This window comes from Streptomyces sp. NPDC002788 (genome assembly GCF_053592115.1).
The window spans coordinates 1-225,394 of the sequence record NZ_JBSFVB010000008.1 but is presented as its reverse complement, the minus strand read 5'-3'; the positions used below and the strand labels follow the sequence as shown (position 1 = coordinate 225,394).

Annotated in this window: 212 protein-coding genes, 1 tRNA gene and 6 pseudogenes (1 of these 219 cut by a window edge); 139 read left to right on the top strand and 80 right to left on the bottom strand. The window is 71.5% G+C overall.

The features are described from left to right. The 4 genes from ACWD1U_RS17335 to ACWD1U_RS17320 form a co-directional block, all read left to right on the top strand. Positions 1 to 1,187, top strand: partial view of an NYN domain-containing protein gene (locus tag ACWD1U_RS17335; RefSeq protein ID WP_451108319.1) — the 3' portion only. The gene continues 25 nt to the left of window position 1, outside the view; the window shows 1,187 of its 1,212 coding nt (coding positions 26–1,212); its start codon lies off the left edge, out of view; it ends in the stop codon at positions 1,185 to 1,187. 123 nt (positions 1,188 to 1,310) lie between these two features. Next, positions 1,311 to 2,285, top strand: a complete 975-nt coding sequence (locus ACWD1U_RS17330) for an ABC transporter ATP-binding protein (protein WP_451108318.1) — start codon at positions 1,311 to 1,313, stop codon at positions 2,283 to 2,285. Positions 2,286 to 2,397: 112 nt separating this feature from the next. Further along, positions 2,398 to 3,219 (top strand): ABC transporter permease, encoded by an 822-nt coding sequence (locus ACWD1U_RS17325; RefSeq protein ID WP_451108316.1) that lies wholly within the window; start codon positions 2,398 to 2,400, stop codon positions 3,217 to 3,219. Positions 3,220 to 3,275: 56 nt separating this feature from the next. Next, complete coding sequence (locus ACWD1U_RS17320) at positions 3,276 to 3,965, top strand: AAA family ATPase (RefSeq protein ID WP_451108315.1); 690 nt, start codon at positions 3,276 to 3,278, stop codon at positions 3,963 to 3,965. Between the two features lie 136 nt (positions 3,966 to 4,101). On the opposite strand, the gene ybaK is transcribed toward ACWD1U_RS17320, so the two are convergent. From ybaK to ACWD1U_RS17300, 4 genes are all read right to left on the bottom strand, one after another. After that, positions 4,102 to 4,599, bottom strand: coding sequence for a Cys-tRNA(Pro) deacylase (gene ybaK, locus ACWD1U_RS17315; RefSeq protein WP_451108313.1), 498 nt, complete (start codon positions 4,597 to 4,599; stop codon positions 4,102 to 4,104). Between the two features lie 10 nt (positions 4,600 to 4,609). Continuing rightward, positions 4,610 to 5,350, bottom strand: coding sequence for an LON peptidase substrate-binding domain-containing protein (locus tag ACWD1U_RS17310; protein ID WP_451108311.1), 741 nt, complete (start codon positions 5,348 to 5,350; stop codon positions 4,610 to 4,612). Positions 5,351 to 5,361: 11 nt separating this feature from the next. Beyond that, entirely contained in the window at positions 5,362 to 6,393 is a 1,032-nt protein-coding gene (locus ACWD1U_RS17305) for a hypothetical protein (protein WP_451108501.1), read from the bottom strand. A 121-nt stretch (positions 6,394 to 6,514) separates the two neighbouring features. Next, positions 6,515 to 8,092 (bottom strand): oxidoreductase, encoded by a 1,578-nt coding sequence (locus ACWD1U_RS17300; protein ID WP_451108309.1) that lies wholly within the window; start codon positions 8,090 to 8,092, stop codon positions 6,515 to 6,517. A gap of 178 nt (positions 8,093 to 8,270) precedes the next feature. On the opposite strand from ACWD1U_RS17300, the gene hisD reads away from it, so the two are divergent. The 10 genes from hisD to ACWD1U_RS17250 all read left to right on the top strand — a co-directional run bounded on the left by hisD (position 8,271) and on the right by ACWD1U_RS17250 (position 15,958). Continuing rightward, positions 8,271 to 9,596: a histidinol dehydrogenase gene (hisD, locus tag ACWD1U_RS17295; protein ID WP_451108307.1), complete on the top strand. Its 1,326-nt coding sequence runs from the start codon at positions 8,271 to 8,273 to the stop codon at positions 9,594 to 9,596. Next, positions 9,593 to 10,705 carry a histidinol-phosphate transaminase gene (locus ACWD1U_RS17290; protein ID WP_451108306.1) on the top strand — a complete coding sequence of 371 codons (1,113 nt, stop codon included), beginning with the start codon at positions 9,593 to 9,595 and terminating at the stop codon, positions 10,703 to 10,705. The genes hisD and ACWD1U_RS17290 overlap by 4 nt, the downstream gene beginning before the upstream one ends. After that, the gene (gene hisB / locus ACWD1U_RS17285) at positions 10,702 to 11,295 is read left to right on the top strand and encodes an imidazoleglycerol-phosphate dehydratase HisB (RefSeq protein WP_451108304.1); all 594 of its coding nucleotides are present in this window, start codon (positions 10,702 to 10,704) and stop codon (positions 11,293 to 11,295) included. Before ACWD1U_RS17290 ends, hisB begins: the two co-directional genes overlap by 4 nt. Next, positions 11,292 to 11,456 carry a hypothetical protein gene (locus tag ACWD1U_RS17280; protein WP_003989585.1) on the top strand — a complete coding sequence of 55 codons (165 nt, stop codon included), beginning with the start codon at positions 11,292 to 11,294 and terminating at the stop codon, positions 11,454 to 11,456. The genes hisB and ACWD1U_RS17280 overlap by 4 nt, the downstream gene beginning before the upstream one ends. After that, entirely contained in the window at positions 11,453 to 12,097 is a 645-nt protein-coding gene (hisH, locus tag ACWD1U_RS17275) for an imidazole glycerol phosphate synthase subunit HisH (RefSeq protein ID WP_451108302.1), read from the top strand. The genes ACWD1U_RS17280 and hisH overlap by 4 nt, the downstream gene beginning before the upstream one ends. 11 nt (positions 12,098 to 12,108) lie before the next feature. Beyond that, positions 12,109 to 12,840 (top strand): bifunctional 1-(5-phosphoribosyl)-5-((5-phosphoribosylamino)methylideneamino)imidazole-4-carboxamide isomerase/phosphoribosylanthranilate isomerase PriA, encoded by a 732-nt coding sequence (gene priA, locus ACWD1U_RS17270; protein ID WP_451108300.1) that lies wholly within the window; start codon positions 12,109 to 12,111, stop codon positions 12,838 to 12,840. Continuing rightward, complete coding sequence (locus tag ACWD1U_RS17265) at positions 12,837 to 13,250, top strand: RidA family protein (RefSeq protein WP_451108298.1); 414 nt, start codon at positions 12,837 to 12,839, stop codon at positions 13,248 to 13,250. The genes priA and ACWD1U_RS17265 overlap by 4 nt, the downstream gene beginning before the upstream one ends. Further along, positions 13,247 to 14,002, top strand: a complete 756-nt coding sequence (gene hisF, locus ACWD1U_RS17260; protein WP_451108296.1) for an imidazole glycerol phosphate synthase subunit HisF — start codon at positions 13,247 to 13,249, stop codon at positions 14,000 to 14,002. The genes ACWD1U_RS17265 and hisF overlap by 4 nt, the downstream gene beginning before the upstream one ends. 119 nt (positions 14,003 to 14,121) lie before the next feature. Further along, positions 14,122 to 14,712, top strand: coding sequence for an ArsR/SmtB family transcription factor (locus ACWD1U_RS17255; protein ID WP_451108295.1), 591 nt, complete (start codon positions 14,122 to 14,124; stop codon positions 14,710 to 14,712). Continuing rightward, a complete protein-coding gene (locus ACWD1U_RS17250; RefSeq protein ID WP_451108293.1) occupies positions 14,690 to 15,958 on the top strand; it encodes an MFS transporter in 1,269 nt (422 codons plus the stop codon). Before ACWD1U_RS17255 ends, ACWD1U_RS17250 begins: the two co-directional genes overlap by 23 nt. Before the next feature lie 193 nt (positions 15,959 to 16,151). On the opposite strand, the gene ACWD1U_RS17245 is transcribed toward ACWD1U_RS17250, so the two are convergent. Next, positions 16,152 to 16,787, bottom strand: coding sequence for a TIGR03085 family metal-binding protein (locus ACWD1U_RS17245; protein ID WP_451108292.1), 636 nt, complete (start codon positions 16,785 to 16,787; stop codon positions 16,152 to 16,154). 121 nt (positions 16,788 to 16,908) lie between these two features. On the opposite strand from ACWD1U_RS17245, the gene hisI reads away from it, so the two are divergent. From hisI to lgt, 11 genes are all read left to right on the top strand, one after another. Next, positions 16,909 to 17,352, top strand: coding sequence for a phosphoribosyl-AMP cyclohydrolase (hisI, locus tag ACWD1U_RS17240; protein ID WP_451108290.1), 444 nt, complete (start codon positions 16,909 to 16,911; stop codon positions 17,350 to 17,352). 11 nt (positions 17,353 to 17,363) lie between these two features. After that, on the top strand, positions 17,364 to 18,845 hold the full coding sequence (locus ACWD1U_RS17235; RefSeq protein ID WP_451108289.1) for an anthranilate synthase component I: 1,482 nt from the start codon (positions 17,364 to 17,366) through the stop codon (positions 18,843 to 18,845). Between the two features lie 41 nt (positions 18,846 to 18,886). Beyond that, entirely contained in the window at positions 18,887 to 19,528 is a 642-nt protein-coding gene (locus ACWD1U_RS17230) for a TIGR02234 family membrane protein (protein WP_451108287.1), read from the top strand. A 154-nt stretch (positions 19,529 to 19,682) separates the two neighbouring features. Continuing rightward, the gene (locus ACWD1U_RS17225) at positions 19,683 to 19,934 is read left to right on the top strand and encodes an HGxxPAAW family protein (protein WP_451108285.1); all 252 of its coding nucleotides are present in this window, start codon (positions 19,683 to 19,685) and stop codon (positions 19,932 to 19,934) included. 83 nt (positions 19,935 to 20,017) lie between these two features. Continuing rightward, a complete protein-coding gene (locus tag ACWD1U_RS17220; protein WP_451108283.1) occupies positions 20,018 to 20,452 on the top strand; it encodes a DUF2752 domain-containing protein in 435 nt (144 codons plus the stop codon). A gap of 138 nt (positions 20,453 to 20,590) precedes the next feature. Next, positions 20,591 to 21,400 carry an indole-3-glycerol phosphate synthase TrpC gene (gene trpC / locus ACWD1U_RS17215; protein WP_451108281.1) on the top strand — a complete coding sequence of 270 codons (810 nt, stop codon included), beginning with the start codon at positions 20,591 to 20,593 and terminating at the stop codon, positions 21,398 to 21,400. Positions 21,401 to 21,421: 21 nt separating this feature from the next. Next, entirely contained in the window at positions 21,422 to 21,652 is a 231-nt protein-coding gene (gene trpM / locus ACWD1U_RS17210) for a tryptophan biosynthesis modulator TrpM (protein WP_451108279.1), read from the top strand. Positions 21,653 to 21,726: 74 nt separating this feature from the next. Next, a complete protein-coding gene (gene trpB, locus ACWD1U_RS17205) occupies positions 21,727 to 23,013 on the top strand; it encodes a tryptophan synthase subunit beta (RefSeq protein ID WP_451108277.1) in 1,287 nt (428 codons plus the stop codon). Continuing rightward, on the top strand, positions 23,010 to 23,828 hold the full coding sequence (gene trpA, locus ACWD1U_RS17200; RefSeq protein ID WP_451108276.1) for a tryptophan synthase subunit alpha: 819 nt from the start codon (positions 23,010 to 23,012) through the stop codon (positions 23,826 to 23,828). Before trpB ends, trpA begins: the two co-directional genes overlap by 4 nt. 86 nt (positions 23,829 to 23,914) lie before the next feature. Beyond that, complete coding sequence (locus ACWD1U_RS17195) at positions 23,915 to 24,688, top strand: DsbA family protein (protein WP_451108274.1); 774 nt, start codon at positions 23,915 to 23,917, stop codon at positions 24,686 to 24,688. Between the two features lie 84 nt (positions 24,689 to 24,772). Next, on the top strand, positions 24,773 to 25,705 hold the full coding sequence (gene lgt / locus ACWD1U_RS17190) for a prolipoprotein diacylglyceryl transferase (RefSeq protein ID WP_451108273.1): 933 nt from the start codon (positions 24,773 to 24,775) through the stop codon (positions 25,703 to 25,705). Between the two features lie 64 nt (positions 25,706 to 25,769). Here lgt and ACWD1U_RS17185 read toward each other — a convergent pair whose 3' ends face one another. From ACWD1U_RS17185 to ACWD1U_RS17160, 6 genes are all read right to left on the bottom strand, one after another. Beyond that, positions 25,770 to 26,585 (bottom strand): HpcH/HpaI aldolase/citrate lyase family protein, encoded by an 816-nt coding sequence (locus ACWD1U_RS17185; RefSeq protein WP_451108271.1) that lies wholly within the window; start codon positions 26,583 to 26,585, stop codon positions 25,770 to 25,772. After that, the gene (locus tag ACWD1U_RS17180) at positions 26,582 to 27,781 is read right to left on the bottom strand and encodes a CaiB/BaiF CoA transferase family protein (protein ID WP_451108269.1); all 1,200 of its coding nucleotides are present in this window, start codon (positions 27,779 to 27,781) and stop codon (positions 26,582 to 26,584) included. The genes ACWD1U_RS17185 and ACWD1U_RS17180 overlap by 4 nt, the downstream gene beginning before the upstream one ends. After that, the gene (locus ACWD1U_RS17175) at positions 27,778 to 29,139 is read right to left on the bottom strand and encodes an ADP-ribosylglycohydrolase family protein (RefSeq protein WP_451108267.1); all 1,362 of its coding nucleotides are present in this window, start codon (positions 29,137 to 29,139) and stop codon (positions 27,778 to 27,780) included. Before ACWD1U_RS17175 ends, ACWD1U_RS17180 begins: the two co-directional genes overlap by 4 nt. Continuing rightward, positions 29,127 to 30,296, bottom strand: coding sequence for an ADP-ribosylglycohydrolase family protein (locus ACWD1U_RS17170; RefSeq protein WP_451108266.1), 1,170 nt, complete (start codon positions 30,294 to 30,296; stop codon positions 29,127 to 29,129). Before ACWD1U_RS17170 ends, ACWD1U_RS17175 begins: the two co-directional genes overlap by 13 nt. A gap of 7 nt (positions 30,297 to 30,303) precedes the next feature. Continuing rightward, positions 30,304 to 31,422 carry an ADP-ribosylglycohydrolase family protein gene (locus ACWD1U_RS17165; RefSeq protein ID WP_451108500.1) on the bottom strand — a complete coding sequence of 373 codons (1,119 nt, stop codon included), beginning with the start codon at positions 31,420 to 31,422 and terminating at the stop codon, positions 30,304 to 30,306. A gap of 83 nt (positions 31,423 to 31,505) precedes the next feature. Beyond that, positions 31,506 to 32,585 carry an ADP-ribosylglycohydrolase family protein gene (locus ACWD1U_RS17160; protein WP_451108264.1) on the bottom strand — a complete coding sequence of 360 codons (1,080 nt, stop codon included), beginning with the start codon at positions 32,583 to 32,585 and terminating at the stop codon, positions 31,506 to 31,508. Positions 32,586 to 32,798: 213 nt separating this feature from the next. On the opposite strand from ACWD1U_RS17160, the gene ACWD1U_RS17155 reads away from it, so the two are divergent. The 3 genes from ACWD1U_RS17155 (at position 32,799) to ACWD1U_RS17145 (ending at position 39,963) form a co-directional block, all read left to right on the top strand. Next, entirely contained in the window at positions 32,799 to 33,530 is a 732-nt protein-coding gene (locus ACWD1U_RS17155) for a VIT1/CCC1 transporter family protein (protein ID WP_451108263.1), read from the top strand. A gap of 378 nt (positions 33,531 to 33,908) precedes the next feature. Then, a complete protein-coding gene (gene gltB, locus ACWD1U_RS17150) occupies positions 33,909 to 38,507 on the top strand; it encodes a glutamate synthase large subunit (RefSeq protein ID WP_451108498.1) in 4,599 nt (1,532 codons plus the stop codon). Beyond that, positions 38,500 to 39,963, top strand: coding sequence for a glutamate synthase subunit beta (locus ACWD1U_RS17145; protein WP_451108262.1), 1,464 nt, complete (start codon positions 38,500 to 38,502; stop codon positions 39,961 to 39,963). The genes gltB and ACWD1U_RS17145 overlap by 8 nt, the downstream gene beginning before the upstream one ends. A 101-nt stretch (positions 39,964 to 40,064) precedes the next feature. On the opposite strand, the gene ACWD1U_RS17140 is transcribed toward ACWD1U_RS17145, so the two are convergent. Genes ACWD1U_RS17140 through ACWD1U_RS17130 form a run of 3 tightly spaced genes read right to left on the bottom strand, consistent with a single transcriptional unit; the run spans position 40,065 to position 47,102 of the window. Beyond that, positions 40,065 to 41,024, bottom strand: a complete 960-nt coding sequence (locus ACWD1U_RS17140) for an ABC transporter ATP-binding protein (protein WP_451108496.1) — start codon at positions 41,022 to 41,024, stop codon at positions 40,065 to 40,067. Between the two features lie 5 nt (positions 41,025 to 41,029). Beyond that, positions 41,030 to 43,765: an ABC transporter permease gene (locus tag ACWD1U_RS17135; protein WP_451108261.1), complete on the bottom strand. Its 2,736-nt coding sequence runs from the start codon at positions 43,763 to 43,765 to the stop codon at positions 41,030 to 41,032. Between the two features lies 1 nt (position 43,766). Continuing rightward, a complete protein-coding gene (locus ACWD1U_RS17130) occupies positions 43,767 to 47,102 on the bottom strand; it encodes an FtsX-like permease family protein (RefSeq protein WP_451108260.1) in 3,336 nt (1,111 codons plus the stop codon). 139 nt (positions 47,103 to 47,241) lie between these two features. On the opposite strand from ACWD1U_RS17130, the gene ACWD1U_RS17125 reads away from it, so the two are divergent. The 3 genes from ACWD1U_RS17125 to qcrB all read left to right on the top strand — a co-directional run bounded on the left by ACWD1U_RS17125 (position 47,242) and on the right by qcrB (position 50,489). Continuing rightward, the gene (locus ACWD1U_RS17125) at positions 47,242 to 47,973 is read left to right on the top strand and encodes an ABC transporter ATP-binding protein (RefSeq protein WP_451108258.1); all 732 of its coding nucleotides are present in this window, start codon (positions 47,242 to 47,244) and stop codon (positions 47,971 to 47,973) included. Positions 47,974 to 47,985: 12 nt separating this feature from the next. Next, a complete protein-coding gene (locus ACWD1U_RS17120; protein WP_451108256.1) occupies positions 47,986 to 48,711 on the top strand; it encodes a vWA domain-containing protein in 726 nt (241 codons plus the stop codon). Positions 48,712 to 48,833: 122 nt separating this feature from the next. Continuing rightward, positions 48,834 to 50,489: a cytochrome bc1 complex cytochrome b subunit gene (gene qcrB, locus ACWD1U_RS17115; protein ID WP_451108255.1), complete on the top strand. Its 1,656-nt coding sequence runs from the start codon at positions 48,834 to 48,836 to the stop codon at positions 50,487 to 50,489. A gap of 22 nt (positions 50,490 to 50,511) precedes the next feature. Here the strand turns inward: qcrB and ACWD1U_RS17110 are convergent, their stop codons facing one another. Beyond that, on the bottom strand, positions 50,512 to 51,396 hold the full coding sequence (locus tag ACWD1U_RS17110) for a hypothetical protein (protein ID WP_451108253.1): 885 nt from the start codon (positions 51,394 to 51,396) through the stop codon (positions 50,512 to 50,514). 106 nt (positions 51,397 to 51,502) lie between these two features. On the opposite strand from ACWD1U_RS17110, the gene ACWD1U_RS17105 reads away from it, so the two are divergent. The 6 genes from ACWD1U_RS17105 to ACWD1U_RS17080 all read left to right on the top strand — a co-directional run bounded on the left by ACWD1U_RS17105 (position 51,503) and on the right by ACWD1U_RS17080 (position 58,523). Further along, positions 51,503 to 51,667, top strand: a complete 165-nt coding sequence (locus ACWD1U_RS17105) for a hypothetical protein (RefSeq protein ID WP_451108251.1) — start codon at positions 51,503 to 51,505, stop codon at positions 51,665 to 51,667. 20 nt (positions 51,668 to 51,687) lie between these two features. Further along, the gene (locus ACWD1U_RS17100; protein ID WP_451108250.1) at positions 51,688 to 52,038 is read left to right on the top strand and encodes a chorismate mutase; all 351 of its coding nucleotides are present in this window, start codon (positions 51,688 to 51,690) and stop codon (positions 52,036 to 52,038) included. Between the two features lie 127 nt (positions 52,039 to 52,165). Beyond that, complete coding sequence (locus ACWD1U_RS17095) at positions 52,166 to 52,717, top strand: response regulator (protein ID WP_451108248.1); 552 nt, start codon at positions 52,166 to 52,168, stop codon at positions 52,715 to 52,717. Between the two features lie 67 nt (positions 52,718 to 52,784). Next, the gene (gene pepN / locus ACWD1U_RS17090; RefSeq protein WP_451108246.1) at positions 52,785 to 55,277 is read left to right on the top strand and encodes an aminopeptidase N; all 2,493 of its coding nucleotides are present in this window, start codon (positions 52,785 to 52,787) and stop codon (positions 55,275 to 55,277) included. A 397-nt stretch (positions 55,278 to 55,674) separates the two neighbouring features. Further along, on the top strand, positions 55,675 to 57,084 hold the full coding sequence (locus tag ACWD1U_RS17085) for a pyridoxal phosphate-dependent decarboxylase family protein (protein ID WP_451108245.1): 1,410 nt from the start codon (positions 55,675 to 55,677) through the stop codon (positions 57,082 to 57,084). After that, positions 57,081 to 58,523 (top strand): lysine N(6)-hydroxylase/L-ornithine N(5)-oxygenase family protein, encoded by a 1,443-nt coding sequence (locus tag ACWD1U_RS17080; protein ID WP_451108243.1) that lies wholly within the window; start codon positions 57,081 to 57,083, stop codon positions 58,521 to 58,523. Before ACWD1U_RS17085 ends, ACWD1U_RS17080 begins: the two co-directional genes overlap by 4 nt. A gap of 13 nt (positions 58,524 to 58,536) precedes the next feature. Here the strand turns inward: ACWD1U_RS17080 and ACWD1U_RS17075 are convergent, their stop codons facing one another. Continuing rightward, on the bottom strand, positions 58,537 to 60,345 hold the full coding sequence (locus ACWD1U_RS17075; protein WP_451108241.1) for a bifunctional metallophosphatase/5'-nucleotidase: 1,809 nt from the start codon (positions 60,343 to 60,345) through the stop codon (positions 58,537 to 58,539). A 161-nt stretch (positions 60,346 to 60,506) separates the two neighbouring features. Between ACWD1U_RS17075 and ACWD1U_RS17070 the strand changes: the two genes are divergently transcribed. Together ACWD1U_RS17070 and pyk are read left to right on the top strand one after the other, a co-directional pair. Then, positions 60,507 to 61,223 (top strand): SIMPL domain-containing protein, encoded by a 717-nt coding sequence (locus ACWD1U_RS17070; RefSeq protein WP_451108240.1) that lies wholly within the window; start codon positions 60,507 to 60,509, stop codon positions 61,221 to 61,223. Between the two features lie 185 nt (positions 61,224 to 61,408). After that, the gene (pyk, locus tag ACWD1U_RS17065; protein ID WP_451108238.1) at positions 61,409 to 62,845 is read left to right on the top strand and encodes a pyruvate kinase; all 1,437 of its coding nucleotides are present in this window, start codon (positions 61,409 to 61,411) and stop codon (positions 62,843 to 62,845) included. Between the two features lie 7 nt (positions 62,846 to 62,852). On the opposite strand, the gene ACWD1U_RS17060 is transcribed toward pyk, so the two are convergent. Both ACWD1U_RS17060 and ACWD1U_RS17055 read right to left on the bottom strand, forming a co-directional pair. Next, entirely contained in the window at positions 62,853 to 63,641 is a 789-nt protein-coding gene (locus tag ACWD1U_RS17060) for a helix-turn-helix domain-containing protein (RefSeq protein WP_451108237.1), read from the bottom strand. Between the two features lie 83 nt (positions 63,642 to 63,724). After that, a tRNA-Leu gene (locus ACWD1U_RS17055) sits at positions 63,725 to 63,811 on the bottom strand. 102 nt (positions 63,812 to 63,913) lie between these two features. Between ACWD1U_RS17055 and ACWD1U_RS17050 the strand changes: the two genes are divergently transcribed. Next, on the top strand, positions 63,914 to 64,570 hold the full coding sequence (locus tag ACWD1U_RS17050; protein WP_451108235.1) for an ANTAR domain-containing response regulator: 657 nt from the start codon (positions 63,914 to 63,916) through the stop codon (positions 64,568 to 64,570). Positions 64,571 to 64,640: 70 nt separating this feature from the next. Here ACWD1U_RS17050 and ACWD1U_RS17045 read toward each other — a convergent pair whose 3' ends face one another. From ACWD1U_RS17045 to ACWD1U_RS17010, 8 genes are all read right to left on the bottom strand, one after another. Further along, the gene (locus tag ACWD1U_RS17045; protein ID WP_451108233.1) at positions 64,641 to 65,357 is read right to left on the bottom strand and encodes an ABC transporter ATP-binding protein; all 717 of its coding nucleotides are present in this window, start codon (positions 65,355 to 65,357) and stop codon (positions 64,641 to 64,643) included. After that, positions 65,354 to 66,217, bottom strand: coding sequence for an ABC transporter ATP-binding protein (locus tag ACWD1U_RS17040; protein WP_451108231.1), 864 nt, complete (start codon positions 66,215 to 66,217; stop codon positions 65,354 to 65,356). Before ACWD1U_RS17040 ends, ACWD1U_RS17045 begins: the two co-directional genes overlap by 4 nt. A gap of 5 nt (positions 66,218 to 66,222) precedes the next feature. Beyond that, complete coding sequence (locus ACWD1U_RS17035) at positions 66,223 to 68,034, bottom strand: branched-chain amino acid ABC transporter permease (protein ID WP_451108229.1); 1,812 nt, start codon at positions 68,032 to 68,034, stop codon at positions 66,223 to 66,225. Between the two features lie 4 nt (positions 68,035 to 68,038). Next, on the bottom strand, positions 68,039 to 68,968 hold the full coding sequence (locus ACWD1U_RS17030; RefSeq protein ID WP_451108228.1) for a branched-chain amino acid ABC transporter permease: 930 nt from the start codon (positions 68,966 to 68,968) through the stop codon (positions 68,039 to 68,041). A gap of 139 nt (positions 68,969 to 69,107) precedes the next feature. Then, entirely contained in the window at positions 69,108 to 70,337 is a 1,230-nt protein-coding gene (locus ACWD1U_RS17025) for a branched-chain amino acid ABC transporter substrate-binding protein (RefSeq protein ID WP_451108494.1), read from the bottom strand. Positions 70,338 to 71,042: 705 nt separating this feature from the next. Beyond that, the gene (locus ACWD1U_RS17020; RefSeq protein WP_451108226.1) at positions 71,043 to 71,915 is read right to left on the bottom strand and encodes a trypsin-like serine protease; all 873 of its coding nucleotides are present in this window, start codon (positions 71,913 to 71,915) and stop codon (positions 71,043 to 71,045) included. A 118-nt stretch (positions 71,916 to 72,033) separates the two neighbouring features. Next, on the bottom strand, positions 72,034 to 72,522 hold the full coding sequence (locus tag ACWD1U_RS17015; protein ID WP_451108224.1) for a PaaI family thioesterase: 489 nt from the start codon (positions 72,520 to 72,522) through the stop codon (positions 72,034 to 72,036). A gap of 53 nt (positions 72,523 to 72,575) precedes the next feature. Further along, the gene (locus ACWD1U_RS17010; protein ID WP_451108223.1) at positions 72,576 to 74,855 is read right to left on the bottom strand and encodes an FdhF/YdeP family oxidoreductase; all 2,280 of its coding nucleotides are present in this window, start codon (positions 74,853 to 74,855) and stop codon (positions 72,576 to 72,578) included. A 157-nt stretch (positions 74,856 to 75,012) separates the two neighbouring features. On the opposite strand from ACWD1U_RS17010, the gene polA reads away from it, so the two are divergent. From polA to ACWD1U_RS16990, 4 genes are all read left to right on the top strand, one after another. Beyond that, positions 75,013 to 77,739, top strand: a complete 2,727-nt coding sequence (gene polA, locus ACWD1U_RS17005) for a DNA polymerase I (RefSeq protein WP_451108222.1) — start codon at positions 75,013 to 75,015, stop codon at positions 77,737 to 77,739. Between the two features lie 236 nt (positions 77,740 to 77,975). Continuing rightward, a complete protein-coding gene (locus tag ACWD1U_RS17000; RefSeq protein ID WP_451108493.1) occupies positions 77,976 to 78,947 on the top strand; it encodes an IS5 family transposase in 972 nt (323 codons plus the stop codon). Then, positions 78,905 to 79,282 carry a hypothetical protein gene (locus tag ACWD1U_RS16995; protein WP_451108220.1) on the top strand — a complete coding sequence of 126 codons (378 nt, stop codon included), beginning with the start codon at positions 78,905 to 78,907 and terminating at the stop codon, positions 79,280 to 79,282. Before ACWD1U_RS17000 ends, ACWD1U_RS16995 begins: the two co-directional genes overlap by 43 nt. A gap of 197 nt (positions 79,283 to 79,479) precedes the next feature. Then, on the top strand, positions 79,480 to 80,049 hold the full coding sequence (locus tag ACWD1U_RS16990; RefSeq protein WP_451108218.1) for a hypothetical protein: 570 nt from the start codon (positions 79,480 to 79,482) through the stop codon (positions 80,047 to 80,049). On the opposite strand, the gene ACWD1U_RS16985 is transcribed toward ACWD1U_RS16990, so the two are convergent. Further along, a complete protein-coding gene (locus ACWD1U_RS16985) occupies positions 79,967 to 80,824 on the bottom strand; it encodes a DUF4184 family protein (protein ID WP_451108217.1) in 858 nt (285 codons plus the stop codon). The two genes, ACWD1U_RS16990 and ACWD1U_RS16985, sit on opposite strands and share 83 nt — an antisense overlap. Before the next feature lie 342 nt (positions 80,825 to 81,166). Between ACWD1U_RS16985 and ACWD1U_RS16980 the strand changes: the two genes are divergently transcribed. Further along, a complete protein-coding gene (locus tag ACWD1U_RS16980; protein WP_451108215.1) occupies positions 81,167 to 82,930 on the top strand; it encodes a lytic transglycosylase domain-containing protein in 1,764 nt (587 codons plus the stop codon). A gap of 117 nt (positions 82,931 to 83,047) precedes the next feature. Here ACWD1U_RS16980 and hrpB read toward each other — a convergent pair whose 3' ends face one another. Together hrpB and ACWD1U_RS16970 are read right to left on the bottom strand one after the other, a co-directional pair. Further along, complete coding sequence (gene hrpB, locus ACWD1U_RS16975; RefSeq protein ID WP_451108213.1) at positions 83,048 to 85,582, bottom strand: ATP-dependent helicase HrpB; 2,535 nt, start codon at positions 85,580 to 85,582, stop codon at positions 83,048 to 83,050. Between the two features lie 76 nt (positions 85,583 to 85,658). Further along, positions 85,659 to 86,498, bottom strand: coding sequence for a class I SAM-dependent methyltransferase (locus ACWD1U_RS16970; RefSeq protein ID WP_451108491.1), 840 nt, complete (start codon positions 86,496 to 86,498; stop codon positions 85,659 to 85,661). 360 nt (positions 86,499 to 86,858) lie between these two features. On the opposite strand from ACWD1U_RS16970, the gene rpsA reads away from it, so the two are divergent. From rpsA to ACWD1U_RS16950, 4 genes are all read left to right on the top strand, one after another. Further along, entirely contained in the window at positions 86,859 to 88,358 is a 1,500-nt protein-coding gene (rpsA, locus tag ACWD1U_RS16965; RefSeq protein ID WP_306967837.1) for a 30S ribosomal protein S1, read from the top strand. A 225-nt stretch (positions 88,359 to 88,583) separates the two neighbouring features. Further along, complete coding sequence (locus ACWD1U_RS16960) at positions 88,584 to 89,522, top strand: PAC2 family protein (RefSeq protein WP_451108211.1); 939 nt, start codon at positions 88,584 to 88,586, stop codon at positions 89,520 to 89,522. Between the two features lie 107 nt (positions 89,523 to 89,629). Beyond that, positions 89,630 to 90,241: a dephospho-CoA kinase gene (coaE, locus tag ACWD1U_RS16955; RefSeq protein ID WP_451108210.1), complete on the top strand. Its 612-nt coding sequence runs from the start codon at positions 89,630 to 89,632 to the stop codon at positions 90,239 to 90,241. 50 nt (positions 90,242 to 90,291) lie between these two features. Continuing rightward, the gene (locus tag ACWD1U_RS16950; protein ID WP_451108208.1) at positions 90,292 to 90,672 is read left to right on the top strand and encodes a tetratricopeptide repeat protein; all 381 of its coding nucleotides are present in this window, start codon (positions 90,292 to 90,294) and stop codon (positions 90,670 to 90,672) included. A gap of 14 nt (positions 90,673 to 90,686) precedes the next feature. On the opposite strand, the gene ACWD1U_RS16945 is transcribed toward ACWD1U_RS16950, so the two are convergent. Beyond that, entirely contained in the window at positions 90,687 to 90,950 is a 264-nt protein-coding gene (locus tag ACWD1U_RS16945; protein ID WP_451108206.1) for a DUF6343 family protein, read from the bottom strand. Between the two features lie 159 nt (positions 90,951 to 91,109). On the opposite strand from ACWD1U_RS16945, the gene ACWD1U_RS16940 reads away from it, so the two are divergent. The 3 genes from ACWD1U_RS16940 (at position 91,110) to ACWD1U_RS16930 (ending at position 93,449) form a co-directional block, all read left to right on the top strand. Continuing rightward, positions 91,110 to 91,811 (top strand): class I SAM-dependent methyltransferase, encoded by a 702-nt coding sequence (locus ACWD1U_RS16940; protein WP_451108205.1) that lies wholly within the window; start codon positions 91,110 to 91,112, stop codon positions 91,809 to 91,811. Continuing rightward, entirely contained in the window at positions 91,804 to 92,865 is a 1,062-nt protein-coding gene (locus tag ACWD1U_RS16935; RefSeq protein ID WP_451108203.1) for a protein kinase family protein, read from the top strand. The genes ACWD1U_RS16940 and ACWD1U_RS16935 overlap by 8 nt, the downstream gene beginning before the upstream one ends. A gap of 119 nt (positions 92,866 to 92,984) precedes the next feature. Continuing rightward, complete coding sequence (locus tag ACWD1U_RS16930) at positions 92,985 to 93,449, top strand: DoxX family protein (RefSeq protein WP_451108201.1); 465 nt, start codon at positions 92,985 to 92,987, stop codon at positions 93,447 to 93,449. 140 nt (positions 93,450 to 93,589) lie between these two features. Here the strand turns inward: ACWD1U_RS16930 and ACWD1U_RS16925 are convergent, their stop codons facing one another. Next, positions 93,590 to 94,261, bottom strand: a complete 672-nt coding sequence (locus ACWD1U_RS16925) for an RNA-binding S4 domain-containing protein (RefSeq protein ID WP_451108200.1) — start codon at positions 94,259 to 94,261, stop codon at positions 93,590 to 93,592. Between the two features lie 219 nt (positions 94,262 to 94,480). On the opposite strand from ACWD1U_RS16925, the gene ACWD1U_RS16920 reads away from it, so the two are divergent. From ACWD1U_RS16920 to ACWD1U_RS16910, 3 genes are all read left to right on the top strand, one after another. Then, complete coding sequence (locus ACWD1U_RS16920) at positions 94,481 to 95,203, top strand: ArsR/SmtB family transcription factor (protein WP_451108198.1); 723 nt, start codon at positions 94,481 to 94,483, stop codon at positions 95,201 to 95,203. Beyond that, entirely contained in the window at positions 95,200 to 96,573 is a 1,374-nt protein-coding gene (locus ACWD1U_RS16915) for an MFS transporter (protein ID WP_451108196.1), read from the top strand. The genes ACWD1U_RS16920 and ACWD1U_RS16915 overlap by 4 nt, the downstream gene beginning before the upstream one ends. 92 nt (positions 96,574 to 96,665) lie before the next feature. Next, positions 96,666 to 97,379, top strand: a complete 714-nt coding sequence (locus ACWD1U_RS16910; protein ID WP_451108194.1) for a uracil-DNA glycosylase — start codon at positions 96,666 to 96,668, stop codon at positions 97,377 to 97,379. On the opposite strand, the gene ACWD1U_RS16905 is transcribed toward ACWD1U_RS16910, so the two are convergent. After that, positions 97,376 to 98,029: a GntR family transcriptional regulator gene (locus ACWD1U_RS16905; RefSeq protein ID WP_451108192.1), complete on the bottom strand. Its 654-nt coding sequence runs from the start codon at positions 98,027 to 98,029 to the stop codon at positions 97,376 to 97,378. The genes ACWD1U_RS16910 and ACWD1U_RS16905 overlap by 4 nt on opposite strands. A gap of 168 nt (positions 98,030 to 98,197) precedes the next feature. On the opposite strand from ACWD1U_RS16905, the gene ACWD1U_RS16900 reads away from it, so the two are divergent. Continuing rightward, on the top strand, positions 98,198 to 99,649 hold the full coding sequence (locus ACWD1U_RS16900; protein ID WP_451108190.1) for an NCS1 family nucleobase:cation symporter-1: 1,452 nt from the start codon (positions 98,198 to 98,200) through the stop codon (positions 99,647 to 99,649). A gap of 5 nt (positions 99,650 to 99,654) precedes the next feature. Then, positions 99,655 to 100,377 (top strand): aspartate/glutamate racemase family protein, encoded by a 723-nt coding sequence (locus ACWD1U_RS16895; RefSeq protein WP_451108188.1) that lies wholly within the window; start codon positions 99,655 to 99,657, stop codon positions 100,375 to 100,377. A 1-nt stretch (position 100,378) separates the two neighbouring features. Here ACWD1U_RS16895 and ACWD1U_RS16890 read toward each other — a convergent pair whose 3' ends face one another. Together ACWD1U_RS16890 and ACWD1U_RS16885 are read right to left on the bottom strand one after the other, a co-directional pair. After that, positions 100,379 to 100,984, bottom strand: a complete 606-nt coding sequence (locus ACWD1U_RS16890; protein ID WP_451108187.1) for a gamma carbonic anhydrase family protein — start codon at positions 100,982 to 100,984, stop codon at positions 100,379 to 100,381. Next, the gene (locus ACWD1U_RS16885; protein ID WP_451108185.1) at positions 100,978 to 101,403 is read right to left on the bottom strand and encodes a RidA family protein; all 426 of its coding nucleotides are present in this window, start codon (positions 101,401 to 101,403) and stop codon (positions 100,978 to 100,980) included. The genes ACWD1U_RS16890 and ACWD1U_RS16885 overlap by 7 nt, the downstream gene beginning before the upstream one ends. A 107-nt stretch (positions 101,404 to 101,510) precedes the next feature. Between ACWD1U_RS16885 and ACWD1U_RS16880 the strand changes: the two genes are divergently transcribed. The 5 genes and pseudogenes from ACWD1U_RS16880 (at position 101,511) to ACWD1U_RS16860 (ending at position 105,712) form a co-directional block, all read left to right on the top strand. Continuing rightward, a complete protein-coding gene (locus ACWD1U_RS16880; RefSeq protein WP_451108183.1) occupies positions 101,511 to 102,323 on the top strand; it encodes a nucleotidyltransferase domain-containing protein in 813 nt (270 codons plus the stop codon). Positions 102,324 to 102,785: 462 nt separating this feature from the next. Then, complete coding sequence (locus ACWD1U_RS16875) at positions 102,786 to 102,908, top strand: hypothetical protein (RefSeq protein WP_451108181.1); 123 nt, start codon at positions 102,786 to 102,788, stop codon at positions 102,906 to 102,908. A 219-nt stretch (positions 102,909 to 103,127) separates the two neighbouring features. Beyond that, complete coding sequence (locus ACWD1U_RS16870; protein ID WP_451108179.1) at positions 103,128 to 105,101, top strand: FUSC family protein; 1,974 nt, start codon at positions 103,128 to 103,130, stop codon at positions 105,099 to 105,101. Between the two features lie 17 nt (positions 105,102 to 105,118). Further along, a pseudogene (locus ACWD1U_RS16865) lies at positions 105,119 to 105,374 on the top strand (DUF899 family protein); the annotation flags it as partial. 155 nt (positions 105,375 to 105,529) lie between these two features. Beyond that, a complete protein-coding gene (locus ACWD1U_RS16860) occupies positions 105,530 to 105,712 on the top strand; it encodes a hypothetical protein (RefSeq protein WP_306967875.1) in 183 nt (60 codons plus the stop codon). 9 nt (positions 105,713 to 105,721) lie between these two features. Here the strand turns inward: ACWD1U_RS16860 and ACWD1U_RS16855 are convergent, their stop codons facing one another. From ACWD1U_RS16855 to ACWD1U_RS16845, 3 genes are all read right to left on the bottom strand, one after another. Then, complete coding sequence (locus ACWD1U_RS16855) at positions 105,722 to 107,719, bottom strand: ABC transporter ATP-binding protein (RefSeq protein ID WP_451108177.1); 1,998 nt, start codon at positions 107,717 to 107,719, stop codon at positions 105,722 to 105,724. A gap of 157 nt (positions 107,720 to 107,876) precedes the next feature. After that, on the bottom strand, positions 107,877 to 108,311 hold the full coding sequence (locus tag ACWD1U_RS16850; RefSeq protein WP_451108175.1) for a hypothetical protein: 435 nt from the start codon (positions 108,309 to 108,311) through the stop codon (positions 107,877 to 107,879). After that, a complete protein-coding gene (locus ACWD1U_RS16845; RefSeq protein ID WP_451108173.1) occupies positions 108,308 to 109,075 on the bottom strand; it encodes an ATP-binding protein in 768 nt (255 codons plus the stop codon). The genes ACWD1U_RS16850 and ACWD1U_RS16845 overlap by 4 nt, the downstream gene beginning before the upstream one ends. Before the next feature lie 237 nt (positions 109,076 to 109,312). Here ACWD1U_RS16845 and ACWD1U_RS16840 point away from each other — a divergent pair, with 237 nt between their 5' ends. The 3 genes from ACWD1U_RS16840 to ACWD1U_RS16830 all read left to right on the top strand — a co-directional run bounded on the left by ACWD1U_RS16840 (position 109,313) and on the right by ACWD1U_RS16830 (position 111,345). Next, positions 109,313 to 110,173 (top strand): helix-turn-helix domain-containing protein, encoded by an 861-nt coding sequence (locus ACWD1U_RS16840; protein WP_451108171.1) that lies wholly within the window; start codon positions 109,313 to 109,315, stop codon positions 110,171 to 110,173. Further along, positions 110,173 to 110,427 carry a DUF397 domain-containing protein gene (locus ACWD1U_RS16835; protein ID WP_030246665.1) on the top strand — a complete coding sequence of 85 codons (255 nt, stop codon included), beginning with the start codon at positions 110,173 to 110,175 and terminating at the stop codon, positions 110,425 to 110,427. Before ACWD1U_RS16840 ends, ACWD1U_RS16835 begins: the two co-directional genes overlap by 1 nt. A 105-nt stretch (positions 110,428 to 110,532) precedes the next feature. Continuing rightward, the gene (locus tag ACWD1U_RS16830) at positions 110,533 to 111,345 is read left to right on the top strand and encodes an SAM-dependent methyltransferase (protein ID WP_451108169.1); all 813 of its coding nucleotides are present in this window, start codon (positions 110,533 to 110,535) and stop codon (positions 111,343 to 111,345) included. Between the two features lie 22 nt (positions 111,346 to 111,367). On the opposite strand, the gene pdxR is transcribed toward ACWD1U_RS16830, so the two are convergent. Next, the gene (gene pdxR / locus ACWD1U_RS16825; RefSeq protein WP_451108167.1) at positions 111,368 to 112,777 is read right to left on the bottom strand and encodes a MocR-like pyridoxine biosynthesis transcription factor PdxR; all 1,410 of its coding nucleotides are present in this window, start codon (positions 112,775 to 112,777) and stop codon (positions 111,368 to 111,370) included. Between the two features lie 47 nt (positions 112,778 to 112,824). On the opposite strand from pdxR, the gene ACWD1U_RS16820 reads away from it, so the two are divergent. Next, positions 112,825 to 113,310, top strand: a complete 486-nt coding sequence (locus ACWD1U_RS16820) for a carboxymuconolactone decarboxylase family protein (protein ID WP_451108165.1) — start codon at positions 112,825 to 112,827, stop codon at positions 113,308 to 113,310. 24 nt (positions 113,311 to 113,334) lie between these two features. Here ACWD1U_RS16820 and ACWD1U_RS16815 read toward each other — a convergent pair whose 3' ends face one another. From ACWD1U_RS16815 to ACWD1U_RS16805, 3 genes are all read right to left on the bottom strand, one after another. Continuing rightward, a complete protein-coding gene (locus ACWD1U_RS16815; protein WP_451108163.1) occupies positions 113,335 to 114,825 on the bottom strand; it encodes a glutamate synthase subunit beta in 1,491 nt (496 codons plus the stop codon). A gap of 104 nt (positions 114,826 to 114,929) precedes the next feature. After that, a complete protein-coding gene (locus tag ACWD1U_RS16810; RefSeq protein WP_451108161.1) occupies positions 114,930 to 115,409 on the bottom strand; it encodes an anthrone oxygenase family protein in 480 nt (159 codons plus the stop codon). A gap of 175 nt (positions 115,410 to 115,584) precedes the next feature. Beyond that, positions 115,585 to 116,283: a DUF2293 domain-containing protein gene (locus ACWD1U_RS16805; protein WP_451108159.1), complete on the bottom strand. Its 699-nt coding sequence runs from the start codon at positions 116,281 to 116,283 to the stop codon at positions 115,585 to 115,587. A gap of 137 nt (positions 116,284 to 116,420) precedes the next feature. Here ACWD1U_RS16805 and ACWD1U_RS16800 point away from each other — a divergent pair, with 137 nt between their 5' ends. Together ACWD1U_RS16800 and ACWD1U_RS16795 are read left to right on the top strand one after the other, a co-directional pair. Beyond that, complete coding sequence (locus ACWD1U_RS16800) at positions 116,421 to 117,062, top strand: uridine kinase (protein WP_451108157.1); 642 nt, start codon at positions 116,421 to 116,423, stop codon at positions 117,060 to 117,062. Between the two features lie 147 nt (positions 117,063 to 117,209). Continuing rightward, entirely contained in the window at positions 117,210 to 117,638 is a 429-nt protein-coding gene (locus ACWD1U_RS16795; RefSeq protein ID WP_451108155.1) for a CBS domain-containing protein, read from the top strand. An 86-nt stretch (positions 117,639 to 117,724) separates the two neighbouring features. On the opposite strand, the gene corA is transcribed toward ACWD1U_RS16795, so the two are convergent. Beyond that, positions 117,725 to 118,852: a magnesium/cobalt transporter CorA gene (gene corA / locus ACWD1U_RS16790; protein ID WP_451108153.1), complete on the bottom strand. Its 1,128-nt coding sequence runs from the start codon at positions 118,850 to 118,852 to the stop codon at positions 117,725 to 117,727. A 268-nt stretch (positions 118,853 to 119,120) separates the two neighbouring features. Between corA and ACWD1U_RS16785 the strand changes: the two genes are divergently transcribed. Then, entirely contained in the window at positions 119,121 to 119,912 is a 792-nt protein-coding gene (locus ACWD1U_RS16785) for a methyltransferase (RefSeq protein WP_451108151.1), read from the top strand. 59 nt (positions 119,913 to 119,971) lie between these two features. Here the strand turns inward: ACWD1U_RS16785 and ACWD1U_RS16780 are convergent, their stop codons facing one another. Both ACWD1U_RS16780 and ACWD1U_RS16775 read right to left on the bottom strand, forming a co-directional pair. Continuing rightward, positions 119,972 to 120,901: a carbohydrate kinase family protein gene (locus ACWD1U_RS16780; protein WP_451108489.1), complete on the bottom strand. Its 930-nt coding sequence runs from the start codon at positions 120,899 to 120,901 to the stop codon at positions 119,972 to 119,974. A gap of 308 nt (positions 120,902 to 121,209) precedes the next feature. Then, positions 121,210 to 122,115: a pseudouridine-5'-phosphate glycosidase gene (locus tag ACWD1U_RS16775; protein WP_451108487.1), complete on the bottom strand. Its 906-nt coding sequence runs from the start codon at positions 122,113 to 122,115 to the stop codon at positions 121,210 to 121,212. A 102-nt stretch (positions 122,116 to 122,217) separates the two neighbouring features. On the opposite strand from ACWD1U_RS16775, the gene ACWD1U_RS16770 reads away from it, so the two are divergent. After that, positions 122,218 to 122,646: a VOC family protein gene (locus ACWD1U_RS16770; protein ID WP_451108150.1), complete on the top strand. Its 429-nt coding sequence runs from the start codon at positions 122,218 to 122,220 to the stop codon at positions 122,644 to 122,646. Between the two features lie 28 nt (positions 122,647 to 122,674). On the opposite strand, the gene ACWD1U_RS16765 is transcribed toward ACWD1U_RS16770, so the two are convergent. Both ACWD1U_RS16765 and ACWD1U_RS16760 read right to left on the bottom strand, forming a co-directional pair. Then, positions 122,675 to 123,229 (bottom strand): methylated-DNA--[protein]-cysteine S-methyltransferase, encoded by a 555-nt coding sequence (locus tag ACWD1U_RS16765; RefSeq protein ID WP_451108149.1) that lies wholly within the window; start codon positions 123,227 to 123,229, stop codon positions 122,675 to 122,677. Between the two features lie 52 nt (positions 123,230 to 123,281). Further along, positions 123,282 to 124,154 carry a glycerophosphodiester phosphodiesterase gene (locus ACWD1U_RS16760; protein ID WP_451108147.1) on the bottom strand — a complete coding sequence of 291 codons (873 nt, stop codon included), beginning with the start codon at positions 124,152 to 124,154 and terminating at the stop codon, positions 123,282 to 123,284. 288 nt (positions 124,155 to 124,442) lie between these two features. On the opposite strand from ACWD1U_RS16760, the gene ACWD1U_RS16755 reads away from it, so the two are divergent. The 7 genes and pseudogenes from ACWD1U_RS16755 to ACWD1U_RS16725 all read left to right on the top strand — a co-directional run. Beyond that, the gene (locus ACWD1U_RS16755) at positions 124,443 to 125,315 is read left to right on the top strand and encodes an MHYT domain-containing protein (RefSeq protein ID WP_451108144.1); all 873 of its coding nucleotides are present in this window, start codon (positions 124,443 to 124,445) and stop codon (positions 125,313 to 125,315) included. Between the two features lie 39 nt (positions 125,316 to 125,354). Then, the gene (gene uvrB / locus ACWD1U_RS16750; RefSeq protein WP_451108142.1) at positions 125,355 to 127,499 is read left to right on the top strand and encodes an excinuclease ABC subunit UvrB; all 2,145 of its coding nucleotides are present in this window, start codon (positions 125,355 to 125,357) and stop codon (positions 127,497 to 127,499) included. Positions 127,500 to 127,638: 139 nt separating this feature from the next. Then, positions 127,639 to 128,217, top strand: a complete 579-nt coding sequence (locus tag ACWD1U_RS16745) for a TerD family protein (RefSeq protein ID WP_451108140.1) — start codon at positions 127,639 to 127,641, stop codon at positions 128,215 to 128,217. Positions 128,218 to 128,288: 71 nt separating this feature from the next. Beyond that, the gene (locus ACWD1U_RS16740; RefSeq protein WP_451108138.1) at positions 128,289 to 130,307 is read left to right on the top strand and encodes a TerD family protein; all 2,019 of its coding nucleotides are present in this window, start codon (positions 128,289 to 128,291) and stop codon (positions 130,305 to 130,307) included. 223 nt (positions 130,308 to 130,530) lie between these two features. Next, on the top strand, positions 130,531 to 131,532 hold the full coding sequence (locus tag ACWD1U_RS16735; RefSeq protein WP_451108136.1) for a TerC/Alx family metal homeostasis membrane protein: 1,002 nt from the start codon (positions 130,531 to 130,533) through the stop codon (positions 131,530 to 131,532). Positions 131,533 to 131,661: 129 nt separating this feature from the next. Continuing rightward, positions 131,662 to 131,961 carry a hypothetical protein gene (locus tag ACWD1U_RS16730; RefSeq protein ID WP_451108135.1) on the top strand — a complete coding sequence of 100 codons (300 nt, stop codon included), beginning with the start codon at positions 131,662 to 131,664 and terminating at the stop codon, positions 131,959 to 131,961. A 140-nt stretch (positions 131,962 to 132,101) separates the two neighbouring features. Beyond that, positions 132,102 to 132,580 (top strand): annotated as a pseudogene (locus ACWD1U_RS16725) (ionic transporter y4hA); the annotation flags it as partial. A gap of 28 nt (positions 132,581 to 132,608) precedes the next feature. Here the strand turns inward: ACWD1U_RS16725 and ACWD1U_RS16720 are convergent. Both ACWD1U_RS16720 and ACWD1U_RS16715 read right to left on the bottom strand, forming a co-directional pair. Beyond that, positions 132,609 to 133,883: an MFS transporter gene (locus ACWD1U_RS16720; RefSeq protein ID WP_451108133.1), complete on the bottom strand. Its 1,275-nt coding sequence runs from the start codon at positions 133,881 to 133,883 to the stop codon at positions 132,609 to 132,611. A 58-nt stretch (positions 133,884 to 133,941) separates the two neighbouring features. Next, positions 133,942 to 134,352 (bottom strand): annotated as a pseudogene (locus ACWD1U_RS16715) (LD-carboxypeptidase); the annotation flags it as partial. 102 nt (positions 134,353 to 134,454) lie between these two features. Here ACWD1U_RS16715 and aroQ point away from each other — a divergent pair. Further along, positions 134,455 to 134,928, top strand: a complete 474-nt coding sequence (gene aroQ / locus ACWD1U_RS16710; RefSeq protein WP_451108132.1) for a type II 3-dehydroquinate dehydratase — start codon at positions 134,455 to 134,457, stop codon at positions 134,926 to 134,928. A gap of 182 nt (positions 134,929 to 135,110) precedes the next feature. Here aroQ and ACWD1U_RS16705 read toward each other — a convergent pair. Next, positions 135,111 to 135,296: pseudogene (locus ACWD1U_RS16705) on the bottom strand (MBL fold metallo-hydrolase); the annotation flags it as partial. Positions 135,297 to 135,314: 18 nt separating this feature from the next. On the opposite strand from ACWD1U_RS16705, the gene ACWD1U_RS16700 reads away from it, so the two are divergent. Next, positions 135,315 to 136,829, top strand: coding sequence for a recombinase family protein (locus tag ACWD1U_RS16700; protein WP_051869716.1), 1,515 nt, complete (start codon positions 135,315 to 135,317; stop codon positions 136,827 to 136,829). 91 nt (positions 136,830 to 136,920) lie between these two features. Here ACWD1U_RS16700 and ACWD1U_RS16695 read toward each other — a convergent pair whose 3' ends face one another. Further along, a complete protein-coding gene (locus ACWD1U_RS16695; protein ID WP_451108131.1) occupies positions 136,921 to 137,721 on the bottom strand; it encodes a hypothetical protein in 801 nt (266 codons plus the stop codon). Positions 137,722 to 137,898: 177 nt separating this feature from the next. Beyond that, positions 137,899 to 138,306: a hypothetical protein gene (locus ACWD1U_RS16690; protein WP_451108130.1), complete on the bottom strand. Its 408-nt coding sequence runs from the start codon at positions 138,304 to 138,306 to the stop codon at positions 137,899 to 137,901. Positions 138,307 to 138,763: 457 nt separating this feature from the next. On the opposite strand from ACWD1U_RS16690, the gene ACWD1U_RS16685 reads away from it, so the two are divergent. The 4 genes from ACWD1U_RS16685 (at position 138,764) to ACWD1U_RS16670 (ending at position 142,137) form a co-directional block, all read left to right on the top strand. Further along, positions 138,764 to 139,006, top strand: coding sequence for a helix-turn-helix transcriptional regulator (locus tag ACWD1U_RS16685; RefSeq protein WP_451108128.1), 243 nt, complete (start codon positions 138,764 to 138,766; stop codon positions 139,004 to 139,006). Beyond that, positions 139,003 to 139,194, top strand: a complete 192-nt coding sequence (locus ACWD1U_RS16680) for a hypothetical protein (RefSeq protein ID WP_451108126.1) — start codon at positions 139,003 to 139,005, stop codon at positions 139,192 to 139,194. The genes ACWD1U_RS16685 and ACWD1U_RS16680 overlap by 4 nt, the downstream gene beginning before the upstream one ends. A 281-nt stretch (positions 139,195 to 139,475) precedes the next feature. Continuing rightward, positions 139,476 to 141,137, top strand: a complete 1,662-nt coding sequence (locus tag ACWD1U_RS16675) for a hypothetical protein (protein WP_451108124.1) — start codon at positions 139,476 to 139,478, stop codon at positions 141,135 to 141,137. A gap of 133 nt (positions 141,138 to 141,270) precedes the next feature. Beyond that, positions 141,271 to 142,137, top strand: coding sequence for a hypothetical protein (locus ACWD1U_RS16670; RefSeq protein ID WP_451108123.1), 867 nt, complete (start codon positions 141,271 to 141,273; stop codon positions 142,135 to 142,137). A gap of 200 nt (positions 142,138 to 142,337) precedes the next feature. Here ACWD1U_RS16670 and ACWD1U_RS16665 read toward each other — a convergent pair whose 3' ends face one another. Together ACWD1U_RS16665 and ACWD1U_RS16660 are read right to left on the bottom strand one after the other, a co-directional pair. Next, entirely contained in the window at positions 142,338 to 143,822 is a 1,485-nt protein-coding gene (locus ACWD1U_RS16665; protein ID WP_451108121.1) for a peptide deformylase, read from the bottom strand. A 144-nt stretch (positions 143,823 to 143,966) separates the two neighbouring features. Then, positions 143,967 to 144,281 (bottom strand): hypothetical protein, encoded by a 315-nt coding sequence (locus ACWD1U_RS16660; RefSeq protein WP_451108120.1) that lies wholly within the window; start codon positions 144,279 to 144,281, stop codon positions 143,967 to 143,969. Between the two features lie 529 nt (positions 144,282 to 144,810). On the opposite strand from ACWD1U_RS16660, the gene ACWD1U_RS16655 reads away from it, so the two are divergent. The 19 genes from ACWD1U_RS16655 to ACWD1U_RS16565 all read left to right on the top strand — a co-directional run bounded on the left by ACWD1U_RS16655 (position 144,811) and on the right by ACWD1U_RS16565 (position 156,457). Then, entirely contained in the window at positions 144,811 to 145,137 is a 327-nt protein-coding gene (locus ACWD1U_RS16655) for a hypothetical protein (protein WP_451108118.1), read from the top strand. Between the two features lie 70 nt (positions 145,138 to 145,207). Further along, a complete protein-coding gene (locus ACWD1U_RS16650) occupies positions 145,208 to 145,402 on the top strand; it encodes a hypothetical protein (RefSeq protein ID WP_451108116.1) in 195 nt (64 codons plus the stop codon). After that, a complete protein-coding gene (locus ACWD1U_RS16645; protein WP_451108114.1) occupies positions 145,399 to 145,620 on the top strand; it encodes a hypothetical protein in 222 nt (73 codons plus the stop codon). Before ACWD1U_RS16650 ends, ACWD1U_RS16645 begins: the two co-directional genes overlap by 4 nt. A gap of 176 nt (positions 145,621 to 145,796) precedes the next feature. Beyond that, positions 145,797 to 146,003 carry a hypothetical protein gene (locus ACWD1U_RS16640; RefSeq protein ID WP_451108113.1) on the top strand — a complete coding sequence of 69 codons (207 nt, stop codon included), beginning with the start codon at positions 145,797 to 145,799 and terminating at the stop codon, positions 146,001 to 146,003. After that, the gene (locus ACWD1U_RS16635; protein WP_451108111.1) at positions 145,996 to 146,139 is read left to right on the top strand and encodes a hypothetical protein; all 144 of its coding nucleotides are present in this window, start codon (positions 145,996 to 145,998) and stop codon (positions 146,137 to 146,139) included. The genes ACWD1U_RS16640 and ACWD1U_RS16635 overlap by 8 nt, the downstream gene beginning before the upstream one ends. Before the next feature lie 98 nt (positions 146,140 to 146,237). Then, positions 146,238 to 147,815, top strand: a complete 1,578-nt coding sequence (locus ACWD1U_RS16630) for a DUF2637 domain-containing protein (protein ID WP_451108109.1) — start codon at positions 146,238 to 146,240, stop codon at positions 147,813 to 147,815. An 88-nt stretch (positions 147,816 to 147,903) separates the two neighbouring features. Then, positions 147,904 to 148,026 (top strand): hypothetical protein, encoded by a 123-nt coding sequence (locus tag ACWD1U_RS16625; protein WP_451108107.1) that lies wholly within the window; start codon positions 147,904 to 147,906, stop codon positions 148,024 to 148,026. Between the two features lie 188 nt (positions 148,027 to 148,214). After that, on the top strand, positions 148,215 to 148,715 hold the full coding sequence (locus tag ACWD1U_RS16620) for a hypothetical protein (protein WP_451108106.1): 501 nt from the start codon (positions 148,215 to 148,217) through the stop codon (positions 148,713 to 148,715). After that, positions 148,712 to 148,957, top strand: a complete 246-nt coding sequence (locus ACWD1U_RS16615; protein ID WP_451108104.1) for a hypothetical protein — start codon at positions 148,712 to 148,714, stop codon at positions 148,955 to 148,957. The genes ACWD1U_RS16620 and ACWD1U_RS16615 overlap by 4 nt, the downstream gene beginning before the upstream one ends. A 139-nt stretch (positions 148,958 to 149,096) precedes the next feature. After that, positions 149,097 to 151,370 carry a hypothetical protein gene (locus ACWD1U_RS16610; protein ID WP_451108102.1) on the top strand — a complete coding sequence of 758 codons (2,274 nt, stop codon included), beginning with the start codon at positions 149,097 to 149,099 and terminating at the stop codon, positions 151,368 to 151,370. 14 nt (positions 151,371 to 151,384) lie between these two features. Continuing rightward, on the top strand, positions 151,385 to 151,861 hold the full coding sequence (locus tag ACWD1U_RS16605; protein ID WP_451108101.1) for a hypothetical protein: 477 nt from the start codon (positions 151,385 to 151,387) through the stop codon (positions 151,859 to 151,861). A 21-nt stretch (positions 151,862 to 151,882) separates the two neighbouring features. Further along, positions 151,883 to 152,743 (top strand): hypothetical protein, encoded by an 861-nt coding sequence (locus ACWD1U_RS16600; RefSeq protein ID WP_451108099.1) that lies wholly within the window; start codon positions 151,883 to 151,885, stop codon positions 152,741 to 152,743. After that, positions 152,743 to 154,278 (top strand): DNA/RNA helicase domain-containing protein, encoded by a 1,536-nt coding sequence (locus ACWD1U_RS16595; RefSeq protein WP_451108097.1) that lies wholly within the window; start codon positions 152,743 to 152,745, stop codon positions 154,276 to 154,278. The genes ACWD1U_RS16600 and ACWD1U_RS16595 overlap by 1 nt, the downstream gene beginning before the upstream one ends. A 68-nt stretch (positions 154,279 to 154,346) precedes the next feature. Beyond that, entirely contained in the window at positions 154,347 to 154,505 is a 159-nt protein-coding gene (locus ACWD1U_RS16590; RefSeq protein ID WP_451108096.1) for a hypothetical protein, read from the top strand. Between the two features lie 119 nt (positions 154,506 to 154,624). Continuing rightward, a complete protein-coding gene (locus tag ACWD1U_RS16585; RefSeq protein WP_451108094.1) occupies positions 154,625 to 155,137 on the top strand; it encodes a hypothetical protein in 513 nt (170 codons plus the stop codon). A gap of 130 nt (positions 155,138 to 155,267) precedes the next feature. Further along, entirely contained in the window at positions 155,268 to 155,591 is a 324-nt protein-coding gene (locus ACWD1U_RS16580) for a hypothetical protein (RefSeq protein WP_451108092.1), read from the top strand. A gap of 34 nt (positions 155,592 to 155,625) precedes the next feature. Continuing rightward, on the top strand, positions 155,626 to 155,970 hold the full coding sequence (locus ACWD1U_RS16575; protein ID WP_451108090.1) for a hypothetical protein: 345 nt from the start codon (positions 155,626 to 155,628) through the stop codon (positions 155,968 to 155,970). After that, entirely contained in the window at positions 155,967 to 156,206 is a 240-nt protein-coding gene (locus ACWD1U_RS16570; protein WP_383457839.1) for a pRL2-19, read from the top strand. Before ACWD1U_RS16575 ends, ACWD1U_RS16570 begins: the two co-directional genes overlap by 4 nt. Before the next feature lie 74 nt (positions 156,207 to 156,280). Next, a complete protein-coding gene (locus ACWD1U_RS16565) occupies positions 156,281 to 156,457 on the top strand; it encodes a hypothetical protein (protein ID WP_451108089.1) in 177 nt (58 codons plus the stop codon). A 93-nt stretch (positions 156,458 to 156,550) separates the two neighbouring features. Here the strand turns inward: ACWD1U_RS16565 and ACWD1U_RS16560 are convergent, their stop codons facing one another. From ACWD1U_RS16560 to ACWD1U_RS16540, 5 genes are read right to left on the bottom strand one after another with little or no spacing between them, the layout of a single operon-like run. Beyond that, on the bottom strand, positions 156,551 to 157,693 hold the full coding sequence (locus ACWD1U_RS16560) for a hypothetical protein (RefSeq protein WP_451108088.1): 1,143 nt from the start codon (positions 157,691 to 157,693) through the stop codon (positions 156,551 to 156,553). Further along, entirely contained in the window at positions 157,690 to 157,839 is a 150-nt protein-coding gene (locus tag ACWD1U_RS16555) for a hypothetical protein (RefSeq protein WP_451108086.1), read from the bottom strand. The genes ACWD1U_RS16560 and ACWD1U_RS16555 overlap by 4 nt, the downstream gene beginning before the upstream one ends. Positions 157,840 to 157,887: 48 nt before the next feature. Next, positions 157,888 to 158,421, bottom strand: a complete 534-nt coding sequence (locus ACWD1U_RS16550; RefSeq protein WP_451108084.1) for a hypothetical protein — start codon at positions 158,419 to 158,421, stop codon at positions 157,888 to 157,890. Beyond that, positions 158,418 to 160,871 (bottom strand): tyrosine-type recombinase/integrase, encoded by a 2,454-nt coding sequence (locus ACWD1U_RS16545; protein ID WP_451108083.1) that lies wholly within the window; start codon positions 160,869 to 160,871, stop codon positions 158,418 to 158,420. Before ACWD1U_RS16545 ends, ACWD1U_RS16550 begins: the two co-directional genes overlap by 4 nt. Then, positions 160,868 to 161,995, bottom strand: a complete 1,128-nt coding sequence (locus ACWD1U_RS16540; protein WP_451108081.1) for a tyrosine-type recombinase/integrase — start codon at positions 161,993 to 161,995, stop codon at positions 160,868 to 160,870. Before ACWD1U_RS16540 ends, ACWD1U_RS16545 begins: the two co-directional genes overlap by 4 nt. Before the next feature lie 616 nt (positions 161,996 to 162,611). Between ACWD1U_RS16540 and ACWD1U_RS16535 the strand changes: the two genes are divergently transcribed. The 7 genes from ACWD1U_RS16535 (at position 162,612) to ACWD1U_RS16505 (ending at position 167,537) form a co-directional block, all read left to right on the top strand. After that, positions 162,612 to 163,712: a hypothetical protein gene (locus ACWD1U_RS16535; RefSeq protein ID WP_451108080.1), complete on the top strand. Its 1,101-nt coding sequence runs from the start codon at positions 162,612 to 162,614 to the stop codon at positions 163,710 to 163,712. Beyond that, positions 163,709 to 164,062, top strand: a complete 354-nt coding sequence (locus ACWD1U_RS16530) for an ASCH domain-containing protein (protein WP_451108078.1) — start codon at positions 163,709 to 163,711, stop codon at positions 164,060 to 164,062. The genes ACWD1U_RS16535 and ACWD1U_RS16530 overlap by 4 nt, the downstream gene beginning before the upstream one ends. Before the next feature lie 500 nt (positions 164,063 to 164,562). Next, positions 164,563 to 164,787 carry a helix-turn-helix domain-containing protein gene (locus ACWD1U_RS16525; RefSeq protein ID WP_451108077.1) on the top strand — a complete coding sequence of 75 codons (225 nt, stop codon included), beginning with the start codon at positions 164,563 to 164,565 and terminating at the stop codon, positions 164,785 to 164,787. Between the two features lie 123 nt (positions 164,788 to 164,910). Then, positions 164,911 to 165,297, top strand: coding sequence for a hypothetical protein (locus ACWD1U_RS16520; RefSeq protein ID WP_451108075.1), 387 nt, complete (start codon positions 164,911 to 164,913; stop codon positions 165,295 to 165,297). Further along, entirely contained in the window at positions 165,294 to 165,740 is a 447-nt protein-coding gene (locus ACWD1U_RS16515) for a hypothetical protein (RefSeq protein ID WP_451108074.1), read from the top strand. Before ACWD1U_RS16520 ends, ACWD1U_RS16515 begins: the two co-directional genes overlap by 4 nt. A gap of 79 nt (positions 165,741 to 165,819) precedes the next feature. After that, on the top strand, positions 165,820 to 166,620 hold the full coding sequence (locus ACWD1U_RS16510; RefSeq protein WP_451108072.1) for a hypothetical protein: 801 nt from the start codon (positions 165,820 to 165,822) through the stop codon (positions 166,618 to 166,620). Further along, positions 166,617 to 167,537, top strand: coding sequence for a helix-turn-helix domain-containing protein (locus ACWD1U_RS16505; protein ID WP_451108071.1), 921 nt, complete (start codon positions 166,617 to 166,619; stop codon positions 167,535 to 167,537). The genes ACWD1U_RS16510 and ACWD1U_RS16505 overlap by 4 nt, the downstream gene beginning before the upstream one ends. A 309-nt stretch (positions 167,538 to 167,846) precedes the next feature. On the opposite strand, the gene ACWD1U_RS16500 is transcribed toward ACWD1U_RS16505, so the two are convergent. Then, positions 167,847 to 169,100 (bottom strand): hypothetical protein, encoded by a 1,254-nt coding sequence (locus ACWD1U_RS16500; RefSeq protein WP_451108069.1) that lies wholly within the window; start codon positions 169,098 to 169,100, stop codon positions 167,847 to 167,849. Continuing rightward, positions 169,093 to 169,941: a hypothetical protein gene (locus ACWD1U_RS16495; RefSeq protein ID WP_451108067.1), complete on the bottom strand. Its 849-nt coding sequence runs from the start codon at positions 169,939 to 169,941 to the stop codon at positions 169,093 to 169,095. Before ACWD1U_RS16495 ends, ACWD1U_RS16500 begins: the two co-directional genes overlap by 8 nt. Positions 169,942 to 170,204: 263 nt before the next feature. On the opposite strand from ACWD1U_RS16495, the gene ACWD1U_RS16490 reads away from it, so the two are divergent. Beyond that, the gene (locus ACWD1U_RS16490; protein WP_451108066.1) at positions 170,205 to 170,417 is read left to right on the top strand and encodes a hypothetical protein; all 213 of its coding nucleotides are present in this window, start codon (positions 170,205 to 170,207) and stop codon (positions 170,415 to 170,417) included. On the opposite strand, the gene ACWD1U_RS16485 is transcribed toward ACWD1U_RS16490, so the two are convergent. Next, positions 170,383 to 170,826 carry a hypothetical protein gene (locus tag ACWD1U_RS16485; protein ID WP_451108064.1) on the bottom strand — a complete coding sequence of 148 codons (444 nt, stop codon included), beginning with the start codon at positions 170,824 to 170,826 and terminating at the stop codon, positions 170,383 to 170,385. The two genes, ACWD1U_RS16490 and ACWD1U_RS16485, sit on opposite strands and share 35 nt — an antisense overlap. 162 nt (positions 170,827 to 170,988) lie before the next feature. On the opposite strand from ACWD1U_RS16485, the gene ACWD1U_RS16480 reads away from it, so the two are divergent. The 5 genes from ACWD1U_RS16480 (at position 170,989) to ACWD1U_RS16460 (ending at position 175,586) form a co-directional block, all read left to right on the top strand. Next, positions 170,989 to 172,068 carry a tyrosine-type recombinase/integrase gene (locus ACWD1U_RS16480; RefSeq protein WP_451108062.1) on the top strand — a complete coding sequence of 360 codons (1,080 nt, stop codon included), beginning with the start codon at positions 170,989 to 170,991 and terminating at the stop codon, positions 172,066 to 172,068. Further along, positions 172,065 to 172,394 carry a helix-turn-helix domain-containing protein gene (locus tag ACWD1U_RS16475; protein WP_451108060.1) on the top strand — a complete coding sequence of 110 codons (330 nt, stop codon included), beginning with the start codon at positions 172,065 to 172,067 and terminating at the stop codon, positions 172,392 to 172,394. Before ACWD1U_RS16480 ends, ACWD1U_RS16475 begins: the two co-directional genes overlap by 4 nt. Beyond that, complete coding sequence (locus ACWD1U_RS16470; RefSeq protein WP_451108059.1) at positions 172,391 to 174,058, top strand: hypothetical protein; 1,668 nt, start codon at positions 172,391 to 172,393, stop codon at positions 174,056 to 174,058. The genes ACWD1U_RS16475 and ACWD1U_RS16470 overlap by 4 nt, the downstream gene beginning before the upstream one ends. Beyond that, entirely contained in the window at positions 174,033 to 174,539 is a 507-nt protein-coding gene (locus ACWD1U_RS16465; RefSeq protein ID WP_451108057.1) for an N-acetyltransferase family protein, read from the top strand. Before ACWD1U_RS16470 ends, ACWD1U_RS16465 begins: the two co-directional genes overlap by 26 nt. 480 nt (positions 174,540 to 175,019) lie before the next feature. Then, positions 175,020 to 175,586 (top strand): hypothetical protein, encoded by a 567-nt coding sequence (locus ACWD1U_RS16460; RefSeq protein WP_451108055.1) that lies wholly within the window; start codon positions 175,020 to 175,022, stop codon positions 175,584 to 175,586. A gap of 44 nt (positions 175,587 to 175,630) precedes the next feature. On the opposite strand, the gene ACWD1U_RS16455 is transcribed toward ACWD1U_RS16460, so the two are convergent. Then, positions 175,631 to 176,431 carry a hypothetical protein gene (locus tag ACWD1U_RS16455; RefSeq protein WP_451108053.1) on the bottom strand — a complete coding sequence of 267 codons (801 nt, stop codon included), beginning with the start codon at positions 176,429 to 176,431 and terminating at the stop codon, positions 175,631 to 175,633. A 310-nt stretch (positions 176,432 to 176,741) separates the two neighbouring features. Here ACWD1U_RS16455 and ACWD1U_RS16450 point away from each other — a divergent pair, with 310 nt between their 5' ends. Together ACWD1U_RS16450 and ACWD1U_RS16445 are read left to right on the top strand one after the other, a co-directional pair. After that, on the top strand, positions 176,742 to 177,290 hold the full coding sequence (locus ACWD1U_RS16450) for a hypothetical protein (protein ID WP_451108051.1): 549 nt from the start codon (positions 176,742 to 176,744) through the stop codon (positions 177,288 to 177,290). Continuing rightward, on the top strand, positions 177,287 to 178,372 hold the full coding sequence (locus ACWD1U_RS16445; protein WP_451108049.1) for an integrase: 1,086 nt from the start codon (positions 177,287 to 177,289) through the stop codon (positions 178,370 to 178,372). Before ACWD1U_RS16450 ends, ACWD1U_RS16445 begins: the two co-directional genes overlap by 4 nt. A gap of 1,115 nt (positions 178,373 to 179,487) precedes the next feature. On the opposite strand, the pseudogene ACWD1U_RS16440 reads toward ACWD1U_RS16445, so the two are convergent. After that, positions 179,488 to 179,577: pseudogene (locus ACWD1U_RS16440) on the bottom strand (helix-turn-helix domain-containing protein); the annotation flags it as partial. A gap of 184 nt (positions 179,578 to 179,761) precedes the next feature. On the opposite strand from ACWD1U_RS16440, the gene ACWD1U_RS16435 reads away from it, so the two are divergent. Then, positions 179,762 to 180,037 (top strand): DUF6953 family protein, encoded by a 276-nt coding sequence (locus tag ACWD1U_RS16435; protein WP_451108048.1) that lies wholly within the window; start codon positions 179,762 to 179,764, stop codon positions 180,035 to 180,037. 222 nt (positions 180,038 to 180,259) lie between these two features. Next, positions 180,260 to 180,493, top strand: a complete 234-nt coding sequence (locus tag ACWD1U_RS16430) for a hypothetical protein (RefSeq protein WP_451108046.1) — start codon at positions 180,260 to 180,262, stop codon at positions 180,491 to 180,493. Between the two features lie 308 nt (positions 180,494 to 180,801). Here ACWD1U_RS16430 and ACWD1U_RS16425 read toward each other — a convergent pair whose 3' ends face one another. Together ACWD1U_RS16425 and ACWD1U_RS16420 are read right to left on the bottom strand one after the other, a co-directional pair. Beyond that, on the bottom strand, positions 180,802 to 181,689 hold the full coding sequence (locus ACWD1U_RS16425) for a DUF5677 domain-containing protein (protein WP_451108044.1): 888 nt from the start codon (positions 181,687 to 181,689) through the stop codon (positions 180,802 to 180,804). A 151-nt stretch (positions 181,690 to 181,840) separates the two neighbouring features. Then, positions 181,841 to 182,746, bottom strand: coding sequence for a DUF5677 domain-containing protein (locus tag ACWD1U_RS16420; protein ID WP_451108042.1), 906 nt, complete (start codon positions 182,744 to 182,746; stop codon positions 181,841 to 181,843). Between the two features lie 192 nt (positions 182,747 to 182,938). On the opposite strand from ACWD1U_RS16420, the gene ACWD1U_RS16415 reads away from it, so the two are divergent. After that, positions 182,939 to 183,184 carry a hypothetical protein gene (locus ACWD1U_RS16415; RefSeq protein WP_451108040.1) on the top strand — a complete coding sequence of 82 codons (246 nt, stop codon included), beginning with the start codon at positions 182,939 to 182,941 and terminating at the stop codon, positions 183,182 to 183,184. A gap of 316 nt (positions 183,185 to 183,500) precedes the next feature. Here the strand turns inward: ACWD1U_RS16415 and ACWD1U_RS16410 are convergent, their stop codons facing one another. Then, on the bottom strand, positions 183,501 to 184,154 hold the full coding sequence (locus ACWD1U_RS16410) for an MBL fold metallo-hydrolase (protein ID WP_451108039.1): 654 nt from the start codon (positions 184,152 to 184,154) through the stop codon (positions 183,501 to 183,503). Positions 184,155 to 184,189: 35 nt separating this feature from the next. After that, complete coding sequence (locus ACWD1U_RS16405; RefSeq protein ID WP_451108037.1) at positions 184,190 to 184,879, bottom strand: maleylpyruvate isomerase family mycothiol-dependent enzyme; 690 nt, start codon at positions 184,877 to 184,879, stop codon at positions 184,190 to 184,192. A gap of 223 nt (positions 184,880 to 185,102) precedes the next feature. Here ACWD1U_RS16405 and uvrA point away from each other — a divergent pair, with 223 nt between their 5' ends. Beyond that, complete coding sequence (uvrA, locus tag ACWD1U_RS16400) at positions 185,103 to 188,126, top strand: excinuclease ABC subunit UvrA (RefSeq protein ID WP_451108035.1); 3,024 nt, start codon at positions 185,103 to 185,105, stop codon at positions 188,124 to 188,126. A gap of 66 nt (positions 188,127 to 188,192) precedes the next feature. Here uvrA and ACWD1U_RS16395 read toward each other — a convergent pair whose 3' ends face one another. Continuing rightward, positions 188,193 to 188,753: a YceI family protein gene (locus ACWD1U_RS16395; RefSeq protein WP_451108033.1), complete on the bottom strand. Its 561-nt coding sequence runs from the start codon at positions 188,751 to 188,753 to the stop codon at positions 188,193 to 188,195. Between the two features lie 101 nt (positions 188,754 to 188,854). On the opposite strand from ACWD1U_RS16395, the gene ACWD1U_RS16390 reads away from it, so the two are divergent. Further along, positions 188,855 to 189,718, top strand: a complete 864-nt coding sequence (locus tag ACWD1U_RS16390; protein ID WP_451108031.1) for a helix-turn-helix domain-containing protein — start codon at positions 188,855 to 188,857, stop codon at positions 189,716 to 189,718. Between the two features lie 188 nt (positions 189,719 to 189,906). Here ACWD1U_RS16390 and ACWD1U_RS16385 read toward each other — a convergent pair whose 3' ends face one another. The 4 genes from ACWD1U_RS16385 to ACWD1U_RS16370 all read right to left on the bottom strand — a co-directional run bounded on the left by ACWD1U_RS16385 (position 189,907) and on the right by ACWD1U_RS16370 (position 193,428). Then, positions 189,907 to 190,815, bottom strand: a complete 909-nt coding sequence (locus tag ACWD1U_RS16385; RefSeq protein WP_451108029.1) for a carbohydrate kinase family protein — start codon at positions 190,813 to 190,815, stop codon at positions 189,907 to 189,909. Next, a complete protein-coding gene (locus ACWD1U_RS16380) occupies positions 190,812 to 191,858 on the bottom strand; it encodes a LacI family DNA-binding transcriptional regulator (RefSeq protein ID WP_451108027.1) in 1,047 nt (348 codons plus the stop codon). Before ACWD1U_RS16380 ends, ACWD1U_RS16385 begins: the two co-directional genes overlap by 4 nt. A gap of 215 nt (positions 191,859 to 192,073) precedes the next feature. Beyond that, positions 192,074 to 193,021, bottom strand: a complete 948-nt coding sequence (locus ACWD1U_RS16375; protein WP_451108025.1) for a hypothetical protein — start codon at positions 193,019 to 193,021, stop codon at positions 192,074 to 192,076. A gap of 254 nt (positions 193,022 to 193,275) precedes the next feature. Beyond that, entirely contained in the window at positions 193,276 to 193,428 is a 153-nt protein-coding gene (locus tag ACWD1U_RS16370; protein ID WP_451108024.1) for a hypothetical protein, read from the bottom strand. Between the two features lie 264 nt (positions 193,429 to 193,692). Between ACWD1U_RS16370 and uvrC the strand changes: the two genes are divergently transcribed. The 12 genes and pseudogenes from uvrC to pgi all read left to right on the top strand — a co-directional run bounded on the left by uvrC (position 193,693) and on the right by pgi (position 209,265). Beyond that, entirely contained in the window at positions 193,693 to 195,786 is a 2,094-nt protein-coding gene (gene uvrC, locus ACWD1U_RS16365) for an excinuclease ABC subunit UvrC (protein WP_451108023.1), read from the top strand. Next, the gene (rapZ, locus tag ACWD1U_RS16360) at positions 195,783 to 196,742 is read left to right on the top strand and encodes an RNase adapter RapZ (RefSeq protein ID WP_451108020.1); all 960 of its coding nucleotides are present in this window, start codon (positions 195,783 to 195,785) and stop codon (positions 196,740 to 196,742) included. The genes uvrC and rapZ overlap by 4 nt, the downstream gene beginning before the upstream one ends. After that, entirely contained in the window at positions 196,739 to 197,818 is a 1,080-nt protein-coding gene (locus ACWD1U_RS16355) for a gluconeogenesis factor YvcK family protein (protein WP_451108018.1), read from the top strand. The genes rapZ and ACWD1U_RS16355 overlap by 4 nt, the downstream gene beginning before the upstream one ends. Next, entirely contained in the window at positions 197,809 to 198,798 is a 990-nt protein-coding gene (gene whiA / locus ACWD1U_RS16350; RefSeq protein WP_451108016.1) for a DNA-binding protein WhiA, read from the top strand. The genes ACWD1U_RS16355 and whiA overlap by 10 nt, the downstream gene beginning before the upstream one ends. A gap of 151 nt (positions 198,799 to 198,949) precedes the next feature. Then, positions 198,950 to 201,901, top strand: coding sequence for a M14 family zinc carboxypeptidase (locus ACWD1U_RS16345; protein ID WP_451108014.1), 2,952 nt, complete (start codon positions 198,950 to 198,952; stop codon positions 201,899 to 201,901). 227 nt (positions 201,902 to 202,128) lie between these two features. Beyond that, on the top strand, positions 202,129 to 203,136 hold the full coding sequence (gap, locus tag ACWD1U_RS16340; protein WP_390989684.1) for a type I glyceraldehyde-3-phosphate dehydrogenase: 1,008 nt from the start codon (positions 202,129 to 202,131) through the stop codon (positions 203,134 to 203,136). A gap of 142 nt (positions 203,137 to 203,278) precedes the next feature. After that, on the top strand, positions 203,279 to 204,490 hold the full coding sequence (locus ACWD1U_RS16335) for a phosphoglycerate kinase (protein ID WP_451108013.1): 1,212 nt from the start codon (positions 203,279 to 203,281) through the stop codon (positions 204,488 to 204,490). Positions 204,491 to 204,495: 5 nt separating this feature from the next. Next, positions 204,496 to 205,272 (top strand): triose-phosphate isomerase, encoded by a 777-nt coding sequence (gene tpiA / locus ACWD1U_RS16330; RefSeq protein ID WP_451108011.1) that lies wholly within the window; start codon positions 204,496 to 204,498, stop codon positions 205,270 to 205,272. A gap of 95 nt (positions 205,273 to 205,367) precedes the next feature. Next, on the top strand, positions 205,368 to 205,604 hold the full coding sequence (gene secG / locus ACWD1U_RS16325) for a preprotein translocase subunit SecG (RefSeq protein ID WP_031121198.1): 237 nt from the start codon (positions 205,368 to 205,370) through the stop codon (positions 205,602 to 205,604). A 207-nt stretch (positions 205,605 to 205,811) separates the two neighbouring features. Beyond that, positions 205,812 to 206,147: an RNA polymerase-binding protein RbpA gene (locus tag ACWD1U_RS16320; protein ID WP_003957010.1), complete on the top strand. Its 336-nt coding sequence runs from the start codon at positions 205,812 to 205,814 to the stop codon at positions 206,145 to 206,147. Between the two features lie 127 nt (positions 206,148 to 206,274). Continuing rightward, a pseudogene (locus ACWD1U_RS16315) lies at positions 206,275 to 207,426 on the top strand (MFS transporter); the annotation flags it as partial. Between the two features lie 186 nt (positions 207,427 to 207,612). After that, positions 207,613 to 209,265, top strand: coding sequence for a glucose-6-phosphate isomerase (pgi, locus tag ACWD1U_RS16310; RefSeq protein WP_451108485.1), 1,653 nt, complete (start codon positions 207,613 to 207,615; stop codon positions 209,263 to 209,265). A 361-nt stretch (positions 209,266 to 209,626) separates the two neighbouring features. On the opposite strand, the gene ACWD1U_RS16305 is transcribed toward pgi, so the two are convergent. From ACWD1U_RS16305 to ACWD1U_RS16295, 3 genes are read right to left on the bottom strand one after another with little or no spacing between them, the layout of a single operon-like run. Next, on the bottom strand, positions 209,627 to 211,909 hold the full coding sequence (locus tag ACWD1U_RS16305; protein ID WP_451108009.1) for an FtsX-like permease family protein: 2,283 nt from the start codon (positions 211,907 to 211,909) through the stop codon (positions 209,627 to 209,629). 39 nt (positions 211,910 to 211,948) lie between these two features. After that, complete coding sequence (locus ACWD1U_RS16300; protein ID WP_451108008.1) at positions 211,949 to 212,707, bottom strand: ABC transporter ATP-binding protein; 759 nt, start codon at positions 212,705 to 212,707, stop codon at positions 211,949 to 211,951. Continuing rightward, positions 212,704 to 213,219 carry a PadR family transcriptional regulator gene (locus tag ACWD1U_RS16295; protein ID WP_451108007.1) on the bottom strand — a complete coding sequence of 172 codons (516 nt, stop codon included), beginning with the start codon at positions 213,217 to 213,219 and terminating at the stop codon, positions 212,704 to 212,706. The genes ACWD1U_RS16300 and ACWD1U_RS16295 overlap by 4 nt, the downstream gene beginning before the upstream one ends. Before the next feature lie 123 nt (positions 213,220 to 213,342). Between ACWD1U_RS16295 and ACWD1U_RS16290 the strand changes: the two genes are divergently transcribed. The 5 genes from ACWD1U_RS16290 to ACWD1U_RS16270 all read left to right on the top strand — a co-directional run bounded on the left by ACWD1U_RS16290 (position 213,343) and on the right by ACWD1U_RS16270 (position 220,059). After that, positions 213,343 to 214,614 carry an ABC transporter substrate-binding protein gene (locus tag ACWD1U_RS16290; protein ID WP_451108005.1) on the top strand — a complete coding sequence of 424 codons (1,272 nt, stop codon included), beginning with the start codon at positions 213,343 to 213,345 and terminating at the stop codon, positions 214,612 to 214,614. A 164-nt stretch (positions 214,615 to 214,778) separates the two neighbouring features. Beyond that, positions 214,779 to 216,437, top strand: coding sequence for a glycoside hydrolase family 13 protein (locus ACWD1U_RS16285; protein WP_451108003.1), 1,659 nt, complete (start codon positions 214,779 to 214,781; stop codon positions 216,435 to 216,437). 92 nt (positions 216,438 to 216,529) lie between these two features. Then, positions 216,530 to 217,855 (top strand): ABC transporter substrate-binding protein, encoded by a 1,326-nt coding sequence (locus ACWD1U_RS16280; protein WP_451108002.1) that lies wholly within the window; start codon positions 216,530 to 216,532, stop codon positions 217,853 to 217,855. Positions 217,856 to 217,861: 6 nt separating this feature from the next. Further along, positions 217,862 to 219,223: an ABC transporter permease subunit gene (locus ACWD1U_RS16275; RefSeq protein ID WP_451108000.1), complete on the top strand. Its 1,362-nt coding sequence runs from the start codon at positions 217,862 to 217,864 to the stop codon at positions 219,221 to 219,223. Beyond that, entirely contained in the window at positions 219,220 to 220,059 is an 840-nt protein-coding gene (locus ACWD1U_RS16270; RefSeq protein ID WP_451107998.1) for a carbohydrate ABC transporter permease, read from the top strand. The genes ACWD1U_RS16275 and ACWD1U_RS16270 overlap by 4 nt, the downstream gene beginning before the upstream one ends. A gap of 128 nt (positions 220,060 to 220,187) precedes the next feature. Here the strand turns inward: ACWD1U_RS16270 and pgl are convergent, their stop codons facing one another. From pgl to ACWD1U_RS16245, 5 genes are all read right to left on the bottom strand, one after another. Continuing rightward, positions 220,188 to 220,973: a 6-phosphogluconolactonase gene (pgl, locus tag ACWD1U_RS16265; RefSeq protein ID WP_451107996.1), complete on the bottom strand. Its 786-nt coding sequence runs from the start codon at positions 220,971 to 220,973 to the stop codon at positions 220,188 to 220,190. Continuing rightward, entirely contained in the window at positions 220,970 to 222,124 is a 1,155-nt protein-coding gene (gene opcA / locus ACWD1U_RS16260; RefSeq protein WP_451107994.1) for a glucose-6-phosphate dehydrogenase assembly protein OpcA, read from the bottom strand. The genes pgl and opcA overlap by 4 nt, the downstream gene beginning before the upstream one ends. After that, a complete protein-coding gene (gene zwf, locus ACWD1U_RS16255; protein ID WP_451107993.1) occupies positions 222,121 to 223,644 on the bottom strand; it encodes a glucose-6-phosphate dehydrogenase in 1,524 nt (507 codons plus the stop codon). Before zwf ends, opcA begins: the two co-directional genes overlap by 4 nt. 4 nt (positions 223,645 to 223,648) lie before the next feature. Then, entirely contained in the window at positions 223,649 to 224,767 is a 1,119-nt protein-coding gene (gene tal / locus ACWD1U_RS16250; RefSeq protein ID WP_451107992.1) for a transaldolase, read from the bottom strand. Between the two features lie 34 nt (positions 224,768 to 224,801). Then, on the bottom strand, positions 224,802 to 225,394 hold a 593-nt coding region (locus tag ACWD1U_RS16245; protein ID WP_451107991.1), incomplete at its 5' end, for a transketolase-like TK C-terminal-containing protein.

Here is a 225,394-nt window from a genome sequence, read left to right as displayed (position 1 = left end):
ACGCCGGGTATCTGCTGGGAGCCGCGGCGAGCCTCCTCGCCGGGGAGCCCTCGCGGTCCCGTATCACCGTCGATCACGCCGCCCTCATCCAGGGGCTGCGCGAGCGAGCCGAATCCGATACGCGGCAGCCGCTGCTGCGCATCTACTGGTTCGACGGCGCCCCCGACCGCGTCCCGCAGCCCGAGCACCGCAGGCTGCGCGTGATGCCCCGGGTCACCGTCCGGCTCGGCGCCCTGACCCGCAGCGACGGCCGCTGGGCGCAGAAGGGCGTGGACGCCGCGATGCACGCCGAGCTCACCGAACTGGCCCGCAACCGCGCCTGCTCCGATGTCGTCCTCGTCACCGGCGACGGCGATCTGCTGCCCGGCATGATGGCCGCCAAGGAACACGGCGTCGCCGTCCACCTGTGGGCCGTCCAGGCCGCCGACGGCGACTACAACCAGTCGGAGGACCTGGTCGCCGAGGCCGACGAGCGGCGCGTCCTGGACCGGACGTGGATCACCAAGGCCGTCCGCGCCAAGGAGCACCCCGGGGTGTGCGCCCCGCAGCCCGCGCCCCGGCCCGAGATCGCCGCGATCCTCTCCGCGCCGCTGCCCGAATCCGCGCTCGCCACCCCGGCCGAGCGGCCCGCCGCGCCGCCCCGGCATCCGGTGGCCGGTCCCGGGCAGAACGGCACCGAGGAGCGGGTGCCCGCCGCCAAAGGGGTCCCCACGCCCAAAGACCTGGCCGCCCTGCGTGCCCCCGGCACCCATTCCGCCCAGCCCCCCGCCTCCGCCACCCTCCGCTGGTCCTCCGACAAGGGCTGGGTCGACCGGCCCACGGCCGAGCCCCCCGAGGCCGCCTCGATGCCGACGCTCGCCCAGCTGACCACCGCCGAGCAGCGCTGGGCCGACCGCGAGGAGGACATCACCACGGTCGGCGGTGACCCCTACGAGGTGGGGCAGGTCTTCGCCCGGCGCTGGGTCGAACGTCTCGGCGACCAGAGCCACCTGCAGAAACTGTCCGGGATGTACCCCCGCATCCCGCACCGCGTCGACGGCGAGCTGCTGCGCTACGCCGCCCGCTTCGGCCTCCTCGCCCACAAGGACGACCAGATCGACGAACGGGACCGCTACGCCATCCGGGCCGGTTTCTGGAAGGAGATCGGCGTCCGCACGGGCGTGGAACACGCACCCGTCGGCGACTGAGGACTTTGCCGACGGATTTCTCACCCTGGACCGACCCGAGAGCGGACCGGGGCCGCCGACCCCGTAGTCTCGTCCCTTGTGAGTACGCGCGCGGCACAGGCATTTCGGCACGATGGTGACATCGTGTGCGCGGTGCGCGGGCTGACCAAGACGTATCCGGCGGTACGGGCCCGGCGCGGAGCGCCCGGAACACCCGAGGTCCGGGCCACGGACGACGTACGGCTGGACATCCGCCGCGGCGAGATCTTCGGCCTGCTCGGGCCGAACGGCGCCGGCAAGTCCACCCTCGTACGGCAGCTCACCGGGCTGATGAGGCCCGACCACGGCAGCGTGGAGATCCTCGGGCACGACATCGTGCGCCACCCGGAGCGGGCCGCGCGGATCCTCGCCTATCTCGGGCAGGAATCCACCGCCCTCGACGAGCTGACCGTGTCGCTCGCCGCCGAGACCACCGGGCGGCTGCGCGGCCTGGACATCCGGCACGCGCGGGCCGAGCGGGACGCCGTCCTCGACGAGCTGGGGCTCACGCCCCTGGCGGGACGGCCGCTGAAGAAGCTCTCCGGAGGCCAGCGGCGCCTGGCATGCTTCGCCGCGGCGCTGGTGGGGGAGCGGCCGCTGCTCGTGCTCGACGAGCCGACCACCGGCATGGACCCGGTGGCGCGGCGGGCCGTGTGGTCCGCCGTCGACCGGCGGCGGGCCGAGCGCGGGACGACCGTGCTGCTCGTCACCCACAACGTCATCGAGGCCGAGACCGTGCTGGACCGGGTGGCCGTCCTGGACCGGGGGCGGGTGATCGCCTGCGACACCCCGACCGGTCTCAAGGAGCAGGTCGCCGGTGAGGTGCGCGTCGACCTGGTGTGGCGGGACGCGGCTCCGCTGCACGTCCCGGAGGTGGTAGCGCTGCGGGACCGTGCCGTTGAGTCGGGCCGCCGCTGGACCCTCCGGCTCGGACCCGAGGAGGCCCGGGCGGTCGTCGCGACCGTCACCGGCGGAGCCGCCTTCGCCGCCCTGGACGACTTCACGCTGGCCACGCCGAGTCTGGAGGACGTCTACCTGGCGCTGGGCGGTGCCGCGCAGCAGGGGCTGGTGAAGGCGTGAGCAGCACGGAGGCCTCGAGTGCGGGGGCCCGGAGCACGGCGGCCTTGAGCACGTGGGCCGCCGCGTACGTACCGACTGCCGCAGTGGACCCGACGAAGGGGAGCAGCGCGACGTGAGTGTCGTACCCGCCGATGTCCTGCCGGGCAGTGCCCTGGCCGCGGAGGAGCCCGCCGCGAGCGCGGCCGAGCTCGGACCGCGGGCGCGGCTGTGGCCTTCGCTGGCGGCCGTGTACCGGGCGCAGCTGTCCCGGGCACGGGTGGCGCGGATCCCGCTGCTCTTCGTGGCGACCTTCCAGTCGATCGGGATCATGATCCTGATGCGCGGGGTCGTGGACGACGGTGCGGAGGCGCAGGCGGTCGTCGCCGGGTCGTCCGTCCTGGTGGTCGCCTTCGTGGCGCTGAACCTCCTCGCGCAGTACTTCGGGCAGCTGCGGGCCAGCGGCGGGCTCGACCACTACGCGACGCTGCCGGTGCCGCCGGCGGCCGTGGTGCTGGGCGCGGCGGGCGCGTACGCGTCGTTCACCGTGCCGGGGACGATCGTGACGGCGGTGTTCGGCTGCGTGCTGTTCGGACTGCCGTGGGCCCATCTGTGGATCCTCCTGGCCGTCATCCCGCTCGCCGGCGCCGCGCTCGCCGGACTGGGAGCGGCCCTGGGGCTGCTCGCGCCCCGGCCGGAGCTGGCCACGCTGCTCGGGCAGCTGGGCATGTCGGCGGCGCTGCTGCTGGGCGTGCTGCCCGCGGACAGGATGCCGGAAGTCGTGCGCTTCACGCGGGATCTGCTGCCCTCGACCTACGGGGTGGAGGCGTTCGCGCGCACGTTCGGGCCGGATCCCGACTGGGCCTTCGTCCTCGGCGACCTCGCCGTGTGCGGGGTCGTGGGCGTCGTCTCACTGGCCGTGGCGACCTGGGCCTACCGCCGGGCGGCCGTCCGGTGAGCGGGGAGGGGTCGTCCGGTGACGCGGCGCACAGGCGGGCCTGGCACGATGGCAGGGTGACCGCACCACTGACTCCGCCACCGCCACCGCATGAACATTCCGCACAGGGTTCCTGGCAGCCGCCGGCGGGCGGGCCCGTGGCGCCCGGGGCCCAGCACGCCGAGTACGGCGGGCACGGCTGGTACGGACAGGACGGCCCGGGGATGAAGACGGAAGTGCGCGAGGCCGGCGTGGTCGCCGTGGCCGTGGCGCTCGGCGGAGTGCTGCTGGGCGTGCTGTGGTGGTGGCTCGCGCCGCACGTGCCGCTGGTCGGTGACGTGGTGGACGGGAACTGGGTCGTCTACCTCAAGGACACCGAGGGGGAGCAGGCGGTCGGGGTCGACGGCACGTTCACGTTGCTCGCGCTGGGCTTCGGGCTCGTGAGCGCGCTGGTGGTCTTCCTGCTGCGGCGTCGCGGGGGTGTGCCGCTGGTGGTGGGGCTGGCTGTCGGCGGGCTGCTCGGGTCGTTGCTCGCCTGGCGGCTCGGGGTGTGGCTCGGGCCCGCGGAAGACGTGATCGCGCGTGCGCGGGACGTGGGGCGGGGGGTCACCTTCTCCGCGCCGTTGAAGCTGGGCGCGAAGGGGGCGTTGCTGGCCTGGCCGCTCGCCGCGCTGGTGGTGCATCTGGGGCTCACGGCGTTGTTCGGGCCCCGGGATCCGGAGCCGGAGTTTTCCGACGGGCCGTACGGGGCGCCGCCGGCCGCGTAGGGCTGGGCGTGGCCGCTGGGGCGGGGGTTTCACAGCCCGGCGTAGCGGGGCGCCTCCCCCGAGCTCTCGTCCTCGCTCGAGCACAGGGACCCCCATTGCCCACCGGTGCCCCCCTCAGCGGTCCGAAGGCCCCCGGCTAGATACGACTCACGGGCGCGAGGATCGCCTCGGTCAGGCTGGCCAGGTCCCCTGGGGCCAGCTCCACCTCCAAGCCCCTCCTGCCCGCCGACACACAGATCGACGCGTGCGCCGAAGCCGATGCGTCCAGGACCGTCGGGAGCTTCTTGCGCTGCCCCAGGGGGGAGATGCCGCCCCGGACATAACCCGTCGTGCGTTCCGCCAGGGCCGGGTCGGCCATCGTGGCGCGTTTGCCGCCCACCGCCGTTGCCAGGGCCTTCAAATCCAGCAGGCCCGCCACCGGGACCACCGCGACCGTCAACGCGCCGTCCACGTCCGCCACCAGGGTCTTGAACACGCGGTCCGGGGAGACGCCCATCGCCGTCGCCGCCTCCTCGCCGTAGGAGGGGTGCGCGGGGTCGTGGTCGTAGGAGTGGACCGTGAAGTCCACGCCAGCCGCCGTGAGGGCCACCGTCGCAGGGGTGCCCCCCTGCTGCTTCTTCGACTTCTTCGCCATGCCGGTCCGCTCAGTTGAGACTCATCGGGCCGCGCGTCAGATCCGACGACGGCAACGACGGCAGACTACGGATGATCGCCGTCTCGGAGCGAAGGAGTTTCAGCTCGTCGCGCAGCCGGGACGCCGTGTCGGGGGCCTGGAGCAGGCGCTGCTTGGTCGGGGTGTCCAGCATCATCGCCGCCGCCACGAGGTACGACACCACGCCCGGCTCGTCGGGCAGATCGGCCCCGGCCACCAGGGACCGTTCCCGCGCGCCCGCCAGCCGCTTCTGGTACTGGCGGAAGGACCGCAGCACGCCCTCGGCCAACGGTGCGGCCTCGTCGCCGGGCTCCTCGGGCAGCGGCTCCAGTTCGGCCGTCAGGAAGGGCCCGGACGCCTCGACGGACAGCAGCTTCACCCGGGTCGTGCCGGTCGCCAGCACCTCGAAGGAGCCGTCGGTGCGCTCCCGGATGGTCGCCGCGTCCGCGATGCAGCCCACCTTGTGGAACGCCTGGGCGGGGTCCGTGCCGAAGCCGGCCGCGGGCCCCCGCTCGGGCAGGGCCGTCGGGTCGGGCATGCCGGGCGAGCTCGGAGCCACCTCGTGGCCGTCGCGGATCGCCACGACGGCGAACCGGCGCGGCTCGTCCTCCGGCGTCTTCAGCAGCTCGCGCATCATGGCGCGATACCGCTCCTCGAAGACGTTGAGCGGGAGCACGAGCCCCGGGAACAGCACCGAGTTCAGGGGGAAGAGGGGGAGCCGGACGGTGGTCACGACGCAAAAGCCTAATGGTCGCCGCCGCGGACGCGTCCGCCCCGTTCACCTGGTGGATGCCAGGAGGGCTCCCCGGCCGTCGCGGCCCGGATGCCGTCGCGCACTCGGAGGAAGTGGCCGAGCGGGTCGTCCGACACCTGGTCCCAGGGGAACGAGGTGGCGTAGGGGCCGTTCAGCCGCAGTTGCTCGCGGGCGTCCTCCCAGCGCTCCAGGCGCACCAGGACGAAGAGGAGCAGGTTGCGCATCCTGGCCGGCCAGGGGTCGGCGGCCGGGAGACGCGGGGACAGGGCGATGGCCCGGTCGGCGGCCGCGTCCAGCCGTTCGCGCGGCACCTCGGGCCCGCAGCCGTCGGTGAGGTAGCCGAAGGCCGCCCGCAGCGGGAGGGCCTGGACGAGTGAGTCGGCGGGCGCGTCCTGCGCGGCCCGGTCGGCGAAGTCGAAGCACTCCTGGTGCGAGCCGTGCCAGGAGGCGGCGAGGTAGCGCAGGGCCGCCACATGGCAGCCGTAGTGGTGCGGGGTGCGCCGTACCGCCGCCGCCCACAGTTCCTCGAAGTACGTGTGTCCGGCCTGCGCGCCCCGGGCGTGGTCCAGCGCGAGCCGCCACGGCACCGGGTCCCGCTGGTCGCCCCGGGCGGCGGCCGTGATCAGCGGGCTCACCTCGCGCAGCAGCTCGGTACGGGCCGGGGACTGCCAGGCGCGGTCCACCGCCAGCTGGGCCCCGACCAGCAGCGCGTCGGGGTCCCCGGGGGTGGTGGCGAGCCAGGCGTCCAGCCACTCGGGGCGCGAGCGCGCGAAGGCGGCCAACCGGGTCACGTAGCGGTCGCGCCGCTCCCACTCGCGGGCCGCGCGGGTGGCGAGGAGCAGCCCCGCGGCCGGTGCGTGGTCGCCGCGGGCGGCGGCGACCAGTGCCGGGCTCAGCCGGGCGTCGGGCGCGTCGAGCAGCACCTCGTCGTCGGCGCTCGGGCGGCCGACGGGGTGGGGGGCGGTCCTTGTCCTCCGGCTCGCGCGGATGAACGGCAGCTGCATTGCCATGGTGCCGACCATTGAAAGTCCGCTGGTCACAGCGGCGCCAGATCGTTCGGGCAAGTCGCGGAAAGTTGTACGCCAATAGGTCAAGAGACGGTAAAGGTGTGACCGTTCAACCACTTTGGTCACACCAACAACATCAGTTGCGCCGCAACAGCCGGGTCGCCCCCGCCGCCACCGTCGTCGCCAGGACCCAGCCGAGAAGGATCAGGGCCGTCGCCAGCCACTGCCAGCCCCCGCGCAGCTGCCAGAAGCCCACCTGGCCCAGGTCGATGACCGGCAGCAGAAGATCGAGGGTGAAAAGCGCGGGGTTCCACTCGGGGTGCTCGCCCCGCTTCATCGGCGGATGCCCGGCCTGCGCGAAGGCGAACGAGCCAGCCGCCCACAGCACCGCCATCCACACCGCGGCCCGGCCCGGCCGGTATCCGTAAGCGACCGTCCAGTCCTGCGCGTAGCCCCACACCTTGGCCGCGAGCGGCAGGCTCTCGCGGTGCCGGCGCTGCTTGGCGAGCAGCACCTCGCGGGCGTCCTCGTCCTCCCCGCCGGCCCGCAGCACGGCCGCCAGGCGCTCGTACGGCTCCGGGTTGTACTCGGCGGTCGCCGCCGCCAGCCACTCCAGCCGCTCGTCCAGTGGGAACGGCCCGCGCGGCACGAGGTTCTCGTAGGCGAAACCGCCCATGTGCAGCCGCCCCGGGCCCGGCCAGGCGTCCGCCCGGTCCACCAGGTTGATGATCTTCGCTCCCGACAGCACCACCCGCCCACGCGCCGGCTGCTCCCCGAGGAACCGCAGCTCCGGCGTCTGCACCCGGCGCAGCGACAGCTCCTGGTCGTCGGTGAGGGTGAACCGGGCCTGTTCGAAGTCGACGGCGTCACCGAACCGCCCGTCGTCCAGCCGTATCCCGCCCTCGCACGCGAACCGCTGGATCCGCGTCCCCCGCGCCGGAGTCATCCCGCTCATCGCCTGGGCGCCGACGCCCGCCGGGGTCAGGTACAGGCTGCGTTCGACGGTCAGCTGCGGGGCGTTCAGCGCGAGGCGCGCGTACGGGTTGGCCAGGCGGGCGCCGCGCAGGCTCAGGGAGACGCCGATGGTGGCGGCGCGCAGGCTCAGCTCGCCGTGCGACTCCAGCAGCTCCGCCTGTAAGTCCTGGCCGACGGTCATGCCGTCCGCGGCGATCGACCGGCCGCTGCGGTCCCGGTGCACGACCGCCTGGTTGAGCATCAGGTCCGTGCCGATCTGCGCGTCCGTGAGCCGGATGCCGTGGTGGAAGCGGCAGCGCGGCAGATGCAGATCGCCCTCCGTGTGCACCCGGGCCGCCTCCAGCCGCGGCACCGAGCAGTTCACCATGCGAAGGGTCGTGAAGCGGGCCTCCGGCAGCAGCACGTCCTGCTCGAACCGGCACCGGCGCAGCTCGACGTACGGCTCCACCGTGCCGCCCGCGAGGTCCAGTGAGCCGCTGACCTGCACACCGGCGAGCTTCAGCGACGACACGCGGCCGGCCAGGGCGGGTGGGCCGTCCAGGAGCAGCCAGCAGACGATCCGGGCCCGCACGGTCCGCTCCTCGCCCCACGGGTGGCCGCCGTAGGGATCGTCCACCACGGTGTCGCCGCTGCTCAGGTCGTACACGCTGCCGTTGCGGAAGGCCTGCCACATGCCGGCCTCGGCCGCGGTCAGGTCGTCGGGCAGATCCCCGGCACGGACGCCGGCCCCCTCGGTCACAGCTCTTCCCTTCCTCCCCGGGTACTCGCGGGTTGGTTTCTTCGTACAACCGTTCATGCCCGCTGAGTGACGCCCCGAAAGCAGGATGTGAAGGCGATCCTCCGGGCCCCGCGCGGCTCTGTATCAGCCATTGATACGCGCGAACGGCGCCTCACCCGGGTCTGAGAGAATTGAGCACGTGATCTCCCGAATCGATCTGCGCGGCGATGCCCTTCCCGAGGGTGCCGCCCTGCGCGACCTGCTGCCCCGAGCCGAGTTCGACGTAGCGGCCGCCCTGGAGAAGGTGCGTCCGATCTGCGAGGACGTGCATCATCGGGGCGACGCGGCACTGATCGATTTCGCCGAGCGGTTCGACGGGGTCCGGCTCGACCAGGTGCGGGTCCCGGCCGCCGCGCTCACACGCGCGCTTCAGGAGCTCGACCCGGCCGTGCGCGCGGCCCTGGAGGAGTCCATCCGGCGCGCCCGGATCGTCCACCGCGAGCAGCGCCGCTCCACGCGCACGACCCAGGTCGTGCCCGGCGGTTCCGTGACCGAGAAGTGGGTTCCGGTCGAGCGCGTCGGGCTCTACGCGCCCGGCGGCCGGTCCGTGTACCCGTCGTCCGTGATCATGAACGTGGTGCCCGCGCAGGAGGCCGGCGTCGGGTCCATCGCGCTCGCCTCGCCCGCGCAGGCCGAGTTCGGCGGCCTGCCGCACCCGACGATCCTCGCCGCCTGCGCGCTGCTCGGCGTCGACGAGGTCTACGCCGCCGGTGGTGCCACGGCCGTCGCGATGTTCGCCCACGGCACGCAGTCCTGCCCGTCCGCGAACATGGTCACCGGCCCCGGCAACATCTGGGTCGCCGCCGCCAAGCGCTACTTCACCGGCAAGATCGGCATCGACGCCGAGGCCGGCCCGACCGAGATCGCGGTCCTCGCCGACGAGACGGCCGACCCGGTGCACGTCGCCGCCGACCTCATCAGCCAGGCCGAGCACGACCCGCTGGCCGCCGCCGTCCTGGTCACCGACTCCGCCGACCTCGCGGACGCCGTGGAGAAGGAGCTGGAGCCGCAGGTCGCGGCCACCAGGCACGTCGACGACCGGATCCTCCCGGCCCTGTCCGGCAAGCAGTCCGCGATCGTGCTGGTCGACGGCATCGACGAGGGCCTGAGGGTGGTCGACGCGTACGGCGCCGAGCACCTGGAGATCCAGACGGCTCAGGCCGCCCAGGTCGCGGACCGCGTCAAGAACGCCGGCGCGATCTTCATCGGCCCCTGGGCCCCGGTGTCGCTCGGCGACTACGCGGCCGGCTCCAACCACGTCCTGCCCACCGGCGGCTGCGCCTGCCACTCCTCGGGCCTGTCCGTCCAGTCCTTCCTGCGCGGCATCCACATCGTCGACTACACGCAGGACGCGCTGGCCGAGGTCGCGCCCCACGTGGTGACGCTGGCGGAGGCGGAGGACCTGCCCGCGCACGGCGCGGCGATCAAGGCGAGGTTCGGCTGGAAGGTGCCCGAGAGCAAGTGAGCGACGTACGTATCGACGATCTCCCCGTACGGGACGAGCTGCGCGGCAAGTCCCCCTACGGCGCGCCCCAGCTGGACGTCCCCGTACGGCTGAACACCAACGAGAACCCCTACCCGCTGCCCGAGCCACTGGTCGAGCGGATCGCCGAGCGGGTCCGTGAGGCGGCCCGCACCCTCAACCGCTACCCGGACCGGGACGCGGTCGAACTGCGCACGCAGCTGGCCAGGTACCTGACGGACACGTCCGGCCACCAGGTCGGCGTGGCCAACGTGTGGGCGGCCAACGGCTCCAACGAGGTCATCCAGCAGCTGCTGCAGACCTTCGGCGGGCCGGGCCGTACGGCGATCGGCTTCGAACCGTCGTACTCGATGCACGGGCTCATCGCCCGCGGCACCGGCACGGGCTGGATCTCCGGTCCGCGCCACGACGACTTCACGATCGATGTGGCCGCCGCCGAGAAGGCCATCGCCGAGAACCGGCCCGAGGTCGTCTTCATCACCACCCCCAACAACCCCACCGGCACCGCCGTCCCGCCCGAGACGGTGCTGGCGCTGTACGAGGCCGCGCAGGGTGCGAAGCCGTCGATGGTGATCGTGGACGAGGCGTACATCGAGTTCAGCCACGGCGACTCGCTGCTGCCGCTGCTCGACGGGCGCCCGAACCTCGTCGTCTCCCGCACGATGTCGAAGGCGTTCGGCGCGGCGGGCCTGCGCCTGGGCTACCTCGCCGCGCACCCGGCCGTCGTGGACGCCGTCCAGCTGGTCCGGCTGCCGTACCACCTGTCGGCCGTCACCCAGGCGACCGCCCTGGCCGCCCTGGAGCACACCGGCACGCTGCTGGGCTACGTCGAGCAGCTCAAGGCCGAGCGGGACCGCCTGGTCACCGAGCTGCGCGCGATCGGCTACGACGTGACCGCGTCCGACGCGAACTTCGTGCAGTTCGGCCGGTTCGAGGACTCACACCAGGTCTGGCAGAGGATCCTCGACCGGGGCGTCCTGGTGCGGGACAACGGCGTGCCCGGCTGGCTGCGGGTCACCGCGGGAACCCCCGAAGAGAACGACGCGTTCCTCGACGCGGTACGTGCACTGAAGAAGGAGCAGAGTTCATGACTCGCGTCGGCAGAATCGAGCGGACGACCAAGGAGACCTCGGTCCTGGTCGAGATCGACCTCGACGGCACCGGGAAGACGGAGATCTCCACCGGCGTCGGCTTCTACGACCACATGCTCGACCAGCTCGGCCGGCACGGTCTGTTCGACCTGACGGTGAAGACCGAGGGCGATCTGCACATCGACTCGCACCACACCATCGAGGACACCGCCCTCGCCCTGGGCGCCGCCTTCAAGCAGGCCCTCGGCGACAAGGTGGGCATCTACCGCTTCGGCAACTGCACGGTCCCGCTGGACGAGTCGCTCGCCCAGGTCACCGTCGACCTGTCCGGCCGCCCGTACCTCGTGCACACCGAGCCCGAGAAGATGGCGCCGATGATCGGCGAGTACGACACCACCATGACCCGGCACATCCTGGAGTCCTTCGTGGCCCAGGCGCAGATCGCGCTGCACGTGCACGTGCCCTACGGGCGCAACGCGCACCACATCGTGGAGTGCCAGTTCAAGGCACTGGCCCGGGCCCTGCGCTACGCGTCCGAGCGCGACCCGCGCGCGGCCGGCATCCTCCCCTCCACGAAGGGCGCCCTGTGAACGGCACCTCGACCCTCTTGATCGTCGTCGGCCTGTTCCTCGTCGGCGGGATCTACTCCTTCGTCAAGCAGAAGATGCCCAAGGGCCTGATCGTGCTGCTCTCGATCGGCGCCGCGATGTGCCTGGCGGCCGGTGTCGTGCGGCTGGAGGTGTGGAATTGAGCGCGCCGCGGAAGAAGGTGGTCGTCTTCGACTACGGCTTCGGCAACGTCCGTTCCGCCGAGCGCGCCCTCGCGCGCGCGGGAGCCGATGTCGAGATCACGCGTGACTACGACCAGGCCATGAACGCCGACGGACTGCTCGTGCCGGGCGTGGGCGCCTTCGCCTCCTGCATGAAGGGCCTGCGCGAGGCGCGCGGTGACTGGATCGTCGACCGCAGGCTGTCCGGCGGCCGCCCGGTGATGGGCATCTGCGTCGGCATGCAGATCCTCTTCGCGCGAGGCATCGAGCACGGCGTGGAGAGCGAGGGCCTCGACGAGTGGCCCGGCTCGGTCGAGCCGCTGCAGGCCGACATCGTGCCCCACATGGGCTGGAACACCGTGGACGCGGCGGCCGGCTCGCAGCTGTTCGCCGGTCTGGACGCGGACGCGCGCTTCTATTTCGTACACTCCTACGCCGTCCACGACTGGTCGCTTCAGACGCACAACCCGGCGATGGAGCCCCCCAAGGTCACCTGGTCCACGCACGGCAAGCCGTTCGTCGCGGCCGTCGAGAACGGCGCCCTGTGGGCCACGCAGTTCCACCCCGAGAAGTCCGGCGACGCCGGAGCCCAGCTGCTGAACAACTGGATCGGAACCCTCTGATGCCCCCCTCGATGTCTTCCGTGAAGCTCGAACTCCTCCCCGCCGTCGACGTCCGTGACGGCCAGGCGGTCCGCCTGGTGCACGGCGAGTCCGGTACGGAGACCTCCTACGGCTCCCCGCTGGAGGCCGCCCTCGCCTGGCAGCGTTCCGGCGCCGAGTGGCTGCACCTTGTCGACCTGGACGCCGCGTTCGGCACGGGGGACAACCGCGAGCTGATCGCCGAGGTCGCGAAGGCGATGGACATCAAGGTGGAGCTGTCCGGCGGCATCCGCGACGACGACACCCTCGCCGCCGCCCTCGCCGCCGGCTGCACGCGCGTGAACCTGGGCACGGCCGCCCTGGAGACCCCCGACTGGGTCGCCAAGGTCATCGCGGAGCACGGCGACAAGATCGCGGTGGGCCTGGATGTCCGGGGCACCACGCTGCGCGGCCGGGGCTGGACCCGCGACGGCGGCGACCTCTACGAGACGCTGGAGCGCCTGAACAAGGAGGGCTGCGCGCGGTACGTCGTCACCGACATCGCGAAGGACGGCACGCTGCAGGGCCCGAACCTGGAGCTGCTGAAGAACGTCTGCGCGGCCACCGACCGCCCCGTCGTGGCCTCCGGCGGCGTGTCGTCGCTGGACGACCTGCGCGCGATCGCCGAGCTGGTCCCGGTCGGTGTCGAGGGCGCGATCGTAGGGAAGGCGCTGTACGCGAAGGCGTTCACCCTGGAAGAAGCCTTGGAGGCTGTGTCGTCATGAGGTCCGAAGCCGTGCGGCGGGTGCAGAGCGGAAGCCCCTGGGAAGAGTCCTTCGGTTTTGCACGCGCCGTGGCGGCGGGCGACCGCGTGCTGGTCGCGGGCACGACCGCCTTCAAGGGCGACGTGCTCTACGGCGACGGCGACCCGTACGAACAGGCCAAGGTGGCGTTCACCACCGCGCTGGAGGCGATCGGCGAGTTCGGGCTCGGAGTCGAGGCCGTGATCCGTACCCGGCTGCATCTGGCGCACGCACGGGACGTCGACGCGGTGGGACGGGCCCACAAGGAGCTGTTCGACACCGTACGTCCGGTCACGACACTGCTGGTCGTGCAGGGCTTCATAGACTCCCGGGTCCTGGTGTCGGTCGAAGTGGAAGCATTCAGAGGGACACTAGAGGAGCACGATTCATGACCCTGGCGGTCCGAGTCATCCCCTGCCTGGACGTGGACAACGGCCGGGTCGTCAAGGGCGTCAACTTCCAGAACCTGCGCGACGCGGGCGACCCCGTCGAGATGGCCAAGGTGTACGACGCCGAGGGCGCCGACGAGCTGACGTTCCTCGACATCACCGCCTCGTCGGGCAATCGCGAGACGACGTACGACGTGGTGCGCCGCACGGCCGAGCAGGTGTTCATCCCGCTCACGGTCGGCGGTGGCGTCCGCATGGCCGAGGACGTGGACAAGCTGCTGCGGGCCGGCGCGGACAAGGTCGGCGTCAACACGGCCGCGATCGCCCGCCCGGAGCTGATCCGCGAGATCGCGGAACGCTTCGGCCGCCAGGTCCTGGTCCTGTCGGTCGACGCCCGCCGCACCGAGTCCGGCTCCTTCGAGGTGACCACCCACGGCGGTCGCCGCGGCACCGGCATCGACGCCGTCGAATGGGCCCACCGGGCCGCCGAGTTGGGCGCGGGCGAGATCCTGCTCAACTCGATGGACGCGGACGGCACGAAGGACGGCTACGACCTGGAGATGATCCGGTCCGTGCGCAAGCACGTCACGGTCCCCGTCATCGCCTCGGGTGGCGCCGGCAAATTGGCCGACTTCCCGCCTGCCATCGAGGCGGGCGCGGACGCGGTCCTGGCCGCGTCGGTCTTCCACTTCGGGGATCTGCGGATCGGCGAGGTGAAGCACACCCTCCGGGAGAGCGGCCATCCGGTGAGGTGACACCGCCGTTCCGAGCCCCGGCCGCGTGGTGCGGCCGGGGCTCTCTCGTCCCCGGATACACAAGAGAAATTGCGCAAAAATAATTGCGCAAGTTTCCTTTTCTGTCTAGGGTCGAGGGCATGGAAAGCAAGGAGAGAGACCGTCGGATCACCGACTTGGGCACCCTCAAGGCGCTGGCCCATCCGCTCCGGATGCAGCTCATGCGGCAGTTGACCATCGCGCGGGTCGCGACGGCCTCACAACTGGCCGAGCAGGTCGACGAGGCCGTCTCGCTGATCAGTTACCACCTGCGCAAGCTCGCCGAACACGGGCTGATCGAGGAGGCCGAGCCGCAGAGCGCGGACGGGCGGGAGCGGTGGTGGCAGCCGGCCTCCGACGGCTTGAGCATCCACGACGAGGACTTCCGGGACGCCCCCGAGAAGGCCGCGGCGCACACGGCCGCCAGCCGCCTCTTCTTCGAGCAGCACGCCGACCTGTACCGGCGCCACCTGGACGAACGCGCCCACTGGGGCCCCCAGTGGAGCACCGCCGCCGAATCCTCCGAGTCCCTCCTGCGGCTGACGGCGGCCGAACTCGCCGAACTCACCGGCGAGTTGCGGGCCCTGGCACACAGGTACCAGGAAAGGGGACGCGCCGCCGAGGCGGCCGGGGACACCGAGGGGCGCGAGAACGTCGCCCTGCACACCTATGCCTTCCCGTTCCGTGCCTGACACCGTCGCCGCCGCCCGGCCCGCGCACCACGACCCCAACGTGCTGCGCTGGCTGGGGGCGTACACGTCGTCGGCGGTCGGGGACACCGTCTACTACGTCGCCCTGTCCTGGGCGGCCGTGCAGCACGGGACACCGGCCCAGGCCGGGGTGGTGACGGCGGTGAGCGCCGTGCCCCGGGCCCTGCTGATGCTGGGCGGGGGAGTGGTCACCGACCGGTACGGGCCGCGCCCGGTGGTCCTCGGCAGCAGTGCCGTGCGCTGTCTGCTCGTCGTGGTCGCGGCCGGGATGCTGCTGGTGACCAGCCCGGGGCTGTGGGCGCTGGGTGCGGTGGCCCTGCTCTTCGGGATCGTCGACGCGGTGTTCCTGCCCGCCGCCGGCGCACTGCCCGCGCGAATCACCGGCCGGGACCAGCTCGCCCGCGTCCACGGCATGCGCGGCCTGGCCACCCGCCTCGCCACCGTCCTCGGCGGCCCGCTCGGCGGCTCGGGCATCGCGCTCGGCGGCACGGCAGGGGCGTTCGGGCTGGCGGCGGTCCTGATCGGTATCTCGTTGCCGGTGCTGTGGGCGGTACGGGTCGGTGGACCGGTGCTCGACGAGGAGCACCAACCCGCCCCCGGCGAGGACCGCCCGCGCCGTACCGCTCTGGCGGACCTGCGCGACGGACTGCGCCACATCGCCCACGACCGTGTCCTGCGTCCTCTGGTCATCGCCATGGCCTTGGCCGATCTGGGTTTCGTCGGGCCGATGAATCTGGGGCTGACCCTGCTGGCGCGGGAGCGGGGGTGGGGGTCCGCCGGGATGGGGTGGGTGCTGGCCGGGTTCGGGGTCGGCGCCGGGGGCGCGTCGCTGCTGCTCGCACTGCGCGGGCGGGTGCCCCGGGCCGGGCTGGTCATGGCCGCGGGGGAGCTCATCGGCTGCCTGGCGATCGCCGCGCTGGCGCACACGCCGTCCGTGCCGGCGGCGAGCGCCGTGGGTCTGGTCATCGGCCTGGCGGCAGGGCTCGGCGGTGCCCTGAGAGGGGCGCTGCTCCAGGTCGGGGCCGGACCGGCCTACGTGGGCCGGGTCACCGCCGTCTCCACCCTGGTCGGCTTCGGTATCGCCCCGCTCGCCTTCCCGCTGGTCGGCGCTGCCGTCGAGCGCTGGTCGGCGGGCCCGGTCTTCGCGGTGTGCGCGGCGATCTGCGCCCTGGGTGTTCTTCTCACGCTGTGCTCGGCGCCCCTGCGCCGCGCCGAGCTCCCGCGCTGACCGTCCGCCGGCTCCGGCGGCGGCTCTCTCAGGGGTCCTTGCACGGTGCCCGCCCGGGTCGCGCGGCCTGGCACCGCGCCTCGCCGCGTTGCCTAAGTGCCCAGGCAGCTCCGCTGCCTGGGCACTTAGGCGCCTTGCGCTGCACGGCACCGGACCACGCGACCTGATCGGACGCTCATAGTGCAAGGGCCCCTCAGATCCCGAGCTGCTTCGTCTCGTGCAGCTTCGCGATCGCGCTCTCTTCGCCGTCCAGGTCGACCTTGGCCGCGCTCTGGCGGCCGTAGGAGAACAGGACCAGTTCGGAGGGTTCGCCGGTCACCGTGACCACCGGGGTGCCGCGGTGGGCGACCGCTGTCCGGCCGTCGGGGCGCCGCAGGACCAGGCCCGTCGGGACGCCGCGGCCGATCAGGCGCGCGGTGCGCTCCAGGCGAGACCACAGGGCGTCCTGGAAGACCGGGTCGAGCTCGCGCGGGGACCAGTCGGGCTGGGCGCGGCGGACGTCTTCGGCGTGGACGTAGAACTCGACGATGTTCGACGCCTCGTCGACCGGCTTGAGGGAGAAGGGCGAGAAGCGCGGCGGGCCCGTACGGATCAGCTGGACCAGCTCCTCGTACGGCTTGTCGGTGTACTCCGCCATCACCCGGTCCAGGCGCGGTGCGAGCTGTTTGATCAGTATCCCGCCTGCGGCGTCCGGGCGGCGCTCGCGCACGACGACGTGCGCGGCGAGGTCCCGGGTGGTCCAGCTCTCGCACAGGGTGGGCGCGTCCGGGCCCGCGGTCTCCAACAGGTCGGCGAGGAGAAGTCGTTCACGCTTGGCATGGGTCGACATGCGGCCAGCCTACGACCAGCCCCCCGGTCAGCCCAGCAGACGTGCCGTTCCCGGCCGACGGGCGGTCCGCACCGTGGACATTCCACCTGGCCGGTCAGCGGCGCGCGGCACAATGGTCGGCATGACCAGCACGCCCGCCCGTCGCCCGGCCACCGCCCCTCACGGAGGCGCTTCGCGCCACAGCGCTCCATCCGGCCGCCTCGACCCGGAGATCGCCGCGCGCCTCAAGCGCAGCGCTGACGGCCTCCTGCCCGCCATCGCCCAGCAGTACGACACCGGAGAGGTGCTCATGCTCGGCTGGATGGACGACGAGGCGCTGCATCGCACCCTGACCACCGGCCGGTGCACGTACTGGTCGCGCAGCCGCCAGGAGTACTGGGTCAAGGGCGACACCTCGGGCCACTTCCAGTGGGTGAAGTCCGTCGCCCTGGACTGCGACGCCGACACCGTGCTCGTCAAGGTCGACCAGGTCGGGGCCGCCTGCCACACCGGCGCCCGCACCTGTTTCTACGAGGACGTGCTCCTCAAGGACGGCGGCTCCGACCGCCCCGCCCCGGATCAGTAAGGTCAGCGGCCATGGACCTCGAGACGTTCCGCAAGCTCGCCACCGACCGGCGGGTCATCCCGGTCACCCGCAAGCTCCTCGCCGACGGCGACACCCCGGTCGCGCTCTACCGCAAGCTCGCCGCCGAGCGCCCCGGCACCTTCCTCCTGGAGTCCGCGGAGAACGGCCGCTCCTGGTCCCGGTACTCGTTCGTCGGCGTCCGCAGCGCCGCCACGCTGACCGCGCGCGACGGGCAGGCTCACTGGCTCGGCGCCCCGCCCGTCGGCGTCCCCACCGACGGGGACCCCCTCGCCGCGCTGCGCGCCACCATCGAGACCCTGCACACCCCCCACCAGGAGGGCCTGCCGCCCTTCACCGGCGGCATGGTCGGCTACCTCGGCTACGACATCGTCCGCCGCCTGGAGAAGATCGGCCCCGGCGAGCGCGACGACCTGAAGCTCCCCGAGCTGACCATGCTCCTCACCAGCGACCTCGCCGTCATGGACCACTGGGAGGGCTCGGTCCTGCTGATCGCCAACGCGATCAACCACAACGACCTGGAGACGGGCGTCGACGAGGCCTACGCCGACGCCGTGGCCCGGCTCGACGCCATGCAGGCCGACCTCTCCCGCGCGGTCGCCCAGCCCCCGGCCGTGCTGCCGCCGTCCGAGCTCCCCGAGTACACCGCGCTGTGGGGCGGCCCCGACTTCCAGGAGGCCGTCGAGGACATCAAGGAGCGCATCCGGGCCGGCGAGGCCTTCCAGGTGGTCCCCTCCCAACGCTTCGAGACCCCGTGCACGGCGAGCGCGCTCGACGTCTACCGGGTCCTGAGGGCCACCAACCCGTCGCCGTACATGTACCTCTTCCGCTTCGACGGCTTCGACGTCGTCGGCTCGTCCCCAGAAGCCCTGGTCAAGGTCGAGGACGGCAGGGCCATGGTCCACCCCATCGCCGGCACCCGCTGGCGCGGCGCCACCCCGCAGGAGGACCAGGCCCTCGCCGAGGAACTCCTCGCCGACCCCAAGGAGCGCGCCGAGCACCTCATGCTCGTGGACCTGGGCCGCAACGACCTGGGGCGGGTCTGCGAACCCGGTTCCGTCGAGGTGGTCGACTTCATGTCGGTCGAGCGGTACTCGCACGTCATGCACATCGTCTCGACGGTGACGGGCCGCGTCGCCCCGGGCCGCACCGCCTTCGACGTCCTCACCGCCTGCTTCCCGGCCGGCACCCTCTCCGGTGCCCCGAAGCCCCGCGCCATGCAGATCATCGACGAACTCGAACCGTCCCGGCGCGGGCTGTACGGCGGCTGCGTCGGCTACCTCGACTTCGCCGGCGACTCCGACACCGCCATCGCCATCCGCACCGCCCTGCTGCGCGACGGCACCGCGTACGTACAGGCCGGCGCGGGCATCGTCGCCGACTCCGACCCGGTCGCCGAGGACACCGAGTGCCGCAACAAGGCGGCGGCGGTGCTGCGGGCCGTGCACACCGCGAACCGGCTGGGAAAGGCCTGAGATGAACCCCGGGTGACGGTTCGCCCGGGGTTCAGGCGATAGTGGGGTACGTGACTGCTGTACCGCACCCCCCTGCCCAAGCCGCCGGATCCGCCCGCGCCGGCCGACTGAGCCTCGCCGTCGCGTTGCTGTGCGGCGCGCTCGGCGCGGCCGTGGCGCTGCTCGCCACCCGGCAGCGATGGTCGGAGGGCACCGCGACGGTGGCCGGTGGCGCCTTCCCCCTGACCGCCAAGGGCAGCGACGTCACGGGTGTTCCCGCGGCGCTCGCCGTCGTGGGCCTCGCCGCGCTCGTCGCCGTCTTCGCCGTCCGCCGCGCCGGCCGCTTCGTCGTCGCCGCGCTGCTCGCGCTCTCCGGCGCCGGCATCGTCGCGGCCGCCCTGCTCGGCGCTTCCGACAGCTCCGCGCTCGACGAGCAGGCCGCGCAGGCCTCCGGCGACACCTCGGCCTCCGTCGACGCCCTCAGCCACACCGCCTGGCCGTACGTGGCGGCCGTCGGCGGCGTCCTGATCCTCCTGGCGGGACTGCTCGCCCTGCGCTACGGCCGGCTGTGGCCCGCGATGTCCGGCCGCTACGAGCGGAGCGGCACGCCCCAGCCGCGCCGCAAGGCCCCCGCCGTCGACCCCGACCGGCCCGAGGACCTGTGGAAGGCACTCGACCGGGGCGAGGACCCGACCGGGGCCTGAGCCGTCGGGGGTGCGGAGCCGTCGGGGGTGCTGAGCCGTACGGGGGAGCGCCGAAGAACCCCAGGCGTACCCCCGCTCACCCCGCACGCGAGCGTGCGGGACAATGGCCTCGAGCGTCCTGCTCAGACACGTACACAGCAACGAGGAGCAAGCAATGGCGGGCAGCAGCCACGGTCACACCCCGGCCGCCTGGACCGGTGTCATCATCGCCTTCATCGGTTTCTGCGTCGCGGGCGCGTTCATGGTGATGGACCAGCCGCTGGGCTTCTGGGCGGGCATGGTGGTCGTGCTCCTCGGCGGTGTCGTCGGCGGCATCATGCGGATGATGGGCCTCGGCCAGCCGAAGGACCTGCACAAGCCGCACGCGATGACGGGCGACCGCGAGCCGGCGCGCGCCGAGGGCTGATTCCGGGCGCACATCGCGTCGTCGCACGAGGGGCGGCCCGCACTCGAGTGCCGGAGCCGCCCCTCGGGCGCGCGCGGTGCACAATGCATACCGTGAACGCCGACAGCCGAAGGGTGACGCGCAGCGTCCCCGGCCGCCTGGCCGTCCCCGCCGGGGTGCTCGCGGCCGTCGCCGCCGCCTTCGCCTACGTGGGCGCGGTCGACCCCAACGAACCCGGCCACTACCCCGTCTGCCCGCTGCTGCACTACACGGGCCTGTACTGCCCCGGCTGCGGTGGTCTGCGCAGCGCGCACGCGTTCGTGCACGGCGACCTCCTCGCGGCCCTGCACGACAACGCGCTCGCCGTCCTCGGCTATCTGGCCTTCGCCGTGCTGTGGACCGTATGGGTGGTCCACGCCGTCCGCGGCCGCCCGCTGCGGATGGACCCCCGGCCGCAGCTGGTGTGGAGCCTGGGGGCGTTGCTGCTGGTCTTCACGGTTGTCCGGAACCTGCCCTTCGGTGGTTGGCTCCATCCTTGATCAACCGGCGGATGTCCAGGTAGTGGGACCGGCGTCAGCCGGATGCGAGGCCTTCGCCCCGCTCCGGATACCATCGCAGTGACCATCTGTTCCCACTGTTCGCTGGAACTGTCAACCGTCTGGAAGGGGGCCGCTCGCGTGAGTGTGCTCGACGAGATCATCGACGGAGTCCGTGCCGACCTCGCGGAGCGGCAGGCGCGCGTCAGCCTCGACGAGCTCAAGGAGCGCGCGGCGAAGGCTCCCGCGGCCAAGGACGGCGCGGCCGCACTGCGCGGCGACGGCGTCAAGGTCATCTGCGAGGTCAAGCGCTCCAGCCCGTCCAAGGGCGCCCTGGCCGCGATCGCCGACCCGGCGGGCCTGGCCGCGGACTACGAGGCGGGCGGCGCTGCCGTCATCTCCGTCCTCACCGAACAGCGCCGCTTCGGCGGCTCGCTCGCCGACCTGGAAGCGGTCCGCGCCCGTGTGGACATCCCGGTCCTGCGCAAGGACTTCATCGTCACCTCGTACCAGCTGTGGGAGGCCCGCGCCTTCGGCGCCGATGTCGTCCTGCTGATCGTCGCGGCCCTCGACCAGCCCGCGCTGGAGTCCCTCATCGAGCGCGCCGAGTCGATCGGGCTCACGCCGCTCGTCGAGGTGCACGACGAGGACGAGGTGGAGCGCGCGGTCGACGCCGGCGCCCGCGTGATCGGCGTCAACGCGCGCAACCTCAAGACCCTCGAGGTGGACCGCGGCACCTTCGAGCGCGTGGCACCGGAGATCCCCGACCACATCATCAAGATCGCCGAGTCCGGTGTCCGCGGCCCGCACGACCTCATCGCCTACGCCAACGCCGGCGCCGACGCGGTCCTGGTCGGCGAGTCCCTCGTCACCGGCAAGGACCCCAGGACGGCGGTCTCCGACCTGGTGGCGGCAGGCGAACATCCCGCTCTCCGGCACGGCCGGAACTGATCTCCCGCTAGGCTTGCCCCGATGACCCTCACCATGACGACCGCCGACCGGTACGCCCGCCTCGCGCGCGGCTGCCGCCCCCGCGGCTGCCGAGCCCCCGCGCGCCGCGTTCACGGCCGCCGGGTCCGCTACGTCATCGGTGACGAGCCGGGCCAGGTGAACGGCATGCGATGGCGACAGCGCCCCTCCTTCAGGGGCGCGGGGCAGTTCCGACACACGCGGCTCCGCCGTGTGGGCGCGACCGGCAACTGACGGTCCGCAGCCAACAGTCGATCCCCGCCCCCACGGCGATCAGTGTCCGTCCACACTCACCGTGAGGTTTCCGCATGCCCAGCCAGTTCTTCATCCCCGACCCCGAGGGTCGAACCCCCAGTCCCGAAGGCTACTTCGGGGCCTTTGGCGGCAAGTTCATCCCGGAGGCCCTCGTCGCCGCGGTCGACGAGGTGGCCGTCGAGTACGACAAGGCCAAGCACGACCCGGAGTTCGCCAGGGAGCTCGACGCCCTCCTGGTCGACTACACCGGCCGCCCGTCGGCGCTCACGGAGGTCCCGCGGTTCGCCGAGCACGCCGGCGGTGCCCGTGTGTTCCTCAAGCGCGAGGACCTCAACCACACCGGCTCTCACAAGATCAACAACGTTCTCGGCCAGGCCCTGCTCACCAAGCGCATGGGCAAGACCCGCGTCATCGCCGAGACGGGCGCCGGCCAGCACGGCGTCGCCACGGCCACGGCCTGCGCGCTCTTCGGCCTCGAGTGCACGATCTACATGGGCGAGATCGACACCCGGCGCCAGGCCCTGAACGTGGCCCGCATGCGCATGCTCGGTGCCGAGGTCATCGCCGTGAAGTCCGGCAGCCGCACGCTGAAGGACGCCATCAACGAGGCGTTCCGCGACTGGGTCGCCAACGTCGACCACACCCACTACCTCTTCGGCACCGTCGCCGGACCCCACCCCTTCCCGGCCATGGTCCGCGACTTCCACCGGGTCATCGGGGTCGAGGCCCGCAGCCAGCTCCTGGAGCGCGCCGGCCGCCTGCCCGACGCGGCCGTCGCCTGCGTCGGCGGCGGCTCCAACGCCATCGGTCTCTTCCACGCCTTCATCCCCGACGAGTCCGTCCGCCTCATCGGCTGCGAGCCGGCCGGCCACGGGGTCGAAACCGGCGAGCACGCCGCGACCCTGACCGCCGGCGAGCCCGGCATCCTGCACGGCTCGCGCTCCTACGTCCTGCAGGACGACGAGGGCCAGATCACCGAGCCGTACTCGATCTCGGCCGGCCTGGACTACCCGGGCATCGGCCCGGAGCACTCCTACCTCAAGGACTCCGGCCGCGGCGAGTACCGCGCGGTCACCGACGACGCGGCCATGCAGGCCCTGCGCCTGCTGTCCCGCACCGAGGGCATCATCCCGGCCATCGAGAGCGCCCACGCGCTCGCGGGCGCCCTGGAGGTCGGCAAGGAGCTGGGCGAGGACGGGCTGATCGTGGTCAACCTGTCCGGCCGCGGCGACAAGGACATGGACACCGCCGCCCGCTACTTCGGCCTCTACGACACCGACGCCGAGGTCGCCGCCGACGCGGACACCGACACCGCCGAGATCGAGGGGGACGCCAAGTGAGCGGGAACATTCAGCTGTTGAGCGACACCCTCGCCGCGTCGAAGTCCGAAGGGCGTTCCGCGCTCATCGCCTACCTGCCGGCCGGGTTCCCGACCGTGGACGGCGGCATCGAGGCGATCAAGGCCGTCATCGACGGCGGCGCCGACATCGTCGAGGTGGGCCTGCCGCACAGCGACCCCGTCCTCGACGGCCCCGTCATCCAGACCGCCGACGACATCGCCCTGCGCGGCGGCGTGAGGATCGCCGACGTGATGCGCACGGTCCGCGAGGCCCACCAGGCCACCGGCAAGCCCATCCTGGTCATGACGTACTGGAACCCCATCGACCGCTACGGCGTCGAGCGGTTCACCGCCGAGCTGGCCGAGGCGGGCGGCGCCGGGTGCATCCTGCCCGACCTGCCCGTGCAGGAGTCGGCGCTGTGGAGGGAGCACGCGGAGAAGCACGGCCTCGCCACCGTCTTCGTCGTCGCCCCCAGCAGCAAGGACGAGCGGCTCGCCCAGATCACCGCGGCGGGCAGCGGCTTCGTCTACGCCGCCTCCCTCATGGGCGTCACCGGCACCCGCGCCACCGTCAGCTCCCAAGCCCAGGACCTGGTGGAACGCACCCGGGCCACCGGCACGGACCTGCCGGTCTGCGTCGGGCTCGGCGTCTCCAACGCCACCCAGGCCGCCGAGGTCGCCGGCTTCGCCGACGGCGTGATCGTCGGCTCGGCCTTCGTCAAGGCGATGCTGGACGCCCCGGACGGCGCGGCCGGTGTCGAGGCCGTGCGCTCGCTCGCGGCCGGCCTCGCGAAGGGCGTGCGCGGACAGGCGTGAGAAAGCCGGAAGCCATGCAGGTCCCTCGTACGGGTGGACCTGGGACCGGGGAGGCGCGGTGCGCCTCCCCGGTTCGTTTCCGGGGTGTGAGCGAGAAGAACCGTGAGGGAAAGCGCACCGCCCGGGAGAAGCTGGCGGTCGAGCGCGAGAAGCAGAAGTCCGCGGACAAGCGCCGGCGCGCGCTGATCGTCGGCGGCGCCGTCGTCGCCGTCCTGGGACTCGCGGCGGTGATCGGCGTCATCGCGGCCAATGCGGGCAAGGACGACAGCGAGGCCTCGGGCCCGGTCGTGGTCCCCTCGGGAGCGCAGGGCAAGGACGGCCTCGCCATCCCGGTCGGCAAGGACAGCGCCAAGTCCACGCTCACGGTGTGGGAGGACTTCCGCTGCCCGGCCTGCAAGTCCTTCGAGACGGCGTACCGGCCGGTGATCCACGAGCTGACGAACGCCGGTCAGCTGAAGGTCGAGTACCACCTGGTCACGCTCATCGACGGCAACATGCGCGGCAGCGGCTCGCGCAACGCGGCCAACGCCGCGGCCTGCGCCCAGGACGCCGGGAAGTTCCCCGCGTACCACGACGTGCTCTTCGACAACCAGCCCCCGGAGGTCGACGACGCCTACGCGGACAGCGACAAGCTGATCGAGCTCGCCGGCAAGGTCGACGGCCTGGACACCCCCGCCTTCCGCGCGTGCGTCGAGGGCGGCACCCACAACGCCTGGGTCGCCAAGTCCCACCAGGCCTTCGACAAGGGCGACTTCTCGGGCACCCCGACCGTCCTGTTCGACGGCAAGAACATCTACCAGGACCGGACGATGACCCCGGCCAAGCTGAAGCAGATGGTGCAGGAGGCGAACAAGGGGTGAGGGACCTTCTCACGGCCCCGTTATGGACCCGTAGCCGGGCTGCCTGCCGCGGGCCCGGCTCCGCACGGTAGCGTCGACCTTGCCATGGAACTTGCCTTCATTCCCAGCCCGTCGCGCGGGGTGCTGTATATCGGCCCCATTCCGCTGCGCGGCTACGCGTTCTGCATCATCATCGGCGTCTTCGTTGCCGTCTGGCTCGGCAACAGGCGCTGGATCGCCCGGGGCGGGCGGGCCGGCACGGTGGCCGACATCGCGGTCTGGGCCGTGCCCTTCGGCCTGGTCGGCGGCCGGCTCTACCACGTGATCACGGACTACGAGCTGTACTTCAGCGAGGGCCGTGACTGGGTGAACGCCTTCAAGATCTGGGAGGGCGGCCTCGGCATCTGGGGCGCGATCGCGCTGGGCGCGCTGGGCGCCTGGATCGGCTGCCGCCGCCGGGGCATCCCGATGCCGGCCTACGCCGACGCCGTCGCGCCGGGCATCGCCTTCGCGCAGGCGATCGGTCGCTGGGGCAACTGGTTCAACCAGGAGCTGTACGGCAAGCCCACCGACGTGCCCTGGGCTCTGGAGATCACCTCCTCGGCGGACGGTCGGGTGCCGGGCACGTACCACCCGACGTTCCTCTACGAGTCGCTGTGGTGCGTCGGCGTGGCGTTGCTGGTCATCTGGGCTGACCGCCGCTTCCGGCTCGGACACGGCCGGGTGTTCGCGCTGTACGTCGCCGCGTACTGCTCGGGCCGGGCGTGGATCGAGTACATGCGCGTCGACGACGCCCACCACATCCTGGGCGTCCGGCTGAACGTGTGGACCGCGATCCTGGTCTTCCTGCTCGCCGTGACGTACCTGGTGCTGTCGTCGAAGAAGCGGCCCGGCCGGGAGGAAGTCGTGGAGCCGGGAGCCTCCGGCGAGGTGGCCGACGCCGACGGCAAGGCCGACAGCGAACGCGGCGACGCCGAGGACAAGGACGGCGACGCCGAGGACGCCAAGAACGAGGCCGGGCCGGCGAAGAAGACCTGACGATCGCCCGTACGACACCGAGGGCGCCCGGAACCGTCCGGGCGCCCTCGGCGCGTGCGAGGGGTCAGCGGCGGCGGGCCAGGGACAGGGTGCGCTGGGCCGCCTTCACCACCGCCGCGTCGATGAACCGGCCGTCCGGGAGGGCCTGGGCGCCCGGCTCGCTCGCCGCCGCCTTGAGGACCGTCTCCGCCTGCTCGATCTCCTCCTCGCCGGGCAGGTAGGCCCGTTCGATCACCGGGAGCTGGCGGGGGTGGATCGCCGCACGGCCGAGGAAGCCCAGGGCGCGGCCGTGGGCGCAGGAGGCGGCCAGGCCCTCCAGGTCGCGGGTGTCCGGGTGGACCGACTGGGCCGGAGGCGGCAGCCCCGCGGCCCGGGCGGCCACGATCACCCGCGAGCGGGACCAGTCGAGGCCCGCGTCGTCGCGTACCCCCAGGTCGGCCCGCAGGTCGGCCTCGCCGAGGGCGATGCCGCGCAGGTTCGGGTGGGCGTCGGCGATGGCATACGCCTGTTCCACGGCGAGGGCCGTCTCCAGGAGGGCGTACAGGTCGGACCGAGCCGCTCGGCGTGCGACGTGGACGACCTCGCCGGGTGAGGTGATCTTGGGGAGGCGGAGGCCGGAGAGGCCGGGGGCCGGGGCCACGGCCGCGATGTCCTGCGCGCCCCACGGGCCGTCCAGGGCGTTGACGCGGACGTGCACCGGGACCGGGGGCGGGTCGGCGAGCAGGTCGGCGGTGGCGGCGCGGGCGTAGGCCTTGCGGTCGGGAGGGACCGCGTCCTCCAGGTCGACGACGACCACGTCGGCGGCGCAGGTGAGGGCCTTCGCCACCACGTGGGGCCGGTCACCGGGTGCGTAGAGCCAGGTGAGGGGGTACACCGTCACAGGGCGCCCTCCGTGCGCAGCGCCGTGAGGTCGGCCCGGGACAGTCCCAGCTCGGAGAGGACCTCGTCGGTGTCGGCGCCGTGGGGGCGGCCGGCCCAGCGGATCGCGCCGGGCGTGGCGGAGAGACGGAAGAGGACGTTCTGCATGCGCAGAGGGCCCAGTTCCGGGTCGTCGACGGTGGTGATGGTGTTCAGGGCCTGGTACTGCGGGTCCGCCATCACGTCCTCGATGTCCTGGACCGGGGCCACCGCCGCCTCCGCCTTCTCGAACGCGGCCAGTACGTCGGCGCGGGTGCGTTCGGCGATCCAGCTGCCGACCGCCTCGTCCAGGACGTCCGCGTGGCGGGCTCGGTCGGCGCCGGTGGCGAACCACGGCTCGTCGATCAGTTCCGGGCGGCCCACCAGGTGCATCACGCGTTCCGCGACGGACTGGGCCGATGTGGAGACGGCGACCCAGGTGCCGTCCGCGGTGCGGTAGACGCCGCGCGGGGCGTTGTTGGGGGAGCGGTTGCCGGTGCGGGGCTGGATGTGGCCGAGCTGGTCGTACCAGAGGGGCTGGGGGCCGAGGGCGGCCAGGATCGGCTCGATCAGGGCCAGGTCGACGACCTGGCCCTCGCCGTTTTTGTCCCTGGCCGCGAGCGCCGTCATCACCGCGTACGCCGTGGTCAGGCCCGCGATGGCGTCGGCCAGACCGAACGGCGGCAGGGTCGGGGGCGCGTCCGGTTCGCCGGTGATCGCGGCGAAGCCGCTCATCGCCTCGGCGAGAGTGCCGAAGCCGGGCCGGTGCGCGTAGGGGCCGAACTGGCCGAAGCCGGTGACGCGGGCCAGGACCAGCCGGGGATTGGCGGCCGACAGCTCCGGCCAGCCGAGGTCCCACTTCTCCAGGGTGCCGGGGCGGAAGTTCTCGATGATCACGTCTGCGGTGGTGGCGAGGCGCAGGAGGGTCGTGCGTCCGCCGGGCTTGGACAGGTCGAGGGTGATGGTGCGCTTGTTGCGGCCGAGCGTCTTCCACCACAGGCCCACGCCGTCCTTCGACGGGCCGTGGCCCCGGGAGGGGTCCGGCTTCCTCGGATGTTCGACCTTGATGACCTCCGCGCCGAAGTCGCCGAGCAGGGTGGCGGCCATCGGGCCGGCGAAGAGGGTGGCGAGGTCGAGGACACGGAGGCCGGTGAGCGGCGCGGTCGTGGGAGCGGTCATGAGCGGTGGGTCTCCCGGTGCGTGAGGAGGGCGAGGGTGTCGAAGCCGATGCCGTTGAAGTCGCCGACGGACGTGGACAGCCGGTTCTTCAGGGGTGCCGTCCAGCGGTCGGGGAGCGCCGCGGGGTGCCCGGCAAGCAGACCCGCGACGCTGCCGGCCGTGGCGCCGTTGGAGTCGGTGTCCCAGCCGCCGCTCACCGCGCGGCAGACGGAGCCGGAGAAGTCGCCGTCGGCATGGGTGAGGGCGGCGGCGATCAGGGCGGTGTTGGGGACGGCGTGCACCCAGTGGTGGGTGGCGGCGTGGGTGGCGTGGAGTTCGTCGACCACCGTGTCGAAGTCGTCGTGCTCCCGGGCCAGTCGGACGGCGTGGTGGACGGCTCGGGCCAGGCGGGAGCGTGGGGGGACGACGGTGAGGCCGGTGCGCAGGCACGTGTGGACGTCGTGGTCGCCGGTCGCGGCCGTCGCGATGGTGGCCGCCGTGAACATCGCCGCGTAGACGCCGTTGGCGGTGTGGGTGAGGGTGGCGTCCCGGTGGGCCTGTTCGGCGGCGGCGGCCGGGTCGCCGGGGTTGGTCCAGCCGTGGACGTCTGCGCGGATCAGGGCGCCGATCCATTCGCGGAACGGGTTGCGGTGGCGGGCGGTGTGCGGGGGCTCCAGGCCGGTGAGGAGGTTGCGGTAGGCGATGCGTTCGGCGGTGAAGGTGCGGCCGGCGGGGAGTTCGTCGAGCCAGGTGCGGGCCACGTCCGTGGTGGTGAAGGACGTGCCGTGGCGTCGGAGGAGGACGAGGTTGAGGAGGGGGTAGTTGAGATCGTCGTCCTCCGGCATCCCGTCGATGTTCTCGGCGAGGGAGGTGTTCGCCGAGCGGCGGTTCCAGGGGTGCTCCCTGAGGAGGGCCTCTGGGACGCCTCGGGCGGTGAACCAGGTGGTGAGGGGCCAGTTGCCGGTGGACCGGGCGAGTCGGCGGACGGCTGTGAGGGGCAGCTTCTCGACCGGTTTGCCCAGGAGGCAGCCAGCGGCTCGGCCCAGCCAGGCGGCTTCCAGGAGGTGCGGGGTTGTGGCTGGGGTGCCCACGGGTGCTGGCCAATCGGGGCAGGCGGACCTGATCCTTTCCAGGTCCGTCGGTTCGTCGTCCGCCAACGCGCTCGGGAGATCGGCCAGTTCGTCCAGGAGGTCTTCTGCCAGCAGGCGCAGACGGCGGGACACCGGGGTGGGGGACGCGCCCGCGGTGGCGGGGGCCTCGGGGCCGCCTGCCGCTCGCCATCGGGCTGCGATCGCTCTCGGCTCGCGGCCGTCCTGGGCCGCCTGGCGCAGCTCGTGGCCGAGCAAATCCTCCGGCTGGACCCAGGTCAGTCGGAGCATTCCCGGCCTCCGAGGGACGCGAAGGCCTGTTCGTGGGCGCGGCGGCGGGCCACGTCCCGGGTGAAGATCTCGCGCGTCACGGCGGTGAGGGTGGTCGCCGGCTCCCAGAGGTCCAGGCGGCTCGCTTCGGCGACGGTCTTGGCCCAGTCCTTTGGAACCGGGGAGCCCAGGGCGCCTGCCAGCGCGCCCGCCATCGTGGCGATGGAGTCGCAGTCGCGGCCGTAGTTCACCGCGCCGAGGACCGCGTGACGGTAGTCGCCCCGCGCCACGAGCAACATGCCCAGTGCGACGGGGAGTTCCTCGATCGAGTGGAGGCGGGAGGGGCGGCGGGCGCCCAGGGAGGGGGCGCGGTAGTCGGGGCCCACCGTGTCGTAGGGGGTCACCGCCTCGCGCAACGGGCCGAGGGCCGACTCGAAGTCCGTGTGGCGGGAGGCCTCCTCGCAGACCCGCTCGATCGCGGCCCGGGTGCCGTCCTTCGCGAGGGAGAGGCACGTCGAGACGACCGAGTCAGGGGTCGCCCCGGGCGTGCACGCAGCCGCCACCGCAGCGGCCAGGACGCCCGCGGCCTCACGGCCGTACGACGACTGGTGCGCGCCGGCGATGTCGAGGGCCTCGGCGTACGCGGCTCGCGGGCCGGCGGCGTTGACCAGGCCGACCGGGGCCGTGTACATCGCCGCGCCGCAGTTGACGATGTTGCCCGTGCCGGCCTCGCGCGGGTCGACGTGACCATAGTGGATTCTCGTGACCAGCCATTTCTCCGCGAGGAAGATCCGCTGGAGGGGGAGTGCCTCGGTCTCCAGTTCCGGGATCCAGCGCGGCTCGGTCATCAGGTCGGGGACCAGGTGGTCGGCGATCGCGTAGGCGTCGAGGTGGTCGCGGACGCGGGCGTAGACGCGGATCAGGGCGTGGGTCATCAACGTGTCGTCGGTGACGTGGCCGTCGCCCTTGTGGTACGGGGCGAGGGGGCGGGCGGTGCGCCAGTCGTCGCCGTGCCAGGGGCCGACGATGCCGTGGACTCGGCCGCCGTGGCGTTCGAGGATCTGCTCGGGCGTGTAACCCTCGACGGGGCCGCCGAGAGCGTCACCGACGGCCGCGCCGACCAGGGCGCCGGTGATCCGCTCGTCCAGTGAGGCGTTTTGGTGTGGTTCGGGCTGCATGGCCGCATCATCCACCTGGGCTGGCCGGTTGGGCGGCTTCCAGGAGTCCGGCGAGTTCCACGAGGTCGGTGCCGGTGAGGCGGGGGAGGACGCAGCCGGAGAGGGTGCGGCAGGTCTCCCGCCAGGAGGCCGGGATCGAGGCGCCGCCGCCGACGGCGCCGGTGAGGGCGCCCGCCAGGGCTGGGGCGGAGTCCGCGACGCGCGACAGGCAGGCCGCGGCGGGGACCGCCTCCGCGATGCGGCCGCGGGCGGCGGTGGCCAGGGCGAGGGCGACCGGGACCGTCTCGGCGGCGGCGACGCCGTAGCTGTAGACGTGGTCGACGATCTGGTGTTCCAGGGGCGGAACCAGGGCGAAGGCGCTGTCCGCGGCGGTGGCGAGCGTCAGGGCGTGCCGGGCGTTGCGGCCGATCTCCGTCTCCTCGGGGAGTTCGGCGAGGGCCGCCGTGACGCAGGCGTCGACCTCCGCGCCGGCCAGGGCGAGGGCGAGCGCCGCCGCCATCGCGCGGGCGCCGTGGACGCCGTCGCCGTCCTGGGTGTAGCGGGCGTCGAACTCGGCGAGGCCGGCGGCGCGTGGGGGGTCGCCGGGGTGGGCCGCGGCCAGGACGCAGGCACGTACGCAGGCGGCGTCGTCGAAGTAGTGCGGGTTGTCGTGGCCGGTCGCGGGCGGGCGCAGGCCGGTGGCGAGGTTGCCGAGGCCGGCGCGGACGGAGATGCGGGCGCGCAGGGGGAGGACGGCGGATTCGATCTCCGGGGCGCGGTCCGCTGCCGCGGCCACCTCGCTGGCGACGGCGGTCCAGGTGAGGTCGATGGCGGCTCGGATGCGGCGGTCCCGGCTGAGGTCGTCAAGGACGGTGTGGTCGCCCGCGCGCAGGAGTGCCTCGGCGGCGAAGGCCGCCCATTCCGCGTCGTCGGAGGGGCCCAGGCGGAGGGGCTCGGGGGGCTGGTTCAGGGCGATGGGGACGGGGAGGGTGGTCGTCGCGTTGTGCTCGGCGAAGGTGTCGAGTTCGCGGGTGAGGCGGCGGGTCCACTCGGGCATGCGGGCGGCTCGGTGGCGGGCGGCGGGCCAGCCCGCGGCGTCGCCGGCGGCGAGTCCGAGCAGGAGGCCTTCGGCTCTCTTGTCCCCCACCCGCGCAGCGCCCGCGGCCGTCCCCTGAGGGGCCCTGGTCTCATCGGCGCCTGCGCCCTCGGCGGCTGCCGGTGCCTGTGCCGTCACGAGGAGGACTCCATTCCGTCGCCCGCCGCCAGAACGAAGTCCGTCGGGGCCGGGGGGCCGGCGGTGGCGGGTGGGGCGTCATCCGCCGGTGTGAGCAGGTCCGCCACGTCCAGTACGTGGTAGCCCGCCATCGCCGGCAGGCATGACCCCCGGGCCGGGGCGATGGCCGTCGCCCAGGCCGCCGGGATCGCCGACACTCCCCGGGTCGCACCCGCCAGGGCTCCTGCCACCGCAGCCGTCGTGTCCGCGTCCCGGCCCATGTTCACCGCTGTCAAGACCGACTGCTCGAAGTCGCCGTCGGCCGCCGCGTAGGCGCCGAAGGCGAGCGCGACCGCCTCGGGGGCCAGATCGGTCCAGGGGTAGCCGCCGATGACGACCGCGGAGCGGACCGCGCGTTCGCCGCGGTGCGCCACCGCGGCCGCGCGGCGCAGGCATCGGGCCGTCCACGAGTCGTCGGGGACGACCGCGAGGGCCGCGGCCACGACCGCGGTCGCCGGCGCGCCCGCCATCGCCGCCGCGACGCCCGCCGCCACCGCCTGGCCGCCGTGGATGCCCTCCCCGTCGTGGCTCACCGAGCCGTCGATCGCGACCAGCCGGGCCGCCTCCGCCGGGCGGCCCGCCGCGAACACCCCGAAGGGAGCCGCGCGCATGGCCAGGCCGTCGCTCCAGGCGTGCCGGTGCTGGGCGGAGATGGGGGCGGCCAGGCCCCGGCGCAGGTTCTCCAGGGTGCCGCGTTCGCTGAAGCCGGCACCCCGGAACGGGCCTTCGTCGCGGTCGGCGATCAGCTCGTGCCAGGCCGCTTCCACGTGGGCCGGGGTGAGGGCGGAGCCGTGCCGGGCCAGGAGGAGACCGGAGAAGATCGCGTACTCGGTGTCGTCCGTGCCCGCCGGGTTCTCGGCCACGAACCCGGTGATGCGGCCCCAGCGCGCCCGGATCTCGGAGGGCTTCATGTTCTCCGCCGGGGCTCCGAGGGCGTCACCGACGGCCAGGCCCAGCAGGGCGCCCCGGGCCCGTGCGCGGAGTTCGGCGGCGTCCCCGGGCGACGGGACGGAGGGGATGCAGGCGATGGATGCCATACGGCATGTGTCCCACCGGGGCGGCTGGGCCGAGCCTCGGGAGCGCCAGCATCACCCGGTCGACATCTGGGCGGCTTCACGATCAAGTGAGCGCACAAGGGGAAAACCGCAGGTTAGCGCAGCCTTTCCTTGCTGGCGGGCACGGATTTCAGGGCGTAGTTTCTGTGTTGTAAAAATCTGGAACCTGTCCAAACAAAGGGGAGTGGATCTTCCATGGCCATCATCGAGACCGAGGCGGCGCTCCATGAGGCGCACCGGGACAACCACACGCACCGGGACGTCAACGGTGGCTGGCTGCGTCCCGCGGTGTTCGGTGCCATGGACGGCCTCGTCTCCAACCTGGCCCTGATGACCGGTGTCGCGGGCGGGGCGGTCAGTCAGCACACCGTCGTCCTCAGTGGACTCGCGGGCCTGACCGCCGGTGCCTTCTCCATGGCGGCCGGCGAGTACACCTCCGTCGCCTCCCAGCGCGAGCTCGTCGAGGCCGAGCTGGACGTGGAGCGGCGCGAGCTGAGGAAGCACCCGAAGGACGAGGAGGCCGAGCTCGCCGCGCTGTACCAGGCGAGAGGTGTCGAGCCGGAGCTGGCCCGGGAAGTGGCGCGGCAGCTGTCCGAGGATCCCGAGCAGGCGCTGGAGATCCATGCCCGGGAGGAGCTGGGAATCGACCCCGGCGACCTGCCCTCGCCGACCGTGGCCGCGGTGTCGAGCTTCGGCTCCTTCGCGCTGGGCGCCCTGGTTCCCGTGCTGCCTTATCTTCTGGGGGCGGGCAGCCTGTGGCCGGCCGTGCTGCTGGCCCTGCTGGGGCTCTTCCTGTGCGGTGCGGTGGTGGCCAAGGTGACCGCCCGGAGCTGGTGGTACAGCGGGCTGCGGCAGTTGCTCCTGGGCGGCGCGGCGGCCGGTGTGACGTACGCCCTGGGCACCGCGTTCGGGACGGCCGTAGGATAGCGCGGCTCGGACCTATGCAAAGGACCGCATAGGTAGCCGTTACTCGCTGGTTTCGAATGTGCAACCACTGGGCATGAGCCGTAAGCGCTGCGGGCAACGACGCCCGCCGCGCACCCCGGCGGGGTGGGTGAAGGCGCCCGTCCCGCCCGCCGGGCCGACGGACACCGATCCGACCGATCGCTTCGTGCGGCCCCCACAGCTTCCACTGCTGGCGCGGTACCCCCGCCGCGCACCCGCAGTGTCCGCATGGTGGAACGGATTATCCCGCTTCCCGAGAACCGCTCCATCATGTAACCTGCACGAAATTTTGCGATCACGCGAGGGCCAGCGTCGTCCCTCGGCACTTGCACATGCCACATGACGACGACGGGAGAGCCGATGCGTACGCCGCGCCAGCCGTCCCAGCACTCCACGAACGGCCGGAACTGGTCGTTCATGGATGCTCGCCCTGCTGCGCAGGGTATGTACGACCCCCGCAACGAGCACGACGCCTGCGGCGTCGGCTTCGTCGCCACCCTCACCGGCGAGGCGTCCCACACCCTGGTGGAACAGGCTCTGACCGTCCTGCGCAACCTCGAACACCGCGGTGCCACCGGCTCCGAGCCCGACTCCGGCGACGGCGCCGGCATCCTGTCGCAGGTCCCGGACGCCTTCTTCCGTGACGTGGCCGGATTCGAACTGCCCGCGGCCGGTGCCTATGCCGTCGGTACCGCCTTCCTGCCGGAGGACTCCACCGCCGAGGCCGTCTCGCAGATCGAGACGATCGCATCCGACGAGGGCCTGGCCGTCCTCGGCTGGCGCGAGGTGCCGGTCGCGCCGCAGCTGCTCGGTGCCACCGCCCGGTCGACCATGCCGGTCTTCCGTCAGATCTTCGTCAGCGACGGCGTGTCGGAGGGCATCGACCTCGACCGCAAGGCCTTCGTGCTGCGCAAGCGCGCCGAGCGCGAGGCCGGGGTCTACTTCCCGTCGCTGTCCGCGCGGACCATCGTCTACAAGGGCATGCTGACCACCGGCCAGCTGGAGCCGTTCTTCCCGGACCTGTCCGACCGTCGCTTCGCCTCCGCGATCGCGCTCGTGCACTCCCGGTTCTCCACGAACACCTTCCCGTCCTGGCCACTGGCCCACCCGTACCGCTTCGTCGCGCACAACGGTGAGATCAACACCGTCAAGGGCAACCGCAACTGGATGGTGGCCCGCGAGTCGCAGCTCGTCTCGGACCTGTTCGGCTCCGACGACAAGGCCATCGACCGGATCTTCCCCGTCTGCACGCCGGACGCCTCCGACTCCGCCTCCTTCGACGAGGTCCTGGAGCTCCTGCACCTGGGCGGCCGTTCCCTGCCGCACTCCGTGCTGATGATGATCCCGGAGGCGTGGGAGAACCACGACTCCATGGACCCGGCCCGGCGCGCCTTCTACCAGTTCCACTCCACGATGATGGAGCCCTGGGACGGCCCGGCCTGCGTCACCTTCACCGACGGCACCCAGGTCGGCGCGGTCCTCGACCGCAACGGCCTGCGCCCCGGCCGCTACTGGGTCACCGACGACGGCCTCGTCGTCCTCGGCTCCGAGGTCGGCGTCCTCGACATCGACCCGGCCAGGGTCGTGCGCAAGGGACGCCTGCAGCCCGGCCGCATGTTCCTCGTGGACACCGCCGAGCACCGCATCATCGAGGACGACGAGATCAAGGCCCAGCTCGCGGCGGAGAAGCCCTACGCCGAGTGGGTGGAGGCCGGCGAGATCGAGCTGTCCGACCTGCCCGAGCGCGAGCACATCGTGCACACCCATGCCTCGGTCACCCGCCGCCAGCAGACCTTCGGGTACACCGAGGAGGAGCTGCGTGTGATCCTCGCGCCGATGGCCAAGGCCGGTGCCGAGCCGATCGGCTCGATGGGCACCGACTCGCCGATCGCCGCCCTGTCGGACCGTCCGCGGCTGCTCTTCGACTACTTCACCCAGCTGTTCGCGCAGGTCACCAACCCGCCGCTGGACGCGATCCGCGAGGAACTGGTCACCTCCCTGCGCTCCTCGCTGGGTCCGCAGGGCAACCTGCTCGAGCCGAGCGCGGCCTCCTGCCGCAGTGTCCTGCTGCCCTTCCCGGTCATCGACAACGACGAGCTGGCCAAGCTCATCCATATCAACGCCGACGGCGACATGCCCGGCTTCAAGGCCGCGACCCTGTCCGGCCTGTACCGGGTGCACGGCGGCGGTGACGCGCTGGCCGCGCGCATCGAGGAGATCTGCGCCGAGGCCGACGCCGCCATCGACAACGGCGCCCGCCTGATCGTCCTGTCGGACCGCCACTCGGACGCCGAGCACGCGCCGATCCCGTCGCTGCTGCTCACCGCGGCCGTCCACCACCACCTCATCCGCACCAAGCAGCGCACCCAGGTGGGCCTGCTGGTCGAGGCCGGTGACGTCCGCGAGGTCCACCACGTCGCCCTGCTCATCGGCTACGGCGCCGCCGCCGTCAACCCGTACCTGGCGATGGAGTCCGTCGAGGACCTGGTCCGCGCCGGGACCTTCCTGCCCGGCATCGAGCCCGAGCAGGCCATCCGCAACCTCATCTACGCCCTCGGCAAGGGCGTGCTGAAGGTCATGTCCAAGATGGGCATCTCGACCGTCGCCTCCTACCGCGGCGCCCAGGTCTTCGAGGCCGTCGGCCTGGACGAGGCCTTCGTCGCGAAGTACTTCAACGGCACGGCCACCAAGATCGGCGGCGTCGGCATCGACGTCATCGCCAAGGAGGTCGCCGCCCGGCACGCCAAGGCCTACCCGGCGTCCGGCATCGCCCCGGCGCACCGCGCGCTGGACATAGGCGGCGAGTACCAGTGGCGCCGCGAGGGCGAGCCGCACCTGTTCGACCCGGAGACGGTCTTCCGCCTCCAGCACTCCACGCGCTCCGGCCGCTACGACATCTTCAAGAAGTACACCGAGCGCGTGAACGAGCAGTCCGAGCGGCTGATGACGCTGCGCGGCCTGTTCGGCTTCAAGTCCGACCGGAAGCCCGTTCCGGTCGACGAGGTCGAGCCGGTCTCCGAGATCGTCAAGCGGTTCTCGACGGGCGCCATGTCGTACGGCTCCATCTCCCAGGAGGCGCACGAGACCCTCGCCATCGCCATGAACCAGCTGGGCGGCAAGTCCAACACCGGTGAGGGCGGCGAGGACCCGGAGCGCCTGTACGACCCGGCCCGCCGGTCGTCCATCAAGCAGGTCGCCTCCGGCCGCTTCGGCGTGACCTCCGAGTACCTGGTCAACTCCGACGACATCCAGATCAAGATGGCCCAGGGCGCCAAGCCCGGCGAGGGCGGCCAGCTGCCCGGCCACAAGGTCTACCCGTGGGTCGCCAAGACGCGTCACTCGACGCCGGGCGTCGGCCTCATCTCGCCGCCCCCGCACCACGACATCTACTCCATCGAGGACCTGGCCCAGCTGATCCACGACCTGAAGAACGCGAACCCGCAGGCGCGGATTCACGTGAAGCTGGTCTCCGAGGTCGGCGTCGGCACGGTCGCCGCGGGTGTCTCCAAGGCGCACGCGGACGTCGTCCTCATCTCCGGCCACGACGGCGGCACGGGCGCCTCCCCGCTCACCTCGCTCAAGCACGCCGGTGGCCCCTGGGAGCTCGGCCTCGCCGAGACCCAGCAGACGCTGCTGCTCAACGGCCTGCGCGACCGCATCGTCGTGCAGACCGACGGCCAGCTGAAGACCGGCCGCGACGTGGTCATCGCCGCGCTGCTCGGCGCCGAGGAGTTCGGTTTCGCGACCGCGCCGCTCGTCGTCTCCGGCTGCGTCATGATGCGCGTCTGCCACCTGGACACCTGCCCGGTCGGCATCGCCACGCAGAACCCGGTGCTGCGCGAGCGGTACAACGGCAAGGCCGAGTACGTCGTGAACTTCTTCAAGTACATCGCCGAAGAGGTCCGCGAGATCCTCGCCGAGCTGGGCTTCCGCTCCATCGAGGAGGCCGTCGGACACGCCGAGGCCCTCGACGTCACCCGCGCCGTGGACCACTGGAAGGCACAGGGCCTGGACCTGGCGCCGCTGTTCCACGTGCCCGAGCTGCCCGAGGGCGCGGTCCGCCACCAGGCGATCGCCCAGGACCACGGCCTGGAGAAGGCGCTCGACAACGAGCTCATCAAGCTCGCCGCCGACGCGCTCGCCGCGGTCGGCGCCAACGACGCCCAGCCGGTGCGCGCCCAGGTGGCGATCCGCAACATCAACCGCACGGTCGGCACCATGCTCGGCCACGAGGTGACGAAGAAGTTCGGTGGCGCGGGCCTGCCCGACGACACCATCGACATCACCTTCACCGGCTCTGCCGGCCAGTCCTTCGGCGCCTTCGTCCCGCGCGGCATCACGCTGCGCCTGGAGGGCGACGCCAACGACTACGTCGGCAAGGGCCTGTCCGGCGGCCGGATCATCGTCCGCCCCGATCGCGCGGCCGACCACCTCGCCGAGTACAGCGTCATCGCCGGCAACACCATCGGCTACGGCGCCACCGGCGGCGAGATGTTCCTGCGCGGCAAGACCGGTGAGCGGTTCTGCGTCCGCAACTCCGGCGCGACGGTCGTCTCCGAGGGCGTGGGCGACCACGGCTGCGAGTACATGACCGGTGGCCACGCGGTGGTGCTCGGCGAGACGGGCCGCAACTTCGCGGCCGGCATGTCCGGCGGTGTCGCGTACGTCATCGACCTCGACCGGGACAACGTCAACGCCGGCAACCTGGACGCCGTCGAGACGCTGGACGAGACCGACAAGCAGTGGCTGCACGACGTGGTCCGCCGCCACCAGGAGGAGACCGGCTCCACCGTCGCCGAGAAGCTCCTGGCCGAGTGGGACACCGCCGTCGAGCGCTTCAGCAAGATCATCCCCAGCACCTACAAGGCAGTGCTCGCCGCCAAGGACGCCGCCGAGCGAGCCGGTCTCTCCGAGAACGAGACCCACGAGAAGATGATGGAGGCGGCGATCAATGGCTGACCCGAAGGGCTTTTTGAACCACGGGCGCGAGGTCGCCAGGTCCCGCCCCGTCGAGGAGCGCGTCAAGGACTGGAACGAGGTCTACGTCCCCGGCTCCCTGCTGCCGATCATCAGCAAGCAGGCCAGCCGCTGCATGGACTGCGGCATCCCGTTCTGCCACAACGGCTGCCCGCTCGGGAACCTCATCCCCGAGTGGAACGACTACGCCTACCGCGAGGACTGGGGCGCCGCCTCGGAGCGTCTGCACGCGACGAACAACTTCCCGGAGTTCACGGGCCGCCTGTGCCCCGCTCCCTGTGAGTCGGCGTGTGTGCTCGGCATCAACCAGCCGCCGGTCACCATCAAGAACGTCGAGGTCTCGATCATCGACAAGGCGTGGGAGACCGGAGACGTCGCCCCGCAGATCCCGGAGCGCCTGTCCGGCAAGACGGTCGCGGTCGTCGGCTCGGGCCCGGCCGGTCTGGCCGCCGCCCAGCAGCTGACCCGCGCCGGCCACACCGTCGCCGTCTACGAGCGCGCGGACCGCATCGGAGGCCTGCTCCGCTACGGCATCCCCGAGTTCAAGATGGAGAAGCGGCACATCAACCGCCGTATCGAGCAGATGCGCGCGGAGGGCACCCGCTTCCGCACGGGCATCGAGATCGGCCGCGACCTGAAGGCCACGGACCTGAAGAAGCGCTACGACGCGGTCGTCCTGGCCGTCGGCGCGACCACGGCCCGCGACCTGCCGGTGCCGGGCCGCGAGCTCAAGGGCATCTACCAGGCCATGGAGTACCTGCCGCTGGCCAACAAGGTCCAGGAGGGCGACTACGTCACCACTCCGATCTCGGCCGAGGGCAAGCACGTCGTGGTCATCGGCGGTGGCGACACCGGCGCGGACTGCGTCGGCACCGCCCACCGCCAGGGCGCGGCCTCCGTCACGCAGCTGGAGATCATGCCCCGCCCGAACGACGAGCGGCACCCCGTCAACCAGCCCTGGCCGACCTTCCCGATGCTCTACAAGGTCACCTCGGCCCACGAGGAGGGCGGCGAGCGCGTCTATGCCGTCTCGACGACCCACTTCGAGGGCGACGAGGACGGCAACGTGCAGTGGCTGCACCTCACCGAGGTGGAGTTCATCGACGGCAAGCTGACCCCGAAGCCCGGCACGGAGCGCAAGATCCCCGCCCAGCTGGTGACACTGGCGATGGGCTTCACCGGCACCGACCGCGAGAACGGCCTGGTCGAGCAGTTCGGCCTGGAACTCGACGAGCGCGGCAACATCGCCCGCGACGCCGACTTCCAGACCAACGTGCCGGGCGTGTTCGTCGCCGGTGACGCCGGGCGCGGCCAGTCGCTCATCGTCTGGGCGATCGCCGAGGGCCGTTCGGCGGCGCGCGGGGTGGACCGTGCCCTCACGGGCGTGAGCGAGCTGCCGGCGCCGATCCGCCCGACGGACCGCGCGCTGGCGGTCTGACCGCACCTCACAAGACGTCCCGCACAAAGGCGTGCGGAACACCGACAGCGTCTGCCCCGCAGTCCCCGACCGGACGACCGGGCAGGCGCTGTCGCACGTCCTCAGCCGGTCACGTTCCCGTCGTCGTCCGGCCGCACCTGGATGTGGTCCTCCTCCAGCTCCAGCAGCACCCGGTCCGCCATGCCCAGCGCCGCCGTGTATTCGGCGGGCAGCTGGAGGCGACCCGCGCGGTCGAGCATCGCGTACTCACGGGCCACCAGGGATTCCCGGCCCGCCTCGTCGACCTCCGTGCGGCGCAGTACCTCCGTCGCGGTGCGGCCGTCACGGATCGCGACCGTGCGGCGGACCTCGCCGGCGACCGCCTGGTCGTGCGTGACCACGACGACCGTCGTACCCAGCTCCTCGTTGGCCCTGCGGAACGCCGCGAAGACCTGCTGCCCGGTCGCCGAGTCCAGCTCGCCGGTCGGCTCGTCGGCGAGCAGGACGGCGGGTGCGTTGGCCAGGGCCACGGCGATCGCCACACGTTGCTGCTGACCGCCGGACATCTGCTGCGGACGCCGGTCCCGGCAGTCGGCGACGCCGAGCAGGGCCAGCAGGTCGTCCACCCGCCCGGCCCGTTTCCTGCGCGAGTGGCCCGCGAGCTGCATGGGCAGCGCGACGTTCTGCGCCGCCGTCAGATACGGCAGCAGATTGCGTGCCGTCTGCTGCCAGACGAAACCGACCACCTCGCGCCGGTACCGCAACCGGGCCTTCGCATCCATCGCCAGCAGATCGCGGCCCGCGACCTTCGCGGTCCCGGCGGTCGGGACGTCCAGGCCCGCGAGGATGTTCATCAGCGTCGACTTGCCGCTGCCGGACGCCCCCACCAGGGCCATCAACTCGCCCTCCCGCACCAGCAGATCGAGCCCCTGGAGCGCCTGCACCTCCACGGCGTCCCCGCCACCGCGCTTGGAGAAGATCCGCACCAGCCGGTCGCAGGCGATCAGGGCGTCGTGCCCGTACGCGGGTCGGTCGCGGTGCCGCGCCGCCCGCCGCTCCAGCTCCGCGAGCGACTCCGTCATACCGCTCATCGCATGTCTCCCGCCCTGAGGTGAGTGATCGGTGTCCGGCGCCCCGCCCACCAGGTCTGCGCCAGGGCCACCGCCCCCGCCAGCAGCACCGCGCCAGTGGCGGGAAGGGCCAGTGACCACACGCCGGCCCGCAGCACGGCACCCTGCGGCGCCGTGACGCCGGAGCCGCCGGCCAGGGCGAGCCGGTCCAGGTCGATGCCGGGGGCGAGCAGCCGAACCGTGACCCAGCCGACGGCCATGCCCCCGCCGGCCGCGAGCAGCGCCTGGGGCAGTGCCTCCAGGCCGAGCAGCTGCCGCCCCTGGCGCGCCGTCAGGCCCATGGTGCGCAGCCGGGCCAGCAGCGCGGCCCGCTCCGGGGCGGACCGCAGCAGGCCGAGCACCAGGGCGAACACGGCGTATCCCGCGCCCGCGACGGCGGCCCAGACGTAGATCCGTTCGGCGCCCGCCTGCAACGGCGAGTCGGACAGGGCCGCGCGTTCCTCGCCGCGCAGTGTCACGGAGAGGTTCGAACCGGTGCCGCGCACCGCCGCCCGCAGCGCCTTCACGTCGAGTCCGGCACCGGCAGCCAGCAGGGTCGTGGGACCTCCGGAGCCCTTCAGACCCGCCGAGTCGACCAGCAGGAAATCGCCCTCGGGCGCGGCCGGGGTGCGGGGGCGCACGGCGGTGATCCGCACCGTGACGGCTCCGCCCGACGTCACGATCCGGCGCGGCTCCCGCCCTAGCCGCTCGGCGACCCCGGGGGAGGCCACGGCGGCCCGCACCCCGCCCCCGGCCTCCAATCGGTCGGGCGTGAAACCCCCGAGGTCCATCTGTCGGGCCACCTCCGCGTACGTCTCCGGCTCGACCCCGACCACCGGCAGCGACTGAGTCTCGTCGGACGCGTCCTCCGAGGCGTACTCGACTCTCACGGCCGTGACCTGCCGTACCCCCGCCACATCCCGCACCGCCCGCGCCAGCCCCGGCGGGAGCGGGGTGCCGTCGGTCGTGTCGATCCGCGCGTCCGCGCCCGTCGCGAGCAGCGCGGCCCGGTCCCGGGCGTCCGCCACGCCTGTCAGCACCGACCCCCCGAACGCCGCCATCGTCAGGGCGGTCAGCAGGGCGAGCAGCGGCAGCACGGCGACCGCCGCCGGCGAGCGGCCCGCGCGGGCCAGCGAAAGGAACCCGACCACGCCGCGCAGCCGCCCGGCCGGACCTGCGGCCCACCGCAGGGGCAGCGGATACAGCCGGACCAGCACCAGCGCGGCGACCACCCCCACGAGCACCGGGGCGGCGCTCACCAGCAGGTCGCCAGCCCCACCCGCGCCGCGGCGCCGCAGCGCCGCAACCGAGCCCACGGCCAGCACCAGCACGGTCAGTTCGGCGACCGTGCGGCGCCCGCCGGGCCTGGTGTGCGCGAGGTCGTCGCGCTCCCGGTGCGCCCGCGGCCGGCGGTGCGCCACGACCGCGCGCACCGGCAGCACGGCACAGGCGAGCAGTGCCACGGCGCCCGCACCGAGGACGGAGGGCAGCAGCCGGGCCTCGTCCACCACGAGCACGGCGAGCAGCGCACCGCAGGCCGCCGCGGGCACCGCCGGCAGCGCCGTCTCGGCCAGCAGCCGCCCGGCGATACCGCGCAGTGAACCGCCCCGGGCCCGCAGCAGGGCGAGTTCGGCGTCGCGGCGCGCGGCGGCCAGGCCGCCGCTCATGACGAGGACGACGAGGGCGACGGCGGCGATCCCGAAGACCGCGACGGCGACCACGGGTGTGATCGCGTCACGGGTCCGCGTGTACGAGCCGACGACCTGCTCCAGGCCGGTGGTCAGCTGCGCCGTCGGACCGGCGGCCCCGCGCATCCGCACCAGCCCCGGCCCGTCCTCGAGGGACGCGACCGCGTCGACGAGCACCGAGGCGTCCGCCGCGGTGAGCCGCCCGGACGCGGGCGCGAACCGCCAGTACTTCTCCGGCTCGCCCTGGCCACCGAGCAGCGCCGGTGCGGCCCCGGGCGTCAGCAGGACGCCCGCCTCCCAGTACAACAGCGGCGGACGGCTGCCGGTGGATGCCAGCGTGGGTGTGCGCAGGACCGGTTCCGCGGACCAGTAACTCCGCTCCGGATGCCGGGGTTCGAGGATGCCGGTGATCCGCACGGTCAGCGGCCCGTCCGGGTAGCCGGCCAGGCTGAGCGTCGAGCCGGTCCGCAGCCCCAGCGTGCGGGCGGTCCCGGTGGTCACGGCGCCTTCCACCACCCTGGTGCCCACCGTCACCCACGTGTCCGCGGTGGGCAGCCGGCCCTCCCGCACGATGGCGTGCCCGGCCGCTCCCGACTGCGCGAACAGCGTGAACCGGGGCGGCACCCCCTCGGGCCGGGGCAGTGACGCGTCCTGTGCCTCCAGGCTCTTCGAGGTCCGCACTCCGTACGCCGACTCGGCAGGGTCCGCCCGCAGCGGTGCGGGCAGCAGCGCCCGCGTCTGCCCGTCCACCGCCGCGAGCGCCTCCGGCCGCACCGCGTCCGCCCGGGCCCGGTCCGGCCGTTCGAGACCGGGCTGCGGCGCCTTCAGCTCCAGCACGGTGGACTCGGGGGAGGCCTCGGCGACGGCCTCGCGCAGCCCCTCCGTCCCGTACCGCTCGACGGCCCGGGGCAGGACGGCCGCGAGGAACGCCGTGAGCAGCACCAGCACCCCGAAGACGAGGGCGGACACGGGCGCGGTCCGCAGGCGGGTCCGCGCCCAGGGCGCGCCCTGCGCGTTCGGCGGCATCTCAGTCCTCTCCCTGATGGCGCAGCGCGGCCACCGGCTCGGCACGGCGCAGCGCCGACGCGGCCGTGATCAGCAAGAGCGGGGCGGCCACCGCCGCCAGGAGCAGGGCCACCCGGGACACCGGCAGTTCGACCAGGACGGACGGCACCGGCCGTGCGGCGCCGGAGGTCAGCACGATCAACGGGACGACGGCCCGGGTCAGGACGGTGCCGAGGCCGAGCCCGGCGAGCAGGCCGACGCCGATGAGCAGGCTCTGCTCCGTCGCGACGAGCCGGGCGAGATCCCGGCGGGGCGTTCCCAGGGCGCGCAGCACCGCGAACTCCGCGGACCGCTCCCGCCGCGCACCGGCGGCACTCACCGCGAAACCCCCCGCCGCGAGGGCCGCGGCGGCCACCGCCACCGCCGTCAGCGCGGAACGCGGCCCGGCCCCCAGCGGATCCCGCAGCAGCTCGGCCGCGGTCTCGTCCCGCACCAGCACCTGGTGCGGTTCGAGGTCGGGGCGCGCCCGCAGCGCGGCGGCGACCTCGGCGGCCTTGCCGGGGGAGGCGCTCACCCACCACTCGGTCGGGGCGAGCGGCGCCCCGGCCCGCTGAGCCAGCACGGCTTCGACGGCCCGCAGATCGAGCAGCAGCGCCCCGCCGTCCATGGTGGCTCCGTCCAGGCCGGTGGCGGTGGTCGGCAGCTCCTCGACCGACCGTACGATCCGCACCCGCAGTTGTTCCCCGGACAGCGGTACGTCGACGGTGTCGCCCGGCCGGGCCCCCGCCGCCCGCAGGAAGTCCCCGGTGGCGACAGCGGAGATGCTCCGCGGCACCCCGGCCCCGGCGGTGGCGACGCGGACCGTGTGGACCGCCGTGACGTCGGTGCTCCCGTCGGGGTCGGCGCCGGTGCCGTACGACACTGTCAGCGGCGCGGTCCCCGAGACGGCGGGCTGCGCGGCCGAACGACCGAGCACGTCGCCGTTCCGCGTCACGGTCCGCTCGCCCTGCCAGCGCGTCCCGGCGGGCGCCGGGACGGTCCGCGCGGAACCGTCGGGGCCGCTGGCGAGCAGCCGTTCGACGGTGAACCGGTGCTCTTCGGGGCGGCCGGCCGGAGAGGTGTCGTCGAGCTGCAGCCCGGTCAGCCGCAGCGGCCCGGCCGGGGCGGCACGGCGGCCCGTCGCCGTCACATCCAGGTCGAGCGTCATCCGGTGGACCCGGCCGTCCACCGGGACGTTCCCGGCACCCAGCCGGTACGCGATGCCGTAGCGGTCCTCGGCGACCACCGTGAGCAGGGGCGCACGGCCGGAGGGGGAGCGTCCGGTCCGGGACCGCACGTCGGTGATCCGCACGTCGAGGGCGAGCCGCCGGGTGCCGTCGGGGAGCCGCACCGCCCGGTCCTCGTCCCGCGCGGGCGGTGCCAGCGCCCGCAAGAGTTTCGCTGGGGGCCCGGCGGCGAGATCGCCGCGCAGCAGCATCCCGTCCTCGGCGTGGGCCGTATCAAGGGCGAGGACCGTCGCCTCCCGGCCCCCGGACAGGCTCAGCGTGGCACGGTGCGCGGGAGCGGCGTCCCGGGTCCCGGGCAGCGCGGCGTAGAGGCCGGTCTGCCCGGGACTGCCCGGCCGGTGGTCGAGGACCCGGACGGAAGCGCCCGTACGGAAGTCGGCCTGGTCGTCCTGCGACCGGTCCCAGGACGCGCCGTGCCCGATCGCCAGCATCCCGGTCGCCACGGCGACGACCAGCAGCAGCACCGGACCCGCCCCGCGCAACGGGCGCCGGCTGAACTGCCAGCCCGCCAGCGCCGCCGGCAGCCCGCGCCCGCTCGCGGACCGCCGCTCCGCGAGCCGGGCCAGGGGCGGCAGCAGACGCAGCGTCAGCACCGTGCCCGCCAGCAGCGCCAGCGCAGGCGCCGCGACCAGCAGCGGATCGATGCCCGGCTGACCGGCCCGGTCCCGGCCGAGCACCCCGCTGCCGGTCGCGTCGGTCTGCCGGCCGAGCTGCCAGTACGCCACGCCCGCGATCAGCAGCAGCGCGACATCGGCTCCGGCCCGTACGGGCGCGGCCGCCGCGGCGGCTCGGACGCGCCGCAGCCGCACCGTCGCACCGGCCGTCGCGGCCAGAGCGGGCGCCACGACCGCCACCGCGCACGCCACCGCCACCCCGCCCGCGACCAGCCAGACCCCGCGCGACGGGACGGCGTCGAGCCGCAGCCCGATCCGGTCGAGCGAGGACCAGCGGGCCAGCAGCCCGGCCAGCGGGCCGGACGCCATCGCGGCACAGACCGCGGCGGGTACCGCCAGCAGCAGCGCCTCCAGCACGGCGAGCCCCGCGATCCGGCCGCGCGATCCGCCCCTGGCCCGCAGCAGCGCGGTCTCGCCCGCCCGCTCACCGTCCAGCAGCCGGGCCACCAGCAGCAGCGCGTACCCGGCGAGCAGCACCAGCTGCACGGAGACGATCATCAGGGTGGACCGGGACACCAGCAGGGCCCGCCCCGTCCGGTCGAGCAACTCGGGCAGCCCGGTGCGCACATCCGCCTCGCCACCGAGAGCCGGGTCCTCGCGCAGCGCCCCGGACGCCCGCAGGGCCGCCGCACGCAGAGCGCCGATGCCGTCGGTGGTGACGGCCCGGTAGTCGGCCGTCGCCACCCAGCCCGTACCGTCCTCGGAGGTGCGGCCCGAGGCGAGCACCGACGCGTGCGCCAGCAGCGGCCCGTACGTGGTGAAAGCGACCGTACGGACGCCCCGGCCGCCGAGGGCGTCCGCCTGCCAGTAGGGATCGGAGCTGTCGGCCGCCCGGTACACGCCGGTCACCCGTACCCGGAGCGGCTCGCCGTCCAGCCGGTCGGTGAGCGTGAGGTGCGCTCCGGGCCGCAGTTCCAGCCGCTGGGCGGCCGCCTCGGGCAGGGCGACGGGCACGGCGGCGGTGCGGGCGGCCGGGGGCGGACCCGGCAGGGTGCCCGCCACCACCCTGATCCGGGACCGGTCGAGGGCGGCGACATGCGTGAGGTCGGGCTGCCCGGCCCGGGCGTCGGCGTCCTGGAGGGAGCGGGGCAGCGCGTACGGCCCGGACCGCTCCAGCCTCCGCACGGTCACCGGCAGCCCGCCGAACGCCTCCCTCGCCCCGCGCACCACGGCCCGCTGCGCCGCGTCCCGCCGCGCCCGGGGCACGTCCGCCTCGACGACGAGGGAGGCCGAGGCCGCGGCCCGGCCGCTCAGGGTGCCGCGCAGCGCCGCGTCCCCGACGGAACCGGAGAAGGCGGTGAGGGCGGCGAGCACCGAGGTGGTCAGGAGGACGGCGAGCAGGGCGGTCGTGAGGAGCAGCCGGTGCGCGCGCAGGCGCGGCAGCAGTAAGCCCGTCACGCTTCCCCCACCCCGTCGGCCGAGCCGCTTCCTTCCCAACGCGGCATACATATCATGGAGTTACCTGTCAGACGCATGTGTTCGAGCGCCGGTTGTTCCGCTCTTGACCGTCCCGACGGGTTCCGTATGGGATGCGGTGATGACCGAGAACACCAGCCCGGGGCCCCGTGCCGCCCTCGCCGCCGACGCGTCCGACGAGCCGATGCTGCGGGTCGAGGACGTGCACCACTCCTACGGCACCGGTGCCGCGGCCGTGCAGGCGCTGCGCGGGGCCTCCTTCGCCGTCCGGCGCGGAGAGCTGGTCGCCCTCCGAGGCCGATCGGGCTCCGGCAAGACGACGCTGCTCCATCTGATCGGCGGCCTCGACGCGCCGCGCAGCGGCCGTGTCGTCGTGGCCGGCACCGACCTGTCGGCGCTGAGCGAGAGCCGGCTGCTCGAACTGCGCCGCGACCGGATCGGTTTCGTCTTCCAATCATTCGGGCTGATCCCCATCCTCACCGCCGCCGAGAACGTCGGCGTGCCGCTGCGGCTGCGCCGGGCAGAACCGCGCGAACGCGAGGAGCGGGTGGCGCTGCTGCTGGCACTGGTGGGCCTTGCCGGCCACGAGGCGCAGCGGCCGGCCGAGCTCTCCGGCGGGCAGCAGCAGCGGGTCGCCATCGCCCGGGCCCTCGCCAACCGCCCGGCCCTGCTGCTCGCCGACGAGCCGACCGGCCAGCTCGACGCCGCCACCGGCCTGGCGGTGATGGAACTGCTGGGGGCCGTGGTCCGCAGCGAGGGCGTCGCGGCCCTCGTCGCCACCCACGACCCCCAACTCCTCGGCCTGGCCGACAGGGTGCTGGAACTGCGCGACGGGGTGGTCGTCGAGGAGTGAGAGGGTGGGACCATGGCCGCGATCAGTCTCAGCAAGGTCCAGGAGTCCGCTCCCGCGCTGGTGAACCTCTACAAGAGCGCCGGGGCGTCCCTCACGAAGCACGGGCTGGACGGGCTGCGGGCCGCGGTCTACCTCGTGGTCGACTACTCCGGCTCGATGAAGCCGTACTACAAGGACGGCAGCGTGCAGGCGCTGGCCGACCGGGTACTCGGGCTGTCGGCGCATCTGGACGACGACGGCAGCGTGCCCGTGGTGTTCTTCTCCACGGATGTCGACGCCGAGACCGAGATCGCCCTGGCCGAGCACCAGGGGCGGGTCGACCGGATCGTGGCGGGGCTCGGGCACATGGGCAAGACCAGCTACCACCTGGCGATGGACGCCGTCATCGACCATTACCTGGACAGCGGGTCGGCCGAGCCCGCCCTGGTCGTCTTCCAGACCGACGGCGGGCCGATCAACAAACTCGCCGCGGAACGGTACCTGTGCAAGGCGGCGAGGTTGCCGCTGTTCTGGCAGTTCATCGGCTTCGGCGACCCCCGCAGCAAGCAGTTCGACTTCCTGCGCAAGCTCGACGAGCTGGCCGTGCCGGGCAAGCGGGTCGTCGACAACGCCGGGTTCTTCCACGCGGGTGAGGATCCGCGGAAGGTATCGGACGAGGAGCTGTACGACCGGCTGGTAAGGGAGTTCCCGAAGTGGCTGGTGGCCGCGCGGGCGCAGGGCATCGTCCGGCCGTCCTGAGCCGCCCGCTCGCCCCCTTGGCCTAACCGCCCCGCCCCTTGGCCTAGCCGCCCATACGCCCCATTTGCACGGTCACGCCGCCGTGCCACGCTGGGAAGGAACCCACGGGGAGGCGACGACGTATGGGCGACGACGGCGCACGACGGGTGTACGGGACGGCTTCCGCTCGCCGGAGCCCTCCGGCCGGCAAGGGCGAGAAGCTCGCCGACTGGGCGGACGGGCGGCTCGGGCTCTACGCCCTGGCCAAGGCCAACATGCGCAAGGTCTTCCCGGACCACTGGTCCTTCATGCTGGGCGAGGTCACCCTCTACAGCTTCGTCGTGCTGATCCTCACCGGCGTCTACCTCACCCTGTTCTTCGAGCCGAGCATGCAGGAGGTCGTCTACCGGGGGTCCTACACGGAACTCAACGGCGTGCTCATGTCCAGGGCGTTCGAGTCCACGCTGGACATCAGCTTCGACGTGCGCGGCGGGCTGCTGATCCGGCAGATCCACCACTGGGCGGCGCTGGTCTTCATCACCGGCATGATGGTGCACATGATGCGGGTGTTCTTCACGGGCGCCTTCCGCAAGCCCCGCGAACTCAACTGGGTGTTCGGCTGGACCCTGCTGATGCTCGGCATCATCACCGGCCTGACCGGCTACTCCCTCCCCGACGACCTGCTGTCCGGCACCGGCATCCGCTTCGCACAGGGCGCGATCCTGTCCATCCCGATCGTGGGGACGTACCTGTCGTTCTTCCTCTTCGGCGGGGAGTTCCCGGGCGAGGACATCATCTCGCGGCTGTACCCCGTCCACATCCTGCTGCTGCCCGGGATCATGCTGGGCCTGGTGACCGCCCACCTGATTTTGGTCTTCTACCACAAGCACACCCAGTTCCCGGGCCCCGGCCGCCAGGAGCGGTCGGTCGTCGGGATGCCCTTCCTGCCGGTCTACATGGCCAAGGCGGGCGGCTTCTTCTTCCTCGTCTTCGGCGTCCTGACGGTGATGGGCGCGATCGCCCAGATCAACCCCGTGTGGGCCTTCGGCCCCTACCGACCCGACCTCGTCACCACCGGCGCCCAGCCCGACTGGTACCTCGGCTTCTCCGAGGGCCTGATCCGGGTGATGCCGGGATGGGAGATCAACCTCTGGGGGCACACACTCGCCCTGGGCGTGTTCATCCCCTTCTCGCTCTTTCCGCTGATCCTGCTCGCCCTCGGCGTCTACCCGTTCATCGAGGCGTGGATCACCGGCGACAAACGCGAGCACCACATCCTGGACCGGCCGCGCAACGCGCCCGTCCGCACCGGCCTGGGCGTGGCCTGGCTGACCCTGTACGTGGTGCTGCTGATCGGAGGCGGCAACGACATCGTCGCCACGCATCTGCACCTGTCCATCAACGCGATCACCTGGTTCGTGCGGATCGGCGTCTTCGTGCTGCCCGTCGCCGCCTTCATCGTCACCAAGAAGATCTGCATGGGCCTGCAGCGCCGCGACCGCGCCAAAGTGCTGCACGGCATGGAGACGGGCACCATCAAACGGCTGCCGACCGGCGAGTACGTCGAGGTGCACGAGCCCCTCTCCCAGGCCCAGCTGTTCACCCTCACCCAGCACGAGCAGAACCCGCCCTACGAGATCGGGCCCGAGGTCGACGCGGGAGGTGTCCGCCGCAAGGTCAAGCGGTCCGAGCGGCTGCGCGCCCGACTCGCGAAAGCCATGTTCGGGCCCGACGCGCGCATCGAGAAGCCGACGGCGGAGGAGTTCCGGGAGATCACCAGCGGCGACCGCCACCACTGACCATCCGGGTCGTGGCGCCGCCCTACGTGTCGCACTCCAGCACACTCCGGCACAACGCGCACCGCGCCCGGACCCGCCCCTTCACCGGCACCCTGATCCGCTGATGGCACGTGGGGCAGGGGAACGACACCCGCAACCGCCCGCCCACGTCGGGGGAGAACGCGTACCGCACGCCCGGCTGCGGCCCCGCCGGAGCGTGCCTGCGGTCCCGGGCGTACCGCCGGCGCCCCGCCCACCCCGCCGCGGTCAACGGCGGCTGCTGCCCGTCCCGCCGGGCCAGCTCCATCCCCTTCCCGTACGCCGTGTACGCCTGCGGGCTGGTGAACCACACCGACGGGTCCTCCCCGAACACCAGCGCCCGCTTGGCCAGCACATACCCGAACTCCTCCGGCGTGAGATACCCCAGCTTCTGCGACGACGCCCCGTCCTCCCGGTACGCGTCCAGCAGCAGCCACCCCGCCCCCAGGTACGTCGTCGCCGTGTCCGTGAGGATCTCGTTGTCACGGACGCCCGGGAAGGACAGGTCCAGGCAGTGCAGGTACACGTGCATCACCTCGTGCGCGAGGGCCGCCCCGATGTCCCGCCGATGGGTGCGGAACCGGTCGTTCAGCTCCACGAAGTACTCCGGCCCCGCCGCCAGCTCGACGTTCGCCGCGTGCCGCATCTCCCGGAAACTCACGACCAGCCGGGCGTCCGGCAGCCGATAGTGCCGCACCAGTTCCCGCGCCACCCGCTGCGCCCCCAGATGCAGGTCGTCGCTGTCGCAGAACGCCACGTCGGCGGGGACCACGCTGGTCGCGAACGTCTGGATCGTGTCGTACGACAGCCGCTTGTACAGCGCCGTGACGGCGGCCCGCACCGTCTCCAGATGCGGGTAGCCGTGCTCGACCGGCCCGTCGTTCGCCACGCCCTCACCCCCAAGACGCCCCTGAACCCGGTTCCACTGTACGAGGACGGGGCGCGCCGCGGACGGGCCGAGGCATGGCGAAAACCGGTCGCCGCCGCCCACCGACATGATCGTCTCCACGCACGGCTTCCAGGCGCCCGGCTTCTACCCGCGGCTCGGCTACCGGGAACGCGGCCGGGTCGAGGGCGTCCCCGGCGGCCACGAGGACGCCTGCTTCCACAAGCGACTCCCACCGCCGAAGCGTGAGACGCCCCGCGGCGACCCGGCCTGATCCCCGTAGGCTTCCGCCCCATGACCACCAGCACCACCGGTATCGATGACGTCGACCCCGCCGTCCGCGAGGAACTCGCCCGGCTGCGCGCCAGCATCGACAACATCGACGCGGCCGTCGTCCACATGCTCGCCGAACGCTTCAAGTGCACCCAGCAGGTCGGCCACCTCAAGGCCCGGCACCAGCTGCCGCCCGCCGACCCGGCCCGCGAGACCCGCCAGATCGCCCGGCTGCGCGCCCTCGCCGAGAACGCCAGGCTGGACCCGGCCTTCGCCGAGAAGTTCCTAAACTTCATCGTGGCCGAGGTCATCCGCCACCACGAGCGCATCGCCGACGAGACCCTCAACGGCGCCCCCGCCGACGGCAACTGACCTCGGGGGAGTGACACGGCGGCCCGCGCGGGGCATGCTGCGCTGTACACAGCATGTCAGCTGACCGGTACTGCGCGTCAGCGTCCCGGACTTACTCTGGTCCCCCGGGAGGGAGGGGCGTCGGGCCATGCCGTCGGATACCAGGATCCTCATCGTCGACGACCACGAGGACACGCTGTACGCGCTGGAAAGCGCCCTGGCCCCGCTGGGTTACCGGCTCAGCCGGGCCACCAGCGGCGACCAGGCACTCAAGCAGGTCCTCCGCGGCCAGGTCGGCCTGCTCCTGCTCGACGTGCGCATGCCCGGCGTCAGCGGCCTGGAGGTCGTGCGCTACATGCGCCGCGTCGAACAGACCCAGCACATTCCGGTCATCCTGCTCACCGGCTACGGCGCCGACCACGAACTGACCACCGCCGCCTTCCAACTCGGCGTCGCCGACCTCGTCCTGAAACCCGTCGACCCGTGGGCCCTGCGCACCAAAGTCCGCTACCTCCACGAAACCCACCGGCGCCACCTCGCCCTGGAACATGAGGTCCGCCGCCTGCGCACCCTCGTCCGGGAGCACACCGGGACCGCCGCACACACCCCGCGCCCCGCCCTGCCGCACCCCGAGGCGCACGTACCCACCCAGCGGCCCGCGGGGGCGCACGCCGGGGAGCTCGAAAAAGACCGCACCTAGACCGGACATTGGGCACGTACCGATCCGCCTCTGTGCCTTGCCGACGCCATCAGGCAGCATGTCCTGCATGTCCGTACTGACGCGCGACGAAGCGCAGGCCCGAGCAGAGCTCCTCGACGTCCACCGCTACACGATCGAACTCGACCTGACCGGCGGCGACGAGACCTTCGACTCCCGCACCCTGATCAGGTTCAGTGCCCGCACGGACGGGGACACCTTCGTCGAGGTCAAGCCCGCCGAACTGCGCTCCGTCACCCTCGACGGACAACCCCTGGACCCGGAAGCCCTCGACGACAACCGGCTGCCCCTGAAGAACCTCACCCCCGGCGAGCACGAACTGCACCTCCACACCCGGATGCGCTACTCCCGCACCGGCGAGGGCATGCACCGCTTCACCGACCCCACCGACGGCGAGACGTACGTCTACACGCAGCTGTTCATGGACGACGTCCAGCGCGTCTTCGCCGCCTTCGACCAGCCCGACCTGAAAGCCGTCTTCGAACTGTCGGTGCGGGCCCCACAGGACTGGACCGTCCTCGCCAACGGCATCACCGAACAGACCGACGGCGTATGGAAGGCGGCCCCCACGCCGCTGATCTCCACCTACCTCGTCGCCGTCGCCGCCGGCCCCTGGCACTCCGTGCGCACCGAGCACCGCGGCCTGCCCTTCGGCCTGCACTGCCGCCGCTCCCTCGCTCCCTACCTGGACGCCGACGCCGACGAACTCCTCGACGTCACCCGCGCCTGCTTCGACCGCTACCACGAGAAGTTCGACGAGCCCTACCCCTTCGACTCCTACGACCAGGCCTTCGTCCCCGAGTTCAACGCCGGCGCCATGGAGAACCCGGGCCTGGTCACCTTCCGCGACGAGTTCGTCTACCGTTCCGCCGTCACCGACACCGAACGCCAGACCCGCGCCATGGTCGTCGCCCACGAGATGGCCCACATGTGGTTCGGCGACCTCGTCACCCTCAAGTGGTGGGACGACATCTGGCTGAACGAGTCCTTCGCCGAGTACATGGGCTACCACACCCTCACCGAAGCCACCCGCTTCACCGACACCTGGACCGACTTCGGCGTCACCCGCAAGTCCTGGGGCTACGACGCCGACCAGCGCCCCTCCACCCACCCCGTCGCCCCCGAGGCCGTCGACGACACCGCCTCCGCGCTGCTCAACTTCGACGGCATCTCCTACGCCAAGGGCGCCAGCGCCCTGCGCCAACTGGTCGTCTGGCTCGGCGAGAAGGACTTCCTCGCCGGCATCAACACCCACTTCGCCCGGCACAAGTTCGCCAACGCCACGCTCGCCGACTTCATCGACAACCTCGCCGGCGCCACCGAACGCGACGTCCACGCCTGGGCCGACGCCTGGCTGCGCACCACCGGCGTCGACACCCTCACCCCCCGGGTCGTCCCCGGCGAACGCGGCACCTGCGCCCTCACCACCGACCGCGCCGGCAGCCGCCCGCACCGCATCGCCGTCGGCCTGTACGACCGGGACCTCGGCGACGACGGCGGGCAGCTCGTACTGCGTGAACGCCTCCACCTGGACCTCCCGCAGACCGAAGACCACCCCATCGGCAAGCGCCCCGCGCTGCTCCTCCTCAACGACGGCGACCTCACCTACGCCAAGGTCCGCTTCGACCCCGAGTCCTTCGAAGCCGTCCGCAAGGAACTGTCCGGCCTGCCCGAACCGCTCACCCGCGCCGTCGTCTGGAACGCCCTGCGCGACGCCGTCCGCGACGGCGAACTCGCGCCCGCCGCCTACCTGGAGACCGCCCGGGCCCACCTCCCGCTCGAAACCGACCTCGCCATCGTCCAAGGCGTGCTGGCCTTCGCGTCCACCTACATCGCCGACCGCTATCTCAAGCCCGAGGAGCGGCCCAGCGCGCTCGCCACCCTCTCCGACCTGTGCCGCGACCTCATCCGCCGCACCGAGGACGGCGACAACCCCGGCCTGCGCCTGATCGCCGTACGCCACCGCATCGACACCGCCGCCCACCCCGACACCATCGCCGCCTGGCTCGCCGACGGCACCGTCCCCGGCGGCCCCGAACTCGATCCCGAGCTGCGCTGGCGCGTGCTCGCACGCCTCGCCGTCCTCGGCGCCACCGACGAGGCCACCATCGCCGCCGAACTGGACCGCGACCCGAGCGCCACCGGCCAGGAGGGCGCCGCCCGCTGCCGGGCCGCCCTTCCCGACCCGGACGCCAAAGCCCGGGCCTGGCAGGCGATGTTCGGCTCCGACGACCTGTCCACCTACCTCTTCACCGCCACCGCCCGCGGCTTCTGGCAGCCCGAACAGGCCGAACTGGTACGCGCGTACGTGCCGCGCTACTACGCCGACGCGGTCGCCGTCGCCGGCCGCCGCGGCCCCGCCATCGCCGAGGCGGCGGGCCACTGGGCCTTCCCCGCCCACGCCGTCGACGCGGACAACCTCCGCCACGGCGAGGAGTGCCTGCGTGACGCCGCACCGACCCCGGCGCTGCGCCGCAAACTGGTCGACCAACTCGACGACTTGAAGCGGGCGTTGCGAGTCCAGGGAGCTCGGGAGAACTAGGAGCCGGAGAAACAGAGCACGGGGGCGGCCGGTCCCTTTCGCCGTCGCGGCGGACCGGCCGCCCCCGTGCGTCATCGTCTCGGGCGTTCCCCGCCCTGCGCGCCACCCGTAACGCCCCCTCGGTGACGCCGGCCTGGCGTGAGCCTCCTGCCGCCCGGCGTGTGCGCCGCCGGCCCGCCTCCCCCCAGTGAGCCCCACGGATCCGCAACGGCGACACCGCCCACGGCGTCCCCGACGGGCGGCCCGCGCACGTCCACGAGGACGACGACCACGAGGACGACGACCACGAGGGCGCCGCACCACTTCACGAACTGACACCCCCGCACAGGAACACCTCCACCAGGGTTGGATCGTTGGGCTGTCCGGGCGCCCCGCCCCGCGCCCCGGAGGTCAGCCCATGAGCACGCCGCCCCTCGCCTCGGGCCCCGACGGCCCACACGCCCTGCGACCGTTGCTCGACACCGTGCTCGAAGCGCTGGACACCGGCACCCGGGCCCGCGGCGGGCCGCTGCCGGCGGGCGGACCGGAGACGGTCGCCACACGCCTGCGGGAAACGGTGGGAGAGATCCTCCCCGACCAGGGCGACCCGCACGCCCTACGCACCCTGCTCCACGCCTTCGCGGAAGGCGCCGCCGACCCGGCCCACCCCCTGTGCGCGGCCCACCTCCACTGCCCGCCCCTGGCCGTCGCCACCGCAGCCGACCTGGCCGCCTCCGCCCTGAACCCGTCCCTGGACTCCTGGGACCAGGCCCCGGCGGCATCAGAACTGGAGGCCATGGTCACCAGGGTCCTGGCCCGGGAGATCTACGGGCCCCGGCAGAGCGGAACCCCCGGGGAGCCCGCTGACTCCCTCATCACCACCGGCGGCACCGAATCCAACCAACTCGCCCTGCTCCTCGCCCGGGAGGCCCACGGCGGAACCGTACGGCTCGTCGCCGGGGCCAACGCGCACCACTCGCTGCCCCGCGCCGCCTGGCTGCTCGGACTGCCCGAACCCGTCCTCGTGGACGCCCCGGACGGGAGGATGGACCCCGCCGCACTCGACGAAACTCTCACCCGCGTGAGCGGGCCGCTGCTCGTCGCCGCCACCGCCGGCACCACCGACGCCGGGCTCATCGACCCGCTGCCCCGGATCGCCGACCGCTGCGCGGCCCACGGTGCCCGGCTGCACATCGACGCCGCCTACGGCGGAGGCCTGCTCTTCAGCACCCGGCACCGGAGCATGCTCGACGCGCTCGACACCGCCGCCACCGTCACCCTCGACCTGCACAAACTCGGCTGGCAGCCCGTCGCCGCCGGCCTCCTCGCCGTCCGGAACCCCCGCGACCTCACCGCCCTGCGGCAGCGCGCCGACTACCTCAACGCCGACGACGACACCGACGCCGGCCTGCCGGACCTGCTCGGCCGGTCCCTGCGCACCACCCGCCGCCCCGACGTCCTCAAGCTCGCCGTCACCCTCAAGACCCTCGGCCGCGACGGCCTCGCCACGCTCGTCGAGCAGGTCTGCGCCCGCGCCCGTGAATTCGCCGCCCTCGTCCAGGACCACCCCGGCTTCGACCTGCACGCCCCACCCGCCATCAGCACCGTGCTGTTCCGGCCCGCGGGCGCCACCGACACCACCGTGGCCGCCGTACGCCGCGCACTCCTCACCGACGGCCGAGCCGTCCTCGGCCGGGCCCGCCTCGACGGCCGGCTCTGGCTCAAGGCCACCCTCCTCAACCCCACCACCGGACCCGACGACCTGGCCGCCCTGCTGCACCTCGTGGCAACGCGCCGAGCGACACTCGCGGAAGGACAAACCCGATGAACCCCGCCCCGACCCCCGACCCCACCTCCGCACCCCACCCGCACCACGAACCCGACACCCCCCGCGACCTCGTCGGTGTCGGCATCGGCCCCGCCAACCTCTCCCTCGCCGCGCTCGCCCACCCCCACGGCGACCTCGACACCGTCTTCTACGACCAGCGCCCCGCCTTCGGCTGGCACTCCGGGCTGCTCATCGAGGGCGCCACCCTCCAAGTCCCGTTCCTCGCCGACCTGGTGACCCTCGTCGACCCCACCAGCCCCTGGACCTTCCTCAACTACCTCAAATCCCGCGAGCGGCTCTTCCCCTTCTACTTCGCCGAGCGCTTCCACATCCAGCGCGCCGAGTACGACGCCTACTGCCGCTGGGTCTGCGAGAACCTCCCGAGCCTCCACTTCGGCCACCAGGTCGACGCCGTCCGCTGGAACCCCGAACGCGACCTCTTCGAAGTCGACTTCACCCAGCTCGACACCGACGGAGAAGCCGAAGCCCTCGGCCGGACCTACACCCGCAACGTCGTCCTCGGCATCGGAACCGAGCCCTACGTCCCCGACCCCCTCAAGCCCCTCGTCGACGCCCCCGCCGTGCCCGTCGTGCACGCCGCCGACTACCTCGACCACCGCGACACCCTCCTCGACGCCGGACACGTCACCGTCGTCGGCATCGGCCAGTCCGGCGCCGAGGTCTTCCTCGACCTGCTCCGCAACAGGCCCGCCGGGCAGGGCAAACTGCACTGGCTGGGCCGCACGAATGCCTTCACACCCATGGAGTACTCCAAGCTCGGCCTGGAACACTTCACCCCCGACCACACCCGCTACTTCCACGCCCTGCCCGAGGCCGCCCGCGACCGGCTCATCGCCGGACAGTGGCAGCTGCACAAAGGCATCGACACCACCACCGTCGCCGCCATCCACGACGAGCTCTACCGCCGCACCCTGCACGGCGGCTGGCCCGACGCCGTGCTCACCCCCGGCGTCCACCTCCGCACCGCCGGCCGCGTCGCCACGACCAAGGTGGAACTGCACCTGGAACACGGCCTGCAGGACAGGCGCTCCCGCCTCACCACCGACGCCGTCGTCCTCGCCACCGGCTACCGCGAACGCCCCCTGGACCGCATCCTCGCCGGCCTCGACCCCTACATGCGCCGCGACAGCCAGGAGCGCCCCCGCATCGACGAGGACTACCGCCTCGTCCTCGACCCGTCCGTCACCGGCACCGTGTACGTCCAGAACGCCGAGACCCACACCCACGGCATCGGCGCCCCGGACCTCGGCCTCGCCGCCTGGCGCGGCGCGATCATCCTCAACTCCCTGACCGGCAGGGAATCCTACGGACTCCCACGCCGCACCGCCTTCACCACCTTCGGCCTCACCGAGCGCCGGCACGTCCCGCCGCCCCGCGAGGCACCGGCACTGACCCCGCTCGTCGACGACCGAAGGTGACGACCCTCGCGGCTCAGAAGACGGGCGTGCCGTTCCGTGTGAGCTTCCAGTCCACCGCCGCGAACTCGGCCGGATCGATCGACCCCTTCGCCTTCACCCAGGCGATCATGGTGTTGCGGATCTCGTCCGAGTTCGACCACAGCAACGGGGCGGCCGCGACATGCGGGAAGTTCCCGCCGCCGTTGGCCCGGTAGTTGTTCACCGCGAACACGAACCTCGCGTCGTCCGCCAGCGGCTGCCCCTCGAACCGCACGTTCGTCACCCGCGCGCCGGCCGGCTCAGCGATGTCGATCTCGTACGACAGACCGCTCACCACGTCGTAGTTGTAGTCCGGCGTACCGTTCGCGTTCGTCAGCTTCGCCGGATCCACCGGAGCACCCGGCGCCGTCTGCACGAAGTAGTTCGCCGAGAACTCCAGGTACGCCTTCATCTGGGCGCCCGTCATCAGACGCGCCTCCAGCGTGTTCTCGAAGACGTACAGACCCGCCACGTCCCGGATCGTCACCTCGCCCGCCGGGATCCGGGCACTGCGCGAGAAGCACGCCGCCTGCGACAGCACCGGCAGCGAGGCGTGTTCCGTGCCCGCCAGCGCGTGCTTCACCGTGTCCGCCTGGATGTGGTTGATCAGATCGATGATCGGCACGTCCTTGAACGGCGCCTGCGCCGACGTCATCTCCGCCGCGTTCGTGCCGATGACCTGGTTGACGTACGCCACGACCTTCTCGTGCTCGTCGGAGAGCAGCCGGACGATCTTCGGGTCCTCCTCCACCGCGTTGGAGTTGAGGACCTTCGCGCCCACCTTCTCGACCTTCCAGCAGCCCTTCTCCCAGACCAGCTCGAAGTCGAACAGTGTCAGCCGCTGACCCCACTTCAGCGGCTCCGACAGCACGACCCGCTCGCCGGTCTCCTTGTTGGTGACGAAGTACTCGGGGATCTCCGTGTGCGCGTGCCCCACCAGGATCGCGTCGATGCCCGGCACCTGCTCGGCCACCAGCCCGGCCGCGTTCTCGACGTACGGCAGCTGGTCACCGTAGGACGACGTGCCCGACGAACCGCTGTGCGCCGACACGATGACGACGTCCGCGCCCAGCGACCGCAGCTTCGGCACCCACTTCGCCGCCTGCTCCTCCAGACCCGGGAACGTCATCTTCCCCTGCACGTTCGCCTTGTCCCAGATCGCGATGCCCGGGTTGGTCAGACCCAGCACCGCCACCTTCACGTCCCGCCCGAACGGCGTGCGCAGCCGGTGCATGCTGTACGGCGCGAAAGCCGGGCGCAGCGTCTTCGCGTCCAGCGCATTCGCCCCCAGCAGCGGGAAACGGCACTGCTGCTCGAACTTGCGCAGCACCGGGATGCCGTAGTTGAACTCGTGGTTGCCGAGCGCAGCCGCGTCATAGTCCATGGCGTTCATCGCCTGCGCCATCGGGTGCACCGGGCCGCCCTCGGCGGTGATCGGGTCGACCTTGGCGTAGTAGTACGACAGCTGCGTGCCCTGGATGGTGTCACCCGCGTCGATCAGCAGCGTGTTGCGGCGGCCCTTCTCCTCGCGAACCCGGTTCACGAGCGTCGAGACCTTCGCGAGACCGATGTCGTTGTGGTCCTTGTCGTCGAACTCCTTGTCCGTGAAGTAGTCCCAGTTGAAGACGTTGCCGTGCAGGTCCGTCGTCCCCATCACGGTGAACGCGTACCGCTTCTCGCGCCGCCCGGCCTCGCCGCGCGCCTCGGCCGCCTGCGCACCCGGCGCCCCGACCGCACCGGCCAGTGCCACCCCCGCCCCGGTCACGGCGGACTTCTCCAGGAACTTCCGGCGGTTCAACGGCATGTCTGGCTCCTCGCGGAATCTGTGAACGACGCGCGTAGATAACGCGCGTAGATTCTGACCTGGCCATGACCGGACGCAACAGACCCGGCAGGTTGCGATCTGATGACTCGAAGCTGCAACTCCACCCATGCGGCCAGCCAAGACGTGACAGAGTGGGGCGTATGGCCGCCCCCACCGCAGACCCCTCCCAGCCCGCCGTCCCCTACGGCACACCCGACGCCCCCCGCATCGCCGTCCGCGGCGAGGCCCGCCTCGAAGTCGACCCCGAGATCGCCCGCATCGGCATCACCGTCGCCGCCCGCGGCCGCGACCGCCGCTCCGCCCTCGACGACCTCACCCGCCGCAACGCCGGCGTCCTCGACCTCGTCAAGTCCTACGGCGACGCCGTCGAGCGCCTGGAGACCGGCGCCTTCTCCATCACCCCCGAACTCACCAAACACGGCCGCGGCGAACGCGTCCGCACCTACCACGGCAGCGTCCGCGTCACCGCCGAACTCACCGACTTCACCGCCCTCGGCGAACTCACCACCCGCCTCGCCGACCTCGACCTCACCCGCGTCGACGGCCCCTGGTGGGCCCTGCGCCCCGACTCACCGGCCCACCGCGAAGCCCGCAAGAAGGCCGTACACGAAGCCGTCCAGCGCGCCCGCGAGTACGCCGAAGCCCTCGGCACCACCCTCTCCGCCCTGGTCGAACTCGCCGACATCGGCGCCGAGAGCGCCCCGCCGGCCTACCCCCAGACCCCCGGCCGCATGCGCTCCGCGGCCTTCGCCGGTGCCGCCGAGGACACCCCGGCCCCCCTCGACCTCGAACCCCAGCGCCAGCGCGTCCACGCCCAGATCAACGCCCGCTTCACGATGGTGCCGCCGCGGCTGTAGGCGTTCCCACGCGCCCGGCATCGAACCCACGTTCCCGTTTTCGAGAATCCGGCCGAATTCCTCGGACGCTCATCGGAGCGTTGCGCCGCACAATTCAACGCTTGTCAATAACGCTTCACGCAAAGTCCGTTGAGCGGTCACGCCCGACCAATTCTCTACCAGTCGGTAACTCATAGGCTCAGACCATGCGCCGAGCGAAAATCATCTGCACCCTGGGGCCCGCCACCGACTCCTACGACCAGATCAAAGCCCTGGTCGACGCCGGAATGGACGTAGCCCGCTTCAACCTCAGCCACGGCGAACACGCCGAACACGAGACGCGCTACCACCGGGTTCGCAAGGCCGCCGACGAGACCGGCCGCAGCGTCGGCATCCTCGCCGACCTTCAAGGCCCGAAAATCCGACTCGGCCGCTTCACCGAGGGTCCCGTACTCCTCGAACGCGGCGACATTTTCACCATCACCGTCGAAGAAGGCGTCGAAGGCGACCGCACCACCTGCGGCACCACCTACGCCGGCCTCGCCGACGACGTCACCACCGGCGAACGCATCCTCGTCGACGACGGCAAGGTCTGCCTCGAAGTCACCCAGGTCGACGGCCCCCGCGTCCACACGAAGGTCGTCGAGGGCGGCGTCATCTCCGACCACAAAGGCCTCAACCTCCCCGGCGTCGCCGTCTCCGTCCCCGCCCTCTCCAAGAAGGACGAGGACGACCTCCGCTGGGCCCTGCGCACCGGCTTCGACGTCATCGCCCTCTCCTTCGTCCGCACCGGCCGCGACATCCAGGACGTCCACCGCATCATGGACGAGGAAGGCCGCCGCCTCCCCGTCATCGCCAAAGTCGAAAAACCCCAGGCCGTCGAGTACATCGACGACATCGTGGCCGCCTTCGACGGCATCATGGTGGCCCGCGGCGACCTCGGCGTCGAAATGCCGCTCGAACAGGTCCCGATCGTCCAGAAGCGCGCGATCAAACTGGCCAAGCGCAACGCCAAGCCGGTCATCGTCGCCACCCAGATGCTCGACTCGATGATCGACAACGCCCGCCCGACCCGGGCCGAAGCCTCCGACGTCGCCAACGCGGTCATCGACGGCACCGACGCGGTGATGCTGTCCGGCGAGACGAGCGTCGGCAAGCACCCCATCGAAACGGTCCGCACGATGGCCCGCATCGTCGAAGCGGCGGAGGAAGACATCCTGGCCCAGGGCCTCCCGCCCCTGACCGAACGCAACAAACCCCGTACCCAGGGCGGCGCGGTGGCCCGGGCAGCCGCCGAGATCGGCGACTTCCTGGGCGCCCGCTTCCTCGTCGCCTTCACCCAGTCCGGCGACACCGCCCGCCGCCTCTCCCGCTACCGCTCCCCGATCCCCCTCCTCGCCTTCACCCCCGACCAGGCGACCCGCTCCCAGCTCAGCCTCACCTGGGGCGTCGAGACGTTCCTCGGCCCCTGCGTGGACTCCACGGACGCGATGGTCGACCAGGTCGACGAACTGCTCCTGCGCCACGGCCGCTGCCGCCAGGGCGACACGGTCGTCATCACGGCCGGCTCGCTTCCCGGCGTCTCGGGCTCGACGAACATGGTCCGTGTCCACCACGTCGGCGAGGACGACAGCCCGAAGTAGCGCGTCGTCAGTACTTGGCGCCTACGTGGGCGTCCATGAGGGCCACGGAGGCTTTGCGGGCGACGGAGATGTTGAACGGGTTGCCGTTGCGGGTGCGGTGCGTCCACTCGACGCCGAGTTTGTCCAGGGTGTCGGTGCAGAGCCGCCGGATGTCATCGGAGGCGTTGGTGAAGAAGTACCGGGGGTACTCATAGCGCTTCCACTCGCCGGCGACCATGCGGGTCGTCCAGTTGGTGATACGGCAGCCGTCGGAGTGGATGAGCCCCCGGACGAACTCCCAGGGGTGGGCGTCGACGATGGCTTGCTGCCAGGGCTCAAGGGTGATGGGACGCTCGTGTTTCTTGCCGGGGCCGTGCTGCGGGAAGAGGCAGTGCAGGTGCTTCGAGTAGACCTTCACGTTGCGGCAACCGGTCTTACGAACACGGCAGACGGAGTTCTCGGGGAAGACGGCACGCATGGCCCCTTCGCAGGCGTCCATGAGTCCCGGCCATGTCTCTGTGCAGGAGATCATGAGGTTGGGCACCCGATGCTCCGAGTAGTGGCTGATATGGCCGTCCCCGAGGTAGAGGCCGAGCAGATACGCGTACGCGGGTTCGTCGAGATCACGCCCGTCGCAGCGAGGGCACTTCGGATCGTGCCTGCCGGGGCACTCGCCGCGTTTCGCCCGGTCCAGGTGCTTCCAGTAGCCGATGGTTCCCAGCGGCACGTTGAGCCTGCGGGCCACATCCGCGTTCCTCGCGCCGCCGCGCAACAGGGTGAGGGCTTTCTGTCGTACATCAGTGCCGTGGACGTCCATACGAGCACTGTGCGTCACTGAACGCGACGGTGAGCAGCAAAAGCGGAGAACCACGCGAACGTGATCCTCCGCTTCTGATCTTGTGGTGCCCGGTGTGGGATTCGAACCCACATGCCCAAAGGGCACGGCATTTTGAGTGCCGCGAGTCTGACCAGTTCCTCCAACCGGGCAAGTCAGGGGACCGACCAGCAGTGTACCGGTTCACCGAGCGGCCCTGCTGCTAGGTACGCTCTTGGGAGCAGACCGGCCCTGCCCCGTACCAAGGAGCCCACGTGAGCGCCCCCGAGTCGCCCCAGCCTGTTGACGTGCCTGATGAGGACAACTCGCACGTGCCTCCGATGACGACCCGGGTCGTCATCGCCGAGGACGAGGCCCTGATCCGGCTCGATCTCAAAGAGATGCTGGAGGAGGAGGGGTACACCGTCGTCGGTGAGGCCGGGGACGGGGAGCAGGCCGTGGAGCTGGCTCGTGAGCACCGCCCGGACCTGGTGATCCTGGACGTGAAGATGCCGAAGCTGGACGGTATCTCCGCGGCCGAGAAGATCGCCGAGGAGAGCATCGCGCCGGTGCTGATGCTGACCGCCTTCTCGCAGCGCGACCTCGTGGAGCGGGCTCGGGACGCGGGTGCCATGGCCTATCTGGTGAAGCCGTTCAGCAAGACGGACGTCGTCCCGGCGATCGAGATGGCCGTCTCGCGTTTCACGGAGCTGAAGGAGCTGGAGAAGGAGGTCGCGGACCTCACGCTCCGGCTGGAGACCCGCAAGCTGGTGGACCGGGCGAAGTCGATCCTGCAGACCGAGTACGGGCTGACCGAGCCGGCCGCGTTCCGGTGGATCCAGAAGACGTCGATGGACCGGCGGATGTCGATGCAGCAGGTCGCTGAGGCGGTCATCCAGGACGCCGAGGAGAAGAAGGCCGGCAACGGCTGAGCGCGAACCGGGAGGCCCGCTCCCCTTCCGAACGGAAGGGGAGCGGGCCTCTTCGTGTGCGGCCGGGGCCTCAGTCCTCGCCCAGGTAGGCCTTCCGTACCGACTCGTCGTGCAGCAGGTCCTGCCCCGTACCGGAGAGGACGATGTTGCCGACCTCCATGACGTGGCCCTGGTCGGCGAGGGAGAGCGCGGCCTGGGCGTTCTGTTCGACGAGGAGGATCGTCGTGCCCTGGGACTTCAGCTCCGAGATCGTCGCCATGATCTTCTGCATCATGATCGGGGAGAGGCCCATGGAGGGCTCGTCGAGCATGAGCAGCTTGGGCTGGGACATCAGGGCGCGGCCCATGGCGAGCATCTGCTGTTCGCCGCCGGAGAGGGTTCCGGCTGCCTGCTTGCGGCGTTCCCCGAGGATGGGGAAGAGGTCGTAGGCGCGTTGGATGTCCTTCTCGATGCCGTCCTTGTCCTTGCGGAGGAACGCTCCGAGTTGGAGGTTCTCCGCGATGGTGAGGCGGGGGAAGATGTGCCGGCCTTCGGGGGAGTGGGCGAGGCCGAGGGAGACGATCTTGTGGGCGGGGATCCCACTCAGGGGCTTGCCGTCGAAGACGATCTTCCCGGACGTCGGCTTCAGCAGGCCGGACAGCGTGCGCAGGGTGGTCGTCTTGCCGGCGCCGTTGGTGCCGATGAGGGTGACGACCTGGCCGGCCTCGACGCTGAAGGAGATGCCTTTGACGGCTTCGATCTTGCCGTAGGAGACCCGGAGGTCCTCGACTTCGAGGAGTGCGGTCACTTGGCTTCTCCCTTGGTGCTGCTGGTGGTGCTGGTCGCTTCGGCTGCGGCTTCGGCGGCCTCGACCTCGGCGGCTTCGGCCTCTCCGGGGTCGCCTTCGAAGGGTTCGCCGAGGTAGGCGGCGACGACCCGTTCGTCGGCCTGGACGACCTGGGGGGTGCCTTCGACGAGCTTCTCGCCCTGGACGAGGACGGCGACGCGGTCGGAGAGGTTGAAGACGAAGCGCATGTCGTGCTCGATGAGGAGGACGGCGATGCCCTTGTCGCGGATGGCGAAGACGAGTTCCTCGGCGGCCCGGGTCTCCTGGGGGTTCATGCCGGCGGTGGGCTCGTCGAGGAGCAGCAGGCCGGGCTCGGAGGCCATGGCGCGGGCGATCTCCAGCTTGCGCTGCTCGCCGTAGGGGAGGTTGCGGGCGAGGTGGTCGCGCTTGTGGGCGAGGCCGATGAACTCGAGGAGTTCCATGGCGCGTTCCTCGCTGGCGCGTTCGGCCTTCTTGAAGCCTGGGCCGCGCAGGAGGGCCGACCACAGTCCTTCCTTGGTCCGTGTGTGGCGGCCGACGAGGACGTTCTCCAGGACCGTCATGTTGGCGAACAGGCGGATGTTCTGGAAGGTGCGGGCGATGCCGGCCTGGGTGACCAGGTGGGGCTTCGGGGGGAGGACGGTGCCCTTGTAGGAGACGGTGCCCTCGGTGGGGACGTACAGGCCGGTCAGGCAGTTGAAGAAGGTGGTCTTGCCGGCGCCGTTGGGGCCGATGAGGCCGACGATCTCGCCGGCGTTGACCGTGAAGTCGACGGAGCGGACGGCGGTGAGGCCGCCGAAGCGCATCGTGACGTCGCGGGCTTCGAGTACAGGTGTCGTCATGATGGTTACGCCCCCGCCTTGGTGACGGCCGGTTCGTCGGTCAGCGTGGTCTGTTTAGGTACGTTGAGTTGGCCGGTCTCGTGGAACTCGAGCTGGCGCCGGCGGTTGGCGATGATGCCTTCGGGGCGGAAGCGCATCAGCAGGATGAGCGCGATGCCGAAGGCGAGGAGCGACTTCTCCTGGAGGAAGACGAGCTTCTCGGGGAGGAGGTAGAGCAGGGCCGCGCCGAGGAGCGGGCCGGCGACGGTGCCCATGCCGCCGAGGACGACCGCGGCCAGGAGGAACGCGGAGTTGGGCGGGGTGGAGCCGGCGAACTGGTACGGCGTGGGGACCACGCTGTAGGTGACGTGGGCGCTGACGGTGCCGGCGAGGCCGGCGAGGGCGGCGCCGAGGGCGAAGGCGATGAGCTTGACGCGGAAGCCGTTGATGCCCATGGCGGTGGCGGCGGTCTCGTCCTCGCGGATGGCGATCCAGGAGCGGCCGATGCGGGAGTCGGCGGCACGGGTGTAGACCAGGACGACGATGGCCATGATGAGGACCATCAGCAGGTAGTAGTTGGCGAAGCGGCCGAGGGTGAACCCGCCGATGTCGTGGGCCTCGCCGAAGTTGAACCCGAAGAGTTTCAGGTCGGGGATGGAGGGGATGCCGTTGGGGCCGTTGGTGACGTCGGGTCCGGACTGGCCGTCCATGTTGTTGACGGCGATGCGGAAGATCTCTCCGAAGCCGAGGGTGACGATGGCGAGGTAGTCGCCGCGCAGTCGCAGGGTCGGGGCGCCGATGAGGACGCCGAAGACGAGGGAGGCGGCGGCGCCGGCCAGGGCGGAGGCCCAGAACGGCAGGTGGACGCCGGAGATGGTGGAGAACTCGGAGCCGGAGACGAGGGCGGCGGTGTAGGCGCCGACGCCGAGGAAGGCGACGTATCCGAGGTCGAGGAGTCCGGCGAGGCCGACGACGATGTTGAGGCCGAGGGCGACGGTCCCGAAGATCAGGATGTTGACGCCGATGTTGGCGTAGTGGTCGTCGGTCTGGGTGAAGGGGAAGGCGATGGCCGCGGCGAAGCCCATGGCGAGGGTGAAGCTGCGGTTGGCGGCGACCTGTGCGGAGAAGCGGTCGAGGAGGCCGGCGGTGTGCAGCGCCCAGAGGGTGAAGGTGACGACGAAGAGGTAGCCGACGAAGAGTTCGCCGTACTCGGTGTCGATGCCGTAGGTGAAGACGCCGAGGCCGATGATCGTCACGACGGTGATCACGGCCCGCTGGACCCAGGGCGCGGTGGCCTGGGGGGCGGGGATGCGGTCGGGCTTGGCGACGTAGGCCTTGAGGGCTTCCTTGGTGCCGTCGGCGCCGGTGCGTTCCTGGGGGAGGGCGAAGGCGCCGAGGACCGGCAGGAGGGAGGCGACGGCCGCGACCCAGCCACCGGGTTCGAGGTTGACCACACCGCCGAGTTCGGCGCTGATGGCGATGACGGTGAACCAGGTGACGGCGAATCCGCCGAGTGCGGTGAGCACGAGGGGTGCGTTGTTGCGGGCGGGCAGCAGCCAGCCGAGGCCGCGGACGCCGTACGCGGCGAGCGTGAACAGTGCGGTGACGAGCCCGGCGGTGAAGGTGAGCCACTGCAGGCCGCCGGGGTAGCCGTTGATGGTGAGTTTGCCGGGGAACTCGGAGGTCCAGGTCCAGGCGAGGAAGGTGGAGGCCGCTGTGGCGATGCCGCCGCCGAGCAGCAGGGCGCGGGCGGCCGCCAGGGGCAGCGGTATGAGCCCGCGCGGGGCGGGCGGCGCGGGGGTGGCGTCCGGGGCGGGGGTCTTGGTCGTCTCGGTCATGTGATCACGCCCTGTCCGCGACGCGCTCGCCGAGCAGGCCCTGGGGCCTGAAGAGGAGCACGAGGATGAGGAGGCAGAAGGCCCACACGTTGGCCCAGCTCTGGCCGCCGAGCTGGGACATGCCGGGGATCTCGTCGATGTAGGCGGAGGCGAGGGTCTCGGCGACGCCGAGGACGACGCCGCCGAGCATGGCCCCGTAGATGTTGCCGATGCCGCCGAGGACGGCCGCGGTGAAGGCCTTGAGGCCCATGAGGAAGCCCATGCGGTAGTCGACGTTGCCGTACTTGAGTCCGTAGGCGACGGCGGCGACGGCGGCGAAGAAGCCGCCGATGGCGAAGGCGATGACGATGATGCGGTTGGTGTCGATGCCCATCAGCTGCGCGGTGTCGGGGTCCTGCGCGGTGGCCTGCATGGCGCGGCCGGTGCGGCTGCGGCGCACGAAGAAGGCGAGGGCGGCCATGCAGATGACGGCGGCGAGGATGAGGAAGATGTCGGCGTCCTTGATGGTGACGGAGCCGATGTCGTGGGTGGCGTCGAGGCCGGGGAAGGCGCGGGCGCGGTCGGCGCCGGGGTAGAAGTTGCGGACGACCTCCTGGAGCGCCAGGGAGAGGCCGATGGCGGTGATGAGCGGTGCCAGGCGTGGTGCTCCGCGCAGTGGTCGGTAGGCGAACCGTTCCGCCCCGACGGCGATGAGGATGGCCACGAGGGCGCCGCCGAGGAGCATCGCCGGTACGGCGAGGGCCATCGAGGTGCCGTCGGGCAGGATGTAGAAGTAGACCGTGAGGGCGCCGAAGGCCCCGGTCATGAAGATCTCGCCGTGCGCGAAGTTGATGAGCTGGACGATGCCGTACACCATCGTGTAGCCGATGGCGATCAGCCCGTACATCGAGCCGAGAAGCAGCCCGTTGGCCAGCTGCTGCGGCAGGGTGTTCACCGCGTGGCCTCCATGTCGCTGGTGGTGGTGTGCACTGGATGTGTGCGTGGTCGTGTGCTGGGTGGGGGTGTGAAAACGGGCCGCGCGGTCGGGGTCCTCCTTCCGCGCGGCCCGTGGTGCGGCGTACTGGGGGCCGGAACTACTGGAGGTCGGCGGTGCCGGTCTCCACGGCCTTCCAGGCACCCTTCTCGACCTGGTACACCGTCAGCTGCTTGTTGGTGGTGTCGCCGTACTCGTCGAAGGAGACCTTGCCGGTGAGGCCTTCGAAGTCGGACTTCTGGACACCCTCGACGACCTTGGAGCGCAGGTCGGTGATGTCGGTGGGCACCTTGCCGCCGTTGGCGTCGGCCGCGGCCTTGACAGCCTTGATGATGGCGGTGGTGGCGTCGTAGGCGTAGGCGCCGTAGGCGCCGTAGTCGCCCTTGTAACCCTTGTCCTTGTACGTCTGGATGAACTGCTTGGCCGCGGGCAGGGTGTCGGCGGGGACACCGATCGCGGTGACGAGGTCGCCTTCGGAGGACTTGCCGGCGGCCTCGATGTAGGTGGAGGCGAACATGCCGTCGCCGCCGAACAGCGGGATCTTGACGCCGGCGTCCTTGAGCTGCTTGGTGATCAGCGCGGACTCGTCGTACTGGCCGCCGTAGTAGAGCAGGTCGGCGCCGGAGTTCTTGATCTTCGTGACGAGGGAGCCGAAGTCCTTGTCGCCGGTGTTGACGTGGTCGGTGGCGACGACCTTGCCGCCGAGCTTCTTGAACTGCTCGTTGAAGATCTTCGCGAGGCCGGCGCCGTAGGTCTGCTTGTCGTCGACGACGAAGGCCTTCTTCTTCTTGAGGCCGTTGTAGGCGTAGCCGGCCGCGAAGCTGCCCTGCAGTTCGTCGGTGGTGGCGGTGCGGAAGTACGTCTTGAACGGACGCTTCTTGTCCGTCTGCCAGTTCTTGCCCTGGGTCAGCTCGGGGGCCGTGTTCGCGGGGGAGATCTGGACCATGTTGGCCGAGGCGAACACCTGCTGCATCGTCTGGGCGACGCCGGAGTTCAGCGGGCCGACGGCGCCGACGACGGTCTTGTTGCCGACGAGGTTGGTGGCGTTGGACTGGCCGGTGGCGGGCTGCGCCTTGTCGTCCAGGGCCTGGAGCTTGAATTTCACGCCCGGGACCCAGTTGTTCTTGTTGGCGTCGTCGACGGCTATCTGGGCGCCGTACTGGATGCCGAGGCCGGTGGTGGAGTTCTCACCGGAGAGGGGGGCGTCGACGCCGATGGTCAGGGTCGTGCCGCTGCCGCCGTCTCCGCTCTTGTCACCGCTGTCGTCTCGGGAGCCGCAGGCGGTGAGAGTCAGAGCTCCGGTCGTGAGAACGGAGGTAAGAATCACCAAGGAACGCTGTCGCACAATCAGTCCTTTCACAGGCAGGCCCCGCCCTGGTCGGGGGGTGAGTGCCGCGCTGGTACCGAACTCCCGATGGAGCGGTGACTGGCCGTGACTCTAAGCCCGGGGTAAGGGCAGGGTCAGCGGCGCGGGCTGGCTTGTGACTTTCTTGTTATGACGCGGTGGAAGGCAGGTCGCGACGGCGGACCCTCTCGGTGGGTTTGGAGGATTTTCGCCGAAGTCCGCATTCTGAGAACGCGCACTTCCGGTTGGCCGTGGCTGAGATCGTGCGGTTGCCGGGGTGGATGTGGCGCGAACAAGATCGGAGAGGTTCCGGGGGCAGGCGGGGCGGAAGACGAAACCGCGGTGTTGTATTGCGCGCACGTTACGGAGCGTCACGTCGAGAAGGGGATGGTCCGGCGGCGAGGGCGGTTCCGGAGCGTCGGAAACGGCGATGTCCACTCCAGCGGCCTGCCGGCCGGCCCGGCGAGGCGCGCGTAGCTGCCGAGGGCGTCCCGACTCCCCTGATCTGACGGTGAGTCGGCGGGTTCGGGGGGGGGCAGGGCTCGGTACCGCTCGTGGCCGCAGCTCGTGGGGTCGCGGGCAGGGGATGGGGCACGGGCGGGGAAGAGGGGTGGTGCCCCGCCGCTGCGGGCGTGCCCGATGCGGCGGGGTGCCGGTCGTGCGGGGCGGCCGGTGGCCGTCGGGGCGGGGTTACGGCAGCTTCACGAACGGCGACAGGAAGGTGCGGGCGCCGGGGGTGTCCAGGCGGTACGTCACGTTGGTCGCGTAGCAGGGGGAGTCGCCGGTGATGGTGGTGGCGGCGAGGATGTTCCGCCCGCCGATGACGGCGAAGTTGGGGCCGCCCGAGTCGCCGTAGCAGGCACCTCCGTTGCCCTGCGGCGCGGTCATCGCAAGGCGGGCCCAGGAGTCGTTGAGTGCGTCGAAGGTGACGGGGGCCTTCATCCGGACGCCGCCGCCGGGGTGGGTGTGGCCGCCGGGGCCGTTGACGGCCTCCTGGGTGCCGTATCCGGCGACGAGCCAGTCGGTGTCGTTCAGGCCCCGCGGGCCGAGCCTGCCGAGCTGGTTCGCGGTGGGCAGGGTGGCCGGCGTGAAGCTCCAGCGGGCTTTGACCTGGGCAGCGGGCAGTTGGATCACGGCGATGTCGTGGGTGTCGGAGGCGGGCCCCGGGTAGTCGGGGTGGGTGTGGGCGGTGCCCGGGACGGCGACGGCGGCGGCCTGTGCGGCCGGGTCGCCCGGGTACTTCTTCGCCGCCGCGTCGAGCCCGGACTGCACGTCCTGGTCCAGGGACACGGAGAACCGCACGTTGTCGGGCCAGTCGGAGGTGCAGTGCGCGGCGGTCAGGAAGGTGTCCGTGTCGATCATGGTGCCGGAGCAGACCCAGTCGACCCGGTCGGGGGTGGCGGGGTCGCCGTCGTCGTCCCAGGTGGCCACGAGCGCGCCGACCTCGGTGCGCTCCGGGGCGGGCGTGGCGTTGTAGGAGTTGATGGCGGAGGACGGCACCGCGGTGGCGAGCACCGCGGCACAGGCCGCGGCGGTGACGGCGAAGGCGCGTACGGAGGTCAAGAGAAACCCTTCTGCGGGTGGGACGGGTCTTCTCCTGTGGGGGTGGAGCGTCAGTGAAGCGCGTGGGGGCGGCCGCCACAAGAGCGCGCCCGCCCCTCCAGGGTTTTCCCTACGTCCGTCAGCTGGCGGCGCGGATGAGCTCCTCGTCGCCGGGGTTCACGTCGCGCAGCAGGCAGGTCAGCCGGGCGGTGCACACCCTTTTGCCGTTCTCGTCCGTGATGACGATTTCGTAGGTGGCGGTCGAGCGTCCGCGGTGCACAGGCGTGGCCACACCGGTGACCAGACCGGAGCGGACGCCGCGGTGGTGGGTGCAGTTCAGGTCGACGCCGACCGCGATCTTGGAGCTGCCGCCGTGCAGCATCGACCCGATCGAGCCGAGCGTCTCGGCCAGGACCGCGGAGGCCCCGCCGTGCAGCAGCCCGTAGGGCTGGGTGTTGCCCTCCACCGGCATCGTCCCGACGACCCGGTCCGGCGACGCCTCGGAGATCTGGACGCCCATCCGGGTCCCGAGGTGGCCTGCGGAGAACAGGGCCGGGAGGTCCACGCCGAGCGCCGCGTACTCGTCGATGACCTCCTGCGGGAACTTCACTTGCTGCTGCTCACCCATGGGGCCCGGCTCCGTTCGTCCTCGTCACTCGGCTGCTGTGACTGAGCGAACGCTCAGTCGGCCGCCGATTGTTCCAGACGCACCACCACGGACTTGCTGGCCGGGGTGTTACTGGTGTCCGCGGTGGCATCCAGCGGCACCAGCACGTTGGTCTCCGGGTAGTACGCGGCGGCGCATCCCCGGGCCGTCGGGTAGTGCACGACCCGGAAGCCGGGCGCCCTGCGCTCCACGCCGTCCGTCCACTCGCTCACCAGGTCGACGTAGGAACCGTCCGCGAGCTTCAGTGCCCGCGCGTCCTCGGGGTTGACCAGCACCACCCGGCGGCCGTTCCTGATGCCCCGGTAGCGGTCGTCGAGGCCGTAGATCGTGGTGTTGTACTGGTCGTGCGAGCGCAGCGTCTGCAGCAGCAGACGCCCCTCGGGCAGCTCGGGGAACTCCACGGGCGCGGCGGTGAAGTTGGCCTTGCCGGTGGCCGTCGGGAAACGGCGCTCGTCGCGGGGGGCGTGCGGGAGCGCGAAGCCGCCGGGGCGGGCCACGCGCGCGTTGAAGTCCTCGAAACCGGGGATCACGCGTGCGATGCGGTCCCGGATCGTCGCGTAGTCCTTCTCGAACTCCTCCCACGGCGTGGTGCTGTCCTCGCCCAGCACGCGGCGGGCCAGGCGGCACACGATGGCCGGCTCCGACAGCAGGTGCCGGCTCGCGGGGTCCAGCCGGCCCCGGGAGGCGTGCACCATGCCCATCGAGTCCTCGACCGTCACGAACTGCTCGCCGCTGCCCTGGAGATCGCGCTCGGTGCGGCCGAGCGTCGGCAGGATCAGGGCACGCGCGCCCGTGACCGCGTGCGAGCGGTTCAGCTTCGTCGACACGTGCACGGTCAGCCGGGCCCGCCGCATGGCCGCCTCGGTGACCTCCGTGTCGGGCGACGCCGAGACGAAGTTGCCGCCCATCGCGAAGAAGACCTTCGCCTCGCCGTCGCGCAGAGCGCGGATGGCCCGTACGACGTCGTAACCGTGCTCGCGCGGCGGCGCGAAGCCGAACTCCCTCTCCAGGGCGTCCAGGAACGCCGGGGCGGGGCGCTCGAAGATGCCCATCGTGCGGTCGCCCTGCACGTTCGAATGCCCGCGCACCGGGCACACGCCCGCGCCCGGGCGGCCGATGTTGCCGCGCAGGAGAAGGAAGTTGACCACTTCCCTGATCGTGGGCACGGAGTGCTTGTGCTGGGTGAGGCCCATCGCCCAGCACACGATGGTCCGCTCGGAGGCGAGGACCATCCCGAGGGTCTTCTCGACGTCCTCCCGGGTCAGGCCGGTCGCCCTGAGCGTCTCGTCCCAGTCGGCGGCGCGGGCGGCCTCGGCGAACTCCTCGAAGCCGTGCGTGTGCTCCCGCACGAACGCCTCGTCGACCGCGCCCTCCGCCTCCAGGATCAGCTTGTTGAGCAGACGGAACAGCGCCTGGTCGCCGCCGATGCGGATCTGCAGGAACAGATCGGTGAGCGCGGCGCCCTTGAGCATGCCCTGCGGGGTCTGCGGGTTCTTGAAGCGCTCCAGGCCCGCCTCGGGCAGCGGGTTGACGCTGATGATCCTCGCCCCGTTGTCCTTGGCCTTCTCCAGGGCGGACAGCATGCGCGGGTGGTTCGTCCCCGGGTTCTGGCCGGCGACGATGATCAGGTCGGCCTTGTACAGATCCTCCAGCAGGACGCTGCCCTTGCCGATGCCGATCGTCTCCGACAGGGCCGAGCCGGACGACTCGTGGCACATGTTCGAGCAGTCGGGCAGATTGTTCGTGCCGAGCTCGCGGGCGAACAGCTGGTAGAGGAACGCGGCCTCGTTGCTGGTGCGGCCGGAGGTGTAGAAGACGGCCTCGTCCGGGGAGCCGAGGGCGGCGATCTCCTCGGCGATGATGTCGAAGGCGCGCTCCCAGGTGACCGGCTCGTAGTGCGTGCCGCCTTCGGGGAGGTACACGGGGTGGGTGAGCCGCCCCTGCTGGCCCAGCCAGTAGCCGCTGCGGCCGGCCAGGTCGGCGACCGGGTGCGCGGCGAAGAACTCGGGGGTGACCCGGCGCAGGGTGGCCTCCTCGGCGACGGCCTTGGCGCCGTTCTCGCAGAACTCCGCCTTGTGCCGGTGCTCCGGCTCCGGCCAGGCGCAGCCCGGGCAGTCGAAGCCGTCCTTCTGGTTCACGCTCAGCAGGGTCAGCGCGGTGCGCTTCACGCCCATCTGCCGCTGGGCGATACGCAGCGTGTGCCCGATCGCGGGGAGCCCCGCTGCCGCGTGCTTCGGCCCGGCGACCTGCGGCGCGTCCTGGACCGGATCACTCTTGGGCGGCTTCGACGCCATCGCACGCTCCCCTTCCACTGCGCTGTGAGGTACGTCTCCGATCCTCGCACGCCGGGGTGACATCGGGTCGGGGCGGGCCGGGGTCGATGCCCCGCGTCGCTGCCCGGGCGGTCGGGGCCGGGGCCGAGTGTCGGTGGGGCGTGGCAGGATCGGGGGCGTGGCAGAGACAGCATCGAAGACGACCGACAAGACCTCCGGCGGCAGCCGTCCGCGACTGATGCTCATGGACGGGCACTCGCTGGCCTACCGCGCGTTCTTCGCGCTGCCCGCGGAGAACTTCACCACCGCGACGGGCCAGCCGACGAACGCGATCTACGGCTTCGCGTCGATGCTGGCCAACACGCTGCGCGACGAGGCGCCCACGCACTTCGCGGTCGCCTTCGACGTGTCCCGCAAGACCTGGCGGTCCGAGGAGTTCACGGAGTACAAGGCGAACCGCTCCAAGACCCCGGACGAGTTCAAGGGCCAGGTCGAGCTGATCGGCGAGCTCCTCGACGCGATGGGCGCCGTCCGCTTCGCGGTGGACGGCTTCGAGGCGGACGACGTCATCGCCACACTCGCCACACAGGCCGAGGCCGAGGGCTTCGAGGTGCTGATCGTCACCGGCGACCGGGACTCCTTCCAGTTGGTCAGCGAACACACCACGGTGCTGTATCCGACCAAGGGCGTCTCCGAGCTGACCCGCTTCACCCCGGAGAAAGTGTTCGAGAAGTACGCATTGACGCCCGCGCAGTACCCGGACTTCGCGGCGCTGCGCGGCGACCCCTCCGACAACCTCCCCGGCATCCCCGGCGTCGGCGAGAAGACCGCCGCGAAGTGGATCAACCAGTTCGGTTCCTTCGCGGAGCTCGTCGAGCGCGTGGACGAGGTCAAGGGCAAGGCCGGTCAGAACCTGCGCGACCACCTGGAGGCCGTCAAGCTCAACCGCCGGCTCACGGAGCTGGAGCGGCAGGTCGAGCTCCCCAAGGGCGTGGCCGAGCTGGAGCGGGCGGCCTACGACCGCAAGGCCGTCGCGATGATCCTGGACACCCTGGAGATCAGGAACCCCTCGCTGCGCGAGCGGCTCTTCGCCGTCGACCCCGGCGCCGAGGAGGCCGAGACCACCCCGATCAGTTCGGACGGCGTGCAGCTGGACGGCACGGTGCTCGGCACCGGCGAGCTGACCGCCTGGCTCACCGAGCACGGCACCCAGCCCCTCGGCGTCGCCACGGTCGACACCTGGGCGCTCGGCACCGGTTCGGTCGCCGAGGTCGCCCTCGCCGCGCTCGGCGGCCCTGCCGCCTGGTTCGACCCCTCCCAGCTGGACGAGGCCGACGAGACGGCCTTCACCGCCTGGCTCGCCGACGCCGCCCGGCCCAAGATCTTCCACAACGCCAAGGGCGCCATGCGCGTCTTCGCCGAGCACGGCTGGAGCGTCGAAGGCGTGCGCATGGACACCGCGCTCGCCGCGTACCTGGTCAAGCCGGGCCGCCGTTCCTTCGACCTGGACGCGCTGTCCCTGGAGTACCTGCACCGCGAGCTGGTCCCCGCCGCCGCGGCCGACGGCCAGCTCGCCTTCGGCACGGACGACGCCGCCGAGGCCGAGGCGCTGATGATCCAGGCCCGCGCCGTCCTCGATCTGGGCGAGACCTTCGAGAGCCGCCTGGCGGACGTCGGCGCCGCCGACCTGCTGCGAGACGTGGAGCTGCCCACGTCCGCGCTGCTCGCCCGCATGGAGCGGCACGGCATCGCGGCCGACCGGCCCCACCTGGAGGCCATGGAGCAGATGTTCGCCGGGGCCGTCCAGCAGGCGGTGAAGGAGGCCCACGCGGCAGCCGGGCACGAGTTCAACCTGGGCTCGCCCAAGCAGCTCCAGGAAGTCCTCTTCGGCGAGCTGGCCCTGCCCAAGACCAAGCGGACCAAGACCGGCTACACCACGGACGCCGACGCCCTCGCCTGGCTCGCCACCCAGACGGACAACGAGCTCCCGGTGATCATGCTCCGCCACCGCGAGCAGGCCAAGCTCCGCGTCACGGTCGAAGGTCTGATCAAGACGATCGCCGCGGACGGCCGTATCCACACGACGTTCAACCAGACCGTCGCCGCCACCGGCCGCCTGTCCTCGACCGACCCGAACCTGCAGAACATCCCGGTCCGCACCGACGAGGGCCGGGCGATCCGCCGTGGCTTCGTCGTCGGAGAGGGCTTCGAGTCCCTGATGACGGCCGATTACAGCCAGATCGAGCTGCGCGTCATGGCCCACCTCTCCGAGGACGCGGGCCTGATCGAGGCGTTCACCTCGGGTGAGGACCTGCACACCACGGCCGCCTCCCAGGTCTTCGCGGTCGAGCCGACCGCGGTGGACGCCGAGATGCGCCGCAAGATCAAGGCCATGTCGTACGGCCTGGCCTACGGACTGTCCGCCTTCGGCCTCTCCCAGCAGCTGAACATCGAGGCGGCGGAGGCCCGCGCCCTGATGGACGCGTACTTCGAGCGGTTCGGCGGCGTACGGGACTATCTGCGCCGCGCGGTCGACGAGGCCCGGGCGACGGGCTACACGGCGACGCTCTTCGGGCGCCGCCGCTACCTCCCCGACCTCAACAGCGACAACCGCCAGCGCCGCGAGGCAGCCGAGCGGATGGCCCTCAACGCCCCCATCCAGGGCACGGCGGCCGACATCGTGAAGATCGCCATGCTCAAGGTCGACGACGCCCTGAAAGACGCGGGCCTCGCCTCCCGCATGCTCCTCCAGGTCCACGACGAAATCGTCCTGGAGATCGCCCCGGGGGAGCGGGCAGCCGCGGAGGAACTCGTCCGCCGCGAGATGTCGAACGCCGTTCACCTCCGGGTGCCCCTGGGTGTGTCGGTGGGGGTGGGTGCCGACTGGGAGTCGGCCGCGCACTAGGTGTATTGATCACGAGCGTTGTGACACCGGGCCGGGCTGCCGGGGTGGGGGTCGCCAGGTGGACCGGCACACGGGTTCACGGGTGTGGCGGCTTCGGCTCGAGGGGTGGCGGGAGTGCGACGAACGGGGTCCTCCCGCCACAGTGCCCGTCGGGCTGAGACAGGGCCCCTGCTCGCCGGGCCGCGACTCGGGCGTCCGCCCCGGCGGCGGCACTCGCCTGAGAGCGCGTTTGAGATCTGTCGTGCCGCTGGCCGTGGGTGCTCGTTGATCTCGAGGTGAGCGGTGCTGGGCAGGGTTATCCGTCGGACCTGACCGATGAGCAGTGGGCGTTGGTGGAGCCGTTGCTGCCTGCGCCGCGGACGGGGCCGAAGGGCGGGCGGCGGGAGAAGCATCCGCGACGCCGGACGGTGGACGCGATCATGTACGTGGTACGCACAGGATGCGCCTGGCGGCAGCTGCCACACGACTTCCCGCCCTGGCAGACCGTGTACTGGTATTTCGTGCGCTGGCACGACGAGGGCACTGTCACCCACATCCACAACGCCCTGCGTGCCCAGGTTCGTCAGGCCGAGGGCCGAAATGCCGAGCCCACGGCCGGACTGATCGACTCCCAGTCAATACGCACCGCCGACACGGTCCCGAGCATGACTCGCGGCTTCGACGCGGGCAAGAAGGTTAAGGGCCAAAAGCGGTTCATCGTCACCGATACCCTCGGTCTGCTGCTGACCGTCCACGTCGTGACGGCCAGTGTCCAGGACCGCGACGGGGCCAAGCGATCCCTGTTGTGGACACGGCTGGACCACCCCACCGTGCTGAAGGTCTGGGCCGATCAAGGTTTCGCCGGTCGCCTGGTCGACTGGGCGGCCACCACCCTCAAACGTTCCCTAGAGATCGTCCGCAAGGAGCCCGGACAGCGAGGCTTCCGGGTCCAGCCCAAGCGATGGGCCGTCGAGCGCACTTTTGCCTGGCTCACTGCCCACCGCCGCCTGGCTCGCGACTACGAGCACCACACCGCTCACGCCGAGACCATGATCCGCTGGGCCATGATCGGCGTGATAGTCCGCCGGCTCACCCGGCGGGGACCGGCCATCCGGTCAGGATTACGGCCTTCTCAGGCACACAGAACCATGAGGCATCGTGCCGCAACACTTGGAAGAATGCGGCCGTGCCCAATAAGCGTCTGCGCAACGCGACACTGGCCGAGATAGTGGCCTCGTTGCCACCGGCCCCGGACCCGCCCGTCGAATGGGTGCGGTCGCCCGCCGGCCGTGAGGAGTTCGTCGACGACGAGGGCCAACTCTGGCGGAAGGTCCGAGGCCCGCTCCACCGACGGCTCACCCAGCGTCTGGCGACCCAAGCGGATGCGCTGATCATCGGAGAAGCCGGCGGAGGAGAATTCCGCCACGTGCCCGCAACTGACCGGCTCGCGACCTGGAACCAGATCAAGGACCGGCTCATGGCGGACTGCATACCTAGTTACGCCCCGTATGAGTTCGTCTCCACAGACGGCCTCACACTCCTCTATATCGAGGAAAGTTGCTGAACACAGCGTCCGGCAGCGGGCCGCATGGCAGATCTCAAACACGGTCTGAGCCCGGGGCCGCCCGCCCCGCCGACGCGCTCGCCCCGCCCCGAACCCGCCCCAGCCCGGGCCACCCCCCTGTGCCACCCACCGATTCCGTCACTCGCGTGGCCCCCGACAAGGCGCCCCCGTCCCCGACCGTCGCAAAGATGCGGGGCATGGGTATACGCACGCTCCTCAGCCGCACGGCGTCAGGCGTGGCACTCCCGCCGGTCCAAGCGTTCGAGGCCGCCGCAAGTACGGCCCGTGTCCCTGTCACCCTCGCCGCGGCCCTGCGCGACGCGACGGCGGACCTCCGGCAGCGCCTGACCCCCGGCCGACGGCCCACCGTGCCCACCGCCGACGGTCCTTCCGCCGCCCCCGGCCTCGCCGGCTCCCGCGACCTGGCGGCCGTCCTCGGCCTCGCCGGACACGGTGACCTACCCGCCGTCCTCGGCCTCACCGACCCGCCGGCCGCCACCGGACACACCCCCACCCAGGCCCCGCCCCCGGCGCGCCCCCGTAGTCCAGCGGCACCCGGCAGAGCGTCCCGCCTCTGGAGCCGGCTGGTCCGCGACTACCTGCTCCTCGTCCTCACCCTGCTCCCGCGCCCCCGCCCGGCGCACACCACCATCACCGTGTACATCACGACGAGCGGCGGCCCCCTCAGCGAGCGGCAGGACGGCTCGGCTCCGGATCGGCGCCGAGGGCAGGACCCCCAGGGACCGGAACCGGACGCCGCACCCTGACTCCCACGGCGTACAGCAGCAGCGCAGGGACGAGCCCCGCGCCCGCGCCGAAGCACACCGTCGGGATGATCTCCCACGGCTTCGCGACCGAGCCCCAGTACGCCCACCACCGCGACGCCCGCTGCACCGCGCCCACCAGCGCGAAACCGCCGATCACGGCAGCGGCCGCCCACCGGTCGCGCACCGACAGCCCCGGAACCCCCGTCGGCTCGCCCCCCGGCGCCCGCCGCAGCGCCCGCGCCACGAACACGGCGATCACGACCGCGGCCACGGCCGAACCGCCGTACTGCAGGTACCAGTACAGCGGCGAGCCCGCCACCTCGCGGCCCAGCACCGGAAACAGCCGCACCCCCCACCCGTCGAGATGCGTGAACGCGTCCCACAGGACATGCGTCAGTGCCCCGAGCGCAGCGGACGCGTACCACCACACCGCCAGCGACGGCCTCACCCGAGCGCGTGGCACCCCGCACCGCAGCAGGACGGCCACCCGCCCCTGCCGGGCCCGCGGCAACAGCGCCACCAGCGGTTCCCGCATCAGCAGCCACAGCCCCACCAGCGTCCAGGCGATGAGCACATCGATGGTGAACACGCCCGGGAACGAGTGCGTGACGTCCCCGAACTCCATCGCCCCGGACAGGACACTCGCCGCGTAGTAGGTCATGTCGGGTGCGAAGGAACCCGCCACGAGCACGGCGGGCACCAGCCCGCCCCGGCCGGTGCCGTCGGTGCGGACGGCAGGCAGCACGGCCACCGCGTGGCTCAGCGTGAACGGCAACTCGGCTCCTTGCGACGGTCGTTGCGGCAGGGCGGGAGAGCCCGGCGGCCAGTGGCCCAGTATGCGGGACGCCGCCACGCCGGTGCCGTCGCGATCGCACATGACCAACTGGTGAAAAACGGGCGCGAACGGGTGCCCGAGCAAAGGAAGTTGTCGTAGGGTCGCCAGAGCCGCCGCGCGGGGAGCGCGTCGAACGCGCGAAAGCGGTCAAGAGCAGAGCACGCAAGAGAACAGAGTCGTGACCGCCGGAGGGCAACCCCTCGGGCGGGCCGATCGTCACAACAGGGCGAACACTGCAGGCGGAGATCGGACGCCAAGGCGTCCATGGGAGGGGTTCACTCTATGGCGGCGCAATTCGGCAGGAGGCTGTGCAAGGGAGCGGCCACCACGGCCGTGGCCGCAGTAGCGGTCGCGGCACTGTCCGCTTCCCAGGCTCCGGGCGTCAACGACCACGGCAGACAGACCGCCGCGGACGCCACCCCCTCACCCGAAGTGAGTGCCTCCGACGGCGGTGCCACCGGCAACTCGCCTTACTACACGGACCTGCCTCCGCTCAAGAGCCCCAACCCGTCACCGTCCACCGGCCCCGGCCCGAGCGGACAGGGCACGACGGAGGCGGGCATCCCCGCGACCGTTCTCGACGCCTACAAAAAGGCCGAGGCCTCACTGCGCGACGCCAAGCCGGGCTGCAACCTGCCCTGGCAACTCCTCGCGGCCATCGGCCGGGTGGAGTCGGGACAGGCCCGCGGTGGCCGCGTCAACGCCGAAGGCACCACCATCAAGCCGATCCTCGGCCCGCAGCTCGACGGCAACGGCTTCGCCCTCATCAAGGACACCGACAACGGCGCCTACGACGGCAACAGCACCTACGACCAGGCCGTCGGGCCCATGCAGTTCATCCCGTCCACCTGGGCCTGGGCGGGCCGCGACGGCAACGGCGACGGCAAGAAGGACCCCAACAACATCTACGACGCCGCGCTCGCCGCCGGCCACTACCTCTGCCGCTTCGACTGGGACCTGTCCGACCAGGACGACCTCGACAAGGCGATCCTCAGCTACAACAACTCGCGCGAGTACCTGAACCTCGTCATGACGTGGCTGGAGTACTACCGCAAGGGCACCCACGAGGTCCCCGACGGCACCGGAACGCTGCCCGACAACCGCAGTGACGACGGAGCCGGGGCGACCCCCAGCCCCTCCACGCCGAGCACGCCCGGCACGCCGGCCGGGGGCGGCTCCACGCCCAAGCCCGGCCCCAAGCCCGAAAAGCCCGGCGGGGACGGCCCGATGACACCGAAACCGCCCACCACCCCGCCCACCACCCCGCCCACCACCCCGCCCACCACCCCGAGCCCACCGCCCACGACGCCTCCCACGCCCACCGACACGGTGGACCACCTGGAGGACGCCGGAACCGCGAAGCTCACGGCCATGGCCGGCGACGCGTTCACCAAGCGGATCAGCACCCGCGCCGAGACCGAGGCCGGCAAGGCCGTCGGCAAGGTCCGGATCCGCTTCACGATCCTCGGCGACACAGACACCACCTTCACCGGCGGCGAGAGTGTCGCCACGGTCGCCACCAACAGCTCCGGCGTGGCCGTCGCGCCCGCCCTGAAGGCGGGGGAGAAGACCGGCACCGTCACGGTCCGCGCCACCGTCGTCGGCCGCACCGTCGCGGGCCTCGACTACACGGCCACCGTCACCGAGCGCGCCGCCGACCAACTCGCCCGCACCGGTGACGCCGCGCTGACCTGCACGCCGGGCGGGCAGTTCGCGAACCAGGTCGAGGTGAAGGCCACGTACGACGGCGCCGTCGCCGACGGTGTCGCGGCCACCGCCACGCTGGTCAAGTCGGCGGACGACACGGCCGCCAACGACAAGGGCCCCTACTTCAAGGACGCCGACGGCAAGGCCGTACGCACCCTCACGGGCCTGAAGACGGACGCGAAGGGCCTGCTGAAGCTGCCGAAGCTGTACGCGGACGACACGACCGGTACGTTCCTGCTCCGCATCGACACCGCGGGCGGCGCGACCCTCACCGTCGAACTCACCGTGGCGGCGGCCCAGGCCTCCTCGCCGAGCCCCTCGGCCAGTCCGAGCGCGTAGCCCTCAGGTACGACGGACGGCGCCCCTCTTTCGGGAGGGGCGTCGTTGTGTGAGATCCCCCAGTGCTACGTCTTCGGCGCGCACACCCACGAACCTCCGGTCCGGCACCCTCACCGGTCAGCGCCTGAGCCGGGCGTTGGTGTGCCGGGTCGGCTCGGCCCCGGCCGGGTCCTCGGGCCACGGATGCTTCGGATACCGCCCGCGCAGCTCCGCCCGTACGCCCTTGTAGCCGTCCCGCCAGAAGGAGGCCAGATCGGCGGTGACGGCGGCCGGACGCCCCGCCGGGGACAGCAGATGCACGAGCAGCGGCACCCCGGCGACCCGTGGCGACTCCTGGAGCCCGAACATCTCCTGCACCTTCACCGCGAGCACCGGCTGCTCGGGCCGCGTGTAGTCGATCCGGATCCTCGACCCGCTGGGCACCGTCATCCGCTCCGGGGCGAGTTCGTCGAGCCGCCCCGCCTCCCCGCAGGCCCAGGGCAGCAGCCGGGTGAGCGCCTCCCCGGCATCGATCCGCGCCAGATCAGCCCGCCGCCGCGCCCTGCTCAGCTCCGGCTCCAGCCACTCCTCCGCGCGCGCGTGCAACGCGTCGTCGGAGACGTCCGGCCACGGCTCACCGTGGTGCAGCCGCAGGAACGCGAGCCGCTGCCGCAGGACGCCGGCCTCCGCCGACCACCGCAGCAGGCCGAGCCCCTCCCGCCGCAGCCCGTCGAGCACCGCCCCGCGCACCAGCGCGGGATCGGCGTCCTTCAGCGACCGCACCGCCAGCTCCACGGCTCCCAGCCGCTCCACCCGCCGCGCCACGACGTCCCCACCGTCCCAGCGCACCTCGTCCCGCTCCTCCAGCAGCGCCCCGGCGGCGAGCCGGGCGACCCCTTCGTCGACCACCACCCCCGACTGCACGCGCGCGTGCCCCTTGCCGACAGGCCGGTCCGCCACGGCGACGGCAACCCACTCCGCCCCCCGCAGCCCGCTTCCCTCGCCGATTTCGGCGCGCGTCCCGGACACCATGAGGCACGACGCGCCGTCCACCCTGCCGATACGCTCGGGAAACGCGAGAGCCGCAACGAGGCCCACCTGCCGATCCTCCGAGGCGCCGTCCCACCTCTCGGCCTCCTGAGGCCCGTTGCGCGTGGGCGGTCGGGAAACGCCTGAAACGAGGGCCCGCAGCCGCCGAACCTCACTGCGCCACCGCGAGGAATAGGCGTCACCGCCCCGCCGAACACGCCGCAAGGCGCCGGCCAGATCATCGCCGTACTCCCGCGGAGCCTCCTCACTCAAGAGCGCGACGACCTCCGCAGCCCGCTCAGCCCCCACGAACGGCACCGAATCCACCAAGGCCCGTCCCAACCGGGGATGAACCCCCAACCGAGCCAGCGCAGCACCCCGCTCGGTGGCCCTGCCCGCACAGTCCACGGCCCCCACCGCGGTCAGAACGCCCCGCGCAGCCGCCATGCCCCCGGGGGGCGGCGCGTCCAGCAACGCCAGTCCGGACGCGTCCGGATCCCCCCAGCACGCCACCTGCAGTGCGAACGCCGTCAGGTCGGCCACGTTGATCTCGGGAGCGGGAAAGCGAGGCAGACGCGCGTCCTCTGCCTCCGCCCAGCACCGGTACACCGCCCCGGGTGCCTCACGCCCGGCCCGCCCCGCCCGCTGCCGTCCGGCCGCCTGCGACGCCCGCACCGTCGTCAGCGCACTCAAGCCGCGCGCGTGATCAACCCGGGGCTCACGCGCCAGCCCGGAGTCCACGACGACCCGCACCCCCGGCACCGTCAGCGACGACTCCGCGACGGACGTCGCCAGTACCACGCGCCGCCGCTCCCCGGGCACCAGCACCGCGTCCTGCACGGCCGCCGGCGCCCGCCCGTGCACCTGCAGCACCTCGACATCACCGAGCGCCCCCAGCTGCCCCGCGACCCGCGCGATCTCTCCCACACCCGGCAGGAAGCACAGCACGTCCCCCTCGCGCTCGGCCAGCGCCCGCCGCACCACCGACGCCACATGCGTCAGCAGCGCCGGATCGACCCGCATCCCGTGCGGCGGCCGGACGGGACGCACCGGCGGCACCCACACCACCTCCACCGGATACGCGGCACCCCGGGCCTCGACCACCGGCGCCCCGCCCAGCAGCGCGGCCCACCCCTGCGCGTCGGTCGTCGCCGAGGCGGCCACCAGCCGCAGCTCCGGCCGCAGCGTCTGCCGCACGTCCCACAGGAACGCCGCCGCGGTGTCCGCGTCGAGATGCCGCTCATGGCACTCGTCGAGCACCACCACGTCGACACCGGCCAGCTCCTGGTCCCGCTGCAACCGCTGCACCAGCACACCGGTCGTGACGACCTCCACGCGCGTGTTCCGCCCGACGACCCGCTCCCCGCGCACGGTGTAGCCGACGCTCTCGCCGGCCTTCTCGCCCAGGAGCCACGCCATCCGCCGCGCCGCCGCCCGGGCCGCGATCCGCCGCGGCTCGGCCACGACCACCCGCCGCCGCGGCCCCTCCCCGAGCAGTCCCGCCAGCGCCGGCGGCACCAGGGTGGTCTTGCCGGTGCCGGGCGGCGCCACGAGCACGGCGGTGCCGTGCCCCGCCAGGGCGTCGTCCAGGGCGGGCAGGGCACCTCGTACGGGCAGGGCGTCCAGGGCGTCGTAACGGATCACGCCCTCAGTGTCGTACGACAGGGAAGTCGTACGACAGGGAGGACGCCTCCCACGCGCGGATGCGTCAGTCCCTCCCTCAGCCTTCGGCCGGGGGTGCCCCCGTCTCGCTTCGCTCGCACACGAAGATCGCCGTGCCCGGGATCAGATTGCCGCGCAGGGGCGACCAGCCGCCCCACTCCGACGTGTTCCAGGCCGGCCACTCCGGTTCGACCAGGTCCACCAGCCGGAAGCCCGACGCCACGACGTCCCGGACGCGGTCGCCGAGGGTGCGGTGGTGCTCGACGTAGACCGCGCGGCCCTCCTCGTCCTGCTCGACGTAGGGCGTGCGGTCGAAGTACGAGCCGGACACCGACAGCCCCTCGGGGCCGGGCTCGTCCGGGAAGGCCCACCGGATCGGATGTGTCACCGAGAAGACGAGGCGGCCCCCGGGACGCAGCACCCGGCGTACCTCCCGCAGAACCTGGCGCGGGTCCGCGACGAAGGGCAGCGCCCCGTACGCCGAGCACGCCAGGTCGAACGAGCCGTCCGCGAAGGGCAGCGCGCCGGCGTCCGCGCACACCAGAGGGAACGGTCCGCCGATGCGCAGCGCGTGCTGCAGTTGCCGGTGCGAGATGTCCAGGGCGACAGGGCGCGCCCCCTGGGCGGTCAGCCAGCGCGAGCACTGCGCGGCGCCGGCGCCGATCTCCAGGACGTCCCGGCCCTTCAGCTCCTCCGGCGGGCCGAGCAGCTCCGCCTCCACCTCGTCCAGGCCCTCGGGGCCCCAGACGAAGCGGTCGTCGCCGAGGAAGGTGCCGTGCTCGGTCTGGTACTCGTCCGCGTTGCGGTCCCACCAGCCACGGTTGGCGCGGGAGCTCTCCGCGGCCCCGGCGGTACGCCGGGTGGCTTCGGGTTCGGACGCTTCGGGCTCTTGGATGATCGGCTCCCTCGTCGTACTCTTCCGTCCAGCCGGTCCCGGAGGCTCCGCGAAGGGTGCGTCATGCGCCCCGCGGCCTCGGACGACACGACTTGTGCCGGGTATGCGGCGTTCCGCCCCGGGTGGGCGGCTTCGCGCATTGACCCTGCCCGGCTGCCCCCGTATGCTACAAGTTGCGCTGCGGGCCTGCGCACCTCAGACGTAGCAGGCTGCGCTCGCATCTGTATGTATGTCCCCTCGGTTGTCGAGGCGCCACCGTTTTTGTGTGGCGCTTCCTTGGCTGTCCGGCTTCTGCAGAGCGAAACGGGCTCCCGGCGTAGCAGTACCTACGACTTCAATGTCCGTACCGGAGCCCTTTCCCACATGACGAGCAGCACCGAGACCACCGCAACCACCCCGCAGGTAGCGGTCAACGACATCGGTAACGAGGAAGCCTTCCTCGCCGCGATCGACGAGACGATCAAGTACTTCAACGACGGCGACATCGTCGACGGCGTCATCGTGAAGGTCGACCGGGACGAGGTCCTGCTCGACATCGGTTACAAGACCGAAGGTGTGATCCCGAGCCGCGAGCTCTCGATCAAGCACGACGTCGACCCGAACGAGGTCGTCGCCGTCGGCGACGAGATCGAGGCCCTTGTTCTCCAGAAGGAGGACAAGGAAGGCCGCCTGATCCTCTCGAAGAAGCGCGCCCAGTACGAGCGTGCCTGGGGCACCATCGAGAAGATCAAGGAAGAGGACGGGATCGTCACCGGTACCGTCATCGAGGTCGTCAAGGGTGGTCTCATCCTCGACATCGGCCTCCGTGGCTTCCTCCCGGCCTCCCTGGTCGAGATGCGCCGCGTCCGCGACCTCCAGCCCTACGTGGGCAAGGAGCTCGAGGCCAAGATCATCGAGCTGGACAAGAACCGCAACAACGTGGTCCTGTCCCGCCGTGCCTGGCTGGAGCAGACCCAGTCCGAGGTCCGCCAGACGTTCCTCACGACCCTCCAGAAGGGTCAGGTCCGTTCCGGCGTCGTCTCCTCGATCGTCAACTTCGGTGCCTTCGTGGACCTGGGTGGCGTCGACGGCCTGGTTCACGTCTCCGAGCTGTCCTGGAAGCACATCGACCACCCCTCCGAGGTCGTCGAGGTCGGCCAGGAGGTCACGGTCGAGGTCCTCGACGTCGACATGGACCGCGAGCGCGTCTCCCTGTCGCTGAAGGCGACCCAGGAAGACCCGTGGCAGCAGTTCGCCCGCACCCACCAGATCGGCCAGGTCGTGCCCGGCAAGGTCACGAAGCTGGTTCCGTTCGGTGCGTTCGTCCGCGTGGACGAGGGCATCGAGGGTCTGGTCCACATCTCCGAGCTGGCCGAGCGCCACGTGGAGATCCCGGAGCAGGTCGTCCAGGTCAACGACGAGATCTTCGTCAAGGTCATCGACATCGACCTCGAGCGCCGTCGCATCAGCCTCTCGCTGAAGCAGGCCAACGAGGCCTTCGGTGCCGACCCGTCGACGGTCGAGTTCGACCCGACCCTCTACGGCATGGCCGCGTCCTACGACGACCAGGGCAACTACATCTACCCCGAGGGCTTCGACCCCGAGACCAACGACTGGCTCGAGGGGTACGAGACCCAGCGCGAGGCCTGGGAGACCCAGTACGCCGAGGCGCAGCAGCGCTTCGAGCAGCACCAGGCGCAGGTCATCAAGTCCCGCGAGGCGGACGAGAAGGCCGCTGCCGAGGGTGGCGAGGCCGCCGCTCCGGCCGCGTCCGGCGGTGGTGGCGGTTCGTACTCCTCCGAGGGCCCGGACAACTCCGGTGCGCTGGCCTCGGACGAGGCGCTTGCCGCGCTTCGCGAGAAGCTGGCCGGCGGCCAGAGCTGAACGCTCGCCGCTGAGGCTTAGCCGATAGCTGAGGGGCCGTACCTTCGAGGTGCGGCCCCTCAGTGCTGCCCGGAGCCGGCTGCCGGCCGGTGAGGGCTTGTCGCGCGGTTCCCCGCGTCCCTGGAGAGGTCAATCGCCCATCGGCAAGATCATGTCCTCCTCCTGCGGGAATGCCCGCGCCCACAAGGTCGTTGTGGAGTACGGACACGAGGAGGAGCGGTCACTGTGCTTGATCCGCAGGGTTTGTACGCATGGGAGCCGAAGGGGCTGGCCGTCGTCGACATGGCGCTCGCCCAGGACTCGGCCGGACTTGTCATGCTCTACCACTTCGACGGATACATCGACGCGGGCGAGACGGGCGACCAGATCGTCGACCGGCTGCTCGACTCGCTGCCCCACCAGGTCGTCGCCCGCTTCGACCACGACCGGCTCGTGGACTACCGCGCCCGCCGCCCGCTGCTGACGTTCAAGCGCGACCGCTGGAGCGACTACGAGGACCCCGCCCTCGAGGTGCGGCTCGTGCAGGACGCCACCGGCGCGCCCTTCCTGCTGCTGTCGGGCCCCGAGCCGGACGTGGAGTGGGAGCGCTTCGCCGCCGCCGTGCGGCAGATTGTGGAGCGGCTCGGCGTCCGCCTGTCCGTGAACTTCCACGGCATCCCCATGGGCGTCCCGCACACCCGGCCCGTCGGCCTCACCCCGCACGGCAACCGCACCGATCTCGTCCCGGGCCACCGCAGCCCCTTCGAGGAGGCGCAGGTGCCCGGCAGCGCCGAATCCCTCGTCGAGTACCGCCTGCTCCAGGCCGGCCACGACGTCCTCGGCGTAGCCGCCCACGTCCCGCACTACATCGCCCGCTCGCCGTACCCGGACGCGGCCCTGACGGTGCTGGAGACCATCACCGCGGCGACCGGCCTGGTCCTGCCCGGCATCGCCCACGCCCTGCGCTCGGACGCCCACCGCACCCAGACGGAGATCGACCGGCAGATCCGCGAAGGCGACGAGGACCTCACCGCGCTCGTCGAGGGCCTTGAGCACCAGTACGACGCCGTCGCCGGCGCGGAGACCCGCGGCAACATGCTCGCCGAGCCGGTGGACATCCCCTCGGCCGACGAGATCGGCCGCGAGTTCGAAAAGTTCCTGGCGGAAAGGGAGGGCGACAACTGACTCCCGGGCCGCAGCGCCACTCCCAGGGGCGCGCGGAACTGAGCCACCAGCTCGCGCCAGCCGAACCCTCCCTGCGGCCCCCGCGCGGAGCGTCTAGGCTGCGGCTCATGCTGAAGGTGGGCCTGACCGGCGGCATCGGTGCCGGCAAGAGTGAGGTGTCACGGCTGCTCGTCGAGTGCGGAGCCGTGCTGATCGACGCGGACCGCATCGCGCGGGAGGTCGTCGCGCCGGGGACACCGGGTCTCGCGGCGGTCGTCGACGCTTTCGGCGATGAGGTCCTCGCCGCCGACGGCAGCCTCGACCGGCCCCGGCTCGGCTCCATCGTCTTCGCCGACGCCGACCGGCTCGCCACCCTCAACTCCATCGTGCACCCCCTGGTGGGCGCACGCTCCCGTGAGCTGGAGGAAGCCGCGGCCGAGGACGCGGTCGTCATCCACGACGTTCCGCTGCTCACGGAGAACGGCCTGGCGCCGCTGTACGACCTCGTGATCGTCGTCGACGCGTCCACCGACACCCAGCTCGACCGGCTCGTACGGCTGCGCGGCATGGCTAAGGACGACGCTCGCGCGCGGATGGCCGCCCAGGCCACACGCGAGGAACGCCGCGCGATCGCGGACATCGTGATCGACAACGACGTGCCGCTGGCGCAGCTGGAGCAGCGTGTGAAGGATGTGTGGGCCGAGCTGGTGCGCAGGTCCCAGGCGCCCCGTCAGGAATAGCTGCGTCCCCAGGGGGCGTTGAACCCTTCCAGTGAGGGAAGGACTCTGCCGTGCCCGAGACCAGCGGTTCCACCGGACGTACCCCGGAGACCCACGTCATCGATTTCCGTGCCGCTGAGCAGCTGCTCGCGGCGCGGGACCCGCGGGGCGCGGTGAAGCTGCTCGACGGAGTCATCGCCGCGCACCCGGAGAACACCGCCGCGCGGCTGCTGCGCGCCCGTGCCTTCTTCGCGGCGGCGCAGCTGAGGCCGGCGGAGCTCGAGTTCTCGATCGTCCTGGAGCGCGAGCCGGACAACGCGTTCGCGCACTTCGCGCTCGCCCGCACCTATGAGCGGCAGGGCCGTCCTGAGCAGGCGAAACGCCACTTCCGCCTGGCGGCAGCGCTGGACCCGAACCCGGAATTCCTGAAAGCGGCGCACTTCGACTCGTGAGCGGCCCGGCTGGTTCAGGGGCGGCCGTCCGGCGGCTGGTAGGGCGGGATGTCGGGGCCTGGCTGGTAGTGCGGGCCCTGACGGATGTGCCTGAGGACGACGGCCAGGTCGATCGTCACGACCAGCAGCAGCACTCCGCAGGCGATGGCCCAGCCCGTCCTCCCCGCGAGCGCGAACGCCACCGTCCCCACGAGCGCCCAGATCAGCCCCCACACACTCAGCCAGAAGCGCGCCCGCAGGGCACTGCGCGCAGTCCTCGGTTCACTGCCTGTACGCATCGCGATCACCACTCCTGTCTGCAAGTTACTCCGCGCCGCGGGTGCTGACCAGCAGGGGAGCCGAAACCGTGAAGAGCGTCGTTCACTCGGCCGGGTGAAGGCTGCGGGGACGGGAACGGGCGTGCGGAGGCGGCCCGTTGGACGGGCATGGAGCTGAAAATGCGTGAGGGGTATGAGGGGACGGGGCCCGGGGCGATCACTCCGGACGGCTGCGCGGTGGAGCTGTACTCAAGGCTGCCCGTCGGGGACGAACCGGAGATCATCGCCGCGGCCGTGCCCGAGGGTGCGCGCATCCTGGAGCTGGGCAGCGGAGTCGGCCGGATGACGCATGCGCTCCTGGAGCGCGGGTTCACCGTCACGGCGGTGGACGAGTCCCCCGAGATGCTGGAGCGCGTGCGCGGGGCGCGGACGATATGCAGCCCGATCGAGGACCTGGACCTGCGCGAGACGTTCGACGTGGTGCTGCTCGCGTCGGTCGTTCCTCGTGCAGACGGGGGCGCCGAGGTGCGGCGGGGCCTGCTGCGCACCTGCGCGCGCCATGTCGCGGAGGGCGGCTGCGTGCTGATCCAGCGGGAGGGCGAGGACTACCACGCGAACGTGCCGCGCGAGCGCGTGGACCCCGGCGGCTTCACCGTACGGATCGTGTCCTCGGAGCCGGTCGGCGACGGGGTCAACTCGGTGCGCGCGCAGTACGAGTTCCCCGACGCGGTCTGGACCCGGACGTTCCGGGCGCGGCCGCTGAGCAGGGAGCAGTTCGAGGCGGGGCTGGGGGAGGCGGGGCTGGGGGTGGACCGCTATTTGACGGAGGATCGGACCTGGGTGAGGGCGGTGCCGGCGATCCAGGCGGCCGGGGGTGCGTGAGAGGCAGCCCGGGCAAGTGGAGGCCGGGCGGCTGAGCGACTACGACACGGTCTCGACATCCCTGGCGCTGCGCAGGGACGCCGAACTGCGCGAACTGGTGGACTCGGCTGTCGCGTCGGGTACGGGCATCGGAGGGAAGTCGGCTCGGCTGGACGTGCTCGGCACACCCGTATTCGTGAAGCGGGTACCGCTGACCGACCTGGAGCGGCGGCCCGAGCACCTCCGGTCCACGGCCAACCTCTTCAACCTGCCCATGTGCTGCCAGTACGGCATCGGCGGGCCCGGGTTCGGGGCATGGCGGGAGACCGCCGTCCACACCATGACCACCAACTGGGTGCTCTCCGGGCAGTTCCGGGGCTTTCCACTGATGTACCACTGGCGGGTACTGCCCGACGAGCCGCCCACCCTGACGGAGGAACTCGCCGATGTGGACAAGGCCGTGGCCTACTGGGGAGGGAGCGCGGAGGTACGGCGGCGTATCGAGGCACTGCAGCGGTCCTCGGCGAGCGTCGCGCTGTTTCTGGAGTACGTCCCCCAGACCCTGCACGCGTGGCTCACGACGCGGGTGCGAGCCGGTGGCGAGGCGCTCGACCGTGCGTGCTCCCTGGTCGAGAGGCAACTGGCGGCCTGCACGGCCTTCATGAGCAGCCGGGGGCTGCTCCACTTCGACGCCCACTTCGAGAACATCCTCACCGACGGACGCCGTCTGTACTTCGCCGACTACGGCCTCGCGCTGTCCGCCCGCTTCGACCTCACCCCCGCCGAGACCGACTTCTACGACCGGCACCGCGCCTACGACCGCTGCTACACGACCGGCTACCTCGTGAACTGGCTGGTCACCGCCCTGTACGACGACACTTGGGAGGAACGAACAGAACGGATCCGGGCATGGGCCGATGGCCGTCGGCCTACCGGGGTGCCGCCCGGAACGGCGGACCTCCTCACCCGCAACGCTCCGGTCGCGGCCGTGATGACGGACTTCTACCGCAGCATTCAAAGCGAGAGCAGGACGACCCCGTACCCAGGGGAACGACTCCGGCAGCTGTGCCCGTGAGGTGGGCGGCGCCGAGCAGGTGAGCGGCTGGGATTCCGCCCGGGCGGCGATGAGTTCTGCGGCGAGCGGCGGTCCACCCCTGCGTCACCACCACGGACCGCTTGCCCCAGGAGACCTTCATGTCCGAGACCGCCGCTTCCGTCAGCGCCGCCTCCTCCGCCCGGGCCGGCGTCGTCATCGCCGAGTCCGCGACAGCACCCGGGCGGCGAGCCCGGGTCGCGCTGCGTGGTCTGCAGGTGCTGCTCGCCCTCTTCTACGCGATCGCGAGTGCCCTGCCCAAGCTGATCGGGCACGGGTCGGCCGCCGAGCCCTTCGACGAGCTCGGGTGGGGCAGCGCGGGGATGTACACGATCGGCGCGCTCGAACTGGCGGGAGCGGTCGCCCTGTTGCTCCCGGTGCTCCAGTCGGTGGCGGCGATGGCGCTGAGCGCGTTGATGGTGGGCGCGTTCGTCGTGCAGACAGCCGTCTTCGCCGGGGAGTACGCGGCGACACCGCTGATCCTGATCGCGCCGCTCGCCCTCATCGCGTGGGCGCGGCGGGGGCACAACGCGGATCTGATGCGGCTGCTGCGGCGACGGGCCTGAGAGTGTCGTGTGCCACACCGGTGGCGTCCAAGAGAGCCGTGGGCTCGTCCCGGGCGCCGACGCGCGGGGCAGGGGCGGGCAAGTGAGCGGGGCCGTTGTCCTGTCCGGCGGCCCTCGCCCTGTCCGTCGGGGCAGCCCGCTCAGGGCTTCGGTCTGCGCGGGCCGCTGCCGAAGCCACCGCGGGGGTCGGGACCCGCACCTGGACTTGGAGCGGCCAGTCCCCGCAGGCGTTCCAGCTCGCGGCGGTCCCGCTTGGTCGGGCGCCCTGTGCCGCGGTCGCGGATGCCGGCGGGGGCGACGGCCTCACGGGGTGGGGGCGGCGGGGAGTTGTCGACGTAGCACTGGGCGGCCACGGGGGCGCCGACCCGCTTGCGGATCAGCCGGGTGACGACGACGATCCGCTCCCGGCCCTCCTGCCGCAGGCGTACCTCGTCGCCTACGCGCACGGCGTGGGCGGGCTTCACACGCTCGCCGTTGACGCGCACGTGCCCGCCCCGGCAGGCGGTGGCACCCATGGAGCGGGTCTTGACGAGTCGTACGGCCCAGATCCAGCTGTCGACGCGGACCGTCTGCCCGCTCTGCGGACCGGCGGCCTCGGCGGCGGCGATGGCCGCGGCGACCTTCGGGTCCAGGTTCTTCGCCTCGCCGGGCCGGGAGGTGCCGGGGGCCTCGGCGTTCGGGGAGGTGGTGCCGGTGGGTGACGGGTGCGTGGACGGTGTGTCCGTGGGCGATGGGCGCCCGGACGCCGTGTCCTCGGAGACCGCGTCTGCGGTGCCGTTCGTCCTGTCGTACTCCGCACCTCGAGAAGCCATGTCTTTGACCTTAGTCCTCCGCATCGCCCGGCCGTGCGGGGATTTCGGTGGCGGCACGGCCTGGAGGACCGTCGCCGTGCCGAGGGCGGGGACGCCCGCGCGCCCGCATGCCCGCACGTCGTCACCTCCTCACACCCGTGCAACACGTCACCCGCCAATTCCCCAAATAATTTTTGCAAAAAGTCTTTGCTTAATGGGGCGGCGGCCTACTCTCCCCGCATGGAGAGCGACGAGCACAAACGGGTACTCGACCCCGAGCACGACACCGCCGCCCTGAAGGCCCTCACCCACCCCCTGCGGATCCGGTTGCTCGGGCTGCTGCGGCAGGACGGGCCCGCGACGGCGAGTGAGCTGGCAGCGCGGACGGGGGAGTCGTCGGCGTCGGCCAGTTACCACCTGCGGGTGCTGGCGAAGTACCGGTTCATCACCGAGGCCGAGCACCGGGACGGGCGGGAGCGACGCTGGCGGGCGCTGCACACCGTGACGTCCTGGAGCAACGAATCGATGGAGTCCTCCGCGGCGGGGCGTGCGTTCGTCGGACTGGCGCGGCGGCGGCAGATCGAGCACCTGGAGGCGTCCCTCGCCCGGTACGAGGCGGATTTGGCCGCGGGGCGGTTGGGCCAGGAGTGGGTGGAGCCGTCCGGGATCAGTGACCTCATGCCCCGGCTGACGGCCGAGTCGCTCACCGAACTCTGGGCCACCATCGCCGGGAAGCTGGAGGAACTGACCGCCCGGGACGCGGACGACCCGCGTGCCGAGCACGTCGTGCTCCTCACCGCCGGACTGCCGCTCGCCTCGCACCAACGTGACGACGACGACCGTGACGAGGACGACCGTGAGGACCTCGGCGGCGACAACGCCGACGGTCACGACTTCGGCGGTCACGACCCCGGCCACGGCGGCTCCGGCCATGGCGACCCCGGCCGTGCGGCCGACTCATGACCGGCCTCGGCACCGAGACGACCGAATCGCCCGGGTTACGGACCGCTCGCCGTCGTTACGTCACCGTCTGCGCGCTCCTCTGGCTGCCGCCCGGCCTGGGCATGGCCTCGATGGTGCTGCTGCTCAGCGAGCGCGGCATGTCCCTGGCCGCGGTCGCGGGGCTGTTCGCCGCCCACTCCCTGACCGTGGCCGCGCTGGAGCTGCCCACCGGCGGGCTCTCCGACGTCCTCGGGCGCAGGCCGGTCCTGGCCCTGGCCGGCGCGCTCAACGTGGTCGCCTGCGGCCTGGTCGGCCTCGGCACAACCGCCTGGGTGCTCACCGCCGGCATGGTGCTCATGGGCGTGGCCCGGGCGCTGGCCAGCGGCACCGCCGAGGCGTGGTACGTCGACACCGCCCAGGAGTGCTCCGGCCCGGACGCCGAGCTGCGTACGGGCTTGGCGCGGGGCGGCTCCGCGACCTCCGCCGCGCTCGCGGCGGGCATTCTGCTCGGCGGCGCGGTGCCCTGGCTGCTCGGTCTGGGGCCGGACCTCGGCACCCGGCTGAGCGAGGCGACGTCCGGGGCTGTGCTGCCCCTGTCCGTTCCCATGCTGCTCGGAGCCGCGGTCAGGATCGTCTTCGTCTGCTACGTGCTGGCCGTGCTGCGGGAGCCGCCTCGCCCGCCGTCCACCCCGCGTTCCGTGCTGCGTGGCGTCCCGCTCACCGTCCTGGACGGACTCCGGCTGGGTGGACGGGACGCGCTGGTCCGCCGGGTCCTGCTCAGCGCCGCGGCCGCCGGAAGTGCCCTGGCGGTGATCGAACTGCTCGTACCGGGCCGTACCGTCGAGCTGACCGGGGCGCCCGGCTCCGGGGCGATGGTGTACGCCGCACTCTCCTGCGCGGGTTTCGTCTGCAACGGTGTCGGCAGCCACCTCGCGCCGTTGACCGCCCGGCTCGCGGGCAGCGGCGAGCGGGCCGTGCTGGTCGGTCTCGGGACCGGGGCGATCGGCCTGCTGCTGCTCGGCGTCAGCCCGACCTCCGCACACCCGATGGCCGTGGCCTGCGCGGTCGTCGGCTACGGCCTGGTCTACCTGGGTCTCGGCGCGGCGTCCCCGAACGAGAACGAGCTGCTGCACCGCCGCGTCCCCAGCGCGGGCCGCGCCACCGCCTTGTCCGTCCAGTCCCTCGCTCAGCAACTGGTCGGCGCGCTCACCGGATTGGCCGTCGGGGTGCTGCGGCCGGGACCGCTGCCCTGGCTGCTGACGGGTGCCGTACTGCTCGCCGGTGCCCTGCTGTGGCTCCGTCGCGGCGACGAACGGGCCGCGCAGGCCACCGCCGTCGGAACCCGGCGCACCGGCGCACCCCGGTCCGGCCCCCGAGATTTCGCCCCATGACGACCGGGCCCCGGAGGTCGCCCCATGACGACCGGGCCCCCAAGATCTGGCCCCGTGACGACCACGCTCCCACCTGCGCCTACGGTGGAGTGATGGACACCAGCGGTCTTTCTGTCCTCGACCGGCGCATCGCGGACTGCCGGGCCTGCCCCCGGTTGGTCTCCTGGCGCGAGGAGGCGGCCCGTGTGAAGCGAGCCGCCTTCGCGGACTGGACGTACTGGGGGCGGCCGGTGCCCGGGTTCGGCCCGGCGGACGCGCGGCTGCTGATCGTGGGGCTCGCCCCCGCCGCGCACGGCGGCAACCGCACCGGCCGGATGTTCACCGGTGACCGCTCGGGGGATGTCCTGTACGAGGCGCTCCACGACGTCGGCCTCGCCTCCCAGCCGACCGCCCTGCACGCCCACGACGGGCTGGAGCTCTACGGCGTGCGCGTCACCTCGCCGGTGCACTGCGCCCCTCCCGCCAACAAGCCCACCCCCGAGGAGCGGGACACCTGCCGCCCCTGGCTCGTGCGGGAACTGCGGCTGCTGCGCCCGACGCTGCGGGCCGTCGTCGTGCTCGGCGCCTTCGGCTGGCAGGCCGCGCTGCCCGCGTTCGCCGAGGCGGGCTGGTCCGTGCCCAGGCCGCGCCCCGCCTTCGCCCACGGGGCCCGGACCCCCCTCGACGGTCTGGAGCTCTTCGGCTGCTATCACGTCAGCCAGCGCAACACCTTCACCGGCCGCCTCACCCCGGCCATGCTGCGCGACGTCCTGCGGACGGCCGCGCGGGCGGCGGAACTGCCGGTGGCCGGCGCCGAAGAGGCCTAGGGGGCCTCCTCGCCGAACAGATGCCGCACCGTGGAGCGGTAGTTGGTCCGTACGTGCGTCAACGCGTGCGCGCGGGCGCGTTCCGGGTCGCCCGAGGCGATCGCCTCGTACAGCTCGCGGTGCTCCACGAGCAGCTGCGGCCACTCCTCGTTGCGCCGGGTCATCCAGCGCAGCCGGCCGGCGACCGGCTCCAGGGCCTCGGTGAGCAGGCTGTTGCCCGCCATCGCCATGATGCGGTCGTGCAGCAGGCTGTTGACGTCGGTGATCGTCTCGGCGTCCCCGGCCTCGGTGGCGGCGGCCGCGCGGTCGAGGAGTTCCCGCACCTCGGCCAGATCCTCCGGGGTGGCGCGGGACGCGGCGAGGCCGGCGGCGTAGACCTCCAGGGCCTCGCGCAGTTCGAACAGTTCCTTGACGTCGTTCGGGGTGAGGCGGCGCACGACCGTGCGGCGGGGAGTCTCGAAGTGGACGAAACCCTCGGCGACGAGGGCCCGGATCGCCTCCCTGACCGGCATGCGCGAGACGCCGAAACGCTCCGCCAGCTCGCGTTCGACCAGGCGGTCGCCCGGGCGGAGGCTGCCCGCGATGATCTCCTGGCGCAGATCGGCCGTGACGCGTTCGCGTACCGCTCCGAGGGGTTCGATCTTCGTCATGAGGCCCATCTTCGTCGACGCGAGGCGTCTTTTACGGAGCGTTAACAAGAGCGACATCGGTCAGAACGGTTGACGGGGAGACCATGAGCGCACTTTGGTATACCAAACCCCCTGCTGAGCAGTGCCCACCGAGCAGTCCTCCGCCGTCCCCTCGCTCATGGAGGCCCCGTGTCACTCGCCGACCGTGCCGCAGCCACCGGCACCCCAGCGTTCGTCCCCGATCCCCGGCTCACCAACGAAGACCTCGCGCCCGCCGAGAAGCGCAACTGGAAGGTCTTCGACCTCTTCGCCATGTGGATGTCCGACGTCCACAACCTCGGCAACTACACGTTCGCCGCCGGACTGCTCTTCCTCGGCATGAACGTCTGGCAGATCTTCACGTCCCTGCTCGTCGGGTTCGTGATCATCTACATCGGCATGAACTGGATGGGGAAGATCGGGCAGCGCCACGGCGTCCCCTTCCCGGTCGTCAGCCGGATCGCCTTCGGCGTCTGGGGCGCCAACATCCCGGCGCTGATCAGGGCCGTGATCGCCATCATGTGGTACGGCATCCAGACCTACCTGGCCTCCGTCGCCGTCAACGTGATGCTGCTCGCGGCCTGGCCGGGCCTGGAGTCGTGGACGCACAACTCGTTCCTCGGGCTGGACGCGCTCGGCTGGGTCTCCTTCATCGCGCTGTGGCTGGTGCAGGCGGCGATCATCAGCCGGGGCATGGAGTCGGTCCGCAAGTTCCAGGACTTCTGCGGCCCGGCGATCTGGCTCGTGATGATCGCGTTGGCCGTGTGGATCCTCGCCAAGGCCGGCTGGACGATCTCGCTCACCTCCACTCCGCACCCGGTCTCCGTCGGCGAGCAGTGGCGCCAGTGGTTCGGCGCGATCGGCCTGGTCCTCGCCACGTACGGCACTCTGATGCTCAACTTCTGCGACTTCTCCCGCTTCGCGCCCGACTACAAGTCCGTCAAGCGCGGCAACTTCTGGGGCCTGCCCGTCAACTCCACGGCCTTCGTGATCGTGTCGGTCATCGTCACCGCGGGCGCCTTCGAGGTGTTCGGCAAGGAGATCACCGACCCCGCCTACCTCGTCGCCGAGATCGGCAACACCTGGGTCCTGGTGGTCGGTGCGCTGACCTTCGCCATCGCCACCATGGGCGTCAACATCGTCGCCAACTTCGTCTCCCCGGCGTACGACCTCGCCAACGTCTGGCCGCAGAAGATCACCTTCAAGGTCGGCGGCATGATCAGCACGGTCGCGGCCCTGCTGGTCACCCCCTGGAACCTCTTCTCCAACCCCACGGTCGTGAACTACTTCCTCGGCGGCCTCGGCGCCTTCCTCGGCCCGCTGTTCGGCGTGATCATGGTCGACTACTACTGGGTCAAGCGCGGCCGCGTGAACGTCGACGAACTGTTCGACGCCACGCCCGGCTCCCGCTACCACTACCGCCGGGGCTTCAACCCGAAGGCGCTGTGGGCGTTCCTGCCGGCGGCGGGTGTCGCGGCGGTGCTCGCGCTGGTGAAGACCTTCAGCGACGTGGCCCCCTACTCCTGGTTCATCGGCACGGCGATCGCGGCCGGCCTGTACGCGGCGCTGTGCCGCCCCGAGCGCGCCACCGCGGAGGTCTGAGAGACGTGCGGATCGTCGTCACCAACTGCAACACCACGCAGGAGATGACCGAGGAGATCGTGCGAGGTGCCCGGGCCGCCGCAGGCCCGGGCACCACCGTGACCGGACTGACCCCCGCCTGGGGGCCCGAGTCCGCGGAGGGCTGGCTCGACAGCTACCTGTCCGCCGCGGCGGTCCTGGACACGCTGCGGACCTACGGCGGGCCGCCGTACGACGCCGTGGTCATGGCAGGTTTCGGGGAGCACGGACGGGAGGGCGTACGGGAACTGTTGGACGTACCGGTCGTCGACATCACCGAGGCCGCGGCACACCTCGCCTGCCTGCTGGGCCGCCGCTACGGCGTCGTCACCACGCTGGAGCGCTCCCGCGGCCAGATCGAGGACAGCCTGGAGACGGCGGGCGTGGCCCGCAACTGCGCGGCCGTCGTCGGAACGGGCCTGAACGTGCTCGACCTCGGCGACGACGAGCGCACGGAGACGGCGTTCCTGGCCGCCGCCGAGCGGGCGTGCGCGGCCGGAGCGGAGGTCCTGGTGCTGGGCTGTGCGGGTATGACCGGCTTGCAGCGGGCGGTCGGGGACAAGCTGGGCCTGCCGGTCGTCGACGGGGTCGCGGCGGCGGTCAAACTGGCGGAGTCGCTGGTGGCGCTGGGCCTGACGACCAGCCGGGCCGGGAGCTACGCAGCGCCGCTGCCGAAACGGAGGGTGTGGGCAGGGCCCGAACGGCGGTAGGTCACGACGGGCCGTCGAGTGCGACGTCGTCGCGATGGGCCCCGTAGAGCCCGACCTGCCGGGCCATGATCTCCCGCATGGAGGTGCCGCGCGGCATGCCGTACACCGTGCCGGGAAAGTCCAGCGCCTCCTGGATCTGCCACAGTTCGTCGTGCTCCCCGGGTGCGAAGAGCTTGGCCCGGGGCGCTCCCGCCGCGATCCAGCCGATGGGCAGGACCGTGCCGGGCGGCAGCACCGAGTTGACGTGCAGCACGCTGTGGATCCGCAGCTCCGCGCCGGCGCCCGCGACAGCACCCGGGAAGACGCAGGCGCCGGTCGCCATGAAGACCTCGTCCTTGAGCGTCCCCCCGTTGACATGGGCGTGCGGGCCGACCAGCACGGCGTCACCGATCACGGCGGGGTGCTCGGCACGCCCCCGCACCAGCGCGTTCTCCATGACCACGACGTCGGAGCCGACCCGCACCTCCCCGTCCTCGGCGGTGAGCACGGCCCCGTGCAGCACCCGGCTGCGCTCGCCGAGGACGACGGCCCCGCACAGGACGGCCGTCGGAGCGACGTACGCGGACTCGGGGACGGCGGGACGCCGCCCGCGGTGCTCGATCAGCATGGGTGCTTCTCCTGGGGCTGCTCGGGGACGACGGCCGTGGCCGTAATCTCCACCAGCTGGCCCGGGTACCCGAGGCACGCCACGCCGATCAGCGTCGACGAGTGTGGGCCGGTACTGAGACCGGACGCCTCGACGACCTCCCAGACGGCGGACAGCACCGCGCTCTCGCCGCTCACGACGTACACGTCGGTCGCCACGACGTGCCCCAGGTCGCTCCCCACGGCGTCCAGTTGCTCCCGCAGATTGGCGATCACCTGCTCGGCCTGCCGCACGGGGTCCCCGGGGCCGACGAGCTCACCGTCGGCATCCAGCGGCACGGCCCCGGCGAGGAAGGCCAGTTTCGTGCCGGCCTCGACGACGGACGCGTGAGCATAGGTGGGCGGCGGGAAGAGGCCGGGGACGGTGACGCGCTGGATCACGGGGTCTTCCGATCTGTGGGCTGCGACTGGGCAACCCACCGATCATGCGAGGTCCCGGAACCGGACGCACCCGTATTTTCGCTTCACGGCAGCCGGGCGATCCTCCTATGCTTCCCTGGACCCCGCCTGCCCAGGAGTCCGCCGTGCCCACCGTCCCGGACCACACCTTCCTCGGCACCACCGCCGACCGCCTCGCCGCCCTCCCGGCCGTGGAAGCCGTCACCCTCGGCGGCTCCCGGGCCCGGGGCACGGAACGACCCGACAGCGACTGGGACCTGGCGGTCTACTACCGCGGCGCCTTCGACCCGGCCGATCTTCGCGCGGTCGGCTGGGAGGGCGAGGTCTGCGAGATCGGCGCCTGGGGCGGCGGCGTCTTCAACGGAGGCGCCTGGCTGACGATCGATGGCCGGAGAGTGGACGTCCACTACCGCGATCTGGATGTGGTGGCACACGAGTTGGCCGAGGCGGAGCAGGGCCGCTTCCGCGTGGAGCCGCTGATGTTCCACCTGGCGGGCATTCCGACGTACCTTCTCGTCGCCGAACTCGCGATCAACAAGGTGCTGCGGGGCGGACTGCCGCGTCCGGCCGCCTATCCGCCGGCACTGCGCGCAAGCGCCCCGGCGCACTGGCACGGCATGGCCGCGGCCACACTCGCCTACGCCGGGGCCGGCCACGCCCCCAAGGGCGCCGTCACCCAGGTCGCGGGCGCGATCGCCCTCGCCGCGACACAGACGGCGCACGCCGTGCTGGCGGCGCGCGGGGAGTGGGTCACCAACGAGAAGGGGCTCGTCGAGCGGGCCGGGCTGGGCGAGATCGACGTGCTGGCACAAAATCTGACGGAGAGTCCGGAATCGCTCAGACGGTCGGTCGCCGCGGCCGAGACGGTCCTCGCGCGGGCCGTGGAGGCGGCCCGCCGGTGACGGAGGCGTCAGTCGGGTCGGTCTCCCGCCGGATGTGCCAGGTGCCCGGCGGCTGGGGCAGTCGGCAGTCCGCCTCGGGTGCCGGGTTCCTCTTGGTGAGGTCGAGGAGGCCGGGGGGAGCGGGTGTCGATGTCGGCTTTTCGAAGGTGCGCCATTCGGCTGTTGCCTCTGTCGACCTGTCGGATCAGGCCGGCTTCCCGCAGGATGCGGACATGATGGGGTCGGTCCGGCGCCGGCGTGCGGTCGCTGTTCGCCGGGGCCGTGGTGCCTCTCGCTCTCTTCACCACCGTCGAGAAGCGCCGCGACCGCCCCATGTCGACCTGAGCGTGCGGGGCAACCGCCGCCATCTCGCCCTGTGCCTCGTCCCGGTCACCGCGTCCTCCGGCTTCGTGACGATGCGACCTACCCGCCGAGCTACCTGACGACGGGAGCGGCTACGGCAGCGGCACGGCCGGGCTGATCATGGTCCTGCTCACCCTGCCGGTCTTCGCATGCCCGATGCTCGCCGCCAAGCTGGTCGCCCGCGGTGTGTCCGCGCTCACGCTGATCTACGTCAGCCTCGGCTGCCTCGTGGGGGCCGCCTGACCCGGCTGCAGGGCACGGCCGGGATCCCTGGAAGACCGGGGCCGGTCCTCCGGTTCCTGGTGCCTGATTGCGTTCATAAAGAACCCGGCGTTCCCGCAGTCCGACACGTTCCGGAAACCTTTCCTCAAGGAACCCCGCCTACCGTGGACATCCACACCCCGCCCCGGCCACCGTCGCCCGAAGGCTCACCCCTGCCCTCGACGAGTCGACAGGAGCCCCGTGGCCCGCCGCATCGCCCCGCATCTTCCGCCCTGGCTCGCGCACGCCCTGCGCGCTCAGCGGGGCCCCGTGCCGTGGAGTGCGGTGACGCGCGGAGCCCTGTCCGCCGGGCCGCTGCTGCTCGTGGCCGTGGAGACAGGTCTCACCTCCCTCGGCGTCGTCGCCGCCATCGCCGCCATGCTCGCCGGGATCAACGACCGGCCCGGGAGCCGGCGGGTCTCGGTCAAGCGGATCGGGGTGCCCGCGCTGGCCGGCGCGCTGGGTCTGGTGGTCGGGACGTACACGGGGCAGGGGACCGGGGCGGTCGTGCTGACCGTCGTCCTCACCCTCGTCGGGCTCGTCGCCGGGGCGATCAGCGCAGTGGGGCCCGTCGCCTCCGCCGCCGGGACGCAGCTGCTCGTAGGCGCGGCGGTCGGGGCCGGGATGCCCCTGCCGGAGCCCGGGTGGGAACGTGCGCTCGCCTTCCTCGCCGGGGCCGGGTGGCTGCTCCTGCTGCGGCTCGCGCTGCCGACGCCCGGTTCCCTGGGCGGCGACTTCCGCTTCGACGGGGAGCGTGCGGCCGTCGCCGGCGTGTACGACGCCATCGCCGAGCTCCTCGACGCCGTCGGCGGGCCGGAAGCCATCCGCCGCCGGGCCGCGCTCACCGCCGCCCTCGACCATGCCCAGGACGCCCTTGCCGGGCCCCGGCTGCGGCGGTACGCCTCCTCCTCCGCCGAGCGGCGGCTGCACGCGCAGTACGCCGCCGCACTGCCCCTCGCCGAGGCCGCCACCGCGCTCGCCTGGGCCGGAGACGCCGTCGCCGCACGCGCCTCCGAAGGACCCCGGCGGCTCGCCGCCGCCGTACGCGGCAACACCCACACCGGGCCCCTGCCCGCGCCCTCCCGCTCGGCGCCCGCCCTGCGGGCCCTCGACGACGCCCTGCTGCACGCCGCCGAGGTCTTCGACCAGGGCCGGGGCGGGGACCTGCACACCCGGCCCCGTACCGCCGGGGCCCGGCTGCGCGCCGCCTTCGGCAGCGCCGGACGCGAGTACGGGCTGCGCGTCGCCCTCTGCTTCGGGGCCAGTTCGGCGGTCGCCCAGGCGCTGCACCGGACGCAGTGGTACGGGCAGCACGAGCACTGGTACTGGCTGCCCGCCACCGCCGTCTTCCTCGTCAAGCCCGACCTGGGGCCGCTGGTCTCACGCGTGCTCAACCGGGCAGCCGGGACCGTGCTCGGTGCTCTCCTCTTCGCCGCACTCGCCGCCGTCCTGCCCCGGCCCGAGGGGCTCATCGCGCTCGTCGCCCTCAGCGGAGCGCTCATACCCGTCGCCACCCGGCACTTCGCCGCCCAGACCGCCGTGGTCACCGTCCTCGTCCTCGCCCTGGTCATGGTCGGCGGCGAGCCGCAGGCCTCCGCCGGACGCATCGGCGAGACGCTGCTGGCCTGCGCGATCGTGCTGATCGTCGGGCACCTGCCGATGCCCGGACAGCGCGGCGGGGGCGTGCGCGCCCGGCTCGCGGCGGCGAGCGAGGCCGCGCACGCCTACCTCACCCACGTCCTCGACGAGGCCGACGCCCCGCGCATCGGGGACTCCGGCATCCCTTCCGCCCACCGCGCCACGAACGCGCCTTCGGACCACCGAGCCACCAGCGCGCCCTCGGGCCATGGAGCCACCGGCGCGCCACCCGACCACCGCGCCACCCGCTGGACCCTGCGCCGGGAGGCCTACCGAACACTCGCGGAGGCTCGGTCGGCCATCTCCCTCGCCGCTCACGAACTGCCCGCCCTCGCCCGGCACACCGAGGGCGCGGACGAGGTGGCCGACCTCCTCGAGCGCCTCGTCGACACCACCACCGCCTGCGCCGTGCACCTCGACGACACGGGCCGGATCTCCCCTCGCCACCGGGAACGCCTCGCCGCCGCCCTCGCCGAACTGGCGGGGCGGGAGGAGCGGGTGGGGCTGCGAACGCCCCGGACGCCCCTCGCCGGTTAGCGCTCTCCGGGAGGGTCGAGGGCTCAGCCGCCGACCGTCCACCACTTCGTGTTCGCGCCCGAGTGGGCACGCGGGCTGCCGCAGCTGCTCCGGCATTCCACACGTACTCGACGTAGGAGCGCGGCCTCGACGGCCTCGGCTCGACCACCAGCCTGCTCGACCTCACCGCACTGGGCCGACGGGAAGGTGGAGGAGCCCAGGGGGCGCGCGTGGGCTTGTGGGGCGCCTGCGGGAAGTGAGCGCATCGAGTGCCACGAGGAGTACGACGACTGACACGCAAAGTGAGGAAATCAGCCAAGCGGCTGAGAGTTTGCTCACACTTGACGGTGAACGCGTGTCAACTACGTCTCAGAACCATCACTTCGTGAGCCGTTCACCCCATCGTTGGCGTTTAACTCTACGAGTACAGCGCTACATGGAGGTGCGGGGTGAACGGGCGAACGGTGCTCGAGCGCTTTCCCGCCGGTGGGCCGCGTGGCTCCTGGCCGGCGGAGGAGTTCGCGCAGGCGCGGCGTCTGGAGGGCCTGCCTGCCGAGGTCGTGATGGATCTCGCCACGGACATGTTCCTGGTGATCGTGCGCAGCGGGGACGGCGCCGACGCCGCCGCCTGACGCGCGCCCTCAGCCCGCCTTCGGCGCCGGCACCTTCGTGACCGGCGCGCCCGTCGTGGCCGACGGGGAGAACTGTTCTGCCTGGAGCGCGTACAGCTCGGCGTAGAGCCCGCCGGTCGCCAGCAGCTCGTCCGGCGTCCCGGACTCCACGAGCCGCCCCTGGTCCAGGACGTGCACCAGGTCCGCGTGGCGTACGGACGCCAGCCGGTGCGTGATCAGTACGACCGTCTGGCCGCTGTCGGCCAGGGCGCGGATCCGCTCGAAGACCTCCAGCTCGGCCCGGGCGTCCAGGGCAGCCGTCGGTTCGTCCACGATCAGGATGCGGCCCCTGCGGTAGGCGGCCCGGGCGATGCCCAGCCGCTGCCACTGACCGCCCGACAGCTCGTGCCCGCCGCTGAAGTTGCGGGCCAGTAGCGTGTCCAGCCCGCGCGGCAGGTCCGCGACCACCGGCTCCGCTCCGGCCTCGGCGATCGACGCGGCCAGCCGGTCTTCGCACACGGGCGCCGAGGTACGCCCGAGGGCGACGTTCACCCGGGCCGTGAACGGCCAGCGCTTGAAGTCCTGCGCCACCATCGCGATCCGCTCGGCCAGCCGGTGCCGGTCGGCGGTGGCCGCGTCCACGTCGTCCCACAGGATCCGGCCCCGTTCCGGCGTGTAGAGCCCGGCGAGCAGTTTGACCAGGGTCGTCTTGCCGGAGCCGTTCTCGCCGACCAGCGCGACGATCCGGCCGAGAGGGAGGGTGAGGGTGACGTCGTCGAGAGCGGGCCGGGCGGAGTCGCCCGGATAGCGGAACGTGACGTTCTCGAAGCGGATCTCGCGCGGGTCCTCCGGCAGGGCACGGCCGCCCATCGGGATCGCCCGCTGCGCCGCCTCCGTGTACAGCCGGTGCAGGTCGCCGACGAAGAGGGCCTCCTCGTGCAGTGCGTTGACCTCGACCACGAGCGTGTCGAGGCTCTGCGAGCCGGTGCGGATCGCGATCACCGCCGTACCGGCCACGGACAGGGCCATCGCCCCGGCCAGCAGCAGCCCGCCGAGGGTGGCGTACGTCGCGACCGTCGCCAGGCCCGTCCAGGCCGCCGCGATCAGGCCGGTGCGGGCGGCGAGCCGGGCGAGGCGGGCCTGCTCGGCCTCGGCCGTCTCCGACATCGCGCGGAAGTGCCGCAGCAGGAAGGAACCCACTCCGTGCACCCGGATCTCGGGGGCCGCCTCGGGCTCGATGAGCAGGTTGCCGATCAGCCGGCCCGCGCGGGCGTGCTGCACCCAGGCGTGGAAGGACTCATAGCGTCGCCGGGCGACGGTCAGCGCGCTCCAGGCGCTCGGCAGGGTCATCGTGACCAGCAGCGGCAGCAGGGCCGGGTGCAGCACGGTCAGCACGCCGGCCGCCGCGACCAGCGAGATCATCGCGTTGATCACACGTGTGCCGTAGGAGATCATCCGCCGGGCGGAGGCGGCGCCGTACTGGGCGGTGTCCAGCAGCTTGTGGAAGGCGTGGTCCTCGATCGCGGCCAGCTCCACGGCGGCCGCCCGCTCCAGGTACTGCTCGGTCGCGACCCGCTCCACCTTCGGCTCCAGCCGGCCGGTGGCGTACGTGCTCGCGGCCCGGAGCAGGGCCGCCAGCAGCATCACTACGGCCACCGTGACCAGCGCCGGGACGGCTCCGCGCAGCCGTTCCTCGATGGGGCCGCCGCCCATCAGCCGGGCCAGCACGCTGTTCACCGCGAGCAGGCTCACCGCCTGCGCCACGCCCCGGCCCGCCTCTGCGGCCAGGACGATCCGGGCGGCGCCCCGGTCGGCCTGCCGGGCGAGCCGGAGGCTGGACGCCAGCAGGGACGGCAGCCGCCTGATCATGGCCCGGAAGTTCAGTTCCAGGAACGCGTCGGCGTGCTGGTTCCAGCCCATGTCGTAGCGCAGCGGCCCGCCGAAGAGCAGCCACTCCGACTCGGAAACCTCCGGCGCGGTCCGCTTCTTCGCCACCGTCGACCGACCTCCCCCTCGTGGCCCGCTCATGGATGAACGGTCACTATCGCGGGGCGGAACCCGCCCGGGCAGGGCGCAGTCCGGGGCGCCGGAGGCGCGCGGGCGCACGACCCGGCCGGGGGAGGCGCGGGGCGGCGCGGGGTGCGGGGACGGGGCTGGTCGGGGGCGTGCCCGGGGTCGGTCGCTCCTACGCGCTGACCGACCGCGACCACGACGGCGCCGTGCCCGTCACGCGGCACAGCGTCAGGTACAGCGGTATCGGCGGGGTGTACGGAAGCGAGCCGTCCGGGCGGTGGATCAGGCCGGGGAGCTCCGGGGCGTCCGGGACGATCGCACCGGTGGCGTAGTGCGCGGGGGCCGGCCACTCCAAGGCGTGGTCGGAGTCGGACGGCACCAGCCACCACCAGTGCGTCTCGTCGGCGTAGATGCAGCCCACACGGGGCAGGCGGGGCATGATCAAGGGGCCGAGGCGGGCGGGCATCGCGACCGCGTCGCAGCCGAGCGGGGCGGTCATGCCCTCGGGAACGGGCAGCCGCAGCGTCGGGGTCGGAGTGCGCAGCCCGCGGCGGAGGCGCACCAGGCTGTCCAGGTTCAGCACCCGGCCACCGTGCGCGGGACTCATGCCGGCCCCCGCTCCGTGCGACGTTCCTGCGACGGCACCTCCGGGGCGCGGTGCGTGTGGCGCGTGGCGTGGGCCGCGGTGCCGTCCCCGCCGCCCGAGTCGTCGGCGGAGCCCCGCTTGGGGCGGGTTCCCCAGCCCAGGTCGTTGCGGGGTTCGCCCCGGACCGGGGCGGCGCGGTGGTGGTCCGGTCCGTCCCGGCCCGGTTCGTCCCGGACGCGGTTCTCGCCGTGGCCTTTCCAGCCCAGGTCGTTCCACGTCTCGGCCGGGTCGCGCGGAGTGTCCGCCTTGCGCGGCAGCTCGGCCCAGACCAGTAGTCCTGGGCCGTGCTCGTGCGCGCCCCAGGCGTGACAGAGGGCGTCGACGAGGAGCAGTCCCCTCCCGTGCTCGTCCTCGGGCCGCGTCCGGCCGGCGGCGTCGGGCTGACCCGGGGCGCAGCCCTCGTCACGCACGGCTATCCGCACCAGATCCTCGCCGTCGTGCAGCTCGCACACGATGTGGGTGCTCGCCGTGTGCACGATGGCGTTGGTGACCAGCTCGGAGACCACCAGGGCCGCGCTGTCGCACGTGTCCTCGCAGACCGACCAGCCGGTCAGCCGGGCCCGCGTCAGACGTCGGGCCTGGGCGGGAGAACCCGGATGCGCGGCCAGCTCGAAACGGAACCGGCGCTCGGCAGCGGCCCCGAGGGAGGCTGCTCCGGCACCGAGGCCGGGAAGGCCTTCGGCGGCGTCTGTTCCTAAGGGCGCGGACGGAATCACGCTTGCCACTATCGCCCCGCCGTGAACACTTGGCAAGCGTCACTCTGAAAAATGCAGAGTGCTGTGTGACGGTCTGGAAGGCCGTGGCACACTGCTCGCAACAGCACCTCGCGCGGCGCCAGTTGAGACCATCGAAGATCCGTTCGAAATGCGTTCGGAGTAGCTCTTCGAAGGGTCTTCGAATGGCGCCGCCGGGCTGTCAGCGTACTTTTGTGGCCGGCTCGTCAGAAATCGTGGAGGTGGGGCGTGAGCGAACCGCGGTCCGCGCCGACGGTCGGCCAGGTCGTCCTCGGCAGGCGCCTGTTGGACCTGCGCGAACGAGCCGGAATGAAGCGCGAGGAGGCCGCCCGCATCCTCCGCGTCGCCCCCGCCACGGTCCGCCGCATGGAGATGGCCGAGGTCGCGCTCAAGATCCCGTATCTGCAACTGCTCCTGAAGGCCTACGGAATCTCCGACGCGGAGGCCGACGCCTTCGTCCGACTGGCCGAGGAAGCCAACAAACCCGGCTGGTGGCAGCGTTTCCACGACATCCTGCCCGGCTGGTTCTCGATGTACGTGAGCCTGGAGGGCGCGGCCGACGTCATCCGCAGCTACGAGCCCCATTTCGTCCCCGGGCTGCTCCAGACCGAGGACTACGCGCGCGGAGTGCTCCGCTCGGGAGCCATCGGCCAGACCCGGCCCGAGGACATCGAGCGTCATGTCGCTTTGCGCATGCAGCGCCAGGGCCTGCTCACCCGAGAGGACGCGCCCCGGCTGTGGGTCGTGATGGACGAGACCGTCCTGCGGCGTCCGGTCGGCGGCCCCGAAGTGATGCGTGCCCAGATCGACCGACTGATCGAGGCCGCGAAGCTGCCCAACGTGACGCTGCAGATCGCCCAGTTCGCCCGTGGACCGCACCCGGGGACGTACGGGCCGTTCGTGCTGTTCCGATTTGCCATGCCCGAACTGCCGGACATGGTCTACAGCGAGTACCTGACCGGCGCCGTCTATCTGGACGCGCGCGCCGAGGTGGCCACCCATCTCGAGGTCATGGACCGCATGGCGGCGCATGCCGCCACGGCACATCGCACGAAGGAGATCCTCCGGGATCTCCGCAAGGAGCTGTAATGGATCGCATCAAGCCGCGCAAACACGTCTACAACGGCATGCCCGCGCGCGACTTGGGCAGCGAAGGCTGGCACAAGCCATGGAGCGGCGGGAACGGAGGCAACTGCCTGGAGGCGATGAAGCTCGCCGACGGCCGGATCGCCGTCCGTCAGTCCACCGACCCGGACGGTCCGGCGCTGATCTACACCACCGCCGAGATGACGGCCTTCATCGAGGGAGCCAAGGCGGGGGAGGCGGACTTCCTGCTGTCCTGATGTGCTTGTCGTTCCCCCGGCTCGACTTCCTCACGCCGGTACTGCGTCGAAGTGCTGAATCGCTGGTGCTGAATTGACCATTCTCTGTGCCTTATGGAGTGCCTCATGACCGGGCAGGACCCCACGTCGGCCGCGCGGATCGACACCACCCGACCCCATCCCGCGCGAATGTACGACTGGTACCTCGGCGGCAAGGACAACTACCCGGTCGACGAGGACATGGGCCGCCAGATGCTCACCCTCGACCCGAGGGTGCCGGTGATGGCGCGCGTCAACCGCGCGTTCATGCACCGGGCCACACGCTGGCTGGCCCGCAGCGGCGTACGGCAGTTCCTCGACGTCGGCACCGGCATCCCGACCGAGCCCAACCTCCACCAGGTCGCCCAGGAGACCGCGCCCGACGCCCGGGTCGTCTACTGCGACAACGACCCCATCGTGCTGGCCCATGCGGCGGCCCTGCTGCGCGGCACGGACGAAGGCGCGACCGAGTACCTCCAGGCCGACGTGCGCGACCCGGACGCCATCCTGGAGGGCGCGCGAAAGGTGCTGGACTTCACCCGGCCCGTCGCGCTGTCGCTCGTCGCGCTGCTGCACTTCGTCCCCGACGAGGACGGCGCGCACGACCTGGTCGGCCGCCTGCTCGCCGAACTGCCCTCCGGCAGCTACCTGGTGATCACCCACGCGACCTCCGACTTCACCCCGGAGGAGTCGAAGGCGGCCACCGGGAAGCTCCGCGCCGCCGGAGTCACCCTGGCCCTGCGCTCCCGCGCGGAGTTCACCCGCTTCTTCGACGGCCTCGACCTCGTCGAGCCCGGCGTCGAGGTGCCGCACCGCTGGCACCCCGAGCTGGGCGAGCCCGTGCCCGGGCAGGACGACGGGGTGATCCCGGGGTACGGGGCGGTGGCGCGCAAGCCGTAGCTCCACCCGCTTCACGGGCCGGTCACGGCGGCAGTGCACCGCACAGCGCCTCCAGGGCCGGCCCGTAGGCATGCTCGGAGGGCGTCGCGTACCCCACGACGAGACCGTCGCTCACCTCCATGTCCGTCTCCGGGTGCCGGAACGCGGCCAGGCCGTCGAGGGCGATGCCCCGCCATGCGGCGGCCTTGACGGCGGACGCCTCGGTGCCGGGCGGCAGCCGCAGCACCGCGTGCAACCCGGCCGCGACACCGGTGACCTCGATGTGCGGCGCCTGCTCGGCGAGTGCCGCGACGAGCCGGTCCCGGCGGCTCCGGTACCGCTGTCGCATCCGCCGCACGTGCCGGTCGTAGGAGCCCGACGTGATGAAGTCGGCCAGGCTCAGCTGGTCCATGACGCTCGCCCATGCCTCGCGCTCGCCCTTCACGGTCAGTACCGCGTCGACGTACCGCTCCGGCAGCACCATCCAGCCCAGCCGCACCGCCGGCGACAGGCTCTTGCTGACCGAGCCGATGTGGATCACTCGCTCGGGGTCGAGGCCCTGGACGGCGCCGACCGGCTTGCGGTCGTAGCGGAACTCGCCGTCGTAGTCGTCCTCCAGGAGCAGCCCGCCCCGCGCGCGGGCCCAGTCGATCACGGCGGTCCGGCGCGCGGGATGCAGCGGGCCGCCGGTCGGGAACTGGTGCGCCGGCGTGAGCAGCACGGCCCGCTCACGCCCCAACCCGTCCACTCGGGCGCCGTGTTCGTCGAGGTCCAGCGGCACGGTCCGCACCCCGGCCGCGGCCAGGACCTCCCGGTGGAACCCGAGCCCGTACGCCTCCACCGCGAGCGGCCCGCGCAGCACGCCCCCGCCGAACAGCAGCCGCAGCGCATGCGCGAAACCGGAACAGATCACGATCCTGCCGGGCTCGGTCCGCACGCCACGCGCGCGTGCCAGGTACTCCGCCAGTGCCTCCCGCAGTTCGGCCCGGCCGGCGGGGTCGCCGGGGCCGAACACCTCGTTGGGTGCCTGCTGGAGGGCCCGCCGGTAGGAGGCCAGCCAGGTGGTGCGGGGGAACGCCGAGGCGTCCGGGGTGCCCTGCGTCAGGTCGTACCGCGGTCCACGGGCGCGGGGAGGCGCCTTCTTGGGCACGCGAGCGGCGGGCCGCAGCGGTTCGGCCCGCTCCGCGACCCGGGTGCCCGAGCCCTGCCGGGCGGTGAGCCAGCCCTCCGCGACGAGTTCGGCGTACGCGTCGGCCACCGTGTTTCGCGCCACGCCGAGATCGGCGGCGAGCGAGCGGTACGGCGGCAGGCGCGTGCCGGGAGCGAGACGGCCGCTGCGTACGGCCTCCCGCAGGGCGCGGATCAGCGCCGCGCGCCGGCCACCCGGCCCGGTCAGCTCCAGATGCAGGTCCGAACCGATCCGCTCAGCCGAATTGACCCAGGAAGTCGCCATGGAAATGCACCCTACAGTCGGTCTTTCCGGCTCGTAGGTTGAAGGGCATGACGACGGACACGAGCACGAACATCACCCGGACGAAGGCCCCGCGGCTGGAGTTCGCCACGTATGCCCCGAAGGCCTTCCGCGCCCTCATCGCCTTCGACGCCGCCGCCCGTGAGGGTCTCGACCCGGCCCTGGTCGAACTGATCCAGATCCGCTCCTCGCACCTCAACCACTGCGCGTACTGCCTGCACATGCACACCAACGACGCCCGCACGGCCGGCGAGAGCGAGGACCGGCTGCACATGGTCGCCGTGTGGCGCGAGGCCCGCCACTTCTTCACCGAGCGGGAGCAGGCGGCCCTCGCCCTCACGGAGGCGATGACCCTGGTCGCCGACGCCGGGGTCCCCGACGACGTGTACGCCCGGGCCGCCGCGCGGTTCGACGAGCGGGAACTGGCTCAGATCATCGCGCTGATCTGCACGATCAACACCTGGAACCGGGTGGCGCTGTCCACGGGGAAGGTGGCGGGGACGGACGAGCGGTGACATTCCGTCAGCGCCGCGCGGCTGTCACACCGCCATGGGCCGGTCGTACGGTCCGATCGGAGCCGGCAGGACCGAACTGCCCGTCAGATGACGGTCCACGGCCGCCGCCACGGCCCGCCCCTCTGCGATCGCCCAGACGATGAGCGACTGACCCCGGGCGGCGTCCCCCGCGGCGAACACGCCGGGCACGTTCGTGGCGAAACCGGCGTCCCGCGCGATCGTGCCGCGGGGCTCCAGTTCCAGCCCCAGCTGGTCGACGAGTCCGTCCTTCCGGTCGGGGCCGGTGAAGCCGAGGGCGAGCAGCACGAGGTCGGCGGGGAGCGTCCGCCCGGTGCCGTCCACCGGGCGGCGCCGTGGGTCCACCTCGACGAGGTGCAGCGACCGTACGTGACCGTCCTCATCGCCGTCGAAGCGCAGGGTGGAGGCCGCGAACAGCCGGGCGTCCGCGTCCGCGAGCGGGGCCGTCCGCAGGTCACGGGCCTCCTCGTGCGCGGCGGACAGCCGGTAGACCCGCACTGGGTACGTCGGCCAGGGCTCGCAGTCCTCGTCACGCTCCGCGTGCGGCAGCGCGTAGATGTCCAGCTGGGTCACGGACGCGGCGCCCTCCCGTACGGCGGTGCCCAGGCAGTCCGCCCCCGTGTCGCCGCCGCCGACGATGACGACGTGCTTCCCCGCGGCCGACAGCGGGGACGACTCCAGATCGCCCTCGCGCACCCGGTTGGACAGCGGGAGGTACTCCATCGCTTGGTGAACACCCGTCAGCTCCCGGCCCTGAACGGGCAGTTCACGCCATGCCGTCGCGCCCGTGGCGATCACCACGGCGTCGTAGCGGCTCCTCAGCCGGTCGGCCCCGATGTCCCGGCCGACCGCCGTCGACGTACGGAACTTGGTCCCCTCGGCCCGCATCTGCTCCAGCCGCCGCTCCAGATGCTGCTTTTCCATCTTGAACTCGGGGATGCCGTACCGCATCAACCCACCGAGCCGGTCGTCCCTCTCGTACACGGCCACCGTGTGCCCGGCCCGGGTCAGCTGCTGGGCCGCGGCCAGGCCGGTGGGGCCCGATCCGATCACCGCGACCGTCTTGCCGGACAGCCGCTCCGGCGGCCTGGGGGGTGCGAAGCCCTCCGCCCAGGCCCGGTCGGCGATCGCGCACTCCACGTTCTTGATGGTGACGGCCGGCTGGTTGATCGCCAGCACACAGCCCGCCTCGCACGGCGCAGGGCACAAGCGGCCGGTGAACTCGGGGAAGTTGTTCGTCGCGTGCAGCCGGTCGGCCGCCGCCCGCCAGTCCTCCCGCGACACCAGGTCGTTCCACTCCGGGATCAGGTTGCCCAGCGGACAGGCGTCGTGGCAGAAGGGGATGCCGCAGTCCATGCACCGGTCTGCCTGCTTGCTGACGATCGGCAGCAGTGCGCCGGGGACATGGACCTCGTTCCAGTCCCGCACCCGCTCATCGACCGGCCTGCGCGGCCAGTCCTGGCGGGGGGTGGTCAGGAAACCCTTGGGATCGGCCATGGCCGTCTTCCTTGCGTGCGCGTGTGACAGGCCGTGCGTCGTCGGGCGGCACTCCTCCCGCCACGATACGTCCGTGTCCGGCCCGGTGCCCGTCACCGCGTCGGTCAGGTGAGGGCCAGCACGTACGCCAGCGCCGCCCCTGCCGAGGCGACCGTGCGGACGTGGTTCCACATCGTCCACTCGCGCACATACGCGGGCCAGTACGCCGCCGCCTGAGGCGTGCCCGGCTCCAGCTTCGCCAGCGCGTCGTTGCGCGGCACGTTGGCGACCATGGTGAGCCCGAACGTGCCGAACAGGTACAACACGCTGCCCACCAGCAGCTCGACCGTCCCCTCGTCCGGCCACAGCACGAACGTCACCACGGCGATCACCGCGCACAGCACGGCCGATCCCAGGAACACGATCATGAAGGGCGGAGTCACCGCGGCCACGTTGACCGCTCGCATCGCGGCGACCCCCTGCGCGGGCGGCAGCGCCGAGAGTCCCCGCATGACGAAGGTCGAGAAGCCGCAGAACACCCCGGCCACCAGGCCGGTCCCGAGCACACCCAGCACCGTCAGCACGAAGTACGGTCCGCCGATCATGTCCCTCTCCCGCCCGTCCAGCCGGGATCCTGCCCGGCGCCCTTCCTCACCACCAGTGAATCCGTGCGCGAGCCCAGCGACCATGGCCGAGCGGCGCGGGGCCATAAGCGAACGTCCACGGTCGGTCGAACGGCTGTGCCGCCGGCCCGGGGCGCAATCGCCCGGGGCCTTCACGTCACCCCGCGGAACCGAGCCCCGCCCCGGTCCACGCCCTCAGCACCGTATCCGCCGCCGCCGCGATCCGCCGCCGCGCCTCGTGTCGCGGCACTCCGCTCATCAGCAGCCGGTCGTACGGCGTGTCCAGATGCCGTACGGACGCGATGACCGCAGAGGCCACCGCCCCCTCGGACAGCGCCCGCCCCGCCGCGCTGCGGCCCACCCGCCCGCTGCCCCGCTCCGAGGCGTGCGCGGCGATGGCCAGCGCCCGGTCGGCCGGACATCCGGGGAACAGCCGGAGGATCTCCGCCGCGAACGCCTGCGCGAACCGGGCGTCCTGAGCCGCCCTGCGCCGGGCGTCCCGCACCCGGCGCCGCCGTCGCGCCTCCGCGTCCGCGAGGCACCGCTGCTCGGCCCGGGAGAGCGCCGCCTCCTCGACCAGAACGCCCTGCCGCTCGTAACGGCCCTTGCGCCGGTTGAACCGCACGACCACCGCCGACAGCGTGCTCTCCTCGCGCGATCTGCGCGTCAGCGCGGTGTCGCCGCTCGGCAGGAACACGAGATGCCCCAGGTCGGCACAGTCGAGGCAGCGCGGGGTGCCGTCCTCGAGGACGAGCAGCGGCAGCGGGCCACGTCGGCACTCGGCGCAGGACCGCCGCTTGAGGGGCTGGAAGACGACCGGTCCGGTGAGGGGCGGGAGCGTCGCGCGGGGGACCATACAGAGTTCATTCCCCCTGAGGGGGTGCGCACCGCGTCCGCCGCGGGACGCCCCGGCGATCCCGGTGTCCGTGTCTCCGGGGCGCCCCTCACCCTCGGCCGCCCGGGGGAGGGGAACCTCTCGCGGCCTGACGCATCATGGGCCGTGTGCGACTCGAAGCGATCACCTGGGACCGGCTCGGCGACCTGCTCGCCGAGCGTCTGCTCGACCTGACGCCCGCCGACGGCAGTCCCTGGCCACGCATCGCCTTCGACGGCGCCCCGGCCGCCCGTCCGGGCGACCTCGCGCACCGGGTCTGCGAGGCGCTGCGCGTCCGCGGCCGCTCCTCGCTCGTCGTGGGCACGGAGGGCTTCTTGCGCCCAGCCTCCGTACGGCTGGAGTACGGCCACCGGGACGTGGAGGCCTACTACAGCGGCTGGTACGACACCGGCGCGCTGTGGCGTGAGGTGTTCGGCCCCCTCGAAGCCGGCGGCGACGGCCGCGTCCTTCCCGACCTGTGGGACCCGGCCACCGACCGCGCCACCCGCAGCCCCTACGTCCAACTCCCTCCGGGTGGCGTGTTGTTGCTGCACGGGCCCTTCCTCCTTCGGCACTGGTTCCCCTTCGATCTGAGCGTCCATGTCCTCCTCTCCCCGGGCGCCCTGCGCCGTCGCACGCCCGAGGCGGAGCACTGGACCCTCCCGGCCTTCGAGCGCTACGAGCAGGAGACCGACCCGGTCAGCGCGGCCGACGTCCTGGTGAGGTCCGACGATCCGCGGCATCCGGCGTGGGGTGGCTGAGCGGATCCACGGCGTGGCTCCGTCCGGCCCGCGTGGGCGCTGAGGCGGGTTCGGTGTGCGGGCATCCGGTGGCGCGGCGAGAATGAAGGGCCGGGACTCGCGGTGCGTCCCGCGCCGCGCCGGCCGTCCGGCACCGGGAGGTACCCCATGACCACCGCCGGAGACATCATGCACCGCGGCGCCCAGTGGATCCCCGCCCACGAAACCCTCGACCGCGCCGCCCAGCTCATGCGCGAGCTGAACGTCGGCGCCCTGCCCATCAGCGACGAGAACGAGCGGCTCTGCGGCATCCTCACCGACCGCGACATCGTCGTCGGCTGCGTCGCCCTGGGCCACGACCCCGCCGAGGTCACCGCGGGCGACATGGCCCAGGGCACCCCCCGCTGGATCGACGCGGGCGCCGATGTCAGCGAGGTGCTCCACGAGATGCAGGAACACCGGATCCGCCGGCTGCCCGTGATCCAGGACAAGCGACTGGTCGGCATGATCAGCGAAGCCGATCTCGCCCGGCATCTGACGGACGGCCAGATGGCCTCCTGGGCGGAAAGCGTCTACGCCCGGACCACCACGGCCTGACTGCGGACGTCACCCCGCAGGTCGCTGCCGCACGCCACACCCGCGGACCACCGCCGCGCGTCCTGCCTCGCGGGTCACGGCCCCGGTCACAGCCAGCCGCTGCGCCGGAACCCCCGGTACAGCACCAGGCACGCGACGGATATCACGCCCATGACCATGCCGTAGCCGTACCGCCAGTGCAGCTCCGGCATGTGGTCGAAGTTCATGCCGTACACGCCGCAGACCATCGTCGGCACGGCGATGATCGCGGCCCACGCCGTGATCTTCCGCATGTCCTCGTTCTGCGCGACCGTGACCTGCGCTAGGTGTGCTTGCAGGATGGAGTTGAGCAGTTCGTCGAAGGAGGCGATCTGCTCCTTCGCCCGCAGCAGGTGGTCCGAGACATCGCGGAAGTACGCCTGTATCTCCGGGTCGACCGCACGGATCGGCCGGGTGGCGAGATCCTCCAGCGGCCGGCTCAGCGGCACCACCGCCCGCTTCAGCTCGAGGAGTTCACGCTTGAGCTGGTAGATGCGCCCCGGGTCGGCCCGCGCGCCGGTCTCCGTGAAGACGTCCGTCTCGACCTGGTCGATGTCCGACTGCACCGCGTCCGTGACCGTCAGGTAGTCGTCCACCACGTGGTCGGCGATCGCGTGCAGCACCGCGGAAGGGCCCTTGGCCAGCTGCTGGGGGTCGGACTCCAGCTCCTCGCGCAGCGGGCCGAGCGAGCCGTGCCGGCCGTGCCGCACCGTGATCACGAAGTCGTGGCCGACGAACACCATGATCTCGCCCGTGTTCACCACCTCGCTGGTGGCCGTGAGCTTCTCGTGCTCGACGTAGCAGACCGTCTTGAACACCGCGAAGAGCGTCTCGCCGTACCGCTCCACCTTGGGGCGCTGGTGGGCCTCGACCGCGTCCTCCACGGCCAAGGGGTGGAGGTCGAAGAGCTCGGCGATGCCCGCGAACTCCTGATCGGTCGGCTCGTGCAGACCGAGCCAGACGAAGCCCTCCCGGCTCTTGCGCACGCGCTCCACGGCGTCCACCAGGTCGCCGCGCGCGGTGGTGCGGACGCCGTCCCGGTACGTCACGCAGTTCACCACCGAGGAGCCCAGCGGGGACCTGGCCGGGTGACTGAGGTCGACGCGCGGGCGCCGCCGGGCCAGCCGAGCCACCTTGCGCAGGCCGCCGACCCCGCCGAGGCTCGTGACCTTCCGCAGATTCCCTGCCATGGACATCCGGATCTCCTTGCCTGGAACTCCTCGCGCCGTCCCCGCGCCTTGGCGCGTCAGTCTGCCAGGCCTGCGTGAGCTGCGGGTAAGCCTGTGGAAACGCCTCATTCCGCTTGGTTCCCGGCTGTGGACGAAGGGCTCGCCGAGGCGCCGTGGCCATGCCCCGTCGACGCCTGCCGGCGCCGTGCGGTTCTCAGTGGCGTCGCAAGGGCGCGACGCTCCGTGCCGGAGCGTCGACCGGTATGACAAGTCGGTCAAATGGGATGATCGCGGCATGACGCGATCCGATGGGTACCTTGTCGACAACCTGCAGACCGAGGCGGCAGAGCACTTCAGCGCCTTCGCCGCCCTCTTCGACCCCACGACGTTCCGGCATCTCGAAGCTCTCGGCGTGGGATCCGGCTGGCGGTGCTGGGAGGTCGGTGCCGGCACCACCGTGGTGTCCTGGCTGGCGAAGAAGGTCGGCCCGACCGGACGCGTCGTCGCGACCGACACCGACACCGCGCGGCTCGCCCTCGCCGCCCGGCCTCCCGTCGAGGTGCGCCTTCACGAACTCGGCGCGCAGGAGCCGCCCGGGGAGGGCTTCGACCTGGTGCACGCCCGCCTCGCCCTCGTCCATGTCACCGACCGGGAACAGGCGTTGCGGTCCATGGTCAAGGCCCTGCGCCCGGGCGGACGCCTCCTCGTCGAGGACGCCGACCCCGCCCTCCAGCCTCTGCTCTGCCCCGACGAGCACGGCCCCGAGCAACAGCTCGCGAACCGGCTGCGGCAGGGCTTTCGCAAGCTGCTCGCCGACCGCGGGACCGACCTCCCCTGCGGGCGCACCCTCCCGAGGCTCCTTCGCGGCGCGGGCCTGACGGGCGTCCACGCCGACGCCTACTTCCCCCTCGCCTCACCCGCCTGCGCCGCCCTGGAGTCCGTCACGATCCGCCAGATCCGCGACCAGCTGGTCTCCGGGGGCCTCGCCACGGACCGGGACATCGACCGGCACCTCACGAACGTCACGTCCGGTGTGCTCGATCTGACGACGGCTCCGATGATCTCGGCGTGGGGGCGCAAGCAGTAGGGGAGGCCGCCGTCGGCGGAAGGCGGCTGTTCTCGAAGGCTCCCGATCCGGCACCGGCCTCAGCCGGGCAGCGGTGGCCTGCCGCCCACCCGCTCCACCGCCCGCGCACCCGCCCGGCAGCCCTCCGCCGCGGCGCCCTCCGGCCCGGCTCCCGCGAGCAGGGCGGCGAGGAACGCGCCGGTGAAGGCGTCACCGGCGCCCGTCGTGTCCCGAGGCGTCGCCGGTACGGCGGGAACGCGGGCGGTCACCTTCCCGGCGCGAGCCACGAGTGCCCCCTCATGGCCCTGCTTGGTGACGATCAGCGGAACGCGCAGGCTCAGCTCGGCCGCCGCGTCGGCCGCATCGGTCAGCCCCGTCAGCAAGCAGGCCTCGTCCCGGCTGGGCAGCAGGACGTCCACGCCCTCCACGAGCGACAGGAACCGCTCGGCGCCCAGCCCCGTGAGGAAGCCGGCCGAGGCCGGGTCCAGGCTGACCGGCACCCCACGCGTGCGGGCGGCGTCGAGAGCCACCGTCACCAAGGCCCGGCTCGGCTCGGAGAACAGGAGGTAGCCCGAGAGGTGCAGCCGGGTGACCCCGTCGAGCAGCGCGTCCGACCAATCGGCGGGCTCGAGCCGCAACGACGCGCCGCTGTCGGTGAGGAACGTCCGCTCCGCCGAAGCGCCCTCGTCCACGACGCAGATCACCGTGCCGGTAGGCACCCGAGGGTCGACGACGAGCCGCGGACGCACCCCGTGGGCCACCAGCTCCCGCTCGTGCCATGAGGCCGCCTCCGCTCCCACGCGCCCCAGCAGCCGCACGTCCGCCGCACCCAGGTGCGCCGCCCAGCACGCGACATTGGCGCCCGCCCCGCCGGGTACGGTCCGGATCGAGGCAGCCGTGTCCGTACCGGCCGCGAGCGGCCCCCGATGCCGCGCGACGACATCGGTGATCACGTCCCCGACGACCAGCAGAGCCCCGCCCTGCTCCCCGCCCCGGCCGCCCGCGCGGATCTCCGCCGTGCCCGCGCCGGTCTCTGTGGTGTTGCTTCCGGCTTCAGCTGGGCCGGCGCCGCCTTCTGCGGTGCCGGGTCGGGTCTGCGCCGTGCCCGCGCCGGTCTCTGTGGTGTTGCTTCCGGCTTCAGCTGGGCCGGCGCCGCCCGTCGGCCAGTCGGGCACGCCCTCAGAGGTGTCCGTGCGGACTTCCGCCGAGCCGGTCGTTCCCACGGCCGGGCCCGCTCCGGACCTCGCCGAGCCCGCTGCGCCTTCCGCTGCGCGCCCGGCGCGTCCCCCGTGCCGTGCGGCCGCACGGTGCCCCCCGCTCATCCCCGCGCCCAGGCCGCCGCGATCCGTGCCGCCAGGCGGACGTTGCCCCGGACCGCCGCCAGGTTGGCGCTCAGGGAGGCGCCTTCGGTGTGCCGCACCAAGTAGCCGAGCAGGAACGGCGTGACCGCCTGGCCCGTGACCCCCTCCGCCTCGCACGCGTGCAGCGCGTCCGCGAGTACGCGTGCGTGCAGTTGCGGATCGAGTTGCTCCTCCTCGGGGACGGGGTTGGCGACGATCAGCGACGACTCCGGCCCGGCGAGCGCGTCCTGGGCCCGCATCACGTCCGCAACCTCCTCCGGCGTCCGCAGCGTCCAGTCCACCGGATGCCCCGAATCGGACAGATAGAAGCCGGGGAACCGGTCGGTGCCGTAGCCGGCCACCGCGACACCCAGCGTCTCCAGCCGCTGCAGGGTCGCCGGCACGTCCAGGATCGACTTCACCCCGGCACACACCACGGTGATCCGCGTGCGCGCCAGCAGCCCCAGGTCGGCCGACTCGTCCTGCGTCGCCGTCCACTCCCGGTGCACCCCGCCGAGCCCACCCGTGGCGAACACCCGTACGCCCGCTAGCTGTGCGAGCAGCGCGGTCGCCGACACGGTGGTCGCCCCGCTCGCCCCGGAGGCCACCGCGAGCGGCAGGTCACGGTGGCCGAGCTTGCGGATGCCGTCCTCGTTCGCGACGCGTTCCAACTGGTCCTTGTCCAGGCCGACATGGGGCCGTCCGTCCAGCACGGCGATTGTCGCGGGCACCGCGCCCTCCTGCCGTACGGCCGTCTCCAGTTCCAGCGCCACCTGCAGGTTGCGCGGCCGCGGCAGCCCGTGGGCGATGATCGTGGACTCCAGGGCCACCACGGGCCGCCGCGCCTCGATCGCCGCCCGCACCTCTTCCGACACCACCAGCACCACGCGCCTGCCTCCTGTCCGTCGGTCCTCCCTCATGTCTGGCGGGCGCAGCGCCGGGTCAAACCCTTGCGGCCCGTCTCGGACGCCACGAGTCTGGGACGCATGAAGGACCACACAACACGTCTCGACCACGTCGTCCTGTGGGTGCGCGACCCGGTCGCCGCCGCCGACTTCTACGAGAAGGCTGTCGGCACGGAGATAGTCAGGCTCCCCGAGTTCACCGCCGGTGAGGTGCCGTTCCCCTCGGCGCGCGTCAACCACGAGACCATCCTCGACCTCATGCCGCTGACCTTCGCGGCCCGCATGACGATGCTGCCCGGCTCCGCCGCCAGCGCGGGGCACCCCGTGAACCACGTCTGCCTGTCGCTGCCCCGCGGCGACTTCGACGCCCTCCTCAGCCGCCTCGAAGAACGCTCCGTCCCCGTGTCGGAGCTGTCGTACGACTCCTTCGGAGCCCGTGGCAGGGCCACGCGCAGCTTCTACTTCCGCGACCCCGACGGCAACGTCATCGAGGCGCGGCACTACGACTGACCGGGCCCGCGGCTCAGAACAGCGGCGCTCAGAACAGCGGCTCGGGAAGGACCCCCTCCAGGGCGAGCAGCTTCCGCTTGGTCTCGAGTCCGCCCCCGAAGCCGCCGATGCCCCCACCGCTCTCGACGACCCGGTGACAGGGCACCACGACCGGCAGCGGATTGGCGCCCATCGCCATGCCCACGGCCTGCGCGGCGCCCGGCTGACCGACCCGCCCGGCCAGATCGCCGTACCCCACGACTGTGCCGTACGGCACACCGGAGGCCAGTTCGCGCAGGACCTCCCGGTTGAAGCCGGAGATCAGCGACCAGTCCAATGGCAGGTCGAAGTCGCGGCGCTCACCCGCGAAGTACGCCTCGAACTGGCGTATCGCCTCGGCCAGCAGCGGAGAACCGGGCGCCTCGACGGGCTCGGTGCCCAGCCGCGACGCCAGCCGCTCGACCGCCCGGTCCCGCACCGCGTCCGTGGCGTGGAAGACGACGTTGACCAGGCCGTCCCGGCCGGCGGCCAGCAGCAACGGCCCGATCCGGCTCTCGACGACCGCCCACACGACCCGCGGCTCGGCCCGCCCCTGACTGTCCATGCGTCCACGGTACGACCCGCCACTGACAACGCCGCCCCGGCCGGACGCGAGATCACCCGCCCACGGCCTCCCGCACCACATCCGGCCGGTTCGTGATGATCCCGTCGACGCCGTACGCGGCGACCCGCCGGGCCGTCACCGCGTCGTCGACCGTCCACGCGAAGACCTTCATCCGCCGGCCGTGCGGCCCGGTGAACGCATGGACCGCGGCCACATAGGCCGGGGACAGCGAGCCGTGTGACGGGTTGATCTGGTCGGCGAAGCCGGCGTAGCCCGGAAGGGCCGAGACGGGAGGCGTCCCGAGGAGGCCGGTCTTCACGGCGGGCTTCAGCTCGTGCACCGTCCGCACGCTGTCCGGGCTGAAGCTCTGCACGATCAGCCGCCCGGCCAGATGCGGCCGGTCGAGCCAGCCCTCGTTGCTGAGGACCTTCAGCGTCTGCCGCTCGATGCCCGGATACAGGTCCGGGTTCTTGATCTCCAGGAGAAGCTTCTGGTGACGGCGCTCCACGCGGCGCACGAACTGCTCCAGCGTCGGCACGCGCGCCCCCGCGTACGCGGGGGCGAACCAACTGCCCGCGTCCAGTCGGGCGATCTCCGCGGCGGTGAAGTCCTTCACCTTCCAGGGAGCCCGGCCGGGAAAGACCTCCTCGGCATCGGTGGTGCGCCGCAGGTTGTCGTCGTGAAGGACGACCAGCTCACCGTCCCTGGTGCGCTGGACGTCGTTCTCCACCCAGCGGATGCCGAGCTCCGCCGCCTTGTCCACGGCGGCCAGCGTGTTCTCGGGCGCGTAAGCGGAGGCCCCACGGTGCGCGATGACCAGCGGTGCCGCGCCCCCGCCGGCGGCCCGCGCCGGGGCGAGAGGGAAGAGGAGAGCGGCGGTCCCCAGGAGTGCGGTGGTCGAGGCGGCAACAGCGCGCGCGTGCATGCGTACTCCTCGCGTCGAGCGATCGGCGATATCACAGACAGCACAACTGTGACAGCAGAGAGTCAACGCGAGAGGGGTTCAGGATGACCACACGTTGAACGGCGGTGACCCGACTCCGCTCACCGGTACCGCACAACTGGGGCAGGGCCGTGTTTCTTTGCCGGAATCTCGTTCGACCATTCCGGTGGGGGTCATACTCTCTGCGTCGACCCTGACCGCAGGTGCGGTCCTGGGAGGGGGCGCACATCAGGTATTCCGGGACGCAAACGGCGGGAAGGGCAGCCGCGCATGCAGGGCACGGTCGAAGGATTCAGCTACGGCCTGGTCACACCCCTGGTGGCCTACCTCATGGCCTGCCTGGGCGGTGCCCTGGGCCTGCGCTGCACCACCAGATCCATGCTCGTCGTCCAGTCCTGGCGCCCCGGATGGCTCGCCCTCGGCTCGGCCGCCATCGGCTCCGGCATATGGACCATGCACTTCATCGCGATGATGGGATTCACGGTCCGGGGCACCCCGATCCACTACGACAGGGCCATGACCTTCGCGAGTCTGGCCGTCGCGATCGTGATGGTGGGCGTCGGGATCTTCATCGTCGGCTACAAGGGAGCCCGCGGGACGGCCCTGTTCACCGGGGGCACGATCACCGGCCTGGGCATCGCGTCGATGCATTACCTCGGCATGGCCGGCATGCGCCTGGACGGGACGCTCGAGTACGACACCCTCACCGTCGGCGCCTCCGTGGTGATCGCCATGGGCGCGGCCACCGCGGCCCTCTGGGCGGCCGGCCAGGTCAGGGGATTCTTGTGGAGCGTGGGCGCGAGCCTCGTCATGGGGCTCGCCGTGACCGGCATGCACTACACCGGGATGGCCGCCCTCGACGTCCACCTCCACGGCACGGCCGAACCCACCACGGGATCGTCGCCCGCCGCCCTGCTCGCGCCCATGCTGACGGGCCCGCTCGCCTTCCTCCTGCTGGCCGGCGTCGTCGTGATGTTCGACCCGCTGATGGTCATGGGGAAGCCCGCCACGGTCCCCTCCGAGCAGAGGCCCGGCATCCCCGCCCGCCCCCACACCGGCGTCCACCCCTCCGAGGACCGCCTGCGCTTCCGCTCCCGCCGCCCCGTGGAGCACAGGAGCTCCCGAGCTCCGCAGAACCGCTGATCGGAGCCCGTTGTCAGTGCGGGGTCGTACGGTGGATCCATGCGGCCCGTTTCACAGATCGAACGCACGGTGGCGCCCTTCGAGGTCGTCAGCCCCTACCAGCCGAGCGGCGACCAGCCGACGGCCATCGCCGAGCTCGCCCGGCGCATCCAGGCGGGTGAGAAGGACGTCGTCCTGCTCGGCGCGACCGGCACCGGCAAGTCCGCCACCACCGCGTGGATGATCGAGAAGCTCCAGAGGCCCACGCTCGTGATGGCGCCGAACAAGACGCTGGCCGCCCAGCTGGCGAACGAGTTCCGCGAGCTGCTCCCGAACAACGCGGTCGAGTACTTCGTCTCGTACTACGACTACTACCAGCCCGAGGCGTACGTCCCGCAGTCGGACACCTACATCGAGAAGGACTCCTCGATCAACGAGGAGGTCGAGCGCCTGCGCCACTCCGCGACCAACTCGCTGCTCACCCGCCGCGACGTCGTCGTGGTCGCCTCCGTCTCCTGCATCTACGGCCTCGGCACCCCGCAGGAGTACGTGGACCGCATGGTCTCCCTCCGGGTCGGTGAGGAGATCGACCGCGACGAGCTGCTGCGCCGCTTCGTCGACATCCAGTACACACGCAACGACATGGCGTTCACGCGCGGTACCTTCCGCGTCCGCGGCGACACCATCGAGATCTTCCCGGTCTACGAGGAACTGGCCGTCCGGATCGAGATGTTCGGCGACGAGATCGAGGCGCTGTCCACGCTCCACCCTCTCACCGGCGAGATCATCAGCGACGACCAGCAGCTGTACGTCTTCCCGGCCTCCCACTACGTCGCGGGCCCCGAGCGTCTGGAGCGCGCGGTCAACGACATCGAGAAGGAGCTCGCCGAGCGCCTGGCCGAGCTGGAGAAGCAGGGCAAGCTCCTGGAGGCCCAGCGCCTGCGCATGCGCACCACGTACGACATCGAGATGCTCCGCCAGATCGGCTCCTGCTCCGGCGTGGAGAACTACTCGATGCACTTCGACGGCCGCCTGCCCGGCTCCCCGCCGAACACCCTGCTGGACTACTTCCCGGACGACTTCCTCCTCGTCATCGACGAGTCGCACGTCACCGTCCCGCAGATCGGCGCCATGTACGAGGGCGACGCCTCCCGCAAGCGCACCCTCGTCGACCACGGCTTCCGCCTGCCCTCCGCCCTGGACAACCGCCCCCTGAAGTGGGAGGAGTTCCAGGAGCGCATCGGCCAGACGGTCTACCTGTCGGCCACCCCGGGCACCTACGAGATGTCCCGCTCGGACGGCTTCGTCGAGCAGATCATCCGCCCCACCGGCCTCGTCGACCCGGAAGTCGTCGTCAAGCCCACCGAGGGCCAGATCGACGACCTGGTGCACGAGATCCGGCAGCGCACGGAGAAGGACGAGCGCGTCCTGGTCACCACGCTCACCAAGAAGATGGCCGAGGACCTCACGGACTACTTCCTGGAGCTCGGCATCCAGGTGCGCTACCTGCACAGCGACGTCGACACCCTGCGCCGGGTGGAGCTGCTGCGTGAGCTGCGCGCCGGCGAGTACGACGTGCTGGTCGGCATCAACCTGTTGCGCGAGGGCCTCGACCTTCCCGAGGTGTCCCTGGTGGCGATCCTCGACGCCGACAAGGAGGGCTTCCTGCGCTCCGGCACGTCCCTGATCCAGACCATCGGCCGCGCCGCGCGCAACGTCTCCGGCCAGGTCCACATGTACGCCGACAAGATCACCCCGGCGATGGAGAAGGCCATCGACGAGACCAACCGGCGCCGGGAGAAGCAGATCGCGTACAACAAGGAGAAGGGCATCGACCCCCAGCCCCTCCGCAAGAAGATCAACGACATCGTCGCCCAGATCGCCCGCGAGGACATCGACACCGAGCAGCTTCTCGGGTCGGGCTACCGCAAGGGCAGGAAGGACGGCGGGGGCACCAAGGCACCCGTGCCCTCCCTCGGCAAGGCGGCCGAGCCGGCCAAGTCCGCCAAGAGCAGGGGCAAGGCCGACCAGACCCCGGTGACCGACCGTCCCGCGGCCGAACTCGCCGGACAGATCGAGGAGCTCACCACGCGCATGCGGGCCGCCGCCGCGGACCTCCAGTTCGAGATCGCCGCCCGGCTGCGCGACGAGGTCTCCGAGATGAAGAAGGAACTGCGCCAGATGAAGGAGGCCGGCCTGGCCTGACAGCGTGCCGCGTACGCGCTGTGTTGCAAGACCGACACAAACTGCGCAGCGGGGTACGTCACTGTCAGGGCCGCTGCGTAGGGTTCTGGTCAACCGCGGCTTCGCGGCAACAGGGGACGTTCGAGAGGGGAATCAGCGCGTGACCGTCAACATGACCAAGGGTCAGGCCATCAGTCTGCAGAAGAACGACGGGGGCAGCCTGACCGCGGTGCGCATGGGTCTCGGCTGGCAGGCGGCTCCCCGGCGCGGCCTGTTCGGCTCGCGCACGCGAGAGGTCGACCTCGACGCCTCCGCCGTCCTGTTCGCGGACAAGCAGCCGGTCGACGTCGTCTTCTTCCGCCACCTGGTGAGCGACGACGGCTCGGTGCGCCACACCGGTGACAACCTCGTCGGCGGTGTCGGACAGGGCGGCGACGACGAGGCGATCCTCGTCGACCTCGCGCGCCTCCCGGTCCACATCGACCAGATCGTCTTCACCGTGAACTCCTTCACGGGCCAGACCTTCCAGGAGGTGCAGAACGCGTTCTGCCGCCTGGTCGACGAGACCAACGGCCAGGAACTCGCCCGCTACACGCTCGCCGGCGGCGGCCAGTACACGGCCCAGATCATGGCCAAGGTGCACCGCTCCGGCCCGGGCTGGTCGATGACGGCCCTGGGCAACCCGGCCAACGGCCGCACCTTCCAGGACCTGATGCCGGCGATCCTGCCGCTCCTCTGAGAGCACGCCGGCCCCGGACGGGCCGGCGAGCAGCACCCGACTCCACACAACGACACAGGGGGACGAAGGCGATGACGGCCGAGCTGGTGCGGGGGCAGAACCACCCGCTCTCCCAGGTCCGTCTCGAGGTCCGGATCTCGGCCGGCACGCCGATCGTGGCCGCGGCCGCGCTCAGCGACGAGAACGGCCGGATCCACGGTGTGGAGTGGGTGGCCCACCCGGGCGCACCCACCCAGCCGGGTCTCGAGGTCTCCCGGCAGGCCGCTGCCGATCACCGCCTCGCCGTGGACCTGGACGCCATGCCGGAAGCCGTCCACCGGGTCGGCGTGCTGCTCGCCCTGCCCACCGGCGGGGCGGGGCCCGTCCGCTTCGGGGCCGTGGCGGCTCCGTTCGTCGCCGTCACCGGCCTCGACGGCGCCGAGATCGCCGGCTACACCCTCACCGGCCTGGACGCCGAGTCGGCCGTCGTCGCCCTGGAGCTCTACCGTCGGCAGGGCGCCTGGAAGGTGCGCGCCGTCGGCCAGGGCTACGCGGGCGGCCTCGCCGAACTCCTCACCGACCAGGGCCTGCCGCAGGCCCGGCAGCTCGCCGGCAGCATCAACGACGCGGTGGCCCAGGGCCTGGCCCGCTCGGTGCAGGCGCCCCCGCCGCGCCCGGCGGACAGTGACCGCACCCGGCAGGCCGCCGCCCCCGCCCTCGGCCCGGACCAGGGCGGCACAGCGCCGCAGGCCGGCGCGGTACCCCAGATGTCCCCGTACGGCGGTCAGACCCCCGGCGGGCCGGGACAGCCCGCACCGCAGTCGCCGCCCTACCCCGGCGGCACGCCGGACCCCGACGCGGTCACCCAGCCGTCCGGGCCCACCGCGGGCGGCCCGATCGACTACAGCCACCCGCGCCGCCAGAACGCCGCTCCGCCCCCGCCCCCGCCGACCGCGCCCCCGGCCGCACCCGGGCAGCCCGCACGGCCCGTGGCAGGCGACGCGACCGGCTGGTCCATGGACGAGCGGCTCTACAACCAGGTGTGGGGCATGTTCGAGGACCTCGCCCGCACCACCGCCGCCTACCGCAGCGCCGTCGACTTCGCCGAGTCCCGCATGGACAAGGAGCTCGAACAGGTGCTGTCCGACCCGCGCAGCCGGATCGGCGGGCAGGGCGACGCCGCCCGCGAGGCGGCCCGGGCCCGGCACGCCCAGCTCGTCGACCAGGCCAGGGAGGCCCTCGACCGGGACCTCGCCCAGCTCCAGGCCGAGGCCGACGTCGTCGAACCGGCCCTGCCTCCGGCGTACGCCCGCTGGGACAACCCCGTCTGGCACGCCTACCGGGTGCCGATGGAGCTTCCCATGGCCCTGCGCCTGGGCGATCTGCACCTCCCCGAGGCGGATCGGATCCGCATCCCGATGCTGGTCCGGCTGCCGCTGGAGCGCGGCCTGTGGATCGACAGCGGGCGGAGCGATTCCTCCGACGGGTCGTTCACCGACTCGCACGCCCTGGGACGTCTGGCGATGGAGACGGCGGTCGCGCACGCGGCCCGGCTGCTCGCCGTCCACCCGGCGGGCGAGTTCACCGTCCATGTCATCGACCCGGCCGGCTCGGGCGCCCAGCCCCTGGCCCCCCTCGTGCGGACCGGCGTGCTCGCGGCCCCGGCCGCCCTCGGCGCCGCCGGGGTGGCCGACGTGCTGGGCCGGCTCACCCAGCGGGTCGACCTGGTGCAGATGGCGATCCGCGGCGGCGCGGCCGACGCCCTCCCGCCCGGCTTCGACACCTCGCAGCAGCTGCTGATCGTCAACGACTTCCCGCACGGCTTCGACGACCGCGCCGTGAACCAGCTGCGCTACCTCGCCGACGAGGGCCCGGCCTTCGGCGTTCACCTGATGATGGTCGCGGACCGCGAGGAGTCCTCGGGTTACGGGCCCTTGCTCGACCCGCTGTGGCGTTCGCTGTTGCGACTGACCCCGGTGGCGGACGATCACCTCGCCGACCCCTGGGTCGGTCACGCCTGGACGTACGAGCCGTCGCTGGTGCCCCCCGGCAGCCAGATCCTCCTCCAGGTGCTCCCCCAGGTCGCAGCCGCCCGTACCAAGTACTCGTAAAGCCATCTGAGCTGGGGTTTTGGTCTTTCTTTTGCCAAGCGCTTTACCTGTTCTTGGTGATTGGGTACTGTTGTCGGCACGGAGGGGAGTACTCCCTGTCTGCTGCGACGTGCCCGTCAATACGGATCAGGCCAGATCCCGGGGCGTCGGCCCATCCTTGGGTGGAAGAGACCTCCGGCAGCGACGACGCTGACATGTGCCAGTTACGACTGCCGGAGGCGCAGTGGATGTTTCCGTGACCCTATGGGTCCTGACGATCGTGGGGCTCGTCGCCCTCATCGCGGTCGACTTCTTCATCGGCCGCAAGCCGCACGACGTATCGATCAAGGAAGCCGGAATCTGGACGGTCGTTTGGATCGTCCTGGCCGCCCTCTTCGGACTCGGCCTGCTCGTGTTCGCCGGGGGCCAGCCGGCCGGTGAGTTCTTCGCGGGCTTCATCACCGAGAAGTCGCTGAGCGTCGACAACCTCTTCGTCTTCGTCCTGATCATGGCGAAGTTCGCGGTGCCGTCGCAGTACCAGCAGCGGGTGCTGCTGATCGGTGTGCTCATCGCCCTGGTCCTGCGTGCGATCTTCATCGCCGCCGGTGCCGCGATCCTCGCCAGCTTCTCCTGGGTGTTCTACCTCTTCGGCGCCTTCCTGATCTGGACCGCCTGGAAGCTCATCCAGGAGGCCCGGGCGGACGAGGAGGACGAGGAGTGGGAGGAGAACAAGCTGCTCAAGGCCGCCGAGCGCCGCTTCGGCGTGGCCGACCGCTACCACGGCACCAAGCTGTGGATCCAGGAGAACGGCAAGCGGGTCATGACCCCGATGCTGGTCGTGATGCTCGCGATCGGCACCACCGACGTCCTCTTCGCCCTCGACTCCATCCCCGCGATCTTCGGCCTGACCCAGGACCCGTACATCGTCTTCACGGCGAACGCGTTCGCCCTGATGGGTCTGCGCCAGCTGTACTTCCTCATAGGCGGCCTGCTGAGGAAGCTGGTCCACCTCAGCTACGGCTTGTCGATCATCCTCGGCTTCATCGGCGTGAAGTTGGTGCTGCACGCGCTGCACGAGTCCGGGGTACACGTCCCCGAGATCAGCATTCCGGTGTCGCTCGGCGTGATCTGCACCGTCCTGATCGTCACCACGATCACCAGCCTGCGAGCCTCCAAGAAGCAGGCGGCGGTCGAGGCGGCGCAGGACAGCAGCGGAGGCGCTGCCAAGGACAGCGTCGACGTCTGACCGCGTCGGACGGAGGAACAACCATCACCGGGAGCGGTGGTCGGCGAATTGCCGACCACCGCTCCCGGTGCTTGCTTGGTCCTGAGCGCGTTCCCCGGCCCGGGGACGCCGTGTCCGGCTGGAGGTGCCATGAAGTTCGTACAGATCATCGACTTCGAGACCGAGCGCCTGGAGGAGATGCAGCAGGTGATCGAGGCGGGGCGGCGCAACGCCGAGAGGACGGGCGGCCCCACCCACAGCATGCTGCTCAGGGACCGGGACAGGCCCAACCGCTACCTGGCGCTGATCGAGTTCGAGTCGTACGAGGAGGCCATGCGCAACAGCGACGACCCCGAGACCAGCAGGATGGCGCAGCGGCTGGACACGCTCAGCAACGGCGAGCGGGTCTTCACCAACTGCGACGTCGTGGACGTGCGTGACCTCAAGTAGCCCGGCAGCGCGCGCCGGAGCCTGGCGCGACCGGAGTGCGGGGTGCGCAGCTCGTGCGAGGCGTCCGCCACGAACCGGCGTGACTCGGGCTGGACCGGGCGGGCGAGGCCGAGCCCCTTCCCCTCTGCGACGATCACCGCGTGATCGTTCGGCGCAGGCCGCTCACGGCACAGTGGACGACCCTGGTGCCGCTGCTCGCTGCCGTGCTGCCGGTCTTCACCTGGGGTCGGGATCTGCCGGCGGCGGTCGTCGCACTGGTGACCCTGGTCCTCGTGGGCGCCGTCCTGGCCGCGTGCACCACGCTGAGGTGGTGGCCCACCGGGTGGGTGAACCGTTCGGCTCGCTCGTTCTCGCCGTCGCGGTCACGATCATTCGAGGCCGCCCTCATCGTCACCCTGATGATCGATGACGGGGACAAGGGGGCGACCCCGGCCCGGGACACGATCTTCGCGGCCGTGATGATCACCTGCAACGGCATCGTCGGCCTGTGCCTGCTGGTCGCCTCACTGCGGTTCGGCGCGGCCGTCTTCGACCCAGAGGGCACCGGCGCCGCACTCGCGACCGTCGCCACCCTGGCCACACGGTGCTGCCGACGCTCACGACCAGCAAGCCGGGCCCGCATCGCCCAGGTCACCGCCGCCCCCGCGTCACCCCGAAGCAGCCTCCGCGGCCGCCCCCACCCGCACCGGCCGTGTCTCCGGCAACGACGCGAAGCACCCCAGGCTGACCAGCGCGATCACCGTCAGATACGCCGCCACACCCCACGGCACCCGCCCGCCCTGCTCGGCCAGCGCCGTCGCCACGATCGGCGTGAGCGCGCCACCGAGGACGCCACCGAGGTTGTAGCCGACGGCGGCGCCCGTGCAGCGCACCCGCGGCTCGTACAGCTCCGGCAGATACGCGGCGATCACGGAGAACATCATGATGAACGCGACCATCGCCCCGAGGAAGCCGAGGAACATCGGCAGCGGCGCGCCCGTGGCGAGGAGCGCGACCATGGGGAACATCCACAGGGCGGCGGCCGCACACCCGGCCAGGCACAGGGGCCGCCGGCCGTAGCGGTCACCGAGCAGCGCCATCAGCGGCGTGAGCGCGCCCTTGACCAGCACCGCGCCCATGATGCAGGTCAGCATGACGCTCCGGCTCACCCCGAGCCGTTCCGTGCCGTAGGCCAGGGACCAGGTCGTCACGGCGTAGAAGATGGCATAGCCGATCGCGAGGCCCCCGCCGGTCAGCAGGAGGAGACGCCAGTGGTGGCGGACGACCTCGGCGAGCGGCACGCGCGCGTGGTCGTCGATCTCGAGGAAGCGGGGGCTCTCGGTGAGCGACGAGCGCAGCCACAGTCCCGCCACGGCCAGCACTCCCGCCGCCCAGAACGGAACCCGCCACCCCCACGCGACGAACTGTGCCTCGGTAAGCGCCGAGGACAGCCCCAGCACCACACCGTTGGCGAGCAGGAACCCCAGCGCGGGCCCGACCTGCGGGAAGCTCGACCACAGGGCGCGCCGTTCCGCGGGCGCGTGCTCCACGGCCAGCAGCACCGCCCCGCCCCACTCCCCGCCGAGCCCCAGCCCCTGGAGGAACCGCAACACCAGGAGCAGCAGGGGAGCGAGGACGCCGATCGCGTCGTACGTCGGCACGCAGCCGACCGCGACCGTGGAGGCACCGGTCAGCAGCAGGGAGGCGATCAGGACCGGCCGCCGCCCGTGCCGGTCCCCGATGTGGCCGAACAGCACCGACCCCAGTGGCCGGGCCACGAAGCCCACGCCGAAAGTGGCGAACGCGGCCAGTGTCCCCGCCACCGGTGAGAACGTCGGGAAGAACAGCGGCCCCAGGATGAGGGCCGCCGCGGTCCCGTAGACGAAGAAGTCGTAGAACTCGATGGCTGTGCCGGCGAGCGAGGCGGCCGCGAGGCGCGGCATGGAGGGTGCCTTTACCGTGCGTACGTCGTGCATGCCGCGTCAACTACCCACCGTGACGCTCGCCCATGACGCTCCCGCCGTGGAAGCCGACGATGCCGCAGGTGCGCAGGAACGCGAGCAGGTTGGTGTTGTCGCTCATACCGAAGAACGGCTTCGGGTTCGCCCGGATCAAGTCCCGGTCCAGGTACGGCAGCACGGTGATCTGGTCGTCCCCGCCGATCGACGCGATGACCGCCTTGATGTCCGGGTCGGCGAAGGCGGCGTGGATGTCGTCGGCCCGCTCCTGTGGCGTGGAGCCCATCCTGCGGGTCGCCGGATACTCGACCGGCTCCAAGCCGTACTCCGTGCGCAGCCGCCCCAGGCCCAGCTCGTAGGGGAGCGGGAAGAGGCCCGGCAGGCCGGAGCTGGGCGAGATCACGGCAATGCGGTCGCCGGCGGACGGCTTGGGCGGGTAGGTCGGGCTCGTCATGCCGGGAGGCTACGGCCCGGCGGGCTGTCGGCGCACCGTGATAAACCGGCTGTGAGCAGCGGTCCTCACGGGCCGCCCGACCCTGACCGGACCGGAGGAACCGTGCCCCGCACCCTGGCCCACGCCCCGATCATGATCCTCAACGGCCCCAATCTGAACCTGCTGGGCCGGCGCCAGCCGGAGATCTACGGTTCCGACACCCTCGCCGACGTCGAGGCCCTGTGCGTCAAGGCGGCGGCCGCGCACGGCGGCACGGTCGACTTCCGCCAGTCCAACCACGAGGGCGAGCTCGTCGACTGGATCCACGAGGCGCGGCTGAACCACTGCGGCATCGTGATCAATCCGGGCGCCTATTCGCACACCTCCGTCGCCATCCTGGACGCGCTCAACGCCTGTGACGGCATGCCCGTGGTGGAGGTCCACATCTCCAACATCCACCGGCGCGAGTCGTTCCGGCATCACTCCTACGTCTCGCTGCGCGCCGACGGGGTCATCGCGGGCTGCGGGGTGCAGGGATACGTGTTCGGTGTGGAGCGGATCGCGGCGCTGGCGGGGGCGGGGCAGGCGGAAGCATGAGCCGTTCCGTGCAAGCCCCGCCGACCCAGGGACGACCCTTGCAGCCGTCCCGCATCCACGATCCGCCGCACGCGCACCCCAGGGCAGAAGCGAGGGCATGTGCGACGCCGGTGTGTGCGAACGCTTCACACGCGGAGTGTGCGCGGCTCACCCCTCCACGCTCTCGCGCCCCGCGCGGTCCATCACCACCCGCGCGCGTGCCACTCCGGCAGCTGCGGGCGCTCCGCGCCCAGGGACGTGTCGTTGCCGTGCCCCGGGTAGACCCACGTCTCGTCCGGAAGCACGTCGAAGATCTTGGTCTCGACGTCGTGAATGAGACTGGCGAACGCCTTCGGGTCCTTGTGGGTGTTGCCCACACCACCGGGGAACTCCTAGGGTTCTCTACCGTGAACACTAAGACGCTCCCGCGCCGTACCCTCGTCTTCTTGTACGCGCGGATCTCCGAGGACCCCCGCGACCGCCGACGGGGCGTCAACCGGCAGATGAGCGACCTGCGCACGTTCTCCGAGGAGAACGGCTGGGAGGTTGGCGGCGAGTACATCGAGAACGACGTCTCCGCCCACTCGGGCGAGGAACGCCCCGAGTACGACCGGCTGATGGCCGACGCCATCGAGGCCGCCCGCGAACCCGGTGTCCGGGTCATCGTCGCGGGCTACCACCCGTCGCGCGTGTGGCGGCGCCGTGTTGAGCGCGCACAGGCGATCGAGGACTTGCGGCACGCGGGGTGCTGGGTCGCGTTCGAGTCGGGCGGCCTGTTCAACATGGCGAAGGCGTCGGACCGGTCGCAGCTCGCCAACCTCGGCGAGTCCGACACCGCCGAGTCCGAGGTGAAGAGTGAGCGGGTGGCTCGGGCCGCCCTGGAGCGCGCCCAGGAGGGCCGGGCGAACGGCGCCGTGGCGTACGGGTGGCGGCGTCAGTACGTGTACGACACGCGAGGCCAGGTGAGCGGATTCCATGACGTCGAGGACCCGGTACAGGCCGGCATTGTCCGGGAGATCGTCACCCGCCTGCTGGCTGGCGGCAGTCTCATCGGCATCACGGCTGACCTGAACGAGCGTGGTGTGCCATCGCCCGGTGCCGGGATGCAGCTCAAGCGGCGGGCGGTCGGGCAGAACGAGAACGGGTCGCTGTGGAACAAGACCAGCGTGAAGAAGCTCGCGCTGCGGCCGGCGAACGTGGCGCTCCGCGTGCATCAAGGCGTGGAGTACAAGGCAGCATGGCCGGCGCTCATCACGGACGAGCAGTACGCACAGCTGCGGAACCTGTTCGCGGAACGGGCCGTGGTGCGGGAACTGCCGGGGGCGCGGAAGCACCTGCTGACGTGGGGCGAGGTCGCCACGTGCGGGCCGTGCGGGTCGGTGCTCCGGGTTGCGCTGAAGGGGAACGCGTCCCGGGGCAGGAAGCAGCCGACGTACGTCTGCGACGCGCGCGGCTGCGTTGGCCGGAACGAGGAAGCGCTCGACCGCTACGTGGGGCGGGTAGTTGTGGCGGTGCTGTCGCGGCCCGAGGCGGCCGAGGTCTTCCGCGGAGACGACTCGGCGGCCCTGGCGGCGCTTGAGCGGGCGGAGGGGTTGAAGGCGCGCCAGGAGGCGGCGGCGGACGACTACGCGGACGGGATCATCACCCGTGAGCAGTTGCGGCGTATCACGGCGAAGCTGGCGAAGCAGATCACGGACGCGCAGAACGAGGCCCGGCGGCTGCGGCCGGCCTTCGACCTCGACGCTTTCGACGGCCTTGTGGGGCCTCGGTCGGAGGAGACGTGGGAAGCGCTCGAGGTGCCGCAGCAGCGGCGGGTCCTGGACGGCCTGGGCCTGCGGTTGAAGGTGCATCCCGTAGCGCGGCGCGGCCCTGGGTTCGACCAGACCACCATTCAGCTCCACTGGGCGCGGACGGGCGACTGAGCACGCGGATGCCGCAAGGGCCGGCAGGATCATTTACGACACTGTTGGCGACTCCGGCGGGGGGCTCAGGGACTGTATTGGTGCCAGGTGCTCAAGAACGGCTGCGTAGCAGTCGCAGGCGGCAATGCCACCTTGTGTCGGGCAGGACGCGAACAGTGCCTCGAGGGCCGTCCAGAGGGGGAGGACCGGCCAGCCAATCCCCCGCAGCCGTCACGAACTCCTCACGGCCTGCGTCCATGGCGTTGCGCGCCTCTTGATCGCGCTGCCTCAGCTTCCCGAGCATCTCCCGGCGCTGCGCCGACCCCAATGCCACCCCCACTTGGAGCCAGTCGGGCTTTCCCAGCCCTACCAGATCGCTCTCGATCATGTGCAGTTCCTGTTCCCTGTCCGACTCCCGCTTTCCGTCCTTCACCGCCTGGTCGTCCTCAGCCCGGAGCTTCATCACCTCCTCCAGTACCCACCCCAGCGCCGGCTCGGCATCGTCACCGCGCTCTTCGATCATCGCCGTTTCGCGCTGCACGTCATCGCGCAGCTTGTGAAGCATCCGCTCCTCCTCGGACGGCTTGAGCGCGTCTTTCCCCGCGAGGTTCTCGACCGCGGCCGTGATCCGCTTCGCAATGTGGACCGGAGGGCCCCCGGGGTGGAATACGACCCGTACCCGCAGGAACTCCGACTTCACCCTGGCGCGCGTGTCCGGCGTGGGATCGTCCAGCACCGCATCCACAGAGTCCAGAAACCGGCCCACCACGTCCAACCGGTCCTTGGTGTACGACGACTGAAACGTCGTACGCGAGGACAGATCTGCCGATCGGAGGGCGACCACGGCCGCGACTAAGGCGGCTAGCGCCGTGGCGACCGCTGTGGCCAGGGGAAACCACTCAGGATTCGTCATATCGGCATGGTCGTCACCCGGGCATCAACTCATGTGCTACTTGAGGGATTTCAGAGGAAGACGCCTCCGCCGAGAAATCGACACCCTTCCGAAAACGCCACGTTGGCCTTCACGACCACAGCGGGGTCGTGATAGACGATGTCACGTTCACTCCCAGGATTCGTGACCAGTGTCGGATCATTTACTGCCGGGCCCTCTGAGGTCTTCCCAGAGCCTGCCGGCCTCCTCGGCGAAGTCGTACATGCGCTGCTCACGTGCTTCCCTCTGTGCGTCGGTCTCGTCGTCCGGGATGTGCACTCCCACCTCGGGGGCGGCTACGCCGGAGGCGTGGGCCATGCGGTACACGAGCAGCTTGGGCCCGGGTTCGCCTCCGGCGCGGCCTTTCACGGCGGGGGCAAGCCATCCCTCTTTGCGGGCTCGGGCGAGCCATGTGCGGATGGTCTCCGTCGGGCGGTCGAACCGTGCCGCGACTCGCCTTAGGGCGCCGGCCGGTTTCTCCTCGGCGGTCTCCTCCAGGTATGCCTCTGCGAGTTGCCGCAGCAGGTCATCAGTGATGAGGGGGCGCCCGCCCCGACGAGGGAGCACGGGTTCCTGGCGTGGGGCCAAGGGCTCCGCCGCCGGAGGCTGCGTTCCTCTGCGCCGTGCCTCTTCGAGTGCGAGGAGCGTCTGTAGGGAACTCACGATGCGCCCGAACGGGAGGTTCTTCACCTGGACCGCGCTGAGTGCCCCGGCCGGGTCGTTGGGGCGGACCTCAAGACGGGTGAGGCGAACGCTTCGGCCTGACAGGCGCGCCGCACCGGTGACAGTTACGGCCCCGTCGTCGTACGAGAAGGGCCGGGTCTCAGCGTCAGCGGGTTCGCCGAGGGTGATGGGGAGGCCGGTATAGGCGTTTTCCGCTGCGCGGAGGACGTCATCGGGGCGAGGCGCGGTGGACATGGTCCCACGATCACTACGTGGTGAGTTGTAAGCAAACCCTGAATAGGCAACTCACCATGTTGGAGCCTGGTTGACTTCATTATTCACCATGCTGCAACATGGCCACATGACCGCCACTATCACTGCGCGGATCAACTCGCGCATGCGTCTCCGACATGACCTCCCGGAGCCTGAGCAGCGGCGCAGCATCCGGGAGGCCGCCGGCCTCTCGCAGCAGGACATCGCCGACATCGTGGGGGTTTCGCGCCAGGCCATCACCGCGTGGGAGGCGGGAGACCGCTACCCCCGCAAGGCGCAGCTGGCCCGGTACGTCGAAGCGCTTACGGCCTTGAAGGCGGCCGTCGCGTGAACGTCACCCCGGACGGCTGGTGCTCACCCTCCGAAGGGCAGGACGTCGAGGCGTTCATCGCCGAATTCGTCGCGTCCCGGCCACCACTCACCGGGGCGGAGATCGCCGAGCTGCGCGCGATCTTCCGGCCCGCCCTGGCCAAGGTCGCGCAACGCGCGGCCTCCGAGGCGGACATCGATGCCGCCTAACTGCACGCAGACATGCGAAAGGCCCAGCTCCCTCTCACAGTCGCCGGGCCTATCTCAGCACTCCACAGGAGCACCTTCTGTGCGCCACACCCTAGCGGGCCCCGTGGCTCGCGCCCACGATCCGGGCTGGTTTTGGGCCGCCGGTGTGAACACCGCTCGGCCCCTTGTCTCCGGGGGCCTGGGGGCTAGGCCGAGCGGCTTCCTACTGGAGGCCCCAGCATGACGCACTTGCCCGCCTGTACCGCCGCCACGGCCGGTGTCTTCCTCGCCGGGGGTGCCCGATGAGCGAGGCACACGCCGCCGAACAGCTCGCCGAGCTGCACGGGCCGGACCGCAACCCGTTCTACGGCACGTACGTCCGCGACTGGATCGCTCTGTGCGACGACCTCCGCGACCCCGACGTGCGCGGCTACCTGATCCTGCGCTCCTTGGTGTTCGAGGGAAAGGGCGTCAAGAACCGCGTACGGGTCCTGACGCTGGCCGAGCTGTGCAAGCTCATCCCGGGGCCGAACAAGAAGCCGTCCAGCCTCAGCCGCGTCCGTGAACTGCTACGGCATCTGTCGGCCGTGGGACTGGTCACCACGCCCGAGGGGGGGCCGGTCACCACCTCGTCCGGGGGGAAGGCACAGGGCCGCCCGCTCCGTATCAAGATCCACGATCAGCCTGCGAACGGCTTCCGGCCCACGTGGCCGAACACCGAGGAGAAGCTCTCATCTGTCCGTCCGGAGGCAGAACAAGCCGCCCGTGAGGCAGCGGAGCGTGACGCCTCCCGCGCAGCAGCCAAGGCGACGACGACCGCGGCTGGTCAGGATTCCGACCAGGACGACGCTGGTCGGAATTCCAACCGAGCTGGTCAGGATTCCAACCGAGCTGGTCAGGATTCCAACCAGGACCCGGGGGGCGACCTCGAAGAACCAGTCCCGTACTGCTCCCCTTTCCCTTCTGCCTCTTCAACTGCTGGGGAATCGGTGGCTGACGCCGTAGGCCAAGATGCAGGTGGTTTCGCGCGTGCGGGCGTGAGGAGTAAGGCGCCGGGGGAAAACGGCCAGGCCGGCAGCGGCTCCGCCGCGTCAGGAAGCGACCTCTCTGCTCAGTGCAACACCACCCGCTCTCCGAGGCCCCGGACGACCACGACCACCCCGCGTCGTGAGGCCCCCGGCTTTGACCAGGTGCGGGCAGCCATCCCGGCCGCCGTCGCCAACCCCGGCACGCGGCTCTACGCGGGCCTTCACCGGGCGATCAACGACTTGCTGACCGGAAACGAGGGCCACGGCATCCCGCGCCGCACCGCGGACCAGGTCGTCGCCCGCATCAACCGCCGCTGGTACGGCGAGAACGCCGAAGAGCGCTCCGCCGCCGGATACACCCCCACCGACGACGCCCCCGGCGTCCAGCCGATCAGGAACCCGTCCTCGTGGCTCGCCGCCGCGATCCTTGCTCAGGACTGCTCAGACCTCTCGTGCGAGGACGGCGAGATCATCGGCACCGACGGTACGCCGTGCCCGGTCTGCCGGGAGCGGCACGCCGAGGAGCGTGCGGCACGCCAGGCCACCGCTGAGCTCCGGGCGCGGTTGGAGGCCGAGAGTCAGGCGCACGCCGCCGCACACGCCGCTGCCGAGGAGTGGGAGACCGCCCGCGCCGACGAGGAGCGCCTTCTCCGGACCCGACTCGGGCACGCCGGGGTGTGGGGCAACAAGCTGGAGCACCAGGTGGCCAAGCACATGTACGGCTGGCGGGAGCGCAACCCGCAGACGACCAGCACCCCAGCGCAGTGCCCCGTAACCGTCCCGGTCCTGGTCGCCGACGACCAGGACGACGGCATTGACGAGCACGACCAAGACGACGCCGCCAACCAGCCCGCACCTCCCAACAGCGAGTACCGGGCCTGGCGCGAGCAGCAGGCAGCGGCCAAGCACGCCGCACTCACCGGAGCTCCGTTCTAGCCCCACGGGGTTCGACCCGGGGCCGCGCCCTGTGGCGCGCATACGGGCGAACCCGGCCCCTGTGGCTTAGGGCCCACCACGCCATCACAGGCCCGCCCACGGCCACACAAACCATCACTATGAGGAAACCGAGATGACGACCGACGAACACACCCGCTGGAACGCGCTGGAGGTCCGGGAGCCGGACCAGGTGCCGGCCGCCACGCCGCTGGCGTGGCAGGTGGAGAAGCACGCCGTTCATGCGGACCGGCTGATGAACAACGCGCTGCCCGACACGTTTCCGTACGAGGTGGAGCGCGGGACCGCGGACGACGCCCTGGCCGTGCTCGCCCTGCGGGAGTCCATCCGCCGGGACGTTGAGCAAGGGCGCGGCACGCGGGTCCACGAGGCGCTGCTGCTGGGGGCGTCCTGGGACGAGGTGGCCCGCGCGCTGGACATCGAGCCGGACGAGGCCCGGGGGCTGCTGCGCGCCTGGGCGCAGGGGCAGCGGAACCTGTGGCTGCGGAACGCGGCCGACAGCATCAGGCCGCTTGGGCTGGATGCTGACGCGCACGCGGCCGTGCTCGCCCTGTGCGAGCGAGGCGACGACGAGGCGTCAGCCGCGGCCGACGTGGGAGAGCAGCGTGGCAGCACGGAGCCCCGGGCAATCGTGAAGGAGGCCACCGTTCGCTACGCCGAGGAACTGCGCAGCAACCCGGAGACGGCATCGGCCGACGGCCACACGGGTTGGGAGTGCGGCGCCGGGGCCTCGCTGATCGTGGAGGCCAACACCCCGGGACCCGGGAAGCTCGGAACGCATCACGGCGTGATCTACGCGTGCGCGGACCACCAGGCCGCGGCCGTGGAGCGCGTCACGGGAGGCGGGTACGAGGTAAACCTCCGGCCGGCCCCGCCGGGGCACTGTTGGAACCCGTGGCCGTGTGGGCGCGTCACCGCGTTCGAGCTGGAGGCCCTGGCTGCCCTCGCTCAGGAGCAGCAGGAGACAGGGGCGCAACAGTGACGACGATCGACTACCACGACCAGTGCCGGGGCATGCACAGTGCCGTGCCCTTGGAGGAGGTAGGCGTCCTGGCCGCCGAGTTCGCCGGCGGAACGGGCCGCGCGGCCGAGTTGGCCGCCGCCGCAATCCTCCAGTGCCGGTACAGCTTCCCGCTGCCCCAGGGGCCCATGGCATCGGCGATCCGAGAGCGCAATGCTGATTTATCGCTGCCCGCCGTAGTGCCAACTGCTGCCGGTGCCGCGGTACTCCGAGACAGGGATGGGCTGGACACCGCCGCGCATACGCGATCGGTACAGCACGCCGTGCAGGTGGTCGACCTCATGGGCGACGAGCCGGGCCATGCCGCGCTCGAAGATCGTGATGCGCTCGGTGCCGTCGATGTCCTGGTGCTCGACACTGATCGCGAGCGGTCGCGGCACCTTCCCCCGCACGTCGAAGAACGACAGGCACCCCTCGTACTGTTCATCCGTCTCCGGGGACGCCTCAACGATCCGCGGGTTGAACAGGGTGATCAACTCGCCTTCGGGCGAGCGGACAATGGCGGCGGCCCGGTCAATGCCGATCTGAGGGGCGGCGACGCCCATGCCCTTGCCGAAGACGTGGACGGTGGCGGCGCGTTCGGCGGCGGAGACCAGCTCGGCGACGACGCGGCGCGCGTCCTCGGCCTCGATGGGCAGGGTGAGCGGGCGTGCGGTCTTGGTCAGAATCGGGTCGCCGTCCTGGACGATGCCAATGGCGCGCATCCTGTCGCTGGCGGTCTGCATGGCGGGCGGGGTCTCCTCCGTGTCGGGCCGGGCGCGGAACTTCCACTCAAGCCTGTAGCGGGCGTGCAGGGGCGGATCAGCGGTCGACCAGCTGTAAATGCGTCGGCCGTTCTCCTCGGTACGGCGGATCGCGGTGCGGAACGGCAGCGAGGCTGCGGTCATCGTCGTCTCCGTCCCCCACACCGTCGGGTCCAGCTCAGCGGGGAAGTCCAGGCGGACGCTCATCCGGCGCGTGGGCAGACGCACCGCGCGCTGGAACCACGAGCCCCACTTGTCGTCGCCGACGGTGTACGTGTACTCCAGCCACGCCGACTCGCCCGGGTAGAGCGGGTACTGGCCGTGCTCGTTCTCAAGCAGCAGCCACAGTTCCTTGAACGCGTCGCGGTCGTGCTTGACCCGCCAGGTGAGCGGCTCGCCGTCGAGGCTGGCCTGTAGCCCGATCTCGTCCCAGGTGAGCGGGTATTGCCGGTAGTGCTGGTTGGAGTGTTCGGGGTTGCCGGGGTAGCGGTCCACGCTAATGCGGATCAGGTAGCGGGTGACCGGGTCGGGGCTGTCGTTGCGGAGCCTGCGCCGCTGTGTGGCCCGGTAGATGCTCCCGTCGTAGTGCAGGGTCGTGTCCTCGTGTTCGACGAGCAGGCTGGCCGCCTGCGGCTCGTCAGGGCCTGCCTGGTGGGGCACGACCTCGGTGCGGCCTACGGCCTCGAGGTCACGGAACGCGCGGACGATGGCGCCGCCGGCGCGTAGCACGTCGTCGGCCTGGCGGGCGAACGATGCGGACGGTGTCAGCTGCCCGCCCTCGACCTTGGACACGTACGACGGCGTGTAGCCGACGCGGCTGGCGAGGGCGGACTGGGAGAAGCCGCGGACGTCACGCCAGCGCTTCAACTCCGCGACAAACGCCTCGGCCGGCTCGCTGGTCATCGTTCCCCCTGTGCATCGCTGTGATCTGTGAGTGATCGGGATTCACGGTCCCGTCACACCGCTGCCCCGCGCTTTGGTCGTGCTGACCACCCACCCGACGGAAGGGAGTGCGGGGCGATGCCTGGCAGTGCATCAGGTAGCGGCTCACCGCTCCTGCTGGACCGGACGGATGCCGAGGGAGCGCAGCAGATCTGCGGCGGCGTCCACGGCCGTTCGCAGATCCGTGGTCGGCCCGACCTGGCCTCCCGTGTGCTGCCGCATGACGTGGTTGACCAGCTCCCACGGGTCCCCAGTGGGGGCGTCATCTCCCGGGTCGGCGATGTACCGACCGAGGGCGCTGTGGATGACCGACGCGATGGTGCGCCCCTCGTCTTTGGCCTTGCCCATGGCCGGGTCCCACAGGGCGTCGGGGATGCGGATGTTGCGCTTGGGGGTCTCCCCCGTCTTCGGTCGCGGCATGGGCGCATGGTCCCACGTGGGGGTCCGTGCAATCACCTGCTGGCTCCTTTTCGTAGAGGCGCATTGCTTGACTCTGCCTACCCATAAACTCTAATTTGTAGAGGCAGTAAGAAGTAGGGGGCCTGGCCCTGCAGCAACGCCCGGACGGCAGCGCGTGATGGCGGCCGAAAGGAAGCGTCTGGATCTTGAGAACTTCACATCAGGGAACACACCGGCAACCCGTGGACCTGCTGCCCCCGAGCGTGTGGGGGGTCGGAAACAAGCAGGTGAAGACCGGTACCGACGGCTCCGAGCCGTCGCCGTCCAGCACCTCGTGTAGCGCCTCGCGCGCCGCGCGGCGTGCCGGAGCGGCGACCACTCGGCACCGTGGCCTCCGAGGCAGGGGAAGTGCCTCGGGGCCTCGCACCATCAGCACCATCAGCACCAGCACCAGGAGGCCCGCAGCAGCATCACCGCCCCGGCCGCCCTGGTCCGCTCCCGCTCCGACGAGACGGCGCCCGACCCGGCCGACGTCTTCGGCCCCGACGAGATGCCGACGCCCGAGGTGATCGAGGAGGCGGCCGCCGACTACGCCGCCGCCTGTGACCGGGCCCGCGCCGGGGACTGGGGCAAGCGCAAGGCTCGCAAGATCCTGGACCGCCTCCCCGCCGGGCGCTACGGCGGGTGGGTCGTGGAGCGGGTCCCGTCCTCCCGGCAGACCCCGGACCTGGACAGCATCCGCGCCACCTACAAGCGGCTGATCGGGCCGGTCCCCATGAGGACCTGCGCCCCCTCGCTGCGGATCACGGCGGCCGCCGCCGCCGTCGTCACCTTCCCGGCCGCCGCCGCTGATGCCCCGGCGCAGCTCGCGGCCTGACCAGACCAGCACCACCCCCACCGGCCCCCGGCATCCGCCGGGGGCCGTCTCTGTGGATCAGGAGGACCGAATGACGACGTACGTACGCGGCGACTGCGTGGAGCTGGTCGCCGAGGTGACCGCCCTCGGGCACACCGCGCACCCCGGCGACATGGGCAGGGTGGAGGAGGTCCACACGGGCGGGCTGATGACCGTCCGCCTGGAGAACGGCCGCCACACCTTCCCCCACCGCGACGAGGTGATCCGGGCCGGGAGCCCGACGTGAGGGGCGGACGCCGCGCCCCGGAGGGCGCCTCTGTCCTCACGATCCGCGTCAGCCGCGACGGCGGCCGCACCTACAGCGCCGCCGCCGCCCTCGCCGCGCCGCACGACGACGCCGCGACCGCCGACCCGCTCGCGCAGCTCCTCGCCGCGCCCTGGCCGCCGTGCCAGTGCCCGACGCACCGCGCGGCCGCCGACCTCCCCGGCCCGCGCCACCCGTGAACGCGGCACGGCCCCGAGACGGGGAAAGCGCCTCGGGGCCGTGCCGCTCCGTCCCGACCGAATCACTGGAGGACGAAGCGCATGACCGACCGTACCAACCCCCGGCCCGCCGTTCCCACCGACTCCGACCCCGACATGGACGAGGCCCTGCGCCGCGTCCGGTCGGGAGGGAAGCGGTGACCACCCCCCACCTCCCCGAGCCCGAGCCCGCGCACGACTGGGCAGAGGACCTGGCGCACGAGCGCCTGGTGGACGTGACCCTCTCGCACCTCCAGGCCGCCGAACGCGCCGCCCTCGCTGCAGAGGACGCCACCGTGCAGCTCGGCTACGCCCAGCTCGCCCGCGACCTCGCGGCCGGCCCCAGGGGAGGCCGCGGTGCCTGAGCGCCGAGACCTCCCGCCCCGCAGCATCCCGCCGCAGCGGCGCCGCCGGGTCATCGTTCCGGAGCCGACCCCGATGCCGCCGCTCCCGCGCGACCCGGAGGCCCGCCGCCGGGCGATCCGGCTGCGCGGCTGGTGACCGGACGGCCCGCCCCGACACCCCCCCGGGGCGGGCCGTTCCGACGACACCCGCCGCCGTTCCGGCCGCGCCCCACGACCGCCCAGGAGGCACCCGAAATGACCATCGCCGCGACGCCGCCCAAGACGGCCACGGCCCCCACCGTTCCGACGACGCGCGCGGCCGTTCCGAGCGCGCAAGATCGGCTTCCGGCGGCACCGTCCACCGTTCCGGAGACGTCGCCCACCGCTTCGGCGACCCCCCGCCGCTGGAGCCTCCCCGGGGGGCTCAGCCGAGGACAGACGACCGCCGCCGCGGCGATCGTCGTAGCCGCCCTGACGCTCGCCGGGATCGGCCTCTACCTCTCCTTCGAGCACGTCGCCGCGTTCGCGCACGAGCGGCTGGGGTTCCGCACCCTCGCCAAGGGGCGCCTGTTCACGGTCGGCGTGGACGTCGGAATCCTGGTGCTCATCGCCCTTGACCTGCTGATGGCCTGGCTACGCCGCCCCATCGGATGGGTGCGCTTCCCCGTGTGGCTGCTGACCGGGGCCACCATCGTCCTCAACGCGGCGAGCGCCGCCCCCGAGGCCGGCGCCTGGACCGCCGTGGACTACGTGGCCGCGTTCGCGCACGGCATCGTCCCCGTGCTGTTCATCGCCGTCGTGGAGATCGGCAAGACGGCCATTGACAGGGTCGTCCGCCCCGACGCCCCGACCAGCCCGGGCGTCCCGCTGAACCGCTGGTTCCTCGCTCCCGGCCCTACCTTCGCCCTCTGGCGCCGCATGAAGCTGTGGGCGGTCGCCACCTACGCGGAGGCCGTGGACCTGGACAAGGAGCTGCGCGTCTACCGCGTGATGCTGGAGCGCGAATACGGCAGCGTCCGCAAGGCCCCGTCAGACGCCCTGCTGCCTCTCACGATGGCCCGGTACGGCCTGACCGTCGCGGAGGCCCTGGCGCTGCCCTTGGAGGCCGAGAAGCGTGCCCAGGCCCTCCGCGAGGCGGAGGAGGACGCCAGGACCGCCGAGGAGGCCCGCAAGGCTGAGAGGGCCGCCCTTGCCGAGGTCGCCCGCCTCAAGGCCGCTGGGACCGTCCAGGCGGCCCGTACGGAGGTCCAGGCGTCGACCAGCCGCGCCGAGGTCGTCGCGGCCGCCGAGGTGGCCGCAGCGGAGCGCGCAGCGAGCGCCGAGACGGAGGCGATCGAGTCGGCCACCGTCGCCGAAGCGAAGGCCCGCGAGGCGGCCGCCGCACTGCGCGCCGCCGAAGATCGTAAGCGCGCCGCCGGAATTGATCAGGACGCCGCCGAAACGGAGCGGGTCGCCGCCGAAACGCGGGCCCGCGCCGCCGAAGCCGAGGCCCGCGAGGAGGCCGCCAGGACCGCCACGGAGCGCGCTCGGGAGGCCCGTGCCGAAGCCGAGGCCCGCGCCGCCGAAATGGAGCGGGTCGCCGCCGAAACGCGGGCCCGTGCCGCCGAAATCGAGCGCCGCGCGGTCGAAGCCGAGGACGTCGCCCGGCTCTCGCCGAAGGAGCGCACTCACCGCAAGGTCGCCCGGATGATCCTCACGGCTGGGGGCCACCCGGAGCACCTGCCGATCAGCGACGTCGCCGAAGCGTTCAGCGTGTCCGTGTCGACGGCCTCGGAGTACCGGGCCGCCGCCGCGCAGCTCCTCGCCGAGGGCTACCGCCCGGAGGACATGTGATGGCCGGCCGCGTGAAGCCTCGCGCGCCGCGCAGGGCCCCGGAGGAGAACGTGCCCGGACAGCTCGGGCTGTTCGGCTCCGCCGACCCGTGGCAGCCCACCGGGTGCCGGTGCTGGCCACCGGACAACCGCGGCTGTGGCCACTGCCGGACCTGCTCCGCCTGCCAGGACTGCGGGCGGTGCGCCGGCCCCGGCTGCTCCTGCGGCTGTGACGACGGCTGACCAGCACAAACACCCCACCGCACCGACCGAGGGGCGGCCCACACCGGGCCGCCCCTCACCGCGTCTGGCGATGCCTCCGCCGTTCCCGACCCGCCCCCAGGGGGCCGGGCGCGGCAGCGGGACCGCCAGCCCCGCACACCGATCACCCCCCGCACCACCACCCCGAGAGGAGCGCCCAGTGAGCGCTGACCGCTGGACCAGCGACACCCTGCTCACCAAGCAGGGCGTCAAGACGTACTCCGACCAGGTCAGGGAGCTGTTCCGCCGGTACGCGGACGACTTCGAGACCCTCGCCCGCGAGGTCCGCGCCGACCTGGTCGCCGACCCCATCGAGGGCGACAACAAGCTCACCGCCCAGTGGCACGCCTGGCAGGTGTCTTCCGCGCTGCGGGACATGGCCAAGCACGCCCGGGCGATCGTCGCCGCCGGGAAGGCCCTGGAGGGCGACTACCGCCGGGTGTGCATCGAGCTGCCGCAGAAGCGCGCGGCGAAGGCGGCCGCGAAGGAGCTGCAAAAGGCTGGCCGACCGCTCCCGGCCGGGACCGTCCCCAACGACGTCGCGGCGGCCGCCGCCCGCCGGGCCATGCTCCCGGCGCAGCCCGGCGACCACGACGACGAGCAGACCGCCCCGGCCCGCCCGGTGACCCCGTGGGGCGACCTCTTCAAGGAGGCCCGGTGACCACCGCAACCCGTCCGGCCGACCAGACGAAGCGGAACCAAGCCGAGTTCTGGAACGCCCGGCAGGCGGCCGCGAGCGACGAGAAGCAGCTCGCGGCCGTCATGTACGACCTGGCCCGCTCCACCGCCGCGAAGGCGGCGGGGCGGGACCCCAATCACCAGATCTGGCGGAGCCTCGCGGAGACCCTGCACCGCTGGGCCGTCGACACACAGCGCACCCTCCCGGCGAGTGACGCACGGTGAGTTCTTTTTCTTCTTCTTCAGCCCGGCCCCCCGGGTTCGCCGGACCCCAAGGCGCGCGCACGACGTGCGCGCGCGAGGGTCGCCCGGCCGCTCACTCTCTGTCAACCCCCACGACCCACCGGAAGGAGGGCTAACGATCATGTCCAGCGACGACGAGGACGGCCGGGTGATCCCGTTTCCGTCCCTCGGAGGACTACGGCCCCCCATCGGCGGCGGCACCATGACCAGCGCCCCGCCGACCCCGCCCCCGGCGCCACCCGCCGACCCGGAACCGGAATCCGATCTCTTGACCGCGTTCCCGGCCCTCGCGGCTGCCCAGCTCGCCCCGCCCCTGGCCCTGACGCTGCCCGCCCTCGCCCCCGACGACGAGGACCAGGACGGCGACCAGGACCCGGCGGTGACCGTCCACCAGGACGGCGGGATGACCGCCCGCGAGGCCGCCACGCTCGGGGTGATGGTGGCCTCCGCGATCACCGTTGCGTGCCTGCGCGGCACCGTGGCGTTCGCCTCCTGGTGCCGGGCCCGGGCGGAGCACCACCGCACGGTGCGCGAGCAGGCCGCCAAGGCAGCGGCGAAGGCGGGCGGAACGGGCGGCGGCCGGGTGCCCTCCGGTCCCGAGTACGGCCGCGCGACGCGGAACGGAGGACGCGCCGGCACCGGCTCCGGTGGCGGCGGCCGGTCCGGCGGCGGGAGCGGCGGAGGCCGCGCCCCGGCGACGTTCCGCTCCTCCGGGTCCGGCTCGCGCGGCGCGGGTGGCTCCACCCGCCCCGGCGGGGGCAACTCGAGGCCGCCCGCAGCGACGCACAGCGGGAAGGGCGGCACCGGCCCGGGCAGCAAGCGCAGGAACGGGTCCGGGTCGGGGACGTCGCCCAGCTCGGGCAGCGGCTCCGGGTCGACGCCGACCAGCCGCCGCAAGCGCAAGAACGGGGGCGACTCCGGAGGGTCCGGGGACGGCAGCGGGAAGGCCCTGCGCGGCCCCAAGGGTCCGAAGCGCCGCAAGCCGAAGGGCAGCGATACCGGGAGCGGCGGCGGCTCGTCGCCGGGCAGCTCGGGACCGTCGTCCGGCAAGGGCGGCAAGGGGAAGGGCAAGGGGCCGAAGGGGTCCAAGGGAGGCAAGGGCACCGGCACCTCGCCCGGGTCGACCAGCCCGAAGGGCACCGGCAAGGGCAAGGGCAAGGGCAAGGGCGGGAAGGGGAAGGGCGGGAAGGGGAAGGGCGGCGGGTCCAAGAGCCCGGCGACCAGGACCCCGGCCACCACGCCGGCCACCCGGACGGCGAGGGCCCGCGCCCTCACCCGCCGGGCCACTCTCCGCGCCGCGCGCGGCGGCGGCCGCCTGGTCCGCCGTACCGGCCGCTACCTCGCCCGGCACACGCCCACGGCCGCCCGCCGTACCGGCCGCTACCTCCACCGGAGGGCCCGGCACGCACGCCGCTGGTCCCGCGTCCAGTGGGAGCGGATCGCCGCCCGGGCCGAAGCGCGCTGGGAGCGCCGACAGCAGGCCGCGGCCGCAGCGGCGGCCGCCGGGAGCACCGGCCCCACCGCAGGCCCTACAGCGCCCAGCAGCGGCCCCACACCGACCGGCCCGGGCCCGGCGCCCACCGGACCCGGCATGGGGACCGGAGCGGCCTCCAGCGGCCCCGGAGCCTCGCCCTGGGGGCCCGGCCCGGGCGGCGGCCCGTGGGTCGGCTACGGCCCCCTCACCCCACCCCCTGCCATGACGGACCCGTACGTCGTAGTCGTGGACCGCGAGGACGACGACACCGCCACCGTCGACCTGCCCGAGCTGGTCGTCGCCGAGGGCGACACCCCGCCGCCGGACGCCCCGCCCGGACAGGCGTGGGAGCCGCTGCGCGGCGTGGACGGCGGGTGGGTCCTGGTCGACGTGGCCGAGCTGGTCGAGCCCGGCCCCATCCCGATCCCGGCGGCCCGCACCGAGGCCGCCCCCGCCAGTAAGGAGACAACGCCTGTGAGCGAGCTGCCCGCCACTTCCTCCGCGATCGCCGACGGGGTGGCCGCCATGTCCGCCCCCTCGTACGACAGCGGCGCGAGTGAGCTGACGATCTACGACCTGCTCGACGCCGACGAGGACGCGGCGGAGGAGATCGTCGCCCGCGTGGAGACCGCCCGCGAGGACGCCAAGGCGGCCCGCGCGCTGGTCGGCCACATGGAAGCCCTCAAGGCCACGTGCCTCCACTACAAGATCCCGGGCGCCCTGTACCGGTACGCCTGCCGCCTCCAGGAGAAGGCCGGCGCCCTGGCGGCCGACGCCGACGCCCTCGCCAAGGCGCTCCCGGCCGCGTCCGAGGCGATCAGCGCGGCGGGCAAGAACGCCGCCGCCCGGCACAAGCCCCTCGCCGACACCGTCCGCGACCACGGGCACGCCGCCCCGGCCGAGACCGAGTACCACGGATAAGGAGCCCCCTGACCATGTCGGACAACCTCCCCGCGCCCGCTCAGGGCGCCGCCCCCGTCCCCTCCAGCACCAACACGGGGGCCCTGACCTCCGCGAGCGGAAACTTTGTCAGCGCGGCCGCCTACGGCGTCCAGTTCACGGTGATGGTGGTCAAGCTCGCGGCCGCAGGCCTCGCCCTCCGGGGCGTCGGTGCCCGGGTCCGGTCGACGTACAAGTACATCGGCGACTGTGCGAAGAGCGTCGACCACCTCGCCGACCTCGCCGCGAAGCTCTCCGTCGACCCGGACACCATCGGCGAGCACCGCGACGCCGCCACGGTAATGCGGGCCTCCCTCGCCCGCGCCCAGCGCATGGCCAACACCGTGGACGAGATGAGCGTCATGTTCGACCAGGCCAAGGCCGCCCACCAGGGCGACTACGGGGCCGTCAACGACGCCGCGACGTCCATGACGGTCCCCATGGCGAACCGGAACTTCTACCGCAACCGCTGACCCCAGGAAGGAGGCACTGCCGTGCCGCTGCCCCCGCTGGACCGAGTGCGCGCCGTCGTCGGACACACCCGAGACGCCGCCGGGCGCGTGGGCACCGTGGGAGGGGCCGCCGTCCTGGCGGCCTCCCTCGTGGTCCCCGAAGCTGCCGCCGCCGCCCTGCCCGCTGCTGGGATCGCCGCCGGGGGCGGCTACCTGGTGTCCATGGCCCCGGCCGGGGAGGCGGCGCCCGGGTGGCTGCGCACCATGTACGCCGCCCCGGCCGTCACCTGCGTTGCCGAGGCCATCGCCTTCCAGTTCGCCCCGGGCGTCCACTGGTGGGAGGTCCTGGCGGCCGCCGGGTGGACCGCCCTCACCTGGTGGCTCCGCCCGTCCAAGCAGGCCCGCGACTGGGCGACCGAGGCGGCCGGAGGTGAGGCGGCCGTCACCGTGTACGAGCACATCGGCGACGCCGTCGCCGTCCAGGGCGCCCCGGCCGTCCAGTTGACCGGCTCCCTGGAGGAGCGCCTGGCGTCCTGGTGGGCCGCGCACGCCGCCGTGGAAGGCGGTCCGGCCCCGGGGACCCACCTGGAGCGGATCGCCGCCGTGGGCCCCAAGGAGTTCGCCGCGTGGATCGTCGCCGACGTCCCCGGCCAGCCCGTCCCGACCGTGAGCGTTCCGCGGCTGTCCGCCCTCATGGACATCGAGGAGGAGCTGTTCGCCGTGGGCCCGGTCAAGGGCAAGGGCGCCGGGTACCGCCGCCTGCGGGTCGGCGCCGTCGCGGCCGGCGGCCCCGAAGACTTCGCGGAGCTGTGGGCGCAGAAGATCGCCCCGACCGCCATGCCCGGCACGACCGTCGTCGCCGTCCGGGCCGGACACATCGACCAGGAGGACCAGGACCAGTGATGCGCGCCCCTGACTTCGTGGAGATCGAGGTCGCCCGGCGGCCCGGCGAACTGATCACGTACAACCACGCCGCCCTGGTCTCCGCGCTCGGGGGCAAGGACCCGGCGTGCGTGGCCGTGGAGACTGACGGCCTGTCCCGGGCGCTGATCACGGCGTACCGGCGGCCGCCGCTGGAGAACCTGCGCTACGCCCGCCCCGAGGACCTGGTGATGGACCGCGAGGGGTTCATCACCGTGGGCCGCCACCACGACGGCATGGCGGCCCGGATGCGGCTGTACGAGCCCGGCTCGGGCGCGCAGCGCGGCGCGATGTTCGGCACCACAGGCGCGGGCAAGTCCCGCGCCCTACAGCTGGTCCTCGCCGCCGAGAAGCGCTCCCGGATCGTCTCCTGGCTGTCGGACCTCAAGGGCGGCCAGTCCGTCCCGGAGGCCCGGGGGCAAGTCGACTGGAGGGCGACCACCGAGCTTGAGGCGATGATGCAGCTCCGCGCGGGGCTGTGCCTGGTCATGCACCGCACGGAGCGGTACGCCGCACTGGGCCGGTCGTACTTCGTCATCGGCGACCCGGACCCGCTGGTCAACATCCGCATCGACGAGGCGAACCGGCTCCTCCAGGAGGGCAGTCAGTACCGGGATGAGGCCGCGTTCCTCATCAAGGAGATCGGCCGTCTCGGCAGGTCGGTCGGCGTCGGCATCAGCATCGCCGCGCAGGCCGGCCACATCGAGGAGCTGGGCGGCTCGGACACCCTGCGCGCCATGCTCAAAGAGGGCGACGTCGTCCTCCTGCGCTGGTCGTCCAACATGATGGCCGCCCTCGTCTCGGACGGCCTCCTGCCCCTGGGCGCGGACCTCGTGCCGATCCCGAGGCGCAGCGGCCCGCCCGTCCTGCGGTCCCGGTTCGAGCGGACCGGCAACGAGGTGCCCGGCACCTCCACGGCCGGACAGGCGTACCTCCTGGGCTCGCCCCGGCCGACCGCGCTCATGCGGTTCTTCCGGGTCGGCTCGCCGGTCCCCGTCAACGGCCTGGACCCGGCCATCGTGGACCTGTACGGCCCGGGCGAGCCCGCCCGCCTGGAGGCCGCCTCCGTGGACTACGTGGGCCCCGCCTACGCGGCCCGGGGCGGCCCGATCACCCTGCACGACATGGCGGCCGCGCACGTCCTGGCGGAGGGCCTGGAGGCCGCCGGGGTCGACCCGGAGTCCACGGCCTACCTTGCCGGGCCGCCCCTCACCCCGCCCGGCCAGACGCCCGCGCCGTCCCCGGCCGGGCCGACGATGGACCCCACCGCCCCGGGCGCCGGTCTCATGCCGCCGCCGTCCAAGGGCAAGGGCGCACCGTCGACCCGTAGCCGCATCCTCGCCGCCCTCGCCGACGGCCCGCTGAACAAGCACGACCTACAGGCGAAGGTGAACGCGGACGGCGGCCGCCAGGTGCGGAACATCGCGCCGACCCTGTCCGAGATGAAGGCGCACGGCGAGCTGGAGCAGCCCGAGCGCGGCATGTGGGCCCTGCCCGCCGCCCCCTCGGACGACTGACCGCCCCGGCCGGGGACGTCCGGTAGATCACTCCCCGGACGTCCCCGGCGGCCGCCATGCTGGCCGTCATGGACTTCGAATTCGACTGCTGGCGGTGCGGCACCACCTGCGCGGTCTGGGGCAAGCCCCGCGGCTTCTGGACCACCACGCACTACGAGCTGCCGGGCGAGTTCGAGTGCTGGAACTGCGGCGCCCTCAACACCACGCCGGACGAAGACGACGACTGACCCGCCCGCCCCCTCACACGCACCGGCCCGGAGCCCATCGGCTCCGGGCCTTCCTGTTGCCCACGGCCCCCGGCAGACACCGCCGGGGGCCGTCCTCGTACCCGCCCAGGAGGCACCCCATGGAACCGACCCGCCCCGAGCAGTCCCGGCAGCTCCCGCCCCACGTCCGCGCGCTGATCGCCGACGTGGAGAGCGTCTACCGGCCCGAGCTGCAGCCCGCTCCGGTGACGTCGTTCCGCGACGAGACGCCCGTGCCGAAGACCGGCGAGACCGACACCCCGCCCGTCGCCCAGCCCGAGACGCGCATCGTGCCGTCCTGGGCGGCCGGCCTCGCGGTCGGCTCCCTCGGGGTCGGCGCCGGGGCCACCGGCCTCGGGTGCGCCGCATGGCTCGTCTTCAAGGGCCTGGCCCTGGTGAGCGTCCCGAGCCTCCAGACGTTCGCGCTGATCCTGCTCGCCCCGTTCGCCGGCATCGCCGCCGTCGCCCTCGCCATCGGCGCGGCCGTCGCCAAGGCCAAGAGGTCGCACACCACGAACGTCTTCAAGGGCTCCGTCACCGTCACGAACAAGACCGAGGTCAGCAGCACCGCGCGCGGCATGTTCGCCCGCAACCGCAACGACGTCCGCCACTGACCGCCCGGGCCCTCACTGCCCGGCCGCCCTGCTCGGTCCTCAGCGCGCCTGCCAGGGCGTCCCGAGGGCCTTCCAAGCCGACCGGCCACCCCTCCCCGACCGAATCACTGACCGACGAAGGAGATCACCCATGCCCTTCCGAAGGGCCGTCGCCTGCGGCCTCCCCGGCTGCCTGGCCCTGTACCTCGCCCCACCCCAGTACGGCCTGGACGCCGTCCGGTTCGCCGCCATCCGCCTCGGGTGGGACGTCCCCGCGGCCGCCGTGACGATCCGCTGCCCGGCCTGCCGTCTCGGCACCGGCCCCGTCACCGAGCGCGGCGCGACCGGCCGGGACACCTGCCCCTGCTGCGGCGGCTCCGCCACGCCCACGGAGTTCGGCGCTCACTGCACCTGGTGCGGCCGCACGCAGCCCTACGACCGCACCGCCGCCGACGCTCAGCCGGTCGTGCCGTAGCGGCCGCCGACGACCACCAGGAGGACACCGACCCATGACCCTGACGCGCGCGATCACCTGCAACACCACGGGCTGCGTCGCCCTGTACCTCGGGCACCCGCTCCTCGCCCCGCACGCCGTCCGCCTCTCCGCCCAGCGCGCCGGGTGGGACGCCGAGGAGGCCAGCCGCGAAGACCGCTGCCCGAGCTGCCGACGCGGCGGCCTGCCCGTCCTGGAGCGCGGCGAGTGCCCGGTGTGCTGCGGCTCCACGTTCGCCACCGGAGAGGGCGACAAGTGCCACCACTGCGGGCACGTCATCCCGGCCCCGCCCGACGACCTCGCCGACGACGAGGACCAGGAGCACGGCGAGCAGCTGCACGCGGCGGAGGACGACCGGTGACCGGCGGCCCGCCCGTGCGGCCGGAAGACCTGTCGCACTCCATGCTCGTCGCCGTCCTCATGGCGCACGGCGGCTCCCTGACCATCCCGGTCACCGCGTTCGAACCCGACTCCACCGGAGGCCCTGACGGCTCCTGGCACGCCGTGGCCCTGGAACCGCTCGGGGACGGCACGGTGCGCCTGTCCGTCCGCCCCCGGCCGCCCGAGGTCGACGGCCCCGGCATCCGGTTCGAGTGACCCCCACACCACACCGGCGGCCGCCACTCCCGGCCGCCGCCGGCCTTCCCGACACCACCGAAGGAGACACCCGTATGCGCACCACGACCAGCACCGCCGCGGCCGCCCGGTTCGCTGCCGTCTACGCCCTGCTCACCGCCTCCCACGAGGTCGCGGACTACTGGGTGCAGCAGGACAGGGACGCGGTCGCCAAGGGCCGCCACGGGCACGAGGGACGGGCCGCCTGCGCCCGGCACTGCCTTTCTCTCTGACGGAGCCCTCTTGGAAGTGCTGTATCAGCTGGTCGTGGCCCTGTCTGTGTCCGCGACACGTGTCGCGGACACAGAAGGCAGACGTTGCCGGTACTACTGAGCGCTGCGATCGGCTGATCGAAACAAGTCGATCAGCGCGTTCCCGCTAGGCATCTGGGAGCGGAACAGCAGGATGACTAGCAACGGGGCCAGGGTGCCGATCAGAGTTCCCACCGCGCCGTCCGGCAGGCCTGCAAGCAAAGCACCAGCTGAGATGGCCGTAATGATCAGCCCGGCGGCTAGCATCTTCAGCAGATCGTGACTACGGGCTGGACGTGCCACACGCATCCACTCGTCGTCGTCATCGAGAAGGGCGCCGAGTCGGCCCTGCGCGCACCGTTCGGTGATCTGGGCAAGCATGCGAGTAATTTCCGTGAGCGCCCCGTGCGGATCGACATGCTGGTGGTACTCAGCCTCTCGTAGCGCGCCAGCCACCTTCTCGCCGTGGCGGCGCAGTGCGCGTCGGTGGCCAGTGCGTCTTGTGAAGCGCGCTGAATGCGCCGAGCGAACGGTGCGCTCGGCGGCATGTACTGAGAGTGGCTCAGGCAGAGTTCGGAGACCGGATTGCAGAAGCGCCAGATGCTCTGCCGCGCGAGTGGTGTGGAAGATCAGCTGAACCACGGGGGCGTAGCGCTCGGGGCGCCGTGGTTGCGGCTCAGAAGTAGGTTTGTAGGGCACCGGGTGGCGGCCGGTAAATTGCCCACTGCGCCGCCAGAAGTACATGAACAAGACGACCAAGCTGATGCGGGCTAACACGGTGGCCTCAGGGACCCCGAAAGAGGGGGACCCTTGGACGGACACCAGCGGGTCTTCCTTCCACGCCCTCGGCATGCCTGTTATGACCCTCCAAGCGATGGTGACCATTCCGAGGTAGGTGAAGGCGATAGCGGCGGCGATCAGAGACAGACGGCGCCGCAGGCGCGGCTGATAAGTGGTCCACCACCACATGAGGTGAGAGCGCAGAAGACGGGGGTCCCCGACAGGGCTAACACCGGAAGCTTCGGTTAGGGCCGTCTGCATGCGGTTGATGGTCCGGTCGGCAGCGCGGCCGGCCTTTGCAAGGCGACGTATGCGCCGAGGCTCAAGTACCCGTTCGTCGAGTCGACGCATGGGGCCGAGGGACGGGCCGAGGACAGGGCCGACGGTGACCAGCAGCATGAACAGGATGGCGCCCACAGCTTTCATTGGCTCGCTCATGGGCGTGTGTCCTCGCAGGGGCGCTGAGCCTTGGTGAGCATGGCCGTGACGGAGGCGGCCTGCTCAATGTCTTCCTTGCGGTTGACCAGGTCCTCGCGCCTCTCGTTCCGTTCCCAATCCCAGTACTCGTTGTGTGCGGTAGGCATGCGGAGAGTATTCCGTCCCCTGCTGACAGCCAGAGAGTCCTTTCTGAATCAGCCCCCCTTTCCATTGAGCTGGGCCATGAGTTCCCGGTTCGCGGCGCGTGCGGCGGCCAGGTCTTCGTCGCGCTCGTCGAGTTCAGTTCGGAGGCCGAGGACCTGCTGCTCCAGCTCGCCGATTCGGCGGGTGAGCGTTTCGACGTCGGCGGGGGCACCGAGCCCGGATGCTTCCCAAGCGGCCTGTCCGAGGGCTTCGGACAGGCGCCGTTCGAGCCGGGTGATGTGCGCGGACAGGCGACCGTTGCGGGCGGTGAGGTTCGCGACGTCGGCCAGCAGCGACTGGCGGCTGACCTGCGTCCCTGCAGTCGCGCCGGGCGGCGGCTCGGCCGCGCGGGCGAGGACGGCCGCGTGGAGGTCGCCGTGGCGGTGGATCAGGCTGCGATGGACGCTGGCCGCGCGGGCGACCGAGGAGACAGTGATCTCCTCACCGTTCGCGGCGAGTTGGTCGAGGACCTTGAGAACCCGGGTCCGGCGGCGTTCGGAGTCCGCAGCTCGCGCTTTGGCCAGGTGGCCCGGTGACGTGGTCATGCGTCACGCTCCAGCCGCAGGTTCGGCTCAGGGGCCCGGATGCCGGGCATGCCGAGGGAGACGGTGCGGGTCTTCCGCAGGGTCCGGGTGGCTTCCACGATCTGCTCGCGTTCTTCGTCTGTGAGTCCTTCGAGGTCAGTCTCGACGCGGCGGATCAGTGTGCGGATGCGCTTGATCTCCTCCTCGGACGGGGTCGATTCGGTGCGGGCCCAATCGTCCAACTCCGTTGCTGAAGCGAGGCGTTCGCGGTCTTTCAGTAGCGTGTCGAGGTAGGCCCTGAGTTCCGGCAAGTACGACGGGTCGGTGCGGAAGTGATCGCAACCGACACAGCGGAACCGGAACGGACAGCCGTGGCCGCCGGCCTTGACGTTGGTCGGCTCGACGCAGATGCCGTAGGGGACGGAGACCTGGCCGATCCGCAGGCGGGCGTGTTCGTGCTCCAGGAGCTGTCGGGCCTCGGTCCAGATCCGGTTGCCGTGCCGGTCGAACTGGTGCGAGACGAGCTTGTCGACCGCGGACCTGGTTCGTTTCTCGGTCACCCGATAGTAGATTTGTGTAGTTTGCAACGATCTGTGACCCATGAGCTCGCGGAGCACGTCGGGCAGGGTTCCGGCGTCCGCGTGCCGTTGCGCGTAGGAGTGCCGGTAGGAGTAGGGGACGACCTCCAGCTTTGGGAACTCGGTGCCGTCGGCGAGAAGCAGGGGCGGCATGGCGTTGACCCAGCGCCGGTGGACGTTGCCGATGTGCTGCATGCGGAACGGCTGGGTGCCCTCGGAGTTCTGTCGGGGTCGGGGAAAGAGCACCAGCTTGGACAGGCCGGTGCCTGGGAAGCGGTTGCGGATGGACTTCTTCTGCCTGACGACGATCTCAGCGGTGGAGTCCGGGATCGGCAGGCGGCAGCCGGTGCGGTTGTTCTTGAAGTCGGTATAGACGAGCACGGACTTGCCGTGCTCGTCCGTCTCCAGGCAGTCCCAGGGCAGGCAGCCGATCTCGTCGGGACGCCGTCCAGTGTCGACGAGGATCTCGATCGCGTTGCGCATGTCCTCGCTGCCGTCGCGGATCTGGTCCAGGGTGGGCAGCCGCTCGCAGAGCTGGGTGAGGATCTCCCTCGGCAGGGCCCGGCCCGGTCCCTCTTCGGTGATGACCGGGGGCATGTCGTGCCTGCGCAGCGCGAAGTCGTCGGGCAGGTCCGCGAGGATCTCGCCAGGGAGGGTCAGGCCCATGTCGCGGATCTCGCGCAGGAACCGGCCGGTGAACCGGGAGACCGTCGTGCGGCGGAAGGAGCTGATCTCGCAGGTGTGTTCCAGGTGGGCGACGTACTGGGTGAACGCCTCGATGTCGCTGCGGCCGAGCGCGGCCATGTTCTCCCCGCGGTCCTCGCGGGAGCGGACCAAGCTCTGCGAGAGGAAGCGGAGGCAGAGGATCATCTCGGAAAGGCTGTTGGGGATGTTCTTGCCGTAGCGGCGGGGAATCTCGTCCAGCACCCACGTCTTGCAGGCCCGCCGCATCCACTCCTGGTGCAGCGGGGTGAAGTCCATCCTTCGCCACTGGCCCAGGCCGAAGGCGGCCATGTTCCAGACGTCCTTGATCTGTTCCAGTTCCGGAGTGGAGACAGCCGCCGCGATGGTGCGGCGCATGGCGTTGGCCATGCCGCTCAGGTGGGTGTTGCGGCGGACCTGGACGTCGTCGAACTGCTCGACTCGCTGCTCGCGCAGGTGCTGGACGACGCCCCGCAGCAGGATGGGCGGGCTCTTGATTTCGGCGTCCGCGCGGGCCTGGAGCGCGTAGAGGACCTCGGCGGTCACCAGCGTCGGCAGTCCGCGAAGGCTCACCGCGGTGGTTTCGGAAGTGCCGGGCTCGGTGCGGCACCACTGCTCGAAGTCGGTGCCGCGGGCCTGTGCCTCCTTCCACCTCACCCAGTGCGGTGGGCAGCACAGGTTCGAGCTGTTCGCCCGGTGCCGGTGGCAGGCGTCCACCGAGCACAGGCCGAACCCGGGCAACGGCTGGACGCGCGGATGGGCGAAGAACTCCTCCAGCGGCGGGCGCCCCAGCTTCACGAACAGCTCGCGGTGCCGCATGCACATCTGCGTCCTCGACGACGTCCAAGGGCGCTGGCACTTGGGGACGCCGCAGCCGCCCGAGGTGTTGCTGATCTGCTTCGGCTCGGTGGCCAGGAACTCCTCCGGCGTCTTGCCGCTCCGCTTCCAGCTGCTGCGGCAGGCCGAGCACAGACCCAGTTCCGTCCTGCGGGCGGCGGCCCAACAGCCCTGTCGGGCGCAGATGTTCATGCCGAGGAAGGGGTGATCCGGTGACGGCCGCAGGATCTGGGACGTCTCGTCCCAGTTCAGCATCTCCAGTGTCTCAGGGCGGATCAGCTCACGCAGCCGCTTGGCGCGGGCAGGGAGCAGATCCGATGCCGGGGCGTGCACCAGTTGCAGGGGCGAGGTCATCCGTTCCTCCTCGGAGCGAGCGCACCCACCCGATCCACGGCGGCCCGCAGCCGCTGCGGGTCGGGATGCAGGTAGACCTGCGAACTGGATGGGTTGGCATGGCCGAGCAGGTCGGCGATCTCGTCCAGAACGGCGCCGGCGTCGGCGGCGTTGCTGGCGAATCCGTGCCGCAGAGCATGGGGATGGACGCCCTTGGACAGCCCGGCCCGGCGCGACAGCCGGTCGAAAAGGCCGTTCAAGGCCGCGGGCGGCATGGGCGCCCCGAGCGGCTGCCGGAACAGGTTCACCAGGGCGAAGTCGCTGTCGCGTGCCTTGCGGCAGGCATCCCGTTCGACGGCGTACTGGTCGTAAGCCTGCACCAGCAGGAAGTCGACGGGGACGGCGCGCGAGCGCTTCGACTTCGCCCAGGCGCCGTTGGCGTTGTCGCGGCGTACCACGTGCAGGTGGGAGCCGGGAATCCGGCAACCCAGCCCGCTGGCGTCCAGGACGAAGTGGATGTCTTCCCGCCGCAGGCCCACGGCCTCGCTGCGGCGCAGGCCGGCCCTGGCCAGCAGCAGCACGATGAACCGGTCCCGGGCGTTGCGGCAGGCCCGCAGCAGGGCCAGGACCTCTTCGTCCGTGGCGCGGCCGACCGGCTCGTCCGGCTCGGCGGCCCGGTGCCTGGCCTTGGCGAAGTAGCGCAGGCCGCTGCCCTCGCCGCGGGCCTCGGGCGGGAGGTCACGGTCGTCGGCGATCTCGTAGAGCTGGGACAGCACGAACATCGGCACCGTGCCCAACGTCGTGCCGTGCGCGAGGAACTCGCGTACCCCGGCGAGCACGGTGTTGATCCGGCGCGGCCCGCGGACCGGCTCACGACCCGGCCCGGCCACCACCTCGCTGTCGTCCCCCGGCGAGTGCCGTAGCCAGAACATGAAACTGCCCAGGCGGCCCGCGGCCGTCGTCCACTCCCGGCCGGTGCACCGGCACCAGGTCAGGTAGAGCGCGACCGCCCCGGCATACGTCCGCGTCGTCGACTCCGCCTGATCGCGACCGAACCGCACGTGCCGCAGGAACTCATCCGCCGCCGCTACGGGCTCCAGGGGGTCCTCATCCAGCACGGTCCAGTACCGCTGACCCGACGGCATGACCACACGAAAGGGCCGGAGACTGCCGGAGAACTCATGAATCACGCGTCTTCAACGACAACTACGACGTGCACGACACGGTGACGTGAAGCGTCGTACACGGCACCCCACCTGCGGGTGATGCGACAGTGCACGACGCCGTCATGAACCAGATAGAACGTCGCCTCCTACACCGCCACGCAGGGCCTCGCCCTGGCGGCCGCCTCCCGGCACCTCGGGCTGCGCCTGGACTGGCGGCGCGCGGCCGCCGGGCTCGCCGTCTCCGCCGTCACGCACTACGTCGCCGACCGGTGCGCCGGCCACTGGCGCGAGGACGGACCGGAGGCCCCGGCCCTGGTCCGCTTCGCCCACCGCAGCGGCAAAGGTCAGTGGCTCACCCGAGACCCGGGCGCGGGGCCCCTGCTGGATCAGTCCTGGCACAAGGGATGGATCGCCCTCGCCGCCCTGGTCGCCACCGGGCCCACTCGCTGACCGACCGTACGGCTTTCCGCGCGCCCGCCTCGACGTCCTCGATCGAGGCGGGCGCGCGGCACGAGTGATCCGCCCTCAACCCGTCCACGTCCACCGGCCCGGCCCACGCAGCCAGCAGGTCACCGACACGAGACGAGGCAACACCGTGACACTCATCAGCCCGAACACCGTCCTCGCGAACGCCCTGACGAACGTGGAGGACGTCCTCGCGCCGCGTATCCACGCCAGCAAGCCGCAGCGGATCGCCCTGGTCGTGGGCACGCAGATCAACGGCGCACCGCACGCCGGAACCTCGCTGGTGCAGTCGATGGCGTTCGCCACGGCCGCCCGGCTCCACGACCGCCACGGCCTGCCCGTGGAGGTCCGGTTCTCGGCACTGGACAACGCGCCGCACGAGATCGTCACCGACCCCGAATCGGGGAACCGCTACCAGCGGGCCTACGCCCACGCCCTCGGTACGGACGGCATCACCGGCCTGGTCGGCGCCCTCTACCGGCCTTTGTTCGACGCCCTGTCGGAGCGGCTGGGCGTGCCGTACGGCGTGGAGACCTACTCGCAGCAGCAGGCGAGCGGCCTGTTCCGGGAGACGTGGCTGCGGGTGCTGCCGCGTCTGGACGCCGCAAGTCTCTGGCTGGCTCCTTCCACGGGAGTGCCGCATCTGCGGGTGCCCTGCCCGCGCTCCTGCGGGTGGGCGGAGAAGTACGCGCAGCGCACCCGTGTGGAACTCGCCGGCCGCGGCTTCGCCCGTGTGTCGGCGGTCTGCCTGCACCACGGCCCCTACGCGGCCACGATCACGCCCACCAGCGGCGGCTACCTCGACCTCGCCACCCTGTACCGGAACATGGTCAAGGAACTCGCCGCGCTCGCGGAGGCCGACGTCCTCCAGGTGATGGTCAAGGGCACCGACTGGATGCCCGGGAGCCTCCTGGTCGACGGCGCGCTTCAGGCCGTGGGCCTGACCCGGGGTCAACTGCCCGCTCGGCTGTTCTGCCCGATGATCGTCGCCGAGACGGGCGCCAAGCTCTCCAAGAGCCTCATCCGCTCCGGGGAGGCGGCGTTGCCCGCAGGCGCCGAACCCTGGATGCTCGACACCCGGAAGTGGCCCGGCACCGTGGGGGAGTTCGCGGACCGCCTGCTGAACCTGGCGGGACTGCTGCTGTCCCACCCCCGGCACTTCTTCCGCTCGTACTCGGCTGCGGAACTCGCGCGGCTGATGTCCGTACCCACAGGGAGCCCGACTACATGAGCACCACCTCAGCCCGCGTCATCGAGCTGAACCTGTACCCCCAGTACTTCGACCTCGTGGCCACCGGCCGCAAGACCCGGGAAGTGCGGGTGAAGTACCCGAAGTTCGACGGCCTGGCCGTCGGTGACCTGATCCGGTTCGCCGTGAAGAACACCGACCGGTCATGCCTGACGCGGGTGACACGGGTCGCCGAGTACGCCTCGTTCGAGGAACTCCTGAACGCCGAAGGGCCCTCCCAGGTGAACCCCGACGCGACCCGTGAGGAGCAACTGGCCAACATCCGGCGCATCTATCCGCCGGACAAGGAAGCGCTGGGGTGCCTGGCCATCGGTATCGAGCTGGTCGACTGACCCCAGACAACGAGGCCCCCGGCCGCCCCTCCACGGAGGGCGCGGCCGGGGGCCTTTCTGCGTTCCGGAGCCGTCCACCTGATGCGCCACAGCGCACGAGGACTCGGCACCTGATGCGCCACAGCGCACGAGGACTCGGCACCTGATGCGCTACACCGCATCAGGCCTCGTACGCGACACCGCATGTGGCCTGATGCGCTACAGCGCACGTAAACAAGAAGAAACCCAACAACAAGAACCCAACACCTTTGCGGGGTGCGGAACGATTCCGCCCTCGCGGCCGTCGTCGCCTCGCGCGACCCCGCGCGCGTAGGACGGTCTCACGCGTTCCACGACGCCCCCTCTCCGCAGGTCATAGCCCTGACGTCCGGTCTCACGAGCGGCCCGTCCTCCGCCGACACCGCAAGGGGCCGGAATGAGCTAAGGTGCCCGGCCGCTCCCGGCTGTCCCCTCATGGGACCGGCTGGGACGTCCGCCCGCACCCGAGCGAAGGAGGCCCCGTGGGCACCGCCGACGACGACGGCCCCGAGTGGCTGACGCGCGCCCAGTTCGCCGCCGCCCTCCAGGTCCACCCCAAGACCGTGTCCCGCTGGATCGCTGCCGACCCGGAGATGCGCGTTCAGCGCCTCGGGCCGACCGGCCACCGCGTCCGCGTCCACCGATCCGAGCTGGAGCGCCGCCGCTCCGGCATGTCCCCAATTGGGGACACCACGGCGACCGCCTGACGTCGCCCGCGCGCTGCATGGTTCTGGGCCTGGCGCGCTGCACCACCCGGAGGCCGGCCACCGCGCCGCCTCCTGACGCCGATGGTTGAGGGCCTGGCGACACCCACGAGCACGGAGGCGCCCATGCCTGCCGTCGACCTCCCCAGCCGACCATCCGCCGGACCCGTCCCGGCCGCCTACCTCGGGCAGCTCGCCCGCGAGTGGGAAGCCACCATGCCGGCCGTCCTGCTGCGCTCCCGGTTCCTCGGGCTGCTGTACGTCCTCCACGACCGCGCCGACGAGCTCGGGCACGTCCGCCCGCGCCACGGCACCGACGTCGTCCAGGACCTCGCCCGCGGTGCCTGCCTTCGAACCGAGGACGCCGTGCGGTACCTCGCCGCCGCCGTCGCGGCCGGGGTCGTCGTACGCCGGTCCGCTGACGTGCTCGCCCTCGTGCCCTCCGCCGTCCCCGACTGGGCGGCCGCCGTCGACCACCTCACCGCCCCACCGACCCGAGAGGATCACCCGTGAAGGCCAGCAGGCCCACCGCCGCCGACAGCATCACCGGCACCCGCCGCCCCGAGGACAACCGGTGCTGGCTGTGCGGCGCCCCCGGCATCCCGGAGCGCACGCTGCGCGCCGACGTCCATGTGTCCGGGCACCTCTGCCTGCGCTGCTGGGGACTCCAGCCGCGCGGCCGCAACCCGTGGGCCCGGGCCGCCTCCGCCCTGTACGCCGCCCTCGGGTTGCCCCGGTCCTGGCACGAGACCGGCTACCGCTCCGGATGGCTGGAGACCACCGCGAAGCGCCACGGGGTCACCGCCTGGCACGACGTCCCCGGGACCACGGAGCCCCCGGCCGAGCCGTTCGGCTGGATCTCCCCGGACGTCCTGGAGGCCGCGGCCGCCGACCTCGCCCGCCAGGAGGAGGCGTTCGAGCAGGCGCGCATCCCTCCGTCCGCACGTCGCCCGTAGCCCGTAGCCCGACACCACGGCGGCCGCGACCCCCCCGAGCGCGGCCGCCGCCCCCTCACACCAGAAAGGCCGGCCCCCGGTGAACCTGACATCCCTCACCCTCGCCCCCGACGTCGACCCGTGGGAGCGGCAGCCCGGCGAGACGCCCCGCAGGCACGCCCAGTTCCTCGCCTACCGGGACCTCGGGCGGGCCCGCACCTTGCAGGAGGCGAGCGAAAGGCTTGCACTCCACGCCTCCCACGTCCGAGCCGTGGCGGCCGCCTTCCGCTGGAGGGACCGCGCTGCCGCGTGGGACCAGCACCGCGACCAGCTCGACGCCGCCCTGTGGCTGGAGGAGCGCCGCGCGGCCGCCCGCGAGGACGCCCGCATCCTGAGCGGCCTCACCGAGGCGATCGCAGAAGCCATCGAGCACCTGGACCCCACGGCCATCACGCCGTCCGTCCTGGCCCGCCTGGTCGACGTCGTCATGCGGCAGCGCCGCGCCCTGTTCGGGGACGTCACCGCCGCGCTCACCGCGACCTGCCCGGCCGTGGACCGGCACGCCGCCGAGGCGGAGGAGTTCGCCGCTCTTACCCCCGAGCAGCGCCGGGAACGTCTCCGCGCAGCCGTGGAGGCCGGCGCCCGTCGACTGCGCGCCATCGAGGGCACCGACGACGAGGACGACGACCAGGAGCAGGCCCCGCCCGTACGCCACAAGACGAGCGCCGACACTCCCGCTACGCCCTACCAGGACCCGCCCATTCCCCGCCTACGGACCGCCCCGGACCTCTCCACAGGGCATCCGCAGCCCTCTACACCCCGGAAACGGCCCCTTCCCGCCCGCCCCCGGCCACCCCGCGACCAGGCCCGTTCACGTGCTGAGCGTTCGCTCACTGGGTGACAAGGGATGCGAACAAGGACAACGACCACCAGGAGGAGCCCATGCCGTCCGCTGCCCAGCTCGCCGCCCGCCCCGTCGTCCCGTGCCTGCCTGACGGCACGTACGCCGTCCGCGACCCGCACGACCCGGAGGTGACCACCCTGTGGCGCGTCGACCGGGGCGAGCTGCACCCGTGGCCGCTCCGTCAGCGCTGGGCACCCCGGCCCCCGAAGGCAGACCCGGCCGTCCCGCCCGAGGAGCGCCGGGCCCGCCGCGAGCGCTGGTATGCCGAGGTCTACTGGCCGTGGAAGGTCGCCGTCGCCGAGGAGATCCGCCGTGCACCCCTCACCGCGGCCGACCTGTTCGAGCGCCTGGTGCCCGAGCACGAGCGGCCCCGGGCCGTGTTCGCCGCCATCCTGGACGGCCGCCCCACGCGCGAGGAGCTGGACGAGGCGGAGCGCCAGGAGCAGGAGGCCGACCGGGACCACCTGCGCACGGTCGCCGTCCTGGCGGCCGCCGGCCTCCCGTACCGGCACATCGCCCGGGCCTACCGGGTGTCGACGTCGACCGCGTGGCACTGGGCGCAGCGCGGCGCGGAGCGGTGGCAGCAGGAGGGCCGCCCGCAGGCCCTGGCGGCCGCCCTCGCCGCCCTGCCACCCCTGGATGACCTCAAGGCCCGGGCCGCCCTGCCGGACCTTCCCAGGGCGCGGCAGGAGACGCCCGAGACCCGGCGGGACCGGCCGCTGCCCGAGGACACCGACGAGGCGTTCACCGTGTGGGCAGAGGCCCGGTTCGGCGTCGACCCGGGCCACCTGGCGGAGCTGCTGGACGCGCTGGGCACCGAGGACTGGACCGAGCTGGAGGAGGCGACGGCCCTCGACGTCGACCAGCTCGCCGCGCTCCTGGACGACCTCCCTGAGGAGGGGCCCGCCGCGTGACGTGCCGCGCCACAACACCCGCCGCGCGGCCGCCGGGTTGAACGGGGTCACGCAAGGGTTGAACCTCCGGGCCTTACCCCGTGCCCGCGCGCCTGGACCTGCGCAAGTAGCGCAACAACCCGGCGATCCGTCCCGGTTCGTCGCGGTCGACGACGGCGAGCGCCAAGGAGTGGTTCCGGTTGATCTGGTTGCCCTTGATCTAGTTCCGCCGGCTGCTCCCGCTCTGGCTCGGGTCGGCGACCGTGGCAGACGGATCCCATGGACCGGCCAGCAGCCTGAGTCCCACGTGCCGCGCGGTGCCTACTAGATTCAGATCCCATCCCTGCGCGGAGGGTGGCCGTCCGTACCCGTCCTGCTGCCGGCGCCTGCAGGACGGGACCTCAGCAGTCGCGGCCCCTTACGGCCGTCGGGGACCCAGATCCACGGCTTGTCCGAGTCCGAGTCCCTCGTCTGAATGCGGCGGAACGCCCGCCGGGGAACGGCCGTATGCCCCGCCACTACGACTTTGTCAAAGACGTACTCCGACAACGCAACGGCCAGGCAGGCGCCCGGCTCCTTATCCAGGACGGTACCCAACGCGGTGGAGTTGAGGATGCGGACGACCCTGCTGCGGCTGACGAAACCTTGCACCCCGCCCGGCTGAATCACGCCGATGTGGACGGCAGCCCTCAGTCTGAGCCGAGTATCCGCCTCTCGACCGCGATTGAAAGCTCGCAGATCGGCGTTCAGGGCAGGCATGAAGTCGTCGATCAAGGAAGGGGCGCGGGCTTCCTCGGGCAGGATCCAAAGCAGCTCGTCCTCCCTCTCATGCATCACCCACCGCGCTCGGTCCAGGCGCGTCCGGTCGGCCGCTTCGTTCACCAGCAGCGTGATCGCCTCTTGGGACTGGCGCTGTGTCAGCACGCCGACGTCAGCGGACTTATCCGCGCCGATCGCCAGTAGCAGTCCGCGCCTGGGCGCAAGCCATGGATCGGGATCCGCCTCCAGTGTCCTTCGGCCGGACTCCCCTTGTGCCGCGGGTTGAGTTCTGGACGGGCTTGGCCGCGCTGTGTCCTGCCGCAGGCTGTCGGCCAAAGCTCCGAGCCGGGCGCCGGACGTGGTTCGGGACGCGAGCAGCGTGGACATCTGGTGCATGGTGGCAAGCGCCTCAGCGTTCCTCCCCGCCCGCGTCAACATGGCGCTCCTCATGGCTAGGACCTGGACGCTTCCCTCCCAGTCGTCGGCCTCGTCGAAGGCTTCCTTCGCCTGGGTCATGTAACCGAGCGCGCTGTCGAGGTGACCCGCACGCGCAAGATTGCGAGCGACCCTGACCAGGTTGGGGCCCTTGCCTGCCCCCGTCTGCGCCAGCTCCCCCATCACCCCCGCGAGCTCGTCGCCCAGCCGCACCAATGCGAGCGGATCGGTGTCGGACGAATCGAACGAATCGAGAAGGTCGCGCAACTCCACCACCCGAAGGACCAGCCGGGCAGCGTCTGGGGAGGTCTTCTCACGGAGGCTGTGAGCTCCCGCAGAGCCCAGCGAACTCTGGGCCATCAGTTCGTCGAAGGACTCGTCGTTAGCCACGCTGCTCATCCTCCTTCCTCATCTGGCGCTTGACCTTGGTCCGCCACCGGTAGATCAGGGCCTCCACCGCCCGCTCACTCGCCGCATCCAGAAGGTCCTGGATCTCGGCCTGGGTGTAGCCGTCAAGAGTTAGGGCCACCGCCGCTTTCGTACGCACGTCGTCGATGCCATTGAGGTCGTCCAGTACCCGCAGGTTGCCGAGCACCTCGTCGGCCACGCTGAGACTGCTGACCCGCGGCTGGTAGTGCTCCTGCTGCTGGCGCAGCGCACGCCGCTGTCTCTCCTCGGAGGCCCGGTACTTGCGGAACTCGTTGGGGAAGTCGTAGGCGCAGGCCCCCATGAAGTAGGTGGTGATGCTGGCTCCGCCGGCGAAGGACCAGCCACCGTCGATGAACGCGCGCTGACGAAATCGGGGCAGGGCGAGTGCGACCGTCATGTACGCCAGCTCCTCCCTCAGCTCACTATCGGAAGCCAGCTCCTCGAGCTCAAGCTCGTGGGGCTTCAGCCCGTAGCCACGTTCGGCGACGAGCTTGAAGATGTAGCCGGAGTGCATCCATGCGCGCAGTACCGAAATCCCGTACCGGACGAGCTCCTGGACGAACCGGTCGTACCGGGGGCCCTCGAAGCCGTCCTCCGACAGCACCTCCAGCAGCCTCTGGTCCGCCATCCTCCGGTCGATGCTCTCCTTGGCCCGCTGCGCCTCACGCTTCTCCTGCTGGGTCATCCCCTCGAAGCTCGTCGGCACCGGCGCGGCCAGGTCACCTCGGGTGAACTCTCCTGGCGGTTGTAGGTCCCGGGCACGCGCGGCCGCGGCCTCCCCGCCCGCGCTGCCGCCCTGCATTGCCTCCCCTTTCGGTCGTCTACCCGGCCCCGCTCACGCAAGGGGCCGGCTTCCCCATCGGCCGCGCCAGCCCACTCGCAAGCTCCCGTGCTGCCACGGCCAATGACGAAGACGACCCCTTGTAAGTGGGCTGGTCCCGGGTACCCCACGGACTTTTTCAAGATTTTTTAGAGGAGTTCCTGCCGGCAGAAATTTCGTGGGGTGCCGGACCGAAGCCAACCTAAGAGCGGCGTCACGGCCCCGACAACCACTAGGACAGTCACGTGAGTTCGCTTATGCCGACGCCGCCTCCCCCGCAGGACCCCGAGCCGTTCATGACCATGCACACGGCCCTCGTGCTGCTCTCAGCGGCATTCATCGGGCTCATTGTGGGCGGCCTGTCGTTCTTCAGCGGCGGACCGGCTGCGGCTGCAGTCCTCGCCGGCCTCACCGCATTCGGCATCAGCGTCCCCGTGCTCCGCTCCCTGATCCGCTGAGACCGGTCAGTCGTCCAGCGTGCCGGGCGTCTCCCCCCGCCCGGTAGTCGGCGGCCGGGACCAGGACGTCACTCGTCAGGGACGGCACCAGGAGACCCACGTTGCCGTGCTGCCCAGGCTCCAGCTCGTGGACGCGGTAGGCGACAGGCGGGCCGTCCTCGCCCCACTCCACGGCGTACACCACGGCGGGGCGGCCGTCGCCGAACCGGATCCGGGCGCCGGGAGCGTGGCCGCCGTGCCGGGCAACCAGGAGAGCGTCAAGCCATCCCTTGACCGCAAGCCACATCACGCCCGGCGCCTCCAGGACGCCCGACGCGTTCCGCACGGTCGGCTCCCACGTCCTGCGCCACTGCTCGACCAGGCAGTCCACGACGTGCCGGGCGTCGATCTCCTGCCAGGTGTGCGACATCCCGTGAGTTCCCCTGAGCTCTGCTGGCTCCCTGGGCCCGTGGCCGGGGGGTTCTTCCTCCTTCGTGTGCTCTGGTGGCCTGTGACGTAACTTCGGGATTCCTGAAGCGTTCTCATCTCGTCCGACCGATCTGTAGTCGGACCGAAGGCGAGGAGGCTCGGGTTGGCGGCGCTGGCAGTCGTACGGGACCTTCGTGAGCACTGGGCGCCCGCGTCGGCGGAGGAACTGGAGCGGTTCGAGACCGACGTGCTGTCCGGGTTCGTTCTCGCGCGGGCCTCGGCAGGGCTGGCGGACGGCACCATCCGCGGGGACGTCGGTCACCTGGATCAGATCAGGTCCTGGTTCGGCCGGCCGCTGTGGGACATGGAGCCCGCCGACGCGGACGTGTACTTCGGGAAGGTGCTGCGGCACTCGCCCAGCGGCACCCGGCTGCGCCGGTCACAGGCGCTGAGCACGTACTTCATGTTCCTGGAGCTGCGGCACAAGGTCGAGCTCCACCGGATGACCGGCCGGGTCGTCGAGTGCCCGATCGACGAGATGAACCGGCCGCGCGGGGCCAAGGATGCCCAGTTGCGGATCCCTCCGAGTGAGGCGGAGATCGGGACGCTGTTCACGGGCTGGGGCGGCGAGCTGGCGACCTGCCGGAAGTTCACCCCCACCGCCCGTAACTACACCGCCTCGAAGCTGATGTCCCAGGTCGGCCTGCGGGTGAGCGAGGCATGCAGCCTCGACCTGGACGACATCAAGTGGGACCTGGGCCGCTTCGGCAAGCTCCACGTCCGCCACGGCAAAGGCGCCCGCGGCTCGGGGCCGCGCGAGCGGATGGTGCCGCTGATCAACGGCGCCGACCGGACACTGCGGTGGTTCATCGAGGACGTGTGGGGCCAATTCGACGACGACCACACCCGGCCCGGTGCCCCGCTGTTCCCGAGCGAGCGGAAGAACACCGATGGCTCCGCCCGCCGGGTCGGCGACGACGCCCTGCGCAACGGTCTCGACAACGCCGTCGAGGCTCATCTGCCGGGCTGGACGGACAAGTTGACGCCGCACGTCCTGCGGCATTTCTGCGCGTCCCAGCTCTATGGGAATGGGCTGGACCTGCTCGCAATCCAGGAGGTTTTGGGACATTCCTGGATCGCCACCACGATGCGGTATATCCACGTGCAGCAGACCCGGGTCGAGGACGCCTGGGTCGCCGGGATGGAACGGGCCGCGAAGCGGCTGGAAGGACTGGCCCGATGAGGTGGAACCTGCGGCTGACCGCCGCGAACAAGGGTATCTGGAAGGCGTCCGAGCTCCAGCGGAGCCTGGCCGAGCACGGCTTGGTGATCTCGGCCGGGAAGATGTCCGGGCTGTGGTCCGGCCAGCCGGTCTCCCTCAAGTTGGACGACCTGGACGTCATCTGCGTCGTGCTGGGCTGCGAGATCGGCGACCTGCTGATCCCGGAACCGCAGAAGGTCACCCGCCCCGGCGAGGAGAACACCAGCCGGACCCCTGTCGGTGCCGCCGCACCGGTTGCGGCGGTGGTGCCCAAGCGTCGCGACGGCCGGTCGCTGCCGCCTGCATGAGCCGGTATCCGAAGGGCTACTACAAGCCCACCGACTCCTGCGACGGCTGCCTGGCCTGGGGCGACTTCAGCGGACGGCTCTGCCCGACCTGCTACATGTTCGGCCGCAGCCACGCGACGGCCGTCTGCGCCGGCTGCCGCCGTGTCCAGCCGCTGAAGTGGGATTTCTGTCGTCTGTGCTGGTGCCAGGCCCGGCTGGGCGCCCAGGCCGCTGTCGACCAGCTGGCCGCGGAGGCCGATGTGAGGGCCCGCCTCAACGCGGTCCGGCACCATCAGCTGTTCTTCATGGGCATGCACCACCGCAACGGATCGGCACTCGCCCCTCGGCGGCGCGGCGGACGGCGGGGCGCCCCTCGCAAGCCGCCGCCCGCGCCGGCCTGGCGGCCGAATGCCGACTGGAGACAGCTGCCGCTGTTCGGACAGGTCCCGCGCGACTACGGCCGTCTCGACCCCTCCGGCGTTGACTTGACCAGCCCCTGGCTGACCTGGGCGAAGTACCTCGCTCACCGGTTCGCCGAGGCACGGGGCTGGGGACGCAACATCCGCTTCGCCGTCAACCGCGGCCTGGCCCTTGTCCTCACCGGGTACGTCGAGGGCGACGTCATCCGGCACAGCGAGATCTTCACCCCGCTCCGGTCCCGCGACCTCCCGGTCGGCCACGTCGTCACGGTCCTGGAGGAGATGGGGATCTTCGAGGACGACAGCGAACCCTCCTTCGAGGGCTGGCTCGCCGAGCGTCTGAAGGGTCTCGCACCCGGCATCCGCTCGGAGGCCGAGCGCTGGACCCGCGTCCTGCGTGACGGTGGCCCCCGCAGCCTCCCGCGACGGGAAGGCACGGTCTGGCTCTACCTCAACCGTGTCCGGCCGGCCCTGCTGGAATGGTCGGACCGCTATGACCACCTGCGGGAAGTGACCGGCGACGACGTCCGGACCTACATCAAGACACTGCACGGCCACCAGCGGCGTGACCAACTCGTGGCCCTGCGCTCGCTGTTCTCCTGGGCCAAGCGGAATGGGCTGCTTTTCCGCAACCCGGCCAGCCGGATCAAGGTCGGCCAGTACGAGTACGGCGTGCTCCAGCCGCTGGTCCCCGCCCAGGTCGGTCGGTCCGTCGCGGCGGCCACCACCCCGGCAACACGACTCATCCTCGCCCTCGCAGCGGTGCACGCCGCCCGGGTCGCCCAGATCGGCATGCTCATGCTCGACGACGTCGACCTCGGCAACCGACGGCTGACCATCGCCGGACGCGTCCGCCCACTCGACGACCTCACCCTGAAACTGCTGCTGGACTGGCTCGGCCACCGGCGAAACCGGTGGCCGACAACCGCGAACCTCCATCTGCTGATCAACAACCAGACCGCCACCAAGACCAGCCGCGCCAGCAACCACTGGATCAGCGCCTCGATGCGCGGCCAGGACGCGACGCTGGAGCGGCTCCGCGTCGACCGGCAGCTCGAAGAGGCCCTGACCCACGGGCCCGATCCGCTTCACCTCGCCGAGGTGTTCGGGCTCGACGAGAAGACCGCAATGCGCTACGCGGACTCCGCACGGGCACTACTGGAACAGGCAGCCGAGCACTCGGCATCGCCCTCGGGAAAAGAACTTGGCCCGGATGGACGGGACTTGAAGAATGACGGCCATGCAGACTCGACAGGCATGGCCTGATGACGCATCAGCGGTCGCCGGTGTTTACGTGCGCTCCTGGCAGGCGGCCTTTGCCGGTCTTGTCCCCCAGCACTACCTCGACGCCATGGACCCAAGCCGCGAGGAGTCCGAGTGGAAGACACGCATCGCGCAGACACGATGGCCGTTGTCGGGAGTACTGGTAACCGAAGCCGAGGCGAGGATCGTCGGATTCGCAGGTTTCGGCCCGTCTCAGGAGACCCCTGCCGTCGCGGAAATCGGCACGCTTTACGCGATGCCCGAGGTCTGGGGCACTGGGATCGGGAAGCATTTGATGCTGGCCACGTTGACGACTCTCCGACAGGCCGAGTACACGCAAGCCGCCTTGTGGGTCCTGGAAGACAATCGTCGCGCCCGGCGCTTCTACGAAGCTGCCGGCTGGCGCGCAGACGGCGCAGCCGTTGAAGACGCCACCGGTGGGGCTTCTCTCAACAAGTTGCGCTACCGCCGCCCTCTTGGCTAACCCGCTCGGCGTCTTGCCCGTCCAGGGGACCAGGAACGGCAAGGTCGCGAGTTGGCCCCGAACCCACGGAAGCAACTCCGCAGAGCACGACGACGGACCCTTGAGTTCCCACCGAGAACCCTTCAGTTTGCGTGAACTCACGGGACTCTCCGGCCTTGGGGAACATCGGTACAGCGGTTGGCGCCGAGAACGATCATGGTCAGGGCGTGAGGGTGCCGACCCGGTTCTCGTACTCGCGGCGGGCCTTGCGCTGGGCCGGGACCGCAGGGGTGCCATGGCCGCCGTCGAGCGGCTGGCATCGGGTGAGGAGCTGGCGGTGGACCGCAGGAACGGCGCTGACACGCAGGGTGTAGCCCTGGCCGCACCGGTCACGCCCTGGTCGAGCGTGGCTCGTTCGTCGGGCTTTAGCTCGGTGGTGCGCTGGACGGTCGCCCCTCGAACTCACCCCAGCTCCCCGCCCGACCAGACAGGATGACCGCCATGGACCAAGGATGGGCGGCCGTCATCGCCGCCATAGCCGCCGGCGTCTTCGGAATCGCAGGCGCCCTATGCGGCATCGTCGTCGGCCGCCGACAGGCCGCCGACCAGGCCACCGTCGAGCATGGCCACTGGCTCCGTGAACAACGTCTGAAGGCATTCACCGATCTGCTCGCCCACTGGGACGAAGCCATCCAGGAGATGCGCCGGTTCCAGGACAGATGGAACGAGCAGGTGGAGTCCCTCCAGGAGGGCGGGTTCGAGGTTCACCCGTCAGACGTGGCGGCGCGGAAGTGGGACGAAGTCTGGGCCGAGCTACGGCCGCGTCTCGAACAGGCAGAACTTCTCGGCCCATCCGCCGTCACAGAGGCGGTACACGACCTTCTGGCTGTCTGGCGGGACGTGAGCGACGTACTTCACGAGCAGGGCTCGCAGGACCCGTTCGAGGTGCCGCGGGTGGAGTGGCTTCGTTTGATGGCGCGCGCGTCGGTGGAGCGGTCGAATTTTCACGTCGCGGTTTCGAACGTGATTCGCACGCCGCCAAACCCGCGAGGTGAGCCGCTGCCGTAACTCGGCGGGCCGTCGGTCGTGGGCGGGGGGATGTCGGCACATGCTCAGCACCGCTCCGACACGGGGCCTGGGTCTGCCTGGCCCGGGAGGGTAGGGCCGTGTACTGGTTGGTCGGCCGAGCGTGCCCAGCACGAGGACCGCCGCGAGTACGAGAACCGCGTCAGCACCCTCATGTCAACCGGACCATGATCGTTCTCAGCGCCAACGGCTGTGCCGCTGTTCCCCGAGGCCGAGGTCCTCAGCTCCCGGTCGTCCCTCTCCACGGCGTCCGCGTACGCGTCGATCCGCGGCTTCACCTCGCCCCACCAGACCGCCGGCACCTTCGTCATGAGGCGCGCGGCCGCACGGTCCAACGGCTCCATGACCGCGTCGACCGCCGCCAGGTCGTCGGCCTCCACGGCGGCCCGCAACCCCGTCCGGTCCGGCAGCAGCTCCGGCTGCTGGTCCGTGAGCATCGCGTAGACCAGGGCGAGCAGCCACTTCGCCTCCCACGCGTGGAACCGCACCCATCGGGAAGAGGCCGACTCCTTCGCCTCCTCGTCACGCCGCATGACCTGGTCCGCCCGGCCGCCAGGGAGTTCGGCGGCGCGGCGCACGTCCCAGCTCGCCGACCGTGTCGCGTCGGCCGGCCGCCACAACCAGCACGCGGTGCCCGGGTGGCCCGAGCCGTCGCAGCCCTCGGGGCACGGCGAGTGGGTCGTCATGACGGCGACCGGCGGCCGCGGCTCCTGGTTCTCCTGGTCGACCAGCCCGGCCGCGAGGCGGCGGCGGGCGGCCGTGTACGAGATGCCCTCTCGCGCCGCGAGGTCGCGGGCGGCGCGCTTGGCGTGCTTGTCGGTGGTCATGGACCGGTCGCTCTCCCGGCGGCGGACCCCACGCATCGGCCGCCGTGGCGTCGGTGGACCACGAGAAGCACTACGGGGCGCGTTGCTGACGTCGCGTGAGGCTGAGCCCCTTGTCCTCGTCGCCGTCCCGGCGTGGGCGGGTCCGGCTCGGAGTCAGGCCGACGCGAGGGCGGCCGCTCCCACCGTAGCGAGGTGGACGCCCCACGGTCCTCATGCCCCCGGATGTTCCCGCGTGTTCCCGCCTGTCCCCGTCTGGCGTCGGATAACCTCTCCTTATCCGACGCCAGACAGAGACCGGGGGAATCGCTCGATGGGTGAGTTGCGGAGCGACGTTCTGTACGCCGTAGACCTGTTCACGGAGGGTCAGCCATGGCCCGTCCGAGTCCTCGACACCCGGCGCTGGAGTTCAACGTCATCCCGGGACCAGTCGGGCTTCGTATGGCGGCTCAACAGCATCGGCGATGCCCCCGGTTCTCCTTGGGACACCGACTACGGGGTCGCCTGCCTGTACTGGTCTCACACCGACCCCGAACCGGACGGGCCGGCGCTACTCGACTACCCATGGGAACCGCTCCCGGAGGACCCGGAAGAAGCAGCCACCGAACTCACCCGCCGCGCGAAGGAGTCCGGCCCCGGGCACTCCTCGGTATGGCTGTGTCTGCGCCCGATTGCCCGCCGGCGCATCAGCGCACCATGGCTAGAGCCCGCTCAGCATGAGGCGTGGGCGCAGGCCAGCGCACGTCTGACCGCCCTGGGACTGGGCTCGGTGCAGTACGGCGGCCCGGGCGACCACGCGCCCATCACGCTGGATCAGCTCACCGTCCTCCTGGACCGAGCCGAGCAGGCGGGTGCGCAGTGAGTACGGCAACGCCAGCGGCCGGGCTCGCCCCTGCCGAGGAAGCCGACGACCCACGCGCCGTTCTGCTGGAGCGATGGGCGCAGCGCCACGGCGTCGACACCGCACAGCGACTTGCCGCCGCCGAGGATCTGGCGGACGCCGTCGCCCGGGAGATTACCCCGGCCAACACCCGGGACACCTACACGAAGTCGTGGCGCGTCTGGGAGCGATACACCACCGCGCAGGGCCTTCCGGCCACGGAGGGGACGCGCGGCTCCCTGGTGACGTTCGTGACGTGGATGCTGCGCGAGGGGCAGACCAACGGCAAGGGCTACGCCTCGTCGTCGGCGAGCACGCACCTGGCGGCCGTCGTCGTGGGACTGAAAGAGCGCGGGTGCGCCGTGACCCGGGACGACCAGGCGGCCGCACGCAAGGCACTGGAGGGCCTCACCGTGCGGCTCCTGCAAGAGGGCGAGCGGCGAGGCCGGGGCCAGGCAGCGGCCGCCGAAGTGCCAGACCTGTACCGTGCGGTGCGGGCCTGTCCCGACACCCTCGCCGGAGCCCGGGACAAGGCGCTGATCCTGACCGGCTTCCACTGCGCCTCGCGCGCCCAGGACCCCGCCGGCCTCCTGGCCGCCGACGTCGTGCTGGCACCGCGCGGCCTGGTCGTGTCCATCCTCACCGGCAAGAGCAAGCACAGCGCCCGGGACGCGAAGATCAACTATCAGGACGACCCGGAGATCTGCCCCGTGGAGGCGTGGAAGGCGTACCGCGCCCGGCTCGCCGCCGAGGCTGACCCCCGCTGGTCGGCACTGGATGCCCCCGCGTTCGTCGGCATCGACCGGCACGGCAACGTCACCGGCGGCATGACCCCCGACTCGATCACCCGGGCCATCAAGCGGATCAGCGCGCGGGCCGGGGTCGCGCTCGCCTGGACCGGCCACAGCCTCCGCATCGGCCTGGCGACGACCGGCCGCAAGAAGGGGAAGGACGCCGTGGCGATCGCCGATCAGGGCGGATGGGCCCGGCACTCACGCTCCATGAACGGCTACTTCCAGCGGGTCGACGGCTGGGAGGACAACGCCACCGCCGGCCTCACCTGACCTCTACCCACCAGAGCAGCTGGGCCGACGGATAGGTTCGCTGCCCGAACTGAGGGTTGGCCGGGACTTTCTCGTGTCACGTGGTTACCGGGGCCCGGCCCTACTGGGGCCCCGGTGACCACGTGACACAACCGCCCGGCTCCTTCGGGGTTACCGGATCAGGGAGCGCAACACGGGGATGCTGGCGCCTCCGCCGGTCAACCCGGCAAGCACAGCTCCGGCCAGGGGGCTGCCGCTGAGGAAGGTAAGAGCTCCGCCCACACAGCCGATGAGCAGCGCTGTCAGAAGCACCACTGTGGTGTGCACCGTAAGGAACGGCGGCATGTCTGCTGAGGGCGCAGCGGGGCGATGTCCTAGGCGTGAGGTACGTTCGTTCATGGGTCTCCTGTCTCGATCACAGCGGTGGGGCCCGACAACAGGCGAGAGGGAGATCCAGCGGGTCGCGGCAGCTGTAGGAGGCGGGCCGCGCCGGAGGATCTCCCTTCGTCATGCGAAGGGTTGGCGCAGCGCCGAATCTATGGCACGTCACTGACAACCAGGGCCCGCTCACGGTGCCCGAGCGCGCAACTCGAGGCAGTAGAGGGCACATTATGGGCACGCAACCGACAACTAGGCGGCTAGGAGCGGAAAACCGCAGTTCAGCGGGCACCTGCGATTGATCCCGCCGTGTGCGGTCGCCGTTCAGTTCGGCTTGCGCGTGACGTGCATCACGGTGTTCGGCGTGGCGTGTCTGTGGAGAGCCCTTCCTGATCTACGACACGACCAGGAGGAGCTTCTTGCCCATCGACGTGATGTACGTCTTGTACTTGCCGCCCTTGGCCACGATGTTCGCGCCGCGCTCGATGTAGGCGGTGTTCTCCATCAGCTCCTGGTAGGCGAAGGACGCGACCCAGCTCGGCTACGCCGACGCCAACCTCGTGAAGGTCTTCCCGACGGCCTCGACCTTCTTGACGATGAAGTCCGGCATCGGCTTCAGGAACGACATCTCCGCGTCGTCCTTGTGGAGCTGTTTCTCGGAATAGGACTTGAGGTCAGGTCGGTGGTGCTGAGGGGGGACGCGACGATCGAGCCGCCGACAGAGCCTCGGCGGGGCCGCCTGCGGTTGGTCAGCTCGGTGACAGTTCGCGGCACAGGTACATGGCGATCTGTCGGGCCGTGACCAGATGCAACCCCCGCGAGCTGCCGCACAGGTCGTCGATGCTGAGGGCGAGCACGATCACCTGGCACGGGTGCAGCCCGTCAGGGAGGAAGCCGAAGTTGGCGAAGCCGGTAGGCGCGCCCGTCATCTCGCCGCTGCGCGAGCCGATCACCTCGATCTCGTTGAGCGCGCTCCGGTTAATGTCCTCCACTCGGGCTGAGTTGTCGGTGCGACGGACTACCGTCCTCCCCATGAGTGACACAGACGCGCAGGCGGCGGCGCGGTGGATGCTGACGCAGATCACGGACAACCGTGAGCTCTGGCAGATGGATGCCGCCGACCGCATTGCCTCGGACTTCGATGAGGGCCTGACCTACACGAACGACAACGGAAACCTGGCCATCAGTAAGGAAGTCCTGGCCGCCTTCCGGAAGCTGAGCGAAGGCAGTGTTGTCTGGGAGCGAGGGTCCCGGTTCTGGCGCCGACGCCAGGAGTACGACCCGGAGGGTAAGCGGCAGGTCTACTGAGGCCCCGCAGCATGGGAGGGCGTACAGGGCGACTGCGGATCGGGCAGGTGATGTCACCACCGTGCTGGCGGTCCACCGACAACTCCTCGGTCGCTGCCAGGCCCCCGCACTACACCGCCCGCGGCTTCCTCACCCCCGGCTGGTCGTGCCTCGCCTGCCTCGTCGACGGGTGCGAGTGGCACCACGACGCCACCGGACGCCTCGCCCGCCCCTACCTCCCTCGTGGGCGAGCACGTCGCCGGGCACGACCTGGTCGAGGTCCTCGCCTCGCTGACCGCAGCGCGGGACGCCACGGCGGCCGTGAGGGCGGCGAGGGACCGGGCGTGGGACGTCGTCCAGCTCCATCGCCTGAGGGCCGACGTACGCCGAACCGGTCGCACAGATGCTGTCCGGCGCCCTCGTGGCTCCGACGTCCACCAGGCCGTGCGCGACGAGGTCGCCGCGCTTCAGCCGTAGCCAGCCGGGCTCCCGGTTCGCCTGCGCCCCGGGAGCCCGCGCCGAAAGCCTTGGACCCGCTGGAGATTGCCCGTGCGGGCGGGTGGGCCGACGGCTCCCGCGTCCTAGCTCGGTACAGGGACGGCGTGGACCGCGGAAGAGCTCCCCGCTCGTCGGTATCCGCCTCGACCGCCCGATCTGCGTCAATCAACAGCTGGTTGGTCGGTCGGCTGGAGGCGCGCCGCCGGGAGCGCGAGGAACCCTCTGCCTCCGCAGACTCCTCGCCGGCCTCGCCGCAGCCTGAACGGTTTCCCCCGTGCGATGCCCGACTACTCGAATAGGTCCGGCATCGCAATGATCTTCTTCATCTGCTCCGCCCACTCCGTGGACTTGCCCTTGGGCATCGGCGGAGCGTACGGAAGGGCATCCCACAACTCCAGGAACAAGATCAGCGCCATGGTGCTCGTCTCGGTGATCTTCTTGTCGTCAGACTCGATCACCTCATCCACCCAGCCATCCCCGGCCTCGCGGAACACGTTGTCGATGAGGGATGACGGAGTTGCATGCGCCTGCTCTGACCAGGCCGCGTACAGATACTGATACTGATGCATCCGCATCTTGCTCGGCGACAGCTCCGCCAAGGTCTTGGCGTTCTTCTTGCTCCAACTCGGCACCCACGTCTCCGTGCCGTCATGCTTCGGCCTGCCCTTGAAGTCCGAGAACTGCGTGTCCAGGACCTTCTCCAGAAACGCCAGCCTATGGGCGTCGATCGGACGACCCTTCTGCTGGTTGTACTCGATGTCCCTGCGATGCCCCAACGCCACCTGAAGGGCTCCGAACCGCAGGTACAGCAGGGTCGCTGCCTCGCGGTCCTCCATCGTTCCGAGGTGTTCCATGTTGATCAGTAGCTCGAACAGTTGCCGTGTCACGCCGACAGCATGTTCCCAATGCCCCTGCTCCATCAGAATGCGGGCGGCCTTCAGGCTGTTGATGCCGCGGACGAGAACCTCGGCGTCGAACCGAACCAACTGCTGGTCGGAATGGAGCGGGGTCCCGTATACCAACCGGTCCGCCGTGCCCGTCACGTCATTGAACAGCTTGAACAGCGGCTTCAGCCGGACCTTCGGCGACAGGAGACTCCTCACCTGCGGGTTCCCCGACACCTGCGCGCCGGAACGCCCCCGCTGATCCTTCTTCTGCTTCCTGCTCTGCGCCATGACCGCACCCTAGCTAGCCCACTCAAGGGGTTGCGCGACATTTTGCGGAGCCCCGCCACGACTCTGCTTCACTCGCCGACGGGCAGTCCAACAGCCCGGGGGCCCATGGGCTAAGCCGTCCGGACATGAGGGGTGAACCCTGACGCCCGAGCTACTCCACACCGACAGGTGGTGTGGGGAATCCAGACACCTCGTGCATGCTGTTCAGCGTTCTGATCCACCCGTCGATCTGCTGTACCGGCTTCTCGATGTGCGGAAGATGAAGCCAAAGAATCACGAAGAACAGCACCGCGAAACAAGCAGCATCCCGACAGTGCTTCTCATTCTCCGACGTTCTCCGCTCCAGCCAGTCGTCATCCTCGTTCTCATCCTGGAACAGGCTAGCAATGAGTGCGCCAGGAGCGGCATGAGCCTCCTCCGACCACACTCGATACAAAATGTTGTAGTGATGCTTCCGCATCGGGTCGGACGATGCTTCCGCCAAATGTGCCACCGTCTTCCTGCACCAACTCGCCACCCACTTAACCGTGCCACTGTTCGAGTTCGCGCGGAAGTCCGTGAAGTCGTTCTGCAAGTGCCACTCCAGCTGTGCAAAGTGCTGGTCGTCTATCGGCCTGCCCTTTTCCCGGCTGTACTCCATACCTCGATGCTGAGCCCGCATCGTCTGGAGGGCGCCGAAACGAGTGAACAACATTACCGCTTCCTCGCGGTCGTCCTGCTTCGCCAGATACTCCATGTTCACCAGCAGCTCGAATAGCTGACGAACAACACCGACCGCGTATTCCCAATACCCCTGCTCCAGAAGCACTCGAACAGCCTTCATGCTGTTCGCCCCGCGGTTCAGTACGTGGATGTCGAAGTCGACCAGCCGATCATCCGAACCATCCGCAGAGTTGATAGCCCTCTGTGCCGCGATCGCCACCTCGGACAGCAACTCAAGCGACGGTCGCAAAAACTTCTCCGGAGACCGCGTAAAGAGAACCCGTGGATTACCCGACTTCCGGGCCTCGGAAATTTTACGGTCCTTCACCGGCTTCCGCCGCCTGCTCTTCGCCATGCCCGAACCGTAGCCGCGCACCCCACCCCAAGCGGAACCATTTACCAGCCGGGCAGGGGTACGAGGATGCGGCCTGCAGCCGCCTGGGTGACGCTGGCGTATGGCTTCCGTGATGCCCGTGGTCGTGTACCCGCCGGATGAGGACGGCGGGCGGCGGGCCGGAGGAGTGGGGCTACCACCAGGGAGACAACCATGACTGTCCGTACCTACGTCTCTACGACTGTGCGGAACGACCGTGTCGACGAGGTTCTCCACGCGCTGGAGAACGTGGATCCGGATGCGATCGTGGCATCCGTCAACCGTTCGGACGCTCCCGACGTCCCCGCCGGGGTCTCGGTATCGCTGACCGGTGATGCCCGTGAAGCGGTGAAGAAGCAGCTCGATGTGATTCCCGATCTGGAGTTCGAGATTGACGTGCGGGACGCCGAGGATCTGTGAGCCGGACAAGCGGATGGCCCCCCGCCCGGTCTTGGTGACCATGCGGGGGGCCATCTTCACGCCGGCCAGGAAGACTCAGCGGTTACCTGCTTCGGGCGTACGGCGCCAGGCGTTGTGCGCCCGCCGGCCGACCCGGAGCCGGAGCTTCTTGCCGAGACGAGGCAGCGCAACCTGAAGAGTGGGACCGCGCCGGGTGGACATCGGACTGATCAGGGGACGGCGGTCATCCTGCAACCACGCTGCCCGAGCGTCGACGGGCCTGAACGCGCGACCGCCCCCGCTTCGGTTCGAAATGGGGGCGGTCGTCGTTGGACAGTTACCAGCCTCGTGCGTGCCACTCCGCGAGGTGGGGCCGCTCCGTGCCGATCGTGGTGTCGTTGCCGTGGCCGGGGTAGATCCACGTCTCGTCGGGCAGGACGTCGAAGAGCTTGGTCTCCAGGCCGCCCATCAGGGAGTTGAACTCCTCCGGACGTGTTGTCCGACCAGGACCGCCGGGGAACAGGCAGTCCCCGGTGAACACATGGGGATGCCCGTGCGGGTCGTCGTAGACGAGGGCGATCGAGCCGGGCGTGTGCCCGACCAGGTGGCGCGCGGTGAGTTCCACACGCCCCACCCGGATGGTGTCGCCGTCGTCGACGAGCACATCGGTCCGCACGGGGATGCCCTCGGCGTCGTCCCGGCCCGCGTACGTGCGGGCGCCGGTGGCCGCCACGACCTCGGCGAGCGCCTGCCAGTGGTCGCCGTGCCGGTGGGTCGTGACGACCGACGCGATGCCGTCGTCCCCGATCATGCCGAGCAGCGTGCCCGCCTCGTTCGCGGCGTCGATCAGCAGTTGCTCGTCCGTGGCCCGGCAGCGCAGCAGATAGGCGTTGTTGTTCATCGGACCGACCGCGATCTTGGTGATCATCAGGTCCTTGAGTTCGTGGACGTCGGCAGGTCCGCCGACCGTCACCTGTCCGCTGTACGTCATGTCCGCCAGCCTATAGCGGGGGAGTGGCCCGGGCCCTACAGCGGGGGCAGCGCCGGAAGCGGGCCGCCGTCCACGGTCAGACCGGCTCCGGTGCGGCGGCCGGCGAGCCAGCCCAGCAGGTCGGCGGGGGAACCGGTGACGGTGACCTCGGGCCCGTCGTCCGCCTCGCGTCCCGTGCTCCACGCGCGCGTGCCGTCCGTGACCCGGGTGGGGGGTACGTCGGGGTGCCCGGCGAACCGGTCGGCGAGGAAGCCGATCTCCCGCTCCGTGAATTCCGCGGGCAGATCCTCCAGCTCGTACCCGATCCCCAGGTCCACGTGGTGCAGCTCGACCTCGGCCCACCGCCGGAACGGCACCCGGGCCGCGCAGTCCGTGACCCCGTTGCGCAGCTCCACCGTGCGCGACCAGTCCGCCGGAGCGTCCCCGGCGTCCTGGAAGCGGGCCGCGCTCTCGCGCAGGTCGGCGAGGTGGACGTCGAGGGCGCGCGGGGCGTCCCGCTCGATGTCGGCGTCCCGGGTCTCGGCGGAGACGTACATGGGGCGCCCCTCGAGGACGTTCACGAGGGCGTCCGCGTTGCGGGCGAGGTGGGCCAGCACGTGACCGAAGCTCCAGCCGGGCAGCCGTGACGGCTGCGTCACAGCCGCGTTGTCCAGTGTGCCGACTGCCGTCAGCAGCCGCTCCGTCGCGTCACGTACAGAGGCCAGGTCATGAGCGTGATCAATCATGGTGCTGACCCTAGCTCCGCCACTCCTTCGGGTGAAGGTGGTGGACGGGTGCCTTAAATCGAAAGCACGTGCTATATGGTCGGACGTGGCGTCGGGCATGCTGGAGCGCCGGGGTTTGTTGACAACCCCGTGAATCCGTCCGGCGTTGTCAGTGGCTCCCCCTAGTCTGGGAAAGACGGGGGCCCCGCCCCTGTCACTTCTCTCAAGAAAGGTGCGGACCGGCGTGGCCGACCGTCTCATCGTCCGTGGAGCGCGCGAGCACAACCTGAAGAACGTCTCGCTCGACCTCCCGCGCGACTCGCTCATCGTCTTCACGGGCCTGTCGGGGTCGGGCAAGTCCTCGCTGGCCTTCGACACGATCTTCGCCGAGGGGCAGCGACGCTACGTGGAGTCGCTCTCCTCGTACGCCCGGCAGTTCCTCGGCCAGATGGACAAGCCGGACGTCGACTTCATCGAGGGCCTTTCCCCGGCCGTCTCCATCGACCAGAAGTCGACCTCGCGCAACCCGCGCTCCACGGTCGGCACCATCACCGAGGTCTACGACTACCTGCGGCTGCTCTTCGCCCGCATCGGCAAGCCGCACTGCCCCGAGTGCCGCCGCCCGATCTCCCGCCAGTCGCCCCAGGCCATCGTCGACCGGGTCCTGGAGCTGCCCGAGGGCAGCCGCTTCCAGGTGCTGTCGCCGCTGGTGCGTGAGCGCAAGGGCGAGTTCGTCGACCTCTTCGCCGACCTGCAGACCAAGGGCTACTCCCGCGCGCGGGTGGACGGCGAGACGGTCCAGCTGTCGAACCCGCCCACGCTGAAGAAGCAGGAGAAGCACACCATCGAGGTGGTCGTCGACCGCCTCACGGTCAAGGAGAGCGCCAAGCGCCGCCTCACCGACTCCGTCGAGACCGCCCTCGGTCTGTCCGGCGGCATGGTCGTGCTCGACTTCGTGGACCTCCCGGAGGACGACCCCGAACGCGAGCGCATGTTCTCCGAGCACCTGTACTGCCCGTACGACGACCTGTCCTTCGAGGAGCTGGAGCCCCGCTCCTTCTCCTTCAACTCCCCCTTCGGCGCCTGCCCGGACTGCACCGGCATCGGCACGCGCATGGAGGTCGACCCGGAGCTGATCGTCCCGGACCCGGACAAGAGCCTGGACGAGGGCGCCATCCACCCCTGGTCGCACGGGCACACCAAGGACTACTTCGGCCGTCTGATCGGTGCCCTCGCCGACGCGCTGGGCTTCCGTACGGACATCCCCTTCGCGGGCCTGCCGCTGCGCGCCAAGAAGGCCCTGCTCCACGGGCACAAGACCCAGGTCGAGGTCCGCTACCGCAACCGCTACGGGCGCGAACGCCGCTACACCACGGCCTTCGAGGGCGCCGTCCCCTTCGTCAAGCGCCGGCACAGCGAGGCCGAGAGCGACTCCAGCCGTGAGCGCTTCGAGGGCTACATGCGCGAAGTGCCCTGCCCGACCTGTGAGGGCACGCGCCTGAAGCCGATCGTCCTCGCGGTCACGATCATGGACAAGTCCATCGCCGAGGTCTCCGCCATGTCGATCAGCGACTGCGCGGACTTCCTGGGCGAGCTCAAGCTCAGCGCCCGCGACAAGAAGATCGCCGAGCGTGTGCTGAAGGAGGTCAACGAACGGCTGCGGTTCCTGGTCGACGTCGGCCTGGACTACCTCTCCCTGAACCGCGCGGCCGGCACGCTCTCCGGCGGCGAGGCCCAGCGCATCCGCCTGGCCACCCAGATCGGCTCCGGCCTCGTCGGTGTGCTGTACGTCCTCGACGAGCCGTCCATCGGCCTGCACCAGCGCGACAACCACCGGCTGATCGAGACCCTGGTCCGGCTGCGCGACATGGGCAACACGCTCATCGTCGTCGAGCACGACGAGGACACCATCAAGGTCGCCGACTGGGTCGTCGACATCGGCCCCGGCGCCGGTGAGCACGGCGGCAGGGTCGTGCACAGCGGCTCCCTGAAGGAACTCCTCGCCAACGACGAGTCTCAGACGGGGCAGTACCTGTCCGGCAAGAAGGCCATCCCGCTGCCCGACATCCGGCGCCCGCTGGATCCGTCCCGGCAGCTCACGGTGCACGGAGCCCGGGAGAACAACCTCCAGGACATCGACGTCTCGTTCCCGCTGGGGGTGTTCACGGCCGTCACCGGTGTGTCCGGCTCCGGCAAGTCGACCCTGGTCAACGACATCCTGTACACGCACCTGGCCCGCGAGCTGAACGGCGCGAGGAACGTGCCCGGTCGGCACACGCGCGTGGACGGCGACGACCTCGTCGACAAGGTCGTCCACGTGGACCAGTCGCCCATCGGCCGCACCCCGCGCTCCAACCCGGCCACGTACACCGGCGTCTTCGACCACATCCGCAAGCTGTTCGCCGAGACCACCGAGGCGAAGGTCCGCGGCTACATGCCCGGCCGCTTCTCCTTCAACGTCAAGGGCGGCCGCTGCGAGAACTGCGCCGGCGACGGCACGATCAAGATCGAGATGAACTTCCTCCCGGACGTCTACGTCCCGTGCGAGGTCTGCCACGGCGCCCGGTACAACCGGGAGACCCTGGAGGTCCACTACAAGGGCAAGTCCATCGCCGACGTCCTGAACATGCCGATCGAGGAGGCCACCGACTTCTTCGAGGCGGTCCCCGCGATCGCCCGCCACATGAAGACCCTCAAGGACGTCGGCCTTGGCTACGTCCGGCTCGGCCAGTCCGCGACCACCCTCTCCGGCGGGGAGGCCCAGCGCGTCAAGCTCGCCAGCGAGCTCCAGCGCCGCTCCACCGGCCGCACCGTCTACGTCCTGGACGAGCCGACCACCGGCCTGCACTTCGAGGACATCAGCAAGCTGCTGAAGGTCCTGTCCGGCCTGGTCGACAAGGGCAACACGGTCATCGTCATCGAGCACAACCTCGACGTGATCAAGACCGCCGACTGGATCGTCGACATGGGCCCCGAAGGCGGCGCCGGCGGCGGCCTGGTCGTCGCGGAGGGCACGCCCGAGCAGGTCGCCGGGGTCCCGGCCAGCCACACCGGCAAGTTCCTGCGGGAGGTCCTGGGCGCCGACCGCATCAGTGACGCGTCCTCGGTGAAGGCGCCGCGCCGGGCGGCCAAGAAGACGGTCCCGGCACAGGCCAGGGCGAGCAGGACCGCCACCAAGACGGTCGGCAGCACCACCGGGAAGACAGCCGCCAAGACCACCAAGACCACCAAGGCCGCCGCGAAGAAGACCACGCGGACCAGTAACTGACGGCTTCTGCCGACGCGCCGCGCCCCCCGGCGAACTCCTCGTGGGGCGCGGCGCGGCGGCGTGCGGTCAGGCGTTCTTGGGTTCCACGAACTGCATGTCCAGCTGGATCTTCACCACGTCCCCGAGCAGGCCTGGAGCGAAGCCGAGCCCGAAGTCACCGCGCCGGATCTCGCCCGTCGCCTCGAACCCGGCGTGCCGGCTGCCGTCCATGGGCACCTCGACCAGCCCGCCGAACTCCACGGCGAGCGTCACGGGCCGGGTCACGTCCCCGATCGTCAGCTCGCCCTCCACCGTCCAGTCCTCACCCTCGCCCGACACCCGCGTCGAGCGGTAGGCCATCGTCGGGCGCTTCTCGACGTCGAGCAGGTCGGCGGCGCGGACGTGCGCGTCCCGGTCCGCGTTGCCGGTGTCGACCGAGGCCAGGTCGACGGTCGCGGAGACCCGCACGTCCTCGACCCGCTCCCCGACGGACAGTTCGGCCTCCAGCCGCTCGAAGCGTCCCCGCACCTTGGCGATGCCCAGGTGACGGATGGTGAAGTTCACGGAGGAGTGCAACGGGTCGAGGGCCCAGTGCCCCGGGGCCAGCGGCAGGGCGGTGGCGGCGGTGGTGGCGGTGTCATTCGTCATGCCCTCCACCCTGGATGCCGCGCGGACCCTGAGGGAGACCGGCCGGAGCCTGGTAGTGACGGGGCCACCCTCAGCGCCTGCGGGCGCTGTACGTTCGGCGGGTGAGCGACAACGAGTTGGGCACGTTCCTGCGCACCTGGCGCGAAGCCGTCACCCCGGCCGAGGCGGGCCTGCCCGCCGGCACCCGGCGCCGCACCCCGGGCCTGCGGCGCGCCGAGCTGGCCACGCTCGCCGGCGTCAGCGTCGAGTACCTCACCCGGCTGGAACAGGGCCGCGACCGCAACCCGTCGGCCCAGGTACTCGGCGCCCTCGCCGACGCCCTGAACCTGTCCCTCACCGACCGGATGCTGCTGCGCCGCCTGACCAAGGAGGCCGACGGCGGCGACCCGCTGGTCTGCGCGGCGGCCCCGTCGCTCAGCCGCACGGCGCGCCCCACCGTACGGGCCGTGCTGGACCACCTGGAGCCGGCTCCCGCGCTGGTGGTCAACTGGATCGGCGACGTCCTCGCCCACACGGCCGGTTACGAACGTCTGGTCGGCCCCATCGGTCTGCTCGACGACGAGCGGCCCAGCCTGCTGCGGTACCTGTTCACCGACGAACGCGCCCGCAGCGCCTACCGCGACTGGGACCGGGTGGCCGACGACCTGGTCGCCCGGCTCCGGCACGGTGTCCCCTTGCGGGACCCGAACCTCGCCGAGCCGGCCGACGAGCTGACGGTGACGGCCGGCGCGGACTTCGCCGACCGGTTCGCCGACCTGGCCACGGCCCCACGGCGGACGGGATCCCAGCACCTCGACCACCCGGAGGCCGGCTCACTGCGCCTCCTGCACGAAACGCTCGCACTCCCCGACGAGGTACAGCGCGTCATCGTCCACCTGCCCGCGGACGACGCCACGGCCGCGGCCCTGGACCGCCTCAACGGCCGCCGCCCGGGCGCGCTGCGGGCGGTGGGGGAGACGGGCTGAGCACCGAGACCGAACCCGGCTGGCGTCAGCGGTCCGACCCGTTGGACGTCCGGCACTCCGTGTCCGACTCAGGCGGCGTCCGACCGACCGCCTCGGGGTCGGCGGGCCGCCGGACCGCGTCACCCCTCCAGCCCGAGCCCGAACGGTGTCCGGCGGGCCGCCCCGGGACCGACGGATCGCCGATCCCGTCAGCCCTCCAGCTCCCGCGCGTACGGCGGCTCGGCCCCCGCACGTGAGCAGGTGATCGCCGCCGCGCGGGCCGCGAAGCCCAGCAGCTCCGTCCAGCCGTCGGGTCCCAGCGCGGTCAGTGCCCGCATGCTGAGCGCGTCGCGTATCGCGAGCCCGTGCAGCAGCGCCGCGTTCACCGTGTCGCCCGCGCCGATCGTGTCCACGACCTCGACCCGCTCGCCCGGCACCGCGTACTCACCGCCGTCGCGAGTGAACGCGGTCAGCCCGTCGCCGCCCCGGGTGATCACGACCGCCGCCGGACCGGCCGTCAGCCACTCCTGGGGCGTGCCGCCGAGCCACTCGGCGTCCTCCGCGGACATCTTCAGCAGCGACACCGACGGCAGCCAGCTCTTGAACCGCGCCCGATAGGCGTCCGCGTCCGGGATCAGCCCGGCCCTGATGTTCGGGTCAAGCGCGGTGAACACGCCCCGCCCGGCGGCCGCACGCATCAGCTCCTCGTACGCGCTCGCCCCCGGCTCCAGCACCAGCGAACAGGTGCCGAAGGAGATCGCGCGGGTCCCGGACGGCAGCGCGGAGGGCGCCGTGAACAGCCGGTCCGCCGTCCCGTCGACGTAGAAGGAGTACGCGGCCGAGCCGTCGTCGTCCAGCGTGGCGACGGCCAGGGTCGTGGGCTCGCTGCCGCGCCGCACCGACGACACGTCCACGCCGGTCTCGCGCAGCCGGTCCAGGAGGGCGTCTCCGAAAGCGTCGTACGACACCCGGGAGCAGAAGGCGGTGGGGGAGCCGAGGCGGCCGAGCGCCACGGCCGTGTTGTACGGGCCGCCGCCGAGCGCCGGCTGCAGCGCCGCCAGGGCGCCCGCGCCCCGCGGTACCAGGTCGATCAGTGCCTCACCGGCGACGACGATCATGACGACGGGGTTCCCTTCTCGGACGGGTCGGAGCAGCCGCACGAGGTGCGGTGGACGAAGGTGCAGGGGAGCCGCACGGTCCGGGCGGGCCGGTCCGGCTCGTCCAGACGCTCCAGGAGCACGCGTACGGCCTGGGCGCCGATGTCCTTGCTGGGCTGGGCGATCGCGGTGAGCCGGGGCGAGAACAGATCGGCCCAGGCGAAGTCGTCGAAGCAGCACAGCGCGATGTCGCCCGGCACGGACAGTCCGTGGGCGCGCAGGGCCCGCAGCGCTCCGATGGTCATCGCGTTGTTGCCGGTGACCAGCGCGGTGGGCGGGCCGCCGAGGCCGAGGAGGGCGGCGGTCACCCGCTCGGCACCGGCTGACTCCGAGTCGCCGTGCACCAGGAGCCGCTCGTCGTAAGGCAGCCCCGCGAACGCGAGCCCGCTGCGGTAGCCCATGATCCGCTCGCTCGTGGTACTGAGCCCCGGCCGCCCCGCCACCAGCCCGATCCGCCGGTGGCCGAGCCCGGCGAGATGGGTGACCAGCCGGGACGTCGGCTCGGCGTTGTCGGCGCAGACCTGGTCGAAGCGGGGACCGCCGTCCGCGCCCGGCGCGTCCACCAGCCGGTCGAGGAACACCGCCGGGACGGCGTGCCGCCCCAGGTAGGCGAGCAACCCGCGCGGATCCTCCGAGGGCGCGACGATCATGCCGTCGACCCGGCGCTCGTGCAGCAGTTGCACGACCTTGCGCTCGTGCTCGGGATCGTCGTGCGGATCGGCGATGAGCAGGCTGTAGCCGGCCTCCAGCGCGGCGGCCTCGACCCCTTGGAGGATCTCCGTGAAGTACGGGTTGCTGATCGCCGACACCGCCAGCCCGATGGACCGGGTACGGGCCGTCACCAGGGAACGGGCCAGCGTGTTCGTGGTGTAACCGAGCTCCTCGACGGCGTCCAGGACCGCCTGCCGGGTGTGCGGCAGCACCGGCCGGGTGCCGTTCAGCACGTGCGAGACGGTCGCCACCGAGACACCGGCGCTCCGCGCGACGTCGGCCATCGTGGCCATGCCGCTCCCCTCCTCCTCTTCGGGCCCCCCTTCGGCCTCAGGCGGGGAAGGTATCGCATCCGGGGGCCCACGTAAACGCTTACGCAAGCGTTTACGTCGCTCGGCGGGCGTTCTTCGGCAGCGACAGCGTCCGCCGGTCCGGGCCGTCGGCGGCGAGACCCGCGGTCACCGATCCGCCGGCCGCAGCGCGAGGCAGCGGCTGCCGTCAGCGCGTGCTACTCCCAGTCCCAGCCGATTCCCAGGAACCCGGCCCGCACTCGAGGCTCGACCAGATGCACGGACCGGTGCCGTCCGCTCATCGCCAGCTCCTGGCACCCGCTGCGCGGCGCCGCCGCCGAGGGCTGGGCGAACCGGTGGCAGCGCACCGGGAGGGCCGCCGCGTCGAAGCACACCTGGAGCGCGTACTGCCCGCCGGGGGAGTCGAAGCCGCGGACGTACTCGCGTGACACGCCCGCCGTCCCGTCCTCGACGACGTAGCGGAACAGGAAGGTGTCCCCGGCCCGCAGCCGGGTGTCGAAGAGCAGCTCGGCAGCGACCACGCCCGTGTCGCCGTGCCAACGGACGCGCCCGGTACGGCAGTTCTCCAGGGCGTGCACCCGTATGCGTTCCGGCACGGCTCCCCGGCCGCCGTGGTGGACGGCCACGAAGCGGTCGACTCCGTCGCGGTGGGCGCGCACGATGTGGTGCGACTCGCGCTCGGTCAGCTCGCCCCGTGCCCCGATCCGCAGCCGCTCGTGGTGCCCGAGGGTGTGCAGGCCGCCGTCCGGCGGGCACTCCAGCTCGGCCAGCAGCTGGTCCAGGACCCCGGAGGCCTCGACGAGGCAGCGGTAGGACCGGGCCGCGGACCGCTGCCCGGACGTGCCGTCGCCGGGCTCGGCGAGCAGCCGGATCAGCGACTCCTCGGGCAGTTCCAGGATCACCTCCAGCGCCCGTACGGCCCGCAGCGACTCGGGGCGCTGCGGGCGCCGGGCGCCCTGCTGCCAGTAACTCAGGCTGGTGACGCCCACTTTCACGCCGTGGCGGGACAGATGGTGCCGCACGCGCTGCAGCGGCAGCCCGCGGGCGGCGATCGCGGCACGCAGGGCGACGTGGAAGGGGCCGCCTCGCAGGGCCGCGTCCAGTTCCGCGGTGGCGACGGCCGCGGGCTGTGTGGCGTGCGGCATGCAGGGGCCTCTCTGTGAGTCGGCAGCGGCTGGTCAGACCGTTCGCGCGGGGGCCGGGGGCCGTCCTGGCGGCACGTGCGGGGTCTTCACATCCGTACGCCGCCGTTCAGGGCCCCGAGTTCCCCCGCATTGAAGCGTGTTGACCTGGTCCCGACAACAGCTGATGCCGGACAGTGACGTTCTCCCGGCCGGGTCTGTCCGGACATGCGAACGCCCGGGGCGTGCGCCCCGGGCGTTCGGTCGACGGTGAGGTTCTAGGAGCGTTCGCTCGAGTTCCGCTCCTCGAGGGCCAGACGCTTGGCCCGCACTATGTCGGGGTCGCGCGGGTCCAGGGCGTCGGGCAGCGCGAACGCCTCGTCCGCGTACCGGCGGGCACGGACCGTCCGCCGGGTTTTCTCGATCCGCATCCGCTTCATCTGCGCAGCCCTCCGACCCGTGGCCCGCCCGCTCCGCGCCGGGAGCGGCCGGTCCGCCTGACAACGTGTGTCTGCACCGACACGGCCCCCGTCCGCCGGACGGCGCCGTGTCCCCGTGGGAAGCCTGCATTCCCGCTACCGGCCCGCCGTAACCCCGGGGCGGGACATGCCGTTGGAAACTGCCCTCCCGCCGAGCCCCTGATCGTGGCCCGCCGCCCCGTCGGACTGTCGGTGCTCGCCAGTAGGGTGTGAGACATGGCCGACCCCTCCAGCTACCGCCCCAAACCGGGTGAGATCCCCGACTCGCCGGGGGTCTACAGGTTCCGTGACGAGCACCGCCGGGTGATCTACGTCGGAAAGGCGAAAAGCCTGCGCCAGCGCCTGGCGAACTACTTCCAGGACCTCGCGGGCCTCCACCCGCGCACCCGCTCCATGGTCACCACGGCCGCGTCCGTGGAGTGGACGGTGGTGTCCACGGAGGTCGAGGCGCTCCAGCTGGAGTACTCGTGGATCAAGGAGTACGACCCCCGGTTCAACGTCAAGTACCGCGACGACAAGAGCTACCCGTACCTCGCGGTGACGATGAACGAGGAGTACCCGCGCGTGCAGGTGATGCGCGGTCACAAGAAGAAGGACGTGCGCTACTTCGGGCCGTACGCGCACGCGTGGGCGATCCGTGACACGGTCGACCTGCTGCTGCGCGTCTTCCCCGTGCGCACCTGCTCGGCCGGCGTCTTCAAGAACGCCGCCCGCACCGGCCGCCCCTGCCTCCTCGGCTACATCGGCAAGTGCTCGGCTCCTTGCGTGGACCGGGTCTCCGCCGAGGAGCACCGGGAACTGGCCGACGAGTTCTGCGACTTCATGACCGGCCGTACGAACACCTACATCCGCCGCCTGGAGAAGCAGATGGGCGAGGCGGCCGAGGAGATGGAGTACGAACGGGCGGCCCGGCTGCGCGACGACATCGGGGCCCTGAAGAAGGCCATGGAGAAGAACGCGGTCGTGCTCGCCGACGCGACCGACGCCGACCTGATCGCGGTCGCCGAGGACGAGCTGGAGGCGGCCGTCCAGATCTTCCACGTGCGCGGCGGACGGGTGCGCGGCCAGCGCGGCTGGGTCACCGACAAGGTGGAGGAGATCACCACCGCCGCCCTCGTGGAGCACGCCCTGCAGCAGCTGTACGGCGAGGAGACCGGCGACGCCGTCCCCAAGGAGGTCCTGATCCCCGCCCTGCCCGACCCCGTGGAGCCGGTCCAGGAGTGGCTCGCCGGGCGGCGCGGTTCGGGCGTCTCCCTGCGCATACCGCAGCGCGGCGACAAGAAGGCGCTCATGGAGACCGTGCAGCGCAACGCCCAGCAGGCGCTCGTGCTGCACAAGACCAAGCGCGCCTCCGACCTGACCACGCGCTCGCGCGCCCTGGAGGAGATCGCCGACGCCCTCGACCTGGACAGCGCCCCGCTGCGGATCGAGTGCTACGACATCTCCCACCTCCAGGGCGACGACGTGGTGGCATCCATGGTCGTCTTCGAGGACGGCCTCGCCCGCAAGAGCGAGTACCGGCGGTTCCAGATCAAGGGCTTCGCCGGCCAGGACGACGTCCGCTCCATGCACGAGGTGATCACCCGCCGCTTCCGGCGCTACCTCGCCGAGAAGGAGAGGACGGGCGAGTGGACGGACGGCGAGACCGCCGAGACCGAAGGGGCCGCCGAGATCTCGGGGATCGACGAGAGCCCGCTCGCCAGTGCGGACACCCTCACCGAGGACGACGGCCGCCCCAAGAAGTTCGCCTACCCGCCCCAGCTCGTGGTCGTCGACGGCGGCGCCCCGCAGGTCGCGGCAGCCCAGCGGGCCCTGGACGAGCTCGGCATCGACGACATCGCCGTGTGCGGCCTCGCCAAGCGCCTGGAGGAGGTCTGGCTGCCCGGCGACGACGACCCGGTGGTCCTGCCCCGCACCAGCGAGGGCCTGTACCTGCTCCAGCGGGTCCGTGACGAGGCCCACCGCTTCGCGATCACCTACCAGCGCACGAAGCGGTCCAAGCGCTTCCGCTCCAGCCCCCTGGACGACGTCCCCGGCCTCGGGGACACGCGCAAGCAGGCACTCCTGAAGCACTTCGGCTCGTTGAAGAAACTGCGAGCCGCCACGATCGACCAGATCTGCGAGGTCCCCGGCATAGGCCGCAAGACGGCCGAGACGATCGCCGTGGCCCTCGCCCGCTCGGCCCCGGCCGCACCCGCCGTCAACACGGCGACTGGAGAGATCATGGAAGAGGAACCGGGCACCATGGGTTCCGGTGGGGACCCCGTGGCAGCGGGCGCCCCGGACGAACGACGGGGGCAGGAGACATGAATGTGAACGAGCACGACGCGCAACACGAGCAAGCCGGAGACGGAGCACAGGTGAGTACGGGCACGACCAACGACAAGGCCCCGGTCCCGGACGCGGCCATCCCCGAGCTGGTGATCATCTCCGGCATGTCCGGGGCGGGCCGCTCGACGGCCGCGAAATGCCTGGAGGACCTCGGCTGGTTCGTCGTCGACAACCTGCCGCCCGCGCTGATCCCCACCATGGTGGAGCTCGGTGCCCGCTCCCAGGGCAACGTGGCCCGGATCGCCGTCGTCGTCGACGTCCGCGGCCGCCGCTTCTTCGACAACCTCCGTGAGTCCCTCGCCGACCTGGAAGCGAAGAACGTCACCCGGAGGATCGTCTTCCTGGAGTCCTCCGACGACGCCCTGGTGCGCCGCTTCGAGTCGGTGCGCCGCCCGCACCCCCTCCAGGGCGACGGCCGCATCGTCGACGGCATCGCCGCCGAGCGCGAGCTGCTGCGCGAGCTGCGCGGCGACGCCGACCTGGTGATAGACACCTCCAGCCTGAACGTGCACGAGCTGCGCGCCAAGATGGACGCCCAGTTCGCCGGCGAGGAGGAGCCGGAGCTGCGGGCCACGGTCATGTCGTTCGGCTACAAGTACGGCCTGCCGGTCGACGCCGACCTCGTGGTCGACTGCCGCTTCCTGCCGAACCCGCACTGGGTCCCGGAGCTGCGCCCGTACACGGGGCTCAACGAGGAGGTGTCGGGTTACGTCTTCAACCAGCCCGGCGCCAAGGAGTTCCTCGACCGGTACACCGAGCTCCTCCAGCTCGTCGCCACCGGCTACCGCCGTGAGGGCAAGCGCTACGTGACGATCGCCGTGGGCTGCACGGGCGGCAAGCACCGCTCGGTCGCCATGTCGGAGAGGCTCGCCGCACGGCTCGCCGCCGAGGGCGTGGAGACGGTGGTCGTACACCGGGACATGGGACGCGAATGACACGACGTACACCGCGGCTGAGCCGGCTGCGCCGGGTGGTGCCCGAGGGCAACACCGGTGGAAAGGGCGGCCGGACCGCCGAGGCCCGGGGCGGCAGACCGCGCCGCCGCGGCACCCAGCCCAAGGTCGTCGCCCTCGGCGGCGGCATGGGCCTGTCCGCCTCGCTCGCCGCACTGCGCCGGATCACCGGCGACCTCACCGCCGTCGTCACCGTGGCCGACGACGGCGGCTCCAGCGGGCGCCTGCGCGACGAGCTGGGCGTCCTGCCGCCCGGCGACCTGCGCAAGGCGCTGGCCGCGCTGTGCGGTGACGACGACTGGGGCCAGACCTGGGCCCGGGTCATCCAGCACCGCTTCCAGTCCAAGGGCGACCTGCACGAGCACGCGGTCGGCAACCTGCTGATCGTCGCCCTGTGGGAGCAGCTCGGCGACCACGTCCAGGCCCTCGACCTGGTCGGACGGCTGCTGGGCGCCCAGGGCAGGGTGCTGCCCATGTCCGCCGTGCCGCTGGAACTCCAGGCCCTGGTCCGGGGGCATGACCCGGCCCGCCCGGACGACATCGACACGGTCCGGGGCCAGGCCACCGTCGCCCTCACCCCGGGCGAGGTGCAGTCCGTGCACCTCGTGCCGAACGACCCGCCTGCGGTGCCCGAGGCGGTCGAGGCCGTCCTGGACGCGGACTGGGTGGTGCTCGGCCCGGGCTCCTGGTTCTCCTCGGTCATTCCGCACCTGCTGGTGCCCGAGCTGCTGGACGCGCTCACCGAGACGAAGGCCCGCCGGGTACTCTCGCTGAACCTCGCGCCGCAGCCCGGAGAAACCGAGGGCTTCTCCCCGCAGCGTCATTTGGAGGTTTTGGGACGACACGCCCCTAAACTCGCCCTGGACGTGGTGCTGGCCGACGAGGCCGCCGTGCCCGACCGTGACTCCCTGACCGACGCCGCCAAGCGCTTCGGGGCCGCGGTCGAGCTGGCGCCGGTGGCCCGGCCCGACGGGACCCCGAGGCACGACCCGGAGCTGTTGGCCGCCGCGTACGACCGTATTTTTCGGATGCATGGAAGGATCGGCCCATGGCGATGACGGCAGCGGTGAAGGATGAGATCTCCCGGCTCCCCGTCACCCGGACCTGCTGCAGAAAGGCGGAGGTCTCCGCCATTCTGCGGTTCGCCGGCGGCCTCCACCTGGTGAGCGGTCGGATCGTGATCGAGGCGGAGCTGGACACCGCGATGGCGGCCCGCCGCCTCAAGCGGGACATTCTGGAGATCTTCGGCCACAGCTCCGAGCTGATCGTGATGGCTCCCGGCGGCCTGCGCCGCGGTTCGCGCTACGTGGTGCGCGTGGTCGCGGGCGGTGACCAGCTGGCGCGCCAGACCGGCCTGGTCGACGGGCGGGGCCGCCCCATCCGCGGTCTGCCGCCGCAGGTGGTCTCGGGGGCCACCTGCGACGCCGAGGCCGCCTGGCGTGGCGCGTTCCTGGCGCACGGCTCGCTCACCGAGCCCGGCCGATCCTCCTCCCTGGAGGTGACGTGCCCGGGGCCCGAGGCCGCGCTCGCCCTGGTCGGCGCCGCCCGCCGGCTGTCGATCCCCTCCAAGGCCCGCGAGGTGCGCGGCGTGGACCGGGTCGTCGTCCGTGACGGTGACGCGATCGGCGCCCTGTTGACGCGACTCGGCGCCCACGAGTCGGTGCTGGCTTGGGAGGAGCGCCGGATGCGCCGCGAGGTGCGCGCCACGGCGAACCGGCTCGCCAACTTCGACGACGCCAACCTGCGCCGCTCGGCCCGCGCGGCCGTCGCCGCCGGTGCCCGGGTGCAGCGCGCCCTGGAGATCCTCGGCGACGACGTGCCCGAGCACCTCGCCGCCGCCGGCCGGCTGCGCATGGAGCACAAGCAGGCCTCCCTGGAGGAGCTCGGCGCGCTCGCCGACCCGCCACTGACCAAGGACGCCGTCGCCGGCCGGATCCGCCGCCTGCTGGCCATGGCCGACAAGCGGGCCTCCGACCTCGGCATCCCGGGCACGGAGGCCAATATCAGCGAGGAGTTGGCCGACAGCTTCGCGGGCTGATCCCACACAGTGTCAAAAAGCCGGTGCCGGCGCCCGCTCGGGTGACCGGCACCGGCTTTTGCGTGTCGCTGAGGCACCCTTGACTCGATCATGGTCTGTCATGAGCCTGGCATCTGTTCGCTGCTGTGGCGGACCCACACTAGGGGGGTTCATGAGACGTAGAGCGAGATCGATCCTCGCTGTCGGCGCGCTCCTGTTCGGCGGAGCGGGCATCGCACCCATCGCCCAGGCCCAACCGGGAAGTTCAACCCCGTCCGACCCGGACGAAGTCAAGGTCTTCCGCGCCGACGTCACCCAGCAGCAGGTACCCCTGCTGCTGGCCGCCGGCCAGGACGGCCACGAACTCGGCGAGCAGGTGCCAGAGAAGGGAACCGCCACCGTCGAGGTCTACCTGACGGACCAGCAGGCGAAGAAGCTGGAGAAGCAGGGCATCGACCTCACCGAGCACCACCTCTCCACCAAGGCCGAGGCCCGTGTCGAGGCCGCCGCCGAGGGGGTGTTCCGCCCGTACAGCGGCAAGGGCGGCCTGCGGGAAGAGATCCTGCGGACCGCGCAGGAGAACCCGGACTTCACCAAGGTCGTCTCCATCGGCAAGACCATCAAGGGCCAGGACATCCTCGCGCTGAAGCTCACCAAGGGCGCGAAGAAGACCAAGGACGGCTCCAAGCCCTCCGTCCTCTACATGTCCAACCAGCACGCTCGCGAGTGGATCACGCCGGAGATGACCCGGCGCCTGATGCACCACTACCTGGACAACTACAAGAAGGACCGGCGGATCAAGAAGATCGTCGACTCCACCGAGCTGTGGTTCCTGCTGTCGGCCAATCCCGACGGCTACGACTTCACCTTCGCCGACGAAGACAACCGGCAGTGGCGCAAGAACCTGCGGGACGTCAACGGCGACGGCACCATCAGCACCGGCGACGGCGTCGACCTCAACCGCAACTTCGCCTACAAGTGGGGCTACGACGACGAGGGCTCGTCCCCCAACCCCACCAGCCAGACCTACCGGGGCGCCGGACCGAACTCCGAGCCGGAGACCAAGGCACTGGACGCCTTCCAGAAGCGGATCGGCTTCACGTACGGCATCAACTACCACTCCGCCGCCGAACTCCTCCTCTACGGGGTCGGCTGGCAGGTCGCCACGTCCACCCCGGACGACGTCCTGTACGAGGCGCTCGCCGGTACGCCCGAGAACTCCGCGATCCCGGGCTACCACCCGCAGCTCTCCTCCGAGCTGTACACCACCAACGGCGAGGCGGACGGTCACGCCGCGAACGTCAACGGCCTGGCGATGTTCACCCCCGAGATGTCGACCTGCCAGAGCGCCTCGGACGTCGACCCGAACGACGAGTGGAGGCCGGCCGACTGCGAGTCGATCTTCACCTTCCCGGACGACGAGAAGCTGATCCAGCAGGAGTTCACCAGGAACGTCCCGTTCGCGCTCTCCGTCGCCGAGTCCGCCGCCCACCCCGACCGGCCGTCCTCGGCCGTCGGACTGAAGGCCGCCGACTTCACCCCGGCCGCGTTCACCACGTCCTACTCCCGCGGCGCCGACCAGGAGGTCTCGGTCGTCGTCCGCAAGTCGGTGCGCGACAAGGAGCTCAAGTACCGCGTCGACGGCGGCCGCACCGAGGACATGGCGCTCAAGCCCTGGAAGGGCGGCGAGACCTTCGGCGGTGAGGACAACCTCTACTTCGACGAGTACCGGGCGAAGGTCCAGGACGGCGACCCGGGCGACAAGGTCGAGGTGTGGTTCACCGGGGAGGCGAAGAACGGCAAGAAGGTCTCCAGTGAGCACTTCACCTACACCGTCGCCGAGCGGCCCCGGGCGGACACCCTCGTCGTCGCCGAGGAGGGCGCGACCGCCACGCAGGCGCAGAAGTACGTCGACGCCCTCAAGGCCAACGGCCGCAAGGCGGTCGTCTGGGACGTCGCGAAGCAGGGCGCGCCGGACGCGCTCGGCGTGCTGAGCCACTTCGACACCGTCGTCCACTACACCGGCGCGAGCGTGCCCGGCGTCGCCACCCAGCTCCAACTGCGCGCCTTCCTCAACGAGGGCGGCCGGCTGATCGAGGCAGGCGAGCAGGCCGGCGGCAACGTGGACCTCGGCGGCGCTCTGTCGAACGACTTCGGCCAGTACTACCTCGGCGCCTACACCCGCACCTCGATCCCCGGGGCCACCGGCTTCACCGGCTCCGGCGAGCTGGGCGGTGTCACGAGCCCACTGAGCGCGGCGCCCGGCAACCCGCTGGACAAGGCGGGGACCTACAGCGTCACCTCCGACGAACTGCCCGCCGACGAGTTCCCGCAGTTCGCGAGCAAGGGCGCCGGACAGTACGCCGGCACGGTCAATCCGTACGGTCCCTACGCGGGCTCCTCGATGGCCGCCGCCGTCCACACCGACGACGCCTACAAGCGGCTCACCCGCACCATCGACCTCACCGGCATCACCGCCGCCGAGAAGCCGACGCTGCGCACCCAGCTCCTGTGGGACACCGAGCCCGGCTACGACCACGTCCTGGTGGAGGCGCACACCACGGGCGCCGACGACTGGACGACCCTGCCCGAGACGGGCGGCGCGACGGGGAACGCCGTGCCGACGGAATGCCAGGGCGGGTTCTACATCAATGAGCACCCCTGGCTGAAGCACTACCTGACCCAGGCGGCCGACGGCTGCACCGCGTCCGGCACCACCGGGACGTGGAACAGCCTCACCGGCGCCTCCGGCGGCTGGCAGCAGGTGAACTTCGACCTGAGCGCCTACGCCGGAAAGACCGTCGAGGTCGCGCTGAGCTACGTCACCGACCCGGGCACCGGCGGGCACGGCGTCCTCGCCGACGACGCCTCGCTCGTCGTCGGCGGCACGGCCAAGGAGACCGAGGGCTTCGAGACCTCGCTCGGTGCCTGGAAGGTCGCCGGACCGCCCGAGGGCAGCCCGGCCGTCCTCAAGGACTGGGCGCGCACCGGTGCCCTGTTCCAGACGTACGGCGCGGTCACCACGGACGACACCGTGCTGCTGGGCTTCGGCCTGGAGCACGTCACCGCCGCGGCCGACCGGGCGGCACTGATGAGGAAGGCACTCGCCTCCCTGGACGTGTGACATCCCTGGTCAACAGGGAACCCGCCCGGCAGCGAAATCAAGTGATCTTGCTATCGGCGGTGGGCGGTCCGTACCCCTACTGGCGGGTACGGACCGCCCTGCCGTGTATGAGGCATCTGGATGTCACCACTGCGGCTTCAGAGAGGTAGGGTCGTAGGCGGTCGGGGACATCCCAAACAGAGCTCGCCGGCACCGCATGGCCGGCGTACCAACGAGGAGATCGGTTCGTGACGATCCGCGTAGGCATCAACGGCTTCGGTCGTATCGGTCGCAACTACTTCCGCGCGCTGCTGGAGCAGGGTGCAGACATCGAGATCGTGGCTGTCAACGACCTGGGTGACACCGCAACCACCGCCCACCTGCTGAAGTACGACACCATCCTGGGCCGCCTCAAGCAGGAGGTCACACACACCGCCGACACGATCACGGTCGACGGCAAGACCATCAAGGTCCTCGCCGAGCGCAACCCCGCCGACATCCCGTGGGGTGAGCTGGGCGTCGACATCGTCATCGAGTCGACCGGCATCTTCACCAAGAAGGCCGACGCCGAGAAGCACATCGCCGGCGGTGCCAAGAAGGTCCTCATCTCGGCTCCGGCCAAGGACGAGGACGTCACCATCGTGATGGGCGTCAACCAGGACACGTACGACCCGGCGAACCACCACGTCATCTCCAACGCCTCCTGCACCACCAACTGTGTGGCGCCGATGGCCAAGGTCCTCGACGAGAACTTCGGCATCGTCAAGGGCCTGATGACGACGGTGCACGCGTACACGAACGACCAGCGCATCCTGGACTTCCCGCACAAGGACCTGCGCCGCGCCCGTGCCGCCGCCGAGAACATCATCCCGACCACCACGGGTGCCGCCAAGGCCACCGCGCTGGTCCTCCCGCAGCTCAAGGGCAAGCTGGACGGCATGGCCATGCGCGTCCCGGTCCCGACCGGTTCGGTCACCGACCTGGTCCTCGAGCTCGGCCGCGAGGTCACCAAGGAAGAGGTCAACGCGGCCTTCCAGAAGGCGGCCGAGGGCGAGCTGAAGGGCATCCTCGAGTACACCGAGGACCCGATCGTCTCGTCCGACATCGTCAACGCTCCGGCGTCCTGCACCTTCGACTCCTCCCTGACCATGGTCCAGGAGGGCAAGAACGTGAAGGTCATCGGCTGGTACGACAACGAGTGGGGCTACTCGAACCGCCTCGTGGACCTTACGGTCTTCGTCGGCAACCAGCTCTGATCAACCCAGCAGGCACGTCCATGTGAGAGCAGGGCTCGGGCGGCGCGAGGACGCGCCGTCCGAGCCCTGACGCACGTACAGATCAGAGCTGTTCGATCACGAGCGCTTACGAGCGATCACGAGCTCTTTCAGGAGTCCCCTCATGAAGACGATCGACGAACTCCTCACCGAAGGGGTCTCGGGCCGGCGGGTCTTCGTCCGCGCCGACCTGAACGTGCCGCTGGACGGCACGACCATCACCGACGACGGCCGCATCCGCGCCGTGCTGCCCACCGTCAAGGCCCTGGCCGAAGCGGGCGCCCGCGTGGTCGTCGCCTCCCACCTGGGCCGCCCCAAGGGCGCCCCGGACCCGGACTTCTCCCTGGCTCCCGCCGCCGCGCGCCTCGGTGACCTCCTCGGCGCCGATGTGGCGTTCGCGACCGACACGGTCGGCGAGTCCGCCCAGACGGTCGTGGCCGGCCTCGCCGACGGCCAGGTCGCCGTCATCGAGAACCTGCGCTTCAACGCCGGCGAGACGAGCAAGGACGACGCCGAGCGCGGCGCCTTCGCCGACCGGCTGGCCGCCCTCGCGGACGTCTACGTCGGCGACGGCTTCGGTGCCGTGCACCGCAAGCACGCCTCCGTGTACGACCTCCCGGCGCGCCTGCCGCACTACGCCGGCTACCTCATCGCGACCGAGGTCGGCGTCCTGCGCAAGCTCACCGACGACGTCAAGCGGCCCTACGTCGTCGCCCTCGGCGGCGCCAAGGTCTCCGACAAGCTCGCCGTCATCGACCAGCTGCTCGGCAAGGCCGACCGCATCCTCATCGGCGGCGGCATGGCCTACACCTTCCTCAAGGCCAAGGGCTACGAGGTCGGCAAGTCCCTCCTCCAGGAAGACCAGGTCCCGACCGTCCAGGAGTACATCGAGCGGGCCGAGAAGACCGGCGTCGAACTGGTCCTGCCCGTCGACGCCCTGGTCGCGACCGGCTTCCCGGACCTGAAGACCAAGGCCCCGGCCAACCCCACGACCGTCGCCGCGGACGCCATCCCGGCCGACGAGGAGGGTCTCGACATCGGACCCGAGACCCGCAAGCTGTACGCGTCCAAGCTCGCCGACGCCGCCACCGTCTTCTGGAACGGGCCCATGGGCGTCTTCGAGCACCCCGACTACGCCGAGGGCACCAAAGCGGTCGCCCAGGCCCTCATCGACTCCCCGGGCTTCACCGTGGTCGGCGGCGGAGACTCCGCCGCCGCCGTGCGCACCCTGGGCTTCGACGAGACGGCATTCGGCCACATCTCGACCGGTGGCGGCGCCTCCCTCGAATACCTCGAGGGCAAGACGCTCCCCGGCCTCGCCGCACTGGAGGACTGACCTCAATGAGTACGCGCACGCCGCTGATGGCGGGCAACTGGAAGATGAACCTCAACCACCTCGAGGCCATCGCGCATGTCCAGAAGCTCGCCTTCGCCCTGGCCGACAAGGACCACGAGGCCGTCGAGGTCGCCGTCCTGCCGCCCTTCACCGATCTGCGCTCCGTGCAGACCCTGGTCGACGGCGACAAGCTCAAGATCAAGTACGGCGCCCAGGACATCTCGGCGCACGACGGCGGCGCCTTCACCGGCGAGATCTCCGGCCCCATGCTGGCCAAGCTGAAGTGCACCTACGTCGCCATCGGCCACAGCGAGCGCCGCCAGTACCACGGCGAGACCGACGAACTGGTGAACGCCAAGGTCAAGGCCGCGTACAAGCACGGACTGACCCCCATCCTGTGCGTCGGTGAGGAGCTGGAGGTCCGTGAGGCGGGCAACCACGTCTCCCACACCCTCGCCCAGGTCGAGGGCGGTCTGAAGGACCTCCCCGCCGAGCAGGCCGAGACCGTCGTGATCGCCTACGAGCCCGTCTGGGCCATCGGCACCGGCAAGGTCTGCGGCGCCGAGGACGCCCAGGAGGTCTGCGCGGCGATCCGCGGCAAGATCGCCGAGCTGTACTCGCAGGAGCTGGCCGACAAGGTCCGCATCCAGTACGGCGGCTCCGTGAAGTCGGGCAACGTCGCCGAGATCATGGCCCAGGCCGACATCGACGGCGCCCTGGTCGGCGGTGCCTCACTGGACGCCGACGAGTTCGTCAAGATCGTGCGGTTCCGCGACCAGTGAGTATGCGCTAACGGCGATTCGTCGTACCCTTGCGGGGTCCAGCGCAGTGCTGGGCCCCGCGTCGTCCATCCGCATCCGAGGAAGTTGGTCCAGCCGTGGTTCTGGGGTTCTCCATCGCCCTGATCGTCTTCAGCCTGCTGCTGATGCTGCTGGTGCTGATGCACAAGGGGAAGGGCGGCGGCCTCTCCGACATGTTCGGTGGCGGCATGCAGTCCTCCGTCGGCGGCTCCTCGGTCGCCGAACGCAACCTCGACCGGATCACGGTCGTGGTCGGTCTGTTGTGGTTCGCGTGCATTGTCGTGCTCGGCATCCTGATGAAGGTGAACAACTGACCGAGCCGCAATCCGCACGGACTCGTACGTAAGGCCCCATGTTCGGTACGCGCAGCTGAGCGCGGCCTATCATGGGGCTTGCGTCTAGGTGTGAGGGTTGTAACTCCAATCACTGGACGCGCGTTGGGCCTTACGTAGACTGAGGCGCTCGCAGCGAAGCGGAACGCCGAATCGCTTCGCGGCACCATCACGCAGGGAGTTACGACCGTGGCAAGTGGCAACGCGATCCGGGGAAGCCGGGTCGGGGCGGGGCCGATGGGCGAGGCCGAGCGCGGCGAGTCCGCGCCGCGGCTGCGCATCTCCTTCTGGTGCTCCAACGGACACGAGACCCAGCCGAGCTTCGCCAGCGACGCGCAGGTGCCCGACACCTGGGACTGTCCCCGCTGCGGCTTTCCGGCCGGCCAGGACCGGGACAACCCCCCGGACCCGCCGCGCACCGAGCCCTACAAGACGCACCTGGCGTATGTGCGGGAGCGGCGCAGCGACGCGGACGGCGAGGCGATCCTCGCCGAGGCGCTCGCCAAACTGCGGGGCGAGATCTAGGAGTCGAGACCGGCCGGACATCCACAGGTGCCCGGCCGAGTTGCTTTCCGCCCTTCGCCGCCGACCGGACCGGTTGTCAGTGGTGCCCTCTACGGTTTGTGCATCGGACGAACCATGAGGGGGAGCGGTGACGACGGTCGAGGCGGGGGGCGTGTGCGCGCCCGCGTGGCGCGGGGGCTTCGGGCGGCTGTGGGGCGCCGCCGTGCTGTCCAGCTTCGGTGACGCGCTGCGCACGTCCGCGCTGCCGCTGCTGGCCGTCTCCCTGACCGACGAGCCGCTGCTCATCGCCTCTGTCACGGCCTGCGGCTATCTGCCCTGGATCGTCTTCGGCCTGCTCGGCGGGGCCGTCGCCGACCGGATGGACCAGCGGCGCGCCATGTGGACGGTCGATGTCCTGCGGGGGCTGCTGGTGGCCGCGTTCGCGGTGGCCGTCACGTCCGGGCACGCCTCGATCGGCCTGCTCATCGTGCTGGCCGTCGCCCTCACCACCCTCCAGACCCTCTTCGACAACGCTGCCACGGCGCTGCTGCCCGCCCTGGTCGACCGGGACGCGCTGGGCAGCGCCAACGCCCGGCTGATGACCGGCCAGCGCATCGCGGGCGGCCTGCTCGGCGCGCCGGTCGTGCCGCTGCTGCTGGCGGCCGGGGCCGCCGTGCCGTTCGCGGCCGACGCCGTGACCTTCCTGGCGGCCGCCGCCCTGATCGCCTCACTGCCGTCCGCCGAGTCCGCCCGGAAGCCGAGACCGGCGGGCAGCACCCTGCGCCGCGAGATAGCGGAGGGACTGCGCGCCCTGTGGCGCGACCGCGCCCTGCGCGGTCTGTGCGCCGCCACCGCCCTGTGCAACATCGGCATGGGCACCCAACTCGCCATGCTGGTGGTCCTCGTCACCGACTGGCTGGCGGCGGGCCCAGCGGGCTACGCCGCGGCGGGCACCGCCTTCACCCTGGGCAGCCTGGCCGGGGGAGTGGTGAACGGCCGGTTGGTGGCGCGGCTCGGCCGGCTGCGGTCGGTGCTGCTCGCCGGCTCCGCGCAGACCGGGCTCCTCGTCGTCATGGGCACCGTGCGCAGCCTGACCGTGCTGGTGGGGGCGCTGGCCGTGTTCGGGCTCCTGGGCATGGTGTGGAACGTCAACACGATGACCCTCATGCAGGAGCGCACCCCCGCAGGACTCCTGGGCCGGGTCAGTTCGGCCTTCCGGACCCTGGCCTTCGCCGGGGTGCCGCTCGGCGCCCTGCTGGGCGGGGCGGTCGCCACCGCCTGGGGGCCCCACACCCCGCCCCTGCTCACGGCTGCCTTCTTCGCCCTCGCCGTCGGCGCGTTGATCCCCGTGCTCAAGGTGAACGTATCCGTTGCCGAGCCGGAGGACGGCGCCAAGACAGGCGATGGCACGCGCTGCTCCATTAGGTTGGGACAGGCAGCGGGGCAAGGTACGCAGGCAGGACAGGAAAGAAGGCTGAAGTCCGAGATGAACGCAGACGGCCGTACCCGGCTCAACCAGACGTCCGAGTGGACGGCACTGGCCAAGCATCGCGAGGAGTTGGGTGACATCCAGCTGCGCGAGCTGTTCGCCGCCGACCCCGGCCGTGGCACCGCGTACACACTCCAAGCGGGCGACCTGTACGTCGACTACTCCAAGCACCTCGTCACCGACGACACCCTGCGGCTGCTGCGGGAACTGGCCGCCGCCACCGATGTGTTCGGGCTGCGGGACGCCATGTTCCGGGGCGAGAAGATCAACACCACCGAGAACCGGGCCGTGCTGCACACCGCGCTGCGCGCCCCGCGGGACGCGGTGATCGAGGTCGACGGCGAGAACGTGGTGCCGGGCGTGCACGCGGTCCTCGACAAGATGGCCGACTTCGCGGACCGGGTGCGCTCCGGGGAGTGGACCGGCCACACCGGCAAGCGGATCCGCAACGTCGTCAACGTCGGCATCGGCGGCTCCGACCTCGGCCCCGCGATGGCCTACGAGGTGCTGCGCGCCTTCACGGACCGCTCGCTGACGGTGCGTTTCGTCTCGAACGTGGACGGCGCCGACCTGCACGAGGCGCTGCGGGACCTGGACCCGGCGGAGACGCTGTTCATCATCGCCTCCAAGACCTTCACCACCATCGAGACGGTCACCAACGCCACCTCCGCCCGCTCCTGGCTGCTGGCCGCGCTCGGTGACGAGGCCGCGGTCGCCCGGCACTTCGTCGCCCTGTCGACGAACGCCGAGAAGGTCGCCGACTTCGGCATCGACACGGCCAACATGTTCGAGTTCTGGGACTGGGTCGGCGGCCGCTACTCCTACGACTCCGCCATCGGCCTGGCCCTGATGATCGCCATCGGCCCGGACCGCTTCCGAGAGATGCTCGAGGGCTTCCGGATCGTCGACGAGCACTTCCGGACCGCGCCGGCCGAGTCCAACGTGCCGCTGCTGCTGGGCCTGCTGGGCATCTGGTACGGCAACTTCCACGACGCCCAGTCGCACGCGGTGCTGCCCTACAGCCACTACCTGTCCAAGTTCACCGCTTACCTCCAGCAGCTCGACATGGAGTCCAACGGCAAGTACGTCGGCCGGGACGGACGCGAGGTGGAGTGGCAGACCGGGCCGGTGGTGTGGGGCACGCCCGGCACCAACGGGCAGCACGCCTACTACCAGTTGATCCACCAGGGCACCAAGCTCATCCCGGCGGACTTCATCGGCTTCGCCCGGCCGGTCGCCGAGTTGAGCGAGGAGCTCAGGGCCCAGCACGACCTGCTGATGGCCAACTTCTTCGCCCAGACCCAGGCGCTCGCCTTCGGCAAGATTCCGGACGAGGTGCGGGCCGAGGGCGTACCGGAGGAACTGGTGCCGCACAAGACGTTCCAGGGCAACCACCCGACGACCACGATCCTCGCCCCCGAGCTGACGCCCTCCGTTCTCGGCCAGCTCGTCGCCCTCTACGAGCACAAGGTGTTCGTGCAGGGCGCGGTGTGGGACATCGACTCCTTCGACCAGTGGGGCGTCGAACTCGGCAAGGTCCTCGCCAAGCGTGTCGAGCCCGCGCTGACCGAGGGCGCCGAGGTGGAGGGTCTGGACGCCTCCACCAGGGCCCTGGTCGCCACGTACCGGGAGCTGCGCGGCCGGCAGTGACGAGCGCCGGGCGGGGAGCGGACGGCAGCGCGCTCTTCGCCGACCGCCCGGCACGCGGCCGTCCTGACGATGATGTGGGTGCTCGCCTTCACGGTCTGCGGAGCCGTGCGGGTCTCCGACGGTTTCTTCGACACGGCCGCCGTGCACCGCTGCCTGCCGCCGCTGCTCGCCACGGTCACCAGCCGGCTGGAGACCGTCCCGGCCCTCGTCACCGGTGATCTGCACTCAGCCTCACCCTGGGGGCGTCTTCATCCTCGACGCTCAACGCGCCGGGCCGGCAGCACCCGTACACCCCGCACCCACAGCCGCCGTATCACCCGCAGCACCCCGAAGGCAGATCCCCCCGGCGCGGAGCAGGACGTCAGGTCACCGCGCTCAGCGTGTCCGCCAGCCGCCGTCGTGCGGCCCGGGCCGCGGGCACGGCGGCCAGGGCGGCCGCGCACAGCACGGCCGCCGCCCCGAGCAGCAGCATGAGCACGGCGGACGGGCCCTGCGCGATGCCCGCGCCGATACCGCTCGATCTGCCCTGCGCGTCGATCAGCCAGTGGGCGAGTGGCAGGCCCAGGGCTGTGGCGGCGAGCACGGCCGCGAGGGCCGTGAGGCCGGTGGCCGTGACGGTGATCGCCGTGATCTGCCGGGGAGACAGGCCGATGGCCTTCAGAGCCAGCAGGTCCCGTTCACCCTCGCGGACCGCGCCGCCGATCGCGGTCAGCAACTCGATGAGCCCGATGAGGGCGAGGACCGCGATCAGCCCGGCGACCACCGCGCGCAGCGGGGAGAGCCCGTCGGCGGGGTTGGTCACGGTGTGCACGTCCAGGTGGCCGCGCCCGGCCGTGGCGAGCCGGTCGGCGACCTCCCCGGGATCGGCACCGGGGTCCAGGCGCAGTTCGTAGAGGGTGGGACGGAGTCCGGGGTCGTTCGCGCGGAGGGTGTCGAGGGACGTGGAGATGACCCGGCCGGCGTTCTCCGGTTCGATGCTGCGGCCGACGATGTGCAGGATCTGCGGCTGATCGCCGACGGTCATCCGCACCCAGTCGCCCACCCGCACGTCCAGCAGGTCGAGCAGCCCCTGACCGGCCACGGCCTCGTCGGCTCCCCGGGCGGGGCGGCCCTCGGCGAGGGTGTACGGGTAGGGGTCCTGGTGGGTGCCGAGACCGCGCAGGGCGATGGTCGCCGTCTGGCCCGGGACCAGCGCGGCCGTCTCGACGCCCGGGTAGGCGGCGGCGACCTGCGGGTCGCCCTCCAGGAGCGCTCGTGTCCGCTGCTCGCCCAGCCCGGCGTCGGCGCGGACGCTGAGCGTGGTGGGCAGGCCGATCTGCTCGGGCCGGCTGTGGAAGCGGTCGAGGGTGGTCCAGGCGCTCATCGCCACGACGATCAGCAGCAGCGGCAGCGTGAGCCGGGCGACGACGGCCAGGGAGCGGGGGCGGCGGGTGAACGCCTTGTGCCAGCCCAGCACGAGCGCGGGCGGGATCCGCACGCCGAGTGCCCGCCGTGCCACGCCGGACAGCCGTCCGCCCGGGGTCGCGGCGGGTCGCGGCACCGGCACCGGCGGCACCCGTCCCGCCCGCCAGGCGGCGAGCCCGGTGGTCGCGCCGATGAACAGCACCGCGCCCGCCGGAATCACGAGCAGCGCCACGGTGTGCCCGGGCAGGCCCTGCCACACGCCGACCGCGTCCCCGAGCCGCCCCGGGACCCGGCTCCCCAGAGCCTCGGCGAGCGCGGCGGCGGCCACGGCACCGAGCAGGGCGTAGGCGAGGTGCTGGAGGAGGAAGACGCGGACCACCTGGCCGGGAGTGAAGCCGATCGCCTTCAGCACGGAGAGGTCCCGCAGGTGGCCGCGGATTCGGGTGCCGATCGCGCCGTGCACGGCGAGCCCGGCGGCGCCCAGCGCGCCCAGCCCGAACAGGCCCAGTACCTGGCCGAGGAGCCGGTTGTCGCCCTGGGCCTCGGCCCGGGCCTGCTGCCAGGTGGACACCTCGCCGATCGCCCCGGCTCCCAGCACGGTCACGGCCCGCTGGACGACGTAGGAGGTGTCGCCCGGGTCGGTCAGCCGCAGCCCGATGACCTGGCCCCCGGGATCCGGCACGGCCGACGGCAGCGCCCACACCAGGCCCGGCTGCTCACCGGGCCGGTAGCGCGGCTCGGCGCTGTCGGCGAGGCCGACGACGGTCAGCTCGCGGGCGGTGCCGGGCACGGTCAGGGTGTCGCCGGGCTGGGCAAGCAGCGCGCGGGCGAGGCGGCTCTCCAGGACCACGCCGTTCGGGGTGGCGGGGTCCAGCCAGTGGCCGGAGACGACCGGCGGGCGGCCGACGGACGGGCGTTCCCCGGTGGTGCGCAGTTCGACGGCGGCGCGGCTGCCGCGCGAGGAGACGGTGGCGGCGGCGGTGGGGTAGGGGCCGGCGACGGAGTCGACACCGTCGAGTTCGGTCAGCTTCCCGGTGTCGGCTGCGGTGTCGGTGTGCAGCCACACGTGTGCGCCGTGCGACTGCGTGAAGACGCGCTGCCAGGGGTTGGTCGCATAACCGAACAGGGCCGTGGCCAGCAGCAGGGAGGCGACGATGCCCGCGGTGGCGAGCACGAGGAACAGCGCCTCGCCGCGGTGCGTGCGCAGATCGGAGTGGGCCCAGCGCAGGGTGGCTCGCATACGGGTCAGCCCTTCCGGGGGTCGTCGTACACGCGCATGTCAGTCCCGCAGCTCCAGCACGCCGGATATCCCGGCGCGGCGCGGCGGAGCGGTGCCGCCGTCGAGTTCCGCGTCGTCGGCGATCCGGCCGTCGAAGAAGCTGATCACCCGGTCCGCCGCGCTGGCCAGCCGGGCGTCGTGCGTGACCAGCAGGATCGTCTGGCCGCGCTGGTGGAAGCGGGACAACAGCCGCATCACCTCGCGGGTGCCCTTGCTGTCCAGGCTGCCCGCGGGCTCGTCTGCCAGCAGCAGCGGGGGGTGGTTGACCAGCGCCCGAGCCAGGGCCACGCGCTGCTGCTCACCGCCGGACAGCTCGCCCGGCATGCTGCGTTCCTTGCCGGTCAGGCCCAGCTCGGCCAGCAGTGCCTCCCGCTCGGCGCGCGCCTGCTTCGCGGAGGTCCCGGCGAGCAGGGCGGGCAGCTCCACATTGTCGGCGACCGACAGGTTCGAGACCAGGTTGAAGAACTGGAAGACGATGCCGATCCGCTTCCTGCGCTCCACCGCCCAGCGGGCCTCGCTGTAGGTGTCGGTGGACTCGCCGTCGAGCCAAATGCGGCCCGCGTCCGGCCGCTGGAGTCCGCCGAGCAGATGCAGCAGTGTCGACTTGCCGGCGCCGGACGGGCCGGTGATCGCCACGAACTCGCCGGGCCGTACGCACAGGGCGACCCCGCGCACGGCGCGGGCGGGCGCGCCCTCGCCGTGGTGCGTCTTCACCAGGCCCTCGGCGCGCAGCACGGGAGCGGGGCGGTCGTCGCTCACTCCAGCTCCTCCAGCTCTTCCTGGCACCGCTCCAGCCAGTCGAGGTCGGCCTGCAGGTGCAGCATCGCGCCCTCGATCAGCAGGTGGGCGATGCGGTTGTCGCGGTCTTCGGCGGCGGCCAGCCTCGACAGCTGCCGCATGGTGTTCAAGTACTGGCGCCGCTGCTGGTTGATCAGGGCGACCTGATCGGCGAGCCCGGTCTGCGGAGCGAGCGCCAGCTTCATGAAGAACTCGTCCCGGACCCGGGGCTCGTCCTCGGGCTCCTCGAACCAGGCGCGCAGCGCCTCCCGCCCGGCGTCGGTGAGGTGGTAGACCTTCTTGTTGGGCCGGCTGGACTGCGCCACGTCCTCGCCCTCAATCAGTCCCGACTTCTCGAGGCGGCCGAGGGTCACATAGATCTGGCCGACGTTCGGCTGAGGGTACGCGGAGCCCAGCAGTTGCTCAAGGTCCTGCTTGAGCTCGTAGCCGTGGGCGGGGCCGCGGGCGAGGAGAGCCAGGAGGGGCAGGCGCACGCGTGCAGTCCTCCTGTCCGGTCCAATGTGCTCCAGGCCCTAGTATCGCCCATACCTAACAGGTATACATGGCCTCTGACTCCGGGCAAGGGTGCCCGTCGCCAGGTGTACAGGGAGGAACCTATGCGGTGGATCCATACCGCGGGTAGGGGCCTTCTCGTTCTCGTCGTGGTCCTGACCGGTCACGTCGCCGCCGGAGCGCAGGCGGGCGAGCCCCCGGAGGCCGGCCGCGGACCGCTCACCCTGGCCACCGCCGGAGACCTCACCGACTATCTCGGCCCCCTGCTGGACGGCTGGAACCGTACCCACCCCGGTGAGGAAGTGACCCTCGTCGAGCTCCCCGACTCGGCCGACGAGACCCAGGCGCAGATGGTCACCGACCTGCGCGACGGCGACCGCGGCCGGTTCGACGTGCTCAACATCGACGTCAACTGGACCTCGGACTTCGCCGCGGCGGGCTGGATCCGGCCCCTGCCGCGCGACCGCTTCCCGCTGAAGACCTTCCTCCCGCCGGTGGTGGACACGGCGACCTACGACGGCCGGCTCTACGCGGTCCCGTACGTCACCAACGCCGGCCTGCTCCTCTACCGCAAGGACGTCCTCGCCAAGGAGGGTGTGGAGCCGCCGAGCACCTGGGCGGAGCTGGAGCGGTACGCGAAGACCATCGCCCCGAAGCACGGCCTCGACGGGTACGCCGGGCAGTTCCTGCCCTACGAGGGCCTCACCGTCAACGCGGCCGAGGCGGTGTACTCGGCGGGCGGCTCGATCCTCGGCGACGAGGGCGATCTCGTCACCGTCGACTCGGCGGCGGCGCGCGAGGGCGTCGGGTTCCTGGCGCGCGGGGTGCGCGAGGGGTGGATCCCGAAAGAAGCCCTGACCTACAAGGAGGAGGAGTCCAAGCAGGCCTTCCAAGGCGGCCGGCTGCTCTTCCTGCGGAACTGGCCGTACGCCTACGTCGGCGCCTCCGCCCCGGGCTCCGGGGTCGCCGGGAAGGTCGGCGCCGTACCCCTGCCGGGACCGGACGGGCCGGGGACAAGCGTCCTCGGCGGCTCCAACCTGGCCGTCAGTTCACACGCCCGGCACCCCGACTCCGCCGCCCGCCTGATCGCGTACCTCACCAGTGAGCGCGTCCAGCGCCAGGTCCTCACACGCGGCGCGCTGCCGCCCGTACGCGCCGACCTCTACGAGGACCCCGCGCTCATCCGCAGATTCCCCTACCTGCCGACCCTGCGCGAGAGCGTGCGCACGGCCGAGCCGCGCCCCAAGAGCCCGCGTTACGACCAGGTCAGCCTGGTCGTGCAGGCGGTCGTGCACGACGCGCTGACCGGGCGCGAGACGCCCGCGGCGGCGGTGCGCCGGCTGGCGCGTGAGCTCGCCGTCATCTCGCGCCGATAGCGCGCCGACGACTCGCAGTCGACAGGTCTCCTACTTTCTTGTTAGGTAACGCGGACATCTCATCTCGCTAAGTCCTGTCGGTTATGCCCGACTTTCTCCACCTCAACTGTTCGGTAGCTTCCGCCTTTTCATTGACACCCTCTCGACACGCCTACTTAACATGCATGCATAACCGCTGCCCTCCTCAGAGACAGGTCGATGGGTTGAACAGGCACCACTGGTGGCGTGACGCAGTGATCTATCAGGTGTACGTCCGCAGCTTCCTGGACAGCACCGGTGACGGCATCGGCGATCTCGCAGGCGTCCGCGCGGGACTGCCCTACCTGAAGAAGCTCGGGGTCGACGGGATCTGGCTGAGCCCCTTCTATCCATCGCCGCAGCACGACCACGGCTACGACGTGGCCGACTACTGCGACGTCGACCCGCTCTTCGGCGACCTCGGCGAGTTCGACCTGCTGGTCGGGGCCGCGCGGCGGCTCGGCATCAAGGTGCTCCTCGACATCGTCCCGAACCACTGCTCCAGCGAGCACCCCTGGTTCCGCGAGGCGCTCGCCGCAGCGCCCGGCAGCCCGGCCCGGGCCCGTTTCCACTTCGCCGACGGCCGCGGCCCGGACGGTTCAGAACCGCCCAACAACTGGCACTCCATGTTCGGCGGGCCCGCCTGGAGCCGCGTGACAGAGCCGGACGGCCGGCCCGGCCAGTGGTACCTGCACATGTTCGCGCCCCAGCAGCCCGACTGGAACTGGCGCAACCCCGAGATCGCCGCCGAGTTCGACCGGATCCTCCGCTTCTGGCTGGACCGGGGCATCGACGGCTTCCGCATCGACGTCGCCGCCGGCCTCTTCAAACACCCGGAGCTGCCCGACTCCGACGACCCGGAGGCCGACGCCCGCACCCGCGACTCGGTCAACCCGCTCGCCTGGAACCAGCCCGAGGTGCACGACGTATGGCGCCGCTGGCGCTCCATATGCGAGGAGTACACCGAGCGCGACGGCTGCGAACGCCTGCTCGTCGGCGAGGTGTCCGTGCCGACCGCCCGCGAGCACGCGCAGTACGTCCGCCCCGACGAGTTGCACCAAGCCTTCTTCTTCGACCTGCTCAGCGCCCCCTGGGACCCGGACGCCTTCCAGAAGGTCATCTCCGAGGCCATGCAGGACATCGCCGGCACCGGCTCGACCGTCACCTGGGTCCTCAACAACCACGACCAGGTGCGCACCGTCACGCGCTACGGCGAACCGGCCACCGAGGGCAGCGGCCTCGGCGCCGCCCGCGCCCGCGCCGCCGCGCTGCTGATGCTGGCCCTGCCCGGCGCCGCGTACATCTACCAGGGCGAGGAGCTCGGCCTGCCGGAGGTCGTGGACCTGCCCGACGACGTGCTCACCGACCCGATCTTCCGCCGCACCGGCAGCCGGGCCCGGATCCGCGACGGCTGCCGGGTGCCGCTGCCCTGGTCGGGGCACGCCTCACCGTTCGGGTTCACCTCCGGCGTGGAGAGCGCCAAGCCGTGGCTGCCGCAGCCGGAGTACTTCGCCGAGTACGCCACCGACCGCGCCCTCAACGACACCCGTTCCTTCTGGCACCTGTACCGCGACGGTCTGCAACTGCGCTCCGCACTGCCCCAGTTGGGCGAGGGCACGCTGCGCTGGCTGGACACCCCGCCCGGTGTCCTGGCCTTCGCCCGCGGCGACGACCTGGTGTGCGCCGTCAACTTCGGCACAGCCCCCACCCCCGCGCCGGTCTCCGGCGCCCCACTGCTCGCCAGCGGCCCCTGCCCGCCCGGAGTGCTCTCCGGCTCGACGGCCGCCTGGTGGATCCGTTCCTGAACGCCCCGCGCGTCAACTCCCGCAAACGCCCTGCCGTAAGCGACTCCCGCGAGCGACCTCCTCGCACGCGAACCTCCGAAGGGACATCAACGATGATGCGACGACGTACCACCCTGCTCACCGGCTGCACCGCCCTCGTCCTGGCGCTCGGCGCGACCGCCTGCGGCGGTGGCCCCGTCTCGGCCGGCGGCGGCGACAAGGCACTCGGCGGCCAGACCGTCACCGTGGCCGGCGTCTGGTCCGGCACCGAGCAGAAGAACTTCCAGAAGGTCCTGGACGCCTTCACCGAGAAGACCGGCGCCAAGACGCAGTTCGTGTCCACCGGCGACAACGTCTCCACCGTCGTCGGCAGCAAGATCGAGGGCGGCAACGCCCCCGACGTCGTGATGGTCCCGCAGGTCGGCGTGCTCAAGCAGTTCGCGCAGAAGGGCTGGCTCAAGCCGCTGTCGAAGAAGACCGAGCAGGCCGTGGACGCGGGGTACGCCCCCGTGTGGAAGGAGTACGGCAGCGTCGACGGCACCCTCTACGGCCTGTACTTCAAGGCCGCCCACAAGTCGACCGTCTGGTACAGCCCCGACGCCCTCACCCAGGCCGGGGTGAAGCCGCCGAAGACCTACGACGAGATGCTGAAGGCGGGGCGGACCGTGTCCGACTCCGGCCTCGCCGCGTTCTCCGTCGCCGGGCAGGACGGCTGGACCCTCACCGACTGGTTCGAGAACGTCTACCTCTCCCAGGCCGGACCCGAGAAGTACGACGCCCTCGCCGCGCACAAGCTGAAGTGGACCGACGCGTCCGTCGTCGACGCCCTCACCACCCTCGGCAAGCTCTTCAAGGACAAGCAGCTCATCGCCGGCGGCCAGAAGGGCGCCCTGAACACCGACTTCCCCGGCTCCGTGGAGAAGGTGTTCGGGCCGGAGCCCGAGGCCGGCATGGTCTACGAGGGCGACTTCGTCGCCGGCGTCGCCAAGGACCAGTTCGGCAGGAAGGTCGGCCAGGACGCGAACTTCTTCCCGTTCCCGGCGGTCGCCGGTGGCGAGGCGCCGGTCGTCAGCGGCGGTGACGCGGCCGTCGTCCTCAAGGACGGCAAGAACCAGAAGGCCGCCCAGGCCCTCCTGGAGTACCTGGCCACCCCCGAGGCCTCGGCCGTGTGGGCGGAGGCGGGCGGCTTCCTCTCCCCGAACAAGAAGCTCGACCTCGCCTCCTACGGCGACGACGTCACCCGCGCCACCGCCAAGTCCCTCGTGGAAGCCGGGGACTCGGTCCGCTTCGACATGTCCGACCAGGCCCCGGCGTCCTTCGGCGGCACCAAGGGCACCGGCGAGTGGAAGCTGCTCCAGGACTTCCTGCGCGACCCGTCCGACCCGAAGGGCACCGCGGCGAAGCTGGAGGCCGCGGCGGCCAAGGCGTACCAGGACTGATACGCCATGACAGCGACCCTCGTGAAAGAGACGAGCCCTCCGCCGCCCACCACGCTCGCCGACCGCACCCGACGGCTGCGCCGGCGCGGGAAGATCATCGCCCTGCTGTTCGTGCTGCCCGCGCTGCTGCTGCTCGGCGCGCTCGTCGTCTACCCCGTGCTGTTCAGCGTCGGCCGCAGCTTCTTCGACGCCTCCGGGACGACCTTCGTCGGCGGCGAGAACTACGCCGAGATGTTCCGCGACCCGGCGACCCTCAAGGCCGTCCGCAACACGGCCGTCTGGGTCGTCGTCGCCCCGGCCCTGCTCACCGGCCTCGGACTGATCCTCGCCGTCCTGGTGGAGAAGGTCCGCTGGGCCACGGCCTTCAAGCTGCTCCTTTTCATGCCGATGGCGGTCTCCTTCCTCGCCGCCGGCATCATCTTCCGGCTCGCCTACGACGAGGACCCGGACAAGGGCGTCCTGAACGCCGCTGTCGTCTCCGTCCACGACGCCTTCAAGGGGGAGTCCTCGTACCCGACGGCCCGGGCGCGCGATGGGCAGGGCCTGACGAAGGACAAGGACGGGTCGTACCGCACGACCACCAGTGTCTCCCCGGGCGACGTGGTGACGCTGGGCCTGGTCGGCGTGCTGCCCGACGACCTGCCCGGCGGGGCCCGGCCCGCGTACGCGGCGGCGGGGCAGAAGGCCGCCCCCGACGAACTGCGCGGAGTGGTCTACCTGGACTTCACGCCCGGCGGGGGAGGGGAACAGGGCGAGGTCGACCGGCGGGAGAGCGGACTGCCCCAGATGAAGGTCGAGGCGGTGCGCGACGGCAAGCCCGTCGCCACGGCGACCACCGCGTCCGACGGCTCCTTCCGCTTCGAGGAACTCGCACCGGGCTCCTACGAGGTGAAGCTGCCGTCGTCCAACTTCGCCCCGCCGTACGAGGGCGTCTCCTGGCTCGGACCGGCGCTCGTCACACCGGCGATCATCGGCGCGTACCTGTGGATCTGGACCGGCTTCGCGATGGTGCTGATCGGCGCGGGCCTGTCGACGCTGCCGCGGGACGCGCTGGAGGCGGCGCGGATGGACGGCGCGAACGAGTGGCAGATCTTCCGGCGGATCACGGTCCCCCTGCTGGCACCGGTGCTGACGGTCGTGTTCATCACCCTCGTCATCAACGTGATGAAGGTTTTCGACCTCGTCTACATCATCGCGCCCGGGCCGGTGCAGGAGGACGCGACCGTGCTCGCGACGCAGATGTGGCTGGTGTCGTTCGGAGGCGGCAACAACCAGGGGCTGGGCAGTGCGCTGGGTGTGCTGCTCCTGCTGCTGGTGGTTCCGGCCATGGTGTTCAACGTCCGCCGTTTCCGAAGGGGGCAGCGATGAACGCGGTTCGGCGCGGGTTGGGCAACGGGGTCGTCCAGGCCTTCCTCGTGGTCGTGGGCCTGGTGTGGATGACGCCGCTGGCCGGGCTGTTCCTGTCCTCGCTGCGGTCCGCCGAGGACACGGCGAAGGGCGGCTGGTGGACGGTGTTCACCAGCCCCGGGCAGCTGTCCTTCGACAACTACTCGTCGCTGCTGCAGAACGCGGGCATCACGCAGGCGTTCTGGAACACGGTGCTGATATCGGTGCCGACGACGGTGCTGGTCGTGGTGATCGCGGCGCTCGCGGGCTACGCGTTCGCGTGGCTGGACTTCCCCGGGCGGGAGGCGATCTTCCTGGTCGTGGTCGCGCTGCTGGTGGTGCCCGTGCAGATCGGGCTGCTGCCGGTCGCGAAACTCTTCGGGCAGCTGGGGCTGTTCGGCACGATCCCCGGTGTCGTGCTGTTCCATGTGGCCTACGGCCTGCCCTTCGCGGTGTTCCTGCTGCGGAACTACTTCGCCGAGATGCCGAGGGAGATGTTGGAGGCCGCCCGGATGGACGGGGGCAGCGAGTGGCGTATCTTCACGCGCCTCGTGCTGCCGGTGGGGCGGCCGGCGATCGCCTCCCTCGCCATCTTCCAGTTCCTGTGGGTGTGGAACGACATGCTGGTGGCGTTGCTCTTCGCCGACAGCTCCTCACAGCCGCTGACGGTTCAACTCCAGTCGCAGATACGGCAGTTCGGCAGCAACATCGATGTGCTGGCGCCGGGGGCGTTCGTGTCCCTGGTCGTGCCCGTCGTCGTGTTCTTCGCGTTCCAGAGGCACTTCGTGCAGGGCGTGATGGCGGGCTCGGTCAAGTAGCCGCCGCACCAGGGAACTCCGCCTCCTGAACCCCCGCCCATGCCACCCACCACCAGATACGGCCCTTGAACGGGGCAACGGTGGGGGCGAGGGCCCGGGGTCCAGGGGCGGAACCCCCTGGACGTGTCTCAGGCCGAAGCCGGCGGATACAGCGAGCGCGGCAGTTGGGAAGCCGCCGCCGCGTCCAGCAGCCACAGCGTCCGGCTGCGGCCGTACGCCCCCGCCGCCGGCGCCTGGATCTCCCCCGCGCCCGAGAGCGCGATCGCCGCGGCCTGGGCCTTGTCCTCGCCCGCGGCCAACAGCCACACCTCACGGGCGGAACGAATCGCCGGCAACGTCAGCGTCACCCGGGTCGGCGGCGGCTTAGGTGCGCCGTGCACGCCGACCACCGTGCGGTCGGTCTCCCTGGCCGCCGGCAACTCGGGGAACAGCGACGCCACATGCGTGTCCGGCCCGACCCCAAGCATCAGGACGTCGAACGTCGGTACGGGACCGTGGTTCTCCGGGCCCGCCGCCCGCGCCAGTTCCTCCGCGTACGCGGCCGCCGCCGCGTCCACGTCGGTGCCGTAGGGGCCGTCCGACGCGGGCATCGCGTGCACCCGCTTCGGGTCCAGCGGCACCGAGTCGAGCAGCGCTTCCCGCGCCTGCGTGACGTTGCGCTCCGGGTCGCCCTCGGGCAGGAACCGCTCGTCACCCCACCAGAGGTCGAGCCGGCTCCAGTCGACGGCGTCCCGGGCGGGCGCCGCCGCCAGGGCGGCCAGCAGGCCGTTTCCGTTGCGGCCGCCCGTGAGGACCACGGACGCCGAGCCCCTGGAGGCCTGCGCGTCCACGATCCTGGTGATCAGCCGGGCCGCCGCGGCCTGCGCCATCAGGTCCTTGTCGCGGTGGACGACCAGCTGCGGTGCCTTGCTCACTTCGCCCCCTTCCGTGCGGGTTCCGGCGCGGGCGCCTCCTGCCTCACCGGTGCCTGCGCCGTCGCTTCCGCAGCGGGAGCTTTCGCAGCCGTTTCGACCGGAGCGGGGAGGGCGCGTCGTGCACCCCCGTCACTTTTGGGCTCTCCCTGATCTCCCCGGTCTGCCTGCTCTCCTTTGGCCGACGGACCCTCCGCCGCCGCGGGCCGGGGCACCCGAGCCGGCCGGGAGGACTTCAGCCGGTCCACTCCGTACCGCAGCGCCGACGCGTACGTGTCGTCCGGGTCCAGCCGCCGCAGCTCCTCCGCGATCAGCTCGGCCGTGTCCCGGCGCTTGAGCGCCACCGCACGGTCCGGCTGGCCCTCGATGGAGAGCGTCGCCAGGGAACCGTCGGCACGGTCCAGGCCGATCGGGCCGCAGTTGGTGTCCATACGGACCGCCGTCAGACCGGGGCCGCTGGACAGCGAGCGCTTCACGGGAACGTCCAGCCGGTCCGCGAGCCACATCGCCAGCAGCTCACAACTCGGGTTGAACTCCTCGCCCTCCACCTCGACGGCCCTGACCTCGCAGGCGACCTGGTCGAGCGCCGCCGCCAGCATCGAGCGCCAGGGCGTGATGCGGGTCCAGGACAGGTCCGTGTCGCCGGGGGTGTAGGTACCGGACCGGGTGGCCAGGTCCCGCACCGGCTGCTCGGAGGCGTAGGTGTCGGTGACCCGGCGCTGGCCGAGGGCACCCAGGGGGTCCTTCGCCGGGTCGAGCGGCGCGTTCACCGGCCACCACACCACCACCGGCGCGTCCGGCAGCAGCAGCGGAAGCACCACCGACTGGGCGTGCTCGGCCACCTCGCCGTACAGGCGGAGCACCACCGTCTCACCCGAGCCGGCGTCCGCGCCCAACCGGACCTCCGCGTCCAGGCGGGACTGCGTACGGTCGCGGGGCGAGCGGGAGACGCGCTTGATGACCACGAGCGTGCGCGAGGGATGCTCGTGCGAGGCGTCGTTCGCGGCCTTCAGCGCGTCATAGGCGTTCTCCTCGTCCGTTACGATGACCAGCGTGAGCACCATGCCGACCGCCGGGGTGCCGATCGCCCGGCGGCCCTGCACCAGCGCCTTGTTGACCTTGCTGGCCGTGGTGTCCGTCAGGTCTGTCTTCATGGCCGGCGCCAGCTCCGTCCGTGTCGCTCGAGCATTTCGTCCGCCTCGACGGGCCCCCAGGTACCGGCCTGGTACTGGGCGGGCTTGCCGTTCTTGTCCCAGTACTCCTCGATCGGGTCGAGGATCTTCCAGGACAGCTCGACCTCCTCGGTGCGCGGGAAGAGGTTCGAGTCCCCGAGGAGAACGTCCAGGATGAGACGCTCGTACGCCTCCGGACTCGACTCCGTGAAGGACTCGCCGTAGGCGAAGTCCATCGACACGTCCCGGATCTCCATGGACGTGCCCGGCACCTTCGAGCCGAAGCGGACCGTCACACCCTCGTCCGGCTGGACGCGGATGACGATCGCGTTGGAGCCCAGCTCCTCGGTCGCGGTGGAGTCGAAGGGGGAGTGCGGTGCCCGCTGGAAGACGACCGCGATCTCCGTCACCCGGCGGCCGAGCCGCTTGCCGGTGCGCAGGTAGAACGGGACGCCCGCCCAGCGGCGGTTGTCGATCTCCAGCTTGATCGCGGCGTAGGTGTCGGTCTTCGACGAGGCGTCGATGCCGTCCTCTTCCAGGTAGCCGATCACCTTCGCGCCGCCCTGCCAGCCCGCCGAGTACTGGGCGCGGACGGTGTCCCGGCCCATGTCCTTCGGCAGCCTCACGGCGCCGAGCACCTTGGTCTTCTCGGCGGCCAGCGCGTCCGCGTCGAAGGAGGCGGGCTCCTCCATCGCGGTGAGCGCCATCAGCTGGAGCAGGTGGTTCTGGATGACGTCCCGGGCGGCGCCGATGCCGTCGTAGTAGCCGGCCCGGCCGCCGATGCCGATGTCCTCGGCCATGGTGATCTGCACATGGTCCACGAAGGACCGGTTCCAGATCGGTTCGAACATCGTGTTGGCGAAGCGCAGCGCCAGGATGTTCTGGACGGTCTCCTTGCCCAGGTAGTGGTCGATGCGGAAGACCTGGTCCGGGGCGAAGACCTCGTGGACGACCTTGTTGAGCTCCTCGGCCGACGCGAGGTTGTGGCCGAACGGCTTCTCGATGACCGCGCGCCGCCAGGAACCGCCCCTCTGGTCGGCGAGCTGGTGCTTCTTCAGCTGCTGGATGACCACGGGGAAGGACTTCGGCGGCACGGAGAGGTAGAAGGCGAAGTTGCCGCCCGTGCCCTGCGCCTTGTCCAGCTCCTCGATCGTGGAGCGCAGCCGCTCGAAGGCGTCGTCGTCGTCGAAGGTGCCCTGCACGAAGCGCATGCCCTGGATGAGCTGCTGCCAGACCTCCTCGCGGAAGGGCGTGCGGGCGTGCTCCTTGACCGCGTCGTGGACCTCCTGTGCGAAGTCCTCGTGCGCCCACTCGCGGCGGGCGAAGCCCACCAGCGAGAAGCCCGGCGGCAGCAGACCACGGTTGGCGAGGTCGTACACGGCGGGCATGAGCTTCTTGCGTGACAGGTCGCCCGTGACGCCGAAGATGACCAGGCCCGACGGCCCCGCGATACGCGGGAGCCGTCGGTCCGCGGGGTCACGCAGCGGATTGCTGCTCGACACCTGTTCAGCCCTCCGAGGGGGCGAGACGCCGAAGCTCGGCTTCGGTCGACTTCAGCAGGTCGGTCCAGGACGCCTCGAACTTCTCGACGCCCTCGTCCTCCAGCAGCTTGACCACGTCGTCGTACTTGATCCCGAGCTGCTCGACCGCGTCGAGGTCGGCGCGGGCCTGCTCGTAGGTACCGGCGACGGTGTTGCCGGTGATCTCGCCGTGGTCCTCGGTGGCCAGCAGCGTGGCCTCCGGCATGGTGTTCACCGTGTTCGGGGCGACCAGCTCGGTGACGTACATGGTGTCGCTGTACGCCTTGTCCTTCACACCGGTCGACGCCCACAGCGGACGCTGCTTGTTGGCGCCCGCCTTCTCCAGGGCGTTCCAGCGGTCCGAGGAGAAGACCTCCTCGTACGCCTGGTAGGCCAGACGGGCGTTGGCGACGGCGGCCTTGCCGCGCAGCGCCTTGGCCTCGTCGGTGCCCAGTGCGTCGATCCGCTTGTCGATCTCGGTGTCCACGCGGGAGACGAAGAACGACGCCACGGAGTGGATCTTGGACAGGTCCAGGCCGCGCTCCTTGGCCTTCTCCAGGCCGGTCAGGAACGCGTCCATGACCAGGCGGTAGCGCTCCAGCGAGAAGATCAGCGTGACGTTGACGCTGATGCCCAGGCCGATGGTCTCGGCGATGGCCGGGATGCCCGCCTCGGTCGCCGGGATCTTGATGAGCGTGTTGGGCCGGTCCACCAGCCAGGCGAGCTGCTTGGCCTCGGCGACCGTCGCGCGGGTGTTGTGCGCCAGCCGCGGGTCCACCTCGATCGAGACGCGGCCGTCCTTGCCGCCGGTGGCGTCGAAGACGGGGCGCAGGACATCGGCGGCGTCGCGGACGTCCGCCGTGGTGATCATGCGGATGGCCTCTTCGACGGTGACCTCGCGGGCGGCGAGGTCGGTCAGCTGCGTGTCGTAGCCGTCACCCTGCGAGATCGCCTTCTGGAAGATCGACGGGTTGGTGGTGACGCCCACGACGTGCTGCTGGTCGATCAGCTCGGCGAGGTTGCCGGACGTGATCCGCTTGCGCGACAGGTCGTCCAGCCAGATCGCCACGCCTTCCTCGGAGAGGCGCTTGAGTGCGTCTGTCATGGAAATTCCATCTCCTACGTGTCGTATATGAGCGTCAGCGCTGAGCTGCGGCGATCGATTCCCGGGCGGCGGCGGCCACGTTCTCGGCAGTGAAGCCGAACTCGCGGAAAAGCACCTTGCCGTCGGCCGAAGCACCGAAGTGCTCCAGGGAAACGATGCGGCCGGCATCCCCGACGTACTTGTGCCACGTCAGGCCGATCCCGGCTTCCACCGCGACACGAGCCTTGACGGACGGCGGCAGAACGCTGTCCCGGTACCCCTGGTCCTGCTGCTCGAACCACTCGACCGACGGCATGGACACCACGCGGGTGGGCACGCCGGCGCCCTGGAGCTGCTCGCGCGCCTCGACGGCGACGTGCACCTCCGAGCCGGTGGCGATGAGGATGACCTCGGGCTCGCCGCCTTCGGCCTCGAACAGGACGTAACCGCCCTTGGCCGCGTCGTCGTCGGGCTCGTAGGTCGGCACGCCCTGCCGGGTCAGCGCCAGGCCGTGCGGCTGGCCCTTGCCGAACTCCTTCGTCCAGCGCTTGAGGATCTCGCGCCAGGCGATGGCGGTCTCGTTGGCGTCGGCGGGCCGGACGATGTTCAGGCCCGGGATGGCGCGCAGCGACGCCAGGTGCTCGACCG

What these genes read in the sequence shown, in the direction of transcription:
- ACWD1U_RS17015 (WP_451108224.1), bottom strand. Translation starts at nt 72,522, where the DNA reads ATGGGTGAGCAGCAGCAAGTGAAGTTCCCGCAGGAGGTCATCGACGAG.
- ACWD1U_RS16945 (WP_451108206.1), bottom strand. Translation starts at nt 90,950, where the DNA reads ATGCGTACAGGCAGTGAACCGAGGACTGCGCGCAGTGCCCTGCGGGCG.
- ACWD1U_RS16660 (WP_451108120.1), bottom strand. Translation starts at nt 144,281, where the DNA reads ATGCCGCGACCGAAGACGGGGGAGACCCCCAAGCGCAACATCCGCATC.
- ACWD1U_RS16540 (WP_451108081.1), bottom strand. Translation starts at nt 161,995, where the DNA reads ATGCCGTCGGGTCAGCGGTACTGGACCGTGCTGGATGAGGACCCCCTG.
- ACWD1U_RS17040 (WP_451108231.1), bottom strand. Translation starts at nt 66,217, where the DNA reads ATGACGACACCTGTACTCGAAGCCCGCGACGTCACGATGCGCTTCGGC.
- ybaK (WP_451108313.1), bottom strand. Translation starts at nt 4,599, where the DNA reads ATGGCGAAGAAGTCGAAGAAGCAGCAGGGGGGCACCCCTGCGACGGTG.
- ACWD1U_RS16695 (WP_451108131.1), bottom strand. Translation starts at nt 137,721, where the DNA reads ATGACGAATCCTGAGTGGTTTCCCCTGGCCACAGCGGTCGCCACGGCG.
- ACWD1U_RS16395 (WP_451108033.1), bottom strand. Translation starts at nt 188,753, where the DNA reads ATGACGAATGACACCGCCACCACCGCCGCCACCGCCCTGCCGCTGGCC.
- pepN (WP_451108246.1), top strand. Translation starts at nt 52,785, where the DNA reads ATGTCCGTACTGACGCGCGACGAAGCGCAGGCCCGAGCAGAGCTCCTC.
- ACWD1U_RS16890 (WP_451108187.1), bottom strand. Translation starts at nt 100,984, where the DNA reads ATGCTGATCGAGCACCGCGGGCGGCGTCCCGCCGTCCCCGAGTCCGCG.
- ACWD1U_RS16550 (WP_451108084.1), bottom strand. Translation starts at nt 158,421, where the DNA reads ATGACCACGTCACCGGGCCACCTGGCCAAAGCGCGAGCTGCGGACTCC.
- ACWD1U_RS16595 (WP_451108097.1), top strand. Translation starts at nt 152,743, where the DNA reads ATGCGCGCCCCTGACTTCGTGGAGATCGAGGTCGCCCGGCGGCCCGGC.
- gltB (WP_451108498.1), top strand. Translation starts at nt 33,909, where the DNA reads ATGCGTACGCCGCGCCAGCCGTCCCAGCACTCCACGAACGGCCGGAAC.
- ACWD1U_RS16565 (WP_451108089.1), top strand. Translation starts at nt 156,281, where the DNA reads ATGCGCACCACGACCAGCACCGCCGCGGCCGCCCGGTTCGCTGCCGTC.
- corA (WP_451108153.1), bottom strand. Translation starts at nt 118,852, where the DNA reads ATGTCCATGGCAGGGAATCTGCGGAAGGTCACGAGCCTCGGCGGGGTC.
- ACWD1U_RS16495 (WP_451108067.1), bottom strand. Translation starts at nt 169,941, where the DNA reads ATGCAGGGCGGCAGCGCGGGCGGGGAGGCCGCGGCCGCGCGTGCCCGG.
- ACWD1U_RS16765 (WP_451108149.1), bottom strand. Translation starts at nt 123,229, where the DNA reads ATGGACAGTCAGGGGCGGGCCGAGCCGCGGGTCGTGTGGGCGGTCGTC.
- ACWD1U_RS17250 (WP_451108293.1), top strand. Translation starts at nt 14,690, where the DNA reads ATGCCTTCCCGTTCCGTGCCTGACACCGTCGCCGCCGCCCGGCCCGCG.
- ACWD1U_RS17155 (WP_451108263.1), top strand. Translation starts at nt 32,799, where the DNA reads ATGGCCATCATCGAGACCGAGGCGGCGCTCCATGAGGCGCACCGGGAC.
- ACWD1U_RS16630 (WP_451108109.1), top strand. Translation starts at nt 146,238, where the DNA reads ATGACCATCGCCGCGACGCCGCCCAAGACGGCCACGGCCCCCACCGTT.
- pdxR (WP_451108167.1), bottom strand. Translation starts at nt 112,777, where the DNA reads ATGGCGACTTCCTGGGTCAATTCGGCTGAGCGGATCGGTTCGGACCTG.
- ACWD1U_RS16305 (WP_451108009.1), bottom strand. Translation starts at nt 211,909, where the DNA reads ATGCGAGCCACCCTGCGCTGGGCCCACTCCGATCTGCGCACGCACCGC.
- ACWD1U_RS16410 (WP_451108039.1), bottom strand. Translation starts at nt 184,154, where the DNA reads ATGACGTACAGCGGACAGGTGACGGTCGGCGGACCTGCCGACGTCCAC.
- ACWD1U_RS17145 (WP_451108262.1), top strand. Translation starts at nt 38,500, where the DNA reads ATGGCTGACCCGAAGGGCTTTTTGAACCACGGGCGCGAGGTCGCCAGG.
- ACWD1U_RS16420 (WP_451108042.1), bottom strand. Translation starts at nt 182,746, where the DNA reads ATGGCGAAGAGCAGGCGGCGGAAGCCGGTGAAGGACCGTAAAATTTCC.
- ACWD1U_RS16470 (WP_451108059.1), top strand. Translation starts at nt 172,391, where the DNA reads ATGAGCCGGTATCCGAAGGGCTACTACAAGCCCACCGACTCCTGCGAC.
- ACWD1U_RS16875 (WP_451108181.1), top strand. Translation starts at nt 102,786, where the DNA reads ATGGTCCTGCTCACCCTGCCGGTCTTCGCATGCCCGATGCTCGCCGCC.
- ACWD1U_RS16740 (WP_451108138.1), top strand. Translation starts at nt 128,289, where the DNA reads ATGACGGCCGAGCTGGTGCGGGGGCAGAACCACCCGCTCTCCCAGGTC.
- ACWD1U_RS16650 (WP_451108116.1), top strand. Translation starts at nt 145,208, where the DNA reads ATGACGACGTACGTACGCGGCGACTGCGTGGAGCTGGTCGCCGAGGTG.
- priA (WP_451108300.1), top strand. Translation starts at nt 12,109, where the DNA reads ATGTCTTCCGTGAAGCTCGAACTCCTCCCCGCCGTCGACGTCCGTGAC.
- ACWD1U_RS16380 (WP_451108027.1), bottom strand. Translation starts at nt 191,858, where the DNA reads ATGGCCACGATGGCCGACGTCGCGCGGAGCGCCGGTGTCTCGGTGGCG.
- ACWD1U_RS16800 (WP_451108157.1), top strand. Translation starts at nt 116,421, where the DNA reads ATGGGCCGTGTGCGACTCGAAGCGATCACCTGGGACCGGCTCGGCGAC.
- ACWD1U_RS17085 (WP_451108245.1), top strand. Translation starts at nt 55,675, where the DNA reads ATGAGCACGCCGCCCCTCGCCTCGGGCCCCGACGGCCCACACGCCCTG.
- ACWD1U_RS17225 (WP_451108285.1), top strand. Translation starts at nt 19,683, where the DNA reads ATGGCGGGCAGCAGCCACGGTCACACCCCGGCCGCCTGGACCGGTGTC.
- ACWD1U_RS16290 (WP_451108005.1), top strand. Translation starts at nt 213,343, where the DNA reads ATGCGGTGGATCCATACCGCGGGTAGGGGCCTTCTCGTTCTCGTCGTG.
- ACWD1U_RS17100 (WP_451108250.1), top strand. Translation starts at nt 51,688, where the DNA reads ATGACCACCAGCACCACCGGTATCGATGACGTCGACCCCGCCGTCCGC.
- ACWD1U_RS17255 (WP_451108295.1), top strand. Translation starts at nt 14,122, where the DNA reads ATGGAAAGCAAGGAGAGAGACCGTCGGATCACCGACTTGGGCACCCTC.
- ACWD1U_RS16760 (WP_451108147.1), bottom strand. Translation starts at nt 124,154, where the DNA reads ATGCACGCGCGCGCTGTTGCCGCCTCGACCACCGCACTCCTGGGGACC.
- ACWD1U_RS16925 (WP_451108200.1), bottom strand. Translation starts at nt 94,261, where the DNA reads ATGGCTTCTCGAGGTGCGGAGTACGACAGGACGAACGGCACCGCAGAC.
- hisF (WP_451108296.1), top strand. Translation starts at nt 13,247, where the DNA reads ATGACCCTGGCGGTCCGAGTCATCCCCTGCCTGGACGTGGACAACGGC.
- ACWD1U_RS16855 (WP_451108177.1), bottom strand. Translation starts at nt 107,719, where the DNA reads ATGAGCGGGCCACGAGGGGGAGGTCGGTCGACGGTGGCGAAGAAGCGG.
- ACWD1U_RS17010 (WP_451108223.1), bottom strand. Translation starts at nt 74,855, where the DNA reads ATGGCGTCGAAGCCGCCCAAGAGTGATCCGGTCCAGGACGCGCCGCAG.
- ACWD1U_RS16280 (WP_451108002.1), top strand. Translation starts at nt 216,530, where the DNA reads ATGATGCGACGACGTACCACCCTGCTCACCGGCTGCACCGCCCTCGTC.
- ACWD1U_RS16355 (WP_451108018.1), top strand. Translation starts at nt 196,739, where the DNA reads ATGACACGACGTACACCGCGGCTGAGCCGGCTGCGCCGGGTGGTGCCC.
- ACWD1U_RS17265 (WP_451108298.1), top strand. Translation starts at nt 12,837, where the DNA reads ATGAGGTCCGAAGCCGTGCGGCGGGTGCAGAGCGGAAGCCCCTGGGAA.
- ACWD1U_RS16850 (WP_451108175.1), bottom strand. Translation starts at nt 108,311, where the DNA reads ATGAGTCCCGCGCACGGTGGCCGGGTGCTGAACCTGGACAGCCTGGTG.
- ACWD1U_RS16465 (WP_451108057.1), top strand. Translation starts at nt 174,033, where the DNA reads ATGCAGACTCGACAGGCATGGCCTGATGACGCATCAGCGGTCGCCGGT.
- ACWD1U_RS16940 (WP_451108205.1), top strand. Translation starts at nt 91,110, where the DNA reads ATGCGTGAGGGGTATGAGGGGACGGGGCCCGGGGCGATCACTCCGGAC.
- ACWD1U_RS16755 (WP_451108144.1), top strand. Translation starts at nt 124,443, where the DNA reads ATGCAGGGCACGGTCGAAGGATTCAGCTACGGCCTGGTCACACCCCTG.
- ACWD1U_RS17060 (WP_451108237.1), bottom strand. Translation starts at nt 63,641, where the DNA reads ATGGACGTCCACGGCACTGATGTACGACAGAAAGCCCTCACCCTGTTG.
- ACWD1U_RS16835 (WP_030246665.1), top strand. Translation starts at nt 110,173, where the DNA reads ATGGATCGCATCAAGCCGCGCAAACACGTCTACAACGGCATGCCCGCG.
- ACWD1U_RS16610 (WP_451108102.1), top strand. Translation starts at nt 149,097, where the DNA reads ATGTCCAGCGACGACGAGGACGGCCGGGTGATCCCGTTTCCGTCCCTC.
- pyk (WP_451108238.1), top strand. Translation starts at nt 61,409, where the DNA reads ATGCGCCGAGCGAAAATCATCTGCACCCTGGGGCCCGCCACCGACTCC.
- ACWD1U_RS16485 (WP_451108064.1), bottom strand. Translation starts at nt 170,826, where the DNA reads ATGTCGCACACCTGGCAGGAGATCGACGCCCGGCACGTCGTGGACTGC.
- ACWD1U_RS16520 (WP_451108075.1), top strand. Translation starts at nt 164,911, where the DNA reads ATGCCTGCCGTCGACCTCCCCAGCCGACCATCCGCCGGACCCGTCCCG.
- ACWD1U_RS16670 (WP_451108123.1), top strand. Translation starts at nt 141,271, where the DNA reads ATGACGACCGACGAACACACCCGCTGGAACGCGCTGGAGGTCCGGGAG.
- ACWD1U_RS16920 (WP_451108198.1), top strand. Translation starts at nt 94,481, where the DNA reads ATGGAGAGCGACGAGCACAAACGGGTACTCGACCCCGAGCACGACACC.
- ACWD1U_RS16270 (WP_451107998.1), top strand. Translation starts at nt 219,220, where the DNA reads ATGAACGCGGTTCGGCGCGGGTTGGGCAACGGGGTCGTCCAGGCCTTC.
- ACWD1U_RS17170 (WP_451108266.1), bottom strand. Translation starts at nt 30,296, where the DNA reads ATGCAGCCCGAACCACACCAAAACGCCTCACTGGACGAGCGGATCACC.
- ACWD1U_RS16930 (WP_451108201.1), top strand. Translation starts at nt 92,985, where the DNA reads ATGTCCGAGACCGCCGCTTCCGTCAGCGCCGCCTCCTCCGCCCGGGCC.
- ACWD1U_RS16605 (WP_451108101.1), top strand. Translation starts at nt 151,385, where the DNA reads ATGTCGGACAACCTCCCCGCGCCCGCTCAGGGCGCCGCCCCCGTCCCC.
- ACWD1U_RS16425 (WP_451108044.1), bottom strand. Translation starts at nt 181,689, where the DNA reads ATGGCGCAGAGCAGGAAGCAGAAGAAGGATCAGCGGGGGCGTTCCGGC.
- ACWD1U_RS17075 (WP_451108241.1), bottom strand. Translation starts at nt 60,345, where the DNA reads ATGCCGTTGAACCGCCGGAAGTTCCTGGAGAAGTCCGCCGTGACCGGG.
- ACWD1U_RS17125 (WP_451108258.1), top strand. Translation starts at nt 47,242, where the DNA reads ATGACCGAGAACACCAGCCCGGGGCCCCGTGCCGCCCTCGCCGCCGAC.
- ACWD1U_RS16785 (WP_451108151.1), top strand. Translation starts at nt 119,121, where the DNA reads ATGACGCGATCCGATGGGTACCTTGTCGACAACCTGCAGACCGAGGCG.
- ACWD1U_RS17235 (WP_451108289.1), top strand. Translation starts at nt 17,364, where the DNA reads ATGGACCTCGAGACGTTCCGCAAGCTCGCCACCGACCGGCGGGTCATC.
- ACWD1U_RS16285 (WP_451108003.1), top strand. Translation starts at nt 214,779, where the DNA reads ATGCATAACCGCTGCCCTCCTCAGAGACAGGTCGATGGGTTGAACAGG.
- hisB (WP_451108304.1), top strand. Translation starts at nt 10,702, where the DNA reads ATGACTCGCGTCGGCAGAATCGAGCGGACGACCAAGGAGACCTCGGTC.
- coaE (WP_451108210.1), top strand. Translation starts at nt 89,630, where the DNA reads ATGCTGAAGGTGGGCCTGACCGGCGGCATCGGTGCCGGCAAGAGTGAG.
- ACWD1U_RS16815 (WP_451108163.1), bottom strand. Translation starts at nt 114,825, where the DNA reads ATGGCCGATCCCAAGGGTTTCCTGACCACCCCCCGCCAGGACTGGCCG.
- uvrB (WP_451108142.1), top strand. Translation starts at nt 125,355, where the DNA reads ATGCGGCCCGTTTCACAGATCGAACGCACGGTGGCGCCCTTCGAGGTC.
- ACWD1U_RS16455 (WP_451108053.1), bottom strand. Translation starts at nt 176,431, where the DNA reads ATGACCACCGACAAGCACGCCAAGCGCGCCGCCCGCGACCTCGCGGCG.
- ACWD1U_RS16560 (WP_451108088.1), bottom strand. Translation starts at nt 157,693, where the DNA reads ATGAGCGAGCCAATGAAAGCTGTGGGCGCCATCCTGTTCATGCTGCTG.
- ACWD1U_RS16810 (WP_451108161.1), bottom strand. Translation starts at nt 115,409, where the DNA reads ATGATCGGCGGACCGTACTTCGTGCTGACGGTGCTGGGTGTGCTCGGG.
- lgt (WP_451108273.1), top strand. Translation starts at nt 24,773, where the DNA reads ATGGAACTTGCCTTCATTCCCAGCCCGTCGCGCGGGGTGCTGTATATC.
- ACWD1U_RS16375 (WP_451108025.1), bottom strand. Translation starts at nt 193,021, where the DNA reads ATGCCGCACGCCACACAGCCCGCGGCCGTCGCCACCGCGGAACTGGAC.
- ACWD1U_RS16880 (WP_451108183.1), top strand. Translation starts at nt 101,511, where the DNA reads ATGCTTCCCTGGACCCCGCCTGCCCAGGAGTCCGCCGTGCCCACCGTC.
- ACWD1U_RS17175 (WP_451108267.1), bottom strand. Translation starts at nt 29,139, where the DNA reads ATGCTCCGACTGACCTGGGTCCAGCCGGAGGATTTGCTCGGCCACGAG.
- rpsA (WP_306967837.1), top strand. Translation starts at nt 86,859, where the DNA reads ATGACGAGCAGCACCGAGACCACCGCAACCACCCCGCAGGTAGCGGTC.
- ACWD1U_RS17080 (WP_451108243.1), top strand. Translation starts at nt 57,081, where the DNA reads ATGAACCCCGCCCCGACCCCCGACCCCACCTCCGCACCCCACCCGCAC.
- ACWD1U_RS16655 (WP_451108118.1), top strand. Translation starts at nt 144,811, where the DNA reads ATGCCGACGCCCGAGGTGATCGAGGAGGCGGCCGCCGACTACGCCGCC.
- ACWD1U_RS16555 (WP_451108086.1), bottom strand. Translation starts at nt 157,839, where the DNA reads ATGCCTACCGCACACAACGAGTACTGGGATTGGGAACGGAACGAGAGG.
- uvrC (WP_451108023.1), top strand. Translation starts at nt 193,693, where the DNA reads ATGGCCGACCCCTCCAGCTACCGCCCCAAACCGGGTGAGATCCCCGAC.
- tpiA (WP_451108011.1), top strand. Translation starts at nt 204,496, where the DNA reads ATGAGTACGCGCACGCCGCTGATGGCGGGCAACTGGAAGATGAACCTC.
- ACWD1U_RS16915 (WP_451108196.1), top strand. Translation starts at nt 95,200, where the DNA reads ATGACCGGCCTCGGCACCGAGACGACCGAATCGCCCGGGTTACGGACC.
- ACWD1U_RS17120 (WP_451108256.1), top strand. Translation starts at nt 47,986, where the DNA reads ATGGCCGCGATCAGTCTCAGCAAGGTCCAGGAGTCCGCTCCCGCGCTG.
- ACWD1U_RS16460 (WP_451108055.1), top strand. Translation starts at nt 175,020, where the DNA reads ATGGACCAAGGATGGGCGGCCGTCATCGCCGCCATAGCCGCCGGCGTC.
- ACWD1U_RS16575 (WP_451108090.1), top strand. Translation starts at nt 155,626, where the DNA reads ATGACCCTGACGCGCGCGATCACCTGCAACACCACGGGCTGCGTCGCC.
- ACWD1U_RS16980 (WP_451108215.1), top strand. Translation starts at nt 81,167, where the DNA reads ATGGCGGCGCAATTCGGCAGGAGGCTGTGCAAGGGAGCGGCCACCACG.
- ACWD1U_RS17220 (WP_451108283.1), top strand. Translation starts at nt 20,018, where the DNA reads ATGCATACCGTGAACGCCGACAGCCGAAGGGTGACGCGCAGCGTCCCC.
- ACWD1U_RS17135 (WP_451108261.1), bottom strand. Translation starts at nt 43,765, where the DNA reads ATGCCGCCGAACGCGCAGGGCGCGCCCTGGGCGCGGACCCGCCTGCGG.
- ACWD1U_RS16415 (WP_451108040.1), top strand. Translation starts at nt 182,939, where the DNA reads ATGACTGTCCGTACCTACGTCTCTACGACTGTGCGGAACGACCGTGTC.
- ACWD1U_RS17095 (WP_451108248.1), top strand. Translation starts at nt 52,166, where the DNA reads ATGCCGTCGGATACCAGGATCCTCATCGTCGACGACCACGAGGACACG.
- trpB (WP_451108277.1), top strand. Translation starts at nt 21,727, where the DNA reads ATGCCCAGCCAGTTCTTCATCCCCGACCCCGAGGGTCGAACCCCCAGT.
- ACWD1U_RS16370 (WP_451108024.1), bottom strand. Translation starts at nt 193,428, where the DNA reads ATGCGGATCGAGAAAACCCGGCGGACGGTCCGTGCCCGCCGGTACGCG.
- ACWD1U_RS16530 (WP_451108078.1), top strand. Translation starts at nt 163,709, where the DNA reads ATGAGCACCACCTCAGCCCGCGTCATCGAGCTGAACCTGTACCCCCAG.
- tal (WP_451107992.1), bottom strand. Translation starts at nt 224,767, where the DNA reads ATGACAGACGCACTCAAGCGCCTCTCCGAGGAAGGCGTGGCGATCTGG.
- ACWD1U_RS16770 (WP_451108150.1), top strand. Translation starts at nt 122,218, where the DNA reads ATGAAGGACCACACAACACGTCTCGACCACGTCGTCCTGTGGGTGCGC.
- ACWD1U_RS16545 (WP_451108083.1), bottom strand. Translation starts at nt 160,871, where the DNA reads ATGACCTCGCCCCTGCAACTGGTGCACGCCCCGGCATCGGATCTGCTC.
- ACWD1U_RS16335 (WP_451108013.1), top strand. Translation starts at nt 203,279, where the DNA reads ATGAAGACGATCGACGAACTCCTCACCGAAGGGGTCTCGGGCCGGCGG.
- ACWD1U_RS16675 (WP_451108124.1), top strand. Translation starts at nt 139,476, where the DNA reads ATGAGCGAGGCACACGCCGCCGAACAGCTCGCCGAGCTGCACGGGCCG.
- ACWD1U_RS16685 (WP_451108128.1), top strand. Translation starts at nt 138,764, where the DNA reads ATGACCGCCACTATCACTGCGCGGATCAACTCGCGCATGCGTCTCCGA.
- ACWD1U_RS16665 (WP_451108121.1), bottom strand. Translation starts at nt 143,822, where the DNA reads ATGACCAGCGAGCCGGCCGAGGCGTTTGTCGCGGAGTTGAAGCGCTGG.
- ACWD1U_RS17305 (WP_451108501.1), bottom strand. Translation starts at nt 6,393, where the DNA reads ATGGTCGGCACCATGGCAATGCAGCTGCCGTTCATCCGCGCGAGCCGG.
- ACWD1U_RS16830 (WP_451108169.1), top strand. Translation starts at nt 110,533, where the DNA reads ATGACCGGGCAGGACCCCACGTCGGCCGCGCGGATCGACACCACCCGA.
- ACWD1U_RS16405 (WP_451108037.1), bottom strand. Translation starts at nt 184,879, where the DNA reads ATGATTGATCACGCTCATGACCTGGCCTCTGTACGTGACGCGACGGAG.
- ACWD1U_RS17105 (WP_451108251.1), top strand. Translation starts at nt 51,503, where the DNA reads ATGATCGTCTCCACGCACGGCTTCCAGGCGCCCGGCTTCTACCCGCGG.
- ACWD1U_RS17245 (WP_451108292.1), bottom strand. Translation starts at nt 16,787, where the DNA reads ATGTCGACCCATGCCAAGCGTGAACGACTTCTCCTCGCCGACCTGTTG.
- ACWD1U_RS16730 (WP_451108135.1), top strand. Translation starts at nt 131,662, where the DNA reads ATGAAGTTCGTACAGATCATCGACTTCGAGACCGAGCGCCTGGAGGAG.
- ACWD1U_RS16905 (WP_451108192.1), bottom strand. Translation starts at nt 98,029, where the DNA reads ATGACGAAGATCGAACCCCTCGGAGCGGTACGCGAACGCGTCACGGCC.
- ACWD1U_RS16585 (WP_451108094.1), top strand. Translation starts at nt 154,625, where the DNA reads ATGGAACCGACCCGCCCCGAGCAGTCCCGGCAGCTCCCGCCCCACGTC.
- whiA (WP_451108016.1), top strand. Translation starts at nt 197,809, where the DNA reads ATGGCGATGACGGCAGCGGTGAAGGATGAGATCTCCCGGCTCCCCGTC.
- ACWD1U_RS16805 (WP_451108159.1), bottom strand. Translation starts at nt 116,283, where the DNA reads ATGGTCCCCCGCGCGACGCTCCCGCCCCTCACCGGACCGGTCGTCTTC.
- ACWD1U_RS16990 (WP_451108218.1), top strand. Translation starts at nt 79,480, where the DNA reads ATGGGTATACGCACGCTCCTCAGCCGCACGGCGTCAGGCGTGGCACTC.
- ACWD1U_RS17035 (WP_451108229.1), bottom strand. Translation starts at nt 68,034, where the DNA reads ATGACCGAGACGACCAAGACCCCCGCCCCGGACGCCACCCCCGCGCCG.
- ACWD1U_RS16345 (WP_451108014.1), top strand. Translation starts at nt 198,950, where the DNA reads ATGAGACGTAGAGCGAGATCGATCCTCGCTGTCGGCGCGCTCCTGTTC.
- trpM (WP_451108279.1), top strand. Translation starts at nt 21,422, where the DNA reads ATGACCCTCACCATGACGACCGCCGACCGGTACGCCCGCCTCGCGCGC.
- pgi (WP_451108485.1), top strand. Translation starts at nt 207,613, where the DNA reads ATGAACGCAGACGGCCGTACCCGGCTCAACCAGACGTCCGAGTGGACG.
- hisI (WP_451108290.1), top strand. Translation starts at nt 16,909, where the DNA reads ATGACCAGCACGCCCGCCCGTCGCCCGGCCACCGCCCCTCACGGAGGC.
- ACWD1U_RS16590 (WP_451108096.1), top strand. Translation starts at nt 154,347, where the DNA reads ATGGACTTCGAATTCGACTGCTGGCGGTGCGGCACCACCTGCGCGGTC.
- ACWD1U_RS16435 (WP_451108048.1), top strand. Translation starts at nt 179,762, where the DNA reads ATGAGTGACACAGACGCGCAGGCGGCGGCGCGGTGGATGCTGACGCAG.
- ACWD1U_RS16820 (WP_451108165.1), top strand. Translation starts at nt 112,825, where the DNA reads ATGACGACGGACACGAGCACGAACATCACCCGGACGAAGGCCCCGCGG.
- ACWD1U_RS16450 (WP_451108051.1), top strand. Translation starts at nt 176,742, where the DNA reads ATGGGTGAGTTGCGGAGCGACGTTCTGTACGCCGTAGACCTGTTCACG.
- ACWD1U_RS16385 (WP_451108029.1), bottom strand. Translation starts at nt 190,815, where the DNA reads ATGATCGTCGTCGCCGGTGAGGCACTGATCGACCTGGTACCGCGGGGC.
- ACWD1U_RS16795 (WP_451108155.1), top strand. Translation starts at nt 117,210, where the DNA reads ATGACCACCGCCGGAGACATCATGCACCGCGGCGCCCAGTGGATCCCC.
- ACWD1U_RS17070 (WP_451108240.1), top strand. Translation starts at nt 60,507, where the DNA reads ATGGCCGCCCCCACCGCAGACCCCTCCCAGCCCGCCGTCCCCTACGGC.
- ACWD1U_RS16475 (WP_451108060.1), top strand. Translation starts at nt 172,065, where the DNA reads ATGAGGTGGAACCTGCGGCTGACCGCCGCGAACAAGGGTATCTGGAAG.
- opcA (WP_451107994.1), bottom strand. Translation starts at nt 222,124, where the DNA reads ATGAAGACAGACCTGACGGACACCACGGCCAGCAAGGTCAACAAGGCG.
- ACWD1U_RS16275 (WP_451108000.1), top strand. Translation starts at nt 217,862, where the DNA reads ATGACAGCGACCCTCGTGAAAGAGACGAGCCCTCCGCCGCCCACCACG.
- qcrB (WP_451108255.1), top strand. Translation starts at nt 48,834, where the DNA reads ATGGGCGACGACGGCGCACGACGGGTGTACGGGACGGCTTCCGCTCGC.
- ACWD1U_RS17160 (WP_451108264.1), bottom strand. Translation starts at nt 32,585, where the DNA reads ATGGCATCCATCGCCTGCATCCCCTCCGTCCCGTCGCCCGGGGACGCC.
- rapZ (WP_451108020.1), top strand. Translation starts at nt 195,783, where the DNA reads ATGAATGTGAACGAGCACGACGCGCAACACGAGCAAGCCGGAGACGGA.
- ACWD1U_RS16910 (WP_451108194.1), top strand. Translation starts at nt 96,666, where the DNA reads ATGGACACCAGCGGTCTTTCTGTCCTCGACCGGCGCATCGCGGACTGC.
- ACWD1U_RS17180 (WP_451108269.1), bottom strand. Translation starts at nt 27,781, where the DNA reads ATGACCGCTCCCACGACCGCGCCGCTCACCGGCCTCCGTGTCCTCGAC.
- ACWD1U_RS17140 (WP_451108496.1), bottom strand. Translation starts at nt 41,024, where the DNA reads ATGACGGAGTCGCTCGCGGAGCTGGAGCGGCGGGCGGCGCGGCACCGC.
- ACWD1U_RS16720 (WP_451108133.1), bottom strand. Translation starts at nt 133,883, where the DNA reads ATGCCGCGCCTCGCGGCCGCCTCGCTCGCCGGCACAGCCATCGAGTTC.
- ACWD1U_RS16580 (WP_451108092.1), top strand. Translation starts at nt 155,268, where the DNA reads ATGCCCTTCCGAAGGGCCGTCGCCTGCGGCCTCCCCGGCTGCCTGGCC.